Here is a 230,686-nt window from a genome sequence, read left to right as displayed (position 1 = left end):
AATAGCAAAAAAACTTAATAAAGAAGGATACAAAGTAGGAATATTAGATGCAGATATAACAGGACCCAGTATTCCAAGACTTATGGGAGTTCAACACGAAAGAGCTTTTTCAAATAATGGAAAAGATATTTATCCTATAATAACTAAAGAAAATATAAAAACTATGTCTGTAAACTTTATGGTAAATGATGAAAGTCAGCCAGTAGTATTTAAAGGACCTTTAATAAGTAATACAATAAAACAATTTTATAAAGATGTAATATGGGAAGAGTTAGATTATTTATTAATAGATATGCCTCCAGGAACAGGAGATGTTGCTCTTACTATTATGCAATCTGTTCCTTTAACGGGAATAATTATGGTATCTGTTCCTCAAGACATGATATCTATGATAGTTTCAAAAGGTGTAAATATGGCCAAAATGCTAAATATAAACATATTAGGTCTAGTAGAAAATATGAGTTATATAGAATGTCCAGACTGCAATAGTAGGATTAAGTTATTCGATGGAGAAGAAACAGAAGCATTCCTGAAACAAATGGATTTGGACCTTTTAGGAGAATTACCAATGACTAGAGAAATTGTTGAAATCACTCATAAGGGATCAGAAGAAGTAAGTGAAGAATTAGAAAGTATTTTAAGTGGTATAGTAGGAAAAATAAATAAAAAATTATAAAAAAGTTGAATTATATAAAATTATATGAAAATGAACTTGTTAAAATTATTAAAAATACTATAATTATTGATATATTTATTTCTAGAGTAAAAGGAGAATAAAAATGAAAATAAAAGTTATGACTGTATTTGGAACTAGACCAGAGGCTATAAAAATGGCTCCTCTAGTAAAGGAATTAGAATCTAGAAAAGAAATAGATAGTATAGTATGTGTAACAGCTCAACATAGACAAATGCTAGACCAAGTATTAGATACATTTAATATAAAACCTGATTATGATTTAAATATTATGAAACCAGGTCAAACTCTTGCGGATATAACAAGTAGAGCTTTACAAAATTTAGATTGTGTTATAAGAAAAGCTAAACCGGATATTGTATTAGTCCATGGAGATACAACTACAACTTTGGCGGCCAGTTTTGCAGCGTTTTATAATAAAGTAACCCTTGGACATGTAGAGGCAGGTCTAAGGACTTATAATAAATATTCTCCTTATCCAGAAGAGATAAATAGGCAAGTAACAGGAGTTATAGCTGATATGCACTTTGCTCCAACAGAAATATCAAAAGAAAACTTAATTAGGGAAGGTAAAAAGGAATCGTCTGTATATGTTACAGGAAACACAGCAATAGATTGTCTAAAAACGACAATAATAGAAAATTATACTAACAATATAATAAAAAAAATAGGTAATGACAGAATGATACTTCTTACAGCTCATAGACGAGAAAATTTAGGTCAAAATATGAAGAGTATGTTTGGTGCAATAAAAAGAATAGTTGATGAATTTGAAGATGTTCAAGTTGTTTATCCTATACATTTGAATCCTATTGTTAGAGATACTGCCAATGAAGTATTTGGAGATTGTAATAGGATACATTTGATAGAGCCTTTGGAAGTATTAGATTTTCATAACTTTCTTAATAAATCTTATATAATAATGACAGATAGTGGTGGAATCCAAGAAGAAGCACCTTCTCTAGGAAAACCTGTATTGGTACTAAGAGACACAACAGAAAGACCAGAGGGAATAGCTGCAGGGACTTTAAAATTAGCTGGTGTAGAGGAAGAAACTATCTATAATTTAACAAAAGAATTATTAACTAATAAAGAACTATACAATAAGATGTCAAATGCATCAAATCCATATGGAGATGGAAATGCTAGTAGATATATTGTTGATGAAATAATAAAAAAATTTAAATAGGAGTTGAAAAAATGTTAGAAGTAGGAGTAAAAGCACCTGAATTTAAATTACTAGATAAAGACGGAAATGAAGTAAGTTTATCAGATTTTAAAAATAAAAAAGTAGTATTGTATTTTTACCCAAGAGATAATACAGCTGGATGCACTAAACAAGCATGTGCTTTCAGGGATAGTTATGAAGAATTCACATCAAAGGATGTAATAGTAATAGGAATAAGTAAAGATAGTGTAAAATCACATAGTAATTTTGCTACAAAGCATGAACTACCATTTATATTACTGTCAGACCCTGAACTTGAAGCAATAAAAGCTTACGATGTATGGCAGGAAAAGAAGTTATATGGAAAAGTTAGTATGGGTGTAGTAAGAACAACATATATTATAGACGAAAATGGAATTATAGAAAAAGTATATAATAAGGTTAAAACTGACAAGAATGCAGGAGAAATATTAGAATATTTAGGATAGATATAAAAGAACCGAATTTATTTGGTTCTTTTTTTATGGTATTATAAGAAGAAGATAGGAGTGAGACATTTTGAAATTACAAAAACCAGGAATGAGAAATATAAAAACAGGTATAGGAGTTATGATATGCGCACTTATTGGCAAAATGAATGTAATAGATAGTACTTTTTATGCAGCAATAGCTTGTGTAGTTTCCATGCAAACAACTGTAAAAAGCTCGTTAACGGTAGGATTAAATAGATTAAAAGGAACTTTTATTGGTGGCTTAATAGGATTTTTATTTGTACTTATTCATCCAGGTGATCCAATAATATCTTGTTTAGGAATAATCACAACTATTTATATTTGTAATATTTTAAAAATAAATAAATCTATAACTATTGCTTGTGTTGTATATTGTGCAATTAACTTAAATATAGGTGATGCAAATCCAATAGTGTACTCTTTATCTAGAATTTTAGACACATCTATAGGAGTAATCGTAGGAGTAGCTGTAAATTATTTTATATATAGACCCAATTACTTAGAAAGCATATATAAAGAAATTAGAATAATTGAGAAAACATCAATTAAGCTACTAAAGAGTGAAATAGAAAAAGGTGAACATGCTGATATTTCATCTTTGAAAAGTGAAATTACAAGATTAGAAGGATTATACAAAAACTTTTTAGAAGAACTAGAATACAGTAGTGAAGACATTGAGAATAAAGAAATAACCAATACTATAAAAAGGTGCAAACAGATTTACTTACATCTTCAAGTTTTAGAGCAAATGAAGGATAAATGTTATCTAAATAAGGAAAACTATATTAAATCTAAAAGTATATATGATACTTTACCAAAGGGTATTGAAATAAAAGATAATACAAGTACTGTTTACAACTATCACATTAGCTCCATAATTGATAGAATAAATGAAATACATGAAATGGAAGAAATTAATGATGATAATGAAAGTGATTTATAGATAAGGGTTTAATATATATAAAAAAATTAAAAAACGCTTAAAATAAAGATAACTCATAATATTTTTTTTTTCGTGTTATAATTACTTTGTCAGTATAATCAATATTTAGACAGGGGGAAGACATTATGAATTTTGAAATGCCGAAATATACTCATCCAAATTTTCAACAAGAGGAATTTGAAAATGCTCCAGATGCAAAATATGTATTAGTAGAAAAAGATAAAGTTGCACCTGACAACTACCATGCAATGTCTATTTTTCCAGAGTACTTTAAAATTGAGGGTGAATGGAAACTAGCTAAAGAATCGAGAATGGATTGTGTTGCAAGACTAAGAGATGATAAAGAAATAGAGGTAGTAGAGTTTAGACATTTAAAAGTGGGAGATAAAATTATCGTTGGAAGAAGTGAAAACGGTAGCGAGGGAATATATTTACACACAACAGGATTCGAAGAAGAAAAAGCTGAAGAAGAAGCTTTTGCATTTAGAGGAAGTAGATCAAGAGAAACTTCACAAACTATGGACTACGACCAATTAATTGAACTTCTAAAACATGAAAAAGAAAATGGATATGTAGTTTGGGTAATGGGGCCAGCAGCAGTATTTTCTAAGGGAGCTAGAGAGTCATTAACAAAATTAATAAATAATGGATATGTAGATGCTTTCTTAGGTGGAAATGCAGTTGCAACGCATGACTTAGAAGCGGGAGTGTATAATACAGCATTAGGACAAGATATATATACTCAATGTTCTATAAAAGATGGTCATTATCATCACCTAGATTTATTAAATAAAGCAAGAAAATATGGTTCTATAGAAAAACTTATAGAGGGCGAAAATATAACATCAGGATTAATTTACTCTTGTGTAAAAAATAATGTACCTATTGTACTTGGAGGGTCTATAAGAGATGATGGACCACTTCCTATAGTAATAGCAGATGTGTATGAAGCTCAAGAGCAAATGAGAAATCAAGTAAGAAAAGCGACAACTGTAATTTGTATGGCAACTCAATTACACACAATTGCTACAGGAAATATGACACCATCATTTAGAGTTGTTAATGATGAAGTAAGACCAACATACTTCTATACAGTAGATACTTCAGAATTTGCTGTTAACAAGTTAAAAGATAGAGGAAGCTTAAGTGTTAGAACAATGATATCAAATGCTCAAGATTTCTTACAAAGATTAGCTGATAATTTAGAATAGATTAAAAAACTGCTTTAATTTTTTAAAGCAGTTTTTTTAATTATTAATAAAATATTTTGATTGATGGCGTATGAAAAAAATTGAACATGTAATTTTTTTGATTTATTGTTATTATATTAATAAAAAAGGTACAATAAGTAAGGAGTATAATGTATGTCTTTAATAAGCAATAATTTTAAAATAATAATAAAAATACTATTAAAAAATTTGTTTTGTACATTATACTTATTATGCCAGTTAGACAATAAAGGAGACTTATAGTGAATAAATTAAAATATACATTAATTCTTTTAATAACTTTAATATGTATATTGCCTAAAGATATATATGCATCTAAAATGATGAATTTTGAAAATATAACAATAGAAAATGGACTATCTCAAGCTACAGCAGAGACCATAATTCAAGACAGTAAGGGATATATATGGATAGGTACTAATGATGGATTAAACAGATACAATGGAGCAGATATAAAAGTTTTTAAGTATGATAATGATATTAAAAATAGTATTATAAGTAGTTATATAACAGCTCTTGGAGAAGATAAAAATGGAAATCTGTGGGTAGGAACAGATGAAGGTTTGAGTAAAATAAATTTATCTGATTACTCTATAAAAAATTATCGATACTATAAAAATGATAAAGATAAGCCTTATTATGCAATTTTGACAATTTATGTAGATGATAAAGGCAATGTTTATATGGGAAATAATGATGGAGTGTATCTTTATAACGAAAAAGAAGATAACTTTGATAAAATTTTAGGCTTAAAGGATAATATTAGTGATAAAAATATTTACGCTATAAATAAGGACTCACAAGATAATTTATGGATAGGTACAGGTAAAGGGATAAATAAAATAGATGCTAAAACAAATAAAGTATCCCAGTACACTATTGGAAATATAAAAACTACCCAGTGGGGAAAGATATCATCTATAGTTTTTGATAAGAATTATTTATGGGTTGGAACTTCAGAACAAGGACTAAAAAAGATAGACTTAAAAAATAAAAAAGTTAAATATTTTAATATGGATGAAAATAATACTAATAAATTGCAGTCTAATGCCATAAGGAAAATATTACAAGATAGTAGTGGAAACATATGGATAGCAACTGAAAAAGGCATAAGTAAACATATAAAAGGAGATACATTTGTTACTTATAAAAATAAAGACTATGATAGTAGTACTTTAGCTAATAACATTGTGTTTACACTTATGGAAGATGACAGTGGATTAATTTGGGCAGGAACATACACAGGGGTAAGTATATTTGATTCAAGAAATAAGATACAAATATACAAAAACGATCCCACAGATGAAAACTCACTAAGCAATAATGTTGTAATGGGAGTTTATGAAGATGATGAAGGATTATTGTGGATAGGTACTAGGGATAATGGTTTAAACGTAATTGATAGGAAAAATGATAATATTACACATATTAAAGAAGGAAATACTAAATATGATTTAAGTACAAATGCCATAAGTGTTATTAAAGGAAAAGGCAATGTTATTTGGGTAGGAACTAGAAATGGTGTAAACAAAATAGATAAAGTAAATAAAACTATTGAAAAGTACACCACAGAGGCTGGATTAATAGATAATAATATTAAGTCTTTATTTATAGATAGCAAAAACAATTTATGGATAGGAACACCAAAAGGACTTAATATTTTAAATATAGAATCTGAAGAAATTTTTGGAATGACAGACAAATTAATAAAAGCGGGAATACAAGATCCATATATTCAAGAAATATACGAAGATAAGAAGGGTGTCTTTTGGATTGGAGGATATACTTCAGGAGGTCTTATTAAACTTGACCCAAGAAAAAATACAATAGAAACATTTAATAACTATAAAAAAGAAGATGGTGAAGAAGCCGTTGTAAATACCATAAGAAATATAGTAGAAGATGAGAATAATAATCTTTGGATAGGAACTAATGATGGATTATTAAAATTTAACAAGGATAAAAAAACATTCAAAGCTTATACTGAGAAGGATGGTTTGGCAAATAACATAGTGTATCAAATATTAGTAGATGAAGATAAAAATCTTTGGATGAGTACTAATAATGGTATTTCAAAGTTTGATATTAATAATAATAGATTTACGAACCTAAGAAGTACAGATGGTCTCCAAAGTAATGAATTTAATGGAAATTCAGCATATAAATGCAAAAACGGAGATTTTGTATTTGGTGGAATTAAAGGATTAAATATTTTTAATCCAAAGGAAGTCTTGCAAACTGACTATGAAGGGCGAGTAAATTTTGATAGTTTTGAAGTAGAAGGTAAAGACTATACGAATATAGATGGTAAAGTTTTCAAACATGATGAGAATTTTATAAGAATTAAATATTTCCTCACGGATTATAGAAAAAATAATAACATTCAATATTACTATAAGTTAGAGGGGGCCAATGATCATTGGGTTCTTGTAAAAAATAATGAAGCCATATTTGGAGACTTAAAGCCTGGGAAATATAAATTTAGAATAAAATGCAGAAATAATAGTGGTGAAATGAGTAAAGAAAATAGTATTAGTTTTACAATAAAGCCTCCTATTTGGAAAAGTAATATAGCAATTATTTTATACATTATTATCATTATGTTTTTATTGTATAACAATAGAAATAAAATGAAAAAACTTGATAAATTAGTAAACAAAAAAACATGTCAGTTAAATGATGAGATGGAGAAAAATAAGATTTTATATGAAAAAGTTATACAAGCTGAAAGAAGTAAAAATAATTATTTTATAAATCTATCCCATGAACTTAGAACGCCTCTAAATGTAATAAACTCGATTGAACAATTAATCAGAAGTATTTGTAACTCAGAAAAAGAGTTAACAAAAGATAAACTAGAGAGTTATATGGATATTATGAAAAGTAATACAGATAGATTACTAAATTTAATAAATAATATTATAGATACATCTAAAATTGAAAATGGAAAATACAAGCTTAATAAAGAAAAAAAGGATATAGTTTATATTGTGGAAGAAGCAACTTTAAGTTTAAAAGAAAGTATAGAGTCTAGTGGTATAGATCTAATATTTGATACTGAGGTTGAAGAAAAAATAATTAATTGTGATAAATATGATATAGAAAGATGTATAGTAAATTTAGTGAGTAATGCTCAAAAATTCACACCAAAAGGTGGAAGTATAAGAGTTAATATAGAAGATTTAAAAGATTTTGTTAAAATTACTGTGGAGGATACAGGAATTGGAATAGAAGAAAAATATCATAATATAATTTTTGATAGGTTTAATCAAATTGTAGATGAACATGGTGAGAATAAAGGTGGAAGTGGACTGGGACTTACAATTACAAACATATAATTGATCTACATGAAGGTAGAATAAAAGTGGAAAGTGAAAAAAATAAAGGTACAAAATTCATAATAATTTTACCTGTAAAATAAAAAAAGCTGCTATTTAGCAGCTTTTTTTATAGATAACATATGTAAGGTTTTAACTAGAGATGTTACAACTAGAATTCCCAAAGAAATGGCACCACCAACAAACAAAACATCAGCCCCTTTAGCAATTGCATTGTTATAATCATGTTGTACTAAATAAAGCATAGTATTATACATTCCAAGTCCTGGAACTAAAGGAATAATGCCAGGTATTATAAAAATTATTGCTGGCTGTCTTAATTTTCTGGCTAAAATCTCACTAAAATAAGAAACTAACAAAGCAGCTATAAAGTTTGCTAATATATCATTTCCACTTAATTTAACCAAATAATAAAATACAGACCATCCAAGCCCACCTACAAATCCGCTAGATATAAGTGTAGATTTGGGAGCATTTAGAAAAATAGCAAAACCAACAGTAGCAAAAAATGAATAGATAAAATGTAAATATAAGGGCATGTCTGTCATTATAAACTTCCTCCTAATCTAAGCCAAATATCTAAAATAATACCAACACCACATGCTATACTTACAGCTGTAACGCCAGCATCAAAAGCACGAGCAACTCCCGAAATCAGGTCACCAGCAATTAAATCTCTAATTCCTTTTATAAAAGACACTCCTGGAAGTAGAGGCATAATAGAGCCGACTATCAACAAAGCAGGTGTAGGGAGAATGTTTATTTGAGACAAAACAACCCCAACAAAAGCTATAAAAGTTGACGATATTAGAGAAGAAAAGGCAGGTATAGTACTTACTTTCATAGTTTTTTTATAAATCATGACTGCCAATATAGATGTAATGAAAGTTGAAATAAAAGTAGGTATATTGTTTCCTTGTAATAGGGTTGCAAAGAAAGCAGAACCTATTCCAGTAGAAAAACTTAAAACCCATGGAGTATAAGATGTAGTATTTATAATTTCTTTTAACTCTTTCATAGCATCTTGTACAGTTAACTCAGTGTTAGTAACGTATTTTCTTGAAAAATTATTTAACATGGAAATTTTATTTAAATCTATAGATCTAGACTTTATTGTTCTCATAAATGAATATCCATCAAATCTATAATCAGATATAATTATAGCAGTTGGAGAGGTAAATACATTTACATGGTTATAGTTTCTAGATTTACATATTCGAATGATAGTATCTTCTACACGATATGTTTCTGCACCATTTGTAAGCATAAGTTCGCCAATAAATAGTGCTAATCGTAGTACATTTTTTTTGTTGTCAGGTTTAAACTCATTTTCCATGAAATTACCTCCTTAAGATGTCCTGGTAAATAATAAAGTTAGTTATATCTATATTATGTAAAAGAGGAATATTCTAAACATGGAAAAGTTAATAATAAAAAAGTAAAATATATAAAGAATAAAAATTTAAAAGCTTATATACTTATAAGGTAGAAGGATGTTTAAAAGAAAGGAGTAAAAATTATGTCGCAAATATATTATGTATCTGATTATCATTTTTTTCATGAACTAGCGCTAAAAAGAAGTAGAAGTAAATATTTTAATAATGTTGATGAAATGAATGAAGAAATTATAAAAAAACATAATAATAAAGTTAAAGTTGATGATCATGTTTACATATTAGGGGATATTATAGTATGTGAAGAACAAGATTTAGAAGAAAAACTTAAGATGACAGTAGGAAGACTTAAGGGACATTTACATCTTATTCTTGGAAATCATGATTATAAGTTTCGTAATAATCCTGTATTTTTAAATTGTTTTGAAACTGTGGAAGAAAGTAAGTTAATAAGAGATAATAATAAATGGGTTCAGCTTTGTCATTATCCAATTCTTTTATGGTATAGAAAGAATAAAGGAGCATATCATGTTTTTGGTCATATGCATGATGATTCTTTTACAAGAGAATTTCATATTATTAAAAAAGAAAAAAATTTATTTAATGCATGTGTAGAAATTAATAATTTTGAACCGTGTACAATAGGTGATTTAATTAGTAATAATGATAGATTTTATAAAAAACACTAAGCTGAACAAAAATTTAATTTTGTTTAGTTTAGTGTTTGATTTACTCATACCAATTGAAGATAACGTCTATACTTTCTGAAGAAGGATAAAAGTTTTTATCGTGGCCTTTTTGGCCTAGGGCAAAAACTGAAAATCCTTTTATATAATCTTTATTTTCAAAAACATTTCTGTAAGCTTCAAAGCATCTTCCTTGTTCACCACCGTTGTAAGTATTTGAAACTTGGCTATCCCAAGGATGAGAAGCAGCGTAATTTTTTCTCGGGAATCCTAGCTCCCCGAAGAAAATTTCTTTTTTGTATTTAGTATGAAAATTTTCTATTTCCTTAGTAATATTTTGATTTCTATTGTAAATAGTTGTACAACTTAAAGCATTTATTAACTCTTCTACTGTATTTTCAGCTTTGTGGCTTAATTCAAAATAAGCTGCTATAGATATAAAATCTACTTGACTAAATAGTTTATTATTTAGCTTTTCGTTATATTTATTTTTACTTTCTTCATCCCAGGAAGCAGTATACCACCAGGAAGTTTTGTAAGTTACTTGGTTTTTAAAATTTTCTTTAGTAAAGTTTATTATATTACACCAGTTTTCTTCATATTTTTCTAATTTGGTAAAATTAGAACCTGTAATCATCACATCAACATTATATACATTAGCTATATCTTTAATAAGAGTACCTAATATATTTTCCCAATCTTCAAAGAATTTCTCTTTATCATTAGGATTATATTCTGTTTCATAATCACTACCATTGTTTATCCAAGGATAAGCTTCTAAAATAATTTTTATATTATCTTTTTTTAATAATTTAATCAACTGTATAGCTTTTTCCTTACTGTAATCATCAATAATCATTTCATTAGATGATAAGTTAGGAATTTTGATTACAATAGGTATATTAACGGTGTTAGCATTTGTAATTTTAATGTCTTTTAATACTTGTTCAATTTCATAATCTGTAGATAGATTTATAGATTTTATTTTATCAATAGAGTGAGAATTAGATTTAAATATGCTAATTCCCACGCCTAAAATTACAACTAAACATATTAAAGATAGTAATATATTTTTTTTCATACCTCACCTTACATTAATTTATATTTTCTTATTACTAATATTATAGATGCAATTATTCCTAAGAATAAGAAAAAGGCTACTATAATAAATGTTTTTGATTGTTTATTTAAATTCTTGTCTTCTTTTACCTCTTCATGAGCTTCTTCTTTTGTGTTGAAACTTAAATCTTTCATATATACATTAGAACCAAGCAAAAGAGTATCTCCTGTAAGATTTTTTGTAATAGTTAAGTCATTTAAGTAAGTATTACATAAACTTAAGTTGTTATTTACACCAGCTATAACAAGAACAGATTTTTCATTGTTATAAGGTGATTTAATAAACTGAACAGAAGTAAGTGTAGATGAAAAATCTCCTACAAATTTTATTTTGTCATTAGATTCAAATCCATTGTAATCACTATTAAATTTTATATTTAGATTACTATTTAAATCTTTTACTAAAGAATTGTTTGTAGGTGTACCAATAACAATTAGATTTTTATTTTTATCACTGTTTTTTACTTCACTTTCTTTAATTATATTAATATCACCATTGTTATAATCAACATCTCTACCTAAATAAGAAATTATTCCAGCCAAATTGTTTAAATCTTTAGGAACTACATTATTTGGAACAACTACTGTTAAATCATTAAATTGTTCATCCTTAACCAATGGAAAAGGGTATGAACGGAAACTTAAATCATTATTTTCTTTGTAATCAAAATCAACATAGGATTCATTTGAAATATATGCCCAAGGATTGTCTGTATCTCTTGTTACACAGGCCACATCAAGAAGTTCTAAATTAAACACTACTTTTATTTGATAGTAGTTTTTATTTAATATTTCCTTTGGCAAGTTTAACTCTATAAAATCATTATTGCTATTTTCTTTTGTCAATTTTTTACTTCCAATTGGAGTATCGTTAACATAGATAGTAACTAATGATCTATCAAAATCTAAGTTATCTGCATATCTCATTTTAAAATTTAATTTTGAATTACTTGTAACTAAGTGACTCTTACTAGTGTTAATATCCATAATAACTTCTTGAGAAAAAGGACCTTTAACAAAAACATTTTCGTATCCTAAGTCTTTAAGATAAATCTTATTGCTATCTTCTTTTTTTATCAAATCATTAATATCTGTATTATCATAAACTGTAAGACTATTTGAATTTAAATTTTCTATTAACTTATCACTAGTAACAAGTTTGCTAGCATTTTTTAAAAGTTTATCATTATTAGATATTAGAAGTAAAATATTTTTATTCTTATTAAAAGGTGATGTGTCTTGTTTTATAACACAACCTTTATCTAAATTGCTTTTTTCTTTTTTAGTCAGGAGATTTAATATTTTTTTTGGTGTATTTTCTTCATTTCCAATAAACACAACATTATCATCCGTATTTTTGAAGTCAGAATAAGTTTTGAAGTCAAATTTAAAATCTTCAAGTTTTAGTTTTTTTCCAAAATCAGCTGCAACAGTCATTGCTGCGCTTAGTTCACTGGAAGAGTATTTGTCTGAAACTAGTAATGTAGTATTTAATTGTACTCCATTATCAATATTTATAAATGTATTTTTATAGTCACTAATTAAATTTGAATTTTTCTTGTAACTATATTCAATATTTATATTAGATTCTTTGTGTAATACTAGCCAATTGGCAGTATTAGAATCATCTTTACATACTTTATCAGATATAGTTTTGTAAGCTTTTATAGTTACATCATTATACCCAGTCTTAAGTAAATTTGTTGGTATATCAACAACTGTTTCTTTTTTATATTTTTTCTTTCCGTCCAGTTTTTGTGATTCTACTGGAGTATCATTAACTAATATAGTAATAGTAGAGTAATCCACATCTAACAATTCACTTTTAGTAAATACTAGATTTAGTTTTGCTTTTTTTACATTCCAGTTACTTCCTATACTAAAGAATTTTTCGTTACTACTTATAACACCATTCATTTTTATATTGTCATCGAACTTATAAGTTTTAACAGTGTTATTACTATCACCAAAACATATACCGCTACTCATAAAACTAATTAATGTTGCCATTATTATTCCTATTATTCTCATATGTTTTCTCCCTAAAACCTTTCTGTTTTATACCATTTTGCTTCTCTTTTGTGTATTGCATCAGAAAAATAACCAAACATGCCTTTTAACGCAACTACTAACCACAATTGAGAGTAAGTAAAGTACATTAAAGCAACAAGAAAAATATTGCTTAAATCACCCTCGCCTTTTTCCATGGAAAGGGTAATACTTACTTGAACAATAAATAATATATAAGATAATATCCAAATAATTAAGAAATTAAATGGAATATTAATTTCTGTTAAATTAAATAAACTTAAAACAAAAATAATATCAGAAATCACTACAGATGTTAAAAATAAGAAATATACTGAGAAGAAGTATAATATATCAAACAAAACACGGTTTTGTTTTCCTTTAAATAAGTTAGTAATATATTTTACTAAAACATAGATATTTCCTTTAACCCATCTTGTTCTTTGCTTTATCCAAACATTTATAGTTTCGGGTTCTTGTTCCCAAGTAACTGATTGAGGCACATAGGTTATTCTTTGCCCCATTTTATAAATTCTAAAGCTAATTTCTGTATCTTCGGCTATTGCTTTAGTATCCCATCCCCCTAGCTTTTCTATAGTGCTCCTCCTAAGAACAAAGTTTGTACCAGGAATTGTACAAAGACCTAATAACTGTCTTCTTCCTGCTTGAGCTATCCACTGAAAGCTTAAAGTTTCAATATTGACAAATTTAGTAAGAAGATTTTTGTGTTTATTTCTTGTTCTAAATTTACCTATTACAGCGCCTAAAGAGTTATCTCTTACAATAGTTTGAACTAAATATCGAAGAGCTGTTTTTTCTGGAGTATTATCAGCGTCATATATTGCTATAAAATCACCTTTGGCAATTTGGTAGCCTATGTTTAGTGCATTGGACTTTCCTTTACCCCCAGTTATGTTATCAGTGTTAATTATGGTAAAGTTATACTTTGGGTATCTATTTTTAATACTTAGGAGTATATCTTTAGAATTATCAGATGAATTATCGTTTATTACTATAAGTTCCATTTTGTCTAGAGGATAATCTAAAGCTAAAAGTGACTGTACTGTTTTTCCTATTACTTTACCTTCATTGTGTGCTGGAACTAGTATAGAAACAAAAGGATATTCTTCAAGTTTTTCATCTTTAAACTTAAGACTTTTTAAATAGTAAGTATATCCGCTAACAGCTAAGATAATATTTATAAGTAAAATAGCCCAAATGGAAACTAGAGAGAATAAGAATAAATAATCTACTAAACTTAAAATTTCCATTATTATCTCCTTTTAAATTTATTAATATTTATTTTTCTAAATATGATAAAAATTATTATAAATAATACTAAAATTACTGCTATAAAATTTATTACCACTTTGTTTATATCTTTAACCCAGACTTCAAATTTAGATTTTTCTTTATTTGTAGACAATGAATTTGATTTATCATATGATGATGAAATTATACTATTTTCAGAGATAATACTTACATCGTCAACCTTTATATAATTATTTTCTTCTTTTAAATTTAAAAATTTAACATCTTCATCTCTTAAAAATTCAATTATTTCTTTCAAATAATCCACGTTTACATCAGGATTAAAGGAAAAGCCACCACTATAACCTCTAACCATAGAAAGTCTTTTGTAGTTTTCTTTTATTTTATCAACACAGAACATATCCTCATTGCTAATATACCCTAAGTTTTCAGGTATTAAAGTATTAAAAGAATCACTATTTTTTATAATGTAAGGTGAGGTATAAGTAGCAAGTATTTCTTTATTATTATTATATTGACCTATATATGTGGAAAAATATTTTTTCATTTCTTTATAATCAGCAATATTAAAATCATGATCATCAGTGTTAAATGCTAATGGATAAATATCATTTTTTAAACAATACCTTAATTCACTTATAATACTATCCTTTGTATGTTTATAACCATGCAATATAACTGTTCCGCCTTTTCTTTGCATATATTTAATTGTTTCAACAAATTCAGGTTCCATATTTGTGGTGATTGTTGACTTTGTTTTGTCATCTACATAAGTTGGAGCTAAAGAAATTATAAATGGAACTTTTTTTGAATAAAGATAGTCTGCCGATTCTTTTAGCTTTTTTATATCTTTAAGGGTGTTAACATCTTCGATTTTCACAAATATTTTTTCCTTATTATAATATTTAATGTTAAAAAAATCATTTAGAGAATCCTCAAAAATAAACGAATAATTTAAATCCCACCTTGAAATGTAGTATAAATTGTCTTCATGTATTATAAGAGGATATGTGTTATAGTTATCACTCATAGTAGATAAAGTTACAGATTTTTTTGAAGGCTTAATTATATTAAATAAGTATCCGGGCTCTATAAGTATGGAATCCTTATTATAAAATAATTTGTTAATATTAGTATTTTGCTTATTATATGTAATCTTATATTTACTGCTATAATATAAAAAATCTTGAATTTTATTTTCTATCCAATATATCTTACCTTTGTAATTATTTAAATCTTTTAAAAAATACTGGTTTTTAATATCATTTTCTATATTTAAAACAAATACATAGTCAAAATCATTTAAATATCCAGACTTATATTCATTTATATTAATTTTTTCTACTTTTTTATTAAAAACATACAAAAGTTCATTTAAATAATTTACTTTATTTTCGTTACTATTTATATTTTTTTCGACTTCATAAACAATTAAAGTTTTGTTTTCTATGGCATAAGAAGTCAATGAAGAAGATAAAAAGAAAAACAAAGCTAAGAATGAAATTAAGTACTTATTTTTATACGTCATATTGAAGTTCCTCTTCAGCTAACATTTTAAACTCCATTGCACTTTTAATTTCTTTGTTATATTGTAATATAGATATTTTTACTTCTATATTTACATAGTCTTTATTTTCTTTTAATTTTAAGTTCAATTCTTCTATACAATCTTTAATTCTATTTTTTACTATATCAGCGCCATACAAATCAGTTACGGGCATTATAACAGCTAATGTATCATTTTCAAGTGTATATCTATCATCTTCATTTCTTGTAGCATTAGTAATAACATCAGAAATATCTTTGATTAACTTATTAGTTTTTGATTCCCCAATAATTTTTCTTATTTCCTTATAGTAAGGCAGCTTTATTAACATAAGTGTACAAGGTGTATTATGACGACTAGATTTACTTATCTCTTTTTCTAAGTTAACATAAAATAATTTTATATTTTTAAGACCTGTTTCTTGATCTATAGTTATTAAATCTTTATGGTTTTTGATTAATCTAATATTAGATTGCTGTAGTGTATTAATATGACTAGATAATTTACCCATAGTGTATGATAATAGGGGAATAGCAATTAACCATATGTAAGAAATAAAGTATATTTGTGTACCTTTTATAAGATTCATATAAAATATATAACTTGCATAGGAAAATACTATTATAGAACTAAGAATTAAACCTACAACCATACTTCCTATATAAGTTATTATTATTGTGAAAAATGTTATGCAAAGCATAATGAAGTCTACGATTGTGTTAGTAGTTTCTTTACTTATAACAAATAAAGAGACTACTAAGAATAGTTCAATTATTACACAAAGCATATAGGAATCAATTTTTTTTAGTATTTTATTCATTTAAAACTAACCTCCTTTAATACTTATAAATAGTATGCCTAAAATTAATATAAATTTATGGATTTTTATATTATATTAAATAGAATAAATGTGCATATTATTTTAAAAATAATTATCTCTTAAGAGTTGAGCATTCTTTCTATTAACTAAATATTTTTTTAGTTCAGTTAGGCATAAAAATAAAATAGCTCGATTTTCAAACTCATCTCTATTTTTAGGAAGAGGTTGAATTTTTATATCTTTATAAATCATGTCTAAATCCTTTAATAAATTAGTAATAGTATCTGATTCAAAAGAAGTATTACCAACTTTGTTAATAAATATGGCAAGTACATATCCTTGATAAGGAACGCAGTTTAGTTGGGAAACTAAATCATAGAGAGTGCTTAAAACATCCCTTTGACTTTTGATTATTTCCATATGTTCTAAAAAATATTGAGTGTCACTTAGCAGATTGTTATTAATATTTTCATAAGCATCTTTTGTGCTATTATTTATTAATTTGTTTAGCTTATCTAAGTTGTGTTGAAAGGAAATGTCTTTGTCTGGATCTCTTATTATGTTGGCAATGTCTATTAGAATCAAGCTAACTTGTTCTTGGAGCTTTTGTTGGCCAATATAGATTTTATGAAAGTTAGAAGGCATAAACATATTGATTATTATACCTATACCAGCTCCAATTATAAAAAGTCCTGTTTCATTCAATATCCAATAAGTACTCATGGAACCTTGAAGTAAATAATGAGAGGAAATAACTACACACATTGCAATAACATTGCTAATTTTCAGTGCAAAGCAAGTACCTATTGTAATAAATATGTATAATGAAAAAGCAAACAAATTATATCCTAATAAACAAAAACAAATGTAAGAATAAATGGTACATAGTATAAATCCAAATAGTTTGCTCAAAGCTCCTGCTAAAGTTTCTTTTTTCGTATCTTTTACAACTAAAAGAGTGATTACTCCAGCTACAATCGAATATTGCAGATTAAATAAAGATGCAATAATAATAGCCAAGATGCTTCCAAATGATAATTTTATTACTTTAAGTGCATCTGTTTTATTCAAATAAAAACCTCCTTATGAAATTGTATAATTCATATTTTAGCATAAATATAGGTTCTTATGAATAAATTATACTGCATATTTAAAAGATATATGTATTTATGATATATTTCTATAATTATTTCCAAAAAGAGACAACAAACAATTAATAACATGATATTTTAAAACGGTTTATTCATTTTATAATGAGTCATACAAAGTTTATAGATACATATATTTAGTACTAGCCCTTAAATATTTATCATAGGGAGGGATTATATATTATGCAAAAAATCAACAAATTAAATGTGATGAAATTTGCAGGTGCTTTTATAGCTTTTATTATTGGGTCTGGATTTGCAACAGGACAGGAGATTATGCAGTTTTTTACTTCCAATGGTTTAAGTAGTTTAGTATCAATAGTTATAAGTTTGATTTTATTTACATATTTCGGAAGTACTGTTATGGAAGCTGGATACGATTATGGAAGTTATAAAAAATACAGACCATACAAATATTTTTGTGGGAATAGGGTAGGACTATTTTATGAATATTTTGTGCCAGTGTTATTGTTTATAAGTGTTATCGTTATGATCTCAGGGGCTGGAGCAACACTACAAGAATATTACGGATTAAACTATTATGTTGGTTGTGCTATGATGACAATATTAGTGCTTATTGCTTTTATTTGTGGTTTAGATAGTCTTATTAATGTAATTGGTTTTATTGGTCCTATCATAGTTATTTTTTCTTTGATTGTAGGGTTTACTATTTTGATTCAAAACTTAGATGGGTTAAGCAATATTTCACAAATAATGGTGGATATTAACCTTAAAAAAGCAGGGGGAAACTGTGTTAAAAGTGGTATATTATATGCATCATATAACATGGTAAGTGGATTATTTTTCTTTACTACTCTTGGAAATAGTGCAGATACTAGAAGAGAAGCTAAGTATGGAGCTATTGTAGGAAGTTTATTATTGATGATAGTTATTTTAGTTATGAATTTTGCATTACTATCCAAAATTGAGGAGATTTATAAATTATCCATACCGACTTTGTATTTTGCAAAATCTATATCTCCTATATTTGGTAAAGTTTTTTCTGTTGTTTTATTATGTGGTATTTTTTCAACAGCTGCACCAAATTTTTGGACAGTATGTGATAAAGTGTCAAAGGAGGGAAAATACAATGCAAACATTATCGCCTTTATTATTTCAATTTTGGCTTTTTTATTTGGATTATTTCCCTTTGAAAAATTAGTGGGAAATGTATATCCATTTACAGGCATATTGGGAGTTGTATTATTTATATGCATATGTCTAAAACAGATTAGCAAAAGAATTATATAATTCATACATAAAAAAATAAGTATAACTTCAGTTAATAAGTTATACTTATTTTTTTAATAATAAATCTTTCATAAAATCAGATGTTTTATATTTTTTTAATATTTCTTTTAATGTTATTATTGAAGGAGTCATGATTTTATCCTTATGATGAACAAGTTTAAAAGATCTTTTCAATGGATTCAAATCAGTTTTCATAATATGGATTTTACCACATATGATATCTTCTTCAAAAGTATGTATAGATAAAAGTGACAAACAATCGTCATCTAAAATAGCCCTTCTAATTGTATCAGTTGAACTAGCTTCATATGCTAATTGTATCTGAATTTTATACTTATGTAAAATTTGTTCGAAAAATTCTCTTGTACCGCTTCCGTCTTCTCTCATAGCAAATCTTTGGTTTTGTAAATCATACAATGTTATTTTTTCTTTTTTTGAAAGAGGATGATTATTGTTACATAAAAGAACAAGATAATCATCTATTACAGGAGTAGTAACTAAATCTTGAGAATGAATTTCGCCTTCTACAATAGCAATATCTAAGTCAGATTCTAATAATTTTTTTTCAACCATAGTAGTGTTATTAACATAGGCATAAGTGTTTACTCTAGGGGCAAGGTTATGAAATTCTTTTAATATTTTAGATAAAAGACAAGTTCCAACAGTTACAGAAGCACCTATACGTAAATTTTCTATATGTAGATTGTCATTCATCGTTTTTTCTAAATTATCAAATTGTTCAACTACTTTAGTTGCATAGGAGAAAAGTTCTTTGCCAAAAGATGTTATATATAACTTCTTTGATAATCTTTCGAAAAGCTTTTGACTGTAGTGATCTTCTAATTCACGAATAGCTTGGCTCACTGTAGGCTGAGAAATAAATAATCTTTGTGCGGCTAAACTCATTTTACCTGCTCTTGCTACTTCAATAAAAATTTTCAAGTGTCTAATAGTCATAAAATGCCTCCTTTTTTATTAATAAATATGGTTAAATGATACTGATTATCTATAGGTTTTACCTATGCATTTTATAAGATAATATCACTTTTAATAGTATATCATAAGTGCTACAACAAAACTAAATTATGGGTAAAAATGTAAATTTAATGTTTGAATATACAAATAAAAAAGTGTAAAATTCTTAGGATTTTTGAGTAATAAAGGAACTGATAATTTTTCGGGGAGAATAATAACTGTAAATGGTAAAATAACAGCGGCCCAGCAAAAGTAAAATTACCTCATATATTTAAAATATCCGTAGGAGGGTGTCCTAATAATTGTGTAAAGCCAGACTTAATGGCCTAGGAATAATAGGACAATAAATACCAAACTTTTATGAAGACTTATGTAACGGATGTAAAAAATGCGGATTCTCATTTAGTTGGAAGAGCTACATGCTAATATAACAGAAATAAAAAGAGTTGTCTTAAAATGATTTTGTATCATTATAAAAAGGCAACTCTTTTTTTATAAAAATGTAATAATGGCAATTAAAAAATATTAAATACTAATAAAATAGCTTAATATTTATAAATTTGATTTATATTGTAAAATGAAAATCAATAAATTTATTGAACTTATAGGGAAATAGTAACGATAAGTTAGATGTTTTTTTTTATAATTAAATAAATAGTAGCAATAGTTAAGTGGAAAATATAAAGTGCTATATTTGTATAGTTTTAAAATGATTAATTATAAAATCTTTGAATATTTGAACATTTAGTGGTGAGTTATCAGTATATTTTGTGTAAAGATATATTGAACGATTACAAAAAGGTTTTTTTATATGCAAGAATTTAATTCCATTATAATTATCAAGTTTCCATGAAATTTCTGGAATAAATGCAACTCCTTGACCAAACACAATTAGATCTCTTATGAGTGAATTATTAGTGCTTTCAAAAGTTATATTAGGCTTAAATCCAGCTGTTTTACAAAAATCATAAATTAAATTTCTTAGGTGACCCTGTCCTAGTGCTATAAAATTTTCATTTTTAACTTCCTGTAAGCTGATAGTACCTTTATTAGCTAAAGGATGTTTAGTTGATACTCCTAGCAAAATCTCTTCTTCAAGTAAACATAAGGAATTTTTATAAGGATTAGGCTTATTAGTACAGTACAAACATAAATCATAACTATCAAAATTATTATCTAAGTTACTTAGTGATTGAGTTACTTCTAACTGAATATCTGGATAAGCAGATTTAAAAGCTATTAGTATGTCTGCAACTATTGATGAGGCGCATAGGGATAAAAACCTTACTTTTTTGTTTTTATCAATTAAGTCAAATTCTTTTACATCATTTACTGTGTCATCGAGAATTACTAATGCTTCTTCTACTTTTTCACTGAAGTATTTTCCAGTATCATTTAAAATAATAGATCTTCCTCTTCTATCAAAGAGTTTTACTTCCAATTCATTCTCCAAATTACGAATAATTTTACTAAGAGCTGGTTGTGCAATTCGAAGTTCATGAGCAGCCTTAGTCATATGTTCAGTTTTTGCAACTGTTAAAAAATATTTCAAGTGCAATAACTCCATCAAATCAACTCCCTCAAACCCTTATACCAAAAAGTATATAAGTATATATATATATATATATTATACAAGGCTTGATAAAAAACCTACAATATAATTAAAAAAAATGATTTATATAAATCAAGAAATTAATAAAAAAAAATTATTAAGGGGGAAATGTATGAGATTTGATTTTGCTAGTGTTTTTTTTAGCCCATACATACTAATGTTCTTAGCTGTTATTACGGGCCTTTTTTTTGGGAAAATAAAATTTGGAAAGTTTAGTTTTGGAATATCAGGAGCTTTATTCACAGGGCTGTTTATTGGATGGGGAGCATTTAAATATGCATCAGGTATACCAAAAAATGGTGGATCATATGAAGCAGCACAGAGTTTATTAGACTCTGGAGTTATACCTAGCGAATTCTTTGACATATTTTTAATTCTATTTGTTGCGGCAGTAGGTTTACTTGCAGCTAAAGATATGGGGGTTGTATTAAGAAAGTATGGAGCAAAGTTTGTTATTTTAGGACTTGTAATAACGTTTTCTAGTGCGGCGGCAACTTATATGGCAACTTGGTTTAGTAAAGATTCAAATACTTATGAAGTATCAGGAGTTTATACTGGTGCATTAACAAGTTCTCCAGGGCTTGCAGCAGCAATAGAAACAGCAAGAGGCCATGCTACTGAAAAAACTTTAAATTATGAAACTATGACAGATAAAGAAAAAGTTAAGTTTTTAGAAATGGCTGGTGTAGGTGAAAAGAATATACCAAAAGATATAAATGATTTTAAATTAACAGATGAAATAAAACAACAGTTTATTAAAAATGCAGAAGCAAGTATAGGAGCAGGTCATGCCATAGGATATCCATTTGGTGTATTTATAGTAATACTAGCTGTCAACTTCTTGCCATCTATATTTAAAATTGATGTTGAAAAAGAAAGATTGCAATATAGAAAAGAATTAGAAGATGCTAGGAAAACTTCTAAAGGTAAAGAAATTCCAGAGACAAAATTTGATATGTTAGGTTTTACTATAGCATGTATATTTGGATATTTATTAGGAAATATAAATATTTATCTACCATTTGTAGGATATTTTAGTCTTGGTTCTACAGGAGGAGTTTTAATTGGATCTTTGATAGTAGGTTATATAGGTAAGCTTGGCAAAATTAGTTTTAGAATGGATGGAAAAATATTAGGTGTAATTAGAGATGTATCTTTAGTTTTTTTCCTTGCCATAGTAGGACTTAGATATGGATACAAAGCCATAGATGCCTTAGTTGGATCTGGAGCATTTTTAGCCATAATATCTTTAGTAATTGGAATAGTAGGTATGATGATAGGATTTTTACTTGGAAGATATGTATTTAAAATTAATTGGTTAATGTTATCTGGAGCAATATGTGGTGGTATGACTTCCACACCAGGTCTTGGTGCTGCAATAGAAGCAGCGGGAAGTGATGAACCAGCAGCAGGGTATGGTGCAACTTACCCATTTGCTTTATTAGGAATGGTTATATTTACAATAATACTGCACAAACTGCCTATGTAGTATTTATATATAAATAATATTTAGGGGGGCACTTATGGAAAGATTAAGATGTGAAAAATTAAAAGATAAAGTAATGACTCCAAAAGAAGCGGCAATGTTATTTAAAGATAATATGATTGTTGGAACTAGTGGATTTACTCCTGCTGGATATCCAAAAGCAATTCCACTTGAAATTGCAAAAAGAGCAGATGAAGGAGAAAAAATAGGTTTAACAATAATAACTGGAGCATCAGTTGGACCAGAACTGGATGAAGCTTTGACAAAATCAAAAGTAGTAAAAAGAAGATATCCATATCAAACTACTGGAGCAATGAGAAATGCAATAAATGATGACAGTGTTCAATATTGTGATATGCATTTAAGTCATACACCACAATATGTTAAATATGGATTTTTAGGAAAAATGGATATAGCTTTAATAGAGGCCGTTAGTATTACTGAGGAAGGTTATATAATACCATCTACATCAATTGGAAATTCAAATGTGTTTGCTGAAGTAGCAGATAAAGTAATAATAGAGATTAATGTTTCTCAACCAATTGAATTGGAAGGAATACACGATGTTTATGATTTGAAAAATCCTCCAGAAAGAGAACCAATACCTTTGATTCATCCAGAAGATAGAATTGGTAAACCTTATATAAAATGCGATTTAGATAAAATTGCAGCAATAGTTTTTACTGATTTGAAAGATAAAACTAGGGTAGTATCGCCTGTTGACGAGACTTCAAATAAAATGGCTCAAAATATGATTGCTTTTTTAGAAAATGAAGTAAAAGAAAATAGATTACCAAAGAATTTACTTCCTTTGCAATCCGGTGTTGGAAGTGTTGCTAATGCTGTTTTAGCTGGATTAGAAAATTCTGATTTTAAAGACTTAGTAGTTTATTCAGAAGTAATACAAGACTCAGTAATTGACTTAATTAAATCAGGAAAGGTCAAATTTGCCTCAGGAACATCACTTACTATATCACCAGATAGATTAGATAACTTTTATGAACACTTTAATGAATATAAAAATCAAATAATTCTTAGACCTCAAGAAATAAGCAATAGTCCAGAAGTGGCAAGAAGATTAGGGGTTATAGCTATAAATACAGCTATAGAAGTTGATATATATGGAAATGTAAATTCTACAAATATTATGGGAAGTAGAATGATGAATGGTATAGGAGGTTCTGGTGACTTTGCTAGAAATGGATATTTAACTATATTTACTACTGAATCCATAGCAAAAGGAGGAGATATTTCAAGTATAGTTCCAATGGTAAGTCATCATGATCATACAGAACATGATGTAATGGTTATAGTTACAGAGCAAGGAGTAGCCGATTTAAGAGGCCTATCACCAAAAGAAAGAGCAAAATGTATAATTGAAAATTGTGCACATCCGGATTATAAAGATGCTTTATGGGATTACTTTAATAAAGCCCAAGAAGGTAAATTTAAACATACACCTCATATATTAGAAGAAGCACTTTCTTGGCATGAAAGATTCTTAAAAACAGGCACTATGAAAAAAGTTGCTTTGGAGGAAGCCGATTAAAACAGAAGGATAGTATAGTGGATGTGAGAATAAAACTCTTTATCTTATAATAATGATAATTAAAAGATAATTTAGATTGAAATATTAAAATATATCAAATAAATGAAGATTAGGAAATAGGGGGAAGTTCTATGGAAAATAAAAATATTAAAGAATCCTTTGAAAAATGGGAAGAAGGGAAAGTTAAAAAAAGTTTAGCTAGATTCCCTGAAAGAAAAGAAGAATTTAAATTTGATACAGGAGAGGTAGTACAAAGATTATATTCTCCTCTTGATGTTGAACTAGATTATGAAAAAGATTTAGGATATCCAGGACAATTTCCATATACAAGAGGTGTTCAACCAACTATGTATAGAGGAAAGTTATGGACAATGAGAATGTATGCAGGTTTTGCAACAGCGGAAGAATCTAATAAAAGATATAAATTTTTAATAGATCAAGGATCTATGGGATTATCTGTTGCATTTGATTTACCAACTCAAATGGGATATGACTCAGATGATGCAATAGCAGAAGGAGAAGTAGGAAAAGTTGGAGTTGCTATAGATTCTTTAGCAGATATGGAAATATTATTTGATGGGATACCACTAGATAAAGTATCAACATCTATGACTATAAATGCACCAGCTTCTGTTTTATTAGCTATGTATATAGCAGTTGCTAAAAAACAAGGTGTAACACCAGATAAATTAAGAGGAACAATTCAAAATGACATATTAAAAGAATACGTAGCTAGAGGAACATATATATTCCCAGTTAAACCATCAATGAGACTTATAACAGACATATTTGATTACTGTTCAAAAAATGTACCAAAATGGAATACAATAAGTATTTCAGGTTATCACATAAGAGAAGCTGGAGCCAATGCAGTAGAAGAAGTGGCATTTACTTTGGCTGATGGGATTGCATATGTAAATGCAGCTCTTGAATCAGGACTTCATATTGATGATTTTGCACCAAGGCTATCCTTCTTCTTTAATTCACATAACAACCTATTCGAAGAAGTTGCCAAATTTAGAGCAGCAAGAAGAATATGGGCTAATATAATGAAAAATAGATTTAAGGCCGAAAATCCAAAATCTTGGGCACTTAAATTCCATACTCAAACAGCTGGTTGTACTTTAACAGCTCAACAACCAGAAAATAATATAGTGAGAGTTGCAATACAAACATTAGCAGCTGTACTTGGTGGAACACAATCTCTTCACACAAATTCTAAGGATGAAGCTTTAGCACTACCTACAGAAGACTCTGTTAGAGTAGCTCTTAGAACTCAGCAAATAGTTGGATATGAAAGTGGAGCAGCTGATACTATAGATCCCCTTGCAGGATCCTATTACGTTGAAAGTTTGACAAATAAGATAGAAAAAGAAGCAATAGAGTTAATAGAAAAAATAGATGAATTAGGTGGAGCACCATCAGCAATAGAAAAAGGATTTATACAACAGGAAATAATGGATAGTGCTTATAAATATCAAAAAGAAATAGAAAAGAATGAAAAAATAATAGTAGGAGTAAATAAATTTCAAGTAGAAGAAGAACCTCCAAAAGGTCTATTGAGAGTTGACCCTAAAGTAGGTGTAAGACAAAAAGGAAAAATCGATGCTCTTAAAGAAAAAAGAGACAATAAAAAAGTAAAAGAAAGTTTAGAAAAATTAAGAAAAGCATGCGATGGAAATGAAAATATAATGCCGTTTATATTAGATGCAGTAGAATGTTATGCTACATTGGGAGAAATATGTGGGGTTATGAGAGACGAATTTGGTGAGTACAAACAAACTGTAATGATATAAAAATTAAAGAAATTAAAATAGATGTTTTGAGGGGGAAATATAATGAAACCTATTAGAGTATTAGTTGCAAAGCCAGGACTTGATGGTCATGATAGAGGTGCCAAAGTTATAGCTAGAGCACTTAGAGATGCAGGAATGGAAGTTATATATACAGGTCTTAGACAAACGCCAGAACAAATAGTTCAGGCGGCAATACAAGAAGATGTTGATGTAGTAGCTATGAGTATATTATCTGGAGCTCACAATCATTTGCTTCCAAAAGTTGTTGATTTATTAAAAGATGAAGGCGCTTATGATGAAATACTGGTTATAGGCGGAGGGGTTATACCAGAAGAAGATATACCATATTTAAAAGAAAAAGGAGTAGAAGAAATATTTACTCCTGGAACTCCAACATCTGTAACTATTAATTTTATAAAAGAAAACTTAAAGAAATTAGCACTAAATGATTAGGAGAGAATGTTATGGAAAATCTTATAGAGGAACTTCTTAAAGGCAATAAAAGAGCATGTGCAAGGCTTATTACAATGATTGAAAATGAAGTTGATGGATATGAAGATTTCCTAAAACAAATATATAAACATACTGGGAAGGCTTATGTTATTGGTGTAACAGGTCCTCCCGGTGCAGGGAAATCTACATTTACTGATAAGATAGTTAAACTACTAAGAGAAAAAGGTAAAAAAATTGGTGTGATTGCCATAGATCCAACAAGTCCATTTACTAAAGGTGCCATACTTGGAGACAGAATCAGAATGAATGACTTAAATACTGATAAAGGTGTTTTTATACGTTCAATGGGAACAAGAGGAAGTTTAGGAGGATTATCAAATGCTACTCAAGCGGCTATAAAAGTACTTGATGCATATGGATGTGATTATATATTTATAGAAACTGTAGGTGTTGGTCAGTCTGAAGTTGATATAGTCAAAACGGCAGATACGACTATAATGGTTATGGTTCCAGGACTAGGTGATGATATACAAGCTATAAAAGCTGGGGTAATGGAAATTGCAGATGTATTTATAGTTAATAAAGCTGACAAAGATGGAGCAAAAAAAACATCCATAGAAATTGAAATGATGCTTGATTTTAAACATGATTGGGATTTCAGGCCTCCAGTAAGCTTAGTTATATCAGAAAATGGAGAAGGTGTAGAAAAAGCATTTGAAAATATAATTAAACATAGAAAATATCTTTATGATAGCAAAGAAATATATAATAGAAGATTAATTCGAAATAAATTGGAAGTTAAACAAATTGTCCATAGAAGAATTGAGAAAAAAGTTAATGAAATAGAGTCAACTAAAGACGTAGATACATTGTTGGCTAAGACAATAACAAAAGAAGCAGATCCATATACAATTGGGGAGAAAATTTTTGAAAGTATTATAAAATAAGGGGGATTAAAAAATGAATGTAAAAAATGTTGACCATATTGGTATAGCTGTAGTTAATTTAGAGGAAGCTTTGAAATTCTTTGAAGATGTACTTGGTTTAGAGTGCCAAGGAACAGAGATTGTTGAAGATCAACAAGTAAAAGTTGGATTTTTACCAATAGGTGAAGCGGAGTTAGAGTTCTTAGAATCTACAACTGAAGATGGTCCTATAGCTAAGTTTATTCAAAAAAATGGTGGAAGAGGCGGAATACAGCATGTGGCTTTAAGAGTGGATAATATAGAAGAGGCTATAGCAGAGATTAAAGAAAAAGGATATCGAATGATTGATGAAAAGCCAAGATATGGTGCAGGAAATGCTAGTATAGCATTTTGCCATCCAAAAAGTACAAGTGGAATGTTATTAGAACTAAGTGAAAGAAAATAAGTCTTGGAGGGATACAGATGTCTGTTGAAAAATTAAACTTGCTTAAGAAAACTAGGGAAATTATAGAGCTTGGTGGTGGAGAAAAAAGAATTGAAAAACAACATAAATCAGGTAAATTAACAGCAAGAGAAAGATTAAATTTATTATTTGATGAAAATACTTTTGTTGAAGTTGATGCTTTTGTAAAACATAGATGTACAAATTTTGGAATGGAAAAACAAAGTGCACCTGGTGAGGGTGTAGTATGTGGCTATGGAAAAGTTAATGGAAGATTAGTTTATGCGTATGCTCAAGATTTTACAGTTCTTGGTGGTTCATTGGGAGAAATGCATGCTAAAAAAATAGTAAAAGTAATGGAATTAGCAATAAAAATGGGAGCTCCAGTAATAGGTCTTAATGATTCAGGTGGAGCAAGAATACAAGAAGCAGTAGATGCTCTTGCAGGATATGGTGGAATATTCCTTAAAAATACAATTGCTTCAGGAGTTATTCCTCAGATATCTGCAATAATGGGACCTTGCGCGGGTGGGGCAGTTTATTCTCCAGCTCTTACAGATTTTATATATATGGTAGATCAAACAAGTCAAATGTTTATAACAGGCCCACAAGTTATAAAAACAGTTACAGGAGAAGAAGTAAGTGCAGAAGAATTAGGTGGAGCATCAACTCATAATACAACTTCAGGTGTTGCTCATTTTATAGCTCAAAATGATGAAGATTGTATAAATCAAATCAAAACGTTATTAAGTTTCTTGCCGTCTAATAATACTGAAAAAACACCTTTAGTTGAAACAAATGACTCGCCAAATGTAATATTAGATAAATTAAATACTATAATTCCTGACGGTTCAAATAAAGCTTATGATATGAAAGATATTATATATGAAATAATTGATGAAGGCTATTTTTACGAAGTTCAACCTTTCTTTGCAAAAAATATAATAACTGGATTTGCAAGAATAAATGGTGAAAGTATAGGTATAATTGCAAATCAGCCAAATATCATGGCTGGGAGCTTAGATATAAATGCGTCAGACAAAGCAGCAAGATTCATAAGAACTTGTGACGCTTTTAATATTCCAATAATTAGTTTAGTAGATGTACCAGGTTTTTTACCGGGTAGCGAACAAGAATACGGAGGAATAATTAGACATGGAGCTAAGATGCTTTATGCATATAGTGAAGCAACAGTTCCCAAAATTACATTGATAACAAGAAAAGCTTATGGAGGATCTTATTTAGCAATGTGCTCTAAGGACTTAGGAGCAGACATAGTATTAGCATGGCCAACTGCAGAAGTTGCAGTTATGGGACCAAGCGGTGCAGCCAATATAGTATTTAAAAAAGAAATAAAAGATGCACAAGATCCAGCAAAGACTAGAGCACAAAAAATTGAAGAATATACAAATGAATTTGCAACACCATATAAAGCTGCTGAAAGAGGTTATATAGATGATGTTATAGAGCCAGAAGTTAGTAGAATCAGAATAGCTGATGCCCTAGATATGTTGGCATCAAAGAGAGAAAGCAGACCATTTAAGAAACATGGAAATATACCTCTATAGGAAGGTGATAAATAATGAATATAAGTCAATTACTGGAGGCATTGAAAGTAGATGCTGCTTCAATGCCAATGGGTGAACGCCTTTTAGGCGGGTGTGTAACAGCATTATTATCTATGGTAGTAGTATTTATAGTATTGGTTTTAATAGCGTTAATTATAAGAGTAGTAAATGTAGCTCCAAATGATAAGAAAGATAAAATGGCACAAATAAAATTTAATGAAAATCAAGAAGGCCAAGAAGAGTCAATTACAGAAAATAATGATGATTTAATTGCCATAATAACTGCGGCCATTGTTGCTTCTGGGAATAAAAATATAGTTGTAAAAAGAATAAATAGAACAAATAACATTCAAAGTAACTGGGAAAAAACACATAATATTGAGGTATAAAATAGGGGGTACTTATAATGATAAAAAATTACAATATAGTGGTAAATGGAAATGCTTATGAAGTTCAAGTTGAGGAATTAGGAGCAAGTGGGGAGAGTGTTGCAAGACCACAATCACAAGTGGCCTCTCAACCAACTGAAAAAAAAGCAGTAACACCAAAGAAAGTTGCATCAGCATCTGCAGTAGGAAGTGGTAGTGTATTGGCACCAATGCCAGGAACAATAAGTAAAGTTAATGTAAGTGAAGGTCAAAGCGTTTCTAAAGGTGATATTTTACTAATACTAGAAGCTATGAAGATGGAAAATGAAATACTAGCACCATCTGATGGTACAGTAAAAGAAGTAAAAGCTAGCAATGGTTCTTCTGTTAACTCAGGAGATCTATTAGTTACAATAGGATAATTTAAATATATATAGAAGGGGGAAAAACCCGTGGGAGAGGTTATAATAGATTTTATACAAACAATGGGGATTGTCAATATAACTTGGCAACAAATAGTAATGATAGTGGTATCCTGTATATTACTATACTTAGCCATAGCTAAAGGATTTGAACCGTTATTATTAATTCCAATAGCATTTGGGATGTTACTATCAAACCTTCCATTATCAGGAGTTATGAATGAAGCAGTTTCTAAAATACAGCTTATATCACCAGAAGGAGTAGACGCATTAAAGGAAGGTACATCGGCATATATAAATACAGAAACAACAGGTGGATTATTAAAATATCTATTTTTAGGTGATCAACTAGGAATATTTCCACCATTAATTTTCTTAGGAGTAGGAGCAATGACAGATTTTGCACCGCTAATTGCAAATCCTAAGAGTATATTATTAGGTGCGGCTGCACAATTTGGTATATTTACAACTTTTTTAGGCGCTTTAGTATTAGGATTTGGAGCACAAGCGGCAGCATCAATAGGTATAATAGGGGGAGCAGATGGACCAACTGCAATATATTTAACTACTAAATTAGCACCACATTTATTAGCACCAATAGCTGTTGCAGCGTATTCTTATATGGCATTAGTTCCAATAATTCAACCTCCAATAATGAGAGCTTTAACTACTAAAGAAGAAAGATGTATAGTTATGACTCAATCTAAACAAGTTTCAAAAAAAGCAAAAATAATATTTCCAATAGCAGTTACAATTGTTGTATCATTATTGCTACCATCAGCTGCTACGTTAATAGGTATGCTTATGTTTGGCAATTTACTTAAAGAGTCTGGTGCTACAGATAGATTATCTGATACAGCATCCAATGCATTAATGAACATAGTTACAATATTCTTAGGAGTATCCGTAGGAGCGTCTGCAGAAGCAAGTATCTTCTTAAGTACTCAAACTCTTATGATATTTGGACTTGGTGTATTGGCATTTGGTGTAGGAACAGCAGCAGGTGTATTATTTGCTAAACTAATGAACTTAATATGTAAGGAGAAAGTAAATCCATTAATTGGTTCAGCAGGTGTATCAGCGGTGCCAATGGCAGCTAGAGTATCTCAAAAAGTTGCTCAAGAAGAATGTCCAGGAAACTTTATATTAATGCATGCTATGGGACCAAATGTTGCAGGAGTTATAGGATCAGCAGTAGCAGCAGGTATTTTACTTAGTCTATTTGGATAAGAATAAAGATTAAAAAAGTATCTTACAATTGTGTAAGATACTTTTTTAATCTTTATATATTATAGACTAGATTTAATAAGTCTTATAAAATAATTAGTAATTACAAAACATGAATATTTGTTAGTTAATAATTTTTATGATCATATAAAAATTTTGAATCTATACATAAAAAAGGAGATTGAGATATGTATGAAATAATATTAGAATTAAGAAATTTAAAAAAACAATTTGGAGGAAAAGAAGTATTAAAAGGTGTTGATCTTCAAGTAAAGAGAGGAGAAATTATTGGATATATAGGGGCTAATGGTGCAGGTAAGAGTACAACTGTAAAAATTATGCTGGGAATTGTAGATGGATATGAAGGTGATGTAATAATATTTGATAAAAATATTAAGAACACAAAAGGCGAATACAAAAAGAAGATAGGGTATGTGCCAGAAGTATCAGATGTATATGAAAGCTTAACTGCAATGGAATATTTAAATTTTATTGGTCAATTATATGATTTAGACTTGGATACATCAACAATAAAAGCAAAAGAACTCATGAGTTTATTTGGAATAGAAGATTATTTGAACACAAGGATATCAACATTCTCCAAAGGGATGAGACAAAAATTAATACTTATTTCTAGTATTATTCATAATCCAGAGATATTATTTTTAGATGAACCATTAAGTGGATTAGATGCTAATTCCGTAATGATTGTTAAGGAACTTCTTGAAATATTTGCAAAGGAAGGAAAAACTATTTTTTATTCATCTCATATTATGGATGTGGTAGAGAAAATAAGTCATAGAATTGTTCTTCTTAACAATGGAAAAATAGTTGCTGATGGAAGTTTTAAAGAACTTAAAGAAAACTCTCATGAAGGATCATTGGAAGAAATATTTAATGAAATGACTGGATTTAACAATCACAAAGAAATTGCAGATAAAATTGCAATGGCAATTAAGTAGGTGAATAATATGAAAGAATATAAATTTTTAAATATTTTAGATAAGTTTAAGGGCATATATACTAAAATGGGCGTAGATTATGAAAGTATGAGACTGATTTTAAGTATGAAATTGACTCTTGATAGTAGAAGAACATCTACAGTAATGCAAAACTCTAATAGTGGTGGTGACAAAGAGGACAAAAACTCATTTAATAAAGCGTTAATTATGTATGCAATTATGGGAATTTTCATTGGAATAATAACAATGTTTCCCTTTAATATTATGTATACGTATACTATAGTTTTTGGTATGTTTATGTTTTTTATATTAACAATTTTCATATCAGATTTTTCAAGTGTTCTTTTAGATGTAAGAGATAAGAATATAATAGGTACTAAAGGTGTTGACAATAAGACAATTAACGCAGCCAAGTTAACTCATATATGTTATTATATTTTCCTGACTTCACTTGCATTATCTTGGCTTGCAATTATAGGTTCATTTAAATCAGGTATTTTAATAGGGGTTATTTTCATATTAGAATTAATGGTAATAGATATATTTATGGTTGTAATAACAGCCTTATTATATCTTCTGATTTTAAGATTTTTTGACGGAGAAAAAGTTAAAGACATAATAAATTTTGTTCAAATAGGATTAACAATAATAATGACTATAAGTTATCAATTTTTAGGTAGAATGTTTGATATAGTTGATATAAATATAGTATACAAAAGTAACATATGGAATTTGATTTTACCGCCAATGTGGTTTGCATCACCTTTACATGCGATTAATGGGGGTCAAATTAACGAAATAATAATTATTTTAATTGTATTAGCTTTAATTGTACCGGTTATAGCTATTAGTTTATATATAAAAAATACATCAAAATTTGAAGATTCTCTTTCGAAATTAAATATTGTAAAAGATAGTGAAAAAGAAAAGAAACACAGACTATTTTATAGAATTGGAAAATGGACATGCAGAAATAATGAAGAAAAAGCAGTTTATGATCTTTCTTCTTCCATAATAAAAAGAGAAAGAGAATTTAAACTTATGACATATCCTAGCTTAGGTTTTAATATTGTATTTCCACTATTATTCATATTTATGTATTCAATGGATTCCATAAGTGAAATAAAAAATATATCTTTACATATGTCATTAAATATTTATTGGTTTATTTTTATGGTTCCAACCTTATTAATGACATTACAATATTCTAATGATTATAAAGCAGCGTGGATTTATGAAACAGCTTATATAAGCGATAAGTCAAATGTATATAAAGGTGCATATAAAGCGCTATTAGCCAATATATTATTGCCATTATATTTATTTGAAAGTATTATTTTCATAGTTATTTTTGGGATCAAAGTATTGCCAATTTTAATTACTGCTTTTGTGTTTTTATTAGTTTTCATAGTTATTGAGCATATGTTAGGAAAAAATACCTTACCTTTTACACTAAAATTTGGTGACGTGAATAAAAGTCAAAACTTAATCAATACTTTATTAGGAATGGTTATTTTATGTGTAGGAGTAGGAATAAATTATTTGGCATTATCTAATGTATATGCATTAGTAGCATATAGCACAATTTTAATGTTTGTTGCATTTATTCTGTGGAGTAAATGTATTAAGGCTTAGAATTTATATAAATAAAGAAGTAAGGAATTAGTATTTTACTACTTTCTATTGCTTCTTTATTTTTTTACAAAAACATGAAAAATAAACTTATAATATAGTTATTAGGAATAAAGGTGGTGATGGTAATAAAAAAGTTTAGAATTATATCTATTTCTCTGTTAATACTAGGAATATTACTTAATGTAATTACAAAAGATATGCCAAATTTAGTGGATAAATATTATTCTAATGGAATTAACATATACTCTGCAAAATTCATGAGTAAAATTTTTAGTATTTTTCCATTTTCGTTATTTGAAATTCTAATTTATATTGTAGTATTATCTATTTTAATATTTTTGATTTACTCAATTTATTTTATACTTAAAAATCCTAGAAGTACTTTTGTTTACTTAAAAAACTCAATATTAAATATAATATCCATAGTAGGTATAGTTTATTTCCTTTTCATTGTGTTGTGGGGAATAAATTACAATCGTATGGACTTAAAAGATTCTTTAATTGCAGATTATAATATAAGTCACAATGAAAATATTAAAGATGTTAATTATGATGAAGATGATTTAGTAAGTCTATATAGGTTTTTAGTTGAAAAATGTAATAATGCCAGACAGAAAGTTTTTGAAGATAATAAAAATGTAATGAGATGTAACACGAATCGCAAAGAAGTTTTGAAAAGAGCGAATAATGGATATGAGAATGTTAATATATTAAATTTAAATAAAAGAGGAAGTTATGCCCATGCAAAACCTATAATGAACTCAAGTTTACTATGTTATACAGGAATAACGGGAATTTACTCACCTTTTACAGGAGAAGCAAATGTAAATATTGCTGCACCAGATATTTATATACCATTTACCACATTACATGAAATGGCTCATCAAAGGGGGTATGGAAGTGAAGATGAGTGCAATTTTTTAGCATATATAGCTTGTATAAATAATGAGGACCTTGATTTTCAATACTCAGGATATATATTAGCTCTTAAATACACTGCATCAGCTCTTGCAAAAGTAGATTATGATAAATTTAAAGAGTTAAGTAGAAATTTATCTCAATCAGTAAAAAATGACTTAAATAATAGTAGTGAATTTTGGAGTAAATATGAAGGAAAAGTAAATGAAGTATCAGACAAAATGAATAATAATTATTTAAAAGCTAATGGAGTAAAAGAAGGAACAGATAGTTATGGGAAAGTAGTAAATTTATTTTTAATATACTACAGTTTATATGAATACAATTGAAAAGTAGCTATAGATTAGTTAACAAAAAACTAATTTATAGCTATTTTTTTATTATATTTATAATTTGAGCACATTTATAAATTGATGTTTACACTAATGAATTAAACAAATCATCCATGATAAAATCATCATTTATTATATACTTATCTAAAATGTTCAAAGTATTTTTACTTGTATAAAAATTTTCACAAGATTCATTAGAATGAGTTTTCATCTTAAGAGGAACTTGACCATATAACTTCACATATTCTTTTGGGGTACAGTTATAGTTTTCCTTAAATACTTTATAAAGATAACGATAATCAGAAAATCCACACTCCATACAAATATCTATTAATTTCATATCTGTAGTAAGAAGAAGCTTTTTAGCTTGATTAAACCTATGGTTATTTATATATTCTTGAAATGACTCATTCAAGTTGTCTTTAATAAAGTGGGATAAATATGATACAGATAAATTCTCTCTTTCAGCAATATGAGATAATTTAAGTTTGTACATATAGTTCTCATCAATATAGTTTAAGATTCTATTTAAACGTTCTATTTTTATTTGATTAAATCTTTTTTCTTCGTCGGAAATAATGTGATAAGGTAATATATCTAAAAAAATACTAAATAGTTGATTAATAATACTCATACAAGAAAACTCATATCCATTTCTTTTTTTATAATAGAAATATCCTAACTTTAGGGTAAGTGATTGAATATATTTATAAGTATCATTAGAAGCATTCTGTCTAATGTTGAAAGTGTCAAAAACTAGATTAGACATATTGGGAAAATAATCACTACAAAACTTTGGTGAAATTTGGACACAAAGAATCAAAGAACTATTATTGTCCGATTTAATTTCATGAGGTTGATTAGGATTAAAAATAACAGAGGAACCAGATGAAAGGTTATAAATTTCTTGTTTGGTTTTAATTGTAACATCGCCATGAAGAACTAAAATCAATTCAAATTCTCTATGTAAATGAGGACTACGATAATTCATATTAACTAAAAACACATTTAAATATTTAATATGAGAATGTTCTATGATTTCAAATTCATCTTTCATTTTACTTACCCCTTATTTTAAAAATTAAAAAATTTATATAAAGCTAAATTTACTAATTAAACTATCCTCTTAATATACTTATATACTTTTATTTCATATTTTGCAATTATTTTGTAAAAAGCTAGATAGTCTTATATTTATAACGAACTATGACAGAGATAAACTAAGCATTTCATATAGAATTAAGTTAGAAAGGTAAATTATAAATAGGGGGAAATAAAAATGTCTAAATTTAAATTTTCAGTTGGACCATGGAATGTACATGATGGAGCAGATTCTTATGGACCTGCAACAAGAAATGAAGTTGATTTTGAAGAGAAAGTTAAAAAATTTGCAGAGATAGGATTTAGTGCAATTCAATTTCATGATGATGATGCAGTACCTAATATGAATGAATTAAGTGAAGAAGAAATAAAAATAGAAGCAAGAAAAGTAAAATCTATTTTAGATAAATATAATTTAGTTGCAGAATTTGTTGCACCAAGATTGTGGATGGACTCTCATACAATTGATGGAGGATTTATGTCAACTTGTAAGGAAGATAGAGAGTTTGCCATGTGGAGAGCATATCGTTCTATTGATATAGCAAATGAATTAGGTTGCGACAAAGTTGTATTGTGGCTGGCAAGAGAAGGAACACTTTGTGCAGAAAGTAAAAGCCCAGTATGGGCAACTAATCAATTAATAAATGCTATAAATAAAATGCTTGAATATGATGAAAAAATAAAAATTTTAATTGAACCAAAGCCAAATGAGCCCATAGATAGAAGTATATGTGGAACCATTGGACATGTTATGGGAGTATCTGCAGCAACAATTAATCCATCTAGAGTAGGTGGTTTGCTTGAATCAGCCCATGCCATACTAGCAGGATTAGATCCTTCTCATGAAATAGGATTTGGACTTGCCATGGGAAAACTTTGGGGAGTACATTTAAATGACCAAAATGGAATTAAATTTGACCAAGATAAAACTTTTGGTGTGGAAAATCTTAGACAAGCATTCAATCAAATAAAAGTATTAATGGAAAATAACTATGGTTCAAATGGTGAATATATAGGTCTGGATGTTAAAGCTATGAGAACAACAAATAATGAAGATAGATATAAGCATTTGGAAAATAGTTTAAAAATAGCAAAAGCATTAGAAGAAAAAGTCCTAAGATTTGATTATAATTTCCAACGAAAATGTGTTGAAAATAGAGATTTTGAAGGTCTAGAAATGTACGTTATGAACCTTCTAATGGGGATTGAGTAGATAATATGTTGAAAAATAATAAAAAAGTAATGGTAGCAGGCCATATTTGTTTGGATATTACTCCAGTTTTCCCATCAAATCCCCAAAAAGAGCTTAAAGATATATTAATACCAGGTAAGTTAGCTAATGTGGATAAAGCAGATGTTCATACAGGAGGGGCTGTTGCTAATACTGGATTAGCAATGAAAATTTTAGGAGCAGATGTAAAGTTAGTTGGTAAAATAGGAGAAGACTATTTCGGTCAATTAATTATGAATATACTAGATAAATATAATGTATCAGATAAAATGATTTCTTCGCCAAACACTAGTACATCCTACTCCATAGTTATTTCGCCACCAGGAGTAGATAGAATTTTTTTACATAATTCAGGAGCAAATGACGATTTTGTAGCTAATGATATAAGTGAAGATATGTTAGAGGATGTATCCTTATTTCACTTTGGATATCCTCCTTTGATGAAGAGCATTTATAAAAATCAAGGAGAAGAATTACTAAAGATATTCAAAAATATGAAAGCGTATAATATAGCTACTTCTCTAGACATGGCATCCATAGACCCTTTATCAGAAGCAGGAAGTGTGGATTGGAATTCTATACTGGAAAGAGTACTTCCTTATGTGGATTTCTTTCTTCCAAGTGTGGAGGAATTAGCATTTATGATTGATAAAGAAAAATTTAATGAATGGGTTATAAAGGCCAATGGAAAAGATATTACGAGTATTATATCTATTAATGATGTTAAGCCTTTAGCAGATAAACTTATAAATATGGGTGCAAAAGTTGTATTAATAAAATGTGGAGCGCCAGGAATTTATTATAAAACAGGAGATAAAGATAAATTATCTTCAATAAGTTTAAATATAAAATTAAATTTAGGTTCATGGTCAAATAGAGAAGGGTTTGAAAAAAGTTATGAGCCAGGCAAAGTAGTATCAGCCACAGGTGCTGGAGATACAAGCATAGCATCTTTCATTACAGCCATGTTAAGAGGATATTCATTTGATAAATGCATGCAGTTATCTGTAGCCACAGGTGCATTTTGTGTAAGTACCTATGATGCCTTAAGTGGAATTAAACCACTAGATGAACTTGAAGAGATTATAAATAGAGGATGGAAAAAGCAAGACTTAATAAGAGAAAGGGATTAAATATGTTAGTAAATCTTAATGAAGTTTTATTACCAGCAAAAAATAATAAATATGCTGTTGGATTATTTAATGCAGTAAATTTAGAACTTGCTAGGGGGATTATACAAGCAGCGGAAGAAACTGGTTCACCAGTTATTATGGGAACGGCAGAAGTATTGCTACCTTATGGGCCATTGGAAGAATTATCTTATTTTCTTGTGCCTATGGCTAAAAAAGCAAGAGTACCAGTAGTTATTCATTATGATCATGGTTTAACCTTTGAAAAATGTATTAAAGCTCTTGAACTAGGATTTTCATCTGTTATGTATGATTGTTCAATTGATACTTATGAAGAAAATATGAGAAAAGTAAAAGAACTTACATATATTGCACATCAATTTGGTGCAACTGTAGAAGCTGAATTAGGTCATGTGGGTGATAATGAGTATTCTACAGAAGGCGATTCATTATTGGTTAATCCAGAAGATTTTTACACTGACCCACTGCAGGCAAAAGAATATGTAGAAGAAACAAAAATAGATGCTTTAGCCATTGCTGTAGGCACTGCTCATGGCGCTTATAAGTTTAAGCCAAAACTGGATTTTAAAAGAATTTCAACTATTGCAAATACAATTGACGTACCTTTAGTGCTTCACGGAGGATCTGGTTTGTCAGATGAGGATTTCAAAAAATCAATAAAAAGAGGAATAAGTAAGATAAATATTTTTACAGATATAAATGAAGCTGCAGCTATTGGCGCTAAGCAAGCATTTGTTCATGGAAAAAAATGTGTAACAGATATGATACCTTATGAAATTGAAACTATAAAACAATCTGTTATTAATAAAATGAAACTATTTAATTCTATTGGAAAGATATATTAAGGAGGCCATAGATATGAAAAAAGTTTTAAATTATGGAATGGTAGGTGGAGGACCAGACGGATTCATTGGTGATGCACATAGGCGTGCCATCAACTTAGATGGGAAAGCTAAAATTGTTGCAGGATGTTTTTCTAGAACAAAAGAAAAAAATGAACTTATGGGTAAAGAGCTGGGGATTTGTGAAGATAGATGTTATGAAAGTGCATTGGATATGGCCCAAAGCGAATCCAACAAAGAAGATGGCATTGATTTTGTTGTTATAGTTACACCAAATAACTCACACTATGAAATATGCAAAGCTTTTTTAGAAGCTGGAATTAATGTATCTTGTGATAAACCAGTAACGGTGACATCAAAAGAAGCTATGGAATTAGAATCATTGGCAAAAGAAAAGAATTTATTATTTATGGTTACTTATACTTATATGGGTCATGTGACAGCAAAACATATAAAAGAAATAATAAAAAGTGGAGAAATTGGGGAAGTAAGAACTGTTATGGCTGAATACCCTCAAGGTTGGCTTGCTCATGAAAATGATTGTGGTGGAAAGCAAGGAGAGTGGAGATGTGATCCACAACAATCAGGTAATGTTAACTGTTTGGGTGATTTAGGCACTCACGTTGAAAATGCAGTAGCTACTATGACAGGACTTAAGATAAAAAAAGTGTTAGCAAAAATGGATACAGTGGTTCCTGGACGTAAATTAGATGATAACGATATGGTTCTAGTTGAATATGAAAATGGTGCAACAGGAATGTATTGGACTTCTCAAATTGCCATAGGTCATGACAATGGTTTAAGAATACGTATATATGGTAGCAAAGGTAGTGTTCAATGGTTTCAGGAAACGCCAGAAAAAGTAATAATAATTAAAGAAGACGGAAGTATTAATGAAGTTCATAGAGGATATAGGGTTATTGGTGAAAGTGTGTCTAAGTATGAAAGACTTCCAAGCGGTCATTCAGAAGGATGGCTTGAAGCTATGGCAAATTTATATTTAAGTTTTATGGAGTGTATTAAAGCCAAAAAAGATAATACTTTTGATGAATGCATGATTGACTATCCAACAATTACTGATGGATTTGAAGGTGTTTTATTTGTTGAAGCATGCCTGAAAAGTAGTGAGAATGGGAATGTATGGATTGATTTGAAAAATTTGAAATGATTTTTTAGAGGGAATTAATTAGGAAAAGATCAGTTACATTATACAGTACAATGGGATAGGTTAAATACTGGTAGATAAGAATATAAAGTATCAAGATAAAGAGCTCATATTTTATGAGCTCTTTATCTTATTTAATAGAAGTGATTTTTATTGAATTTAGAGTATTTGAAGAACTTACAATGGTTTCTCCTTTAATTTCCATATCGTAATTGCATAGTGGATTTTTACAAATTAAATAAATTAAAAATTCATAGCAATTCTCAAGAGATCTGCTTTTATTATTATTTTTTTTCAAATCTTCAAGTTTAAAGTCATATGAATATGTATGATTGCATTTAGGACACTTAATATTACAATTATGATTTATGGTATTTTTATAATTCAAAGAATACACCTCCAATTAATTTAAATAGTTTTATTTATTATTTACATAAAAACAATAAAATAAGCTAAATATTATCTGAAATCAAATCTTAATAATATACAAATTGAAAGAAAAACAATAGAATGGATTATAATTGATATATAATAATATTGATTTGAAGATGAAAAAAAGGGGGATATAATGATGGATATTTTTATAATAGAAGATGATAAGGCTCTAAGTAGAGAAATTAGCTTAACTTTGGGTAAGTGGGGATACAGTGCTTGTGAGGTAAATGATTTTGAAAATATAACAGATGAGGTATTACAATGTAACCCAAAATTAATTTTAATGGATGTTAACTTACCTTGTTATGATGGATTTTATTGGTGTTCACAAATTAGAAATTTTATGAAAGTACCAATAATATTTATTTCCTCTAGAGATAATGATATGGATATAATTATGTCTATAAATATGGGTGGAGATGACTATATTACTAAACCTTTTTCACCACAAATTTTAGTTGCCAAAATTCAAGCCATACTTAGAAGAACTTACTCTTATAATAATGATTTAAAAAGTGAAATAATTAAATTTAAAGATATTACACTGAACATAGTTGATGGCAATATATATTTTAAAGATGAAAATACTGAGCTTACTAAAAATGAGTTAAAAATTATGAAAATATTAATGGAAAACCAAGAAAAAATAGTAAGTAGAGATGAAATAATAGAAGAACTTTGGGATACAGATGAATTTATAAGTGAGAATACTTTAACAGTAAATGTTAATAGGTTGAGAAAGAAGCTAGATTCAATAGGGCTGAATGATTTTATAGAAACTAAAAAAGGGCAAGGATATATAATAAAATGAGTTTGCGAAAGTATTTAAAAGAAGTAAAGATATTTTTGATTTTAATTATTTTTATAATGTTAATAGTTGATGTTACTGTGCTTCTAGATCCTAATTTAAGTAAGAGTATTGACACTTTAATTTATATTAATATTTTATCAATTTTATCTGTTGTTATTTTCATATTTATTGGATATGGAAATTATAAGAAAAAAAATAAAAAATTTATAAATTCAATACATAATATAAGAGAAGAACATGATGATTTGAAAAGTGATTATATTTATAAAAATGTAAAATATTTAATTGAAGAGAATGAGAAAGAAGTAGATAGTTTAAGAAATGAATTAGAAGATATAAATGATTACATGACAAGCTGGATTCATGAAGTTAAAATTCCTATTTCAGTTCTCCAAATAATAGGAAAAAGAGTAAATGAAATTGATGATAGTAGGGAATTATCTAAGCGAATTAATAGTGAAGTTAGTCGTATAGATAAATTAGTGGAACAAGCAATGTATTCAAGTAGAGCAGGAAACTATAATTCAGACTTCATAATAAATGAAGTAAACTTGGAGCAAGTAGTAAAAGAAGTAATAAAGAAAAATAAATATCAATTTATATATAACAAAATTGATTTGAATGTTAATCAATTAAATAAAACTGTTCTTACTGATAAAAAATGGATTACTCATATAATTGAACTAATAATAGATAATGCAATCAAGTATAGTCAGATGGGTGGAAAAATAGAAATTTATTTGAAGGAAAATAAAAAAGGATGCGAGCTTCATATAAAAGACCATGGTATGGGAATTGTACCTCAAGATATAGAAAGAATATTTGACAAAGGATTTACTGGACAAAACGGAAGAAAAAAAACAAAATCAACAGGTATGGGACTTTATATATCAAAGAAAATCTTAAATAAATTAAGTCATGATATAAACGTAATATCAACACCAAATGAATTTTGTGATGTATATATTACCTTCTACAACTTATCAGATTACTTCAATGTGACATAAATGACACATATTATCTCCAAAGTGTTAGGTTAAGAGATGGAAGTAAATATCTGAAACTTATAAAATATAAGTATAATAAATATTAGAAATTTGGAGGGTAATATGTTAAAAACTATTAATTTGAAAAAAGATATTAAAAATAATAAAAATACATTTAAGATTTTAAAAGATATTAATTTAGAAGTAAAAGAAGGAGAATTTTTGTCTGTAATGGGACCTTCTGGAGCAGGAAAAACTACTTTGCTAAATATATTATCAACAGTAGATAAACCTACATCAGGAAATGTATATTATGAAAATAAAGATATAAGTAAAATGAACAATAAAGAGCTGTCTAAATTTAGAAGAGATAATATTGGTTTTATTTTTCAAGACTATAACTTATTAGATAGCATGAGTGTGGAGGATAATATAGCCCTACCTCTTGTAATTGGTAATGAAAAACAAAGTAAAATAAAAGAAGAAGTTGTGAGACTTGCTAAATTTTTTGGAATAGAAGCTCATCTTAAAAAATATCCTTATGAATTATCTGGAGGACAAAAACAAAGAGCAGCAGCAGCTAGAGCGCTTATAACATCACCAAAGATAATTTTTGCTGATGAGCCAACAGGAGCACTAGATTCAAAATCATCATCAGAGCTATTAAACTGTTTAAAAGATATGAATGAAAAATTTAATGTAACAGTTATTATGGTTACACACGATCCATTTAGTGCAAGTTATTCTAAAAAGGTTATCTTTATGAAGGATGGAAAACTAAATGCTAGAATAGATAGTTCGGGAAATAGAAAAGAATTCTACAATAGTATAATGAATTTGCTTACTTCCATGGGAGGTGAAGTAAATGAACTTCTTTAAACTTTCTTTTATGAACTTAAAGCAGAATTTGAAAAACTATGGAATGTACATATTTTCTATGGTATTTTCTATTGTAGTATTTTATAACTTTATAACATTGATGTTTAGTGAACAATTTAGACAGATACAAGATTTAAATATAATATCATCTTTAGCAGGTGTTTGTGCATTAGTATTGTGTTTATTCTTTGTATTTTTTATTTCTTACTCAAGTAGTTTTTTTATAGAACAGAGAAAAAAAGAATTTGGGATTTACACTTTTATGGGTGTGGAAAATAATAAAATAGCTTTATTGTTTGCTGGGGAAGGATTATTAACAGGTATAATAGCTTTAGTTGGCGGTATTATTGGGGGAATTTTAACTAATAAATTATTTTTAATGGCATTAGCTAAAATTTCTAAAGTAAACACAGTGATGAAGTTTGAAATTTCAAAAGAGGCAATTTTAATAACTAGTTTAATATTTTTATGTATATTAGTCTGTGTATTTATTAAAGAATATATAGTTTTAGTCAAAACAGATATAACAAAACTTATTAATGCAACAAATATATATCAAACTGATAATAGTAAAAATAAAACATTACAAGGCATCTTAGGATTAATGGTAATAGTTTTAGCTTATGTTGTTATTTTGTATTATAACAAATATAACATATCATTCCCAATTGCCATATTTCTTACAGTAATTATGGTTATAATAGGAACAATGCTATTGTTTAAAGGGTTTTTTACTTTTTTAGTTTCAAAATTAATTAATAATAAAAATTTCTTATATAAAAAAACTAATATTTTAAGCTACAATAATATAATTTTTAGAATAAGAGATAATAATAAAGTTTTAGGTCAAATTGCAGTATTAATAACTTGTTGCTTGACTTGTGTAATAGTATCTATTGCTACTAGAACTGTTTTTACTGAAGGTAAAGAATCTGAATATCCATATAGCATAATGTATGAAGGAAATTTAGATAATAAGGTTGTTTCAGAAGCTTTAAACAAAAGTGATGAGAAGGTTGATTTTAAACTACAGACTGAGATTATGCATATAGATATTACTGAAAACGGTAAAAAAGAATCACCGTTTATGTTTGCAGGTAATATGGATTTTATAAAATATTCAGATATAAAAAAATTGTGTGAGTATAGAGATATGGATAATGAGAATAAATTTTTAAAGACACAGTTAAATGACAATGAAGCCATATTAATAATTCCTAAAAATTTAATAAATGCTTTTGACTTTAAAGTGGATTTTGATTTAGCAAATAGAAATATTAAAATAGTTGACTACTATGCAATGAATTTATTTGGATTTTTTAGAGGAAATCTTCCTTCGGTTGTTGTAAATGATAGTACATTCAATTCCTTAAAAAAAGACTTAAATAAAGATACAGAAAATATATCTTGTATCACCTTAAAACATTTTGAAAATAGTGCCAATATAGCTAAAGATATAAAGAAAAATAGTAATATAAAACCTTATAGTGTAGATAATTTCAATGAAGATAGTTATAACTTTATAAACGCAATTTATTTTATAGGCCTATTTATGTCACTGGTATTTATAATATCTGTAGGAAGTATTATGTATTTTAAATGTATTTCGGATGCAAGCAAAGATAAGCCTAGATTTGATACATTGAGAAAAATAGGAACAAATCAAGAATATATTAATAAATCTATTTATAAACAGGTTGGAATATTTTTCTTATTCCCCGCTATAGTAGCTATTATCCATAGCACAGTAGCTAGTTATGCAGTAACAAATTTGTTTAACCAAGATGGAAGGTTTTCTACTATAATAACAACTATTGTTTTCTCAGTAATTTATCTAGTTTACTACTTATTAACTTCAAAAAAATATATATCTTTAACCAAATAATAAATTAAGTCAGAAGAGAAATCTTCTGGCTTTTATTGTATATAAAGTAACCTACTAGTGTATTATCATATTAGACTCTATTGTAAGAATATATTAATAATAGTAAAATAAAAATACTTATTAAAAAATTTAAGGAGAGAAAGTTATGTCTGAGGAAAATAAGTTCATATATTGCTCAAAATGTGGGAAAAAAAGTTCAAAAAATGCTAAGTTTTGTACAAACTGTGGAAATAAATTAATAACAATAGAGGATAATGTAAAAAATGCTACTGAAAATATTAAAGACACTATAAAAAATAATGAAACATATAGAAGTTTTACAGATAGTAATTATGATGAAAATTATAAAGCAGATTTTGATAATATAGATATGGTTAACTTTATACAAAAGAAAGAAGAATACTATATACCTAAATTTAAGGAAATCCAAGAACTCTATAAATCTACTAGTTGGAACTGGGCCGCATTTTTCTTTAATTCATGGTGGTTTTTATATAGAAAAATGTATACTATAGGTTTTGGACTTATTATAGCAGATATATTAATTGGATCATTAATGCCATCTTTTTCATTAATTATAAGTATAGCAATAGCAGTTATTTCAGGGTTATACGGAAATATAGCTTACTTAAAGCACATACAAAAACAATTAAACTCTTTCATAAACATGGGAGACGAAATAAAACAAAGATTAATATTAAATAAAGGTGGAGTTAATATAGCAATACCAATAATACTAGCCATAATAACTCTAGTTTTTTTATTATTGATAGGTACATTAGGAACATTTTTATTTATGTTCTCTTCTCCATACTATTATTAGAATTATAAAATTCAACAATAATTAAGATACATAAATATTATATTTATGTGTCTTTTTTTATTTATATAGTATTATTTATTGTATTTGGAACGAAAAAGGTTAATAATCTAATCATTATTGAAACCTTGTGTTACAATTTAATTAAGTTATTTAAATTTCATAGATAGACTAATCAATAAATAATAATAGAAATATATATAATATTTATTATTTTTGATAACTCCACACATAAATCACATATTTATGTGCGAGCCCAATTTAGGAGGAAATTTATGAATAAAAAAATTAATGTTAAAAGACTAGTTCAGACTAGTTTATTAGTTGCATTACAAATTATATTAACTAGATTCTGCTCTATACAAACACCTATAGTTAGAATAGGATTTGGTTTTGTACCAGTGGCTATAATTGCTACTATGTATGGGCCAATATGGGCAGGTGTGGCAAATGGGATCGCTGATATTATAGGAGTTGTACTATTTCCAACAGGAGCATTTTTCCCAGGATTCACACTTACTGCAATATTGGCAGGGGTAGTATATGGAGTATTTTTACATAATAAGCCAGTTACATGGACAAGAATAATAGGAGCTGTTTTAGTTATAGACATAATTTTAAATTTAGGTCTAGATACTTATTGGCTGTCTATTTTAATGGGTAAAGGATTTATAGGATTATTGCCAACACGTTTACTTAAAGAAGCTATTATGATACCGTTAAAAATTATAACAATAGGAGTTGTATGGAAAAAATTCATAGTGAAATTACCTAAATTTTCACAAGCTATATAAGAAAAACTTATATGTAGCAGATTTAACCACTGCGAATTTAGAAAAGAAATAATGGTTGTTCAGCAATTCATACTAAAACTATAAGGGCTAAAGTTGGGGAAAGTCTATTGATTTTTACTAAGTAACTTTAATGTACGATAAAAGTGCTTATAACTTTTATAAGCACTTTTGTATATTTATCACACAATTTTAAATTGTCGAAAAAATCGGAAAAAACATATAAGAAAATGAACAAAAACAGTTGAAAAATATTATGAACTCACATACAATAATTTTAGAATTAAATAAATCCAAGTGAGATTTACGAGAGACATTTTTACCTAGGTAAAAAGGCCGAAGAAGCAATCTGAAAATCGCCATTAAATTTTCAGAGAAACTTTCAGGCAAGAATATCGTAAATTGATGGAACTCTGGAAAGACTTTGCTCATTAAGAGTGAAAGTCACCGAAGAAGAAAATGAGATTATCTCACTAAAACTTTCAGGTAAATGAACAGAGGATATGTGGCTACTATTTATAGTGTCTGCATATCCTCTTTTTTACGTATATATATAAAATGTGATGGGGGAGTAGGAGAATGATAGAATGTATGGAGCTAAAAAGAACTAAATTATTTTCTACACATGAAAAATTAAATGCAAAAATGTTTGAATTTGTAGGATGGGAAATGCCATTAGAGTATACAAGTGCAACTAAAGAACATGACTATGTAAGAAGAAGTGCCGGGCTATTTGATGTTTCTCATATGGGAGAAGTTGAAGTTAAGGGTAAAGACGCATTTAATTTTATACAGTATTTAATTACAAATGACATTACAAACCTGAAAGCAGAAGAAATTATATACTCACCAATGTGCTACGAAAATGGAATGACAGTAGATGATATGTTAGTTTATATGGTAAGTGAAGAAAACTATTTACTAGTAATCAATGCTGGTAATATAGATAAAGACTATGAATGGATTACAAAACAAAGTGAAAAATTTGACGTAAATATAAATAACATATCTAGTAATATTTCTCAATTGGCAATACAAGGTCCAAAAGCTGAAGATATATTATCTAAGTTAGTAAATATAAATTTAAGTGATATAGAGTTTTACAAATTTAAAAATAATGTAGAGGTTTGTGGAGAAAAATGTATAGTTTCAAGAACGGGTTATACTGGAGAAGATGGATTTGAAATATACTGTGACGAAAATGTAGTAGATAAAATATGGAATGATATTTTGGAAGTGGGAAAAGAAAATATAACACCAGTAGGTCTTGGAGCTAGGGATACTTTAAGAGCGGAAGTAAACTTACCTCTTTATGGTAATGAATTAAGTGAAAAAATATCTCCTATAGAAGTAGGTTTAGGAATATTTGTTAAACTAAATAAAGAAAATTTTATAGGAAAAGAAGCTTTAATTAGTTTAAAATCACAAAAAATACAAAGAAAATTAGTTGCTTTTGAAATGCAAGGAAAAGGAATGATAAGAAGTGGTTATGAAATAGAAGTAGATGGTAGTGTTATAGGATTTGTTACTACAGGGCTTAAATCACCAACTTTAGATAAATTTATAGGAATGGCAATAATAGATAGTAATCATGCCAAAATTGGAAGTGAAATAGGAGTAAGAGTAAGAAAAAAACTTGTAAGTGCAGTAATAGTAAAGAAACCTTTTTATAAAAAACAATATAAAAAATCAGAAATAGTAAAAGAAGAATATAAGCAATATTCATATATACCAGCAACTCATGAAGATGAAGAAAAAATGCTTAAAGCATGCAAAGTAAATTCAATAGACGATTTATTCTCAGACATACCAGATAGTTTAAAATTAAAAAGAGATTTACAGTTAGAAGAATCAAAATCAGAATTAGAAGTTAGTCAAATAGTAAAAAGCATAGCAGATAAAAATATAAGTACAGAAGAATTAACTTGTTTTTTAGGAGCAGGTGCTTATGATCATTATATACCTTCAATAATAAAACATATTACATCAAGAAGTGAATTTAACACAGCATATACACCATACCAAGCAGAAATAAGTCAAGGAACATTACAAAGTATATTTGAATTCCAATCAATGATAGCAGAAATAACAAAAATGGATATAGCAAATGCATCTATGTATGATGGTGCTACAGCGGCAGTGGAAGGGTGTTTATTAGCAGTTTCTAAAACTAGACGTAAAAAAGTAGTAGTAGGAAAAACTGTTCATCCAGAAACAAGAAAAGTATTAAAAACTTATTTACAATTTAATAATTGTGAAGTTGTGGAAGTTGATTATGATAGGGAGTCAGGTATGACGGATTTAAATAGATTGAATGAAGTAGTAGACGAGGATACTGCTTGCGTACTACTTCAAAACCCTAACTTTTTTGGTGTTATAGAAGACGTGGATGAAGTCGGGCAAATAGCTCATGACAAAAAAGCAATGTACGTATTAAGTGTAAATCCAATAACTTTAAGTGTACTAAAATCTCCAGGAGAGGTGGGGGCAGATGTGGCTGTTGGAGATGCACAACCTTTAGGCAATGCATTGAACTATGGTGGACCATATGTGGGATTTTTAGCTATAAAGTCAGGTTTAATCAGAAAAATGCCTGGTAGGGTAGTGGGTCAAACAGTAGATAGAGATGGAAATAGATGTTACTGTTTAACTCTTCAAACTAGAGAACAGCATGTTAGACGAGAAAAAGCAACTTCAAATATATGCTCAAACCAAGGTTTATGTGCTTTGAATTCAGCAATTTATATGGCAACTATGGGAAAAAAGGGTTATGAAGAAGTGGCAATGCAAAATATGCAAAAATCACATTATGCAGTTAAAAAAATAAGTGAAGGTGAAAAATTCCAACCATTATTTAAAGGAAGATTTTTTAATGAATTTGTGGTTAAATCACCAATTGAAGTAGATGAGCTAAATAAAAAATTATTAGAAAATAACATACTTGGAGGATATGATTTAGGCAAAGATTATCCAGAATTAGCAGGTTGTACTATGATTTGTGTAACAGAAAAAAGAAGTGTGGACGAAATAGATAAATTAATGAGAATTATGGAGGGAATGTAAAATGAAAGAATATAATAGCTTATTAATTGAAAGTTCTAAAGAAGGAAGAAAAGCTTATTCCCTTCCAAAACTAGACGTAGAATTATCAAAACTAGATGAAATGCTAGATCATAATATGATAAAGAAAACTGACTTAGAATTACCTGAATTAAGTGAATTAGATGTAGTAAGACATTACACTTTATTATCAAATAAGAATTTTGGTGTTGATACAGGATTTTACCCTCTAGGATCTTGTACTATGAAATATAATCCAAAAATAAACGAAGACATGGCTTCACTTAGTAAATTTACTAATATGCATCCTTATCAATCAATTGAAACGTCACAAGGATCTTTAGAATTAATGTACAATTTATCAGAAATGTTATGTGAAATAACAGGTATGGATGAGGTAACTTTACAGCCTTCTGCAGGAGCGCATGGAGAATATACAGGACTTATGATGATAAGAAAATACCATGAAAGTAGAGGCGATTTAAAAAGAACTAAGGTTATAGTACCAGACTCTGCTCATGGAACAAATCCTGCCAGTGCAAATATGGCTGGGTTTGATATTATTGAAGTTGAATCAACTAAAAATGGAGCAGTTGATATAAATAAATTAAAAGAAGTATTAAATGATGAAGTAGCAGCATTAATGTTAACTAATCCAAGCACTCTAGGATTGTTTGAAAGAAATATAGAAGAAATAGCAAATCTAGTTCATGAAGCTGGAGGACTTTTATATTACGACGGAGCAAATACAAACGCAATTATGGGAATAACTAGAGCAGGAGACATGGGATTTGATGTAGTTCACTTGAATCTACACAAAACATTTGCGGCACCTCATGGTGGTGGAGGACCTGGAAGTGGTCCAGTAGGAGTAAAAAAAGATTTAATTCCTTATTTACCAGTGCCAGTAATAGAAAAAGTAGATGATAAATATATATTAAATTATGATAAAAAAGACTCTATAGGAAAAATTAAAAACTACTATGGTAATTTTTCAGTAATGGTTAGATCTTTTGCATACATCTTAACTATGGGTAAAGATGGACTTAAAAAAGCAAGCCAAATGGCTGTTTTAAATGCAAATTATTTAAAAGAAAATTTGAAAGAGGAATATGATTTACCAATAGATGAAGTTTGTAAACATGAATTTGTACTCAGAGGACCTCATGGAGAATACAATACAATGGACATTGCAAAAAGAATGTTAGATTATGGCTATCATCCACCAACAGTTTACTTCCCATTAATAATTAGAGAAGCAATGATGATAGAACCAACTGAAACAGAAAGCTTGGAGACTTTAGATAAATTTATAGAAGCTATGAAATCCATAGCAAAAGAAGGAAGAGAAAATCCAGAACTATTGACTTCAGCTCCTCATAACACTATTATTAGTAGAGTTGATGATGCAAGAGCAGTGAAAAAACCTATATTAACTTGGAAGAATAGATAAAAAATTAATATACCTAAAAAATGCCTAAGTAGTTATATAATTATATATTTCTTAGGTGTTTTTTATTATATATAGTAAAAAATGAAAATATATTGTAGGATAAGAATGTTTAAATGACGTACTATCATCAGCTATGATAAAAGAAATATAAGAAAAAAGTAGCTATTACACAACAATTTTGCTTGTGCAAGAGCTACTTTTTATTAGTTATTATTTATCTCATGATAGTATAAGCCATATAAGCTACGTACACTATAAGGAATATGATTCCCTCTGATTTTACAAGTGAATCATCTTTTTTCATAAAGAAGTATAAAAGAACAGTTGTAGCCACCATAAATATTATATCTATAAAGGCAAACATACTTATAGTTATAGGACTTATAGTAGTAGCCAACCCTAAAACAAATAGTATATTAAATATGTTAGACCCTATAATATTTCCTATTGCTATTTCTGTTTCGCCCTTTTTTATTGCAACTACTGATGTTACAAACTCTGGTAAAGATGTACCAATAGCAACTATGGTTAATCCAACTAAGTTAGCACTCATTCCGAAAGATGTTGCTATTTCAGTAGCAGAATTGACAACCATATCTCCACCTAATACTATTCCAACTACTCCAATTATACTTAATAATATAGTTTTTGGTATAGATGATTCCTTAGTAACTTCCACATCCATGGTTGTTGCAGCTTCCTTGGCAGTTTCCTGGCTACTTCTCTTAGCAGATTTTACTGTATCAATTAAGAAATATATAAATACTGCTAGTAGTATTAACCCTTCTATTCTACTAATATTTAAATTTAATCCAAATAGTAATAGTAAAGCACTAACTAACAATAAAAAAGGTGCATCTTTTTTTATTGTACCTTTTTGAACCGGTAGTTTAGAGATTATTGATGAAACACCAAGGACTACAAGTATGTTAAAAAAGTTTGATCCAACAACATTAGCTACACTCATATCATTTTGGCCAGCTAGTGACGATGTAATACTTACAGCTGCTTCTGGAGCACTTGTTCCCATGGCAACAATTGTAAGTCCTATAACCATAGAAGGAACATTAAATTTTTTTGCAATAGATGATGACCCTTCCACAAATAAATCAGCTCCTTTTATAAGGAAAAAGAAACCTATAATTAAAAGTAAAAATGACATTTTAATTCCTCCGAGTTTTATTAAAATATTTTTGACGATATTATAGGATAACACGAAAACCAAATATTTACAAATGATCTTGAGACAATCATACTAATGATAATATGTATATGTACTGCATGAATTTGGTTAATCTTTAAAACCAAACAATAGATTTTAGTTTTTATTAAAAATAATAAAACAAGCTATCTATGAAAATAAATAGCTTATTTTATTCTAAATCTTTCACTTTTAGGATTACAAATAATTGAATTATCAAAGTATATTCTGTGAACTTTATTCATCCCTTTAGGATAAGTATATATTCTACATTTCTGCAAAAAATTATTCCTACTAATTATAATAACTTAAATACATTTGTAAAAATGGAAATAATTAACTAATATAATAGTATGTGGGAAAATATTTTTATTATAATTTATTATAAGGAGAAAAATTATGGAGAAAGAACATATTTTAGTAGTAGAAGACGATGCTGATATAAATAATCTCATTTCTAAAACACTTCAAAAACAACACTATAGAGTGACTCAAGCCTTTTCTGGAAGTGAAGCTCATCTTCGTTTGTCGATGGATGAGTTTCATTTAGTAATGTTAGATTTAATGTTACCAGGGATTACAGGAGAAGAATTAATAAAAATAACTAGACAAAAGCAAGACATGCCTATTATAGTTATTTCAGCAAAAACTTCATTGGAAGACAAAGTTAATATATTGGATTTAGGCGCTGATGATTATTTGACTAAGCCATTTGAACTAGAAGAAATATTAGCTCGAGTAAATTCTCAGCTAAGAAGATATAGAAAATTTGGTAATACGTTTAATTATAATTTGGAAAATGAAGATGAATATAAATTTAAAGAACTAATATTAAATGAACAGTCTAGAACAGTTAAGATTAGAAATGAAAATATTTCTTTGACTAATCATGAGTTTGATATTTTATATATTTTAATAAAAAATCCAGATAAGGTTTATTCAAGAGAAGCCTTATACGAATTAGTATGGAAAAATGGTTATTATGGAGAAGACAATTCTGTAAATGTGCATGTGAGTAATATAAGAAAGAAAATAAAAGAAGTAGAAAAAGAAGAGGAATACATAAAAACAGTTTGGGGTATAGGATTTAAATTAAATAATAATTAATAATCTTTAAACTTTCTTTAAACTTTCTTGAATATTTATTAAAGATATTTTTGTATTATTATAAATATAAAGTTAATTAAAACTTAAAAAAATTAAAAAAGTTAAGGGAGATTAAGGATGAAATCAGTTATAAGAACACATAAATTGTGTAAAAAATATGGTAAAGATTTAGCATTATCAAATATAAGTATTACTGTGAATCAAGGAGATATTTATGGTTTAGTAGGGAATAATGGTGCTGGTAAAAGTACATTGCTTAGAATTTTAACAGGCCAAGGAGTAGCCAGTAGCGGTCAATTTGAATTATTTGAAAAATCATCAAAAGAAGAATTAAATAATGCTAGATGCAGAACAGGAACAATAATAGAATCGCCAAGTTTTTATGAAAAATTAACAGTAGAGCAAAATATGGAGTACTATAGAATTCAAAGGGGAATACCTGGTAAGGACAAAATAGATAAAGTTTTAGAAGAAGTGAATTTATTAGATGCTAGGAAAAAGAAATTTAAAGATCTATCCCTTGGTATGAAGCAAAGACTGGGATTAGCATTGGCAATGATGACAGAACCAGAATTATTGTTGTTGGATGAACCTATAAATGGGCTAGATCCATCAGGTATTATAGAAATAAGAAATTTAATTTTAAAACTTAATAAAGAAAAGAACATAACAATTTTAATATCAAGCCATATATTATCTGAATTATCAAATGTTGCAACTTGTTATGGATTTTTAAATAAAGGACATTTAGTAGAAGAATTATCAGCAAAAGAGCTTGAGGAAAAATGCAAAACTTACTTAGAAATTAAGGTGAGTAATCCTAAAAAAATGTCAGCATTGTTAGAAGAAGAGCTAGGTTATAAGGATTACAAAGTGTTGCCAGAAGATAGAATACAAATATTTGAAGGAATTGATAATCCGGGCAAAATAAGTAGTTTAGCTATTTCTAATAGCATAGGATTATTAGCTATGGAAGAAAAATATTTAGATCTTGAAAATTATTATATGTCTTTAATAGGGGGTATTCAACATGCTTAATTATATTAAAAGTGAATTTTATCGTAATTTACATTCTAAGGGAAATTATATATATTTATTTGGGTGTATGTCATTCGTTATATTTTTAAATGGTGTCCTTGCAGTTTTTGCAAATAATACACCAAACTTTGCTTATGCAGGCACTTGGTTTTCTTTTTCATCATTATATTCAAGTATGGGAATACCACTAATTTTATGTCTATTTATGGTAGGGGTAGTATTTGGACAAGAGCACAAAAGTCATACTTTAAAAAACTCTATTTCTTATGGCATATCAAGAAGTGAAATTTATTTTGGTAAATTTATAGTTTTGTTAGTTATAGCTTTAATTAATTTAGTTTTAATTAGTTCTGTTTATATTGTAAGTGGTTTAATATTACTTGAGAATAGTGGAGACATTTATTTAAATGAGCTAATAAGGGCTTTAATAGCTTGTGCACCATTATTATTAATTAGTGCTACTGTTGCCCATTGTTTTTATTTTATATTTGAAAACGAAACAGCAGTTGTAATGTGTTGGGTTTCTATTATGATCATAATACCAAAAATATTAGAGTTATTGGGAGCTAGAATTGAAATATTAAGAAAAGTAGCGCAGTTCATGCCATGGAATATAGTCAAAGATATTACACAAGGAAGTGGAGATCATAAATTTATATTCTTTTGGAGCAGTCAACAAGGATTAATAAATTGTTTTATAGTAGGTATTATTGGAACAATAGTATTTTATTTATTGGGAATGAAATTATTTGAAAAAGTTGAAATAAAATAATAATAAAAGAGGTGTGCAGATTATGGTATTTATGGTTATAGTTTTATTTTTTACAAGTGTGTATTTGTCTGCACGCTTTTTTTTGCTCTCCAACAATATGAGAGAAGCAAAAGAGAATTTAAAAGAAATCAGTAAAGATATAGAAAGAAATAGAAGACTTACTTTGTCTTCTCCAAATAAGGATATGGAAAACTTATTAGTGGAAATAAATAATTATTTAGAAATAACTCAAATGGAAAAAATTAAAAATGTACGGAGAGAGCAAGAATTACGAAAAGAAATAGAAAACATATCTCATGATTTAAGAACTCCATTAACATCCATATTAGGATATATAGATTTAATGAAGGATGAGGAAATAAGTAATGAAGAAAAATATGAATATATTTCAATAGTAGAGAAAAAATCTAGAGCATTAAAAAATTTGATTCAAAATTTTTATGATTTATCTAGGCTAGAAACTGATGAATATAAGATAGAAATAAAAAATATAGACATACATAAAGAGTTAATGGAGCAATTATTGATTTTTTATAATGATTTTGATAAAAAAAATATAGATGTGGAATTGAACCTTGGTGATAAGGAAATAATAATTCAAGGTGACTTAAAAATTATAGAAAGAATTTTTATAAACCTAATTCAAAATGCAGCTAAGTATACAAAAGATACTTTTAAAGTATGTATAAAAGAATCAAAAGATAATGTTGATATAATTTTTAGTAATAATGTGGAAAATTTAGAAGAAATTCCTGTAGAAAAACTATTCAACCGCTTTTATATGAAAGATGAATCAAGAAATAATCAAAGTTCTGGATTAGGGCTTACCATAACTAAGCTCTTAGTCGAAAAGATAAATGGTAGTATAAAAGCAGAAATAAATGATAACTTTATACATTTTATAATTACTTTTAAACATGATTATAAAAATGAATAAATTAAAAAAATAAGGGAAATACCTAATTATATACTATATATTTAAATAAAATTAACTATATTGAAATTTTAACACAAATAAATAAACCTTAGCTGTATCAAAAATTATGTATTCATCATATAGTAATATATCTTGAACAAATGGAGGCTATATTATGTGTGGAATTGTAGGATGGTCTAATCTTAAAAACAATATAAGAGATTACTCCCATATAATGGACAAAATGATTAATACACTTAAGCTTAGAGGACCTGACTCAGGAGGATTAAAAGTTTATGATCATGCATTAATTGGTCATAGAAGACTTGCTATAGTTGATCCAACTGGAGGTCTTCAACCTATGACAAAAAAATAGGTAATAAAGAATATACGATTTGTTATAATGGAGAACTTTATAACACGGAAGAAGTAAGAGCTGACTTAATTGCAAAAGGATATTCTTTTGATTCTTATGGTGATACAGAGGTTCTGTTAACATCATATATTGAATATGGTAAAAACTGTGTAGAACATCTTAATGGTATTTTTGCCTTTGGAATTTGGGACGAATATAATGAAGAGCTGTTTTTGTGTAGAGATCCACTTGGAATTAAACCACTTTTTTATTCTTACAAAGATGGTAATTTAGTTTTTGCATCGGAAATTAAAACTTTATTACAACATCCAAATGTGGATTCAATAGTAGATAAAGATGGTTTGCTTGAACTTATGTCTTTAGGGCCAGGACGAAATTTAGGTAGTGGAATATTTAAAGATATAAAAGAAGTTCCCCCAGCATTTTATTTAATATTTAATAGGAAAGGTATAACTTTAAATGAATACTGGAAGCTAGAAGTAGGAGAACATGAGGATGATTTAGAAAAAACAAAAAATACTGTTAGAGATCTATTAGTAGAAATCATAGAAAATCAACTTGTTAGCGATGTTCCTGTATGTACTTTTTTATCTGGAGGACTGGACTCAAGTATAATATCAAAGGTTGCTTTTGATAAATTCAAAGAGCAGGGGTTTAAAACTCTAAATACTTTTTCCATAGATTATGAAAATAATGATAAATATTTCAAGAAAAATATTTATCAACCAAATTCTGACTCAGAATATGTAAAAAGAATGGTAGACTTCTTAGGAAGTAATCATCATAGCATTGTTTTAAACAATATTGATTTGGCACATGCATTAGATGATGCAACTATAGCTGCTGACTTGCCGGGTATGGCAGATATAGATTCGTCATTATATTTGTTTGCAAAGGAAGTAAGAAAATATGCTACAGTGGCTTTGTCAGGGGAATGTGCTGACGAAGTATTTGGAGGATATCCTTGGTTTACAAGAGAGTATGACTCTATTGAAATATTCCCTTGGGCAAACTCCATAAGCTACAGAAAAAATATTTTAAAAGAGAATTTAAAACAACTTCCTATTGAAGAATATGCAAAACAAACTTGTAGAGAAAGTATAAATAGAGTTGAAAAATTACCTGGAGAAAGTCACGAAGACAGAATAATAAGAGAGTTATCTTATATAAACATTAAGCACTTTATGCTTACTTTAATCAATAGAAAAGATAGAATGACTATGTCTAATAGTTTGGAAGGTAGAGTACCTTTTGCTGACAAAAGATTAGTACAATATGCTTTTAATTTACCAAAAGACATAAAGTTACTACACGGTAGAGAAAAAGGATTACTTCGTGAAGCTGTAAGAGGTTTAGTACCAGATGATATTATAGACAGGAAGAAAAGCCCTTATCCAAAAACTCACAACCCTGAGTATACTAAAGAAGTTAGCCAAATGTTAAGATTGATTTTAGAAGACAAAACTTCGCCGATTCATCAGATTGTAGATTATGATTTTGTTTCTAAATTGATTGATACAGGAGGCACATCTTTTGAGCAACCTTGGTATGGTCAATTAATGACTGGTCCACAAGTTATTGCTTATTTAATTCAGTTTAACAATTGGATGAAGTTTTATCATGTTAAATTAGACATATAGAGATTAAAAGCCGTTAATATATAATTTTATTAATGGCTTTTAATTTATTTACATAAATGTTTATCATATTTTAAAGAAACTAAATTATTATAAGCATTCCATACCTTGTCAGGAATTTCTTGCTCAATTTGAAAACCATTTTTACCGTATAGATCAATTCTCTGTAAATCACCAACCATGATGCAAATAAACTCATCTTTAGAAATTTCACCTTGGGAATAAAATTCACAATATTCCTCATAAGAATACTGTGGAGATGTTATAATAAAATCAATTTCTTGCCACTGTTTTTTTATGGTGGCAAAAGTTCTTCTTTCCCTATAAGGTTTATCTACAATTAAAAAAGATGAAGGGTATAAGTCTATATCTTTTAAGATTTTTTTTGTTTTACTTATATTTTCACCAGTATTTGAAGCTTTATTTTCAATAATAATTTTGTTTTTGGGAACACCCATATCTATAGCAACTTCTGCGAGTTTTTCCCCTTCAGTCATATTCCATATATTTTTAGTAATTCTCCCAAAACCACCAGTAAAAATTATATTATCACCATATCCTTTTAGGAAAAGTTCAGCACATCTTCTAGCAACAAATAAGTCATGACTTCCAAGTCCTAAAATAATTTCAACCTTTTCAGTTTTTTGATTTAATTTATGATAATCCCATAATATTTTTCCATAATAATCTATATTATTCAATAAACTCCTCCTCCTCATAACTAAAAATATCTTCCACACTTGCATTAAAAATCTTTGCTATTTTTAATGCTAAAGTAACTGAAGGAGAATAATCTCCACGCTCAATTTGACTAATTGTCTGCCTAGATACTCCAACTAGGTTTCCCATCTGTGTTTGGTTTACATTAATCTTAGCTCGATATTCTTTTAAACGATTATTTAATGGCATATAATCCTCCTAATTAATCACATTGTAAAAATGACAACTATAATTGTCAAGGAGTGAATATAATTTAATATATAAAATTATTTTATACATTAAAAGAGTAATAGTTTTAGATTAAAATCATCTAAAACTATTACTCTTTATTTTCATAAGTTATATATTTTTTAAGTTTTTCATACTAAGATCAAGATTTTTTGCAGAATGAGTAAGAGCACCAACAGATATACAATCAACACCAATCTCAGCAATATATTTAATATTTTCCAATCTTACATTACCAGAAAACTCTATAATGGCTTTGTCACCAATCATATTTATTGCTTCTTTTGCTACTTCTAAATTCATGTTATCTAGCATAATAATGTCAGCATTAGCTTGTAGAGCTTCTTTAACCATATCTAAGGTTTCAGTTTCAACTTCTATTTTTCTAACAAAAGAAGAATTTTCTCTACATAGCTTAACAGCATTAGTAATGCCACCAGCGGCTGCAATATGATTGTCTTTTAGCATAACACCATCAGATAAATTGAATCTATGATTATGACCACCGCCAACTTTAACTGCATATTTTTCAAGTATTTTTAAGTTAGGCGTAGTTTTTCTTGTATCCAATAATTTAGCGTTTGTATGCTCAATTTCTTTAACATATTTATTAGTAAGTGTAGCAATACCGCTCATTCTTTGTAATAAATTTAGAGCAACACGCTCACCTTGAAGAATGAATCTAGTATTCCCTTTTATAAGAGCTATTTTATCACCAGGATAAATTTTATCTCCATCATTTTTTAAAAAAATAACTTCCACATGACCAAGAATTTTAAAAACTCTTTCAAAAACTTTAAGTCCAGCAACGATTCCTTCTTCTTTGCAAATTAAATCTACAGTAGAATTACTATCTTCACTAATTACAGAATTTGTACTTATATCTTCTCCAGGGATATCTTCCACAAGAGCATTTTTAATTATTTTATCTACTACTAAAAAGTTAATCATCTATAACTCCACCCTTATCTTTAATAGCATTTACTACTATACGTTTATTTTCTTCTTCAATTTCTTCTCTGCTAGTATACATTTCATCAATATCCACTTTTGTTAGATTAAACTGATCTATGTTTTCATTAATATCTTTGGCAGCTCTTTTAGAGAAAACAAGGCCTTCAAGTAAAGAGTTACTAGCCAGTCTATTGGCACCATGAATTCCTGTGCAAGCAGTTTCACCAACGGCATATAGATTTTTCATGGAAGTTTTACTATTTAAATTCACCTTGATACCACCCATAAAATAATGTTGAGCAGGAGAAACTTTTATAGGTCCTTTTGTAATATCAGTACCTTTTTCTAAACATTTATTATATATAGTAGAGAAACGGTTTTTAAGATATTCTTCATTTAAGAAACTAATATCAAGATATACATAAGGTGTATTAGTTTTTTTCATTTCATTGAAGATTGCATCAGATACTACGTCTCTAGGCTGAAGTTCGTCCACAAATCTTTCTCCATTGATATTGTAAAGTTTTCCACCTTCACCTCTCACAGATTCAGATATTAAAAATCTTCTTTCATCACCAGACTCATCATAAAAAGCAGTAGGGTGAATTTGAATGTAATTAATATCTTTAAGTTCTATTTCATGTCTAAGAGCTACAGCTAAACCATCTCCTCTTAAAATTCTTTGGCTAGTAGAATTTTTATACAAACCACCAATTCCGCCACAAGCAAGAACTACAAATTTAGCAAATACATTAATTTGTTCTTTATCTTTTAATAATATAGCACCAATACATTTGTTGTTTCTTTCAATTATATCAACAAGGAATGTATCCTCTGAAATTCTTATATTTTTACGTTTAAAAGAATTTTTTACAAGAGTTTTTTCAACATTTTCGCCAGTATTATCTTGTGTGTGTATAATTCTATTTACACAGTGAGCACCTTCTTTTGTATAATCCCAATTACCATCTTCATCTTTATCAACATTAAGTCCCAAAGAGACTAGGTAATCTACATTTTCAATAGATTCTTTTGTTAGAACATTTACAGCTTGAATATTATTTTTATATTTACCAGCTTTTAAAGTATCTTCCGTAAAAAATGGAACATCATCTAAATCCCTAGCTACAGATATACCACCCTGAGCTAAAGATGTATTAGTACAATCTATTTTGTCCTTTGAAACCACCATTACATCTAAATCTTGACGAAGATTTAGTGCACAATATAGTCCAGCTACACCAGATCCAACTACTAAAACATCTACATATTTATTTTCCACAAAGAACCATCTCCCCTAATTTATGCATGTTTTCTAGAGATGTTAAAGCTTTTTCTGATATTTCTTTATCTAGAACAACTTCATCTACTTTTCCGCATAAAGCGTCATAAACTTTCTCTAAAGAAGTTTTTTTCATATTAGGACAAATCATTTTTTCTGGGAAATAAAACTTCTTATTAGGGTTTCTTTTATTTAATTCATACAAAATACCTTCCTCTGTACAAATTATAAATTCTTCATCTTCACATTTTGTAGCATAGTTTATGATACCACTGGTGCTTCCTATATAATCAGCTAAGTCTCTAACTGGTTTGTTACATTCTGGGTGAGCTAATATTTTTACATTTGGATGATCTTTCTTAGCTCTTAATACTTCTTCAGAAGTAAGTCTTTCATGAGTAGGACAGAAGCCTTCCCATAGAATAAATTCTTTCTCAGGGAAAAATTCAGATATGTAACTACCTAAATTTCTATCTGGTAAAAATAAAATTTCTTTATTAGGAACATTTTTTAAAATGTCTAAAGCGCTAGATGAAGTAACAGAAACATCACAAAGGGCTTTAACTTCATAAGATGAATTTATATAACATACTTTAAAAGCATTTGGATATTTTGCTATTATTTCTTCTAAATCAGAGGCACTAGCCATATCAGCCATTGGACATCCTGCATTAGTAGCTGGCAAGATGATTTTTTTGTGTGGGGATAAAATTTTAGCACTTTCCCCCATAAATTTTACTCCGCAAAATATAATTAATTCTTCCTTACTATCACAAGCAATTTTGCTTAAATAATATGAATCTCCAACATAATCAGCAATTTCTTGTATTTCATCAGGCTCATATAGATGAGCAAGTATTATAGCGTTTTTTTCTTTTTTTAACTGTAAAATATTTTCTTTTAAAATATTCCTCATATTTACACCCTTTTCTGTTATAATGTTTTTACAAGTGTATATACACTTGTAAAAACATTATAACACCGTAGTTATTACTACACAACAAAAAATAGGATAGTTAAAAACTTAATAATATATAATGTTGCAATTAAGTATAATAAATGACCTATTGATTTATAGTAAAAATCTATATAAAATAGTAAAAAGATAGATAAACTAATTATTTAAGAAGAAGGTGTGTTATGAATAGCAATGAAAGAAGAGAAAAATTATTACATATATTAAAAACATCTAATAAACCAGTTAAAGGTGTAGATTTAGCAAAAGAACTTAATGTAACAAGACAGATTGTTGTAAAGGATATTGCACTATTAAGAGCTTCTGGAATTGATATATTAGCTACATCTACTGGATATATTATATACGCTATAAGGAATCAAGAATTTAAAATAAAATGTAAAAATCATTATAATGAGGAGCATATTTTATTAGAATTGCAAACAATTATTGATTTAGGTGGTAAAGTAAAAGATGTTATAGTAGATCATCCTACTTATGGAACAATAAAAGCTGAATTAAACCTTGCATCAAATAGAGATCTTAAAATATTTATGAAAAATAGTAAAAAGAATGGATTCAAACAATTATCTAGTTTAACACAAGATTATCATGTTCATACAATAGAAGTACCAGATGAAAATACTTTGGAAGAAATAAAAAAGGAACTAAAAGAAGTAAATATATTATTATAAAATTTAAATTTATTAAGGGTAGTATCATTTTTGATACGCCCTTTTTTGATGAAATAAACTATATATATTAATCGATTGTTTATTTGAAATAAAATGGTAATATATACTTAATGTGAAGGGAAAAGGAGGAGTCATATGAAGACAGATTATTTAATAGCATTGATGGAAAAAACAAGTTTGTTAGTAATGCTATTTTTATTAATTAGTAGATTAAATACATTTAAAAAAATTTTTGAAAAAGAAAAATACAGTAAAAAAGATTTAGCTGTTATATCTATAATATTTACTTCTTTGGCAATAATGGCAACATATAACGGAATCCATTACAAAGGATCTATTGTAAATACTAGAATAATTTCTATAGTATCTGGTGGTGTATTATTTGGACCTGTTGTTAGCATTCCGGCGGGATTTATTGCAGGAGCGCATAGATATTTTATTGATCCAGGGGGAATGACATCTATACCTTGTTTTATATCTAGTGTTATGGCTGGAATATTATCAGGTATTGCACACAAAAAAATACCAAGATCATCAAGGGCTTTTTGGGGAATTTTAGTTGGAATGATTTCAGAAAATATAACAATATTTTTAATATATTTTATTTCAAAACCTACAAATTTAGCTATTGATATTATAAGGTCAATATATTTACCTCTTATTGTTGGACAATTGGGGATAGGATTTATGGTGGGTATTGTACAAGTAATAGAAAAAGATAAAAAAGAGATAGAAGAAAGGAAAAAAGCAGAAATAACATCTCTTCAAAGACAAATTAACCCACATTTTATATTCAATGCTTTGAATACAATAGCATCATTTATACGCTTTGACCCTCAAAAAGCAAGAGAGCTTATAATAAATTTATCTACTTATCTTAGGCACAATTTAGAGTTTAATGATAAACCCATAAGTATAAAAAAAGAAATAGATCAAGTAAAGTCATTTGTGGAAATAGAAAAAGCAAGATTTGGTGAAAAATTAAAAGTTATTTATGACATAGATGATGTGGATGTCAAAATACCAAGTTTAATTATTCAGCCACTAGTTGAAAATGCAATTATTCATGGAATTTTAAGCAAGGAGAAAAATAAAAGTGGACAAGTGATTGTTTCTGTTAAGGATTTAGGGGAAAAAGTTAAAGTATCTGTTGAGGATGATGGAGTGGGAATAGACGATAAAGTTATAGAAAATTTATATTCAGGTAATATGCCTGAAAATAAAATAGGTCTTTATAATGTACATTTAAGGCTAAAATTATATTATCATAGAGGATTAGACATAAAAAAACTAGATGGTGGAACTTTAATAGAGTTTTACGTTGGGAGGTAAAAAATGAAAGTTATTATAGTGGATGATGAATTTCCAGCAAGAAAAGAGTTAAGGTATTTTATTGAAAAATATACAGAAATGGAAATTGTGGATGAGTTCGATAATGGATTAGACGTACTTAATTTTATACAAGAAAATACATTAGATGCCATATTTCTAGATATTAATATTCCAAAGTTAGATGGAATGCTTTTAGCCAAAACTATAAATAAATTTGAGAGAAAACCAAAAATAGTTTTTATAACTGCTTATGATAATTATGCAGTGGAAGCATTCAATTTAGATATTTTTGACTATATTTTAAAACCATATTCAGATGAAAGAATAATTTCCATGTTAGATAAGTTGAAAACTGCTATCCTTGATGATAATTGCAAAGATAAAGTTGAGTATCAAAAGGTTAGTAATAAAATAAGCCTTTGGAAAAATGATAAAATTCACATAGTTGATGTAAATGATATTTATTACTGTGAAGCAAGAGAAAGATATACACATATTTTTACTAAAGATCAAGAATATGAAATAAGAGAATGTATATCAGAAGTAGAGAAAACAATTAATAATGATAGCTTTTTTAGGACTCATAGATCTTACTTAGTAAATCTAGAAAAAATAGAAGAAATAATACCTTGGTTTAACAATACATATATTTTAAAACTGAACAAAGGAAAATATGAAATAACAGTAAGTAGGGGTAGGGTGAAGTTATTTAGGCAACTTATGAATATATAAATGCAATTCATGTATAATTTATGACAATTCGTACACAAGAAATAGTTTTCCTTAATATAAGGAGTACTATATTGGTATAGAGATGGAAAAATGATAAAAAAATACAAGTCTCTACAAAAAACTATAGAGGGAGTAGAAATTATGATTACTTTTTTTAGTGCAATTGTTATTTTAATTTTAGGTTATTTTATATACGGACGATTTGTAGAAAGAACATTTGGAATTGATGACTCATTAAAGACTCCAGCAATAACTTTAGAAGATGGAGTTGACTATGTACCAATGGATTGGAAGAAAATATTCCTTATCCAATTTTTAAACATTGCAGGGCTTGGACCAATATTTGGGGCAATTCAAGGGGCATTATTTGGACCGGCAGCATTTTTATGGATAGTATTTGGAACAATATTTGCAGGTGGTGTACATGACTTTTTATCAGGTTATTTATCACTTAAAAACAAAGGAGTATCAGCATCAGAACTTGTTGGTATTTACTTAGGAGAAAGTGCAAGAAAAGTAATGGTAGTATTCAGTGTAGTATTGTTAGTTTTAGTAGGTGTAGTATTCGTAACTGGACCAGCAGGACTTTTAAACAACTTAACTAAAATTGATACATCAGTATGGGTAGTAGTAATATTTGTTTATTATATATTAGCAACAATACTTCCAATTGACAAAGTTATAGGAAAAATATATCCACTATTTGGAGCTGCACTTATAATAATGGCTGTTGGTATAGCAGGTGGTTTAATAGTAAAAGGTTACAATATACCAGAAGTAACATTAACTAACTTACATCCAGGAGGAAAATCAATTTTCCCATATTTATTTATAACAATAGCTTGTGGTGCCATATCAGGATTCCATGCTACACAATCACCATTAATGGCAAGATGTGTTGAGCATGAAAGAGAAATAAGACCAGTATTTTATGGATCAATGGTAGCAGAAGGAATTATAGCTTTAATATGGGCAGCAGCAGCAATGGCGTTCTTCCATGGTGAACCACAATTACAAGCACTTTATGGAACAAATCCAGCAGTAGGTGTTCAAGAAATGTCAGTCGCTTTACTTGGATCAGTAGGAGCAGGACTAGCAATACTAGGAGTTGTAGCATGTCCAATAACTTCAGGAGATACAGCATTTAGAAGTGCTAGACTTACAATAGCTGATACATTTAATATAAAACAAGATGCAATTAAAAATAGATTTATGATAGCAATACCTTTATTTGCAGTAGGTGTAGCTTTAACATTTATAGATTTCAACGTAATATGGAGATACTTTGCATGGTCAAACCAAACATTAGCTATGATAATGTTATGGACAGGAACAATGTTCTTACTTAAGTCTAATAAAAACTATTTTATAACTGTTATACCAGCAATATTTATGACAGTAGTAACATTTAGTTATATAATGCAAGCTCCAGAAGGGTTTAGATTATCACCAGTAATAGGTAATGGAGTAGGTGTAGCTGCAGGTTTAATTTTCACAGTTATATTCTTCAATAAAGTAAGAAAAGTAAAAGCTGAGGGTAATAAACAAAACATAGCTTAATAGATGATAACACTAATATATAAAAACCCCATTAAAAAAATAAACTACTTGGCCTGTGCTAAGTAGTTTATTTTTATGTTGGAAAATTATAAATTTACTTATTTATTGCATTATATTAAACACTTTTTTAATATATAAGTATAGAGATAAGATTAAAAAAGGACGGTATATATGAAAGATAAATATTTAATTGGAGAGGTAAGTAAGCTGTTTAATATTTCCCGGGACACCTTGGTGCACTATGATAATATAGGTTTATTAAGACCTAATAAAGATGAAAATAATGGATATAGATATTATAAAATTGAAGATTTAAACTGCTTAACAGATATAATTTTTTATAAAACATTAAATCTTTCTTTAAATGATATTGATGAGGTAATGAAAGACTCTTCTCCAGAACAGGTTTTAAGTCTTATTAAAGATAAAGAAATATACATACATAAAGAAATCGAAAAATTAAAGAAGGTTCAACGAAGACTAGAAATGATGAAAATATCTGTGGAAGAGTGTATTTATGACTCTAAAAAAGTAGAGCTAGTAAAAGATGAAAGAGAAAGCTACTTCTTTTTAGAAATTACAAAGGAAGATAAGTTCAATGATTTTATAGAACTTGTAGAAAAAATTCAAAATATAGACCAGTACATATTTGATTATATAAACTTTTCTTTCTTAATAGATGAAGGTGATTTATTTGATAATGATGCAGAGAAAAAGATAAAGTGGGGTCTTACTATAACAGACAATATTGAAAAAATAAAAGATAACATCGAAAGCAAAAGTATTGAATTTATATCAGAAGAACAATATATGTATACAGTAATAGCTTTAGATGATAAGGCTTATGATAATTGGATAAGGTATGTAAGAAAAATAGTAATAGAAAATAAGATTAATGTAGCTGGTCCAATACTTGGACAAATGCTATTAACTGTATATAAAGATGAAAGTCCTATTGATTATTTTGGACTTTATATTCCTGTAAAATAAAATTTACCCCATTCATATTGCCAATTAGATATCTTTGATTTTGACTTAGACATTTATGTTGATTAAAATTCACTAAGTTTGTAATAACAAGGAAATATTTTTAGTTATATTTTTAGATATTTCCTTTTATTATATTAAATTCTAAATTTTACTTGACTTATGACTTACACCTAGGTTTATCATCTAAGTAAGGAGTTGATAAAAATGGATTTACAAGTAAAACAAATTAAAAAGAATAATAAAAGGGTAAATCTAAATGTTAAAAAATGTAAAGAGGATTTAATAGATAAAAAAGAAACATGTTTAAGCGGTAAAAAAGATGAGGAAGAGTCGCGGACATCTGCCACCTCATGTAAGGAAGATGATAGGCAGAGCAAAAACAATATTTTTGAGAAAAAATCAGTAAATCAATTAATAGCATACTTCTCAATTCCAGCCATAATTTCATTACTTTTAGAGTCTTTTGCTTCTATGATAGATACAGCCTTTGCAGGTCACTTAGGTAGTATTAGTAGCAATGCTCTATCAGCCATGGGCATAATAGGCCCAATCCTGTCCTTATTAATTGCTGCCCAATTAATTTTTGGTGTATCCACAGGGATAGCAATTGCAAAAGAAATGGGAGAAAATAGTCCACAAAAGATTAACAATACTTTTAAAATAGGATTGTATTCAACTATAATATTCAGTTCAATAATTTCTTTAATAATATTTATAGGTCAAGATAAGCTTCTAGATATTATTGGTGCTACAGGTAGCATAAGAATCTTAGCAAAACAATATTTAAATATTGCTGTAATTTTCAATGTATTTAGTTCAGTAGGTTATACTTTAGTTAATAATATAAGATCTTTTGGGTATCCCAAAATTGAGATTATAGTTGTGACCAGTGCAACAATTATAAATATTATTTTTAATATATTATTTACCTTTGTATTTCACATGGGCATTGTGGGAATAGGTTTAGCTACACTAATAAGTGAAATTTCATATACTTTATTTGCCTATATTTTCTTATTGAGAAAGAATCTTTGGATAAAGAAAAGTAGAATAAAATTTATTGAGGTTAAACCAATATTAATTTTTTTGATTAAAATAGGATTTGTTCAATTTTTAATGCAGGCCTTAAATAGTTTAAATGGGTTTACAGTTAATAAAATTTTAATTAATTATGGAGAAGTTTTATATATAGGAGCTTGGGCAATTTGTAACTCCATATATATGATGTTATTATTGCCATTAATAGGTTTTACCGAGGGAATTCAATCTGTAATAGCTTATTACCAAGGAAGTCATAATGAAGAAAAGAAAAAGATACTAAAATCAAAGACTTTAAAGTACAGTTTAGCCTATGCGCTAATTACAACTACAATAGTTTATGTTTTTTCAAGGGGAATAATAGGAGTATTTACATCAGATAAAAATATTATTGACTCAGCTATAAGTATAACTAAAATAATGCTTTTAGGTTTTCCATTCATGGGTGTTATTTATACTCTAGTAACATTTATGCAAGTATCTGGCCAAGAAGAAAATGCCAGTAAGTTAGAATTGGTTAGACAAGTATTTTTATTTATACCATTATGTATAATTTTACCTATATTAATTAGTAAGTTTAATATTATAAATATTGATCCTGGGCTAGGTGTATTTTTTGCCATGCCAATATCAAATATTATATCCTTATTTTTTTATGCTGGTGCTAAGGTAAGATAATCTTACAATGTATATGTATGAATGACATATGTCATATAAATTAATAATATGTCTATGATAAAGTATAATTAACATATATGTACAGGAGAGTTGCTATGAATAATACTAATCAAGTTATTGAATTTATAAAAGAAATAGAAAATTTAAAATCAGTTACAAGAACTGCTTGGACAAAAACTGGTCGAAGAGAATCTACGGCGGAGCATTCTTGGAGGCTGGCAATGTTGTTAATGGTCTTAGAAGAGGACTTTAAAGATGTTGATATTAATAAAGCTATAAAGATGAGTTTAGTTCATGATTTAGGGGAGCTTTATGATGGAGATATATCAGCAAAACTTCAAAGTGAAGATGATAATAAATCCCATATGGAAGAGAGAGCCATGAAAAGAATGTTAACAACATTACCAGAAAGTTTAAGTGGAAAAGTATATGATTTGTGGAAAGAGTATAATGAATGTTCTACAAAAGAAGCTAAGCTTGTAAAAGCTATGGATAAACTTGAAACTATAGTTCAACATAATCAAGGGAAAAATCCTGATGATTTTGATTATAAATTTAATTTACAATATGGGAAAAAATATTTTGAATATGATGATGTACTAAAATCCATGAGAAATATAATTGATAAAGATACAAACGATAGTATAAATTTAAAAAATAAATAAAAAAGTTGCTAGATTAATCTAGCAACTTTTTTTATTATTAACATATTATATAAAAAAATATATTATATTTTTATATATACCTTGACAGGCGAAGTATATAAAGCTACTATAATAGTAAAATATGAAAAAGGGAGATGCTATTCTTGTCAATTACATCAGATTTACTAAGGGGAAACACAGACACCATAATATTAAATGAACTTATAAAAGGCGATAGTTACGGATATGCCATAAATAAAGTAATAAAAGAAAAGACAAATAATATTTATGAATTAAAAGAAGCTACATTGTACTCAGCATTTAGAAGGTTAGAAAAAGCTGAGTTAATTACATCCTATTGGGGAAATGAAGGAAGTGGAGCTAGAAGAAGATATTATTCAATCACTGAAATGGGAAGACAAATTTATGAACAAAATAAGTTGGATTGGGAAGAAGCTAAAAAAATAATTGATAGTTTAATTTAAGGAGGAAGGTATATTATGATAGGGAACTACGAAGTAAAAATAAAGGAGTATGTACAAGAACTATTTGAAAGTGCACCCAAAAATCGAAGAACAGAAGAGTTTAAAGAAGAATTATTAGCAAATTTATTAGATAAATATTATGACTTATTACAAAGTAATATGGATGATGAAGTGGCTTACAACAAGGTTATATCCAGTATAGGAAATATTGATAATTTATTTGAAAAAGATCCTTTAGAAATAACAAAGGAAAGCTGGGATAAGAAGAAAAGTGCTAAAATTACAGCCATATCAGTAATGATGTATATATTATGCCCTGTAAGTGTTATAGTTTTTGATGGCTTTGGATTTGAAACTTTAGGAGTAGTTATAATGTTCTTATTAATAGCAAGCGCTACAGGCCTTTTAATTTATAACAATATGACAAAGCCACAATATATGAAACAGGATGACACTTTAGTAGAGGATTTTAAAGAATGGAAAAGTACTACTAATAAAAGTAGAAGAGTAAGAAAATCTATTGAAAGTGCTATGTGGGCAATAATTACAGCTATATATTTACTAATAAGCTTTACAACAGGTGCATGGCATATAACATGGATAATGTTTATAATAGGCGGGGCTATAGAAAAAGTAATAAGAGCCTATTTTGAATATAAGGAGATAGATTAATGAATGATAAAAATTGGGTCAAATTTAGAATGGTCCTTTGGTCTATTGTTGCAATCTTATTAGCACTAGTATTAGCAGTAGGCATAAAAGGATGGGGTGGAAATGTATTTTCAGGTAATATTTTTAATAGAAGTTTTACATCTTCAAATATGAAAGTAGTAAAAGAATTAAAATTTGACGATATAAATAAGATAAAGAACATAAAAACTGATTTTAACGCCAGTGATTTAATTGTTACTGAAAATACTGAAAATAATATAAAAATAATTGTGAAATGTAATAAAACGTTAAAAAATAATAAGTATATCAATGGTGACATTAAATCAGATACATTAGAAATTAAGGATTTGAATAATAAATCAAGTAGAAATATATTTGGAATATTTAATGGATATTCTTTACAAGTAGAAATAAAGGTTCCAAAAACTTATAGAGAAAATATAACTATTAACAACAGAGTAGGAGATATAACATTTGATTCAGATTTAAAATTAAATAATCTATCAATTGACGTTGTAACTGGGGATATTGATGGAAATCAAAAAATAAATTCTAATAAAATTACTATAAATAACAAAGTTGGAGATGTGAACTTTAATTATCTAGATGGAAAAGAAGTAAATATTAATGGAAAAACTGGAGATATTGATATAAATAAATTTAGTGGAAAAGGGAGCATAGAATCAAAAGTTGGAGGTATCACTTGTAATATAGAAAATTTAAATGGAGACTTTAGAGTTAAATCAAAAGTTGGAAACGTAGATTTATATACAAATAAAAATTTAAGTTTTATTTTTGAAGGTAATAAAAGCTTTGGAGATTTAGATACAGGGTTACAGTTTAACAATGTATCACAATCATCAGATTATTTTACTGGTCAATATGGAAATGATCCAGTTAATAAGATTATAGTAAATGTAAAAACAGGAGATATAAGCATAAATGATTAGAAAAGAAGGGCTATGTTCCTTCTTTTTTTGTGTACTAAAGAATTATAAATAATGTGATTTAAGATTACTTTAAGATAAGAATGATATGATTTTTTCATAAGAATAAAAGATTTTGTGGAGGATGAACTTATGAATAAAAAATTAATAGCAGTTTTATCTGCCTTTTCATTATGTGTAAGTATGACAGCATGTTCAAATAAAAGCAATGATACATCTAAAGAAAGTGATCCTAGTAGTATAAATACTAGTACAAAAGCTAACAAAAATGCTACAACCTTGTTAAGTAAATCAAGTGAAGAAATAGAAACAATAGGAGATATAGGTACATATATAAAACTTAGTGATAACAATACAACTGTTGAAGGTAGTGGAGTAGATGTTGATGGAAATATAATTACTATAAATACGGCAGGAACTTATAGTATTAGCGGAAAGTTAAGTGATGGACAAATTATAGTAAATACAGATAAGGAAAAGAAGACTTATATTCTTCTAGAAGGAGTTGATATTACATGTAAAAGTAATTCTCCAATTCAAATATTAAGCTCTGAAAAAACTGTATTTGCTTTAGCTGATGATAGTGAAAACAAAATTTCAGATGGAGAAACTTATGATAAAACAGAAAATAACCAAGATGCTGCGATCTTTAGTAAAGAAGATCTTACTTTTATAGGAAATGGATATTTGCAAGTTAATGGGAATTACGATAAGGGAATAGTGAGCAAAGATGATTTAATGATTGAAAGTGGGAATATAAGTGTAAAATCCGTGGCAGATGGAATAAAGGGAAAAGACTCTATTGTAGTTAGAGGTGGAAAAATAACTATAGATGCTGGTGGAGATGGAATTCAGGCCTATAACGCTGATGAAGATGATAAAGGCTGTGTATCTCTAGAAGATGGAACTATAAAAATTACAGCACAGCAAGATGGAGTTCAAGCAGAAACTAACTTGTTAGTAGCTGGTGGAAATATTGATATTTCAACTGGTGGAGGAAGTGAAAATAGTAGTAGTAAAGATGTATGGGGCCAATGGGGCGGGGGTAAACCAGGAGAACATATGGAAAACAATACTACTACAACAGAAGACACTACTAGTGCAAAAGGAATTAAAGCAAGTTCTGTAATTCAAGTAGATGATGGGAGTATTAATATAGATTCTTCTGATGATTCCATACATTCAAATAGCAAATTGATTATAAATAATGGAGATATTAACTTATCTTCTGGAGATGACGGAACTCATGCAGATGCCGAACTAGAAATAAACGGTGGTACATTAGATATTACTAAGTCTTATGAAGGAATAGAAGGTACAGATATAACTATAAATGATGGAAATATACATGTGGTAGCCAGTGATGATGGTTTAAATGCGGCAGGAGGAGCAGATGGTTCATCTACAAATGGGAGACCAGGCCAAAATAAAATGGAATCAACAACAAGTGGAACAGCAACTATAAATGGTGGATACTTAGTTATAGATGCTGATGGCGATGGATTAGATGCAAATGGTAACTTAACAATGACAGGAGGAACTGTCATTGTAAGTGGACCAACTAATGGAGGCAATGGAGCCTTAGATTACGATGGTGAGTTTAATATGAGTGGAGGAACTTTAATAGCGGCAGGAAGCCTAGGTATGGTTCAAACTCCAAGTTCTTCTTCTAAATTAAATACCATAAATGTTAGCTTAACTCCTCAAGAAGCTAAAACTTTAGTAAGGGTAGAATCAGAAAATGGTAATGATATAGTTACTTTTTCACCTGCTAAAACTTATTCATCAGTAGTTATATGTACTCCTAATATAAAATTAAAAGAAACATACAAGGTATATGTGGGAGGATCTTGTAGTGGAAAAGAAAAAGATGGATTATACTCAGGGGGAAGTTATACTAAGGGAGCTGAGGTAGGAAGTAGTGAAATTTCAGACGTAATAACTAATATTACTCAAGAAGGTGCGTCAAGCAATAGTAATCAACCAGGAGGAGATGGAGGAAATAGAGGCGAAAAGATGACTCCTCCTTCTGGAAATAATAGTAGTATGGAAAATATGTAAAGGTCATTTTAATAAAAGAAACTACCTAAATAAACTATTTAGGTAGTTTCTTTTTACTTACTATTAAACATAGTTTTTTTGTAATATTGTTTTAACGTACTCATACAAGAATAAAGAAGAAGTTGAAAATTATCGAGGACTGAAACTAGTAGGACTTTATTTGTTAGGGCTATGTACATTTAATTTCTATCTTGATAGTTTTACTTTGATTAGGAATAATAAATTCAATAATATCTAATAAATTGGAGTACAGAGATAGAGAAGTTTCTATAAAAAATATAAGTATTAAAGGTTTAAAAAATGATTATGAAATTATAAAAAAAGAACTAGTAATGGATGAATAAAAGATTTGCAATGAAGAAAGACTGTATGAAAATTAAATTACATACAGCCTTTTATAATATAGGTATAAAAATAACCAATTAAAAATATATTTTATTTTTACAAAAAAAGTGGTAACTCAACGGTAAAGGTTGCATCTTTATTAAAATTGCTAGTAGCATAAATTTTACCTTTATGTTGATCAACAATAGATCTTGCAATTGATAGACCTAGTCCGTATCCACCAGTTTCTCTATCTCTAGAATCATCTACTCTATAAAATCTTTCAAATATTTTGTTTAGTTTATCTTTAGGAATTCCGTCTCCAGTATTTTTAATTATTAATTTAGCTTTATTTTTATCTCTAACTAATGCAACAGAGATAGATCCGCATTTATTTGTATATTTTACTGCATTATCCATAAGAATACTAAATAATTTTTTCATACTATCACTATTACCATTTATCGTAATATTTTTACTTATATTAGTTTCTAATGTGATTTTACTTTCAAAAATAACAGCATCAAAAGTTAAAAGCATGCTATTTATAATATCGCTAAGATTCATATTTGAAACTATTAATTTATTTTCCTCCACATCTAACTTTGCAAGAGAAAGCATTTCATTTATCAAATCAGACATTCTATCTGACTGAGAATCAATATACTTAATCCATTTAGATTGATTTTTTATTGTATCTTCAGGGTAGCTCATTAATAAAGAAGTATTTGTTTTAATTATACTTAATGGTGTTTTTAGCTCATGAGAAGCATCTGCAATAAATTGTTTTTGCTTATTAAAAGTTTCCTTAATAGGCTCGATGCTTTTATTAGTAAGAAAAATACTTATTATTAGGAGAATAACAAGGCTTATGGATCCAGCCAAAATAAAAATTTGTATTAATCTTATTTTTAAACTATCCTCTGAAGATATATTTAAAAGTACAATTTTTGAATGACTTCCAAATGATCTTTTTTCATATTTGTAAGTATAATCATCTATTTTAGTTTTGCCACTACCCTTATCATTTTTATAAATACTGTTTATACAGTTTTGTAATTTTGTAGCAGTCATGTCGTAATTGAGATGTACAAAGTAATTTATTATATTTCCACTAACATCAAGTTCTACAATAATATTTCCATTATTAGGTTTTTGTTTTGGCGAATTATTCATAAGTGAATCAATAGTCATATTTGTTTCCCTGTTAATGATATGGTTGGTCATAAAATAGAGAAATCCAAAAATACTTATAAATACTACAGTGAGTAAAGTCATATTTATTAAAATAAATCTTGATTTAAGTTTTTTAAACATTGTCACTCCTCCAGTTTATAGCCAGCTCTTCTTATGGTTGTTATTTTAACAGAAGAGTTAATAAAAGTTAGCTTTTTTCTAATAAAAGATATATAAACTTCAATATTATTGTATTCCACATCAGAATCAAATCCCCAAAGCTTAGTGATTAAATCATCTTTACTTACGATATTTTTAGGGCGTTGCATAAAATAGTTTAATATTTCAAATTCTTTTTGAGTGAGAGTCACTGACGAATCTTTACAACTTAAATCATAATTAGATATGTTTAAATTAATATCGCAATAACGTAATAAATTATCATTTATTACTTCACCTTTTCTTCGTGAAATTGCTCTAATTCTTGCTAATAATTCCTTTGGATCAAAAGGTTTTGGCAAGTAATCATCTGCACCTAAATCAAGACCAGTGACTTTGTCATCAACAGAGTCTTTGGCTGTCAATAAAAGTACAGGTGTTGAAATATTTTCTTTTCTAAGTTTTTTTAAAACTTCTAATCCATTTAGTTTAGGGAGCATTATATCTAAAATAATTACATCATAAATGCCTGTTAGTGCGTATTCTAATCCATTTTCTCCATCATAAACTGCATCAACACTATATTTATTATTAATTAATATTTGACTTAAGGCTTCAGAAAGCTGTTTTTCATCTTCTACTAATAAAAGTTTCAATATATTTTCCTCCAAAAAGCTTCAAATTAAGCAAGGTATTTATCCAAAATTTAACGGTACATAAACACCTCTAACATAAAGCGAATTTTATTATATTATACAACAAAGCCCCTTAAAAAATTTTAAGGGGGAAACAAATTAATTATCACCATAGCTTGTACTAGAAAGGGTAAGGGTAATATTTAAGTTACCATTTCTACATCTCAACTCATCTAAAAAGGACTTTTGATTTACATCAGGTTTAAGGTTAATTAAATAACTTAATTCAAATAAAGAGCCAAAGTCTCTTGTTCTAACGCGTTCTATATTATAAGAAGCAGTATAATTATCTAATATTTCTTCGAAAATACCTTCATAATTTAAATCTTCAGGTATAGTGATTTTTAATTGCATACTTTTATTTTTAGGTTCTGTAAACTTAGTTACATGCAATCCTATCATTACAGCAGATAATATTAATGTAAATAAAACAGCATAAGTAATATATCCCATGCCGCAAGTAAGTCCAATGGCTAAAGTAAAGAAGATATATGCAATATCTTTTGGATCCCCAGGGGCACTTCTGAAACGAATTATGGAAAATGCTCCTGCTAAAGAAAAGGCCCTAGCTACATTGTTGCCAACAAGTAAAATAATTATAGATATTATTACAGGTAGCATAATTAAAGTTGTACTAAAACCTGAGTTAAAATTTGATTTTTTATTTGTTTTCATATAGACCACGCTAATTAAAATTCCTAAAACTATAGACGTGGTTATTACTATAAGAGAATTGGTAAGAGTAAAAGATTCTCCACTTGTTGATGCTATTATTGTTTCTAACATATTTCAGCTCCTATTTCCTTATTTTCTTTATTATTTAAGCAATATTTCATAAATTCATTACCATATTTTGAAAAATGAGTTGGATAAATTTCCAATTCAGATAAAATTTTTGTAAACCATAAAGGTATGGCACCTAATATTTTTACTTCCATAAGATATTTTCCTTCTCCAACTACATCTTCACCAAAACTCCCTTCTTCCAAGTGAAGGTGATTTCTTCTAGTTAAAACCCTTGAATCAAAAGTAACTCTAAATTCAGGATTATCCTTGCAAAAAAAAGCATTTCTGTCATAAGAAATAAATACAGTAGGATAAACTTTTGTATTACTAAGATAGTACTTTATTTCACTAAGAACCTGATTATCCATATAATCTTCAACTAGGGGTGTTTTATTATTATAAAGAAATTCATAAGCCTCACCTAAGGAAAGAGAAAGTCTTCTTTTACTAACTATACCGTTGATTTTCTTCTTTAGCTCCAAGAATACTTTATCAGTAGTATTAATTGGAATCTTGTAACTTCTTACTCTAAGTTTTTCTTTATAATATGGTTTTGATATGGAATGTCTTATGACATCGCTGTTTTTTGTATCATAATAGATGTTATAGATACTATACGTATTGTTGTTTTGGCAAAATTTATCACGATTCATATAATCTGAAAGTTTCGGAAGTAATTCATTATATTGGTCTTCTGTTATTAAAAACTTTTTTTCATAGCGCTTAAATGATTTTATTGCCATATTTATCACCTCTTTAGCAATGTATTTTATAGTATGAGTATAATAATGTAACCTTAAAAGAATCTTAAAGATAAATTTTTAACATATTTTTATGAAAAGAATTTTTTTTTATAGATTATATACATAATTTGGTATAGAATTAAAGTGTAAGAATAATAAAAAATATTTTAGGTTCTTTAACGATTAATAGGGAAAGAGGTGAGACCCCTCTACAACCCCCGTTACTGTAATGTGGACGAAACTCAGCGTACCACTGTAGTGTTAAACTATGGGAAGGTGAGGAGTAGGATGAAACTAAGTCAGGATACCTGCCTAAAATATCAAAAGAAATTTCTTCGGGGTGAAGGAAGTATCTTATTAGAAAACATTTTATGTTGGAAATTAAAAGATACTAGCCTAGCCTTTTGGTTAGGTTTTTTTAATTATCAACAAATAAGGAAACAGAATATTTAATTACAACAAGAAAACTTACCTAAATGAATCAAAATAATAAGATATACACCCTAAAAATAATTAAAAGGGAGATGTATGTAGTATGAAAAAAAGTAATTTAAAATGGTCATTAATAGCAGCCTTTATGCTAATGATCACACCAGTAGTCTCAAACGCAATGCACATCATGGAAGGTTTTTTACCAGTAAAATGGGCCATAATTTGGTGGGTAATATTTATTCCATTCTTCGTAGTAGGACTTAAAAATATTGCTAATATAGTTAAAGAACAACCTAAAAAGAAATTATTATTAGCTCTTTGTGGAGCCTTTGTCTTTGTATTATCAGCATTAAAAATTCCATCAGTTACAGGTAGTTGTTCACATCCAACAGGTGTAGGACTTGCGGCAATATTATTTGGACCTAGTGCAACTGTAGTTTTAGGTACAATAGTATTATTATTTCAAGCATTGCTATTAGCCCATGGAGGAATTACGACTTTAGGAGCAAATGCTTTTTCAATGGCAATTGTAGGACCATTAGTTTCTTTTGGAATATGGAAACTATGTAAAGATAAAATGGATAAAAAAGTTGCAGTATTTTTAGCAGCAGCATTAGGAGATTTGTTGACATATACAGTAACATCATTCCAATTAGGTCTTGCTTTCCCAGATCCAGCAGGTGGATTTATGGCTTCAGCAGTAAAATTCTTAGGAGTATTCTTTGTTACTCAAGTACCTATAGCAATAGCAGAAGGATTACTTACAGTTATAATTTATAACTTTATAACTGAAAATGAGGAGAGAGAGGTGTTAGCATAATGCAAAGTTCAACAACAAAAAAATCAAGTAATATGAAGTTGACAGTGATATTATTTATATTAGTTTTAGCTATAATTATTGTTCCACTAATAACTCAAAAGGGTGCAGAATTTGGAGGAGCAGATGGAGAGGCTGAAGGTGTAATAACTGAAATAAATCCAGAGTATGAGCCATGGTTTAGTAGTTTAATAGAACCAGCAAGTGGTGAAATTGAAAGTTTACTATTTGCATCCCAAGCAGCACTTGGAGCAGGAATAATAGGATATTATATAGGAACTACTAGAACTAAGAAAAAAATGAGAGAAGAAAGTTTAAATGATAATAGATGATTATGCTTATAAAAATAAGTTGTCTAAAGTAAATCCAAATATGAAATTTTCCATAGGTATGTTACTACTAATTTTATCTTTAATTAATCCTTACAATTATATATCTTTATTGGTTATAGGTATAATGAGTTTTGTTATAGTTGGAATTGCAAAAATTGAATTTAAAGATTACATTCATTTTATTAAAATTCCGTTTGTATTTTTAATTTTAAGTATAATTATGATACTTTTAAATTTTTCTAAAGATAAAGGATTATTATTATACAGTATAAATATAGGAAGTTTATACATAGGTGTTTCAAATGAATCAATAGTATCATCAACACGTTTGTTTTTTAGAGCATTATCATGTTTGACGTGTATTTATTTTATAATGCTAACAACGCCTTTTAATCAATTAATATTTGTATTTAAAAAACTACATTTACCAGATATAGTTTTAGAAATTTCAATGTTAATGTATAGATTTATATTTATATTTATGGAGGAAGTTGCAGACATAAGAAAGTCTCAAGAACTTAGATTTGGATATATAAATTTAAAAAATGCGTATAACTCCTTTGGATTGTTAGTAAATATGCTATTCAAAAGGATGATGATAAGATATGATGAGATGAGTATAGCTTTGGATATGAAGCTTTATGATGGCACATTTTATATTGTAGAGGAAGATTAATAATGTTTAAAATAAATAATTTAACATATCAATACGACAAAAAAAGAAAAGCCTTAGATAATATAACTATGGATTTTAATAATGGTGATATTATTGGCATAATAGGTTCAAATGGATCTGGAAAGTCCACATTATTTAACAATCTAATGGGAATTTTAAAAGCTACCCAAGGAGAAATATTATATAAAAATAGACAGCTTAAATATGATAAGAAAAGTTTATATAATTTAAGAAAAGAAGTAGGCATAGTTTTCCAAGACCCAGAGAAACAGATTTTTTATTCCATGGTATATGATGACTTGGCATTTGCTCTTAGAAATATTGGTACAGATGAAAAAACTATAAAAACTAGGATTAGCAAAGCTTTAGAATCTGTTAATGGCGAAGAGTTTATAGATAGACCAGTACATAGTTTAAGCTTTGGTCAGAAAAAAAGAGTAGCAATTGCATCAGTAATAGCTATGGAAAATAATATTGTTTTATTAGATGAGCCAACAGCTGGTTTAGATCCAGAAAGTACAAGAGCAATTGTAAATATAATTAAAACAATGTACGAAAAAGGAAAGAAAATAGTAATTACTAGCCATGATATGAATTTGATTTATGATATATGCGATTATGTATATGTACTAAATCAAGGGAAAATAATCAATGAAGGTAATGCGGAAGAAGTATTTATTGATGAAAAAAAAATAGAAGAAGCAGGCTTAGAACTTCCATGGCTTGTAAAACTTAATAAGAATATGAACTTGCCTTTGTTTAGAAAAGAGGAAGATTTATATAATTATTGGAGTGAAAATATGGAAGGTCATTTAAATAAAATAGCTAAATAAAAAATACGATACGAAAAATAGATTAAATCCATATTTTGCTACGAATATGGATTTTTTTTATTTTTCGTGATAGAATTTAACTCTCTAAAAACAAATAAACAAATATGTAGTTAGAAAATAAATATTGTTGTTTCAGATATAAATTAAAATTTTAACAAAAATAACAGAAAAGTGACTGTTTAATAATATTTATATATATAAAAATTATTAATATGTTTTGCAACCTAGTAAAAATAACTATAATTAAAATATATAAATTTTTTATGAAATAAGAAGAGAATTGTAAAATTTAATAGAATTAGTTTAGGTTTTAGGGAAAAAGGTAAAAGCCTTTGCAGCCCCCGCTACTGTAAAACGGATGAAACCATAATTACCACTGTCAAGTTGATGGGAAGGTATGGGAGTAAAATGATGTTAAGCCAGGATACCTGCCTAAACTAATTATATATAGAAAATCTCGGGGTGAAGATTTGATTTTATGTTACATAGTAAAATCCTAGCCATTTGAGCTGGGATTTTTTGGTATTTAATATAAAATGGAAAGGATTAATGCTATGGGAAAAAAAATAATGCTTCAAGGAACTGCATCAAATGTGGGAAAAAGCATAATAACTACGGGACTATGTAGGATTTTCAAACAAGATAATTATAAGGTAATACCTTTTAAATCTCAAAATATGGCTCTTAATTCTTTTATAACAAAAGAAGGTTTGGAAATGGGAAGAGCTCAAGTTTCTCAAGCTGAAGCTTGTGGAATAGACCCTACTGCAGATATGAATCCCATATTATTAAAACCAAATGGCAATAACAAAAGCCAAGTTATAGTAAGAGGAAAAGTAGTAGGAGATATGTCTTCGAAAGAATATTACGAGTATAAGTTAGAGTTAGAAAAAATATTAGCTGACATATTTAAAGAATTTGAGGAAAAATTTGATATAGTTGTAATGGAAGGCGCAGGTAGTTGTGCTGAAATCAATTTGATGGAAAGAGATATATCAAATATGGGAATGGCGCAAATTGCAGATGCGCCAGTTATATTAATTGGTGATATAGACAGAGGTGGAGTATTTGCATCAATAGTAGGCACAATAATGTTACTTCCAGAAAAAGACAGAGAACGAGTTAAAGGTGTAATAATTAATAAATTCAGAGGAAGAAAAGAACTTTTAGAATCTGGTGTAAAAATGCTTGAAGATATTATAAAGGTTCCTGTTCTTGGAGTTATACCTTATACTGACATAAAAATCGAAGAGGAAGACAGTGTGACCACAAGATTCAAGAAAAAAGTAGATAAAGGAGATATTCATATAGAAGTGATAAGAACACCTCATATGTCTAACTTTACAGATTTTAATATATTTGAAACACAAGAAGATGTAAGTCTTAGATATGTTGATTATGGAGAATCTCTTGGAAATCCTGATATTGTAATTATTCCAGGAACCAAGTCAACAATAGATGATTTAATATTCTTGAGAGAAAATGGCTTAGAGAATCAAATTAAAGAGCTTCACAAAAGAGGAAAGCTTGTACTTGGTATTTGTGGTGGGTATCAGATGTTAGGAAAAGTTCTAAAAGACCCATATCATGTGGAAAATGATCTGGAAGAAGTGGAAGGTATAGGTCTTTTAGATGTAGAGACGACTTTTGAACTAGAAAAAACTACAACACAAGTTAAAGCTATATTAGGAGGTAATTTGCATGGCTACCTTGCAAATTTAAATAAAAAAGAAGTTAATGGATATGAAATTCATATGGGAATGACAAGAAGAAGAGAAAATAGTGATAATTTTGCAACTGTAACAGAAAAACTTGGTGAGATTGTAAGGTATGAGGTTGGTAGCGTAAATAATCAGTGTAATGTTTTTGGAACTTATATGCATGGAATATTTGATGATATAGATTTTACCAGAACTATTTTAAATAACATAAGGAAAATAAAAAATTTAGAGCCTGTTGAAAGTAAAGTTGAGTCATTTGATGAGTTTAAAAATAAAGAATATGATAAATTAGCTGATTTTTTAAGAGAACATTTAGATATGGAAAAAATATATGAAATAATGAATTAAAATTCGCTACGCTTAAGCCACTGCGTGGGCGCTTCACTTCATAGTGCCAACGAGGTGCTTTTGCTACCGATTCAGGCAACGACCTTGCTTAAAATAATTCAAATTAGGTGGTAATATGAAAAAAATATTAATTGCAGGAACAAATAGTGGAGTAGGAAAAACTACAATTTCCTTAGGAATAATGCAAGCATTAACAAAAAGAAATTTAAAAGTACAACCTTATAAAGTTGGACCTGATTATATAGATCCCTCTTATCATACATTTATTACTGGAAGATATTCAAGGAATTTAGATTCATATATGCTTGAAGATGAGAAAATTAAATATATAGTTAAGAATTCTTCAAAAGATGCAGATATTTCGGTGATTGAAGGTGTAATGGGACTATACGATGGTTATGGAATTGATTTAGACGATTGTACTAGTTCATATACTTCAAAAATATTAAAAACACCAGTGATTTTAGTTATAAACGCAAAGGCAATGGCAACATCTGCTGCTGCTATGGTACTGGGATATAAGATGTTAGATGAAAATGTAAATATAGCTGGTGTTATTACAAATAATGTAAAAAGTGAATCCCATTACAATATTTTAAAAGAAGCTATAGAAAAATATACTGGTGTGGAGGTACTTGGGTATTTTCCGCCAAACAAAGAATTTTCTTTAGAGTCTAGACATTTAGGTCTAGTACCTTCAGTTGAGATAAGTTCTTTAAAAGCTAAGTTTGATAATCTAGCAGAGGAAATAGAAAAATATATAGATATTGATAGAATAATTGAAATATCTGAAACTGAGGATTTTAATACTTCATTTAGCCTAGAAGATTTCATAGAAAAAAATAAGGCCATAGGTAAAACAATAGCCGTAGCTTATGATAAAGCTTTTAACTTTTATTATAGAGAAAACATAGAGTTATTTGAAAAGCTAGGCATGGACATAAAGTACTTTAGCCCTATTGGTGACAGAAAACTTCCAAAGTGCGATTATGTTTACATAGGAGGAGGATTCCCAGAAATTTTTGCAAAAGAGTTAGATGAAAATGAAGAGATTAGAACTTCTATCATGAATGCTCATTATAATAATATTCCCATATATGCAGAATGTGGAGGGCTAATGTATCTTGGAGAAACATTAGAAGATCCAAATAATGATATTTATAACATGGTTGGAATTTTTAAAGGATGTAGTAAAATGACATCTTCACTTAAAAGATTTGGATATTGTTTAGGTGAGGCTAAGGAAGACACTATTCTAGCTAAAAAAGGACAAATAATCAAAGGACATGAATTTCATCATTCAATTTTTGATAGTCAAGAAGAATGTGCTTATTATATGAGAAAATTGAAAAATAACAAAGTTATTGATGAATGGGAAGGTGGCTACAGTAATGGTAATACTCTAGCAACATATCTGCATACACATTTTTACAACAACTTAGATTGCATATCTAATTTTATAAAAAGAGGACGTGAATAATATGAATCTATTATCTATTTATACAGGATATGCTCTTGATTTAATCATAGGAGACCCATATTCATTTCCTCATCCAGTAAGATTTATTGGCAAACTTATTAGTTTTGTAGAAAAACAAATAAGGAAGATAGCTACAAGTGATAAGGCATTAAAAATAGCTGGCTTTTTTCTTTGGTTTGTCGTTGTAGGAGTAACACTAGGTAGTACTTCTATTGTACTACGTTTGTTTCAGTTTAATAAAATAACTTATTTCTTGGTAAATTCCATATTAATTTATACAACATTAGCTACAAAATGTTTAAAAGATGAATCTGAAAAAATATATAAAGTATTAAAAACTGGAGACTTGGAGAAATCTAGAATTCAGCTTTCATACATAGTAGGAAGAGATACAACAAATTTAAGTGAAAAAGAAATAGTAAGAGCAACAGTTGAAACTGTGGCAGAAAATACGGTAGATGGAATAATAGCTCCATTGTTTTACGGATTTATAGGGGGAGCTCCTTTGGCTATGGCATATAAGGCTATTAATACTTTAGACTCAACAGTGGGATATAAGAATGATAAGTATTATTATCTAGGGTTTGCATCAGCAAAAATAGATGATATTGCAAATTATATACCAGCAAGATTAGGTGTGCTTTTACTTTCTATTGGAAGTTTATTTGTTGGGTTTAATTTTAAAGATGCTTTAAAAATTGGAATAAGAGATAGAAAAAATCATAAAAGCCCTAACTGCGCTTTTTCAGAAGGTGCAGTAGCTGGAGCTTTAGGAATACAGCTTGGTGGTACGAATGTTTATTTTGGAAAAGAAGTGTATAAACCAACTATAGGAGATAAAAAAAGAGAAATAGAAATTGAAGATATTGTAAGAACAAACAAAATAATGTATTCATCATCAATAATATCAATAATAATTTTTACAACTTTTTACTATTTAGTAATTGGTTTATAAAAAAAGAAAGGAGGAAGTTATGAAAGATTTAGGACATGGAGCTAATGTGGATATCATGGCAGAAACTTTTAATAAAAATACTGAAGATATAATAGATTTTAGCTCAAATATAAATCCAAAAGTTGTTCCTAATTTGGAAAGATATATTTTGGAAGGTTTAAGTAATTGTAAAAGTTACCCAGATATTAATTACACGAAATTAAGAAGAAATATTGGGAATTACATAAATGTTAATCCTGGATATATTATTCCGGGTAATGGAGCAACAGAAATAATATACCTTCTTATGAAAAATATTAAGAAAAGATTGGCAATATTAAATCCAACATTTTCAGAATATGAAAGAGGAGCTAAATTAAATAATTTAGAATTGATAAACTTTATGCTAAATGAAGAAGATGAATTTAGTGTAAATTTGGAAGAAATAGAAGCAAATATAGATAATTTTGACAGTTTATTTATATGTAATCCTAATAATCCAAATGGAAAGGTAAAAAACATAGAAGAACTTTTAAAAATAATAATAGAAAGCCATAAGTTATTAATAGTTGATGAAACTTTTATGGAGTTTGTACATGAAGAAGAAAATTACAGTTTAATAAAATATGTGGAAAAATATAAAAACATATTTATTATAAAGGCAGTGACTAAATTCTTTGGAATGCCTGGTCTTAGACTAGGTTATGGTGTTACAAGCAATAAAAAACTTATAAATGATATTTATAGATATAAAGAGCCTTGGACAGTAAACTCATTTGCTGATACTTTATCTAATTATATTTTTAATGATAAAGAATATATAACATCTAGTAAGGAGTATTACCTTAAAGAAAGATTATATATGATAAATGAATTAAGAAAAATTGAGAATATACATGTATATGACACAGATACAAATTTTATATTAATGGAATTAAAAGATATAAAAGCAGATGAATTAAAATTTAAATTATTTAAGGAAAGTAATATATTAATAAGAAATGCATCAAACTTTATAGGTTTAGGTGAAAAACACATAAGAATAGCAATTAAAAGTCATGAGGAAAACCAATTGATTTTAAAGGAATTAAATAAATTGTTGGGAGAATAATATGAAATCTTATGGAATATGCCCCGCATCTTGTGGTGAATTTGTTCAAGGTATATTAGATAGTGAAGAATACTTATCATCTTATGCAATTGATATGTTTTCAGTTGCTATCCTTGAAGAAAGAAAAGAGAATATTAATTTAGGGCCTAAAAAATCAAGAAAAGCTATAGAAAAAGTATTTGAAAGATTTAATATTCCACTAAGGGAATGTGAAAATATATCTCTAGAAATTAATAGCAGTATACCCATAGGTAAAGGAATGGCCAGTTCTACAGCAGATATAGGGGCAACTATTAAGGCAACATTATCCATGATAAATAAAGATTTAGGTAATGAAGAAATATCTCGTATTGCTTCAGAAATAGAACCTACAGATTCTATTTTATTATATAAAAACTCAATTTTTAATCCTGTTAAAGGTCAGGTAAAAAAATATTTAGCTAACTTATATAATGCTAGAGTAATAATTTTAGAACCAGATGAAATACTGGAAACAAGCATAATAAGAAGCAATCCAAATTATTTAGATATTAAATTGGAAAATGAAGTAATTATAAATAAATCCTTTAAATTATTAGAAGAAGGATTAAGAAATAATGATTTAAAGTTGATAGGTAAGTCTTGTACACTAAGTAGTATGGCAAATGAAAATATACATAAAAAACCATATTTAAATGAAATTATAGAAATCAGTAACAAGATGGGAGCCTATGGAGTTAATATTGCTCACAGTGGTACAGTTATTGGAATATTAATTGATAATCATATGGATCATGAGAGAATAATAAATCATTTAAAAGAAAAATCTTTTAATGATTATTATAAAAAGATACATTTATCCAAAATTATAGGTCATAAAGAAAGGGAGGAAATAGAGTGGAATACGTTAAAGACCCTAAGATGATAGAGGTAAAAAGTTTTGAAATTATACAAGGTATAATTGATGATATTAGACCAGGATATAAGTTTAAAAATGAGATAGAAGAAAAGATAATAAAGCGTTGCATACATACAAGTGCTGACTTTGAATACTTAGATATATTAAAAATATCAGATACAGCAGTAGATTCAATAAGAAATGCTTTAAACAATAAATGCACAATTTACACAGATACAAATATGGCTCTTAGTGGAATAAATAAAATGAAACTAAATGCCCTTGGGTGTGAATACAAGTGTTTAGTAGCTGATGAAAGAACTAAAGAATTGGCTAAGGAAAAGGAAATAACTAGATCTATGGCTGCTGTGGAAATAGCAATGAATGAAGAAGGGAAAAAGCTATTTGTATTTGGAAATGCTCCAACTGCTCTTTATAAGACTATAGAAATGGTTAATAAGGGAGGCCATGTTGAAGCTATTGTAGGTGCACCAGTTGGATTTGTTGGTGCAGCAGAATCTAAATATGAATTAGAAAAAACTTCTATTCCTCACATAGTAGTACAAGGAAGAAAAGGTGGTAGCAATATAGCTGCAGCCATAATGAATGCTATTTTATATGCAATGTAGGTAATGTTTATGGAAGAGTATGTATATATTGAGGGGAAAAAATATAGAAGAGGATATACTACAGGTTCTTGTGCAACAGCAGCATCAAAGGCATCTGTACATATGCTTTTTACTAAGAAAAGTATAGGAAGTATAAATATAGACACGCCAAAGGGGATACCACTAACATTAAAAGTTAAAAATGTTGGGATTAGAAATAATTATTCCATATGTTCTATAGAAAAAGACGGTGGCGACGATATAGATGCAACTCATGCTATGGATATATTTGCAAAAGCTGAATTAGTAAATAAAGAGGCTGAAGATGTTATTGTAACTGGTGGCGTAGGAATAGGAATAGTAACTAAGAAAGGGTTAAGTGTTGAGGTTGGAAAGCATGCAATAAATCCAGTACCAATGAAAATGATTAAGAATGAAGTAAGAAAAGTTTTAGAACAAAATAATGATTTATTAAAAAACAAATCATTAAAAATAACTATTTTTGCTCCTAAAGGTGAGGAAGTAGCAAAGAAAACTTTTAATTCAAAACTTGGAATACTCGGTGGAATATCTATACTTGGAACTACTGGAATTGTTGAGCCAATGAGCGAAGAAGGTTGGAAAAAATCTTTATCCATAGAACTTGAAATGAAAAAAGCTCAAGGAATGGATAAAATCATTTTAGTTCCAGGAAACCATGGAGAGGAATTTATAAGAGATTATCTAAAAATTGATATGAGTAATTGTGTTAGGATGAGCAACTTTGTAGGATATATGTTAAACGAAGCAAAAAGACTAGGATTTAAGAAAATACTTATGGCAGGTCATATTGGAAAGTTTATAAAAATATCTGCAGGGATTTTTAATACTCATAGTAAAGTTTGTGATGCTAGAAATGAGATAATGATTGCAAATTTAGCATTGATAGGAGCTGATTCAGGTTTTCTCAAAGAAATAAATGAATGTGTAACAGCAGAAGGTGCAGTTGAAATAATAGACAAAAGCAATTACACACAAATATACAACATACTTTGTAACAAATGTAAAGAAAGAGCAGAGGAATATTTAAATGAAGATATACAAGTGGAAGTTTATATGTTTAGAATGGATAAATCACTGCTTGGAAAATCAAAAGATGCAGATTTATTAATGGAGGATTTTAGATGATAAATATAATAGGTCTGGGACCGGGAGAGTTTGATTATATAACTAAACTGGGAGAAAAATTAATTTATTCTTCAGATGTTCTAATAGGTGGAAAAAGAAATTTAGAATCTATAAAAGATTTTAAGGGAGAGAAGATAGTATTATCTACTAATCTTGAAGAAGTTTTAGAGTATATTAAAAAAAATCACCATAAAAATATAAGCGTTATAGCATCAGGAGACCCATCTATTTATGGAATAGGAAAGTATTTATCAAACAATATTGATCATAAAAGTTTAAATGTCGTATCTGGAATAAGTTCGCTACAATATATTTTTTCAAAAATATTTGTAGATATGAATGATGTTTATATTACTAGTAGTCATGGTAAAACACCTGATTTTGATTACATACTATCTCATAAAAAAGTATGTATGGTAACTGATAATAAAATAGGTCCCCATGAAATTTGTAAACAAATACTAAAAAGAAACTTAAATAAAGTAGTTGTTGTAGGAGAAAATTTATCTTATGACAATGAAAGAATAACTATAGGAAAAGCTGAAGAAATATTAGCAGTTGAAAAATTTGAAATGAATGTGGTGGTGATACTAGATGAAAAATGATGAATTTATTAGGGGAAAAGTTCCTATAACAAAGGAAGAAGTTAGAGCCATCTCATTAAATAAATTGAACTTAAAAAAAGCTAAAACTTTTATAGATGTTGGAGCAGGTACAGGAAGTGTTTCTATTGAAGCCGCCAAAACTTATGATAATTTAAATGTTATAGCTATTGAAAGAAATGATGAAGCTATAGATTTAATAAACAAAAATATAGAAAAATTTAATATATCAAATATAAAAGTTATACAAGCCTATGCACCTGTTGAAATAAAAGAAAAAGCAGATGGAATTTTTCTAGGTGGAACAGGTGATAACTTGGAAGAAATAATAAAATGGTCAAAAAATTTGTTAATACCAGGGGGAAGGTTAGTAGCTAACTTTATATTAATTGATAATTTTTATGACACAATGAATTTGCTAAAAAAATATGATTTTCAAAATGTGGATGTATCATTACTAAATATAAGTAAGTTAGATAAATTAGGAGCAAGGGATTATTTTAAACCTCACAATCCTATTTACATAATATCATGCGAAAAAGGGGAAGAAGATGAACATGAATAAAGTACATTTTGTTGGAGCAGGACCAGGAGACAAAGAGTTAATAACACTAAAAGGATATAAATTATTATCCAATGCAGATGTGGTAATATATGCCGGGTCGTTAGTTAACCCAGCGCTTTTAGATTATTGTAAAGAAGGATGCGAAATTCATGACAGCGCATATATGAACTTACAAGAAATAATAGAAGTTATGGAAAAAGGAATTAAAGAAGAAAAATCAGTTGTTAGGCTTCAAACAGGAGACTTTTCAATATATGGTTCTATAAGAGAACAAGTTGAAGATTTAGCAAAATTGAACATAGATTATGATTGTACACCAGGGGTGAGTTCTTTCCTTGGAGCATCATCAGCTTTGGGTGTGGAATATACAGTTCCAGAAATATCTCAGTCAGTAGTAATAACAAGAATGGAAGGAAGAACTCCAGTGCCATCAAAGGAATCCATAGAATCTTTTGCAGCTCACCAAACATCTATGGTAATTTTCCTTTCAGTTCAAGAAATAGAAAAAGTTGTGGAAAAACTAATTGATGGTGGATATGATAAAACAACACCAATAGCTGTTGTATATAAGGCAACTTGGCCAGATGAAAAAGTAGTAAAAGGAACTCTACAAGACATAGCAACAAAAGTAAAAGAAGCTGACATAAGAAAAACAGCATTAATAATGGTGGGAGAATTTTTAGGAAAAGAATATAATAACTCAAAATTATATGATAAGGACTTCGTTCATGAATACAGAGGATAAGAAAATTGCCATATTGTCCATTACTAAAAATGGGAAAGAACTTGGATTAAAAATAAAAAGAAATATACCTATTGCTCATTTATACTATGTAAAAAAGGATGCTGTTAAAGAAGTAGACAATGTTATTTATGTAAATGAAAAATTGAAGGAATTTGTTCCAAAAATCCTTGGTGAATATGATTACATTATATTTATAATGGCATGCGGAATTGTAGTAAGAACTATAGCTCCACTTATAGAAAATAAATTTATAGATCCTGCTATTTTAGTCACTGATGAAAAGGGAAAAAACATTATAAGTTTGCTTAGTGGACACATGGGTGGAGCCAATGAAATGACTTTATATATAAGTGATTTATTAAACTCAAATCCAGTAATAACTACGGCTACAGATGTTAACGACAAATCATCACTAGATATGATTGCAAAACAACTAAATGCTCATATTTATGACTTTAGAAATAAAGTATTAAAAATAAATTCTATGCTAGTTAATGGTGAAGTAGTGAATCTTTTTATAGATGGAGATTACAACATAGATACTCGTGGATTTAATATATGTAAGCATGATGAAATAAATAAATTAAATGAAGTGATAGTAATAAGCAATAAGAAAAATTTAAACTTAATAAACAATAACATTCTTAAAGTTGTACCTAAAAATATTGTAATAGGTATTGGATGCAGAAAAAACATTGATAAAGAATATATGATAAATTCATTATCTGATTTTTTACATAAGCAAAATATTGATATAAATGCAATTAAAGAGATAGGAAGTATAGATATTAAAAAGAATGAAGGAGCTCTGGTAAATTTAAGTAAATATTTAAATGTTACTTTTAGAACATTTACAGCTGATGAAATATCAAAAGTAGAGCATTTATATGAAAAGTCAGAGTGGGTAAAACAAAATGTGGGTGTTCACTCTGTGGCAGAACCAGTGGCTCATCTATTAAGCAATGGAAATTTAATAATAAAAAAACATAAATACAATGGAATTACATTTTCAGTAGGGAGAGTTAATATATGATATATGTCGTAGGTATTGGACCAGGATGCAAAAACTTGATGACTATGGAAGCAATAAATGCAATAGATGATGCTGAAGTTATAGTAGGATATAAAACTTATATTGATTTAGTAAAAGAATTTATTGTAGATAAAGAAGTTGTGCAAAATGGAATGAGAAAAGAAATAGAAAGATGTAAGCAAGCTTTAGAAATTGCAAAAACAGGGAAAAAAGTAGCTGTTATAAGTAGTGGAGATGCTGGTATATATGGGATGGCAGGACTTATACTAGAGCTAGTAACAAAAGAAAATGTTGATATAAAAGTAAAAATTGTACCAGGTGTCACAGCAAGTATAGGAGCAGCAGCAGTACTTGGAGCGCCTATAATGCATGACTTTTGTCATATAAGCTTAAGTGATTTGATGACTCCATGGGAAGTTATAGAAAAAAGATTAAAGCTAGCAGCAGAAGCTGATTTTGTTATTTGCTTATACAACCCAAGAAGTAAGGGAAGAAGTGAACACTTAGCTAAGGCCTTTGAAATCATGGGAGAATTTAAGGCTGGCTCAACGGCAGTAGGAATAGTAAAAGATGTGGGAAGAGAAAAGGAAGAAAAATTTATATGCACATTTGATACTATGGATTTCGAAAGAGTTGATATGACTACTATGGTGATTATAGGTAACAAAGCAACTTACATTCATGATGATTTAATTATAACTCCAAGAGGATACGAAGTATGATTTTAGTTTTAGGCGGAACTTCAGACAGTATAGAAATATGTCATAAGTTAAATGAAAAAAATATGGATTATATAGTTTCAGTAACAACTTCTTATGGAGAAGATTTAGCAAAGAAATGTTCAAATAAAATTATATTAAAAAAGTTAACTATAGAAGATATGGTTAGTTTTATAAATGAAAATTGTATTACAAAAATAATAGATGCTACTCATCCTTATGCGGTGGAAGTATCTAGAAATGCTATTAAAGCTTCACAAATTACAAATATAAAATATATTAGATTTGAAAGAGAATCCTTAATAAAAGAGGTAGATTACAAAAATAAGTACATAGTTAATGACATAGAAGAAGCCTGTGAAATAGCCAATAAGATAGGTCATAACATTTTTATTGGCACAGGAAGTAAAAATTTATATCTGTATAAAGCAAAAATAAAAAATAAAAACTTAATTCCTAGGGTGCTTCCAACAAGTGATGTATTAATAAGTTGTGAAGAATTAGGATTTAATGCAGACAATATTATAGCTATGAAGGGACCTTTCTCTGTTGAAATGAATGAGTCAACATACAAACAATATAATATTGATTTAGTAATTACAAAAGAAAGTGGAGTAGCAGGAGGATTTTTAGAAAAAATTAAAGCTTGCGAAAATTTAAATATTCCTGTGATTATTATAAAAAGAAAAGAAATGAATTATCCAAACACTGTTGGACAAATTAAGTATTTAATTGATTTAATATAAGGGAGAGACGTTATGAAAAAAGCTATATTGGTAGTAAGTTTTGGGACTAGCTATCATGAAACTAGAAAAAAAACTATAGAACCTTGTGAAAATAAAATAAAAGAGAATTTTGAAGGTTACGATTTTTATAGAGCATTTACTTCGAGTATGATTATAAAAAAATTAAAAAAAAGAGATAACTTAATAATTGATAATCCAGTAGAAGCTTTAGAAAAACTTTATAATGAAGGTTATGAGGAAGTTATAGTGCAATCTCTTCATATTATATGTGGAGAAGAATACAACAAACTTAAAGAAATGGTGGATGGATTTAAAGATAAATTTGAAAGACTTTCTTTAGGTAGACCTCTATTAACTTATATAAATGATTATAAAGAAACTGTATTAGCAGTAAAACAAGATATTGAAAAAATGGATATTGATGAAGCTATAGTATTTATGGGACATGGTACAGAACATGAAAGTCATGCTTCTTACCCAGCTATAGAGTATATGTTTAGAGATTATGGAATAAATGCTTATGTTGGAACTGTTGAAGGATATCCAGAAATTGACCAAGTAATTAAGTTGTTAAAAGAAAGAAATGTAAAGACAGTAGACTTAATGCCGTTTATGCTTGTAGCAGGTGATCATGCTATAAATGACATGGCTAGTGGTGAGGAAGATTCATGGAAAACTATTTTAGAAAATGAAGGATTTAATGTAAAAGTTCATTTAAAAGGACTTGGAGAAAATCCATATATACAAGAGAAATTTGCTAATCATGCACTAGATTGTATGAACGAAATAGAGGAAGTAAGCATTTAATAATTAGGGGGAATTAGTATGGCAAAGTTTTATGGAATTGGAACTGGACCAGGAGATAGTTCATTAGTAACAGTAAAGGCAGTTAATACACTTAAAAAGTTAGATATATTATATACGCCAGAATCTAAAAAGGGTGGAGAAAGTTTAGCATTATCAATAGTCGATGAGTATCTACCAGAAAGCTTAGAAATAAAATCTAGACATTTTCCTATGAATTTCAATGGAACAGAAAAAATACAAGTATGGAACTCCGTATCTGGTGAAATAGTTGAAGATGTTAAAAAAGGCAAAAATGTTGGTTTTGTAACATTGGGAGACCCAATGATATACAGTACTTATGTATATGTAATGGAAAGATTAATGGAATATATAGAAGTAGAAACTATACCAGGTATTTCATCGTTTTCGAATATAGCATCAAACCAAAACTTCCCTCTAGTAATGGACACAGATCCATTAATAGTAATACCATGTACAATGGAAGAAGATAAAATAGATGAAGCTCTTGAAAAATATGATTGTTTAGTATTAATGAAAGTTTATAAAAAAATAAATATGGTTATAGACAAATTGAAAAAACATGATTTAATTGATCATGCTATTCTAGTTAGCAATTCGTCTCAAGATAAAGAAGAAGTATTTACTAATTTAAGAGATGAACATATTGATGAGAAAATATCATATTTCTCAACTATATTAGTAAATAAAAATAGAAATAAAAGATAGCATCTTATTGAAACAGAATTCCTATGAAATAAGGAGAATTAATATGAAGATAGTAGTTGGAACACGAGGCAGTAAATTAGCCCTAATTCAAACTAACTGGGTAGTTGAAGAATTAAAAAAAGCTAATCCAGACATTGAATTTGAAATCAAAATAATAAAAACAAAGGGAGACTTAGTAACTCACTTACCTTTGCATAAAATAGGAGATAAGGGTCTATTTACAAAAGAGATTGAGCAACAACTTTTAGATAGAGAAATAGATTTGGCGGTACATAGTATGAAAGATATGCCATCAACTCTTCCACAAGGATTAAAATTTGCAAATGTACCAAAAAGAGAAGACCCTAGAGACATTCTTGTTTTAAATGAAGATTACAAGACACTTGAAGATTTACCTCATGGAGCAAAAATTGGTACAGGAAGTAAAAGAAGAATATATCAACTTCTTAAATATAGACCTGATTTAGAAATAGTACCTATAAGAGGAAATATAGATACTAGAATTAGAAAAATAGAAGATGAAAATCTTCATGGCATTGTATTAGCAGCGGCAGGACTATTAAGGGCAGGCTTAAAAGATCGCATTAGTTACTATTTACCTACTAACATAATGATACCAGCCCCAGCTCAGGGAGCACTTGCTCTGGAAATAAGAGAAAATGATTTACATATGGAAGAAATAATTTCTCATATAAAAGATGAAACAGCAGAAATACAAGTAGCAGCAGAGAGAGGATTCTTAGAAGGTGTTAACGGTAGTTGCCATGTTCCTATGGGAGCCTATTGTGAAATTAATGATGATAAATTAATATTAACAGGTCTTTATGGAGATGAAGAGGGTAGAAAACTAGTTGTAAAATCAAAAGAAGGAAGTATTAAAGATTCTGCAAAAATAGGATTTGATTTGGCAGAAGAAGTACTTAAAGAATACAACAAGTTATAGTGAATTTAAGGAGTATGAAAACTATGAAGGGAAAAGTTTACTTAGTGGGGGCAGGACCTGGAGATTATAAACTTATAACTGTGAAAGGATTAGAATGTATAAAAAAAGCAGATGTAATAGTTTATGATAGGTTAGCAAACGTTAAATACTTAGAAGAAGCAAAGAAAGATTGTACATTTATAAATGTAGGAAAAGCATCTAGTAATCATATACTACCACAAGATGACATAAATAGATTGATTGCGGATAAAGCGCTGGAAGGAAAAGTAGTTGTTAGACTAAAGGGTGGAGATCCTTATGTATTTGGTAGAGGAGGTGAAGAGGCAGAACTTCTTCGTGATGAAAATATTGATTTTGAAGTAGTACCTGGAATAACTTCTCCAATAGGAGGTCTATGTTATGCAGGTATTCCTATAACTCACAGAGATCACGCTTCATCTTTCCATATTATAACAGGGCATCCTAGAAAAGATGGGAAAGAAACAAAGGAAATAAATTGGAATGCTCTAGCAAATGTAAAAGGTACCTTAGTGTTTTTAATGGGAATTTCAAACTTAAAAAATATAAGTGAAAATTTAATTGAAGAAGGTAAAGATAAAAATACTCCAGTGGCCTTTGTTAGTTGGGCAACGAGATCTAATCAAAGAGTTGTAACAGCTACTTTAGAGAATGCTCATGAAGTAGCAATAAATGAAAATATTAAACCACCTACTTTAATTGTAGTTGGAAGTGTTGTAAGTCTTAGAGAAAAGTTAAACTTTTTTGAAGAAAAACCACTTTTCGGTAAAAATATTGTGGTTACTAGATGTAGAACACAAAGTAGTGAACTAGCTAAAAAAATAAGTGATATGGGTGGAAATCCAATAGAAATTCCAACTATAAAAATTCAAAAGGTTGAAGATAATAAAGAATTAGAAGTAGAGATAGATAAAATAAAAGACTATACCTATATACTATTTAGTAGCAAAAACGCAGTTGATATATTCTTTGATAAGTTAAATGAAATGGGATATGATTCAAGAGTTCTTCACAATAGCAAAATTTGTGCTGTTGGATCAGAAACTGCAAAAGCTATTAAATCAAGAGGTATAATCGCTGATATAGTTCCGCAAAAATATGTGGCTGAAGGGCTTTATGAAGAATTAAAAGATATTATTAAAGAAAATGATAAAGTTTTAATTCCAAGAGCAAAAAATGCTAGAGATTTCTTAATTAATAAACTAAGTGAGAAATGCTATATTAAAGAAGTTATAACTTATGAGTCCGTTATAGATAATGATAAAAAAGATTTGGCTATAGAAGCAATAGAAGATGAAGAAGTTGATTATATTACTTTTGCCAGTTCTTCAACGGTTAAAAACTTTATAACTTTAATAGGAGAAGAAAATCTTAAAAAACTACAAAATAAAAATATAATATCCATAGGTCCAATAACTAGCAAGACTATAGAGGACTTTGGATTAGAAGTTTATAAAGAAGCTGAAGTAGCGACAATTGACAGTATGATAGATGTAATATCAAATAATGAAAAAGTGCAAATGGGGGAATTAACATGTTAAGAAGACCAAGAAGATTAAGAAGTAGTAAAGCAATAAGAAACTTAGTGAGAGAAACAAAACTACAAGTGGAAGATTTAATTTATCCATTATTTATAGTAGATGGAGAAAATATCAAAAGAGAAATATCATCAATGGAAGGTGTTTATCATTTTTCAGTTGATATGTTAGACGATGAAATAAAAGAATTAACAGAACTTGGAATAGAGCACATATTATTATTTGGTGTTCCAGATGATCACAAAAAAGACTGCCAAGCAAGTGAAGCCTTTAATCCAGAAGGTGGAGTTCAAAGAGCAGTAAGAAAAATAAAAGAAATAAACCCAGAAATGGATGTAATATGTGATGTATGTATGTGTGAATATACAAGTCATGGACATTGTGGAATATTAACTGATACTGGATATGTTCACAATGATAAAACTTTAGATTACCTTGCTAAAATATCTTTAAGTTACGCACAGGCTGGCGCAGATATGGTTGCACCATCAGATATGATGGATGGAAGAATAGGTTCAATAAGAGAAGTTTTAGATAATAATGGATTTGAAAATGTGGCTATAATGGCTTACAGCGCTAAATATGCTTCATCATTTTACGGACCATTTAGAGAAGCTGCAAACTCAGCACCTCAATTTGGAGATAGAAAAACTTATCAAATGGATCCAGCAAATACAAATGAAGCAGTATTAGAAGGGCAATTAGATGTTGAAGAAGGTGCTGACATAATAATGGTTAAACCAGCTCTATCATATTTAGATGTAATACAAAGATTCAAAGATAACTTTGATTTACCAATAGCAGCTTATAACGTAAGTGGTGAATATTCAATGCTAAAATTAGCTGTTAAAGAAGGATTACTAAATGAAAGTGCTATTTATGAAGCAGTTATGTCTATAAAAAGAGCAGGAGCTACAATAATAATCACTTATTTTGCTAAAGACATAGCTAAAATGTTAAAAAATAATTAGTTAATATAAGTGATAAAACATATTGGAGGAAAGAGTATGAACAATAAATTTGTTTTATCATATAGTGGTGGAAAAGATTGTATGTTAGCTTTATATAGAAAAATCCAAGAAGGATGTATTCCAGTGGCACTTTTAACTACTGTGAAAAAATCTGCTAGTGAAACTTGGACTCATGGTTTAAGCTACGATTTACTAGAACAAGTTAGCAAAAGCTTAGAAATACCTGTTATTTATGCAGAGTGTGATGTTTCAGAGTACGAAATTAAGTTTGAAGAAAAACTTAAGGTAGCAAAGGAAATGGGTGCAACATCAGTAGTATATGGAGATATTGATATTGAATTACATAAACAGTGGGGCGTAGATAGAGCAATAAATACAGGTTTAAACTATGAATTTCCTTTATGGCAAGAAAATAGAGAAAAACTTGTTTATGAAGCTATAGATAATGGATTCAAAGCCATAATTAAGAAAGTAAACTTAGACTATATGAGTGAAGATTTCTTGGGCAAAACACTAACAAAAGAATTGGTGGAAAAGATTAAAGCTACTGGTTCTGACCCTTGTGGAGAAAATGGCGAATATCATACATTTGTAGTTGATGGACCAATATTTAATTACAGAATAGAAGTTAAGCAAGATGATTTTAAACCAGAAAGTAGTTATAGGTTTTTAATTAAGTAGAGATTATAAATACCTTAAAGTTAGTTCACAAAACTTCTTTAAGGTATTTTTAGTTATTAGAAATTATATTAAAATATAATTAGAATAACATAATTATAAATACGGGGGATGTTATGTATTATCCAATTAATTTAAAAAAAAATGATATGAAAATTGTTGTTATAGGTGGTGGAAAGGTAGCATATAGAAAATGCATAAACTTTCTTGCTTTTAACAAAAAAGTAATAGTAGTAAGTGAAGAATTTATAAAAGAATTTGAAGATATAAAAGGTGAAATTGAAATTATAAAAGATAGTTATAATGAAAAATATATAAAGGATGCTTTTGTTGTAGTTGCTGCTACTAATAACAAGGATGTAAACCATAAAATAGGAACTTATTGTAGAGAATATGCAAAATTAGTAAATGTAGTTGATGACATAGATTTATCTAATTTTACAGTGCCTTCTTTTGTTAAAAGAGGAGACTTATTACTAAGTGTATCTACTGGTGGAAAAAGTCCTTCTTTATCAGCAAAGATAAGAAAAGAATTAGAAGAAGTTTACGATGAAAGTTATGAAGAGTATGTAAATTTACTGGGTGAAAATAGGCAGATTATAATAAATAATATAGAGAATGTTGAAGAAAGAAGAAAACAATTGAAAGAACTTTTGGATTTAAGTATTGATGAACTTAAACAAAAAATAAAAATATCTAATTTATAGTCTAAGCACAAAATGCAATTTTAAGATTCAAATGTTATTAGAAAATTAAATTTAGCTAAAAATATATTAAGTATCTAAAGAGTTCTTTAATTTAAATTATTAATTTCTTTTAAAAAATTGTAAATATTAATTTAATAAAAATAAAAGTGGGTATAAATAATATAGTGAAACTTAAAACTAATTATAGTAATAATTTTTGTAGGAGGTATTATGATGAAAGTAACATTTCAAGGAAACCCATTAACATTAAAAGGAACTCAAGTAAAGGTAGGAGATATGGCTCCTGATTTTACTGTTGTAGATAATGATTTAAACCCATTAAATCTTAGTGATACAAAAGGGAAAAGAGTATTTTTAACAGTGCCATCTTTAGATACTCCAGTTTGTGATATGGAGGTTAGAAAATTTAACCAAGAAGCAACTAAATTAGATGAAAATGTAACAATTTATACAGTATCTATGGACTTGCCATTTGCGCAAGGAAGATGGTGTGGTGGTGCTGGAATAGACAGAGTAAAAACAGTTTCAGATTATAAAGATAGAGAATTTGGAAATAATTATGGAGTTTACATAAATGAGCTTGGACTTTTATCTAGAGCAGTATTTGTTGTAGATGAAAATAATAAAGTTGTATATGTAGAATATTTAGAAGAAATAACAAATGAGCCAAATTATGAAAAAGCTTTGGAATCAATAAAATAATAGAAGAAAAATCCAGAAAAAATAATAATTTTTCTGGATTTTATTTTTGTTCATGGGACTTATCTAAAAGTGACAAAATGCTTTCTTTATGATATTTATATATAGGTTTATTTAAACTAGTGTCAATGGAAGAAACTTTTTTTCCTATTAGATATAAACCATGAACATGATGTATTAATTGCTCTTCAATGTCAAATTTATAGTATAAAGTATTTATATCATGAGTTTCTTTAGAATAAGGAATTTCATCTATTAACTGATTATAATATTCTTCTAATTCAAAGTGTTTATTATTAAGTTTTATATATAATGAAGAAAAGTCATTATTTTTTACCATAGAATTAATAATCTTTAAGCAGTCATTATAAACAGTGTTGAAAGATGACCATAAGTACTTTATATATCTTTTGCGGCTTACAGTATAATTAACAATTAAAGCTATAATTACTCCTACTAAAGTATCAATAGTTCTCATAATAGAATAATTTAGTGGGTGGTTATTACCAATTCCTAAGCATATAGAAATAAAGGTTACAGATGCAATGGCAGATGAGTCAGAAATTTTTAATATATTACAAATGTATATAATTAAAATTACTCCCAAAGTAGATGAAATAATATTACCTTTGAAAAAAAGTGCACACAAAAAACCAATTAAGCCACCAAGTAAAGTGCCTAAAATTCTAGACCAGGAATCTTTAATTGAACCTTTAATAGTATTTTTTATAGAAAATATACAAACAGATACTGTATAAACTGGTGTTTCAACTATGCCTAAATAGCCAGCTAGAGTGGCAAAGAAAACGGCAATACCAGTTTTTATGTTTCTCATTCCAATTTTTTTCATAGAAAATCCTTTCTTAATGTATTAAAGAATTAATAGTATTATTTGTATTTTTATAATAATTTATATGAAATTATAAAGAATAATATATGTAGTAAAATTATATTGGTATAATAATAGAATTGGAAACAAAAAAACTATTCACTTTTTACAAAAATGCAATATAATAGAAAAGTGTTATTTTTTTAGATTACAAAAACAGCAAATGTTTTATATATAAATATAACAAGGTATTTGATAATATTGGAGGAAACAAAATGAAAGCTATAAAAAAAATTGTAATAACTGGAGGTCCCTGCTCTGGTAAAAGTACAATGCTTAACTTAATAGAAAATACTTTTAAAGAAAAAGGGTACAAAGTTTTAATAGTTTCAGAAACGGCAACGGAATTAATTAGAGGTGGAGTTTCACCACTGGGCGGTAAAGAGAACATGTTTATATTTCAGGACTACCTTTTAAACCTTCAATTTAAGAAAGAAGAAGTTTACGAAAAAGCAGCTAAGGAAATGGATTCTGAAAAGATAATAATACTTTATGATAGAGGGCTATTAGACAATAAAGCTTATGTATCAAAGGAAGAATTTGAAGTAATATTAGACAAATTTGGAATAACTGAAAATGAATTAATAGATAGATATGATTTAGTATTACATTTAGTAACAACTGCTAATGGAGCAGAAGAACATTACACATTAGCAAATAATGCAGCCAGAAGTGAATCTTTAGAAGATGCAAGACAGATAGATGAATTAACATTAAATGCATGGGTAGGTCATCCTCGTTTAAGAATATTTGATAACTCTACAGATTTTGAAGGAAAAGTAGAAAGAGTATTAAAAGAAATCTACAATGATTTAGATGAACATATGCCAACGGGAACTATACGTAAATACTTAGTAGATGTTGAAAATATTGATATAGATAATATAATAAATACTTCAGAAAAAATGGATATAGTACAACATTACTTAAAATCTTCTAACCCAAATGTGGAAAGAAGGATTAGACAAATAGGAAATGGAGAAAACTACTCATATTACTATACTGAAAAAGAAAGAGTTAACAATTATAGAACCTTTAGAAAAGAAAAGAAAATAAGTGATAAACTATACTTAACATATTTATCTGAAATAGATAATCAATTATTTACAATAATAAAGACTCGTCACTGTTTTGTATATGAAAATCAATATTTCAAATTAGACGTATTTAACAATGACAAAAAATATGGAATATTAGAAATAGAAGCCACAGATCAAAATGGAAAGATATTACTTCCAGACTTTTTAAATATAAAGGCATATGTAACAAAAGATTCAATGTATTCAAACTACGAAATATCAAAAAGAAATTATGTATGCAAATAGATAAATAAAGCACTCCCATAAAGTTATGAGGAGTGTTTTATTAATTTAATTAAAAATCTAATAAAAACCACCTAAAATATGTAAAAAGTGCTATTATTTAATTAGGCTGACCCTAAAGTATCATCTGAGGGGGAAGGTAATCATAATATGAAATTAGTCTGATTACTAAGACAAATCTTAAGTAAAAAGACAGTTATATATTAAGTTTATGATGACCTTCGCAGTGGGCGAAGGTTTTTTTATACTTAATAATATATGTCTTCTAATTTGTCAGCAAAAACATTTTTAGGAGGAGAAATAGTATGGCTTATGATCCAAAATCAAGAAAGGCAGAAGAATTTATTAATCATGATGAGATTTTAGATAGCTTAGAGTATGCAAAATCTAATAAAGGAAATAAGGAATTAATTGAAGGAATATTAGATAAAGCTAATAGAGCAAAAGGATTAACTCACAGAGAAGCGGCAGTTTTACTTGAATGTGAAGATGAAGAATTAATTGAAAGAATGTTTAAAATGGCAGAAGATATTAAAAAAAGATTTTATGGAAATCGTATTGTCATGTTTGCACCATTGTACTTATCAAATTATTGTGTAAATGGATGTGTATACTGCCCTTATCATTTAAAGAACAAGAAAATAGCTAGAAAAAAATTAACTCAAGAAGAAATAAAGAGAGAGGTAATAGCACTTCAGGATTTAGGCCACAAAAGACTTGCTTTAGAAGCAGGGGAAGATCCAAAAAATAATCCAATAGAATACATATTAGAATCTATAGATACTATTTATAGTATAAAACATAAAAATGGAGCAATTCGTAGAGTAAATGTGAATATAGCTGCTACAACTATAGAAAACTATAAAAAATTGAAAGATGCAGGTATAGGTACATATATACTATTCCAAGAAACATATAATAAAGAATCTTATGAAAAACTTCATCCAACAGGACCAAAACACGACTATAATTATCATACAGAAGCTCATGATAGAGCTATGGAAGCTGGAATAGATGATGTAGGATTAGGTGTACTATATGGTCTTAGTACTTATAAATATGAATTAGTAGGAATATTAATGCATGCTGAACATTTAGAAGCAGCATTTGGAGTTGGGCCACATACAATAAGTGTACCAAGACTTCGCCCAGCTGATGACATAGATGTATCTGAATTCCCAGAAGCCTTGTCAGATGAAATATTCCAAAAAATAGTGGCAATAATTCGTTTAGCAGTACCATATACAGGAATGATAGTATCAACAAGAGAATCTCAAAAAACTAGAGAAAAAGTATTACATTTAGGTGTGTCACAAATAAGTGGTGCATCATCAACAAGTGTAGGTGGATATGCAGATAGAGCAGAGGGCGTAAAAGAAGAAGTTACAAGTGCTCAATTTGACGTGGATGATGATAGAACTTTAGATGAAGTGGTAAACTGGCTACTAGATATGAACTATATACCAAGTTTTTGTACTGCTTGTTATAGAGAAGGAAGAACTGGAGATAGATTTATGGCACTATGTAAAAACGGTCAAATAGCCAATTGTTGTCAACCAAATGCTATCATGACTTTAAAAGAATACTTAGAAGACTATGCATCTGAATCAACAAAAGAATCTGGTGAAAATTTAATAGAAAAAGAAGTTAAAAAAATACCTAAAGATAAAGTTAGAGAAATAGTAGAAGAGAGATTGATAAAAATTACAAATGGTCAAAGAGATTTTAGATTTTAATTTATAAATAAAGTGTATATATTAAAGAAGACAATTAAATTGTCTTCTTTTTATTATGTGAAAATTTAAAAGGATAATTATTTAATATTATGAATATTATTTTGTAATAAACCTATGATAGGAGGTGAAATAATTTGAAGTTAGTTTGTTATAACATACATATAGGAACAGATGAGTTTAGAAGAATGACCTTGTTTCAACTTATAGGTTATTTAAAATCTTTAGATTGCGATGTTATTTGTCTCCAGGAAGTTTTATATTATCAATTTAAACTTATGAAAATATTGTTAAAGATGAATGGAGTATTTGGATTACATGTAAATAATAGAAAAATGAAATTTGGCATATGTATATTAAGTAAAAATAAAATAAATTGCAGTTCACACTTATTACTAAGTAGTAAAACAGAACAGAGAGGCCTATTGAGTATAGATATAGATGATAAAATTATTATAAATACACATTTAGGATTGGATATGGAAGAAAGAAAGATACAAATAAGTGAAATTTTGGATTTTGCTAAAAACCAAAATAAAAATATTGTGATTTGTGGTGATTTTAATGAAAAAAACATTAATTTAAGTTCTTATAAAGATGTAGCTAAATGTTTGTGTAAGGATTTCTATCCAACTTTTAAAACTTCAAGGATAGATTATGTGTTTGTAAGCTCAATAATTGATATAAAATCATATGAAATTGACCAAGTATTATATTCAGATCACTTTCCAATTATTGTGAAAATTTAAAAGAAAGTAAATTATGAATATTTAGAAATATAAAAAATATTATCAAGGATATTTCATATTACTTTATAAAGAGGAGGATACTTAATGAGTAGTGATGGGAATTTGCTTCAAATTGTATTTGATGGAATTTGGGGAATTGGAGAAATTATAGTCAAAGCATTTAGAAAAAAAGAAGAAAAAAAGGAACCATTGGATATATTTTTTAACAAAGTAGGCCTTTGCAATAAAGATCAAGAATATCCAACTGTGGTTGAGACTATTTTAAATAAAGAAGAAAACGTTTACAAAATATGGTGTCCTATAGGCCTTGGAAAATCAGACTTCGAAAAATATTCTGATGCATTAGAAGTATATTTAGGGAAAAAAATTGAAGTAAAATCAGCTAAAGGATTTATATATATTAAATAATTATGAATGTTAAAATTATTATGTTATAATAAATATATGTTAAAAAAAAGACTTGCAGGTTTTATCAAGTCTTTTTTTGTTGAAAAAATTAAAAAAAGAATATAAAAATAATTTAGAATATAAATATTAATCAAAATTTTCTGAAAATTACTTTATTTTCTGAATACATATTCAACTTTAATATGTGTATTATAATTTGAATATACAGAAAATTATAATTATATTGACTATTCAAATAGATGTCGTATATAATACATGTATGAAACGAAATACGGATTTTAATTAGGAGGTCACAATGAATAAAAGGAATAAAGATATTATAATAACAGGTTTTGCATTGTTCGCAATGTTTTTCGGAGCAGGTAACTTAATTTTCCCACCATTTTTAGGACTTATATCAGGAAGTAGTTGGTTAACAGGTTTTACAGGATTTATATTAGCAGACGTAGGTTTATCTCTTTTAGCTATACTTGCAATAGCAAAATGCGATGGAGATGTTGGTAAAATCTTTTCAAGAGCAGGCCACAAGATATCACTAGTGCTAGCATGTTCAATAATGATTTGTATAGGACCACTTCTTGCTATACCAAGAACAGCAGCTACAACATTTGAAATGGGGATTCAACCAATATTTAGTGGTTTTAGTTCAATAATATTCTCAATAATATTCTTCGTCGTGACATTATTATTAACAATAAGACCATCAAAAGTTGTTGATATAATCGGATCATATTTAACACCAGCACTTTTGATTGCATTATTAGCATTAATAGGTGTAGGAGTGTTTAATCCTTTAGGAAGTATAGAACCAGCAACTATAGATGGTGTATTCTCTGAAGGTATATTCCAAGGCTATCAAACATTAGATGCCCTAGGAGCAGTATCTTTATCAGCAGTAATATTTACAACAATAGCTAATAAAGGATATACAAAAAAAGAAGATAAAATAAATATAACATTTAAAGCAGGATTAATAGCTGCAGCAGGATTATTTTTAGTTTACGGTGGACTTACTTATCTTGGTGCTACAGTATCAACTATGTTTGATTCAAATGTATCACAAGCTGGATTAATAGTTGCTATAACAGAAAGGTTATTAGGATTCCCAGGAAAAGTTATATTAGGAATAATAGTAACTCTTGCTTGTTTAACAACAGCAATAGGTTTAACATCTGCAACTGGACAATATTTCTCAAAGCTTTCAAATAATAAAATAAAATACGAAACAATAGTAACTGCAGTATGTCTATTTAGTTTAGTAGTTTCTAACTTTGGAGTTGATACAATAATTAAATTCTCAGCTCCTATATTAACAGTAATCTACCCACCAACAATCGTGTTAGTAGTATTTACTCTATTAGGACAATATATTAAAAATGATAATATATTTAAATTTGCAACATATACAGCATTAGTAATGGGATTCTTAAACATATTAGGAAACTTTGGAGTGAAGGTTCCAGTAATAAATACTTTACCATTACACACATTAGGATTTAACTGGGTAGTTCCAGTATTAGTTGCATCAGTAATTGGATTCTTTATTAAATCAAATAGCTCTAATGCTAAATCTGATTCACAAAATGTTACTGCATAGACTTTTAAATTAAATTAAATAAAATAAAAAGTCCCTTCTCATAAGAAGGGACTTTTTTAGTATTTATAATAATACCACTTTGAATAGATAAGTCATATAATTAAATTGTATGGCTTATTAAAGTAATTATAATAATTTTTAAAATAGCCTAGTATATGGTAATTTAATTGTTTACATAAGTAAAGTTAATTTAAGAGGTGAGAGTGTTTTGCAAAAAATAATTAGATGTAGTAAATTAAAGATTTCATCAGGCTCAAAGGAAATGATATATTCATCTTTATTAACCCTTATGCCCATGATATTTTTTCGTAGTAGTATTATGAATATTATACCTTACTGTATTGCTATGTTTATAGTGCTCATATTTATAAGTGATATTTTTAGTTTAAGCAAAAAGGTAAAAATAGAAATGGACGTGGATAAGTTATTAGATGCTTATAAAAAAACCGAATATTGGTCAGACAAAAAATATGAGGGAAAATACATAAAGTTAAAGGCAATAATATGGCATATTTATTTTGATGAAAAAAATAATACTTTAAGAATAAAATTGAAAGGTAATGATACATATAAACTAGAGGCTACGGCATATGATATCACTCCAAAATGTATTGAATATATAGAAAATATGTATGAAGGAAAAGATATAACTATTTATGGCAATTTTGATAGAGAAGAAAATAAATTTATTATATATATGAGATATTTTAAATAATATTTAAAACTTGTTAAGATAAATATTATGATCAGTAATTGAAATGCACCTCTTAGAATCGAGGTGTATTTTTTATTATCATATCACTAACATAAATATAACTATACTGTATGAATCTGCAAATTTGCTAGTAATAGACAACTTTATAAATTCATAAATATTAATAGAATATAAAAACTACATTAACACTTATGAAAAAAATGTTTTAAGTTTTATTGGTTAAAATCTAAAAATTAGGAAACAAGGAGGTGGAAATTTGATCTTATTAACTCTTATAAAAAAAGAAGTTAAGCAGTTTTTTAGGCAGAAGATTAATATAATTATGATGATTATATTTCCTGTAATACTTATTTTTATAATGGGGAAATCACTTAATGGACTTATGACCATAGATGAAAATATATTTAATAATAAAGTTATATATTATAGAGTCAATGCTCCTATAGAAAATGAAGTTGACTTACAACGTTTCTATGATTTTATGATTCATTTTGAAAAAAATACAAATGTTAAATTTATAGAAAATAACAATTATAAAGAAGTCATAGACGATGTAAATAATAACAAAGCAATTTGTTTTATGGACTTTTATGACAATGATATTAATTATTTTAGAAGTGAAAAAACAGAGAGTACAGAAAGTACAGTATTTAGGAATTTGTACGAGCAATATATGAAAAAATATACTTTTTTACAATCAATTTATAAATCAAATCCCGAAAAAATAAATGAGATTTTAGATTATGAGATTAAAATATTGTTAAAAAATGAAGGGATAGAAAAAAAACAAGTAAATGCATTTACATACTACACCTTTGCACAACTTATCTTAATTATTTTATATATATCTAATCTTACATCAATATCAATGTATAAGGGTGAATATTTACATACAAAAACAAGATTTAAAGGCCTTAAAATAAATAAAATTAATATATTACTATCAAAGTTAGCTTTTGGTGTAGTTGTAGGTATTTTACAAATAATCACAGTATATATAGTTAGCACTAAATTTTTTAATGTAAGTTGGGGAGGAAATTTATTATATATCTTTATGGTATTATTTTCTCTTATAATATTTAGTTCTGCACTTGGAATATTTATGGCTACTATTTTCTCAAATAAAGAAACTTGTTATATGGTAAATAATATATTAATTATAATTATGGGATTTTTAGGCGGTTCTTATGTACCAATTTGTTTGGTAAAGTCAGAAAGAGTTACAAGCTTTCTATCTGAGATTACTCCTAGTTATTGGGCAAATATATCTATACTTAGCTTAAGTTATGATCTAAAAACAAAATATTATATTTTTTCCATATTTATTTCATTTGGTTTATCATTATTAATGCTCATTCTAGGAAGCTTAATATCAAAACTGAAGGCAGGTGATAGTTTTGATTAAATTAATAATAAATACAATGAGAGCATTGATGAAAGATAAAAGTTATATAATGCTAGCAATTATTATACCTATATTTATAGCTATATTCTTTAGTTTTGAATTTACAGGAAAGCATAAATTTAAGGTAGGTGTAATAGACAATGATAATTCCTATGTATCTAATGAAATAATAAAAACTATTGATGATTTGGAAGGTATTCAAAGTATAAAAATAAAAGAAGAGGATTCTGAAATTTTACTTATAACACAGCAAATTCAACTGGTTGTGATTATAAATGATAATTTTCAAAATAAATTGATAAACTCGAAGGATAACGAAATAGAAGTCAAAACTATAAATGAAAACCACGTGAAATTAGTTGTTCAAAATATGATAGATATGAAATGTGAAGACTTGTCTATGATTGGAAAAATGAGCAAAGGAGATATAAACAAATTTAAAGAAATAAATCAAGATTACAATGATAAAAACACAATATTAAGTTTAAATGATGTTAATGAAAAAAGACCAGATATAGAAAGTTCATTGGGTTTAATTATATTAATCATATTTATTCTAGCTGGAAAAGTATCGAATTTTTTAATTGAGGACAAAGAAAATAAAGTAAGAATTAAGACACTTGGTTATGAAATTAGTAAATGGAAATATTATTTATCCATAATAGTTGGTTTTTATATAATGTCTTCCATGGCAACTCTAATATATTATGGTGTGTTAATAATTTTCAAATCAAACTTTGCAATGGATTATAGTATAAACTTCTTAGTTGTAATGATGCTGCTAAATCTTGTTGCACTAAGTTTTAACTTGTGTCTAGTTAGTTTTACTAGAAGCAGACATATATCATCAATGTTAAATGTACTTATAATAATTCCTTGTTGTATGTTAAGTGGAGTATTTTGGGATATTAATATAATGCCTGAAAAATTCCAAGAAATAGGAAGACTTATGCCAACTAGATGGATATGTATTTGTCTAGAAAATTTACAACAAACTAATGATTTAGGTAGTATAAATAGATATCTAAATGCAATGCTTATTTTATCAATAATACTTTTTGTTATAAGTTTTGTTAAATTAAAAGAAAAAAATAAATTTTAAAGTTAATAAAAAAATATTGGACTATGTTCTAGTCCAATATTTTTTTACTAACTTTCTTTATTGTCAGAGTCAAAGGTAAAGTACAATCCTTTAGTAACTGCGTTAAATTTATTGCTTAAAAAATCACATACAGTTTGGATAATACCCAAAGTATCTGCATTAACTACACCGACAATCCTTTGTTGTATAAGTAATTCATAGTAACTATTATCTACGTCCTTTATTGGAAAAAGTGTATTAGGAGCATCAACGTAAGCTTCTACTCCAGGAAGTACTTTTCCATCTTTATCATAAGCTAATTCTAAATAATCTTTTGGTCTGGTTGTTAAATTAATGGAATATTTCTTTTCCCCACAACTTACATGGACCTTGTAATTATTTTTGAATTTTGCACTACAAGGGTTATTTTTTGAAATATCATCTTGATTAAAAATCTCTTTGATTTTATTATCTTCAAATTTATATATTACTCCAATCTCAAACCCACCAGAACCGCCGAAGCTACCTCTTACCATAATTTCATCTTTTCCGTCATTTGTAAAATCCCCACAAAATAGTTGCATATCATAACCTGAATATGGTAGTTGTATATTAACTGGATATCCAACCTCAGGTTCTACAACTAATTCAAGATTTTCACTATAAAAACTATTTTCATAAGGAAAAATTCCTGCTAAAACTACTTTATCTTTTGAATTTTTGTTAACTATATTTGCAGACAAACTGTCTATAACAACTTTACTATTAGAGTCAGACATAATAACCCCCATCTAAATTAAATTTATATCTTCTTCTAATTTATGAAGTAAAACTACCTTATGTTAACATTATTAGTAATATGCTATATCAGTTTATAACACTGATTATGTTATTTTGAAATTGGGTAATATTAAGAAGATCATTGAGTTATAGTAAAAATAAAATTATAATATTACTTAGTTAAGTTGCTAGGAGATGAGATAATTGAAAAAAGATAGGATAAGAATAGTATATAGAAATAATTTTGAAAGAATAGTAGAAGAAAGCAATGTTAGAAATTTTAGATCATTGATAGATTGGATGGAAGATTTTAATGAGGGAAATGCAGTTCCATCCTTAGTGTTATTTGGTAGAGACTTGGGGAGTAACTTTTCCATTAATAAAAGTAATGTAAAAATAATTGAATTTATGGATTAAATAAAAAAGAATTGCAAACAGTTTTGCAATTCTTTTTTAGATTTTTATAGAAATAACATTGACACACATATATATAGTGTTATATTCTGTATATATATAACATACACGGAATATAACGGAAAGGATAAAATATGGATATAGTAGTTTCTGATTCATTACCAGTAGCTCTTTATGAGCAAATAAAAAATCAAATTATATCACAAATTGTTTCTAAAAAACTTTTGCCAGGTCAGCCACTACCTTCAATTAGGACTTTAGCAAGAGAAATTAAGGTAAGCATAATAACTGTAAAAAAGTCCTATGAGATTTTAGAAAGTGAAGGATATATAGAAACAGTGCCATCAAAAGGTAGCTTTGTTTCCGCTAAAAATACAGAGAAAATGAGGCAACTAGCCATATATGAGTGGGAATGTAAATTAGAAGAAATAGTAAAGAGAGCTAAAGAGTTAGATATTTCCTTAGATGAAGGAATGGAAATTTTTAAAGAACTATATAATTTAAGTGATTAAGTGGGGTACATTATGAATGTAATAGAAATTAATAATTTAAAAAAATCTATGGGGGATTTTAAATTAAATATAGAGAAATTAGAAATAAAAGAAGGTTTTGTTACAGGTATTATAGGCACAAATGGAGCTGGCAAAACTACTTTAATGAAATTAATAATGAATATATTAAATCAAGAGGATGGTAGCATAAAAATATTTGGAGAAGATTTTAATAAAGACAAAAAACATATTAAAGAATTAATAGGATATTTAGGACATGACACACTATATCCAGAAGATTTCACATTAGAAGACATAAAATCAACTATAGGCGTATTTTATAAAAATTGGGATGAGAAGTTATTTAATTATTATACTGAAGAATTTGATTTAAATCTTAATGACAAATATAAAGATTTATCAAAAGGGCTAAAAGTAAAATTTGATTTACTTATGACTTTGTCTTATCATCCTAAATTAATAATCTTAGATGAACCAACAGCAAATTTAGATCCAATATTTAGGTCTGAATTTTTACAAGTTCTTCAATTACAAATGGAAAAAGATTTATCTACAGTTTTATATTGTACTCATATTACAAGTGATTTAGACAAAATAGGAGATTACTTTGTTGTAATGGATAAAGGGGAAATTATTTTTAATGAAGACAGTGAAAATATAAGAAATAATTATACCATTGTAAAGGGAGCAAAAGAGCTATTAAATGAAGAAACAAAAAAAGTATTTCAACAGATAGTGGAAAATAAATTTGGATTTAGAGGAATTTCTAATAATAAAAAAGATGCACAAGATATATTTGGGAAAGAAGTTCTATATGAAATACCTAAAATAGAAGATATATTAATATTTAGTAAGGGGAATAAATAATGACAGAGATAAAAAAATTATTAAGATTAGATTTGAAATTTTTAAAACAATATTATAGTATTTACATACCTGTATTTTTTGTTATGCTATTTGTCTTTGGTAGTATATCATTTAATATGGGACTTGTAATGTTAATTTTCTACTATGGATTTGATGATGATAACCGTAAAAAAGTTAATAATTTAATACAAACTCTTCCAATAAACAATAAAGAATATGTTTCTTATAAATATATTTCTTCATTTATGCAATTGATTTTAGTAGTAGTGTTTTTTTTAATTGCAACGATTTTAGTATTGATAGCAGAAAATATTTCTAATTTAGATTCACAAATATTTTTATTATCTTGGATAAGTAATCATATTGTACAAGACAATGGCATACAAGCAAATTATTTAGTCAGATTTATAGTAGAATTATTCATGGCAGTGGTTACTATTTGTGTAATGATTCCTACAAAATACAATAAAATTAAAAAGAAAAGAGTATTAACATGGATTATATTAATATTTCTTAACAGTATGGCAGGAAATTTTTTAACTAAAGATTCCACAGGGGTATTATTTGACTTTTTAAGTAAATTTAATGAATTTTTTATAGTTATGTTAGGAATTATTTTAAGTTATTTCTTGATAAAATTATCTTTTAACAAAACCTTACAACTACATAGTAAATCTGAAATTATATAAATGAAAATATAATAAATACAAAAGGGTTATAACAAAATAAAATAATTGTTATAACCCTTTTATATATGTATACAAAAATAAATTTAACAATCTATTATAGTCACAAACATAAAATATAACATAAGACAAAATTAGTTGTATTGGGGGAGAGAATATGAATTTATATGAAGAGGCTTCATCCATAGTCAAAAACCTCTCTTTAGAAGAAAAGTGTAAATTTTGTTGTGGAGCAGATTTTTGGCATTCATATGGAATAGATAAAATGAATATCCCATCAATTATGTTATGTGATGGCCCTCATGGGCTTAGAAAAGAAGAGTCAGATAGCTTTGTGTTTATGAGTCCCAAAGTTATAAAATCAACTTGCTTTCCAACAGCTACAGCTTTGGCCTCCACCTTTGACGAAGAATTAATAAATCGTATGGGTAAGGCACTAGGGGAGGAATGTAGAAGAGAAGATGTAGCAGTACTTTTAAGTCCAGGAATTAATATAAAAAGACTACCTATTTGTGGAAGAAATTTTGAATATTTTAGTGAAGATCCTTATTTAAGTGGAAAGATGTCAGCAGCTCTTATTAGAGGAGTACAAAGCAAAGGCGTGGCAGCTTGTTTAAAGCATTTTGCAGGAAACAATCAGGAAAAATATCGTATGACTATTAATTCAATTATTGATGAAAGAGCTCTTAGGGAAATATATTTGAAAGGATTTGAAATAGCAATAAAAAGTGCTAATCCTTGGTCTGTAATGATGGCATATAATAGACTAAATGGGCAGTATTGTTGCGAAAACAAATATTTAATGCAAGATATACTTAGAAATGAATGGAATTATGAGGGATGTATTATTAGTGACTGGGGAGGTGTTAATGATATTATTTCTAGTATAAATAATGGATTAAATTTAGAAATGCCAGGATATAAAGATGATTACTATAAGGTTTTACAAAAAGCTGTAGAAAATAACAAATTAGATGAAAAAATATTAAATCAATCTGTTACAAAAGTAATTGAACTAATTTTAAGATATAAAGAAGGTAAAAAAATACCATATAAATGTAATTTTAAAGATCATATTGATTTAGCAGAAAATATAGCTGAAAGTAGTGCAGTATTACTTAAAAATGATGATAATATTCTTCCAGGAAATAATTCACAAAAAGTTGGAATAATAGGAAGGCTTGCAAAAGAGCCCGTATACCAAGGGTTGGGTAGTTCACATGTTAATGCTAATACTATAGATAACGCATATGATGTATTTGTACATAATAACTGCAATATAAATTATGCAGATGGATATTCTTTAGAAAATGATGAAATTGATGAACTCTTGCTAAAAAAAGCTATAGAAGTGGCAAAAAATAAGGACATAGTGTATTTGTTTATAGGCCTACCTAAATACTATGAGGCAGAAGGATATGATCGTAAGAATTTAAAATTGCCAAAGTCTCATGATAATTTAGTTTATGAAATTAGCAGAGTTAATAAAAACTTAGTAGTAATATTACAAGGTGGCTCTGTTGTGGAAATGCCATGGAGTCATATTCCTAAAGGTATTTTATTAACTTATTTAAGTGGTTGTAGAGGTGGAAATGCAACAGTAAATTTATTATTAGGAAAGCAAAATCCATCAGGCAAGTTAAGCGAAACTTATGCATATAATTTTGAGGATTATCCATCGGTACAATTTTACCCTGGAGATAATAATTATGTAGAATATAGAGAAAGTATATTTATTGGGTATAGATATTTTGATAGTGCAGATATTAATGTGAAATATCCTTTTGGTTTTGGGCTTTCATATACAACTTTTGAATATAGCAATATGAAAATAAAGTATAATAATGACAATAATATGGAAATATCCGTAACCGTTACTAATGTGGGCGATTTGGAAGGAAAAGAAGTGGCTCAACTTTATGTTTCTTGTTTATACTCAAAATTATTTAGAGCAAAACAAGAGCTAAAAGGATTTAAAAAAATAAATTTAAAACCTAAGGAAAGTAAAGAAGTAACCTTTATTTTAGATGAAGGTTGTTTTACTTACTATAATATTCAAAGTCATCAATACGAAGTTGAAGAAGGACAATATGGTATAAGTATTGGTTCCTCATCTAGGGATATTAAATTTTCTACAGTAGTAAATAAAAGAGGAAATACTGTAAAAACTATTGATTATAAAGCAAAATATCAATCTTATTATGAATTATATAAAAAGAAACTAAGTCCAACAGAGCTAGAATTTGAGAATATATATAATAAGGAACTACCGATTATTAACAAACAAATATATCCATTTACTATAAACTCTACTATTAATGATATTAAAAGTATTTATGGTGGTGATTTAATTATATCTGCCATAAACAAAAAGGCAAATAAATTTGTAAGTGGAGATAAAGCCATGGAAATTACAGTAAAAGAATCCTTGAATGATCAACCTTTTAGGCTAATTGCTATGGTAACTAGAGGAGCAATAAATCGTAAATCAATACAGGGATTTGTAGATTTATTAAATAAACATTATATTAAAGGATTTTTGCAAATTTTAAGAAATAGGAAATAATTTCAAAAGAATAGAAGGGATTTTTATTGGATAAATTATAACTAAAATATCATCAAGGAGAATTACATTATGGATAACAATAAAAATAGAATGAAAGATAGACCAAAATCAAACCCAGAACTTAGAAAAATGTACTCTGAGCATGGCGCAGACATTGGAATAGAAAATGGACAAAAAATAGGCGCTAGAGATTGTGGAACAAATAAAACTAAAACTGAAAAACTTTATCATAAAGCTAAAAAAAGAGATTAACTCATAAAAATCGTATCAATTTAATTTTGATACGATTTTTATATTTTGAAGCAAAAACATAATTATAGCCTTTTTACAGGGCAAATTTATGGGATTTATTAAAAACTACATATTAACAATTGTAATATTTTTAGCTGTTGTTACATATTATCAAGTAGTTTTTACTATAAGAAATGGGGGTGGATAATATGTCAATAGCGCATAAGGTTGAGAGAGAGTTAGTAAGTAAGGGTATTGACGGAGTTATTAAGTATGTAAACAAGGATAGAGAAAAAAATTTATTAAAATTAGTTGATATATCGGAAAAATTGGTAGGGGACTTATATGAGCCAAGTAGTTTTGACGCAACTAGAGATTTAATTAAAGATAATGATGGAAAATGGATGAAATATATTAATAGAATTCTAGACGAGATTCATCCAAATGTTATCAAAACTACTGCATTAAATCTAGGGTATGAAGCAATATTTTGTGGAACAAAAATAACAAGAAAAAAAAGAGTTGAACATGAATGTAATGTACCATGGTTAATTTTAATGGACCCAACAAGTGCATGTAATTTAAGATGCAATGGATGTTGGGCAGCTGAATATGGCCATAATTTAAATTTATCTTATGATGTTTTAGATAATATAATCACTCAAGGAAAAGAGTTGGGAATTTATTTTTATATGTATACAGGTGGAGAGCCTTTAATGAGAAAGAAAGATTTAATTAAGCTTTGTGAAAAGCATAATGATTGTGCTTTTCATGCATTTACAAATGGAACCCTAATTGATGATGAATTTTGCAAAGAATTAGTTAGGGTAGGAAATATGTCTTTATCTATTAGTATAGAAGGATTTGAGGAAGTAAATGATTCAAGACGTGGATGTGGAACTTTTAAAAGAGTTCTTCATGCTATGGATAAATTAAAAGAATATGGCTTAATATATGGTACTTCAATTTGTTATACAAGTGCCAATGTGGAGGCGGTAACATCTGATGAATTTTTAGATTTAATAATAGATAAAGGTTGTAGATATAGTTGGTACTTTAATTATATGCCTGTTGGAAATGATGCAAATGTAGATTTAATACCAACAGTAAATCAAAGAGAATACATGTATCATAGAATACGTGAAATAAGAGCTAAAGAAGGTGGCAAACCAATATTTCCTATTGATTTTCAAAATGATGGAGAGTACATGGGTGGGTGTATTGCAGGAGGTAGAAACTATCTTCATATCAATGCAAATGGAGATGTAGAACCATGTGTGTTTATACATTATTCCAATGCTAATATTAAAGAAACAACTTTATTAGATGCACTACACCAGCCACTATTTATGCAATATCGTGATAATCAACCATTTAATCATAATCATCTACGTCCTTGTCCAATGCTTGAAAATCCTCATATGTTAGAAAAAATGGTGAAAGAGTGCAAAGCAAAATCAACAGATTTAATATCACCAGAGGATGTAGAATCATTATGTAATAAGTGTAAAAATTATTCTGTGAAATGGGCAGAAAAGGCAGAGGAACTTTGGACAGACAATAAACATTTTAAGTCGAATTATGATAATTATAAGGTGAAGTCATAGTAAATATGTCTTATTTAATCACTTTTCATATGAAGGAATCATATAAAAATATATGAGGACAGAATTTTATAGTCTATTTTTAAAACATAGACCATAAAAAATCCTTCATTGTATATAAATGCAATTATGAGGAGGAATTTGCGTGAGCATTGATATAAATGAAACCGTAAGTGGGAAGTACTGGATAAGAAAGATTATTAAAGAGAATAACGGATCTGTTTTGAATGAAAGGATAATTAATAGAGACACAAGAATTGAGTCTATAGAGTGGCTATCACCTCTAGAAAATGAAAATTTTAGAGAGTATATGCTTAATTCACCTTCACTCCTAGAGAAGTTAAACAATAATGGATTTACATTGAAAAAAGAAGATTTGAGTTTTTGGCCACAAAGAGAGCCTGTATGGGATGGAATCGGTTTGGCGACTGTGAAAGATTCACAGGAAAAAATGATTGTCTTAGTAGAAAATAAAAGCAGCATTAAAGAATTGAGAAGTAAGTTAGCATCTACAAATGAAAATAATAAAAGATTAATATTAGATTCAATGAAAGAAACTTATGATGAACTTGGAATAAAAGGAGATTTTAATAAATGGTTTGATACTTATTACCAAATAGCTAATAGATTTACTTTTATGCATCAACTTATGAAGAAGGGATACAAGGTTAAGCTAGTTTTTTTAAATATTGTTGATGATCATATGTACAAAAACATATCCAAGGCCCAATGGGTAGAGGAATATTGTAAAATGCTAAATGAATTTATGGGAGAACGATTTGTGCCAAGAGATGTGGTAATTATTGATTTGAATGTCCACGAAGAAAAATAAAAGATTAAAAAACGTATTGTTAATTCAATACGTTTTTTGCATTAATAAAGAAAATTATTATTAATGTGATGAAATGACTCTTTTTTACTGCTACAACTTAATAAGTGTAATTTTTCCCCTAGAAACTTCTATTTTTCCTTCTTTTTCAAACTTCTTAAGTATACGACTAATAACTTCTCTAGATGAGCCTAATTCATTGGCTATATTTTCATGAGTGATATAAAGTATATTAGAATCTTGATATCTGCTTTGTTCTAATAAATAATCTGTAATTCTCTCGTCTAAGCTAAAGAAAGTTGCCTGTTCCAAGACATACATTACTTCAGATAATTTATCCTGTGTAAGACTAAGAATATAGTTCATAACGTTAATGTTAGATTGGGACAATTTTTTTAATAATGAACTATCAATAATTATAGCACTAGCATCATTTTGGGCCTCTAAATTAACATCATAAGTTATATTTTGAAAAGCACAAGAAGCCGACAACATACAAACATCTCTGTCATATAGTTTGAATAAGGTAATTTGTCTACCGCTAGGAGCTGAAATAAATACTCTGAAATTTCCACTCATAGTAATTAATAGCCCTGTACAAGATGAGTTTTTAGAATGAACAAGTTCACCTTTTTCATACTTGCCTATAAAGCTTTTTGAAATTAATTCATTCTTTTCTTCATCATTTAAATCCTTAAAAAAAGGAAGAGTTTCTTTAAGATACTGATCTTTACTCATTATATATCCTCCAAAATTATTTTTCAGGATTGATTTTGGAAGAACATATCCAAACATTATAAATAAAATTTCAGTAACTAATAATCCCATATATCCTATACTAAAAATTTAGAGATATTATGGAGATATATTAAATATAGTTAATTTACCGAAATCAAATCCTGATATAAATTTTATATTTTCTAAATATACTTAAGATAGTGTAAGAGCAAAAGTTCTAAAAAAGCTCTTTTAAAACTATTGATAATAATACACTGGAAAATCCTATGTAAATAATATTACCTTAGCTAAGTGTAAATGTTCAACCCTTAACATGGCAAGTGATTTTTTAGAGTTTGACGTTTGAAATTTATACAATGCATACCTGAAAAAGTAAACTAATAGTATATCTAAAGTGTACAATGTGTATTTATTTAAACATATTATATCCTTTTGTTCTGTGATAAAATCACAAAAAAGACATTATCAAAATTGATAATGTCTTTTTCCTGTACTATCTCCAGCATCTTTTGCAAGCTCTATACCCTTTTGATATGGCTTTGGATTTTGTCATTTTGGCACCCTCCATATTATGAGCCTTAGCTGTTTTATGATAAATTTTAGAAGTTGATTTTCCCCCATTTGCATAAACATATTTTGAAGAAGATGAATTTGAACTAGATGAATACGAACTACTCTTAACTGTTATAGTTTTAGGTTTAGTAGTATAACCGTTTTTACTAATCTTAACTGTTATTTTAGTGTTTTTCTTTTTCTTAGAAATTTTAATTGAGTAAGTTCCAGAAGAAGATACCTTTGTTTTACCTACTTGCTTACCACTAACATAAGCTCTAACAGTGGCGCCTTTAGTACCTTTGCCTCTTATTTTTGTTGAAGAATTATATACTGAGTTAACAGTAAAAGTTTCAAACGTTTTCTTTGTAGCAGCTTCTACAACACTTATATTTTCATTATTAAGAATACTTAAACTCGGTGCAAATGTCATAGAAAAGGCTATTACAATAGATAAGTTAATAATTTAAATATTTTTTTCATTAAATATACCCCCCTAAATCATGATTAATATTTTTTATATAATTTCTTTGTGTTAAATGGAAAATTACAGCATTATCGATCTAGGTTTATCAATATATAAATTAAGAATATAATAATAAGGATAAAAAAAATATAAATATGCATAATTATAAGGTAAAATAAAAATAGATATAATTAGCTGGAGGAGAAAATGATAAATAAAGAACAGTTTTTAAACATGTATACAATAAATGAAGAAGAGCTTAAAAAAGAAAATATAAGTTGGAAAGATTTAAAAGCAATACACGATGACTTTATCAATTCAAAAAAAAGCTATGAAACACAGGCAGATTTAGTTGCCAATATACTTAGAGCTCAGCCAAAAGTTCACTCAGTAAAAACTAGAGTGAAAGATGTAAGTCATTTAATAGAAAAAGTAATTAGGAAAACTCCTGAAAGAAGAGCTAAATATGGACAAGATTTTAATTTTACAGCAGAGAACTATAAAGATGAAATTACAGATTTACTTGGTATAAGAGTAATACATATATTTAAAGAGGATTGGGAAGAAATTCATAATTTCATAACTAATATGTGGGAAGTTATGGAAATAGTAGCTAATGTAAGAGAAGGAGATGATACGAGAAAATTTGATGAACAGGGAATAGCTGTTTGTTCAAGACCATCAGGGTATAGATCTGTACATTATTTATTAGAATCTTATCCAACTAATAAAAAGCTTATAACGGAGGTTCAAGTTAGAACTATATTTGAAGAGGGCTATGGAGAAATAGATCATCAACTGAGATACTCTCATGAAGATATTCCAGATCTTTTAGGTCAAAACTTAATGCTATTAAACAGAATAGCAGGAAGTTCTGATGAGATGGCATCTCTTATAAATAGACTAAGTCAAAGTATTCAAGAAGTTGAAAATAAGTTCAAAGAAAAAATTAATGAAAAAGATAAGAAAATAGAAAGTATCAAAGAAAAAATTTATGATAAAGAATATATTTCTGATATAGATAAGAAAAATTTAATTAATGAAATTGATGATATATTAAAAATAAAATAAAAAAGGCATCGTATGATGTCTTTTTTTACTTAAGTTGAATAAAATTTTATATAGCTTGTTGAAAAAATAATTAAGATTTTTTGAAAATATAAATCTTTTTACATGGTTATACTAATTATAATTTAAAATAACAAAATATCTATTACATAATGATGGAGGTATAATATATGTCAAAACAAACAAGACTAATTGCAATGTTTTTGTGTTTAGTTACAATGCTTATATCAACAGCTTGTAGAAAAACTGAAACTAATGAAAAGTCTAATTCCAGCACTAGTAGTATAACTGTATCAGGATCAACGTCTGTGGGACCTCTTATGGAAAAAGAAGCAGAAAAATTTCAAGAAGCTAATTCGAATATGAAAGTTGAAATAAATCAGTTAGGTTCTTCAGCAGGAATAAAGGATGCAATAAATGGAACAGTTCAAATAGGTATGTCATCTCGTGATTTAAAAGATCAAGAAAAAGCAGAAAGTCTTACGGAAGTTGAAATTGCTTATGATGGAATAGCTATAATCGTAAATAAAGCTAACAATGTAAAATCTCTAACAATGTCACAAGTAAAAGATATTTACACTGGCAAGATCAAAAACTGGAATGAATTAGGTGGAAAAGATAGTGAAATAGTTGTTGTTTCAAGAGAAGATGGTTCTGGAACTAGAGATGCCTTTCAAGAAATAGTAGGATATACATCAGAACAACTTACTAAAAGTGCCCAAATAGGAGATGGATCAGGAAACATAAAATCAACAGTAGCTGGCAATGAAAATGCTATTGGATTTATATCTTTTGAATATGTAGACGATAAAATAAATGCTATAAATATTGATGAAATTGCACCAAAAGCAGAAAATGTAAAAAATAAATCTTATAAAATATCAAGACCATTTTTATTAGTATATAAAGAAGAAAATTTAAAAGACAATGGAAATAAATTAATAGATTTTATTTTAAGTGAAGAAGGACAAAAAATTGTAGAAGAAAATGGATTAATAAGAATAAAATAATATGCTCAATAAATCCTCCTTTATTAATCTAAGGAGGATTTTATACATCTAAGGAGAAGCCTATGAACGATAATATTAATCGCGTGAGAAATAATTCGAATAAAAATAAATATTTAATAGAAAACCTTACATCAAAGATATTTTTACTAAGTGCATTTATTTCTGTAATAAGCTTATTACTTATAATAGGTTTTGTTTTCTATAAAGGTTCCATACCATTTATATCTAAAGGATATTCCTTTATTGATTTTTTATTTGGAACAGAATGGGTACCATCTGCAGACAAATTTGGTATATTACCTATGATATTAGCATCAGTATATGCAACCTTAGGTTCTTTAATTATAGGTGTTCCTGTGGGGATTTTAACTGCAACATTTATAGTAGAAGTTGCCCCAAAATCCTTAAGTAAAATAATTTCACCAGCAGTAGAATTATTGGCAGGAATTCCATCAGTATTATATGGAATATTTGGTTTAGCATTTCTCGTTCCTAATATACAAAAAGTGTTTAATTTACCAAAAGGACAAAGTTTACTAGCGGTAATTATTGTTTTAGCAGTAATGATGTTACCAACTATAATTACTGTGTCAGAAACTGCAATAAGAGCTGTACCTAAATCATATAAAGAGGCATCTTTGGCTCTTGGAGCATCAAAAACACAAACTACTTTTAATATAGTTCTTCCAGCAGCAAAATCAGGAATTTTAGCAGCTGTAGTACTTGGAGTAGGGCGTGCTATTGGTGAAACTATGGCAGTTATACTGGTAGCAGGAAATTCACCAGCAATTCCAAGTTCATTAATGGATAGTGTAAGGCCTCTTACCACAAATATTGTTTTAGAAATGGGATATGCTTTTGGTACTCATCAAGAAATGCTATTTGCAACAGGAATTGTACTATTTATATTTATAATTATACTTAACTTAATACTAAGTATGATTTCTAATAAGGAGGAAGACTAATATGAATAAAACTAAAGATAACATATTGAATGCTTTAGTATATTTGAGTGCAATATTTACAGTAAGTGTTCTTATATTAATAGTAGGCTTCATATTTTTAAATGGTATAAAATTGATTAGTCCATCCTTTATATTTGCAAATTATTCTTCTAGTGGCGGTGGAATTAAGCCAATGATTGTAACTACATTATATGTAGTATTATTATCCATATTAATAGCAACTCCTATTGGAATATTATCAGCAGTATATCTGCAAGAATATGCTAAACAAGGAAAGATAGTTAAAATAATTAGATTTGCTACAGAAAGTTTATCAGGAATACCATCCATAGTTTATGGATTATTCGGAGGAATTTTTTTTGTAGTAGCTCTTAATTATTCTTATTCCATATTATCAGGAGCTCTTACTGTGTCTATTATAATTCTACCCATTATAATTAGAACTACAGAAGAGTCCTTAAAAACTGTACCTGACAGTTATAGAGAAGCGTCTTTAGGATTGGGTGCAACAAAGTTTCAAACTTTATATAAAATTATTATTCCAAGTGCAATACCAGGGATTTTGTCTGGGGTAATCTTAGCCATGGGTAGAGTTATAGGAGAATCGGCGGCTATATTGCTTACAGCAGGAACTGTGGCACAAATGCCTTACTCATTATTTGATAGTGCAAGAACTTTAACAGTACAAGCATATTTAGTAACTAAGGAAAATGGAGATATAAATCAGGCTTGTGCAGTGGGAATAATTTTAATAGTAATAATACTAGCTCTAAATTATATTGCTAAATTAATAAGTAAGAAATTTAACAAAGCTAATTACTAAAGAGAGGTGTTAAAATGTCACAAAATATTAAAATAAGTGTAAGAAATTTAGAATTATTTTATGGTGATAATAAAGCTTTAAAAAATATAAATATAGATATAGAAGCTAACGAAGTAACTGCTTTAATTGGTCCATCGGGATGTGGAAAATCTACATTTCTAAGAACTCTAAACAGAATGAATGATCTTATTGATAATGTGAAAATAAATGGAGAAATTAAGTTAGATGGAGTAGATATTTATAAAGATGACGATGTCATAGAGCTTAGAACGAAGGTGGGAATGGTATTTCAAAAACCAAATCCATTTCCAATGAGTATTTATGATAATGTGGCATATGGTCCAAGAGCACATGGTATAAAAGACAAAAAACAACTGGATAAAATCGTTGAAGAAAGTTTAAAAGGTGCGGCTATTTGGGATGAAGTTAAAGATAGACTCAAATCTTCAGCTCTTGGACTGTCTGGAGGTCAACAGCAACGTATTTGTATAGCCAGAACCATTGCACTTAAGCCTGAAGTTATACTTATGGATGAGCCAACTTCAGCCCTAGATCCTATTTCCACACTAAAAGTAGAAGAGCTTATAGAAGAAATAAAGGAAAAGTTTACAGTGGTAATAGTAACTCATAATATGCAACAAGCAGCAAGAATTTCTGATAAAACAGCATTTTTTCTAAGTGGTGATTTAGTAGAATTTGATAACACAAAAACAGTATTTACAAATCCTAAAGATAAAAGAACGGAAGACTATATTACAGGTAGATTTGGATAAAAATAAGGGGTGTTAACATGAAAAAAAATGATAATAACTTAGGTTTAAGTATAAATTGTTTAAAAGATATTGCCATAGAAATGATGGATAAGTGTGAAAATATTGTTGAAGAATCTGTAAATGCAATGGTTGAAAAAAATATAGAAAAATCTAAAGAAATAATAGGTTTAGATGATGATATAGATAATTTGAGAACATATATAAGAGAGCAAATTATTGAATTAATTGCCCTTAGGCAACCAATGGCAAAAGACTTAAGAACTATATACGCACTTAGTACTATGTCTACTGAGCTTGAAAGAATTGGTGACTATGCTGTTAATATTGCCATGGAAACAATTAAAATAGGTGAAGATGAGTACGTTGAAGAGTTGATAGATATACCTAAAATGAAAAGAGTAAGTATGGATATGTTAAAAAGTGCAAAAGTTGCTTTTATAAATAGTGATGTAAAACTGGCTCATAAGACGGCTTTGCAAGACGATATAATAGACGATTTATATAATGAAGTATATATAGATTGTATTTCTGCAATGAAAAGAGATGAAAGAAATATACCTCAGGCTGTAAGGTTGTTGCTAGTTGGACGATTTTTAGAAAGGATAGGAGATCATGTAACAAATATTTGCGAAATGATAATATATTCTATAAAAGGCGAAATGCTTGAGCTAGATTAAATAAAAAAATCTGTAAAGAAAATATCTTTACAGATTTTTTATTACAATAAAACATAATTCAATGATGTTGTTAATCAAAAATATTATACAATACGGAATTGGCTATAGATAATAATATGGCAGCCCAAATGGAATTTAAGATCCCGTTAAGTTCTGCACCTGGGACTATAGAAAAAGCTAAGTATAAAACTATACCATTAATAACTAATGAAAATAATCCTAAAGTTAAAATAGTTATAGGGAGTGAGAAAAATTGTATAATGGGTTTTACTATTAAGTTAAGGCAGCCAAAAATTATAGTAAGCATTATTAAAGCTGATAAAGAGCCTATATATACGCTAGACATTAAATTTGAAATTATAAATAAAGATATTGCATTAATAACAATAAACAAAGATATTCTTCTCATGTCAATTCTCCTTTTCTTTTAATTATGTGAATTTATTCCTTCGAATAGAGTATATGTAACCTTATAATTATTATATAACAAATTTTAAATACTATTAATAATCTTATAAATATTAAGAAATACTTAAGAAATTTATAATAAAATACCCACTTCATATATAAGGTGGGTATTTTTATTTTTATAAATAATTCAAATGTCCAATAATACCTTGTGTTAAATTGTATAAATGTTTAAATCCGTATTCATATAATAAATGGGCAGCATAAACACTTCTTTTCCCTGAGCGGCAGTAAATAATAACTTTTTCATCTTTATAAGGTAATAAGTGATCTATTTGCAAATCTAAATCACTTATAGGAATATTTATAGCATTAGGGATGCGGCTAGTATTATATTCTGCTTCTGTTCTAACATCAAGTAATATGAGTTTTTCTTTATTATTTATCATATTATTTAGTTCTAGCGAATTTATATCTTCATATATCTTCATTGAAAGGTCTCCTTTAAATATTATTTCACAATTTTATTAATATATTAATTGCATATATAAATCTATTTATAAAATAATTACCCACTTATTATTATTTGCAATCTAAATGATAATAAAATAAAAAAATTCGTTTTATGTGACAATGTTACAGTCTAAAAAAATTTATTCCTATATATTGTAAGTACTAAGTATTATTTATAAAAAGTAGGGGGTTTTATAATGAGTAAGAAGATAATTATAGTTGGTGGTGTAGCAGGTGGTGCATCCACAGCAGCTAGACTTAGAAGATTAGATGAACATGCAAATATTATAATGTTTGAAAAAGGAGAGTATATTTCTTTTGCCAACTGTGGGCTTCCATATCATATTGGAGGGACAATAAGTGAAAGAGAAAAGCTAATAGTTACAAGTGTAGAATCTATGAGTAATAAGTTCAATATAGATATAAGAAATTTTAGTGAAGTTGTTAAAATAGATAAGAAAAATAAAACAGTAACAGTTAAAAATCATAAAACAAATGAAATTTATGAAGAAAATTATGATAACTTAGTTCTATCTCCAGGAGCGAGCCCTATTAAGCCTCCAATTTCAGGAATTAATGATTGTGATAATTTATTTATTTTGAGAAATATACCAGATACAGATAAAATTAAGAATTTTATAAATGAAAACAAACCAAAGCATGTAACTGTAGTTGGCGGAGGATTTATTGGGCTTGAAATGTTAGAAAACTTGTATGATTTAGGGTTGAACCTTACATTAGTAGAAGCAAGTGAACAAGTTATGGCACCGCTAGATATAGAAATGGCAAGTATAATTCATGAACATATTGTAGATAAAGGCATACAAGTTATCCTAAAAGATGGCGTAAATTCTTTTGAAAACAATGGTAAAAAGATAGTATTAGCAAGTGGAAAAGAAATAAATACAGATATGATAATTTTATCTATAGGTGTGAAGCCAGAAACAAATATTGCAAAGGAATGTGGTCTTAAGCTAAATCAACGAGGAGCTATAGTAGTTGATAAGTATATGAAAACATCAGATAATAATATTTATGCACTAGGTGATGCTGTAGAGATTATGGATTTTGTAAATAAAAAACCTACAATGATTCCTTTAGCTTGGCCAGCAAATAGACAAGGAAGAATAGTTGCAGACAATATTTGTGGCAAAAAATCAGAGTATAAAGGTAGTCTTGGATCATCTGTGGCAAAGGTTTTTGACTATACTGTAGCTACAACAGGAAATAATGAAAAGACTTTGAAAAAGTTAGGAATTAACTATGAAGTAATTCATATTCATCCTTCATCAAGTGCATCATATTATCCTGGGGCTTTTCCAATATCTTATAAAATGACATTTGGCCCTAAGGATGGAAAAATATTTGGAGCACAAGGTGTAGGAATAAATGGAGTAGAAAAAAGAATTGATATAATAGCTACTGCAATAAAAGGCAATCTTAATATATATGATTTGCAAGATGTGGAAGTATGCTACGCTCCACCATACAATTCAGCAAAAGATCCTGTAAATATGTTAGGATATTACGCTGAAAATATAATTGAAAAAAACGTAAATGTTATTCAATGGTATGAAGTTGATAAATTAGATAATAATAATTCTATAATTATAGATATAAGAGAAGAATTTGAATTAGCTACAGGAGTAATAGAAAATTCTATTAATATACCTTTAACAGTTTTAAGACATAGACTAAATGAAATACCTAAAAATAAAATGATTTATGTCACATGTCAAGTAGGGCTAAGAGGATATATTGCTTGTAGAATATTATCCCAAAATGGTTTTGATTGTGCAAATATTGATGGTGGAATAAAAACATATTTAGCTGTTAAAAAAGCAGAAAAAGCTTTAAATAATCAAAATATCAGTAAAAATAATGGGCGAAAAGAAATGAGTAAAAATGATTTTAACAAGGAAAGTGTAGATGCTCATGTTACTTTAGATGCTTGTGGGCTTCAATGCCCTGGTCCAATAAGAAGAGTATTTGAAGAAATTAATAAAATGGAAGAAAATCAAATACTAGAAGTTAAAGCCAGTGATCCTGGTTTTACAAAAGACATTGATTCATGGTGTGATAAAACAGGAAATACTTTATTAAAATCTGAATTTGACAAGAATAAAAAAGCTTTTGTGGCTTATATACAAAAAGGAAGTAAAGATGTAAAAGTAAATCCTTCTTGCTCTTTAAGTAATAATGAAAAAGATGGAGCTACAATGGTAGTATTTAGTGGTGATTTAGATAAAGCAATTGCATCATTTATAATAGCAACAGGAGCTGCATCTATGGGAAAACCAGTTACTATGTTCTTTACGTTTTGGGGACTTAATATCTTAAAAAGTAAAGACAAGCCATCTGTTTCAAAAGATGCTATGGAGAAAATGTTTGATATGATGTTACCATCAAATACAGATAAATTACCTTTATCACAAATGAATATGGGTGGTATGGGACCTAAGATGATAAAACAAATTATGAAAAAGCATAATGTGGATGATATTGATACATTAATAAAAAATGCAATGGATATGGGTGTAAAAGTTGTGGCTTGCTCCATGAGTATGGAACTTATGGGTATAAAAGCAGAAGAATTTATTAATGGTGTAGAAATAGGAGGAGTTGCATCTTATTTAGGAGCGACAGAAGAATCAAATTTAAATTTATTTATATAATTTAAAAATGTGTATTTATGTGAAAAATGGGTATATATATTAATAATAATATAGATATAAATTTGTTATTGTAATAAAATATAAATGACAAACAAAATATAGAAAAATATGGAGGATATTTTAATGGCACAAATACTTAATAACGATAATTTTAATACATCAATAGAAAATGGAGTATGCGTAGTAGATTTTTTTGCAACTTGGTGTGGACCTTGCAAAATGTTAGCTCCTGTATTTGAAGAATTAAGTGGAGAAATGAATACAGCTAACTTCTTCAAAGTTGATGTGGATCAAGCATTAGATGTTGCAAGAAGATATGCAATAACAACTGTTCCAACAATGATAATATTCAAAGATGGAGAAGTAGCAGATAAAATGGTAGGTTTCCTTCCAAAAGAACATATAAAAGCAAAAATAGAAGCTCAATTATAATAACAAATAAATTTATTATAAATAAAATGGTGATATCTGTTAAGAGTCACCATTTATTTTTTTGAAAATAAATGTAAAAAATACTATAAAAACCATTGATTTCCACAAAACATATTGATTAAAATTAAATTAGGGAATAAATTACAATTTCGAAAGGAAAAAGTTACGAAAAAGTTACAAAAATGTATTTTTTTTACTGTCGAAATATAGACAAACTAATGTAAAAATGTAATAATAGTATTAATACCAAGTAAATATGTTTCAAATATGTTACATATTGGAAGGGGGATAGAAATTACAATTTATAAATTGTAAAATCGATTAAATATGAGTATAAATAAAAAATATGTAATGGCTGGTATGCTAGCTACAGCGCTAGTAGCACCAATGGCAGATGTAACGAACTCTCATGCAGATGATACAAGAACAATAACAGGAAGAGTAAACTTTAGAACTGGACCAAGCAAAGAGTATGATTCTATGGGTAAAATAGAAAAAGGAAAAACTGTTACTTACTTAGGTTCAAATGGTAGTTGGAGAAAAATAAAATATAACTCAAAAACAGGTTATGTTCATAAGGATTATATATCAAGTGGAACATCAGCTTCATCAAGTGAGAAATATGTTGATACTTCAGCTGGATTAAATGTAAGAAAAGGGCCATCAACTAGCTATGCTAAGATAGCAACATTAACTAATGGAACTAAAGTTAAAGTAATAACTACAAGTGGCGATTGGTCAAAAATTTCTAGTGGAAGTATAACAGGATATGTTTCAAATCAATATTTAAGCAGTAAAGCACCAAGTTCAGATAATGATAGTAATGAAACATCAATTACAAAATATGTGGATGCAAGTGTTGGACTAAATGTAAGAAAAGGAGCAGGAACAAGCTACTCAGTAATTACTACATTAAGTCATGGAACAAAAGTAACTGTAAAATCAACTAGCAACGGATGGTCAAAAATAACTAGTGGAAGTGTAACAGGATATGTTTCTAGTGCATATTTAAGTAGCAATAAGCCAAGTACTGGAAATGATTCTAATAATGAAACATCAACTACTAAATATGTAGACTCAAAACCTGGATTAAATGTAAGAAGAGGAGCAGGAACAAGCTACTCAGTAATTACTACATTAAATCATGGAACAAAAGTAACTGTAAAATCAACTAACAATGGATGGTCAAAAATAACTAGTGGAAGTATAACAGGATATGTGTCTAGTACATATCTAACTAGCACAAAACCATCTTCTGGAGGTTCTTCAGATTCTAATACATCAACTAGTACTTCAGCAAGTAAGGTAATTTCTTATGCAAAAAAATTATTAGGAAAGCCTTATGTATGGGGTGCTCAAGGACCTAGTGGATTCGACTGTTCAGGGTTTACATACTATGTATTTAAAAATGCTGCTGGAATAACATTACCAAGAACATCATCTTTACAAAGTCACTATGGAACTTATGTAAGTAGAAGTAATTTAAAAGCTGGAGATTTAGTATTCTTTGATACTGTTGGTTCAAATAATGGTGGGGTTACTCACGTTGGTATCTACATAGGAAATGGACAATTAATTCATGCTGCATCTGGGCAAGGAAAAGTTGTTATAAACGATATGAATAGTTCGTACTATGTAAATACTTATGTAAATGCAAGAAGAGTTTTATAATCATCGAAAAGAAAAAGTACATATTGGAATTATTAAGTAAATCTTAATAATTCCTTTTTTTATTATTAAAAAAAATATAAAAATCATAAAAATATAAGCTATTTACTCATTTGATAGACAGGGGTCATAAAAAGTGTAACAATAGAAGAAAGGAAGATGTGAAAACTATTCCTAAAAAATAAATGTCAAATAATAAGATTTATTATGAAGAGGTGGATAAAATGAATGTTACTCTTATTTTATATGAAAGTAAGTATGGAACAGGAAAGGTTATTGCAAATACTGTATGTCCAATATTAGGCCCAGCAAAATCTTTTGACATTATTGATGCACCAAGTGATATTAAGTATTATTCTAACATTGTCTTAGTGTTTTCTTTGTATGGACAAAATAGTTGCGAAAAAATTTTGAAATATATAGAAGAAAACAAAATAGACTTTAGTAAGAAAAGAGTAGCCTTAGTATGTATAGGACTAAATAAACCAGATGGATTAAATGAAATTGCTAAATTGAAAAAAATTGTAAATAATGAAAATATTTTTTGCGAGTTTATAAAGGGTGAAATGTTTATAAATAAGCTTAATACTGATGATAAGGAAAAGATAAAGTCATTTTGTTCCAAAGTGGGGATACCATTTGGTGACTTAGGTGAATATGATGAGAAAAAAGCCTTGGAATTGGGTAAAGACTTAAGGGAATATTTTAATACACCTAAGTTTATACCTCCGGTTAATATAACCAAAAAAGAAATTGAAGCTTTTCTTATAAATAAAAACACATGTACACTTGCTACTGGATATGGAGACTTTGTAAGAGCGACACCTTTAGAATATGAGTATTATGATGGAAATATTTATATAATTAGTGAAGGCGGTTTAAAGTTTATAGGACTTTCAAAAAACAATAAAATATCTCTTTGTGTATATGAAGATTATAAAAGTATGAACAATTTATGTGGATTGCAAATAAGTGGAGAAGCGAAAATTATAAAACCTTGGTGTGATGAATATATAGATGTACTTAGTAGAAAAGATCTTAAGGTAGAAAATATATCAAAATTACCTTTTGATATGAATGTAATAAAAATTGTACCAAGTAAGTATGAATTTTTATATTCTAAATTTAAAAATTTAGGATTTGACTCAAAACAAATTTATATACCTGAGAAATAGTTTGTGCTTAATATGATATATTAGAATTTTTTAATAATAAAAAGTTGACAGTAGATAAAAAATACTCTAGTATTATATTAATTAATAAAAATAAATATTTACTTACTTATCAAGAGTGGTGGAGGGACAGGCCCTATGATACCCGGCAACCGATATATATTTATATATAAAAAGGTGCTAAATCCTGCAGCGAAGGCTGAAAGATGAGGAATAACATAGTTTATAAAAGCTTGAGATTATTCTCAAGCTTTTTTTAGTATGGAAAATAAAATTTAAACTGATAGTAAGTATTATAAGGAAGGGAGAATAATTATGAGTAAGGAAAGACAAAAAGGTAGTGCATTGGCATTATTGCCACTAGTTATATTTTTGGTTTTATTTATTGGAAGTGGAGTTATAAGTGGAAATTTTTATAAAATGCCTACTTTAGTAGCTTTTATAATTTCAACAGCAGTAGCATTTTTATTTAATAGAGAAGTTGATTTTAACAAGAAGATAGACGTATTTTGTAAAGGTGGAGGAAATAAAGATATTATTTTAATGCTTATAATATTCTTATTTGCTGGTGCTTTCAGTGGTGTATCAAAAGCCATGGGTGGAGCTGATTCAGTAGTAAATTTAGGTTTATCAGTAGTACCAGCTAACTTATTAGTTACAGGATTATTTGTTATAGGATGTTTTATATCAATATCTATGGGAACATCAGTAGGGACAATAGCTGCAATAGGACCAATAGGTGTAGCAGTCGCTTCAAAAACTGGAATACCAGTAGCTTTAGTTTTAGGTGCAGTCGTAGGTGGTGCGATGTTTGGTGATAACTTATCAATGATATCTGATACAACAATTGCAGCAACTAGAACTCAAGGTTGTGAAATGAGAGATAAGTTTAAAGTAAACTTCTTAATAGTGCTGCCAGCAGCAATAGTAACCATAATATTGTTAACTGTAATGAGTAGAGGATATGTAAGCGTATCAAATGAAGCGTATGATTATGAATTATTAAAAGTTTTACCATATTTATTTGTACTTATTGGTGCCATTCTTGGAGCAAATGTATTTTTACTTCTTGGTGGAGGAGTAATATTTGCAGGAACAATAGGCATAATAACAGGATCATTAGATTTATTTGGAGTAATAACAGCTGTATCTGAAGGAATGGCGGGAATGTTTGAACTTTGTATGATATCTGTAGTAGTTGGAGGAATGGTTGAACTTATTAAGTTTAATGGAGGAATTGATTTTGTACTTGATTTTATACAAAGTAAAATTAAAAATAAAAAAGGTGCTGAATTTGGAATAGCAGCATTAGTTAGTATTGTAGATTTATGTACTGCAAATAACACTATAGCCATAGTAATGGCTGGACCAATAGCTAAAGATATAGCAGATGAATATGAAATAGATTCAAAAAAATCAGCTAGTATATTGGATATATTTTCTTCAGTATGGCAAGGTATAATTCCTTATGGAGCCCAACTATTAACAGCAGCAGGTTTGGCTGGTATATCACCATTTGCAATAATTGGTTACTTACACTATCCAATATTAATGTTTGTGTGTGGTATAGTTGCTATAGGATTTGGTCTTCCGAGACTTAAAAGTAACAAAGGAAATTCAGAAAAAATAGCATAGAAACTACCTAATATAGGAAAAAAGTTATCTGAAATATTTTAGATAACTTTTTTTAAATAAGGGTAGTTTTAGAGGATATTTTAAAGTAATTAAATTTTTATACTTACTATTTTGTGAATTTATTACAAAATGGTAAGTATAAAATTATGAGGCTAAGTCATACTTTATATGGTATACTAGAAAAGGACCTAATATTAATTAGGATTTTTTTTATTCAAATAAAGAAAATATAAATGAGGTGAAAACATGGAATGGATAGAAATATTTAAAGCCATCATATTGGGAATTATTGAAGGAATTACAGAGTGGCTTCCAGTAAGTAGTACAGGCCATATGATATTAGTTGATGAATTTCTACAATTAGGTATGTCGCCAGCTTTCAAAGAAATGTTCTTTGTAGTTATACAGCTTGGTGCCATAATGGCTGTTGTAATTTTATATTGGAAAAAGATTTTTCCTTTTAAATTTGATAGAAAACCATTTGTACAAAAAGACATAATTATTATGTGGATTAAAATAGTAATTGCTTGTATTCCTGCAGCAGTAATTGGATTACTATGGGATGATCAAATAAATGCGCTATTTTATAATTTCCAAACAGTAGCTACTATGCTTATCATATTTGGTATTTTATTTATAGTAGTTGAAAATCATAACAAAGGTACAAGACCTAAAGTTACAAACATGAATCAACTTACATATAAAATGGCTATAATCATAGGATTATTCCAATTAATAGCCGCAGTTTTTCCAGGGACATCTCGTTCAGGGGCAACAATAGTGGGAGCATTATTAATAGGTGTATCAAGAGAAATAGCAGCAGAGTTTACATTCTTTTTAGCTATACCAGTAATGTTTGGTGCAAGTTTACTTAAGCTATTAAAATTTGGATTTGCATTTACGAGTTTTGAATTAATTGTATTAGGTGCTGGTACTGTAGTATCATTTGTAGTATCTGTTTGGGCAATCAAATTCCTTATGGGATATATTAAAAAACATGACTTTAAAGTATTTGGATGGTATAGAATAATCCTTGGTATTATTTTATTAGCATACTTTTTCTTTATGATGTAAAATAATTTAGAATTTTAGATAAAGCTATGGTAAAAATAAATTGCCATGGCTTTTTAATATATAATAATTGATAGATAAAATAAGGAGTAATTATGAAAAGAATTTTAGCTGTAACACATTGTATTTTAAATAGAGCATCAAAAGTTGAAGGATATAATATCAAAGAAATTAACGAAGAAAATAATTTGAGAAAAAAATTATTAAATGAAGTTTTAACAAAAGATATAGAGTTATTACAATTACCATGTCCAGAGTTTACAATGTATGGTTCAAAACGTTGGGGACATGAAAAAAGTCAATTTGATAATCCATTTTTTAAAAGTCATTGTAATAATCTATTAAAGCCTATAATAGAACAATTAATAGAGTATTATACAAATAAAGAAAAATTTGAAATAATGGGTATTGTTGCCATAGATGGCAGCCCTAGTTGTGGATATAATTTTACTTGCAAAGGTAATTATGGAGGGGAGCTTGGAGGATGTGCATCATTAAATAAAAAAATAGAAAGTATATCTTTAGAAAATGAATCAGGCATATTTATAGAAGAATTAAAAAAATTATTGGATGCTCATAATATAAAAATACCAATTAGAACATTAAAAGATGAAGTTATTCATTTAAAAAAATTATAATTAATAAGCAATATTGTATTTTTATATATATGATATCGATTCTCTTGAACTTCAATAAAATCATGATATAATTCAACTGAAATATAATAAAAGGGAGATGATATCATGAATAGTAATAAGTCAAGAATGATAACTTTTTGTGGCTTAGCAATAGCAGTTAATATAGTACTTGGAATAGCTACAAGTGCACTTAAGTTGCCATTCTATTTGGATACACTAGGAACAGTTATAACTGCAGCACTTATGGGACCAATTCCTGGTGTAATAGTAGGAGCATTAACAAATATAATAACAGGATTTATGTATAGTATAAAAGATATTCCATTCTTATTAGTCAATGTTGCAGTGGCTCTAATAGTAGGATTTGTAGCAAAAAGATTTAAATTTACATATGTAACTGCATTTATAACAGGATTAATTCTTAGTATAGTCTGTCCATTAATAGGGACTCCAATAGGGGTTGCGATTTACGGAGGTTTGACAGGCACAGCATCTGATGTAATTGTTATGTGGTTAAGAAGTAGTGGTAGTAGTATATTTGCAGCATCATTTATTGCAAAAGTAGGTAATAATTTAATTGATAAAGTAGGTACATGCTTATTAGCAGTATTAATAATTAGATATTTACCATATACAATTAAAAATTCTATGAAAGATTATGTAGGAAGCAAATAATAAATAAAAAAGGATATTAATCGTCTAAAAATATTTTAGGCGATTTTTTTGTATGCTTCTAATTAAAAAATAAAATTAATTATATATATAAGATATGGCTTGAGATAAAGTAAAATGAAGGAATTATGCAAAGTGATAAAAAAATATGATGAGCAGGATTATTTATATAGATTGACATAGCCTTTATTATATATTAGTATCGTACTTATAAAATAATATAGTTAATTTAATTTTAAAAAAATCTATTTTAAAATTAGTTTAACTAAGAGTAAGGTCAAATATAAATATTAAGCGCCAGAACTTAACAATAATATAATTTTTATTAGTAGTATTGGGGGTTAAGTTGACGAGGACAGAGTTAATCGATTTTTCGGCGGATGCTCTGCGGTGTGTTTACCATCGTTAAGGTTTTCTCAAATCATAGAAGTGATTCTGTGGACAAAGGAAAACCAAAGTAAGCTTTTTCATGACCTAACTCTAAAAATATATAAAATAATATTTTTAGGAGAACACATAATATGTGTGGAATAGTTGGATATTTAGGAAAAAGACAGGCAACAGAAGTTTTAATAGAAGGTCTGTCAAAATTAGAGTACAGAGGATATGACTCTGCAGGTGTTGCCGTAAATACTGGTGACGAATTAGAAATAAGAAAGTTCAAAGGAAGACTTGCAATACTTGCTGAAGACTTGCAAAAAAATCCTATTGATGGACATTTAGGAATAGGGCATACAAGATGGGCAACTCATGGAGAACCATCAGATGTAAACTCACATCCTCATTACAATATGGATAGAACTATAGCTGTTGTTCACAATGGTATAATAGAAAACTACCTTGAATTAAAAGCTGAATTAGAATCTGAAGGAGTTAAATTCTTATCTCAAACAGATACAGAAATAGTAGCTCACATGGTAAGTAAATACTATGAAGGAAATCTTTTAGAAGCAGTATATAAAGCAACTGAAAGATTCAGAGGAGCATATGCTCTAGGTGTAGTATGTGCTGACAATGTAAATGAACTAGTTGCAGTTAGAAAAGACAGTCCATTAGTTGTAGGTTTAGGTGAAGATGAAAACATGGTAGCATCTGATATACCTGCAATATTAAAATATACAAGAAATGTTTACTTCTTAGAAAATGGTGAATTCGTTCATATAGAAGGAAATAAAATAACTGTTTTAAATGAAAAGAAAGAAGTAGTAGAAAAAGAAGTAAGTGAAATAACTTGGGATGTGGAAGCAGCATCTAAAGGTGGATTTGATAGCTTCATGGCAAAAGAAATCTACGAACAACCAAAAGGTGTAGAAGATACACTTCTTAGAAGATTAGACGAAGATGGAAAGATAAAACTAGACGATATAAAAATAACTAAAGAAGATTTAGATAAAATAAACAAAGTTTATATAGTAGCTTGTGGTACTGCTTATCATGCAGGACTTGTTGGAAAAAATGCTATAGAAAAATTTGCTAAAATACCAGTTATAGCTGATATAGCTTCTGAATTTAGATATAGTGATCCATTTGTAGATGAAAATACTTTAATAATAATAGTAAGTCAATCAGGAGAAACAGCTGATACTTTAGCAGCACTTAGAGATGCTAAGTCAAAAGGTGCTAGAGTATTATCAATAACTAACGTTGTTGGTTCATCGATAGCTAGGGAGTCTGATGATATATTCTACACATGGGCAGGGCCAGAAATAGCAGTTGCATCTACAAAAGCTTATACAACACAATTAACAGCATTTTATATGATAGCATTAAATTTAGCTATGACAAAAGGAACTATAAGTGAAGAAGAATACTTTAAAATGATAGATAAATTAAAAGAGATGCCATCACAAGTTGAAAAAGTATTACAAAGTGACGAATTAATAAAAGAAATAGCGACTGAAATAAAAGATAAAAATGATATGTTCTATTTAGGTAGAGGAATTGACTATGCACTAGCTATGGAAGGTTCTTTAAAAATAAAAGAAATATCTTATATGCATGCTGAGGCTTTTGCTGCTGGAGAATTAAAACATGGAACAATAGCTTTAATAGAAGAAGGAACTCCTGTTTTAGTCTTAGCTACTCAAGAACAGTTATTTGAAAAGATGTTATCAAATATGCAAGAAGTTAAAGCTAGAGGAGCTAAAGTTATAGCAATAGCTAAAGAGCATAACAAAGAAGTAGAAAAATCAGCTGATAGAGTAATATATATACCAGAAGTTGATGATATGTTTGCAAGTATAACAGCTGTTGTACCAATGCAGCTACTTTCATATCATGTAGCCCAAATGAGAGGGTGTGACATAGATAAGCCTAGAAACTTAGCTAAGTCAGTTACAGTTGAATAAAAATAGAATTTAAAAGAATAAAAGGTATTGTATTGAGATGTTTTTAGCATTAAGATTCAATACCTTTTTTAATTGTAAAGAAACTACATGTATCAGCCAATATTTGGGAATAGTTTAAGTGATATGTACAAACCATTTATTATATTAGTATAATATCATCATAGAAACATTAAATTGAATAAATTATAACTGAGAAATTCTTCTACCGGGAAAAAGATGATATTAATTAAAATTGGCATATTTGGTAGACTTATCTTAACAAATAACAGATAAGGAGACAAGGGAATGGAAAAATCATGGTTAAGTTTAGAAAATAAAACAGTCCTTGTTACAGGTGGAGCTTCAGGGATTGGGAAAGCCGTTGCACAAGAATTTTTAAATGTAGGGGCAAATGTAGTTGTATGTGATTTAAATCCAAATGAGCCAGAATTTCAAATAGAAGAAAACAGTGGCAAAATGTTATATGCAAATATGAATGTAACAGATAAAGAAAGTATAAGTTCAGCAGTAAAAAAAGCTAAAGAAACTTTTGGAAGCATAGATGTATTAGTAAATAATGCAGGTATAAATATACCTTCTTTACTAATTGATGATAAGGAAGAAAATAGTAAGTATGAACTAAATGATAATATATATGATAAAGTAATGGGCATAAATGTAAAGGGAGTATATTTATGTGCACAAATTGCAGGAAGAGAAATGGTAAAACAGGGACATGGTGTAATAATAAATATGTCTTCTGAATGTGGTCTTGAAGGTTCTGAAGGGCAAGGAATATATGCAGCAAGTAAAAATGCAGTAAATTCATTTACAAGATCTTGGGCAAAAGAGCTTGGTAAAAAAGGAGTAAGAGTTGTAGGGGTAGCACCAGGAATAATGGAAGCTACAGGATTAAGAACTTTAGCATATGAAGAAGCGCTTTCATATACGAGAGGAATAACAGTAGACCAATTAAGAGCTGGTTATACAAAGTCATCTACTACTCCAATAGGAAGAGATGGAAAATTAAGTGAGGTAGCAAATACAGTATGTTTCTTAGCATCTGAAAGAGCTGGATATATTCACGGAGTTACTGTAAATGTAGCTGGTGGAAAGACTAGAGGATAATCATAATATAAATCTGCAATAGGGAGGGCTATTGATGAATATTATAAATGAAGAAAATCGCTTATGTAAAATATTGAGAATTATAGAACAAAGTAATTTAACGTCTTCACAATCTATTGCAGATAAATTAGGTGTTAGCACAAAAACTGTAAAAAATGAGATAAAAGAATTAAATAGAGTGCTAAAAGGGTATGCGGTTATTGATATTAAAAAAGGTAAATATGTACTTTATATTATTGATCAACAAAACTTCGATGTAGTAAGGCAAAGCTTAGGTATACAAGATGACTATTTTAACTCGCAACAAAATAGAATGTCATATATCTTGTACAAGTTAATGAATAGTAATGAACCATACTTAATAGACGATTTAGCTGAAGAAATGAATATAGGAAAAACTACTTTTATAGGTGATCTAAAAAAATTAAGAAATAATATACAAAAGCATAATTTAAAAATTGTTGGGAAAACGAATACAGGATTATTTCTTGAAGGAAATGAAGTAGATATTAGAATGTGTTTGTTACAAGATATGTATGGTTCAGTTTACAAAGAATTCAAAATTGATGAAGATATAATTGAATTAATATCTAAAACTTGTAGAAAAAATGCTTTAGGAAGTGGAGCTATAGACAACTTTATAAAATTCTTTACAGTTATGATAGATAGATTGCTAAATGATTATACAATTAAATATTTAGATGATAAGTATATAGAATTAGAATCTACAAAAACATTTGAATTTGTAGACAAGCTTTTAGGTGAGGTGGAAAAAATTATACCTGTAAAAGTTCCTTTAAATGAAAGAATATTTATGGTGTTACCTATAATTAGTATGAGAACTCCGATAAACTCTCAGGGAATAAAAGAAATTGAAGTGTCAGATGAGACAATTGATTTAGTGCAGGAAATAATAACCTTAATAAAAAGTCAGATGAATATAACTATTATGCCAGGTGATTTCTTTGATGAATTTGTATATCATATGTTTTTCATGATAAATAGAGTGAAATTTGGTATAGAAATTAAAAATCCTATTTTGGAAGATATTAAAGAAAAATATTCAGTGGCATTTAAAATGGCAGAATTATCTAAATGTATAGTTGAAGATAAATTAGGTAAAAAAGTATCTAAAGATGAAGTAGGATATATGGCTATGTATTTCGGAGTTTTTATATCAGAGAACTCGTATAAAAATAAAATCTATAGAGTGGCTATTATATGTGGTAGTGGGGTATTAACTGCAAGAATTATATCAAGTCAGTTAAAGAAAATTTTATCTCCAGAATCAGAAATAGATATGTATTCTAGTACAGAAGTTAATGATGAGTTATTAAATAAATATGACTTAATATGTTCCACATATAAATTAACTTGTGATATAAATACACCAATAATATATATGAAAGAGATATTTGACGAACATCAATTTAGAAAGCAAATAGAACAAGTTAAATATACTCAAAAACTAGAAGTACCTTTATTACAGGGAATAGATTCCATACTTTTAAATTTATTAGACGAAGAAAAGTTTTTCGTGTTAGATAATAATTTAAGTTACAAAGAAAATATAAACTTAATGGTTGATGCACTTGGAAATAATGGATATGTGGATGATGGATTTAAAGAAAGACTTGAAAAGAGAGAAGACAATTCTACTATGGTTTTTGATAAACATATTGCTATACCACACGTTGTAAATTATGAAAGTGATAATATTGTTTTAGCTCTTGGAGTATTTGATGATACTTTAATCATTGATAAAGAAAGAAATGTAAAATTAGTATTTCTACTTGGTATACCAGAAGAGCTTGGTGAGAATGAAATGTTACTAATTAAAATTTATAACGAAATAATTTCCATTGCTAAAGATGAAAATAAAATAAAAGAAATATCTAGGTTAAAAAAATATAAAGATTTAGTTCTTTATAAGATAAAAGAAGAGAGTACTTTTTAAAGGATGAGGTGAAGAATATGATATTTTGGGCTGTAATTATAAGTTTAGGTGCAGCATATGTAATACAATTTTTATTAACGATGATGCAAATGAAAAATTTCAATCTAAACTTTAGAGATTTAAGACGAATGGGTAGAGTTGCCATAGGAAAGAAAAAGGGTGGATTTGTAGCAGGGTCAATAGCAATGTTTGCAATAGACGATAAAGGAATTATCTTAAAGGGAATGTGTTTATCTGGTGTTACAGTACTTGCTAGATTTAAGGAATTTAATGATTTAAACGGAATTGATATTGCTAATATAACAAAAGACCATGTTAAATCTTATTCTAAACAAGTTCAAAAATCAATATTAGATGCCTCTTCAAACTATATCACTATAACAAGTGGTGGTAGTATAGAAGATCCTAAAAGTCCTTTTGAAAAGGTTGCAGGATCAATACAAAAAGTAGCAACTCAAAAATAAATTAATGGAGGTTTGAATAATTATGGATGCAATTATAAAATTCGCAGAAGGTTTTATGGGGTTATTTGCTTTAGGAGCAGATACTTTTACAAGTTGGGTAACAGGAATAGTACCTCAAGTCTTATTATTATTAATAGCAATGAACACTATAATAAGATTAATAGGAGAGGAAAAAATAAATAGATTTGCTAAGTTTTCCGCAAAAAATCCTGTACTTCGTTATATGGTAGTTCCTTTCTTAGGGGCGTTTATGTTAGGTAATCCAATGGCTCTATCTCTAGGTAGATTTATGCCAGAAAGATATAAGCCAAGTTTCTACGCATCTGCAAGTTATTTCTGTCATACAAGTAGTGGTGTTTTCCCACATATAAATCCAGGTGAAGTATTTATATTTTTAGGAATAGCAAACGGAATATCAACATTAGGACTAAGCACAATGCCATTAGCAGTAAGATACTTATTAGTAGGTTTAGTATGTAACTTTATGAGTGGTTGGGCAACTGACTTCACAACTAAAATGGTTATGAAGCAACAAGGTATTGAATTAAGTAAAGAAGTTAAGGCTGTAGCAGCTTAGGACTAAATCTAAGGGAGGATATAAATATGTCAAAATTCGGGACAATTGAGATAAAAAAAGGTAATGGAGGATTTGGTGGCCCTTTAACAGTAACACCAACAGAAGAAAAAAATAAACTTTTATATATCACAGGTGGTGGAGCTAAACCAGATATAGTAGATAAAATAGTAGAACTTACTGGATGTGAAGCGGTAAACGGTTTCAAGACATCTGTACCTGAAGAGCAAATATTCTTAGCAATAATAGACTGTGGTGGAACACTTAGATGTGGTATCTATCCACAAAAAAGAATACCAACTATAAATGTAATGCCAGTTGGAAAAAGTGGTCCTCTAGCTAAGTATATAACTGAAGATATATATGTATCTGCAGTTGGACTTGATCAAATAAGATCAGCACAAGGAGCTTTAAATAAACAAACAACTTCTGACGAAGATCAAAAATCAAAAGAAGCAGAACAAAAAAGAGAGTTTAAATATAGTGCAGATAAAAAAATAACTCAAACTACTGAAAAAGATGGAAGTACTAGCTTATTAACTAAAATAGGTATGGGAGCTGGAAAAGTAGTAAACACTTTCTATCAATCAGCTCGTGATGCTGTACAAACTGTAATAAACACAATATTACCATTTATGGCATTTGTTGCATTATTAATAGGTATAATTCAAGGTTCTGGTGTAGGTGATGTATTTGCAAAAGTAATGACACCTTTAGCAGGAACAGGAATAGGTCTTGTATTAATAGGATTTATATGCTCATTACCATTCTTATCACCACTTCTTGGACCAGGGGCAGTTATAGCTCAAGTTATTGGTACATTAATAGGTGTGGAAATTGGAAAAGGAAATATAGCACCAAGTTTAGCTTTACCAGCATTATTTGCAATAAATACTCAAGGTGCATGTGACTTTATACCAGTAGGACTTGGTCTTGCAGAAGCAGACCCAGAAACAGTTGAAGTTGGTGTTCCGGCTGTATTATATTCAAGATTTTTAACTGGTGTGCCAAGAGTATTAATAGCTTGGGCAGCTAGTATAGGACTATATGCGTAATATAAAATAAAAATATAGATTAAAATATATGTAAACTTTATGTAAACTTAAGGAGATTTGAAATGTCAATAATATACAAAAATAAAATAAAAAATATAGGTTCAGAAGTATCAGCTTTTGAAGGGGAGCCAATGTTTATATTATTTGGAGACAATGCTCCAGATACATTAAAAGATTTCTGCTATACAGTAGATATACAACCAGTAAGCGAAACTATAGAAGTTGGTAATATAGTTGAAATCGATGAAAAAGAATATAAAATAACTGCAATTGGAAATATTGCAGAGCAAAATTTAGTAAGCTTAGGTCATGTTACTATAGTATTTGATGGATCAACACAAGCTTCTTTACCAGGAAGTATATATGTTGAAAGTTTAGATGTACCAAAACTATCAATTGGTAGTGAAATATTAATAAAAAAATAATTAATACTTTATATTGAATAAAAATAATCAGTTGCTTCTGTATAGAGGTGACTGATTTTTTCTAATAATATATACAAAATTTAGGAGGTAATCATGGAATTAATATTAGATACAGCAAATTTAAATGATATAAAAGATTTATACACTCATTTATGTATAGATGGAGTGACTACTAATCCAAGTATAGTTTCAAAAGAAGGAAAAGACTTTGAAATACTAATAAAAGAGATTGATGAAATTATAGGTCAAGATACGCCAATACATGCACAAGTAGTAAGTACAAAATTTGAAGAAATGATAGAAGAGGCTTTGTTTATAAGTGGTCTAAGAAAGAATATGTATGTAAAAATACCAGTAACAAAAGATGGACTAAAAGCTATAAAAGAACTTAAAAAACAAGGAATAAAGATAACTGCAACAGCAATATTTACTGCTCATCAAGGTTTTTTAGCTGCAAAAGCTGGTGCTGATTATGTTGCACCTTATGTTAATAGACTAGATAATATTAGTGCAGATGGAATATCAGTAGTAAGTGATTTAATTAATATATTAAATGTTTATAATATGAAAACAAAGGTACTTGCTGCTAGCTTTAAAAACTGTCAACAAGTTTTAGAATTAATGAAATCAGGAGTCCATAGTGTTACTGTACCAGCAGATATATGCAGTGCAATGATGAACCATCCTTTAACTAATTGGAGTGTAGATAAATTTACTGAAGATTGGTATGGTGCTTTTGGAGAAGATACAACAACAAAGAAAAAATAATGAATAGGAGGAAAGACTATGTATTATGACTATCATATGCACTCAAGTTTTTCTGAAGATAGTAAAACACCCATGGATGATATGATAAAAAAATCTATAGAATTAGGGTTAAAAGAGATATGTTTTACTGAGCATATAGACTACAGTGTAATAATAGATGATAAAGAGAGAGATATTAGTGTAAACTATAAAGACTATTTTTCTAAACTGAATTATTATAATGAACTTTACAAAAATGATATTACTATAAAAAGAGGAATAGAAATTGGACTGCAAGACCATGTACTAGATAGATGTTTGGAAGATGTTATTAATAACGACTTTGATTTTGTCATAGCATCTATTCACACAATTGATAAGCATGAGTTGATAGGAAAAAAATTTTATCAAGATAAAACTCAATTAGAAGCCTATAGACAGTATTATGAAACTTTATATAATATGATGAAAAAATTCAAAAATTATTCTGTACTTGGCCATGTTGATATTGTTAAAAGATATGGTGATTTAAACAATATAATAGATGATAAGATATTTGGTGATGAAATTGATGAAATATTAAAAATGGTAATTCATGAAGGCAAGGGAATAGAGATTAATACATCTTGTTTTAGATACAAATTACCAGACTTAACTCCTTCATCATATATATTAAAAAGATATAGAGAGCTTGGAGGAGAAATTATTACTACAGGTTCAGATTCTCATAATCCAGCTCAAGTAGCTCATGAATTTAAAAGAATTTATGAAAATTTAAAAGATATGGGATATAAATATGTTTGTACTTTTGACAAAATGAAGCCTAATTTTATAAGTTTATAGACAATAAAAAGGTGGTATCAAAAAAGATACCACCTTTTTGTTAATACATTTGTTTAAAACCTTCTCCAAGTGCTTCGTGAACATCTGTAATAACTACAAATGCATTAGGGTCAACACTTTTGACTATTTTTCTAAGGGTAGATACTTCTCTTTTGCCTACAACAACAAGCAAAGCATCTTTTTCTTCTTTTGTATAACCACCTTTTGCACTTAAAATAGTAACTCCTCTATTCATTTTTTCTAATATAGCATTAGATATTTCATCTGGTGAATTTGATATAATAGTAAATGATTTGGCACTATAAAAACCTTGAATAACCATATCACTTACTACAACAGCTATGTATAATCCTAATGCAGAGTATAAGCCAATCTCTATTTTCCCTGTAGCGAATATTGATGACATAACTACTATAAAATCCGCTACTCCCATTAACTTGGGAACACTAATGGATGGAAGCCATCTGTTTAATATTAGGCCAATTAAATCTGTACCACCTGTTGTGCCGTTGATATTAAATATTACACCAAGCCCTAATCCTAAAATTACTCCACCAGTAAGAGTTGATAATAAGACGTCGTTGGTAATTTGGAAATTTGCAAAATTTTCGAATAAATTTAACGCTAAAGTAAAAAAAACTATTCCTAATAACGTTTTCAAACATTCTCTCTTTGTTAAAACTTTGTATGCTAAGATAAATAATGGCACATTAAAAATTAAGTTTACAAACCATAAGGGGATATTAAATAAATAATTGATTATTACTGCTAATCCTGTTAATCCTCCAGGAGCAATTGAATGAGGATCAAAGAATAATACAAAAGATAATGCTATCAAAAGACATCCCACAATAAGAAGGAATGTTTCATACAAAAACTCTTTAAAACTAATTTTTTCTTCTCTCATAATAAACCTCCATATTAATATAATCTATTCTAATATTTCATCGGTTATAAGTAACATTCTAATCTTTATTTTAAGGAAAAACAACAACTTGTACCATAATTAAAATTATGATAATTTCTACTTTATTAATATAAAAAATTAGAATGTATGTATGTCTAAATAGTGTATTTTTAAATATTTAAATCTCTTGGGCAAAACCTAAAATAGGTAGAAAATACCAGTGGTATAAAAATTTTTTTATAATGAAAATAATATTGTTCTCAATTACAATATAATTACAAACATATAAAGGGGTGTCATAAAATGAGTTTTTTTAGTGGGGAATTAAGAACTTTTGATTTATGCAAAATGAATGAGGAAGTATGTAAAAAAGCTACTGTGAAAACATGTTACAAAGGTATAAGCACATGTTTAAAAGAAGATGAAAAAAGTAAGCAAATTGAAGAATTATTAAAGTATAAAGGGCAGCTTTACTATTTCTTTGGTAGGCGAAATGAACAGTATTTATCATGTATAAATGGTGAAAACTACCTTATTAATGATGAGTCAAAGGGAAATTCACAAGGTATATATATGTCAGATGCATACATCAATGCTTATGAAGATATAAATTTAGGATTTTTAATTTTATGTAATGGTGAAAATATAGAAATACATCCGGCTATAGAAGGGGAATCTATAGAATGTCGTAGATGCGAAATTGTAGATGATTGTGGGGATTTAAATAAAGAAATGAAATCGTTTATAAATAAATACATATTATAAAAATAAAGGAATATGGTTTTTCCATATTCCTTTATTTTGTGGAAATATAAAGAGTATTAAGTATATCATATATGCAAAGTAACTTTATTTAAGTAGAGTCATATATATAAATAGGTAAAGTATAATTTTACAAGAAGGGATGCTAAACTTATGGATATATATAATAATTATAATAAATACAGAGATTTATTTATTGGAGTAGATAACCCAGTTCAATTGGCAGATGGAAATATGGCTATGCCTATAGGGTTTGATAATGGTGCAACTACACCATCGTTAAAATCATCATATAGGGAACTATGTAAAGGATTAATAACATATGGAGCAGTAGCTAGGGGAACTGGCCAGAAAAGTGAAATAACTACTCAAAAATATGAGGATGCAAGACAAATTATATTAGATTTTTTTAATGTAGGAAGTGATTCAAGATACACTGCGGTTTTTGGAAAAACTACAACTGAGTGTATGAATTTACTTGCAAATGCGTTAATAAAAAGTAATGATGATAAAATAATTACTACAAGAATGGAACATCATGCAAATGATTTACCATGGAGATATAGTGCTACAGTAGAATATATTGATGTTGATAAAATGGGTAGAATAAGTCTAGATAACATAGAAGATCAGCTAAAAAGAAATAATGGTAGAATTAAATATGTAACTATAACAGGTGCATCAAATGTAACTGGATATATAAATCCTATACATGAAATAGCAAAGATATGTCATAAATATAATGCCAAAATAATAGTAGATGGTGCTCAATTAGTTGCTCATAAAGAAGTAAATATGAAAGGTCAAAAGCCAGGAGAAGAAATAGACTTTTTAGTTTTTTCTAGTCATAAAACATATTCACCTTATGGAACAGGTGTAATAGTTGGACTTAAAGAAGATTTATCTAATGTAACTCCATTTTTAAAGGGAGGAGCATGTGTAAAGGCTGTTACAGATTACGATGTTATATGGGATGAACCACCTGCTTTACATGAAGCAGGTAGCCCTAATTCATTGGGAGCTATGGCAACAGGTAGAGCATTACAAGAGTTAAAGCAAATTGGATTTGACAACATATATGAACATGAAATGATGTTAAAAGAATTTATAATTTCAGAAATGAAAAAAATAGACAGAGTTATATTATATGGAGATAATGAAAATATAGATGATCGATTAGGTATTATTGTATTTAATATAGATGGTGAAAATTATAAGACAATAGGTAAAAGATATGCAGATGAAATGGCAATTGCTCTAAGAACTGGAAAGTTTTGTGCTCACCCATATGTGAATAGATTAATGGGAGTTAAAGATGAAATTGCATGTGATAATGCTTATAACAATAAACCTACAAATGGAATGTTAAGAGCTAGCTTAGGTCTTTATAATACTGTGGAAGAAGCAAGGGCATTTATAGCATACACTAAATATTTAGTATCAACTTTATAATTGTTTAGTTTTTAAAAGGATAAGTATTTAAAATACTTATCCTTTTTTCATTTATATGTAGTTATTAAAGAAAATAAAATTTTTACGAAAAATAGTTGCAATCACAACTAAATATGTTATACTAGTATAGTTGCATACACAACCAAATAAAGAAAGGGGAGAGGTATATGAAAAAAAATAATTGTGACAATATTGGAAAATATATTTCTCAAATATATAGAAAAGGCCGTATTTTTATAAGTAAAGGTCTTGAAGAACATAATATAGGTCAAGGTCAGTTCATGTACTTATTAGAACTTTATATAGAAGACGGTAGAAATCAAGAGGAACTAGCGGAAGTTCTTAAAATAGATAAAGGAACTACAGCAAGAGCCATAAAAAAGTTAGAGGAAAATGGATTTGTAAGAAGACAAAAAGATGAAAATGACAAAAGATCTAACAGGGTTTATTTAACTGAAGAAGGAAAAGGAGTAAAGAATGATATATTCTTTATTTTGAATCAATGGGATGAAAAAATGAGTGAGCAATTAAATAAAGAAGAAAGAGAATTAATGATAAAACTACTTAAAAGAGTTTGCTCTAATATAAATATATAGGAGGAAAATGCATGAATAAAAATCAGGTAGAATTAGGAACACAATCAGTTGGAAGATTATTATTAAAATATTCTGTACCAGCTATAATAGGAATGATGGTAAATGCACTTTACAATGTGGTGGATAGAATATTTATAGGAAATATACCTGAAGTAGGCTCAATGGCTATAGCGGGACTTGGTGTTACAATGCCTATACTTACAATAGCACTAGCATTTGGGATGCTTGTTGGTGTAGGTTCAGCAACAAATGTTTCTATAAAATTAGGACAAGGTAGAAAAGAAGAAGCACAAAACATAATAGGTACAGGTATGTTATTATCAGTAGTATTAGGTGTTACACTTACTGTATTAGGACTTATATTTTCAAAACAGATACTAATATTATTTGGTGCTAGTGAGGCAACTTTATATTACGCAAAATCATATACAGATATAATTATTGTAGGAACAACATTCTCTATAATGGCCATGTTTTTTAACAATGTTATTAGAGGAGATGGAAATCCTAGATTATCAGCAATTATAATGACGGTTGGATGCGTTGCAAATATAGTATTAGATGCATTATTTATTTTTAAATTTAATATGGGAATCAAAGGTGCAGCAACTGCAACAATAATATCACAAGCTATAACAGCTATGTGGGGACTTTCATATTATTTAAGAAAAAAATCTAATCTAGAATTTAAGTTATCAACTGTTAGATTAAATAAAAATGCAGCAAAATCTATTTTAGCAATAGGTGTATCGCCATTTGCAATTCAGCTTGCAGCTAGTTTAGTTCAAGTTATAAGTAACCAAAGTCTAAAAACTTATGGTGGAGATTTAGCAATAGGAGCTATGGCTACAATAAGTTCGATTTCAATGATATTTTTAATGCCTTCATTTGGGATAAGTCAAGGTATGCAACCAATAGTTGGATTTAACTATGGTGCTAAACAATATGACAGAGCAAAAAAAGCATTACAAATATGTTTAATAGCATCTACATGTATATTTGTTATAGGTGCAATGATAATAAATATAGCACCAGAGTTTTTAGTAGGAATGTTTAATAGTGATCCAGAGCTTATGGGCATAACAATAAATGGGCTTAAAAAATACACAATAACTCTACCAATATTAAGTGTGGGAATTATAGGTACAAACTACATTCAATCAATTGGTAAGGCAAAAATGTCAATACTACTTAGCTTACTAAGACAATGTATATTCTTAATACCTTTAATAATGGTATTACCAAAGTTCTTAGGATTAGATGGAATCTGGTTCTCGCAACCAGTAGCTGATATTATTGCTATAGTGATAATAGCAGCAGTATTAGTTAAGGAAGTAAAAAGTTACACTAAAGTAAATAAAGAAAAAGCAGTAGCTTAAATATAAAAGTCGGCATTAATTAGTAATGCTGACTTTTTTGTTTTGAATAATATTTGTTAGACAATTATAATAATAAGAGATGTATGAAATTAAGGAGATAAAAATGAATAATAAATTTGAAAAATTTAATTTAGATAAAAAGATAATAAAGTCACTAAATAACTTAAATTATAAAAAACCTTCAAAAGTTCAAATTGAAGTTATTCCTAGGTTATTGGAAAAAACAGATGTAATAGTAAAATCTAAAACAGGAAGCGGAAAAACAGCATCTTTTGCTGTACCAATGGTAGAAAAAATTGATATAGATAATAACAAAGTACAAGGATTAATAATAGCTCCAACAAGAGAGTTAGCACTACAAATTAAAGAGGAAATACAAAATATAGGAAGAATAAAAAAAGTTAGATGTAGTGCAATATTTGGAAAGCAACCACTAAGGGAGCAAGTAACAGAGTTAAAGCAAAGGGTTCATATAGTAGTTGCTACACCTGGAAGAATAATTGATCATATTGGCAGAGGAACTATTGATTTAAGTAATATAAAATATTTTGTGATTGATGAAGCGGATAAAATGTTACATAAAAGCTTTGTTGACGATATGGAATTTATATTGAGTAAATTGCCTAAAAAATCATGTAAGGGTATGTTTTCAGCAACTATAGATGACAATATAAATTTAATTTGTAATAAATATATGGAAAATCCACTTAGGATAGATATTAAAGATGATGAAAAAATAAAAAATCAAATTAGTGAATATTTTATTAAAAGGGAAGAAAATGATAAGTATGAATTATTAAAAAGAATTATTTATAAGGAATGTCCAAAATCTTTAATTATTTTTGCAAATACAAGAAATCAAGTAGATGAAATTTACAAAAATATGAAAAAAGACAAGTTCTCTGTTGGAGTAATACATGGTGAAATGTCTCAGGATAAAAGATTATTTATCATCAAAGATTTTAAAAAAAATAAATTTAATATATTAGTAAGTAGTGATATTACAGCTAGGGGTATTCATATTGAAGATATTTCTCTGGTAATAAATTATGATGTGCCAAGGGATAAAGAAAACTATGTTCATAGGATAGGAAGAACAGGAAGAGTAGATAAATGGGGAAAAGCTATTACAATAGTTTCACCTAGAGAGGAAAAATATCTTCAGGAAATAGAAGAATATACGCAAGATAAAATACAAGAAATAGAAAGTATTGATGACAATGAAGTAAATATGGGCAAAATTAAATTTACTCAACAACAAAATAGTTTATTAAACAATAAAAGGAATAAAAAAGAAGAAGTTAAAAATTCAAATGATGAAATAACTAAAGTTTACTTGAATGTTGGAAAGAAGAAAAAAATAAGAGTTATAGATATAGTTGGAGCATTTAGTAATATTGACGGAATAAGTAATGAAGATATTGGTGTAATTGAAGTAAAAGATACATGTTCATATGTGGACATTTTAAACCATAAAGGAAAATCATTTTTAAAAGATCATAAGGAAATTATGATTAAGAAAAAACAGGTAAAGGTTAAAAGAGATAATTCATAGGATTAACTAGGCTAATTATTTTTTAAAATTAAGAAGAATTTATTAAAAGAAGCATATTTACATAAATCTTATTGACTTGAACCTTACGTATACCAATATAATTTGTGTTAAATAAGTAGTAAGGAGTGAATAATATGCAAATAAATGAAGTTGTTCAAGTTGTTGATTTGACAAAGCGTGCAATTAAATATTACGAGGAGCAAGGACTTTTATCAGTCAGTAAAGATAAAAATGGATATAGAAACTATACTGAAGAAGATATAAAAATTTTAAAAGAAATTTCTGTTTATAGAAAGCTGGGTATTAGCATAAAGGACATTAAGATTTTACTTGAAAGTAAGGATAAGCAATTCTTAGAAAATATATATCAAGAGAAAATAAGCAAGCTTGAAGATTATAAAAACGAAGCAGAATCTTTAAAAAAATTTATTTATAACAATGACGTGGAAGAAATATACGATAACTTAGATTATGAAACTTTAGGAAAAGCAATACAAGATATGATGCCAGGATTTTATGGATATTATTTTATGAATCATTTTATGCCTTATTTACAAATAAAAATTGAAACAAAAGAGCAAAAGGATGCATATAAAAGAATAATTGAATTTTGGGATAATGCAGAAATTAAGATACCTTTATTGATGAAAATTAACAGTTTTATTATGTATAAATTATTACCTAAACAAGATATGACAAAAATGGTAGAACAAATGGATGCTAAGACTAAAGAATATACAAATATAAAAACTGAAGGATATGAAAAGTTAAAAGAACAGACTGCAAGAGGTGTTAAAATAAAAAATAGTTTCTTTTTTAAATATCATCCTGCATTTATTTCCCAAAGAAAGTTTATGCAGCGTTTACAAGATAGTGGTTATAACGATATATTTATTCCAAATATGATTTTACTATCGCCTAAGTATAAAGAATATCATGAAGCTTTAACTAAGATTAATAAACGTATTTGCAATGATTTGGGATTGCATTACGATTCAAAATACAATTTAATTATGAAATGATAAAAAATAAATTATAAGAATATTGTAAAGAGTAAAATGTAGTAAAGAAAAATAAAATTGAGCAAATTGAAGGTGAAAAATAAATTGAAAGAAAAATATATGGTAGGTATTATATCAGATACTCATGGATTATTACGAGAAGAAGTGATCAATTATTTGAAAAAATGTGACTATATAGTACATGGTGGAGATATTAACTCAAAGGATGTTTTAAAAGAATTGCAAAACATAGCACCTGTATATGTGGTGAGAGGTAATAATGATAAAGGTGAGTGGGCAGAAGAACTTCCAAAAGAACTATATTTTAATATCGGAAATATTAAATTTTATATGGTTCATAATAAAAAAGATATTTCATCAAATTTGAAGTCTGTTCATGTAATTATTTTTGGACATTCTCATAAATATTTTTGCGAAAAAATAGAAGATATACTTTGGTTAAATCCAGGTAGTTGCGGTAAAAGACGATTTAATTTGCCTATAAACTTTATAATTATGACTATTGAAAATGATAGCTACAATATAGAGAAAATTGATATTATGTTTAACTAGGATAAAACGCTCTGATTTATAAAAATCAGGGTGTTTTTTTATGGATAAATTACAAATACTAATAAATTAATGCAAAAATATTAATAAAATTGCAAAATAGGTATTGAAAACTATTATCAATTACTGTATGATATAAATATCAAAATGATAATAAATATCATATGAATATGAAACTTAATTTCAAAAATAAGTACAGCAGGAGATAAAAATGAAAAAAAGATATTTAATCATAATGTTAATTGGATTATCTTTAGTTTCTATATTTTTAGGAGCTAAAAATATAAATATAATGAATGTTTTAAATGGAGATCAAGATGCCATACATCTTATGGTGGTAAGTAGGCTTCCAAGATTAATAAGCATATTAATGGCAGGAAGTGCTATGAGTATATGTGGGTTAATAATGCAACAAATAAGTCAAAATAAATTTGTTTCTCCAACAACAGGGGCCACAATAGATTCAGCTCAGTTGGGAATAGTTACAGCTATGGTTCTTATACCAGGAGCAACAATAATGCAAAAAGCTATGATATCTTTTGTATTTGCTTTGGCTGGAACATTAATTTTTATGACATTTTTAAGAAATTTGAAAGTTAAAAGTGTAATATTTGTACCACTAGTTGGTATAATGTTTGGAAATATAATAGGATCTATAACAACATACATAGGATATGAATTTGAGATAATGCAAAATGTTGGCTCTTGGATGCAAGGTAACTTCTCCATGATTTTAAAGGGAAATTATGAATTATTATACTTAGCTATACCCCTTATGATTGTAGCGTTTTTATTTGCTCATAAATTTACAGTGGCAGGCATGGGAGAAGACTTTGCAACAAACCTAGGTCTTGATTACAAAAAAATAGTTAATCTTGGTCTTGTAATAGTTTCAATAGTTACAGTATGTGTAGTAATAACAGCAGGAGAAATTCCTTATATAGGATTAATTGTTCCAAATATAGTTTCTTTGTATAAAGGTGATAATGTTCATGAAAATATATGGGATACAGCCTTATTTGGAGCAGTATTTGTTTTAGTTTGTGATATAGCAGCTAGAGCAATAATTTATCCATATGAACTTTCTGTTGGACTTACAGTTGGAGTTATAGGAAGTGGAATATTCCTTTATTTAATATTAAGGAGGAAGTCATATGCAAGTTAATGTACAAAATAAAAACTATGTAAATAAAAAAATAAAAAATAAAAAACAAAATTTAAATATGCCTATAGCTATTTTATCTTTATTAATTTTAATCTCTTGTGCATTATTCTTAACTCTAGAAATTAATTCGGGAAGTATGGAATATGCTTTATCAAAAAGAATACCAAAATTAATAGCAATAGTAGTTACAGGTGGATGTATTGGCTTTTCTACAATAATATTTCAGACTATAACAGATAATAGAATACTAACACCTAGTGTAATGGGTATAGATTCATTATATGTAGCAATACAAACAGTAATAATATTTGTTTTTGGATCAAGTAGTGTATTTTCATCAAATCAAAAACTAAACTTCTTAATATGTGTAGTATTTATGGTTTTGGGTTCTATGGCTTTATACAAAATCGTATTTAAAAGAGAAAATTCTAATATAATGTTTGTACTATTAGTAGGAATGATTTGTGGAACATTCTTTAAAAGTTTGTCATCATTTATGCAAATGGTAATAGATCCAAATGAATATTTAGTACTTCAGTCAAAATTATTTGCAAGTTTTAACAATGTAAATGTGGACATATTACTTTTATCTATAATAGTAATACTTTTAATAATTCCTTTTGTAGTTGATGATATTAAGTACTTCGATGTAATGAGTTTAGGAAAAGATCAAGCCATAAATTTAGGTGTAGACTATGATAATATAATGAGGAAATCATTAATAATTATATCAGTATTAATAGCAGTATCAACAGCTTTAGTTGGACCAGTAACATTTTTAGGATTATTAGTAGCAAATGTTACTCGTGAAATGATGAAAACATACAAACATAGCTATTTAATAATTGTATCAGTACTTGTCAGTATATTTGCTTTAGTATTTGGTCAATTGATGATAGAAAGAGTATTACATTTAACTACACCAGTTAGTGTAATAATAGATATGATAGGTGGAATCTACTTTATGTATCTACTTTATAAGGAGAGCAGAATATGATTGAAGTAAGAAATTTAAGTAAACAGTATAATGATAAAAATGTGGTACACGATGTATCTCTTAAAATAGAAAAAGGAAAGATAACTTCATTTATAGGTCCCAATGGAGCTGGCAAAAGTACTGCTCTTTCTATGATAACAAGACTTATGAAAAGAGATAGTGGACAAATTTTTATAGAAGGAAAAGAACTTGAAAGTTGGGAAAAAAAAGAATTGTCTCAAAAGATAGCCATATTAAAGCAGTCTAATAATATTAATATTAGACTTACAATAAGGGAGCTAGTAAGCTTTGGAAGGTTTCCCTATTGTGATGGTAAACTAAGAAAAGAAGATATGAAATATGTTGAAGAAGCTATAGACTATATGAGGCTTACTAATATGCAAGACAAATATCTAGATGAACTAAGTGGTGGTCAAAGGCAAAGAGCTTATATAGCAATGGTTATAGCCCAAGGAACAGAGTATATTTTTCTTGATGAGCCACTTAACAATTTAGACATGAACAATTCTGTTCAGATGATGAAAGTTCTTAGAAAACTTTGTGATGATCTAGGTAAGACAATAATACTTGTTATGCATGATATAAACTTTACATCTTGTTACTCAGACTATATTATCTGTTTGAAAAATGGAGTTATAGCTAAAGAAGGAACTATAGAAGAAATAATTAACAAAGAGACTTTAGAGAGCATTTATGAAATGGATTTTAAAGTTGAAGAAATAGATGGAAATAAAATAAGTATCTATTTTTAATAAGGTTTAAAATATGCTGGCTTAGATGCCAGTAAAAAAATATAAAATAAATGATAATGATAATAATTATCTATATAAAAGGAGAGATGACAAAATGAACAAAAAAATAGCACTAATAATTAGTATAACACTAATAGCAATAATAGGTATATTCTCAATAGGAATGAAAAAACAAAAAGATACTGACTCAAATAGCAAAGCAACAACTAAAATATCAGTGACTGATGCTAATGGTGAAAAAGTTGAACTAAATAAAAATCCCAAAAGAGTAGTAGTCTTTGATTATGGAGTGGCAGATATATTAAAAAATTTAGATGTTGATATAGTTGGACTACCTAAGAGTGGAACTTTACCAGAAATATTATCAGTTTATGCAGATGATAAATACGCAAATGTTGGTGCCTTAAAGGAGCCTGACTTTGAAGCAGTAGAAGCATTAAATCCAGACTTAATAATAATAGGAGGAAGACAAGCAGAGCAAATAGATTCATTTAAAGAAATAGCTCCAACAGTATACTTAGAAGTAGATGGTCAAAACTATATGGACTCATTTTCAGCTGTTGCAACAGATATAGGAAACATATTTGATAAACAAGATGAAGTAAAAAAAGCATTAAATGAAATAGAAAAAAAAGTATCTGATTTAAAGAAAGAAGTAAGTAAAAAAGGAGTATCAGCTTCAGTAGTTATGGCAAATGAAGGTGGAGTAAGTTTATTCTCACAAGCTTCAAGATATGGAATAATATATAGTGACTTAGGATTTAAACAACTAGATAAAAATATAGAAGAATCTACTCATGGACAACAAATAACATTTGAATATTTCTTAGAAAATAATTCAGACTATGTGTTTGTTGTAGATAGGGGAGCAGTAACAGGTAAAGGTGAAAGTGCGAAAACTTTATTTGATAATGAAATAATGAACAAAACAGATGTTGCTAAAAATGATAAGATAGTATATTTAGATTCTGTAGTATGGTATACAATGACTGGTGGTATAGAATCAACAAACATAATGATAGATGAAATAGCAAAGGCAATAAAATAATATACTTATCTGATTAAAAATTAAGATTATAATGCAAATACACTTTAAAGACTATGAAAATAACTTAAATTTCATAGTCTTTTTTACTTACAAATACTAAAAAATTTAAGTCATTTAGTTTTTATGATATATTATTTAATAATGAGTATATTTATATAAAGAGATAGAGAGGAATGGAAAATAAATATGAAGAAAAAGATTATAATATCCATAGGTATTATTTTGGGAATAATCGTAATTGGAATGGGAATGTGGACATCCAAAGCTTATAAACCAGATATTTTAGCTAAAGAATCATTAATCAGTGATAATAAGGTTGAAATTAATAATGATGATTTTATATCATTTACACCAAAAGATAAAAAAGTAAGTAAGGGATTTATTTTTTATCCTGGTGGAGGTGTAAAACCAGAAGCATATGCTCCTATATGTAGAGAGATTGCTTTGAAAGGTTATGAAGTTATAATAGCTAAGATGCCTTTGAATTTAGCTATACTATCGCCAAATGAAGCAGATAAGATAATAGCAGCTTACGATAAAATAGACACTTGGGCAATAGGAGGTCACTCACTTGGTGGGGTGATGGCATCAAAGTATGCAAGTACTCATGATAATATTAAAGGTGTTGCTCTTTATGCATCCTATCCAAATGGAGATGAATTGAAAGATTTAGATTTAGAAGTGATATCAGTTTACGGTGGCAAGGATGGTGTAGTAAATCAGGAAAATTTAGTTGATTCCAAAGATAATCTTCCTAAAGATGCAAAGTTTATTGAAATAGATGGAGGAAATCACAGTCAGTTTGGTGATTATGGATTACAAGAAGGAGATAATAAAGGGACAATAGACAAGGTAAAACAGTTTAATCTTACTGCAGAGTATACTATTGAACTTTTAGATAAAATTAAATAATAAAATTTAAACCTTATTATAGAAAAAAAGAGGGTATCTTGGTACAATTCTAAAACATCTATAGTAAGGATTTTTTTTGTCTTGAAAAATATTACTTAAAAAAATAGGCAAAATAATAATATGATATATTTTAAATATAAAGCGAGGTGTATATTATGGAAAACATATTAAGATATTATTTAATGCCCCATCCACCACTGATAATCCCATCTGTGGGTAAGGGGCGAGAAAGAGAAATACAAAACACTATTGATGCCTGTAATCAAGTAGGAGAAGAAATAAGTAAATTAGAACCAGAAACTGTGGTAATTATAACTCCTCATGGAACTATGTTTTCAGATGCTCTTGCAATTTCCAATGAAGAACATATAAAGGGGGATTTTAGTCAATTTAGAGAGTTTGACACTTACATAGAAGGAAGAATTGACAAAGAATTTAATGAAGTACTTATTAATACCTGCAATAGACAAAACATACCGGTAGCAGGAATAGATTCAAATATTTTAAAAAAATTCAATAGAAAATATGAGCTAGATCATGGAGCCATGATACCTATGTATTTTATAAATAAGTATTATAAAAAATACAAAATAGTTCATGTTACATATGCAGCCCTTAGCCATATTGAGTTGTATAAGTTTGGTATGGCAATAAGAAAAAGTGCTAAGAACTTAAATAAAAAGATTGTGTTAATTGCAAGTGGAGATTTGTCTCATAGATTAAGCAAAGATGGGCCTTATGAGTATTCTTCCGAAGGTTCAAAATTTGATGAATTATTATTAGATAACTTACAAAAAGGTGATGTGTTAAGCATATTTAATATGGATAAATATATGGTAGAATGTGCAGGAGAATGTGGGCTAAAATCTGTATTTATAATGCTTGGGGCTATGGAAGGAGAAAAAGTTAGAGGCAAATTATTATCTTACGAAGGACCCTTTGGAGTAGGATATGGAGTTATGGCTTTTCATAATGAGTTAAACAACCATAGTAATTTTGAAAAATTAATTAATATGAAAAAGGAACTTTATAACAAAAAATTATCCAACAATAACTTATATGTAAAAATAGCTAGGGAAAGTTTAAATCATTATTATACTTATGGTCATTTTATAGCAAAACCAAGTGAATTACCAAAAGAACTTAGCAAAGAAAAGGGTGGAGTATTTGTATCTTTAAAAAAATTTGGGGATTTAAGAGGTTGTATTGGAACTTTTTTGCCAACAACAGATTCCATAGCAGAAGAAATAATAAAAAATTCAGTGGAAGCTGCCATTAATGATCCAAGATTTCCAAGTGTTACAGAAAATGAATTATTAGATATAGACATATCAGTAGATGTACTTAGTAGACCTCATAAATCTACAAAAGAAGAATTAGATCCTAAAAAATATGGAGTTATAGTTATTCAAGGTCATAAAAAAGGACTATTGCTTCCGGACTTAGAAGGAGTAGACACTGTAGATTATCAACTTCAAATAGCTTGTGAAAAAGCTGGAATAAATCCAAAAGAAGAGTATGAAATAGAAAGGTTTCAGGTGACAAGATACAAAGAAGGTGAATAGATGGAAGAAAAGTTAAGATTCTACAAAGAGGAAGACAGTTACATAAAATGCTATCTTTGCCCTCATAGTTGCTCTTTAAGTGAAGGAAAATACGGAGTATGCAAACTTAGAACTGTAAAAAATAATATACCTGTTGTCATAAATTATGGAGAAGTAACTTCTGCAAATGTGGACCCAATAGAAAAAAAGCCCTTGTATCATTTCAAGCCAGGAATGGATATTTTATCTGTAGGAACTTTTGGATGTAATATGAGCTGTAGTTTTTGTCAAAATCATGAAATATCACAGAATAAACCTTCATCAAAATTTATTGAGATAGATAAACTTATAAGTTTAATAATAAATACACCAAATAATGTAGGTATTGCATTTACTTATAATGAACCTTTTATGTGGTACGAATATATTTATGATGTAGCTAAAAAAATAAAAGAATACGATAAGAGTATTAGTGTAGTTTTAGTGACTAACGGATTTGTAAATAAAGAGCCTTTAGAAAAAATTTTGCCTTTTATTGATGCAATGAATATAGATTTAAAAGGATTTACAAAAAAATATTATAATGAAATTTGTGGAGCTACAATAGATCCAGTTTTAGAAACTATAAAGATAGCTAATAAATATACTCATGTAGAAATAACCACTTTGATGGTTAGGGATGAAAATGATTCTATAGATGAAATAGTTGAAATTGCAAAGTTTTTATCATTCATAGATAAAAACATTCCTCTCCATTTAAACAGATATTTTCCCAATTATAAAATGAAAAATGAACCTACATTAGTAGAAGATATTATGAAAGCAAAGGAAGAAGCTAAAAAATATTTAAATTATGTTTATGTGGGAAATGTAGCAGGTGTAGATAATAATACCTATTGTCCAAACTGTGGATATAATCTTGTAACTAGGGATATTTACACAACAAATTCTCATGTAAAAGGTGATAAGTGTCCTAATTGTAAGGAATATATAAATATAATATTTTAAAATAAGGTCCTCTTTTTAAGTAATAAAAAATAAAAAAGAGGGCTTTTTTAGTGCAAAAATAGTAAAGATTTTTATATGAGGATGAAACTTCCTAAGTAGAAGTATTTGATTATAACTTAAAATATAATATAATGAAGAATATAGTTACAATGAATAAAAAATGTTATATAAATTGGGGAGACGAGGATGAAAGTTACAATTAAAGATGTAGCCAAAGAAGCTAATGTTGCTGTCTCTACAGTATCTAGAGTACTTTCGGATAGTAGCAAAATTAGTGAAAAGACAAAAACAAAGGTTTGGGATGCAGTAAAAAAACTAAACTATGTTCCAAATGAAATGGCTAGAGGTCTGGCAAACAAAAGAACGAAGATATTAGCAGTAATTATACCACAATGGATTTGTGATTCCTTTTATCATCCTTTCTTTCTTCAAGTTTTTAGAGGTATAAGCAATTGTGCAAAAGATAGAGATTATTTTATTATGTATGCTTTTAAAGAAGAAGATGATACCTGGATTAATAGGTTTATACAAAGTAACTTTGTTGAAGGGATTTTATTATTTCACGAGGAAGAAGATAAAATTACTACTGAGTTTTTAAAGGATACAGAGTTTCCTTTTGTTTCAGTAAGTATAAATCAAGATTTAGAAAATGCACTGTTCTTTGAAGATGAGGATGAGAAGTCCATACATGAGGCAAATGGAAAATATTTAGGCCAATATGTTGCTAAAATAATGATGGATAAATTGGAAAGTAAAGATCCAGGTGAAAAATATTATATAATCAACACTAAGTTAATTGAAAAAGAATCTTTAGTAGATAAAATGAAAAGTAAGGTTTTATATAATAGAAATATTTAAAGTTAAATCAATCAATAAACATAGCAAATAGGAGGGGTATATATGAAGAAATATTCGTTAGGAATTGATATAGGAGGAACTACAGTAAAACTTGGTTTATTTAATGTTGAAGGTGAATTATTGCATAAGTGGGAAATTGAAACTAGAAAGATAGATAATGGAAAATATATCTTATCTGATATTACAGAGTCTATAAATAGCTTATTAGAAGAAAGAAATATATCTAAAGATGAATTATTAGGAGCAGGGGTTGGAGTGCCAGGACCTGTAAAAGATGATGGAACTATATTGGGAAGTGTAAATCTAGGATGGCAAGTATTTAACGTGTCAACAACTTTACAAGAATTACTGAGAATTCCTATAAAAGTGGCAAATGATGCAAATATTGCTGCACTAGGTGAAATGTATAAAGGTGGAGGAAAAGGATACGAAAATATGATAATGGTTACTTTAGGAACTGGAGTAGGTGGAGGAGTTATTATAAATAATAATGTAATAGCTGGATACACTGGTTCTGGTGGAGAGATTGGTCATATGAATGTTAATCCTCATGAAAAAATAAGTTGCAATTGTGGTAGAAAAGGTTGTTTAGAACAATATGCTTCAGCAACTGGAATAGCAAGATTAGGAAGAGAAATTTTAGAAAAAGAAAGTTGTGAATCTAAATTAAGAAATATTGAAAATATTACAGCTAAAGATGTATTTGATTTTGCCAAAGAAAATGATGAATTGTCTGTGAGAGTTGTAGAGAAGTTTAGCTCCATATTAGGTCGCGCTTTATCGAATATATCTTGTATTTGTAACCCAGAGGTCTTTGTTATAGGTGGTGGAGTTTCAAAAGCGGGAGATATGTTATTGGAGAATATAAAAAAACATTACTCACAGAATGCTTTCCATGCAACTGCTGATACAGAGTTTAAATTAGCAACATTAGGAAATGATGCAGGCATATTTGGAGGAGCAAAGTTAGCAAGTGAAATTTAGCTAGGATACTAAAAAATATTAATGTAATGAAAGTTGTGAAATAAGGAAATACTATATTTGAAGCTTAGTTTAATGGCTTAACCACATACTAAAAAGGAATATCACAGATAATGTTTTACTTGTACTGTGATATTCCTTTTTTATTGTTATAAAAAATTAGAAAACTTATTGAAAATTATAGAAAATATTTATATAATATAAGTAATATAAAAATAATTTATAAAACAAGTGTAAAAAATTTTTATATCCTATTTTTCTAGTAAACAAATATGTCAATAAAAATGCATATTATAAAGGTTGATTACTGCGGGAGAGACTTATTAAATTAAGAGCCGAAGGAATAATTTAGTGCTAAGCGAGCACTTAAGATGATCTCAGGCAAAAGGACCGTAGTAGGACTTAACTCTGGAAAGCAAATAATACAACAGGATAAAGCATATTGCACCGAAGGGGCAACTCTTTTAGAGGAAACTCTCAGGTTAAATACAGAGCAGAAAGCTATCTTACTTTCTGCTTTTTTTGTTGCAAAATTTTGCTATTTTAACACATCTGTAGCATGTCACATATAAATTATTTCAAAAGATATAAATAAAAAAGATTTATAAGTCTTAAATGGGCTTTTAAATAATCATGTTAAACCTAGTTAGAAATTAAAATATTTGGAGGTGATTATTTTGAAATTAGAATTAGGATATGTAAAGGTAAATGACATATGCTTTTCAGATGTTTCAAAAGTAGAAAATGGTGTTATCTATGTTAATAAGCAAGAATTAATAGACTTATTAATGGAAGATGAAAATATTAAATCTATTCAATTAGATATTGCTAGACCGGGAGATAGTACACGTATAATGCCAGTTAAAGATGTAATAGAACCAAGGGTAAAGGTTGAAGGACCAGGAGGAATATTCCCAGGTATGATTAGTAAAGTTACTACTGTAGGTAGCGGAAAAACTAATGTACTTAAAGGTTCAGCAGTAGTTACAACAGGTAAGATAGTTGGATTCCAAGAGGGTATTATTGATATGAGCGGCGAAGGTGCAAAATATACTCCATTTTCTAAGCTTTGTAACTTAGTAGTAGTTTGTGAGCCAATTGATGGATTAAAACAACATAACCATGAGGCGGCTTTAAGATTTGCAGGATACAAAGCAGCTATATACTTAGGAGAGTTAGCTAAAGACATAACTCCAGATGAAGTAGAAGTTTATGAAACAGATTCAATAATTGAAGGATACAAAAAATACCCAGAACTACCAAGAGTAGCTTATGTGTATATGCTTCAAACCCAAGGTTTATTACATGACACTTATGTATATGGTGTAGATGCTAAGAAAACAATATCTACTTTGATTTATCCAACAGAAGTAATGGACGGAGCAATAGTAAGTGGTAACTGTGTTTCTGCATGTGACAAAAACACAACTTATCATCACGTAAACAACCCAGTTATTCATGATTTATTTGAAAAACATGGTAAAGAGTTAAACTTTGTTGGTGTAATAATAACAAACGAGAATGTTTATCTTGCTGATAAAGAAAGATCTTCTAACTGGAGTGCCAAATTAGCAGAGTTTTTAGGAGTTGATGGTGTAATAATCAACGAAGAAGGATTTGGAAATCCAGACACTGACTTAATAATGAACTGTAAAAAGATAGAAGAAAAAGGAATAAAAACAGTAATAATAACAGACGAATATGCAGGTAGAGATGGAAAATCTCAATCATTAGCTGATGCTGATTCTTTAGCAAATGCAGTTGTAACAGGAGGAAATGCAAACGAATTAATTACACTATCTCCAATGGATAAAGTAATAGGATATCCAGAGGTTGCAGATGTTATAGCTGGTGGATTTGACGGAAGTTTAAAACCAGATGGCTCAATAGTTGCAGAACTTCAAGTTATTACAGGATCTACAAATGAAATAGGTTTTAATAAATTAAGTGCAAGATAGTGAGAGGGGGGGTTGAAGATGATAAAAGTTGTTCAATATATAAATCAATTTTTCGCACAAATAGGTGGGGAAGAAATGGCTCATGTTAAACCTGAAGTGAGAGATGGTATAGTAGGGCCAGGGGCTGCTTTTAATGCAGCATTTAAAGGAGAGGCTGAAATAGTAGCTACAGTAATATGTGGAGACTCTTATTTTAATGAAAATTTAGAAGAAGCTAAAAAAGTAGTTTTGGATATGGTTAAGGGGTATAATCCAGATGTATTTATAGCAGGACCAGCTTTTAACGCAGGTAGATATGGTGTTGCTTGTGGAACAATAGCTACTGCTGTCAAAGAAGAATTAGGAATACCTTCATTAACTGGTATGTACGTAGAAAACCCAGGAGCAGATATGTTCAAAGATAAAGTTTATATGGTACCAACAAAAAACTCTGCAGTAGGTATGAGAGATGCTGTTAAATTTATGGCACCTCTTGCTCTTAAACTGGCAAAGGGAGAAGAAATAGGTGCATCTATTGAAGAGGGATATATGCCAAATGGTATAAGAAAAAATTTCTTTGACAAAGAAAGAGGATCTAAGAGAGCAGTAGATATGCTTATCAAAAAATTAAAAGGTGAAAAATTTACAACTGAGTATCCAATGCCTGATTTTGATAGAGTAGCTCCAAATTTAGCAATTAAGGACTTATCTAAAGCTAAGATAGCTCTTGTTACTTCTGGAGGTATAGTTCCAAAAGGAAATCCAGATCATATAGAATCTTCAAGTGCATCAAAATATGGTAAATACGATTTAGAAGGATTTAAAATATTAAGTTGTGCAGATCATCAAACTGCTCATGGTGGATATGACCCAGTTTATGCTAACGATGATCCAAATAGAGTATTACCTGTGGATGTGATGAGAGAATTTGAAGCGCAAGGTGTAATAGGAGAACTTCATAGATATTATTATGCAACAGTAGGAAATGGAACTTCAGTTGCTAATGCAAAAGGATTTGCTGCAAAATATGCAGAGGAATTGAAGGCTGATGGTGTTGATGCTGTAATTCTAACTAGTACGTGAGGCACTTGTACTCGTTGCGGTGCAACGATGGTAAAAGAAATAGAAAGAGCTGGAATACCAGTAGTACACATGTGTACAGTAGTACCTATTTCTTTAACAGTTGGAGCTAATAGAATAGTACCAACTATAGCAATACCTCATCCTCTTGGAAATCCAGCACTACCATTGGAAGAAGAAAAGAAAATAAGAAGAAATCTTATAACAAAAGCATTTAAAGCATTACAAACTGAAATAGAAGATCAAACTGTATTCGAATAAAATTTAAACCATGTTTACATTGAGCAATATCTTAACGACTTGACATGCTCAATGTAAACATATAAAAATAAAATTTAGATCAGGAGGTATTTTTAATGAGTATATTAGAAAAGAAGAAAGTCATCATAATTGGTGACAGGGATGGTATACCTGGTCCAGCAATAGAAGAATGTGTCAAAACTGCAGGTGGAGAAGTTGTATTTTCTTCAACTGAATGTTTTGTCTGAACTGCTGCTGGAGCAATGGACTTAGAAAACCAAAAAAGAGTGAAGGAATTTGCTGAAGAATTTGGTGCAGAAAATGTTGTGGTTTTATTAGGTGCAGCTGAAGGTGAAGCGGCAGGTCTTGCTGCAGAAACAGTTACGGCTGGTGACCCAACATATGCAGGTCCATTGACAGGAGTCCAGTTAGGACTTCAAGTATATCATGCTTGTGAACCGGAAATAAAAAAAGAATTTGAACTAAATGTATATGATGATCAAATAGGGATGATGGAAATGGTACTTGATGTGGACGATATAGTTAATGAAATGACTACTATAAGAGAGCAATTTTGTAAGTACTAAAAGTTGAAAATAAAAGGTTATAAATAGTCATCCTTAACATATAAATTAATAAATATGGAAAAAAATAAATATATTGAAAAATATAAAAAAACTTGTTGCTTATTATAGAGATAATTAATTATAATCTAATTAAAATAGAAAAAAATTATAAATAAATAGAAACTTTAAATGAATGAATAATAAGACCATTATTATATTGCACAATAATTAGAATAATACAATTATTATATTAAGGATGACTATTACGGGAGAGACTTGTAAAAAAGCGCCGAAGGAATAAGCCAACATTAAGCGGATGTTGGTGATGATCTCAGGCAAAAGGACCGTAGTACGACTTAACTCTGGAAAGCAAGACATCATTAAGTTTAATCTATAAATATATGCACCGAAGGGGCAACTCTATGCAAATAGAGGAAAACTCTCAGGTTAAATACAGAGCAGAAAGCTAGGGGCTTTCTGCTATTTTATTGCAAAAAAATAGAACTGTTCTGGGGGATATAAAATGATAATAACTAACAACAATAAAGTATATGAAAAATACAAAAGTGATTATAAGGTTTATTATAAGGAATGCTCTTTTAAAGAAATCTTACTTTATGTAAGAGATAGAATTCATGAAGGACATATACTGTTAACTCACCCTCTGTCTAGTAGCATAAAACCAAATGAAACTCCATATAAATCAGTCCTAATATCTGATTATAAAGAATCCCTAGATTACAAATCTTTGACAATTATTGAAAATGCAATTTTAACATATGACAAATTTAAAAAAGATAAAGATTACACTGTTGAATTAACCAATAGAATAGTAGATGATTTTAAAATTGTAGATTTATCAATAATTGAAAACGCTCTCAAGTAAATAGAGCATATTTAGCAGAATTTATTATTCCATAGAAATAGTAATATGTTTTAATAGCACTTATTTTGTGCTTTTAAATAAATACCTAGTTCAAGTAAATAAAATTTTTGTAAATCAAATAAAATTTTTGGAGGTGATTTTTTTGAAATTGGAATTAGGATATGTAAAAATTAAAGACATATGTTTTTCTGATGTTTCAAAAGTGGAAGATGGAGTAATTTATGTTAATAAGCAAGAGTTAATTGACTTATTAATGGAAGATGAGAATATCAAATCAGTAGATTTAGAAATAGCAAAACCAGGGGATAGTATTCGTATTATGCCAGTTAAAGACGTTATAGAGCCAAGAGTTAAAGTTGAAGGACCAGGAGGAATATTCCCAGGCATGATGAATAAGGTAACAACAGTGGGCTCGGGAAAAACTAACGTACTTAAAGGTTCTGCTGTAGTAACAACAGGGAAAATAGTAGGTTTCCAAGAAGGAATAATAGATATGAGTGGAGAAGGGGCTAAATACACACCTTTCTCAGGGTTAAATAACTTAGTAGTAGTTTGTGAACCAGCAGATGGTTTAAAGCAACATAATCACGAAGAAGCTGTAAGATTTGCAGGATACAAAGCAGCTATATACTTAGGAGAGTTAGCTAAAGACATAACTCCAGACGAAGTAGAAGTTTATGAAACAGATTCAATAATAGAAGGATATAAAAAATACCCAGAACTACCAAGAGTAGCTTATGTGTATATGCTTCAAACTCAAGGATTATTACATGACACTTATGTTTATGGAGTAGATGCTAAGAAAACTATATCTACTTTAATAAATCCAACTGAAATAATGGATGGCGCAGTCGTAAGTGGTAACTGTGTTTCTGCATGTGATAAAAACACAACTTATCATCACTTAAATAACCCAGTTATACATGATTTATTTGAAAAGCATGGTAAAGAATTAAACTTTGTAGGGGTAATCCTTACAAATGAAAACGTTTATCTTGCTGACAAAGAGAGATCTTCTAACTGGAGTGCCAAACTAGCAGAGTTCTTAGGAGTTGATGGTGTAGTTATAACTCAAGAAGGATTTGGTAACCCAGATACAGACTTAATAATGAACTGTAAGAAAATAGAAGAAAAAGGAATAAAAACAGTTATAGTTACAGATGAGTATGCTGGTAGAGATGGAAAATCTCAATCATTAGCAGATGCGGATTCTTTAGCAAATGCAGTTGTAACAGGAGGTAATGCAAATGAGGTTGTTACCCTTCCTCCAATGGATAAAGTAATAGGATATCCAGAAGTTGCAGATGTTATAGCTGGTGGATTTGATGGAAGTTTACAACCAGATGGATCAATAGTTGCAGAGCTTCAAGTAATAACTGGAGCTACTAATGAACTTGGATTTAATAAATTAAGTGCAAGATAGTGAGAGGGGGGTTTGAAGATGATAAAAGTTGTTCAATATATAAATCAATTTTTCGCACAAATAGGTGGAGAAGAAATGGCTCATGTTAAGCCTGAAGTAAGAGAAGGTATAGTAGGGCCAGGTGTTGCTTTCAACGCAGCATTTAAAGGAGAAGCTGAGATAGTAGCTACTGTAATATGTGGTGATTCTTATTTCAATGAAAACTTAGAAGAAGCTAAAAAAGAAGTTTTAGAAATGGTTAAACAATATAATCCAGATATATTTATAGCTGGACCAGCATTTAATGCAGGTAGATACGGTGTTGCTTGTGGTACTATAGCTACAGCTGTACAAGATGAGTTAGGGATACCATCTTTAACAGGTATGTATATAGAAAATCCGGGTGCTGACATGTTCAAACAAAAAGTTTACATGGTACCAACTAGAAACTCTGCAGTAGGTATGAGAGATGCTGTTAAAGTTATGGCACCTCTTGCACTTAAATTAGGCAAAAAGGAACCTATAGGAGCATCAAAAGAAGAAGGATATATGCCAAATGGTGTAAGAAAGAACTTCTTTGATAGTGACAGAGGATCTAAGAGAGCTGTAGAGATGCTAATCAAAAAGTTAAAAGGAAAAGAGTTTACTACTGAATACCCAATGCCTAATTTTGATAGAGTAGAGCCAAATAAGGCTGTTGTTGATTTAAGTAGCGCTAAAATAGCTTTAGTTACTTCTGGAGGTATAGTTCCAAAAGGAAATCCAGATCATATAGAATCTTCAAGTGCTTCTAAATATGGCAAATACGATATAGGTTCATTCAAACATTTAAGTAGTGCTGATCATGAAACTGCTCATGGTGGATATGACCCAGTTTATGCAAATGAAGAGCCAGACAGAGTTTTACCAGTAGATGTTCTTAGAGAATTTGAAGAACAAGGTGTAATAGGAAGTTTACATCAGTACTTCTATACAACTGTTGGTAACGGAACTGCAGTTGCAAATGCTAAGAAGTATGCTGGTGAAATAGCTAAAGAATTAGTTGCAGATGGTGTAAATGCTGTAATCCTAACTTCTACGTGAGGTACTTGTACTCGTTGCGGTGCAACGATGGTAAAAGAAATAGAAAGAGCTGGAATACCAGTAGTACACATGTGTACAGTAGTTCCTATTTCTTTAACAGTTGGAGCTAACAGAATAGTGCCAACTATAGCAATACCTCATCCTCTTGGAAATCCAGCATTATCATTAGATGAAGAAAAGAAAATAAGAAAAGAGTTAGTTACAAAAGCATTAAAAGCTTTACAAACTGAAGTTGAAGACCAAACTGTATTTGAATAAAAACTCGATTTGCTTGAGCGACGTGTGGGCGAAACACTTCATGTGGCCAACAAGATGCGGATTTTACTACTTTAAGCCACTGCCTAGGCGCCATGAAATTTCAGACAGCTTTGTTGCTCACATTAAAGATTCTAGAATCTAAAAAATTTAATAATATGGGATGGGGATATAATGAGTAAAATATATGATGTTATTGTCATAGGAGGAGGTCCAGCAGGACTTTCAGCTGCATTATATGCAGGAAGAGCAAGACTTAGTACTTTAGTATTAGAAAAGAAAAAAGAAGGTGGTCAAATAGCATTAACTTCTGAGGTAGAAAACTATCCAGGATGCTTAGAAGGAGAATCAGGACCATCATTAATAGAAAGAATGCATAAACAAGTATTACACTTTGGCGCTGAATTTGCTATTGATAGTATAGAATCAGTTAATTTAGACGGTTCAGTAAAAGAACTAAAAGGTAAAAAAGACACTTATCAAGCTAAAGCTGTAATAATAGCTACAGGAGCTTCATCAAGACCAATAGGTTGTGCAAATGAAAAAGAATATATAGGAAAAGGCGTATCATATTGTGCTACATGTGATGGATCCTTCTTTGAAGATTTTGATATATATGTAGTTGGTGGTGGAGACACAGCAGTTGAAGAAGCGATGTTTTTAACTAAGTTTGGAAGAAGTGTAACAATAATACACAGAAGAGATGAACTTAGAGCTGCTAAATCCATACAAGATAAAGCATTTAAAAATCCTAAGATGAAGTTCATGTGGGATACAGTAGTTAAAGAGGTATCAGGAGATGGAATATTAAGTACTATGGTTGTTGAAAATGTGAAAACAGGTGAATTAACAACTATAGAAGCTGACGAAGAAGATATGACATTTGGACTATTCGGATTCGTTGGGTATGTTCCAAAAACAGATATGTTTAAAGATATGTTAACTATGGAAAAAGGTTATATAGTAACTGATGAAAATATGAAGACTAATATAGATGGAGTATTTGCTGCAGGAGATGTTAGAGTTAAGTCTCTAAGACAAGTGGTAACTGCAGCAGCAGATGGAGCTATAGCAGCTGTTCAAGTTGAAAAATATATAGAAAATTTGGGATAATTGAGGCAAGGAGTTGTCTTTAAGAGACATGTGGGCGAATTATTTTGCTTTGCTGCAGACAACGACCTTGATTAAATAAAAAGGAGGTAAAAAAATGTTAGTAGTAGATAAAAATACTTTTAAAACAGAGGTCCTTGAAAATGAAGGATATGTATTAGTAGATTTCTTCGGTGATGGATGTGAGCCATGTGCAGCTTTAATGCCTACAGTTGAGGCTTTAAGTGAAAAATATGGAGAACAATTGAAGTTCACTAAATTAAATACAACTAAAGCAAGAAGACTTGCTATAAGTGAGAAAATACTAGGCTTACCAGTTATTGCTATATACAAAGATGGAGTTAAAGTTGAAGAAGTTGTTAAAGAAGATGCAACTGAAGAAAACATCGAAGCAATGATCAAAAAATATCTATAAAATTGGTTATGATCATAGGGCCAATGATTTGTCATTGAGCCACGTGTAGGCGAATCATTTTGTTCTCGCTTGAGACAACGACCTTGCTTAAGATATTTATAAAAACTAGTTTATAAAAATGATGGATGTGTGATGGTAAGTTAGTTATATGTCTGTTGTTAAAATAAAAAAATAAGGACAGGAGGTATTTCTAATGAGTATATTAGAAAATAAGAAAGTCATCATAATAGGTGACAGAGATGGTATTCCTGGTCCAGCAATAGAAGAATGTGTTAAGACAGCTGGTGGAGAGGTTGTTTTCTCTTCAACTGAATGCTTTGTCTGAACTGCTGCTGGAGCAATGGACCTAGAAAACCAAAAAAGAGTAAAAGAATTTGCTGAAGAATTTGGTTGTGAAAATGTTGTTGTTATGTTAGGTGCTGCAGAAGGTGAAGCTGCAGGACTTGCTGCAGAAACTGTAACTGCAGGAGACCCAACATATGCAGGTCCATTGACAGGAGTCCAGTTAGGACTTCAAGTATACCATGCTTGTGAGCCACAAGTAAAAGAAGAATTTGATGCTAGTGTTTATGACGAGCAAATAGGTATGATGGAAATGGTATTAGATGTTGATGATATAGTAGGTGAAATGTCATCTATAAGAGAACAATTCTGTAAATATTAAGAAAATCTACAAAGATTAAAATAATTTAGCTAATCGATAAAGAGTATTTGAGCTTTTATCGATTAGCTAATTTCAAAATAGGGGGAACAATATGAATAGTGTATTAAAAGCAGCAGGATACATACTTGCTCATACTCCTGATATGGTAATTCATAACGGGACTACTCAAACTACTGAGAGAGTAGTTAATCCAGATTCTGAGTATTTAAAAGTATTAAAAGATCATTTAAGAACTTATGATGATGTGGTAAAATACCCACCAAATCAAGCCTATATAGGAAATATAACTCCAGATGAATTATCAAAATATGCAATGCCTTGGCATGATAAAGAAGCTCCAGACGCAAGTAAATATGGTAAGTTTGGAGAAATAATGCCACAAGAAGAATTTATAGGATTAATGCAAATATGTGATGTATTTGATTTAGTTAAATTAGAAAAAAACTTTGCATCTTTAAGTAAAAATTTATTAATCGAGAACAAACTAATTTCATCTGATTTAGTTGGACAAATTAAAGAAGGTGAAGAATTAGATACGATAATGAAATTTATAGAAGAAGAGCATGCGGAGCCTTTATATAATAATGGAGAAGTAGTAGGTTGTGTAAAAAATGCTCATGATGTAGACACTAACTTATCTGCGCATGTTCTGTTTGAAAACTTAGTATCAAAAGCTTCTTGCGCTTTTTCTATAATTAATATGCTTGATAAAAATAATATAAATAAAGATGACATAGATTATGTTATAGATTGTTGTGAAGAAGCATGTGGTGATATGAACCAAAGAGGTGGAGGAAACTTTGCCAAAGCTGCTGCTGAAATAGCAGGACTAAACAATGCTACAGGATCAGACGTTAGAGGATTCTGTGCAGGACCTGCTCATGCGATGGTTCATGCTGCTGCTCTTGTAAAAAGTGGCACATTCAAAAACGTAATAGTTTGTGCTGGTGGTTCTACTGCAAAACTTGGTATGAACGGAAAAGACCATGTTAAAAAAGGTATGCCAATACTTGAAGACATGGTTGCTGGATTTGCAGTATTAGTAAGTGAAAACGACGGGGAAAGCCCAGAAATAAGAAATGATATTGTGGGACGTCACACTGTAGGAACTGGTTCTTCTCCTCAAGCAGTAATTAGTTCTTTAGTTAGTGAGCCACTTGAAAAAGCGGGAATGAAAATAACTGATATACAAAAATATTCTGCAGAAATGCAAAACCCAGATATAACTAAGCCAGCAGGAGCTGGAGACGTACCTAATGCTAACTACAAAATGATAGGTGCACTAGCTGTTAAAATGGGCAACTTAGATAGAAAAGAATTACCTTCATTTATAGAAAAACATGGTATGGTAGGTTGGGCTCCAACTCAAGGACATATACCATCAGGAGTACCTTATCTAGGATTTGCTAGAGAAGATATAATGGCAGGTACTGTTAAAAATGCCATGATCGTTGGTAAAGGAAGTTTATTCCTTGGAAGAATGACAAACCTATTTGATGGTATTTCATTTGTAATAGAAGAAAACCAATCTAAGAAATTCCAAGGTTTAGAAGAAGATGAAGCCGTAGATGTAAAAATACCTAAAATAGCAATAACTACTATAGGAAGTGAACATGGTGAAAAGAATGTTATAGAAGGAGCTTTAAAAGCTATAAAATCAAACATTTCAGTTACTACTATAGGTAGTGAGTCTGCTGAAGGTTTAAAACATGTTAAAACTGACTGTGAAAAAGAAGCACATGAATTAATGGAAGATCTTTTAGATAGTAAGAAAGTTGACGGTGCAGTAACTATGCACTATCCATTCCCAATAGGAGTATCTACAGTTGGTAGAGTAATAACTCCTGAAAAAGGAAGAGAAATGTTCATAGCAACTACTACAGGAACTTCTTCTGCTGACAGAGTAGAAGGAATGGTTAAAAACGCTATCTACGGAATAATAACTGCTAAAGCTTGTGGAATAAAAAAACCAACAGTTGGAATAGCTAACGTAGATGGTGCTAGACAAGTTGAAATAGCTCTTAAAACATTAAAAGAAAAAGGTTATGATATAAACTTTGCACAGTCTGATAGAGCAGATGGTGGGGTAGTTATGAGAGGTAATGACTTAATGACGGCCTCAGCTGACGTAATGGTCACTGATTCATTAACAGGAAACTTATTAATAAAAATGTTCTCTGCTTATAACTCAGGTGGAAAATATGAATCTGTAGGTTATGGATATGGACCAGGAATAGGCAAAGATTTCAATAAATTAATAATGATTATATCAAGAGCATCAGGAGCACCAGTTATAGAAGGTGCAATCAAGTTTGCAGCTGAACTTGTAAATAATAATGTTCATAATATATCAAAAGAGGAATTTGCAAAAGTTGAAAAAGCTGGATTTAGTGAAGTTTTACAAGGATTAAAAAAATCTAAACCTCAAGTATCTGCAACAACTGAAGAAAATGTAGAAGCACCTGAAAAGGAAGTTGTAACAGAGCAAATATCTGGAGTAGATGTAATGGATTTAGAAGATGCAGTGAAAGTTTTATGGAAAAATAAGATCTATGCTGAGAGTGGAATGGGTTGTACTGGACCGATAGTACTTGTTAGCCCTGCTAATGTAGATAAATCTAGGGCGTTATTAATAGAAGCAAAATTTATAAGTGAATAATATTTATGAAAAAGTTGTATCTTAGTAGATGTGAATCTGCTAAGATACAACTTTTCTTATATAAAATATAAAAATAACAAAACACAAATATAAAATTTTTATACTTGTATATAAGTTTTTGTTTTAAAAAATATTTAAAAATATAAACTAATGTGATAAAATAACAATGTTGTATACAAAGTACAAATTAAAATTATAATCAACAAAAGAATAGGAGAAAAAAATGAACCAAGAAACATTAGACTTATTAGCTCATAAAGCTGAAGTTAAAGTTGAAACACTTAATGATAGCAAGATAAAATATATAGTTTCGTCTATTTTTGCAGGTATGTTCATAGGTTTAGGATGCATACTAATATTCACTATAGGTGGAATGTTCCATGCATCAAATTTTTCAGGGACTAATTTACTAGTGGGAATATCTTTCTCATTTGCTTTAAGTATGGTAATACTATTAGGATATGAGTTATTTACAAGTAATACAATGGTTATGGTTGTGGGATCTTTAGCAAAAGCAGTTAGTGTAAAAGATACTTGTAGAATATTATTATATAGTTATGGTGGGAATTTATTAGGAGCACTTTTAGTATCAGGTTTATTTATTGGAACTGGTATGGGAAGCACAGGATCAACTATAGAGTACTTTGCTTATGCAGCTGCTCATAAAATAGAGACAGGATCAGTTCAGTTGATATTCCAAGGAATACTATGTAACATTTTAGTTTGTGCATCTGTTTTAGGTGCATACAAAACTAAGGATGAAGCAGGTAGAATATTAGTTGTATTTCTTTGTCTATTTGCATTTGTTACAAGCGGATTCCAACATTGCATCGCAAATATGACAACATTAATAACTTGCCTTTTATCACCATTACCTAATACAGTAACAATAGGTGTAGCAGCATCTCACATATTATTTGTTACAATTGGTAATATAATAGGTGGAGGACTATTCTTAGGAGCAGGAACTTACTTATTATCTAAGGAAAAAACTAAAAAGAATAAAGAACAACTAAGCAAAGCTTGTTAATTGATATAAAACCTTTCTTGAAGATAATCAAGAAGGTTTTTTTTTATTGTAAGGATTTAATATATTATATGTTTTAAGATAAAATATAAAATTTAACTTTTTAATGGATTAACAATTATGATTTTAATGTTTTGATTACTCAAATTGTTGAGAAAATATAGTGTCTTAGAATAAATAAATTCTTTATAAATAAATATTCTAAATTAAATGAATAATACATATATAATAAGAAAATAAAAAATGAAAAGGAGGGAATATTAGTTATGTTAAACGCTATAAGAGTAGTTTGGGCAGTATTAATGGCATTTTATTACTTTGTGTTTATTAAAGATTATAAGCAAGTTAAGTTATCGGGTGAACTAGATGATGTTAGCGTAGGAAAAGTAAGTGTTGTGGGATTTATCACTAATTTCTTTGATACTTTAGGTATAGGCTCCTTTGCACCTACAGTAGCATTTAATAAGTTCTTGAAAATGGGCGTAAGAGATAAGGATTTACCAGGACTATTAAATGTTGGAGATACTTTACCAGTTATGTGCGAAGCGATAATATTTACTACAGTTATAGATGTTGAACCTATAACATTAGTAACAATGTTAGCAGCATCAGCAGTAGGTTCTTGGTTAGGTGCTGGTATAATATCTAAATTAGATGAAATTAAAATTCAAAAGATTATGGGAATTGCTTTATTAGTAACAGGAGTTTTAATGACTTTAGGCGCATTAAACTTAATGCCTGGTGGTGGAGAGGCTATAGGTCTTACGGGAATAAAATTAGTTATAGGGATTGTAGGAAACTTTATACTTGGAGCGTTAATGACGGCAGGTATAGGACTTTATGCACCATGCATGGCTTTAGTTTACTTTTTAGGAATGTCTCCAGCGGTTGCTTTTCCAATAATGATGGGATCATGTGCTACACTAATGCCAGTATGTTCAGTTAAATTTATGAAAGAAGGAGCGTATCCTAGAAAAGCTGCATTATTACTTGGATTATTTGGAGCAATAGGAGTATTCATAGCTGCATATATAGTTAAATCATTGCCACTTAATATACTGAGATGGTTAGTAATTGCAGTTATATTATATACTTCTATATCTATGTTGATTTCAGCATATAAGAAAAAAGACTCTGAAGATAAGAGTAGTACAGAAAACAATGAAAATGATAAATAAAAAAATAACGATTGTATATAAAAAAATAATGAAAAATTGCAAAATGCATATAAAAATTAACAAATAAATACAAAACGAGATAAAATTAATGTTAAATATATACCATACTTCCTACGTATGGTATATATTTTTTGTAATAAAAAAGCATTATAGAAAAATGTGAAAATTTTGTTGAATAGTTGAGATTAATTAACTATAATGAAAATAGGTAAATAGATGAGTTGTAAAAAGTGGTCGATTAATGACAGAAAATTTACATTTTTTACGGTGATGGTATTCGCGCTATATATACATTTTATTGTCAATTTATTAACGTTAAGAAGTAAATGTAGACGCTGAAACCGTTTTTTTATCTATTTATCATAGATTAATTCAATAAATATATTATAAATATTTATTTTAATAATGATTTTAGGGGGACAGGCAAATGAAATTTTCAAGAAGCATTCAAGCAATTGACTCTCATACTATGGGAGAACCAACAAGAATAGTTACAGGAGGAATTCCTAATATAAAAGGTAATACTATGGCTGAGAAAAAAGAGTATTTAGAAAAAAATCTTGATCACTTAAGAACAGCTATAATGTTAGAGCCAAGAGGACATAATGACATGTTCGGTTCAATAATAACTCAACCTTGTGATCCAACTGCTGATTTTGGTATCATATTCATGGATGGTGGAGGATACCTAAACATGTGTGGACATGGTTCAATAGGAGCTATAACTGTTGCTATAGAAACAGGAATGGTAGATATGGTAGAGCCAGTTACTCATGTTAGAATGGAAGCTCCAGCAGGAATGATAGAAGCAGAAGCTAAAATAGTTGATGGAAAAGTTAGAGAAGTATCTTTCGTAAACGTTCCAGCTTTCTTATACAAAAAAGACTGTGAAATAGAAATGGCTCCTTATGGAAAAATAAAATTTGATATATCATTTGGAGGAAGTTTCTTTGCAATAGTTCATGCAAAACAATTTGGTGTTAAAGTTGAGGCTAAAAATACTCAATTATTAAACAACATAGGTATGGAAATGATGGAAATAGTTAACAGAGAAATAGCAGTACAACATCCAACTCTAGATCACATAAAAACAGTTGATTTAGTTGAAATATATGACGATCCTACTCATCCAGAAGCAACTTACAAAAACGTTGTTATATTTGGTCAAGGTCAAGTAGATAGATCTCCATGTGGAACTGGTACAAGCGCTAAACTTGCTACTTTATATGCTAAAGGGGAAATAAAAGAAGGAGAAAACTTTGTATACGAAAGTATATTAGGAACTCTTTTCAAAGGTAAGATAGTAGGTCTTGATAAAGTTGGTGAATTTGATGCAGTAAGACCTGAAATAACTGCAGCAGCTTATATAACAGGATTCAATCATTTTGTTATAGATGATGAAGATCCAGTTAAGTATGGTTTTATATTAAAATAGCATCTAATTCAATAGCTTAATTAAGATTTCAACTATAAATATAATAATACAAAATAAAATAGGGGGAATCATATTATGGTTAATATTGTAAGAGTAATTTGGGCCATTATAATGTCTGTTTATGGATACTTCTTCATAAAAGATTACAGACAAGTATCTGCAGCAGGTGAATTGGATGATGTAAGTGTAGGAAAAGCAGGTTTTGTAGGTTTTGCTACAAACTTCTTTGATACATTAGGGATAGGATCATTTGCACCAACAGTTGCATTGAACAAATTTATGAAAATGGGAGTTAGAGATAAAGAACTTCCAGGACTATTAAATGTTGCTGACACTCTTCCAGTTATGTGTGAAGCAGTAATATTCACTACAGTAATAGAAGTTGATCCAGTAACACTAATATCTATGCTTGCAGCAGCGGCTTTAGGTTCATATCTTGGAGCTGGTGTAATAGCTAAAATGGATGAAGTAAAAATCCAAAAGGTTATGGGAGTTGCACTATTAATAACTGCTATATTAATGATATGTAAACAATTAGGTTTAATACAAGGTGGAGGAAATGCTATAGGACTTACTGGAGCAAAGTTGGTTATAGCTGTAGTAGGTAACTTCATACTTGGGGCTTTAATGTCTGCAGGTATAGGATTATATGCACCATGTATGGCATTAGTTTATTTCTTAGGAATGAACCCACAAGTTTCTTTCCCAATAATGATGGGATCTTGTGCAACATTAATGCCAGTTGGATCAGTTAAATTCATAAAAGAAGGAGCTTATCCAAGAAAAGCGGCTTTAATAATAGCTTTATCTGGAACAGTTGGTGTATTTGTAGCTGCATACTTAGTTAAATCTTTACCAATGAATGTATTAACTTGGTTAGTTATAGCTGTTATATTCTATACTTCAGCATCTATGTTAATGGCTGCTCGTAAATCTAGTAAAAAAATAGAAGCATAATTAAAATTAAGTGATTGCAATGTATTTTAATAAGAATATGTCACGATTAATCGTGACATATTTTTTTTATGTACAAAAGAATTTACTGATATAAACTTTGTTAAATAAAGTGATATCAATGTATACAAAGTTATATAAAAAAATTTTATGTTCAAAAATAAATTTATGTAAATATTAATAAATTGATTGAATAACTTTTAACAAATTATTATAATAATAAAAAGGTAAAAGTTTGACAGCTTGAAAAGTACTGTTGAACTGTATTTTGCACTAAAAATAAAAGATAAATTTTAGGGGGAATTAACCAATGTTATTAGCATTAAGAGGAATTCTATTATCTTTAATGGGTGTTTATTACTACACGTTCTTTAAGGATTTTAGACAAGTAAAGGAAGCAGGAGAATTAGATAGTCCTTCTGGGGTGAAAGTTGGAGCCCTAGGCTTGATAGCTAACTTCTTTGATACGTTAGGAATCGGCTCATTTGCAATTATAGTAGCCGCAAACAAATTCTTTAAAATTGGCATAAAAGATAAAGAACTCCCAGGATTTTTAAATGTTGGATGTTGTTTACCAGTTATGTGTGAAGCATTTATATTTACTACAGTAATTGAAGTAGATCCTGTAACATTATTCTCTATGCTAATAGCTGCAGCTGTAGGTTCCTATATTGGTGCAGGAATAATAGCTAAGATGGATGAAGCGAAAATACAATTAGTAATGGGACTAGCTCTTTTAGCTACATCAGTGTTAATGTTTTGTAGTAAAATGGGATACATGCCAGGTGGTGGAGATGCAATAGGGCTTTCTGGAGCTAAACTTGTTATAGGTGTTGTAGGTAATGCAGTTCTTGGAGCCTTAATGACAGCTGGTGTTGGTTTATTTGCACCATGTATGGCATTAACTTATTTCCTAGGATTATCACCACAAGTTACATTTCCAATAATGATGGGATCTTGTGCAATGCTACAACCGGTATCTTCTGTTAAGTTTATAAAAGAAGGAGCGTACCCAAGAAAAGCTTCATTAATAGTAGGCTTATGTGGAGTAGTTGGTGTATTTATAGCAGCATTTATTGTTAAGTCATTACCAATAGAAACTCTAAAATGGGTTGTAATGGCAGTTCTTGTTTACACTGGTGCTAGTATGATATCCGGTGCAATGAAAAACCTAAAAAAACAATCTAAAGTAGTTATAGAATAATAAATAGGTAAATTTATTATTTAATATATTATGAGGTTGAATCAATGATTCAACCTCATTTTAATTTTTGTATAAAGAGAATTATTTATTAAGCTATATTATTGCTTTGAATAGTATATAAACTATAGAAATATCCTTTTTCATTTAATAAATCGTTGAAATTACCCATTTCAATGATTTTTCCATTTTTCATTACAATAATTTCATCATAGTTAATTAAAATACTTTTGATTAGCTTATGAGTAACTGTTATTAAAGTTAAATCATTTAGGTCTAAAAGAGATTTTTCTAAGTTGTAAGCTGTTTCATTATCAAGGGCAGAAGTAGATTCATCTAAAATTAGTATTTGTGTATTATTTATTAAAGCTCTTGCAATAGCGATTCTTTGCTTTTCACCACCTGATAATTTATTGCCATTTTCGCCAACCAAAGAATTAATCCCTTTAGGCAATCTATTAATCAATTTACTTAACCCAGATCTTTCACATGAACTTAAAATTTCATCATCACTATGATTAGAATAAAGTCTTATGTTTTCTTTTATGCTATCATCAAACACAAATACATTTTGTTGAATCATAGAAATATTTTTATATAAATCAGAGCTATAAATATTTTTTAAATCATTATGGTCAATAATTATTTTCCCTTCATAATCACTATAATATCTCATAAGAAGCTTTATCAAAGTACTTTTACCAGATCCACTTTCACCAACAATAGCATACTTTTTATTCTTACTTATTTTCAAATTAATATCATCTAAGGCCTTTCTTTCTTCGCTATAAGAAAAGTTAAGGTTTTTAATTTCTATAGAATTTGTAAAATTATCTAATTTAGTATTTTCAAAACTATCTTTAGTATCTTCTAAAATATTTTCTATTTTATTAGCGATAAGAGATACAGACCTAATTTGATTTATTAATGATATACTCAATTTTACAGGACCAACAATATGAGTGCTTAGTTGAATGATTATTATAGCAGTACCAACAGTTATACTTTTTTTGTACATAAGATATCCACCAAGAAGAAGAACTCCTAGATAAATAGTAACGCTAAATGACAAAGAAAACCCTCTTATTATTGCCTCTAAAACAGAGTAATTTTTCTTAGAAGTTTCCACATTATTTGATGCAGTATTAAAAATCTCGTTAATTTTATTACTTATATTAAACCCTTTAATTACTTCAAATCCAGAAAATAAATCTTTTGTAACAGAAGTAACCTGCTCTAAATTTTCAGAGTACTCATTTTTTTGAATAACTAATTTTTTTGATAAAGTATTGGGGATAATAAACCCTAAAATTCCAAAAATAGAAATGAAAATTACTATACTTGGACTAATTGAAAATAATACAACTAATGAAATTGCAAAGGATATAATACATGATATAACTTGGAAAAGATTATTAAAAAAGCTATCTTCTATGATTTTTATATCATTATATAAAATAGAAATATATTTTCCGCTGTTATCTAAAGAAAAGTCTTTTATATCCTTATTTATTACTTTAGAAAAAATGTCTGTTCTCAGATAATTTACAGTATTTTTAATATAGGAAGACATAACAAGACCATCTATATATTCTGTTACAAACATAATTACTATTAAAGATATACTAGTTATAGTAATAGTTGAAAACTTACTACTGTCACCACTTGCAAATATATCTACTATAAACCCCATTAGAAAATCAAAGCAAATACTTGCTAGAGCAACTAAAGAGATGGTTATTATTCTACATAAAAATTGATATTTATATTTTAATGTATATTGCCATAAAGTTTTCATATTACCTCCTTGAAATTTTAATATGATAAATTTAAATACGTTAAGATTTATTATACATGTATTTTGTTGAATTAAGTAATAAAGATTTATTGAAGTGTTTAAATATATTAACTATAATGGATTTAGATATTTAAATTTACAAATAATAGATTTGTAATAATTATTGTAAATATTGAAAAGGGGATAAAATGTATGAACTTAAATAATAGATTAGATATAATTCAATCACAAAAGCTTGTTATGACAACTCAATTAAAACAATCCCTAGATATTTTAAACATGAGCAATTTAGAGTTAGAAGATGAAATAAAAAGAGAATCAGAAGAAAATCCAGTCTTAGAAATAGAAAATAAGGGAGATATAGATTGGGAGGAATTTGCTAAAAATATTGATAACAAAAGTTATAATATAAAAAGTTATGATTTAGATAATGATTTTACTTTAGAAAATTTGGCAAGATATGAAAATAACCTATATGATTATGTCAAAGAACAGTTAGGGTTTTTAAAATTAAGCAATAAAGAAAAAGAAGCTTGTGAGTACATTGTTGACTGCTTAGATAAAGATGGATATTTGGGAACTGATGAAAAATTCATACTTGATGAATTAAATATAGATAACAATTATTTTGAGAAGTGTTTAAAAAATATTCAGCAATTAGAACCTAGTGGAATAGGGTCTAGAAGTCTTAGTGAGTGTTTACTAATTCAAATGAGAAACAAAAACATAAATGACCATATTTTAAAATCTATTATAGTTGAAGATTTAAACTTAATAGGACAAAATAAAATAAAATTTATTAGCAAAAAATATGATATAAGCATTGAAGAGTGTGTAGAATATATTGAACAAATTAAAGAATTCGACCCAAAACCAGGAAGATTATGTAGCAATGAAAAAACAGTCTATATTCAACCAGATGTTACTGTAAGAAAAATTGATGGAGAATTTATTGTTTATATGAATGATAATGATAATTTTCATTTATGCATAAATAATTATTATAAAAGTGTACTAACTAGCTCTTCATCTGATGAAAATGCTAAAGAGTTTATAAAAAATAAACTTAATCATGCTCTTAATCTTTTGAAAAACATAGAAACAAGAAAAAGCACTATATTGAAAATAGCAGAAGTAATAGTAAGAGAACAAAAAGAGTTTTTTAATAAGGGAGCTAAATATATTAAACCAATGAGATTGAAAGATATAGCCTTAGATCTTGGATATCATGAGTCTACAATTAGTAGAGGCATTAATAGTAAATATATGTTAACACCCTTTGGTTTATTTGAATTTAAATACTTTTTTAGTACAGCAATTCAAAGTGATGAAGAAGAGGGAACATCAAGTACTAAAATTAAAAATATGATAAAAGAGTTTATAAATAAAGAAGACAAACTAAAGCCTTTGAGTGATGACAAAATATGCAAATTATTAAAAGATAAAGGAATAACAGTAGCCAGAAGAACAGTAGCAAAATATAGAGAAGAAATGAATATATTATCTTCTTCTAAAAGAAAACGATTTGTTAAATAGACAAATAGGAGGCAATATATGAAAGAATTAATGGATTTATTTATTACATTTGCAAGAGTTGGGGTACTTACATTTGGAGGTGGATACGCAATGCTTCCAATTTTACAAAGAGAAATTGTAGAAAAAAATGATTGGGCAACTGATGAAGAACTTATGGATTACTATGCTATAGGACAATGTACTCCAGGTGTAATAGCAGTAAATACAGCCACGTTTATAGGACAGAAAAATAAAGGTATAGTAGGAGGCATTGTTGCAACGCTAGGTGTTGTAATGCCATCCCTTGTTATAATAACAGCAATTGCAGCCTTTATAAGCAACTTTTCTGATCTAGCAATAGTAAAAAATGCATTTGCAGGAGTTAGAGTATGTGTTTGTGTGCTTATATTTAATGCTGTAGTTAAACTTTGGAAAAGCTCAGTAGTTGACAAGGCCACTCTTATTATTTTTGTTGGTGTATTTTTAGGTTCTGTATTTACAGACTTATCACCAATATTATTCGTGGTTATTACTGCTATAGCTGGTATAATAGTCAAAAATATGGAGGTGAAGCATTAATGATTTATCTTCAATTATTTTTTGAGTTTTTTAAGACGGGGTTATTTGCAGTAGGAGGAGGAATGGCAACGCTTCCTTTTCTTTATGATATGGCAGATAAAACAGGATGGTTCACATCAGGTCAACTTGCAGATATGATAGCAGTTTCAGAATCAACACCAGGGCCAATAGGTGTAAATATGGCTACATATGTAGGATATACAACAGCAGGAATAGGAGGAGCGATAATAGCAACTTTAGGACTTGTAATACCATCCATTATAATTATAATAATAATATCTTATTTTTTAAAATCCTTTAGAGAAAATAAATATGTAGATGCAGCATTTTATGGTCTTCGTCCAGCATCTACAGGACTTATTGCAGCTGCAGGTATGACTGTAGTTACGATAACGTTACTTCAAATGGATTTATTTAAAAGTAGTGGGAAAATATTAGATTTATTTAACTGGAAATCTTTGATACTAGCAATAATAATTTATTTGTTATCAAATAATATAAAACAAACTAAAAAACTTCATCCAGTATTCTTTATAGCGGGATCTGCTATAGTAGGAATAATATTTGGATTTGCAGGTGTATAAAAGTAGTATGAGGAGCAATAAAAATTATTGCTCCTCATACTACTTTAAAGATTAAAAATAATTTTAATATTTAAAGAATGGGTATAATATTTTTAAGCATAAGTCAATGAGTAAATAGGAGAATAAAATGAAATATGATAATATGATAAAAGCTAAGTTTATAGAAAGACCTAATAGATTTGTAGCTTATTGCGATATAAATGGGGAAGTTGAAAAAATTCATGTGAAAAACACAGGTAAATGTAAAGAGCTATTAGTACCTGGATATGAAGTATATTTAGAAAAAAGTAATAATCCTGCTAGAGCAACAAAATATTCTCTAATAGCAGTTAGAAAAGGTGATAGACTAATTAATATGGACTCTCAAGTAACTAATAAAATGGTTTATGAAGCGCTAGAAGATAAATCATTAATATTGCCAGGATTTGATGAAGAAATAACTTTAATAAAACCCGAAAAAACATACGGTAATTCTAGATTTGATGTTTATGTAGAAGGAAATACTAAAAAAGGATTTATAGAAGTTAAGGGATGCACACTAGAAATAGATGGTGTAGTAAAATTTCCAGATGCAAAGACAGAAAGAGGAGTAAAACACGTTAAAGAGTTAATCAAGGCTAAGGAGGAAGGGTATTTAGCCTACATAATTCTTGTTATCCAGATGGAGGATGTACTTTATTTCACTCCTAATATAGATATGCACAAAGAATTTGGGGATGCGCTCAAAGAAGCAGATGAAAAAGGAGTTAAAGTTCTAGCTTACGATTCAAAAGTAGAAATTGACAATATAACACTGAATAACCCTGTAAAAGTAATGTTATAAAAAGAAGGCAAAGCTACTAAAATACGTGAAAATTACAACAATATAATTGATAAATTTACTGAATGAAGTTAAGATACTATTGTAAAGTAAAATATTTTGAAAATAATTGAAAAATACTGACAAAATATTGTATAAATCTGTAAGCATTTGAAATTTTAATGGTATAATATAAAAAAGTAAGATTATTAGGTGAAAGGATGTATAACAATGACTAAAGAATTATCTATGCAAGAGCTGCTAGACCAACAAGACCAACTACTTAGTTCAATAAAAGTTGGAGAAACTATAGCAGGAACTATAACTAAAATAAATAATGATGAAGTAACTGTAGGACTTAATATAGGTTTTGACGGAGTAATCCCAGTAAGTGAATTAAACTTACAAAAAAATCAAGAGGTTTCTGATGTATATAAAGTTGGAGATGAAATATCTGCTGTTATAACTAAAGTATCAGAAAAAGACTGCACATTAAAATTATCTAAATTAAGACTAGATATGGTAGCTGATAAAAAAGAATTAGAAAATGCACATGCTGAACATAAAATATTAACTACAAATGTAGTAAAAACTATACAAAGAGGGGTATTTGCTGCATACAAATCAGTTGAAATATTCATACCAATATCTCAATTAAATACTAAATTTGTAAGTGATACAAAAGAATATCAAGATGCTAATTTAGAAGTTTATATAATAGAATTCAACGAAAAAGCTAATAAAATAGTAGGTTCACATAGAGAAGTATTACAAGAACGTTTAGACCAAGAAAGAAAAGCTAGAAAAGAAAGAATTCAAGCTGAAAGAGAAGAACAAAGACAAAAAGCGAGAGAAGAAAGAGCTGCACAAAAAGCTAGAGTTAAAGCAGAGAAAGAAGCTTTAGTGGATTCTTTAGAAGTTGGACAAAAAAGACACGGTAAAGTAACTAATATAGTAAGTTACGGAGCTTTCATCGATTTAGGTGGAGTTGAAGGTTTAGCTCATATAAACAACTTATCTTGGAAGAGAGTAGAATCTGTAGAAGACATGCTACAAGTTGGACAAGAAGTTGATGTTTATATATTGGATGCAAACAAAGAAACAGGAAGAATTGGCTTAGCATTAAAAGACATAAACAATGATCCATGGGATTTAATAGCTAAAGAAGTAAATGTTGACGATATAATAACTGGAAAAGTTGTTAGAATAATAGAAAAAGGTGCTTTTGTTGAAATAAAAGAAGGTGTAGAAGCATACTTACCAATATCTCACTTAAAAGAAGAAAGAGTTGCAAATGTAAGTAGTGTTGTAAATCCTGGAGATGAAGTAACAGTTAGAGTATTAACTTTCGATCCATCTCATAAGAGAATGTCTGTATCTATAAAAGACGTTAATAAAGAGCCAGAAGAAGATTACAGTGAATTCTTAAACAAAGAAGAAGACTTAGGATCAACTATAGGTGATTTATTAAAAGGAAAGCTAGATAATCAATAATAAACACACTTAAGCCATATTGCAAAAGCTATATGGCTTTTAACATATGATAAATTTTGCAATGAAGGAGAAGACGTAAATGAAGGGTATAATTGATTTACACACTCATGCTCTATCTAGTGGGCATGCATATAGCACAGTAAAAGAAAACATAGAATATGCCAAAATAAACGGTTTAAAATACTATGGTTTATCTGACCATGGCATAAATATGCCAGGTGGGCCACATCTATTTTACTTTCAAAATTTAAAAGTATTACCCAGGGAAATAGACGGTGTTAGAATTCTTAAAGGAATGGAAGCCAACGTTATAGATTATGATGGAAAGATTGATGTTGAAATTGATAAGTATATAAAAGGTTTAGACTATATAATAGCAAGCCTTCATACAGTATGTTTGGAGCCTGGAACAAAAGAAGAAAATACGAGAGCAACATTAAATGCTATGGACCATGAGTTAGTAAAGATTATAGGTCATCCAGATGATGGAAGATATTTATTGGATTATGAAGCTATTGTTAAAAAGGCGAAGGAAAAGAATATATTATTAGAGGTAAATAATTCATCACTAAATCCAGGGTCATTTAGACCAAATGCTCGTGAAAATTATATAGAGCTACTTAATTTATGTAAAGAACATCAGGTAAGAATTATTTTAGGAAGCGATGCTCATATTTGCTATCAAGTTGGTATTTTTGATAATGCAGAAAAGTTACTAGATGAGGTTGGTTTTCCAAAAGAATTAGTTATTAATTATGATGAAGATGAGATATTAAAATTTTTAAAATTATAAAATTAAAATATAAATTTTAACTAAAGCCATACTATGAATTAGCATGGCTTTTATTTTGCAATTTTAATTTTTACTTTCTACTATAAATCCTGTACTAATTTTAGGAGCAAATCCTCCACGGAGATGTTTTTTATTTTTAAGTATAAACTTAATAAAGAAGAACATTCCTACAACAAATAATACTGAGCCAAATAATAAAGAAACCATGGCATCTGTATTAGTTAATGGAGTAGTATTAGTGGCTGAATGAATATTTAGTTGAGGTAAAAATGCAATTAAATTATTAAAAAAATGAACTGTCATTGGAATTAGTATATTTTTATATTTTATGTATAAAATACAGCAAGCAATACCAAAAACAAAAGCACCAATTACAGCTAATTCAATATGTAAAAGGCCAAATACTAAAGAAGAGATAGCCATTCCTATGTAAATATTAAACTTTCTGCTAATTCTTTTGAAAATAATAGCTCTAAAAAATAATTCTTCCATAATAGGAGCACCAACAACGGTAATTAGCATGGATATAAATAAACCAGTATAAGTGGAAACTTCTGATACAGATGACTCAGATAGAAGTTCATTTAACATGTTTGGCAAAGTAAAATAAACAATGCCAATTGATAATAAACTAATACCCATAGAAAGACATAGTTGAGTAGCAATAACGCTACCCAGTTCTTTTATATTTACTTTTTTAAAATAATCTTTAACCATTAATTGTAACTTATTTTTATTAACTCTAAATTTGTACAAAAGTACAAGTATAAATAAACTTGTAGATATTAAAGATAATAAATTATCATTGTCTATTAAATTAATATCATTAGTAAAGTAAATAATAAAAGCTCCTAAAATTACAATGATCATAGTGAAAATATACCAAAATATAGCTGGTATAATCTTAACTTCGTTAAATTCTTTTGTAAAATCCAACATATTGTTCCTCCTAATATTTATATAATAATAATTCACAATAAATTCATACTAACACTATATAATTATTTATTATAAAAAATGTGAAAAATACACAAAATCAATATAAACATAAAAATATAGTATCAGAAACATTGACAAAATACCTTATTAATTTTACTATCTTATATAAGTCATTTTATAGCTTTATAACATTATATTTAATGTTTAAGACATATATGATGGGTATATATAGTAATAAATATAGAATAATTATTTAGGAGATATCTTATGAAAGAGAAAAAACCTCAAAAAAAATCATGGTTATATTATTATGGGATAATACTTCTTTTACTCGTAGCACTTAATTCTTTTATATTTCCGTCGCTATACAATATGAGCGGGAAAGTTGAAGAAGTGGACTACGGAAAATTCCTTACAATGGTGGATGAAGGAAAAGTAAACCAAGTAGATATTGAAGGTTCAAAACAAATAACTTTCAAAACAAAAGCAGATAAAGATAAAGTTTATATAACTGGGCAAGTAAATGACTCTGACTTAGTTGAACGTTTATATAAAGCAAAAGTCAAATTTGGTAAAAGCATACCAAAAGAAGACTCACCAATTGTAGAAATTATTCTTTATTGGGTGTTACCAACAATCTTAATGATTGCTTTATTAAACTTTATGATGAGAAAAATGACAGGTAGAATGGGTGGAAGAGGCGGCCCTATGCAGTTTGGTAAAAGTAATGCCAAAATATACGTAGAAGCACAAACTGGTAAAACTTTTGCAGATGTGGCAGGGCAAGATGAAGCAAAAGAGTCATTAACTGAAATAGTTGACTTCCTACACAATCCTAAAAAGTACGAAGAAATAGGTGCATCTATGCCAAAAGGAGCCTTGCTTGTTGGCCCTCCAGGTACAGGAAAAACTTTACTTGCTAAGGCAGTTGCAGGAGAAGCAAAAGTACCATTCTTCTCAATCTCAGGATCTGAGTTTGTGGAAATGTTTGTTGGTATGGGTGCTGCAAAAGTTAGAGATTTATTTAAGCAAGCCCAAGAAAAAGCTCCATGTATTGTGTTTATAGACGAAATTGATACTATAGGTAAAAAACGTGATGGTGGCGGAATGGGTGGTAATGACGAGAGAGAACAAACTCTTAACCAATTACTTACTGAAATGGATGGATTTGATGGCAAAAAAGGTGTTGTAATACTTGCAGCAACTAATAGACCAGAATCTCTTGACAAAGCCCTACTTAGACCAGGTCGTTTTGACAGAAGAGTACCAGTAGAACTTCCAGATTTAAAAGGTCGTGAAGACATACTAAAAGTTCATGCAAAAAATGTTAAAATGGATGAAGATGTTGATTTTAATGGAATAGCAAGAGCAACTGCTGGAGCTAGTGGTGCAGAACTTGCAAATATAGTGAACGAAGCAGCACTAAGAGCTGTTAGACTTGGAAGACACAAAGCAACTCAAGCAGATTTAGAAGAATCAGTAGAAGTAATAATAGCAGGATACCAAAGAAAAGCAGCTGTAATTTCTCCAAGAGAAAAGAAAATAGTAGCTTATCATGAAATAGGCCATGCACTTGTGGCAGCGAAACAAACAGAATCTGCACCAGTGCATAAGATTACGATTATTCCTCGTACATCTGGGGCGCTAGGATACACTATGCAGGTCGAAGAAGGTGAAAGAGTACTTATGTCTAAGGAAGAAGCTTTCAACAAAATAGCGACCTTTACAGGCGGTCGTGCTGCGGAAGAGATAATATTCAATTCTTTCACAACAGGTGCGTCTAATGATATAGAACAAGCCACAAGAATAGCAAGAGCTATGGTTACTCGTTACGGTATGAGTGAAGAGTTTGATATGATGGCTCTTGAAACAATAAACAATCAATATTTAGGTGGAGATGCATCACTTATGTGTTCACCAGAAGCATCTGCTAAGATTGATAGAGAAGTATTAAGTATAATAAAATCAGCTCATGATAAAGCTAGAAAAATATTAGAAGAAAATATTGATAAACTACATGAGCTATCAGACTTCTTATTAGAAAAAGAAACTATAACAGGCGAAGAGTTTATGGAAATCTTAAACGGAAAATCTGTGGCAGAAGTAAAGGAAGAACATGATGCTAAAGAAGCAGCTAAAAAAGAAGTAGAAAGAGTTGAGCTTGAAGCAATAAAAGAGCAGGAAAAAAGAGCACAAGAACAACAAAAACGTATTGAAGAAGAAATTGAAAGAGTAGATGGAAATACTGAAGTAGATGATTCTAATACTACAGAGGATGAAGAAAAGTAAATTTAATATTAGTAAGTATTTTTAGCACCAATGTAAAAGTTGGTGCTTTTTTATATGCAAATACTTTTGATAAAAGAGGGGGGAACAAAAATGTTACTACCTTTAGTTTTATACAGCATGACAATGTTTATCAAGTTACAAAAACTTCTTAAGTAATCATAGATAGGTACACATGGCTTATTTATTGATCTGTATAGATATATAAGCTTAATTAAAATACTCTACTTAAAAAGATGTATTAATGTGATTTCAGTATTTATATAAAAATTGATAAAATTATACAACATATGGTTATTTTTTTTCAATAGAGGTACAATCTATTTATAGGAAACAATATATAATTAAAATTGAAATATATAGTAATAAATATAATATATATTTTTGGAGGACATAAGAATGAACAAACTAAAAGACTTAAAATTAAAAAATCAACTTATAATATCTACATATATAATGATTTTTCTTTTATTTATACTAAAACCAACACTAATACCAAATTTATTTAGCAAGCTTGCAATAGCATTTAAGCCATTTATAATAGGTGGAGTTATTGCTTTTTTAATAAATTTACCAATGAAACTTATTGAAGAAAAAATTGTTAAGCCTTTGTGTAAAAATAATAGAAAGCTATCAAAGTTTTCAAGAACCATATCTTTAGTATCTACACTTGTAATAGTAGTAGTTTTAATTGGGGTATTTATTAGTTACATAGTACCTCATTTAGCCGATAGTTTAAGCATTTTGACTAATGGCATACCTAGTTATATAAATAGTTTACAAAGTGAAATAATGAGTAGAGTAAATGATTTAGAAATGTTAAAAAATACATCTTTTGACATACAATCTATGATACAAAAATTCTTAACTTTTGTTCAGAATGTTATTAATATGTTTATTTCTAATATTTTTAATTTCACTATAGGAATAACAAATTTCTTTATGAATTTATTCTTGGGAATAATAATATCAATATACATATTGATTAGTAAAGAAAAGTTGATTTTACAATTTAAAAAGCTTATATATGCATTTTTAAATGAAAAAAAATGTGAAAGAATAATGTATATATTAAAGTTAACAAATAATAAATTTTCTAAATTTATACTGGGTCAATCAATGGATGGATTAATACTAGGAACGGCATTTTTTATAGTGTTTTCCTTAGTTAAAATACCGTTTGCCCTATTAATAAGCATAATGATACCTATTTTAAATTTCATTCCTATATTTGGGACCTATGTAGGAATTGCTATATCAGCATTTATAATTTTAATGGTAAAACCAACATCAGTTTTATTGTTTTTAGTTTTAGTATTTACAATTCAACAATTAGATGGAAAATTTGTTTATCCTTTTGTAGTAGGAAATTCTTTAGGTCTTTCTCCTTTATGGATATTGTTAGCTATTGTTGTAGGAGGAAACTTATTTGGTGTAGTGGGTATGATACTTGGAATGCCTCTTACTAGCGTAGTTTATGAGTTATCATCAAAAGCAATAAATGAAAGAATTAAGAATAAAAATATTATATTTAATAAGATTGAATAAAAAAAAATTATGTACAAAATGATTTTTTTTGTTGACAAATATTATCAAAATGCATAGTATAAATATTAATTAAAATAATCATAAAATTAAAAAAAGAAAATATAATAATTTATAATATTATTTTTGAAAATATGGTTATACTAATAATTAATTTATTTTAATAATTAAGAAAGGAGGCAAAATTATGAGTAAAAAGCTATTCATACCAGGACCAATAGATGTAAATGAAGATGTTTTAGCACAAATGGCAAACCAAGTTATAAGCCATAGAGGAAGTGAAGCATCAGCTTTACAAGAAGCTATAACACAAAATCTTCAAGATTTATTCTATACAAAAAATAATATATTATTATCAACATCCTCCGGCAGCGGCCTAATGGAAGGCTCCATTCGCTCCTGTACATTAAAGAGAGCAGCAGTACTATCCTGTGGTTCATTTGGTGACAGATGGTATAAAATGGGCGTATTAAATGGTGTTCCAGCGGATTTATTTAAAGTCGAATTAGGAAAAGCTATTGAGCCAGAAATGGTTGATAAGGTATTATCTACGAATAAATATGACACGGTCATGGTAACTCATAATGAGACCTCAAGTGGAATTGCTAATCCAATCAAAGAAATTGGAGAGGTAGTTAAAAAATACGATGATATTGTTTATTGTGTAGATGCTGTTAGTTCAGCAGGTGGTATGAAAATTGAAGTAGATGAATCTAACATAGATATTTGTTTAACTTCAGTGCAAAAAGCTTTAGGCTTGCCACCAGGAATGTCTCTTTGCACCTTCTCAGAAAAGGCAAAGAAGAGAGCAGAAAAAGTACCTAATCGGGGTTATTATTTTGATTTACTCGCCATCTATGAGTACATCCAAAATAAAAATTATCAATACCCTTCAACACCTTCCCTTTCACATATGTTCGCTTTAAATTTCCAACTGAAAAAAATCTTAAATGAAGGCCTAGATAATAGATTTAAACGTCATGAAGATATGGCAAATCTAGTTAGAGACTGGGCTCAGGAACACTTCCAAATTTTTACCGATGTAAATTATTTGTCTAATACCCTTACCGTTATCAAGAACACACAAGGAATCAGTGTATCAAATCTCAATAAAAAATTACAGGAAAGAGGCTTTTTAATAGCCAATGGATATGGAGACCTTAAGGAGAAAACATTTAGAATTTCTCACATGGGCGATTATACAGTAAAAGATGTAAATGAATTATTAACTAATATTAATGAAATTTTAGGATTTTAATATTAGAAAATTTAATTTGTGTTATTTGTTGTACAAAGTTATAATTTAAGAATTTTAGTTTGAATATTAAGAAAGTTCTTGATATTTATATGAGATAAAAATTATAAGGGTAAAATACTGGAGGTAAATAATATGTGTAAGATATTAGTAACAGATGGAATGAACAGAAATGCTGTTAATAACTTGAGAAAGTTTAATGTAGATGTTGAACATAAATTTTACGATGGGATGGAACTTGGGGATAAATTGAAAGATAAAGATATACTAGTTATTCGTTCAAAAAATGTAATAACAAAAGAAATTATAGATAAAGCATGTGAAGGAAACACTTTAAAATTAATAATTCGAAGTGGTGTTGGCCTTGATAATATAGATGTTGAATATGCAAATAAGAAGGGGATTAAAGTTTTCAATACTCCGAATTCTAGCACAAGATCTGTTGCAGAGCTTACAATAGGCCAAATAATAACTTTATCAAGATTTATAAATATTTCAAATATAACTATGAGAGATGGCCAGTGGAACAAGACAAAATATGTTGGTACAGAGATATTTGGAAAAACCCTTGGAATTATAGGTCTTGGAAGAATAGGAAAAACTGTTGCTAAAATGGCTTATGATTTAGGGATGAATATAATTTATTATGATATACTCGGAGAGATGAAATCTTGTAAAGATTATACTTTCTGCAATTTTGAAGAAGTATTAAAAAATGCAGACTTTTTAACTATTCATATTCCTTTAGACAGAAATCAGGGGTATTTAATAGGGACAAAAGAGTTCAATATGATGAAAGACAGGGTTTACTTTATAAATCATGCTAGAGGTGGACTGGTTTGTGAAAATGCTTTAATTAAAGCATTAGATAATGGAAAAGTTGAAGCTGCCGCTTTAGATGTTTATGAAAAAGAGCCAAAAGTTAACTTAGAATTAGTTAATCATCCAATGGTTTCTCCAACGCCGCACCTTGGTGCTTCAACAGTAGAAGCGCAAGAAAGAATAGGCAAGGAAATAGTAAAAATAATATATAACTTTTTAGTAGAAGAAGAAATAATTGATGATATGAAAATAGCACTATAAGAATAAATATAAATTAACAAATAAAATTTAGCAAAGTAAATTTTGAGCAAAGGAATTATCTGAAGTGATTAGACTACACCGTGGCTCAAGCAAAGCTAATTTGGGGGAGGAATAAAAATGGCAAATATAAAACCTTTTAAAGCAGTAAGACCTGCAAATGAATATGTAAATATGGTGGCAGAACTACCTTATGACGTGATGAATAGAGAAGAAGCAAAGAAAAGAGCAAAGGATAATAAGTATTCTTATTTACACATAGATAGAGCAGAAATAGACTTAGATGATAACGTAAATGAGAACGATGAACAAGTATATATAAAAGCTAAAGAAAATTTAGATGCTTTTATGAAAAAAAATGTATTTGTAAGAGATAATCAAGAGGCAATTTACATTTATAGAGAGATAGTAAATAATAGAGCACAAACGGGCATAGTGGCTTGTGTGTCAATTGATGATAATATAAATGGAATAGTAAAGAAACATGAATATACCAAGCCAGATAAAGAATTAGATAGAACTAATCATATAAAATATTGTAATGCAAATACAGGAACTGTACTTTTAACTTATAAAAACCAAGAAGAAATAGAAAAAATAATAGATTATTATGTTTATTTTATGACACCTATATATGACTTTAAAACAGATGACGATGTTATTCACACTATCTGGAAAGTAGAAAAAGAAAGAGATATCAATGATCTAGTAAATGAATTTGCTAAGGTAGAAAATCTTTATATAGCTGATGGCCATCATAGATGTGCAGCAGCAGAAAATATAGCTTTGGAAGAAAGAAGAAAAAATACAAATTATACAGGAGAAGAAGAATTTAATTATTATACAGCAATGATAGCTCCACATACTGATTTAAAAGTAATGGACTACAATAGGGTAATAAAGGATTTAAATGGTCTTACTGAAGATGAATTTTTAAACAAAATAAAAGAAAAATTTATTGTTAAGGAAACTCAAAAAAACTATAAACCAACATGTAAAGGACAAGTTGGAATGTATTTAAATAATAAATGGTATGAAATAGAATTTGGTAAAGAATATCTACAAGACAGAGATGTAGTTAAAACTTTAGATATTTCTATTTTACAAAATCATATATTAGATGAAATTTTAGGCATTAAAAATCCTAGAACTGATGAAAGAATAGATTTTATAGGTGGAATAAGAGGGCCAAAAGAGATAGAAAGAAGAGTAGATGAGGATATGAAAGTTGGATTTTTAATGTATCCAACTAATATAGAAGAATTAATTTCAGTGGCAGATGAGAATAAAATTATGCCAGCAAAATCTACTTGGTTTGAACCAAAGGTAAGATGCGGTCTTTTCTTGCATGAATTAAACTAATATGAAATTTAATAAAACATATAAAAAACCAGATGCCAATGGATATGCATCTGGTTTTTTATATATTTTATTTTAGTAGTCTTTGGTAATAGTAATAAAAATTTTTCTGTATTGCTCAAGTAAGAAGAATTTAAATGTGAAATATTATGCTTCATTTCACAACAATTGAATTTTTATTAATGGAATATGTTAAACGAAGACAACTTTTACATTCAAGTACAAGCTTATATTTATGTAAAAATATATAATTTTGATTAGAAATTAATAAGTGAATAGGGTAAAAAAATCAATAAAATAGATATGAAAAATATAGAAGAACATCAAAAGAACACCTGGATGAAATGTTGAAAAATAAATGCTTTCACCATGTTTTATATATTTATAACTGTTGAATCTTATTGAATATAAAAAAATAAGAATATATAATGATTATTGAATTGGACAGATAATACATTTCCAAAATAAAACGGAGGAGCATAGTATATGAAATTATTAGAAATAGCAAATGCTGGCACATTAGAATCAAGTGATATACAAGTTATAATAGAACCAAATGAAAATAACGGCATAGTGATAGAACTTGAAAGTGTAGTTAAAAATCAATTTGGTGATCAAATAATAGATGTAATGATGAAAACGTTACAAGAATTAGATGTAAAAGATGCAAAAATATTTGCAAATGATAAGGGTGCAATAGATGCAGTAATTAAAAGTAGAGTTCAAACTGCAGTATATCGTTCTGCAAAATGTAATGATTACAAATGGATGTAGGGGGAAAGAAAATGAAACTAAGACGTTCGATGTTATTTGTGCCTGGTAATAATCCTGGTGTAATAAGAGATGTTCACATATATAAACCAGACTCAGTTATGTTTGACTTAGAGGATGCTATAGCAATAACTGAAAAAGATTCTGCAAGATTTTTATTACATAACATGTTAAAAAATTTCGGAAGTTATTATAAAGAGTTAGGAATAGAAACTGTAGTTCGTATAAACGGACTTGCAACAGAGTTTTGGCAACAAGATTTAGAAGCTGTAGTAAGTGCAGGGGTTGAGGTTATAAGAATACCTATGACAGAATCTGTGGAAGATGTTATGGCTGTAGATGCAAAAATAGAAAAAATAGAAAAAGAATGTGGCATGGAAGTTGGTAGCACTAAAATAATGGTTGCTATAGAAACAGCTTTAGGTGTTATGAATTGTTTCAGTATAGCTAAATCACCTACTAAGAGATTAATAGGTATGGCGCTAAGTGGAGAAGACTTTGTAACTAGTATGAAAACTACAAGAACTCCTGAAGGAGATGAACTATATGTTGCTAGAGGAATGATAGCTATGGCAGGTCGAGCTTGTGGTCTTGAAGTACTAGATACAGTTTATGCTGATGTAAACAACGATGAAGGATTCTTAAAAGAGGCTAACCTAATAAAAAGAATGGGATTTGGTGGGAAATCGCTTATACATCCAAGACAAGTTGAGCTTATACACCAGGTATTTACTCCAAGTGAAAAAGAAATAGCAAAAGCTAAAAAAATAGTGGATGCAACTGCTGAAGCTTTAAAACAAAATTTAGGTGTATTTACTGTAGATGGAAAAATGGTGGATAAACCAATAATAGAAAGAGCTCAAAGAGTATTACAGTTAGCTGAGGCTGCTGGTGTTATAGTTGGAGGTGAAAATTAATATGCAAACTAAAAGAGTAAGTAATGAAATGTTAAAAAACATAAAAGGTTACCAAGATAGAGAAGCTTACGTTGCTCCATACGCTTCATTAACTGGAGATAATAAAGTGAATTCTGATAGTTCTAATATAAAAGAACAAGTAAGAAGAGATAAATTAGTTTCATCTTTAAGAGAAGCTATAGAAAAATGTGAAATAAAAGACGGAATGACAATATCTTTCCACCACCACTTTAGAGCTGGTGACAAACTTTTAATGCAAGTTGTTGATATATTAGCTGAAAAGGGAATAAAAAACCTAAGAATAGCAGCGTCATCACTAACAAGTGCTCATAATGGTTTAGTTGCTCATATAGAAAATGGTGTAGTAAACAGAATAGAAACATCAGGACTTAGAGGTAAATTAGCTCAAGCTGTTTCTGAAGGAATACTTGAATACCCAGCTGTTATACGTTCTCACGGAGGTAGAGCAAGAGCAATATCGTCAGGAGATGTAAAAATAGACGTAGCATTTTTAGCTGCATCATCAGCTGACTGTATGGGAAATGCAAATGGTGTAAAGGGAAAATCCATATGTGGATCTATGGGATACGCTAAAGTTGACGCTGATCATGCTAAAAAAGTTGTAGTTGTAACTGATACATTAGTTCCATATCCAAACTTTCCACAAAGTATACCTCAAACACAAGTTGACTATGTTTGTGTAGTTGACGAAGTAGGTGATTCTTCAGGAATAATGTCTGGGGCTACTAGATTCACAAACAATCCAAAAGAATTGTTAATGGCTAAAAGGGTAGTTGAAGTTATGAAAGCATCTGGGTTATTTGTAGATGGATTCTCAATGCAAACTGGTTCTGGTGGAGCATCTTTAGCAGTTACAAGATTTGTTAAAGAAGAAATATTAAAAAGAGATATAAAATTAAATTATGCTCTTGGTGGAATAACTGCACCAATGGTGGACCTATTAGAATCAGGATTAGTTGACCAATTATTCGATACACAAAGTTTTGATTTAACTGCAGCTGAATCTTGTGGTAGAAATGAAAAACACGTTGAAGTAAGTGCAGATTTTTATGCTTCAATAGGAAATAAAAGTTCAGCAGTTAATAAATTAGACTTCGTTATATTATCAGCTTTAGAAATAGATACAGATTTCAACGTTAACGTTATATCTGGTTCTGATGGTGTAATAAGAGCAGCATCTGGTGGACATAGTGATACAGCTGCAATGGCTAAAATGTCTATAATTACTGCACCTCTTACAAGGGGTAGGTTATCTACAATAATAGATAAAGTAACTACTGTTGTAACTCCAGGAAGCACAGTTGATGTAGTTGTTACTGATTATGGAGTAATAGTAAATCCAACTAGAACAGACTTAATAGAAAAATTCTCTAAAGCTAAAATCCAAATGTTAACAATGGAAGAAGCAAGAGCTATGGCTACAAGACTTCTTGGCACTCCCAAAGAAATAGAGTTTACTGATGAAGTAGTAGCAGTAGTTGAATATAGAGATGGAAGTATTATAGATACAATAAGAAAAGTTAAATAGTTAGTAATTTCCTAAAAATATATTAATTGAATAAAATGATTAAGTTATTAATGGATAATTTAATAACTTAATCATTTATCAATATTCCTTAGTACCTTTAAAACTGGGAAAAGGGTTTTTGAACTTTGCTTGTTAGCTGAAATATTAGCTTTACAGAAATATTATAATAATCATATTAGAAAGATTGGAGAAATGCAAAAATGGCGACAATATCTGCAACTCAAAAAAGAGTTAATAAAGAAACGATGAAAATATTCGGTATGGCATGGTATGTATTTGCTGCAGTAGCAGGAATTGCATTAGTAGCTATGTTTGGTGGATACTTACCGAATAATACAGTAGGAGCATTTGCTATACTTTATACTTTAGGTATAATTTTAGGATGGATAGGTGATAGAATACCTATATGGAATACTTATATAGGTGGAGGATCTATACTTGCATTCTTAGGATCTGCATATTTAGTTTATAAAGGTATAATACCTGAAGCTACAATAGAAACTGTAAAAATATTTATGGATACAACAGATTTCTTAGATTTATTTATAGCAGTACTTATAACTGGTTCTATATTATCAGTTAACAGAAAGTTATTATTAAAAGCTTTTGCAGGATATTTACCAGCAATATTAGCAGGTATATTAGGTGCAATTATTTTAGGAGTAGCTGGTGGTATGTTAGTAGGAGTTTCTCCAACTGATGTAGCAACTAAATATGTATTACCTATAATGGGTGGAGGTACTGGTGCAGGTGCTATACCAATGGCAGATATATATGCTAAAGCAACTGGAAATGATCCAGCACCATGGTTATCATTTGGGTTATCTATATTAACAATAGCTAACATAATAGCTATTATATCAGCTGGTGTATTAAATAAAATTGGAGAATTAAAATTTGGGAAAGCATTAACTGGTAATGGTGAGTTAATAAGAAATGCTGAAGATTTATCTAAATTAGAAGATAAAGAAGAGGTAAAAGTGACTCAAAGAGATATAGCTTGTGGTTTAATATTAGCTTGTGCATTTTATGTTGCAGGAAATATACTATCTAAAGTTGTAGTTATACCTCCATTTGAAGTGTTTGGTTCAGTTGTAAAACTAGATATACATAGATTTGCATGGATGGTTTTATTAGTTGCAGCAGCTAATGTTGCAGGTGTAATACCGGCTGAATTAAGAATAGGTGCTAATAAATTACAAGGATACTTCTCTAAGCAATTTTTACTAGTTATAATGTGTGGTGTTGGTATAGCTTTAACTGACTTAGGTGAGTTGATAGCTGCATTCACTTTAGGAAACGTATTAATAGCAGCTTTCATAGTTTTAGGAGCTATAATAGGATCTGGATTAGTTGGATGGTTAGTTGGATTCTATCCAATAGAAACTGCTATAACTGCAGGACTTTGTATGGCAAATAGAGGTGGTTCAGGAGATTTAGCAGTTCTAGGAGCAGCTAAAAGAATGGAACTTATATCATTTGCACAAATATCTTCTCGTTTAGGTGGAGGATTAATGTTGATAATAGCATCTATAGTATTTGGTATATTCTGTTAGTGATTTCGGGGATTAGTTAAAAATAATATACTAAAAAGCTATCAATAAGAAAAAGGTATTGTGATTTGCAATACCTTTTTCGCTTAATTTATGAATATAGAGGTGCACCATGAGCAATAAAAATAAAACTAAAAATAAAACTAAAAAAAATAATAATGAATTATTGAAAGAAATAAGAGAAGAAGGAATGTTTAAAGAAGCTAGAGAGTTTACAAATAAAAAGAAAAAATATGTGGCAGCTAGCGATAAAGACCAAATAATGATGTATGTACTTTTATTAGTTGCATTATTAGCATTTGTACTAATAAATAGAATATTTGGTGTATAGCAAGTAAGGGCGGTGTAGAACGTGTATTATAATGTAGAAAGTATAAATTTAAAATCAAATTATGAAACTAAGGAAGTAAAAAAATTTTTAGAAAAATTTAGTTTGAAGTATGAAGATGTTGATTACACTGTAGTAATAAGAGAAAATAATGATATTATAGCAACATGTTCTAAAAAAGAAAATATATTAAAATGTTTTGCTATAAATGAAAATTATCAGGGGCTAGGATTATCTAATAACTTAATATCGAAAGTAACAGAACAATTATTTTTAGAAGGCAAATATCATAGTTTTATATTCACAAAGCCTGAAAATCAGTTTTTATTTGAAGGTTTGGGATATAAAAATATATTTACTACAGATAAGGTAAGTTTATTAGAAAGTGGAAATAAAAATATAAATTCATCTTTAGATAAATTAAAAAATGATTATAAAATAGATGATAATAAAGAATACGCAGCTTTAGTTATGAATTGTAATCCGTTTACATTAGGTCATAGATATATAGTAGAAATAGCAGCAAAAGAAAATGAAAATGTAATAATATTTGTAGTGGAAGAAGATAAATCAGCATTTACCTTTGAAACAAGATTTAAACTTATTAAAGAGGGAACCAAAGATTTAAAAAATGTAACTGTAATACCAGCAGGAGAGTATGTAATATCATCAGCAACTTTTCCTAATTACTTCTTAAAGAAAAATGATGATGAATTAAAAGAATATACAAAGTTAGATTGTAATATTTTTGGAAAATATTTTGCGAAAAAATTTAATATTAAAAGAAGATATGTGGGTACTGAGCCTCATTGTAAAGTAACAAATACTTATAATATAAGTATGCAAGAAATATTGCCTAAATATAATGTTGAAGTTAAACTTATAAATAGAAAAAAATTGCAAAATGATGATATAAGTGCATCTAAAGTTAGAAAATTATTAAAGGAAGGTCATATAGAAAAAGTAAAAAATTTACTACCTAGAGCAAGTTTTGACTTTCTACTTAGCAAGGAAGGTGAATTGGTAATAAATCGACTATAATAATAGCTTATATTTTTACCGAGGATAATATGAAATTAATAACAGAATTTTTATATGATAGAGACAAAAGAGTTTCTTATCAGGAACAATTATTAAAAGAAAATGAAGATAAAACACTAGTTACAATTAGAATAAACTACCCTGGAATAGAAAAATCAAACTATATAACTGATGACATTGTTAATACTGTTTATAATGATATACAAACATATTATGGGAAATATATAGTTTTTAAACATAAATATAAAAATAAAGAGGGTATAATAGCTCATTTATTATTTGACTTAGATTTTGTAAATGTTAAGAAAATAATGATAACTATGGAAGAAGAACACGTATTAGGAAGATGTTTAGATATAGATGTATACATTATGAAAAATAAAAAAGTAGTAGGCATATCTAGATCTGATTTATTAAAAAGACCAAGAAAGTGCTTTATATGTGATTTAGATGCAAAAATTTGCTCTAGGGCACAAACTCATAACATGGAAGAAATAAAAACTTATTTTGAAGAGGTATATAAAGAATATAAAGAAATAGAAAAAAAAACAGAAAATTTATCTTATGATGTATCTCAAATAGGGCTTAAAGCAATGATAAGTGAGGTATCCACTTTTCCTTCGTTTGGTTTAGTGTCTCCTGTTAGTTGTGGAGCTCACAAGGATATGGATTACTATACTTTTTTAGACAGTGCATTGGCTATAACACCTTATTTAAAAGAAATGTTTAAGATTGGATATACCTATCATAATCCTGAATATATATTTAATGCTATTAGAAACACTGGAAAAACATGCGAAGAAAAAATGTTTGAAGCAACAAATAATATTAATACTCATAAGGGTATGATATTTCTTATGGGAATTACAATAGCAGCTATAGGTAAGGTTATGTATGAAGATAGGGGCTTTAATGAGATACAATCTATAATAAAAGATATGGTCAAATGCATATTAGATGATTTCAAAAATTTAGATAAAAAAGAATCTTTAACTCATGGAGAAAAACTTTATTTACAATATGGATTTACAGGAATAAGAGGGCAAGTTAAAGATGGTCTTTGTGTATTATTTAACAATATAATAGATAAATATAGTTATAGCCAGCTAAAAGAAAATGATATGTATATTCAAATATTAATAGAACTTATGTCAAAAGTAGAAGATAGTACTATAGTATATAGACATGATATAAACACTCTAAGGAAGGTACAATCAGATGCTAAAGAACTATTAGATTTGGGAGGCGTGTTTACTGACGTTGGTAAAAAAAAATGTTTAGAATTAGAAAAACTTTATATAAAAGAAAACATAAGTCCTGGAGGTTGTGCTGATTTACTTGCTATAAGTATATTGCTACTTAATGTGAAAAAATTAATGTTTAATTTGTAAATTAAAAAATCCTATTGTAGATGATACAAATATACAATAGGATTTTTTATATCTATATATTAAATTCTTGCAAAACTACATCTAATGAATCGTATAAATGTTTTTTGATTATCATTTCGGACAAGTCTCTATCACGTTCTACTATAGATTTTATAATTTGTCTATGTTCTAGTATTGCCTTTTCTCTTCTAATACTATCTTCTATAGAAATAGTTCTAAATCGATGAAGGTAATTATTTAAATTAGATATCATATTAGGTAATATTTTCATTTTACTTAGTTCATAAAGTTGAGAGTTGAATTCACCAAATAATTCTATAACATTATTTAGATCATCTCTTAGATTAGCCTCGTGTGTTTCATCTAATAATTTTGTAATTCTATCAACATCTGATTGGGTAATATACTTCATGGATTCTGTGGCTACCAATAGTTCTAGAGAACTTCTTATTTTATATATTTCTATAACATCTTCTTTTGTTATTCTGTTAACGACAACGCCTAGTCTAGGAACATATTTGACCAATCCTTCTTTTTCTAATTGTTTAAGGGATTCTCTAACTGGAGTTCTACTTATATTAAGTCTATCTGAGTATTCTTTTTCTATAAACCGTTCTCCAGCAGGAACTTTATGTTCAATCAATGTTTTTTTTATGCTTTCGTAGACTACATCTTTTATAGGTCTATTTTGTGATAAATCAGTATTATAGACAAATTCATTCATCCAATTTCTCATAATTTTTTCCTTTCCAATAAATATATTTACATTAATCTAATTGTAGTCAGGCAAACGATTTATCAAGAGATAAACCATTGCTAGCGCATACTAAAAATAGAAATAGTTGTATGAATTACTAGCTAATATCAATGTATAAATTTATATTAATTGTACATGATATATAGCCTTAATACATAAAAAATGATTTAAATTTAACAATATGATACAATAAAAAACAAATTTAGACAAGAGAAAAGAACACTAAAAAAACTTGGTATAAGGTAATTTGATATATATAATAAATTATGCATAGGAAATACGGAATAACTGAAATAAGAAGCATTATACAAGATTATGGAAATGTTATTCTTAGATATATTTATGGGAGGAATACACAATAAGATGAGTAAGTTAAAAATAACTGAAACGGCACTAAGAGATGGACATCAATCCTTAATGGCTACTAGACTTAGGACAGATGAAATAATACCAATCTTAGAAACTATGGATAAAGTAGGATACTACTCAATGGAAGTTTGGGGAGGCGCTACATTTGACTCATGCATACGTTTCTTAAATGAAGATCCTTGGGAAAGACTTAGACTTATAAGAAAACATGTAAAAAATACAAAATTGCAAATGCTACTTAGAGGTCAAAATTTATTAGGATATAGACATTATGGAGATGACACAGTAGAAAGATTTATAGAATTATCTATAAAAAACGGAATAGATGTAATAAGAGTTTTCGATGCACTAAATGATGTTAGAAACTTAGAAGAATCTATGAAAGCTATAAAAAAATACAAAGGACATTGTCAAGTTGCAATATCCTATACAACAAGTCCAGTTCATACAACTGAATACTATGTAGAACTAGTTAAGATTGTTGAGAGAATGGGTGCGGATTCTATATGTATAAAAGATATGGCAGGAGTATTAACTCCATATAATGCATATGACTTAGTTAAAAAATTAAAATCAACTACTAAATTACCAATAGAATTACATACTCACTGTACAGGTGGAATAGCAGAAATGACATATATGAAAGCTGTTGAAGCTGGAGTAGATATTATTGACACTGCAATATCACCACTTAGTGGTGGAACAAGTCAACCACCAACAGAATCTATGGCAGTAAGTTTAGGAGAAATGGATAGAAATCCAAAGTTAAACATGGATGCTCTTCTAGAAGTGGCTGAATACTTCAAACCAATAAGAGATAAGTATATGGAAGAGGGAATATTAAACCCTAAAGTATTATTAACAGATCCCCAAACTTTAAAATATCAAGTTCCAGGAGGAATGTTATCTAATCTATTATCTCAAATGAAACAACAAGGTGCAGAAAGTAGATATGAAGAAGTATTAAACGAAGTACCAAGAGTTAGAAAAGACTTAGGGTATCCTCCGTTAGTTACACCACTTAGTCAAATGGTTGGAACTCAAGCATTATTTAATGTTTTAACTGGACAAAGATATAAAATGGTTCCAAAAGAAATTAAAGACTATGTAAAAGGATTATATGGACAAGCTCCAGCTGAGATAGATGAAGAAATTAAAAAAATAATAATTGGAGATGAAGAAGTAATAACAGTAAGACCGGCAGATTTAATAGGAAATGAATTTGAGGCAATGAAACAAGAAATAAAACATTTAGCTCAAAATGATGAAGATGTATTAGCTTACGCTTTATTCCCACAAATTGCTCCAAAATATCTAGAATCTAAATATAACAAATCTGCAGTAGTAGTAGAAGAAGAAAAAACATTAGAAAGTAATATAACACACATAGAAGTAACTATGTAGAGAATAGGTGGTTAAATATGCAAACAACATTTATGGAAGCTATCTCTATTACAGTATCAAGTATGGCGATAGTTTTAGCTACTTTAGCTTTAATAGCACTTATATTAAGTTTATTTAAATTTTTATTTAAACCTGAACAACCTAAGGTTAAACCAGTTGTAAATAAAGTGGTAGAAGATAATGACGAAGAAAAAATAGTTGCAGCTTTAGTAACATCTATAATAGCTGCAGAACAAGCTCAACACACTAATTTCCATGTTAGAAGTATAAAAAGAGTTAAATAATTTTTATTAAAACAATTAAAATACATAAAATGAAAGGGAGATAAAAATGAGTATAAAGACATACAATGTTAAATTAAATGGAAAAGTTTATGAAGTAGAAATAGAAGAAGTAAAAGCAGGGCAAAAGCCAAGCATGTGTGCTGCACCAGCACAATCATCTGAACAAGCAGGTGAGGAACATGAAGTAGTGGCACCATTACAAGGAAGTATGTTTAACATATTAGTTAAAGAAGGTCAAACAGTTAAAAAGGGTGATGTATTAGTAGTATTAGAAGCTATGAAGATGGAAAATGAAATAGTATCACCAGTTGATGGTAAAGTATCTGCTATACATGTGGAAAAAGGACAAAATGTAAATCTTGGAGATATAATTTTACAAGTAGCATAAGTAAAAACAGCTTAAGGAGGTAATGATATGGGTCAAATGATATTAGACTTCATAATGGAATCGGGATTCGCACAAATGGACATTAAACAAGTAATAGTTATAGCCTTAGCTTGCTTTTTCTTATACTTAGCCATAGCAAAGGGGTATGAACCTTATTTATTAATACCAATAGCAACGGGAATGTTACTTGCAAATATGCCAGGTGTAGATTTAATGAAAGCAGCAACAGACAGTGAAAAAGGTGGATTATTATACTATCTATATCAAGGTGTAAAACTTGGTATCTACCCACCGTTAATATTTTTATGTATAGGTGCCGGTACAGACTTCGGACCAATGATAGCAAACCCTAAAACAATGCTACTTGGTGGAGCGGCACAATTTGGTGTATTTTTCGCATTCTTAGGAGCAATAGCTTTAGGATTTACAGGTCCAGAAGCAGCATCTATAGGTATAATCGGTGGAGCAGATGGGCCAACTGCAATACAAACAACAGGTGCTTTAGCGCCGCACTTATTAGGAACAATAGCTCTAGCAGCGTATTCATATATGGCATTAGTACCAGTTATCCAACCGCCAATAATAAAAGCTCTTACAACTAAAGAAGAAAGAGCTATAAAAATGGAACAAACGAGACCAGTTTCTCAAAAAGAAAAAATAATATTTCCAATAGTAGTTATGATAGTAGTTATAGGATTACTTCCTACATCTGCACCCCTTGTAGGTATGTTAATGTTTGGAAACTTAATAAAAGAATCAGGACTTGTTCCTAAATTAGTAGAAACAGCTCAAAGTTCATTAATGTATATAATAACTATATTATTAGGATTAACAGTTGGAGCTACAACTAATGCAGAAACATTATTAAGTACTCAAACTCTTGGAATAATAGCAATGGGACTTGCAGCATTCTCAGTAGGAACTGCTTCAGGTGTTTTAGGTGGAAAACTAATGTGTAAATTAACTGGAGGAAAAGTAAACCCAATGATAGGTGCAGCTGGGGTTTCAGCAGTACCAATGTCATCAAGAGTTGTTCAAAAAGTTGGACAAGAAGAAAATCCTTCAAACTTTTTATTGATGCACGCCATGTCTCCAAATGTTTCAGGAGTCATAGGATCAGCAATAGCAGCGGGTATTTTGCTTAAAGTATTTGGTGCATAATTTATAAATAAAAACTTAAATAAGTTCTGATAAAAAAATAAATGTATTTCCAAAAGGAAAATTTACAATGATAAATATACACGATAAAACATTATTAAAGGCATCAAGGTATTTTGAAACAGCATTATCAGTAATTATACTTATACTTGTATTGCTAGGAATGATAGATTTGATGAGAAGTATATATGAGGCATATATAATAGATTTTCAAACACCAGTTGAATACACTCAATTAAATAGTTTTTTAGCCCAAGGGTTACTATTAGTAATAGGAGTAGAGCTTGTTGTTATGCTTAGTCTACACATACCAGGTGTATTGATAGAAGTATTATTATGTGCAATAGCTAGAAAGCTTATATTACTTCCAAAAACAGCAGGTATGGCCGACTTATTATTGGGAGTTATTTCTATAGGATTAATATTTGCTATAAGAAAATACTTATTGGGAGTAGAAGATAAAGGTTGGAATTTAAGTAAATTGTACGGACTTAATATATCAAAAAACAAAAAAAGTATTAAAAATAATGTTAAAGATAGAGTTGCCATTGATCTAAGAAATCAATAAACAATAAAATATTGGCATTATGAACTATTAAGATAGCTTTAATAAAGTGGAATGAAGTTAGTACATAAACAAGTAGTAAAGCAATTTAAGTTTTAAAATAAATGAACTAGACAGTAAAAATAAAATTGTTATAAAAATAACCTTCTATTTATAATAGGGGGTTATTTTTATATAATTTATTATTGCAAAGTAATAAAAAACAGTATACTATTAAATTACAATGTACTTCATATAATGAGGTAGTTCATAAAGGGAGGTGAATAAGTTTGTGAATTTAAATAAAGAATTGCTAAAAGGTCATATTGATACTTTGATTTTATCAATACTGAACCATGAAGATTCTTATGGATATGAAATTGCCAAAATAGTTAAGGATGAGACCACATTTGAACTTAAAGAAAGTACCATGTATGTTTCATTAAAAAGGTTAGAATCTAAAGGTTTGATAAAGTCTTATTGGGGAAACAATCAAGATTCAGGAGGCAGAAGAAAATACTACAATATAACAACAGAAGGAAAAGAAGACTTGCATGTAAAAGTTGAAGAGTGGAATTTTATACAAGAAGTCATGAATAAATTTTTAAATAAGGGGAAATAAATTATGAAAATTATAGAGGGATATTTGAATAGATTGTATAAAAATGATGATAGTAAAGATGCAAAAGAAATAAAGGAAGAGATAAAAGAGCATTTGATAACTTCTGCCAAAGAATATATTAATCAAGGTTATTCACAAAATGAAGCACAAAATAAAGCAATTGAACAATTTGATGGGGGAAACGATGAAGAAGCTTCTGTTGAACTACGCTCTATATATACGAAGAAAATAGATGTAAAAAAGGAAAGAGTAAAGAAGTTAGCAAGCTTAAGATTAAAGATACTTAATGCTTTTGGGTGGTTTTTTGGTGCAGCATGTTTGGTTGCTTATAACAGTTTTTATAAAAAAGTGCCTACTTGGTTAATAGTATTATTAACCATATTAATAAGTGTAGTAATTATTATGAGTATTATAATTGTTATTTTAAAGAAAACTATAGAAGATTAATTAATAGTTAGGTCTTAGATAAAATTTCATGGGGGGATATATATGAATCAAAAACTGTCATTAAAAGAAAGTATAAATAGTACAGAAGGATTAAATTTAAATAAAAAAATGAAGTTATTTAAAGATACTAAATGGATATCATTTGGAACTTATATAATGACTGTTGAGTGTTATATTACTCATAAAGGTGTGGTAAGCTATGTGCCTATGATAAATATAATGAGTAATGAAGAGACCAGCACAGTTAAAGCATCATATAATGGGGAAAGTTACTATATAGAAAATAAAGAATTATGTAAAAACGTATCTATAGGTGATAAGATAATAGTTACTATTAAATTCTCTTATGACAAAGATGACAATCTAATATATACGAATGTTCACCATAGTCATCCTTATCCGCTAACTGATATTTAAATAAATAGAAAATTTAACAGGTTATGAATATAAACAAACATTTAATTATAAAAATATTGTATAAAAAAGCCTCCTATAAAATAAATAAAAGTTTTGATAGAAGGCTTTTAGAAGTTCTACTCTATTAAATCATTTTCATCAGTGGAAGTAGCACACTCTACTCTTGTAAGCCTTTGATTTCTAAATGATTCTAAAAAACTTTCTTTATTAAACATAAATAATCCAGCTAAAATAATTATACCACCTAAAACTGTAGCTTTATCAGGAACTTCACCCATCATTACAAATCCTAATATTGTAGTCAAAAATGGTGTAACAAACATATAATTGCTTACATAGGTAGTTTTTTCTGCTATAGAAATAGCTTTTGCCCAGGCAATATATGCAAGAGCAGAAGAAAATATTCCAAGAATTAAAACATATATTATATGTTCAATTGGAGCATGTAAAGTAGGATCTACAGATGAAGGTAAGAATACGCATAAAAATAAAGTTCCAATGAAAATACTATAAGTACTAGCTTCTAAAGCTGTATACTTCTTTGTTAATTTCCTTTGAAGCAAATTATAAGTAGCAAGACAAAGTGCAGCTAGCAATAGCCAGAATACACCTTCATTAATAGATAAGGTACCGTTCATCAAAGTTAATACCAAGATTCCTATAAATTCAATTCCTATGGCAAGCCATTGATAGATTTTAAGTTTTTCTTTATAAAAAAATGATGCTAAAAATGCTGTGAATACAGGAACCATTGCAATTACAATACTGGCAGTGGCAGAAGTTACAAGTCCCGTACCTTTTGTGAATAGAACTACATAGATAAAAAATCCAATACATCCAGAAAGTAAATAGGTAAGGAAATCTTCTTTCTTAGGCTTATTAATTTTCATAAAATAAATAATTACAACTAAAGTTAATGATGCTGATAAGTATCTTAGAAAACTTAGCGTGTATACATCAAAGTATTGAAGGGCAAGCCTAGTAAAAACAAAGGCCATAGCCCAAAATACTATTGTAATAAGTGCATAAAAATGATAGTTTTTCTTCATAATATTTACCCTCCTATAGTTTTATTTTCAATTACAAAATGTATTAATAAGTGAATTATAACAGTTGCAAGTATCTAATAGCAATGTAAAATAAATGATAACTAAGATGAATTGGTATATAATTTAAGTAGGTGATAAAATTTTAAAAGAGTAATATAATTGGGGGGATAGTATGGTTCAAACTATAATAAGAGTGGGGAGTCTTGTATTATTACTTATAATAGTAACTAATATTTGGTCACAAAAAAGAGCAAAAGATGAAGAACAAAACAGAAATAACAAAAAGAAATAGCAATTAGACATTAGAGCATCTTGGAAAAAGATGCTTTTTTAGATGTACAGTTAACTGTATTTAATGAGTTTTTATAGGAAAAGGGGAGTTCTATGAAAGATTTAATTAAGAAATATATAGTAGATTATGTGAAAGAATATGAAAAACAAGATGATATAAGCACAAGTTGGAGAGAACCTTTAGTTGGTTTTGCTGATGCTAATCATAAAGATATTTATTGTATAAGAGAGTATACTTTTGAAGAACATTTAATGCCTAGTGATATATTAGAGGATCCAACAATTATTATTGCTTATTTTGTTCCTTTTACTAAAGATATAGCTCAGTCTAATATTGTTGGGGAATTAGCCTCAGAAAAATGGATATTAGCTTATCAAGAAACTAATGATATGTTTATTAAATTAAATGATTATCTTATAAAAAAAATAGAAGAAATGGGGTATAATGCAGCAGTATGTGAAGTGGCTGGTGATTTTAAAACGGATATATTAAAAAGTAAATGGTCCCATAGACATATAGCCCAAATAGCAGGTCTTGGAACTTTTGGAATTAATAATATGTTGATTACGAAAGAAGGATGTTGTGGAAGATATTTTACTATAGTTACAAGCTTGCCTGTAAGCCCAGATAAGCCATTAGAAAAAGAGAACTGTTTGTATAAAAGAAATAAAAGTTGTTTGGTATGTGTAAAACGTTGCTTTAGTGGGGCTTTAAATGAAAATAATTACGATAGATTTAAATGTTATGATACTTGTATGATAAATTTTGACAATTACGAAAATCTATATGGAAATAAAAAAGAAGGAAAATGTAAACCAAGAGGAGGAAGCCAGGTTTGCGGGAAATGTGTAGTAAATTTACCGTGTTCATTTAAACAACCTTAAATATAATTTTTTACGCGAAAAAGAGCTAAGCCTCCTTAGCTCTTTTCCTGGTACATTTTTTAGGGATTTTATTTTATTACCAAATTACGGATTGATTACAAATTAAGGTTGAGGAGTATTATCTCCACTTGCAACTTTTTCTTCCCAGAATGTAGCACCTTTTATTCCAAGTGGTTCAGGGTCAAAGGTTATATCATCTCTAGGGATACCAAGTTTCATTTGTCTTTCATAATCTTTAAAGCATTTAATAACTGTATTAGATAATAAAACTATAGCAACTAAGTTTAGCCATGCCATAAGTCCTACACCAATATCACCCATTGCCCATGCAAGGCCTGCACTCTTCACACATCCAAATGCAGTCATAGCTAATAATACAAATCTTAATACATTAATTGCAGCTTTACTACCTTGGCCTTTTTTAACTTTTTTAACTAAATAAGTTAAATTAACTTCTGCTATATAGTAGTAAGCCATCAAAGTAGTAAATGCAAAGAAGAATAATGCTACGGCAACAAAGGCAGAACCAAATCCAGGAACTAAAGTATCTACAGCGTTTTGAGTATATGCTGGGCCTATTTCTGGAATACCTAATTGAGGCATATTTTCAACGATTACTTTTTGACTTCCTTCGTAATAAGTGTTGTAGCAACCAGTCATCATAATCATAAATCCAGTTGCTGAACAAACAAATAATGTATCAACGTAAACAGAGAATGCTTGAACGAAACCTTGTTTTGCAGGGTGTGATACTTCAGCAGCAGAAGATGCTTGTGGTCCAGTACCTTGACCAGCTTCGTTTGAGTAAACACTACGTTTTACACCCCAAGCAATAGTGGAACCGATTATACCACCAAAAGTTGCTTCTGCTCCAAATGCTGATTTGAATATTAATACCAATATTCCAGGTAAATCAGCTATATTAACTGCAATTATTATAAGTGCCATTAAGATGTATGCGCCTCCCATAAAAGGAACAATATACTCAGCTGCAGAACCTATTCTTTTTATACCACCAAATATTATAAGAGCAAGAAATACAACTAATATAACAGCTGTAATGTTAACATTAAGACCAAAAGCATTGTTTACAGATACTGCGATTGAGTTAGCTTGAACCCCAGGAAGTAATATACCTATAGCTATAAGTGTAACTACTGCAAACGTTATCCCGTAGATTTTAGAAAATGTAGTACTTCCAAATCCCTTCTCTATATAGTAAGCAGGACCACCACGATATTCACCTTCATGTTCTTCTTTGTATAATTGACCTAAAGTTGATTCAGCAAAAGCTGATCCTGCACCAAGGAATGCTGCAAGCCACATCCAAAATAATGCTCCAGGACCACCCCAAGCTATAGCTGTAGCTACACCGGCAATATTACCAGTTCCTATACGACCAGCAAGAGCTGTACAAAATCCTTGGAATGAAGATATACCTTGTTCTGATTTTTTACCTCCAAATAATAAAGCGACCATTTCTTTAATGTTTCTAATCTGCGAGAATCGAGTTCTAATGCTAAAATAAATACCAACGCCAAGACAAGTCCATACAAGTGCGACACTCCAAACTATAGAGTTAATATTATTGACTATGTTTTCCATTAAATTCCCTCCTTATAAAATTTAAGAAATTATATAAAAAGAATAATATATAAATATTTCTTTAGTAAATTATAGTCCCATTTTGGTTCAGGTTTATGTTAAGAATAAGTTATATATATTAAAAAAAAATTAACAAAAACATGCAAATTTAACATAAATAATTGTAGCTAATTATACTATAAAACCTAATTACTTTAAAAATATTGCTTTCTTTGTGATATAATAGTTAATCAGAGTTAATAATTAAAGATAAGTAAATAAAAATCTTGAACAAAGTGAATTTTAAGCAAGGGATATGTCTGAAGCAAAGTAAAGATATATCGTTGGCGATATGAACGAAACGAATTTTAAATATAGATTGAGCAGGTGATAAAATGGAAAATAAATTTTTACCAATATGTAAAGAAGATATGATTGAAAGAGGATGGGACGAGTGCGATTTCGTACTTGTTACAGGAGATGCTTATGTTGACCACCACAGTTTTGGGACAGCTATAATATCAAGGGTGCTAGAGCATGCTGGATATAAAGTAGGAATAATTGCTCAACCTAACTGGAAAACAACAGAGGATTTTATGAAGCTTGGAAGACCAAGACTAGGTTTTCTTGTTAACGGAGGAAACATGGACCCTATGGTAAACCATTATTCTGTTAGCAAAAGACAAAGGGATAAAGATCTTTATTCACCTGGTGGAGAAATGGGCCATAGACCAGATAGAGCTACAATAGTTTATTGTAATAGAATAAGAGAAGCATACGGAGATATTCCACTAGTAATAGGAGGAATAGAAGCATCCCTAAGAAGATTTGCTCACTATGATTACTGGAGTGATCAAGTAAGAAAATCTATATTAGTAGATAGTGGAGCCGACTTATTAGTATACGGAATGAGTGAAAGACAAATAGTTAAAGTAGCAGATGCTATAAATGATGGATTTGATCCTAAATATATAAGTTTTATAGATGGAACTTGTTATATTGCAGATAGTTTAGATGAAGTATACGTTGATTATGTATTAACACCTTCATTTGAAGAAATTAAAAAAGACAAAGTGAAATTTGCACAGGCTTTCAAAATACAAGAAGGAGAGCAAGATCCATTTAGAGGAAAGGCGATAGTTCAACCTCATGGAAATAAATTTATGGTGCAAAATAAACCAGAGCCACCGCTAAATAGAGAAGAACTAGATGAAGTATATGCACTTCCCTACACTAAAAACTATCATCCATCATACGAAGCAAAAGGTGGAATACCAGCTTTAAATGAAGTTAAATTCTCAATAGTAAGTTCTAGAGGATGTTTTGGAAGTTGTTCATTCTGTGCAATAACTTTCCACCAAGGTAGAGCGGTACAAAGTAGAAGTCATGAATCTATTTTAGAAGAAGCTAAGGAAATTACACATTTACCAGACTTCAAAGGATATATACATGATGTAGGTGGACCGACTGCAAACTTTAGACAAGAAGCTTGTAAAAAACAAATAACAGAAGGAAAAGGTGGATGTAAACATAGACAATGTCTTGACCCATCACCATGTAAAAACTTAAATATAGACCACAATGATTATATAAGTCTTCTTAGAAAAGTTAGACAAGTACCAGGTGTTAAAAAAGCATTTGTACGTTCGGGTATTAGATATGATTATGTAATGGCTGATAAAGATAATACATTTATGAGAGAATTAATAAAACATCATGTAAGTGGACAATTAAAAGTTGCACCAGAGCACGTTGCAGAAGAAGTACTTTACTACATGCAAAAGCCAGCAGGAGAAACTTACGATAGGTTTAGACAAAAATTCTTTGCAATGAATGAACAAATTGGATTAAAACAATACTTAATACCATACTTAATGTCTTCACATCCAGGTTCTACATTAAACAGTGCAATAGAGCTGGCTGAGTATTTAAGAGATATTAAATATCAACCAGAACAAGTTCAAGATTTCTATCCAACACCAGGAACATTATCTACAACAATGTTCTACACAGGATTAGACCCAAGAACTATGAAAGAAGTTTATGTACCAAAATCTAAAACTGAAAAAGCAATGCAAAGAGCCTTACTTCAATATTCTGCACCTAGAAACTATGAATTAGTTCATAGAGCATTAGTTGAAGCAGGTAGAGAAGACTTAATAGGATTTGGACCAAGATGTTTAATTAAACCTAAAGAGGCTAGAGGCGCATTAAATAGACAATTTGATAAAAACAAGAAGAATAAATCTAATGATAAAAATTCTAAAGGTGGAAGAAATACCAATAACACTGATAGAAGAAATAGTAAAAGTAATTCAAGAGATAGTAGAAATAATAACTCAAAAGGTAAAAAGAGAACGAAGAGATAGCTAGAATAATTATTTGCAAAAAATGAAAACTTAATAAATAATTTATAAAAACCTTGATATATTCATATAGAAATATATCAAGGTTTAATTTTTAGCATATAAAGTTTATAAATAATGTTAGTATGGCTGAATTTACAAAGTCGATAAATAAACAACCGATAATAGGTACTACGAAATATGGTGTATGAACAAATCCATATCGGTTAGTTAGTTCGTCCATATTTGCAATAGCATTTGGAGTGGCACCCATTCCAAATCCGCAAGTTGCAGATGCAAAGACTACAGCTTCATAGTTTGCTCCCATAATTCTATAAGTAACAAAATAAGCAAAGCATCCTACTAGTATAACTTGAGCAAACAACATAATCATAAGAGGTAAAGCTAAATCAAATAATTGCCAAAGCTTTAATCCCATTAAGGCCATTGTTAAAAAGAATGATAAACTAAGAGATCCTAAAGTCTCGATTTCTTTTTCTACAATTTCTTTTCCAAGGAAATCGTATAGATTTCTTATTATGGCAGCTGCAAGCATTGCTCCTATATATGATGGAAATGTTAATCCTAAGTTTTGAATTAAATCTGATATTAGTGATCCAAGTCCCATTGCAAGGAACAAGAAAGATGCACCAGTCATTAATTTTTTTAAACATAAAATATTTTGGTTTTCTTCGTTAAAATCGCCAACTTCCTCTGGAGGAATATTGGAATTTTCATCATGAATTGTTTTTATTTTATGATTGTGTATCAAATTTCTAGCAACTAATCCACCAATAATACTTCCCATTATTAAACCAAATGTAGCTGAGGCGATAGATACTGTTGTAGCACCAGAAACTCCCATGTTTTCTAGTAAAGGGCCAAATGATCCTGCAGTACCGTGGCCTCCTATCATAGGTATAGATGCTGTACAAAGTCCAAGTAATGGTTGTAAATTAAATAGTGATGCTAGTGTTACACCAACTGTGTTTTGTAATACAACAAGTAAAATTGCAAGGGCGAGAAAAGTAACAACTTTTATACCGCCTTGTTTTAATATTTTAAAACTAGCAGTAAATCCTATACTAGTGAAAAATGCTGTCATAAAAATTTCTTGTAAAGTTGTATCTAAGTTTATAGTTGCTATGCTAGTAGTTTTTAATATAAGAATAAATATTGCAAATATAAATCCACCTACTACTGATGGAGGGATACAATATTTTGATAGTATAGAAAATTTATTTCTTAAATATTTACCAATATAAAATACAATGGAAACTAAAGCCATGGTCTCATAAATGTTTAAATTAAATTCCATTTTTGATTAGTCCTTTCTATATAATGATTTTTAAAAATGTATAATATATATATGATATATTATAAAAATTTTAATGTAAAGAAAAATTATAGAATAAATATGTTAATAAATTTATTTATATGTCTAAGTGTATAGACAAAGTATTAAAAAAAATGTATAATGATTGACTATTAACTACGAAGGTCGAAAGGAGAAAACTATGTTAAAAAGTGTTTATAATCCAATGTCACAAGTTTTTAAATATTTATCAATATCCATAGTATTTATGTTTATAGGATATTTATTTGGATTAATGTTTTTACCAGAGAGTTTTATTTATATGGCAAATGCTATAATAGCAGTATTAATGGTGGCATTAATACTTATGGCTTTATTCTCTAGAAAAAGCATAATACCAAGAAGATTTTCAATGAATTTTGTATATTTATTTACATTTATTGATGGAATATTAATGTCACCTATTATAAGTTATTATGTGGGAAGTATAGGAACTGGAATGGTAATAAATGTACTATTATCTACAGCTGTTATATTTGGAGGACTTGCATTTTTAGCTAATAGAAGTGAAAGTGAGAGATTTCTTAGATTTGGACCTACTTTATTTATATCATTAATGGTACTATTAGTAATGTCTATAGTAAATATATTTATTGATGGTAGCGTATTTAATATAATAATAAGTATACTTGGAATTATAATTTTTTCTGGGTATATATTATATGACGTAAGTTTATTAAAATCAGAAATAGAATATGGAGCAATTAATGATAGAAATGACTTATCAATACATGTTTTAAACCTATATCTTGATTTTGTTAACATATTCCTAGACTTACTTAGACTTGTAAGTGAATTAAGTGATTAATAAATTAAAAGATCCTATGATGCAAATTTTGTATTATAGGATTTTTATTATATAATAAATTGTAGATTTTATAGTTTTGAAAAAAACAAGTAAACAATAATAAAGAGGGGGCAAAAATGGAGGATGTTATTTTATCTAAATTAATAGATGGGCAATCAAATGGGATAATAGTATTAAACAAGGATTTAGTAGTATTATACGCTAATAAAAAGGTAAGAGAATTTTTTTCATCAGACGCTAATCAACTATTAGGAAATTACGTAAAATGTAATAATACTATTGTTGAAAATTGTTATTGTCAACAAACATCTAAATGTAGTGAATGTATTTTAAGCAATGCAATAAAACAATTAAAAGAAACAAATATTAAACAAATTATAGATAATCTTAAGTTTAATTCCCAAGGTGAATATATTAATATATCTTTGAAAATTTCACACGAAGGAGATTATATAATTTTAGAGTTTACGGATTTATGTAATTTATATGAAGAAATAAACTTTTTATCAAGAATGATGGATAAGTCAAAGGATATAATGTTTTTTAAAGATAATAATCTGAAATATAGATATGTTAATCTAGGTTGTGCAGAATTATTTAATTCCAACAAAGAGCAAATAATAAATAAAGATGATAATGATTTATTAAGAGAAAATTACATGGATGAATTATTATATAGAAAACTAAAAATAGGTGATATAAAGACACTTAAAAAAGGAAGCTCTAACCATGTTATATACTATAAAGAAAGATATTTAAATTTATCAAAGGAATGTATTGATGGTGGTATCCTATGTATAGGTACAGATATAACAGAAGAGAAAATGGCAAATAAAAGGGCTGAAAGAGATGTTTTAACGGGTCTATTTAATAAAAGAAAATTTATAAATGATATAGATAAAGTATTGAAATATAATGAAAGTAGTTTTTACTTAGCGCTTATCGATATAGACAACTTGAGAGATCTAAACAATAACTATGGCCATTTAAAGGGAGATGAATATTTATCCAAATTAGGTGAAATACTTGAGAATACTAGTGAAGGTAGATTTTATAGAACTGGTGGAGATGAGTTTGCTGGCCTGATTAGATTAAAAAGAAATGCTTTAAAGTCCATATTTGATGATATATTTGCCACATTAAAAAATTTAAATTGCAATCCACCATTAACAATAAGTGTAGGTATAATACCTGTTGATATTAATAAAACCTATGTAGAAAACTATGAAGAAGCGGATAATTTATTATATGAAGCAAAGAAAAAAGGAAAAAACAGTTTTATATTAAGCTAAAAAAGCATGTTGAAAAATAACATGCTTTTTAATTATAGAGATCTATAGAAATATTATTTAAAACACTTCTATCTAGAATTACTAAAGATCTTTTTTCTTTTTTAATAATATTTTTTGAACAAAGTTTATCTACAACCCTTAAAAAATGCCTATAGTCTGATCTAAGAAGCTCTGCTAATTGAGTGAAGTTATCTTTAACAATTTTATCTTCAGGTTTTAAATCATTTGGATAATTTTTTGATATTATAGTTAAGCTAATAAAAAAGTATTATATCACATAGGAGGATAAAATGACATTGAAAAAAATTGTATGTTTAATTACAGTACTTATAATTACGGCATCTTCATTAGTAGGATGTGGGGGTAACAAAGATAATGGAGCAAAGAAAGAAGAGTTAAAAATAGCAATGGTTACTAGTGTTGGAGGAGTAACAGATGGAAGTTTTAACCAAAGTGCTTGGGAAGGGCTTCAAAAAGCAGAAAAAGATTTAGGAATAAAAGCGAGTTATATAGAATCAAAGCAAGAGGCAGATTATGTAACAAACTTAGAACAAGCTGTAGATAATAATAATGATTTAATTCTTGCAACAGGATTTCCCATGCAGCAAGCATTATTAGAAGCAGCTAAAAATTATCCAGAGCAAAAGTTTGCTATAGTTGACGTAGATTATGGAGAGGAAACACCAGATAATGTTACTTGTATATCATTTAATGAAGAGCAATCAGGATATGTAGTAGGTTTAGTTGCAGGAAAAATGACAAAGACTAATAAAGTTGGATTTGTTGGTGGAATGAATAATGTAGTTATTAAAAAATTCCAAGTTGGATATGAAGCAGGTGTAAAAGAAGCCAATTCAAATGCAAAAGTTTTAGTGCAGTATGTTAACTCATTTGCAGATCAAGCAAAAGGTAAATCAATAGCAAATCAAATGTACAACAATAATGCAGATATATTATTTGCATGTGCAGGTGATAGCGGTTTAGGAGTACTTGAATGTGCCAAAGAAACAGGAAAATATGCCATAGGTGTTGATAGAGATCAAAACAATATAGCACCAGACAATATACTTACATCAGCAATGAAAAAAGTAAATGAAGGTGTTTATACAGTAGTTGAAAATTTAAAAGATGGTAAACTTGATGGCGGTAAAACTTTAGTATTTGGTTTAAAAGAAGAAGGTATAGGTCTTGCACCATCAACAGATAAAAACGTGCCAAAAGATGTAATAGACTATGTTAATCGTAAGATAGAAAAAATAATAAGTGGAGAAATAGTAGTTCCAAATAAATAATAAAAAAAGTGGCTAAAAAAGCCACTTTTTTTATTATTTAGGGTATAAATATATATTAGTATTATATTAATAAAAATATGCAGTAATAACATAATTAATATAAAATTTTATCAAAAGTAGTCGGATTATATAATTATTAGTACCTTTAAAGTAATGTACTCATTTATAAAAACATTATTTAGTATTTATATGAAATTAAATAATTATAAAATAGTATAAAAATTAATGAAACTTTTTATACTATTTATACGTCTAATATATAAGAAATACTATTTTTATATGACGAATTTGTAAGTTGAAATATGAAAGTTTTAGTGTGATAATAAAATAAGAAAGTTGTGTATTTAACTGGCTTAAACCTGAAGGGAGTTAATAACAATCGAAAAATTTTTAAAGAAAATTTTAATATTTATATTAGTTGTGTTTATAGGAATTTGGGGGTATAGCTTTTTAAAAGAAAAGTATACACAGGAAATGAATAAAAAATATGAACAAGAAACTAAAAACATGAGTAAAAATGATTTAAAAATAATAAATGAAGTTATTTCCTTAGCCAAAGAAAGAGAAGGACAGGAATACACTTGGGGTGGTAAGGGAGAAATAATAACAAAAGAAAGGTTGGAAGAGCTTACAGGTTATTATGGTAAAAGCTATTACCCTTTAGAAAAAAAAGATTATATAGGTAAACAAGGATTTGATTGTTCAGGGCTTACTTATTGGGCCTATAAAATTGTAACTAATGTAAATATTGGTTATTCTACAACTGAGCAAAAAGATGTATTGAAAGATTATAAAGTTCAAATGGAAAATGTTCAACCAGGGGATCTGATTTTTACACCAGGCCATGTGGTTATGTATATTGGAAGAGGAAAAATAATTAACTCAGCAAATAGAAACCCTTATCCTATAGGGGGAATAAAGATAGAGTCTATTTTACATTATAATAATGGACAGGTATATCGTCCTATAGATTATATTAATGCGTATTTAAAATAATTAAATTAAGAAGTTAAATTTTATTAAGGTAAAGTATTTATAGGGGGAGTTTTATAAATGATAGATATTATAAACTTGAGCAAAAAATTCGGAAAAGTACATGCATTGGATGATGTAACCTTTCAGATAAAAGAAGGAAAAGTAATAGGCATATTTGGAATTAATGGAGTAGGAAAATCAACCATATTAAAATCTATAGCTGGTGTAATTAGGCCAGACAAAGGTAAAATTCTTATAGATGGCGAAGAAATGAATCCTAAGTTATATAATAAAATTGCATTTGTACCAGATATGGATACTTATTTTCCACACCTTACAATAAAAGATACTTTTGCATTTATGAAAGAGTTCTATGAAAATTGGGATGAAGAAAAGGCTATAAAATTGTTGGAAATGTTTAATCTTACTGAAGATAAAATGATAAGTACTTTATCCAAAGGAAACAGAGCCAGAATTAAAATTATTCTTGGATTTGCTCAAAATGCCAAATATATTTTGCTAGACGAACCTTTCTCTGGTATAGATATTTTTAAAAGAGAAGAATTCATTAAGGTAATGATAGAATACATCTCTCCAGAGCAAAGTATCATAATAACAACTCATGAAATTGCTGAAATTGAAGACATAGTTGAAGAAGTAGTAATACTTCATGAAGGGAAATTGGCGTTTAATTTTAATGTAGAGGACGTTAGACAAAATGAAAACAAGTCTATTATAGATAAGATGAGGGAGGTATATAGGGGTGAGTAGAATTTTAACACTCTATGATATAGAGTTTAAAAGAATAAAAAAGATTTATTTCACTATTTTAGGGTTGCTTACAATAAGTAATCTTATCTGGTTTGTTTATAACTTACATTCAGTAGCCAAGCAAGTTCAAGAAATTTTGAACATAAGAGGTGGAATAGGTTTACTCAAATCGGAAGAGGCATATATGATTATAAAAAATGGTAGTTTAATATATTCATTATATATTTTATCTTTATTTTTTATGGTATTAGCACTTATATGGTGTTTATATTACACATTACTAATATGGTACAAAGACTTTTCGAATAAAACGAAGGTAGTCTATACTTTGTTTACACTGCCTTATAATAAATTTAATATATTTATATCAAAATTAATAACAGTAGTATCATTTATATACGGTGTATTAGTAACACAGCATATATTGTGGGTATTAGAGATATTCGTAATTAAAAGCTTTACAGGTATTGATATTAGTGAAATTATCCATATTATAAATTATAACAACTCAATGAGCTTTTTGTTTATGGGATTGCCTATATATCCATTAGAATTATTTATATACTATGTTATAGGACCTATTTTAGCAGTTATAGTTTTGTTTACAGGAGTATTAATTCATAAATCCTTTGATAAATTAGGTGGATTTTTAGGTTTATCTTATATTGCAATTGCAGGATTTATATATATGTATATTTCAACTACTTCTATAATATTTACAGATGAATTGTTAAATAATCATATTTTATACTACGCAATTATGGGGGTATTATCCCTTACTATTTCTTATAGATTATTAAATAAAAGAATACATGTTTAGGGGGATATTATGGATAAAAGAATTTCAAAGGTATTTTTAATTATTGTATCATTAACCATGATATTAATTATTTTATCCTTAAGTTTTATTACAAAAGATAAGGTAGATATAGAAGATGTATATGGAGATAGAAGTGCTCTTGGTGATATGAATATTGTTTATCAAAAGAGAAAAGGTTTGTATGAAACAGATAATATTATAATATCCAAAGACAAAGAAAAAATTGAAAAGAATGTAAAGCAAGGTATTGCAAGTTTCACCATATCAAAGAAAAATATAGATAATAGGGAACTATTCAAAATATCCAATGATAAAAGTAATATTTGCGAGACAGATGATGAAATTACTAATGTGTCTCTTTTAAATACTTATTCACCCTACAGTGGTGATGAAATGACAGTATATATTGATATAAAAGATAAAAAAAGTTCAAAGATAAAAAATTATGAAATAAAAATAGATGATACTATTAATGTGAATGGAAATAGTATTTATAAAGCTTTACCAATGAGAGATAATGATAATATTTACTTGGCCATTATTTCGTCGGTTTATGATGATAGTGAGCAATATAATAACAAACCCCAAGATACTGGAAAAGATGTGTATAAACAAACTTATTTGAGTTTATTCAAATTAAATCTATCTTCACAGCAATCTAAGTGTATTATAACTAAATCATATGATCCAAATGAAATGTATACAAACGGTGACGTGGGATTTGTAAAAGATAATGTGTCATATTTTGTTACTCATATAAAAGATGAAACTAGCAAAGAGATAAATACATGTTTATTTGCATTTAATATTATTACTAAAGAAATAAATATTATTAATTTAGGAGTTGAAAATCAAAATATAACTAATTATTCTATTGAAGGAAATGAGGTGTTGCTTTCTTGTGATGTAGATCCAATAAGCAAAAAAGCAAAGACCGTAGTAGTTGATTTGGAGAATAAAAAAACAAAAACCGCCAATGAAATAGATGCAAAGTCTAAAAATGATTATAATAAATATATTTTAGAAATGAGACGTAATAATGATAAAACATACCTTATAATGTGTGATTATAAAGAGGATGACTATGTAGATCGTGGAAATGGGTCTCCGGACATAGATTATTATATTTATGTTATAAATGAAAAAAACAATGAAGTTTTATACAATGGTAAAATAAAAGAAAAAATTATGTATAATATAGCTTTTGGTATCGTAAAAGATGAAGAATTATAACAAAAAAATCCCTTAGAATAACCTAAGGGATTTTTTTTAATATGGATAAATAAAGATTATTTTACATATTATTGAAATTTAGTAACATTTCTGTAATTATCTATGTTACTATTTTGTAATTCAAAGTAACAAGTATGTAACTGTAATTATTCAAGGGGTAATGGTATTATAATAGTATAAATAAAAGAAAAAAGACGAAATCTTAAAGATTATAAAATAAATTAGAAGGAAGTGTTGAAAAATGAAAAAAGGAATTATAGCAGTAACTTTATTATTAAGCGGAGCATTATCAATAACTCCAATCGTAAATGCAATATCACAAAATGATAAACAAGTAAGTGTAAAGCCAGTAAAAGTTGAACAAACTACAAATACTGAAAAAGTAGAAGTTACAAAAGATAATGAAGATAAAACAGCACAAAAAGAAGGAACTAAAAAACCAGCAAAAGTTGAAACTACAGCTGTAAAAAATAAAAAACCAGTAAAAGAAGAAATAAAGGTAAACAATAAAAAAGAAGAAACTAAAAAAGAAGAAGCTACTAAGACAGCTGATAATAAAGTTGTAAAAGATGATAAAGATAAAGAAGAAGTTAAAACAGGAATGACAAAATCACAAGCTGAAGCAATTTTAAATAAATACATAAAAGATGTAGAAAAAGCTGACTTTACATATACATACCAAGGTGATGAAAATACTTTTGAAGCAATGCAAGAAAAAGGAATAAGAGGATATGTATTTTTACCAAATATAGAAACTGATTTAGCTTACTTAGTAGATAAAGATAGTGGATCAATATATTTCTTCCATCCATCAGGATATTTTGAATTATTACAATAAAAGATATTAATACAATTAAGAACTTAGTACTAAATAAAGTACTAAGTTCTTTTTTTATTAAATATGTAAAAAATTGTATTTATGTTTGATATAATTTTAGTATGATTTCAAGCTAATATTAATCGAGGGGGAAAACTTATGTGGTTTGATAAATTTAGTAAGAAAAATTGTAAAAATTGCTATGCTTGCGTAAGAGTATGTCCAGTTAATGCTATAGAAATAAAAAATGAACAAGCGAGAATTAGAGAAGAGAGGTGTATAGTTTGTGATGCATGTTATTTGGCATGTCCACAAAAAAATAGATTAAGCACATCAGAGGTACCAATTGTAAAACACTATATAAAAAATAAAGAAACAGTGGTAGCTTCTATTGCACCAAGTTTCGCGGCTGTTTTTGGAAATGATAGTCATAAAATACCTGGTGTATTGAAACATATGGGATTTTCTCATGTAGAAGAAACATTGGTAGCAGCTCAACCTATAATAGATGAATACTTTAAATATATTAATAAAAATGATGATAAAAATTATATAACAACTCTTTGTCCATCCATAATTAACTTAGTAGAAAAACATTACCCTGACTTAATTGAAAATTTAATACCTGTTATATCAGCTTTTGCTTGTCATGGAAGAATCATAAAGAGAAAATACGGAGAAAATGTAAAAGTTGTTTTTATAGGACCTTGTCTTGGAAAGAAGGATGAATCAAGATTCGAAAATAGTGTTGATGCAGTTATTACACTAGAGGAACTAAAAACATGGATAAAACAAGAAAATATTTGTTTTGAAGATTTTGAAGAAAGTTCATTTGATGCTATTAGCCATTATAACAGGGTTTTTCCGTTTGTATCTGAAAATACAGATTACTTTTTTGATTCTACTAAAAATAAAGAAGTAGTATCTGTGGATGGTCCAAATGATTGCAAGAAAACTATAGAGGCAATTTTAAATAAAAGAGTAAGCAATGTAATATTTGATATGAATTTCTGTGAGAGTGGTTGCCTTAGGGGGTCTGGAATTGAAGATGATGGAGCCAGTTCTTATGAAAGAAGAAAAAATATAGAGACTTATAGTAAAAAGTGCGAAAAATTATATAAGGATAAAATAGACAATTCTTATGATGAAATACTCTGGAAAATAGATTTACATAGAAATTTTCAGTCTAAATATAGTCCTTTAAAAGAGCCTAGTGAAACAGAGCTTAGAGCAATTTTAAAGTCTATGGGTAAATTCGCAAGAATGGATGAGATAAATTGTAAGGCATGTGGTTATAAAACATGTAGAGATAAAGCCAAAGCAGTGTTTAATGGTTATGCTGATACTAGTATGTGTGTTCCATATATGAGGCAAAAAGCGGAAAACAAGGCTAATGTAATTATATCAGCTACACCTAATTTAATTGGTATAGTAGATAAAGATTTATGTGTAGAAGAGTTTAATCCAGCAGCACAAAATTTCTTTCAAGTTAGCAATGACGAAGCACGAGGAGTACCTGTAATTATGTATTTGGATGAAGATAAATTTCAGCAAGTAAGGGACACAAGGAAAAAT

General features: G+C 28.6%; 217 protein-coding genes and 6 riboswitches (2 of these 223 running past the window's edge). Of the genes, 182 read left to right on the top strand and 35 right to left on the bottom strand.

All coding sequences use genetic code 11. The features are described 5' to 3' along the window. The 6 genes from JW646_RS06360 to JW646_RS06335 all read left to right on the top strand — a co-directional run. Positions 1-676 carry the 3' portion of an Mrp/NBP35 family ATP-binding protein gene (locus JW646_RS06360; protein ID WP_228416958.1) on the top strand. 149 nt of this gene lie to the left of the window's left edge, so only the last 676 of its 825 coding nucleotides appear in the window; the start codon falls outside the window, past its left edge; the stop codon is at positions 674-676. Positions 677-779: 103 nt separating this feature from the next. Continuing rightward, positions 780-1,883, top strand: a complete 1,104-nt coding sequence (gene wecB, locus JW646_RS06355; RefSeq protein WP_228416957.1) for a non-hydrolyzing UDP-N-acetylglucosamine 2-epimerase — start codon at positions 780-782, stop codon at positions 1,881-1,883. Positions 1,884-1,894: 11 nt separating this feature from the next. Next, positions 1,895-2,350, top strand: coding sequence for a thioredoxin-dependent thiol peroxidase (gene bcp, locus JW646_RS06350; RefSeq protein ID WP_228416956.1), 456 nt, complete (start codon positions 1,895-1,897; stop codon positions 2,348-2,350). Between the two features lie 70 nt (positions 2,351-2,420). Further along, positions 2,421-3,317 carry an FUSC family protein gene (locus tag JW646_RS06345; protein ID WP_228416955.1) on the top strand — a complete coding sequence of 299 codons (897 nt, stop codon included), beginning with the start codon at positions 2,421-2,423 and terminating at the stop codon, positions 3,315-3,317. A 125-nt stretch (positions 3,318-3,442) separates the two neighbouring features. Next, positions 3,443-4,528 (top strand): putative NPN-dependent ornithine cyclodeaminase, encoded by a 1,086-nt coding sequence (locus tag JW646_RS06340; RefSeq protein ID WP_228416954.1) that lies wholly within the window; start codon positions 3,443-3,445, stop codon positions 4,526-4,528. A gap of 260 nt (positions 4,529-4,788) precedes the next feature. Beyond that, positions 4,789-7,884 carry a ligand-binding sensor domain-containing protein gene (locus tag JW646_RS06335; RefSeq protein WP_228416953.1) on the top strand — a complete coding sequence of 1,032 codons (3,096 nt, stop codon included), beginning with the start codon at positions 4,789-4,791 and terminating at the stop codon, positions 7,882-7,884. A gap of 92 nt (positions 7,885-7,976) precedes the next feature. On the opposite strand, the gene JW646_RS06330 is transcribed toward JW646_RS06335, so the two are convergent. Next, positions 7,977-8,432, bottom strand: coding sequence for a threonine/serine exporter family protein (locus JW646_RS06330; RefSeq protein WP_074919376.1), 456 nt, complete (start codon positions 8,430-8,432; stop codon positions 7,977-7,979). Further along, the gene (locus JW646_RS06325; RefSeq protein WP_074919375.1) at positions 8,432-9,220 is read right to left on the bottom strand and encodes a threonine/serine exporter family protein; all 789 of its coding nucleotides are present in this window, start codon (positions 9,218-9,220) and stop codon (positions 8,432-8,434) included. Before JW646_RS06325 ends, JW646_RS06330 begins: the two co-directional genes overlap by 1 nt. A gap of 183 nt (positions 9,221-9,403) precedes the next feature. On the opposite strand from JW646_RS06325, the gene JW646_RS06320 reads away from it, so the two are divergent. Next, positions 9,404-9,967, top strand: a complete 564-nt coding sequence (locus JW646_RS06320; protein ID WP_228416952.1) for a hypothetical protein — start codon at positions 9,404-9,406, stop codon at positions 9,965-9,967. 40 nt (positions 9,968-10,007) lie between these two features. Here the strand turns inward: JW646_RS06320 and JW646_RS06315 are convergent, their stop codons facing one another. The 6 genes from JW646_RS06315 to JW646_RS06290 all read right to left on the bottom strand — a co-directional run bounded on the left by JW646_RS06315 (position 10,008) and on the right by JW646_RS06290 (position 17,820). Further along, complete coding sequence (locus JW646_RS06315; protein WP_228416951.1) at positions 10,008-11,045, bottom strand: glycoside hydrolase family 113; 1,038 nt, start codon at positions 11,043-11,045, stop codon at positions 10,008-10,010. An 8-nt stretch (positions 11,046-11,053) separates the two neighbouring features. Beyond that, on the bottom strand, positions 11,054-13,114 hold the full coding sequence (locus JW646_RS06310) for a cellulose biosynthesis cyclic di-GMP-binding regulatory protein BcsB (protein WP_228416950.1): 2,061 nt from the start codon (positions 13,112-13,114) through the stop codon (positions 11,054-11,056). An 11-nt stretch (positions 13,115-13,125) separates the two neighbouring features. Beyond that, the gene (locus JW646_RS06305; RefSeq protein ID WP_228416949.1) at positions 13,126-14,382 is read right to left on the bottom strand and encodes a glycosyltransferase; all 1,257 of its coding nucleotides are present in this window, start codon (positions 14,380-14,382) and stop codon (positions 13,126-13,128) included. A 2-nt stretch (positions 14,383-14,384) separates the two neighbouring features. After that, entirely contained in the window at positions 14,385-15,911 is a 1,527-nt protein-coding gene (locus JW646_RS06300) for a DUF2334 domain-containing protein (protein WP_228416948.1), read from the bottom strand. Continuing rightward, a complete protein-coding gene (locus tag JW646_RS06295; protein ID WP_228416947.1) occupies positions 15,901-16,749 on the bottom strand; it encodes a GGDEF domain-containing protein in 849 nt (282 codons plus the stop codon). The genes JW646_RS06300 and JW646_RS06295 overlap by 11 nt, the downstream gene beginning before the upstream one ends. Before the next feature lie 102 nt (positions 16,750-16,851). Then, a complete protein-coding gene (locus tag JW646_RS06290) occupies positions 16,852-17,820 on the bottom strand; it encodes an aromatic acid exporter family protein (protein ID WP_206925353.1) in 969 nt (322 codons plus the stop codon). A 260-nt stretch (positions 17,821-18,080) separates the two neighbouring features. Here JW646_RS06290 and JW646_RS06285 point away from each other — a divergent pair, with 260 nt between their 5' ends. Next, entirely contained in the window at positions 18,081-19,148 is a 1,068-nt protein-coding gene (locus JW646_RS06285; RefSeq protein ID WP_074919367.1) for a YkvI family membrane protein, read from the top strand. Positions 19,149-19,193: 45 nt separating this feature from the next. Here JW646_RS06285 and JW646_RS06280 read toward each other — a convergent pair whose 3' ends face one another. Together JW646_RS06280 and JW646_RS06270 are read right to left on the bottom strand one after the other, a co-directional pair. Further along, positions 19,194-20,105 (bottom strand): LysR family transcriptional regulator, encoded by a 912-nt coding sequence (locus JW646_RS06280; RefSeq protein ID WP_228416946.1) that lies wholly within the window; start codon positions 20,103-20,105, stop codon positions 19,194-19,196. Between the two features lie 706 nt (positions 20,106-20,811). Further along, positions 20,812-21,690 carry a LysR family transcriptional regulator gene (locus JW646_RS06270; protein ID WP_228416945.1) on the bottom strand — a complete coding sequence of 293 codons (879 nt, stop codon included), beginning with the start codon at positions 21,688-21,690 and terminating at the stop codon, positions 20,812-20,814. 157 nt (positions 21,691-21,847) lie between these two features. On the opposite strand from JW646_RS06270, the gene JW646_RS06265 reads away from it, so the two are divergent. From JW646_RS06265 to JW646_RS06205, 13 genes are all read left to right on the top strand, one after another. Further along, a complete protein-coding gene (locus tag JW646_RS06265) occupies positions 21,848-23,224 on the top strand; it encodes an aspartate-alanine antiporter-like transporter (protein ID WP_228416944.1) in 1,377 nt (458 codons plus the stop codon). A gap of 34 nt (positions 23,225-23,258) precedes the next feature. Further along, positions 23,259-24,770, top strand: coding sequence for an acetyl-CoA hydrolase/transferase family protein (locus JW646_RS06260; protein WP_228416943.1), 1,512 nt, complete (start codon positions 23,259-23,261; stop codon positions 24,768-24,770). A gap of 131 nt (positions 24,771-24,901) precedes the next feature. Then, positions 24,902-26,566, top strand: a complete 1,665-nt coding sequence (locus tag JW646_RS06255) for an acyl-CoA mutase large subunit family protein (protein ID WP_074919362.1) — start codon at positions 24,902-24,904, stop codon at positions 26,564-26,566. A 42-nt stretch (positions 26,567-26,608) separates the two neighbouring features. Further along, a complete protein-coding gene (locus tag JW646_RS06250; RefSeq protein WP_074919361.1) occupies positions 26,609-27,019 on the top strand; it encodes a cobalamin B12-binding domain-containing protein in 411 nt (136 codons plus the stop codon). A gap of 11 nt (positions 27,020-27,030) precedes the next feature. Next, complete coding sequence (gene meaB, locus JW646_RS06245) at positions 27,031-27,966, top strand: methylmalonyl Co-A mutase-associated GTPase MeaB (RefSeq protein WP_148557277.1); 936 nt, start codon at positions 27,031-27,033, stop codon at positions 27,964-27,966. 13 nt (positions 27,967-27,979) lie between these two features. Then, entirely contained in the window at positions 27,980-28,390 is a 411-nt protein-coding gene (gene mce, locus JW646_RS06240) for a methylmalonyl-CoA epimerase (RefSeq protein WP_074919355.1), read from the top strand. Positions 28,391-28,407: 17 nt separating this feature from the next. Then, a complete protein-coding gene (gene mmdA / locus JW646_RS06235; RefSeq protein WP_074919353.1) occupies positions 28,408-29,955 on the top strand; it encodes a methylmalonyl-CoA decarboxylase subunit alpha in 1,548 nt (515 codons plus the stop codon). A gap of 14 nt (positions 29,956-29,969) precedes the next feature. Then, the gene (locus JW646_RS06230; RefSeq protein WP_074919351.1) at positions 29,970-30,344 is read left to right on the top strand and encodes an OadG family transporter subunit; all 375 of its coding nucleotides are present in this window, start codon (positions 29,970-29,972) and stop codon (positions 30,342-30,344) included. A gap of 17 nt (positions 30,345-30,361) precedes the next feature. Further along, entirely contained in the window at positions 30,362-30,745 is a 384-nt protein-coding gene (locus tag JW646_RS06225) for a biotin/lipoyl-containing protein (protein ID WP_083399401.1), read from the top strand. Positions 30,746-30,808: 63 nt separating this feature from the next. Next, complete coding sequence (locus tag JW646_RS06220) at positions 30,809-31,975, top strand: sodium ion-translocating decarboxylase subunit beta (protein WP_334294962.1); 1,167 nt, start codon at positions 30,809-30,811, stop codon at positions 31,973-31,975. 185 nt (positions 31,976-32,160) lie between these two features. After that, on the top strand, positions 32,161-32,934 hold the full coding sequence (locus tag JW646_RS06215; protein WP_148557279.1) for an ABC transporter ATP-binding protein: 774 nt from the start codon (positions 32,161-32,163) through the stop codon (positions 32,932-32,934). A gap of 9 nt (positions 32,935-32,943) precedes the next feature. Next, positions 32,944-34,569, top strand: a complete 1,626-nt coding sequence (locus tag JW646_RS06210) for an ABC transporter permease (protein ID WP_148557280.1) — start codon at positions 32,944-32,946, stop codon at positions 34,567-34,569. A gap of 119 nt (positions 34,570-34,688) precedes the next feature. Then, positions 34,689-35,816 carry a DUF3810 domain-containing protein gene (locus JW646_RS06205; RefSeq protein WP_148557378.1) on the top strand — a complete coding sequence of 376 codons (1,128 nt, stop codon included), beginning with the start codon at positions 34,689-34,691 and terminating at the stop codon, positions 35,814-35,816. An 88-nt stretch (positions 35,817-35,904) separates the two neighbouring features. On the opposite strand, the gene JW646_RS06200 is transcribed toward JW646_RS06205, so the two are convergent. Beyond that, complete coding sequence (locus tag JW646_RS06200; RefSeq protein WP_228416941.1) at positions 35,905-36,876, bottom strand: AraC family transcriptional regulator; 972 nt, start codon at positions 36,874-36,876, stop codon at positions 35,905-35,907. Positions 36,877-37,098: 222 nt separating this feature from the next. Here JW646_RS06200 and JW646_RS06195 point away from each other — a divergent pair, with 222 nt between their 5' ends. Genes JW646_RS06195 through JW646_RS06180 form a run of 4 tightly spaced genes read left to right on the top strand, consistent with a single transcriptional unit; the run spans position 37,099 to position 41,312 of the window. After that, positions 37,099-38,133, top strand: coding sequence for a TIM barrel protein (locus JW646_RS06195; RefSeq protein ID WP_228416940.1), 1,035 nt, complete (start codon positions 37,099-37,101; stop codon positions 38,131-38,133). 5 nt (positions 38,134-38,138) lie between these two features. Next, complete coding sequence (locus JW646_RS06190; protein WP_228416939.1) at positions 38,139-39,284, top strand: carbohydrate kinase family protein; 1,146 nt, start codon at positions 38,139-38,141, stop codon at positions 39,282-39,284. After that, on the top strand, positions 39,248-40,147 hold the full coding sequence (locus tag JW646_RS06185) for a class II fructose-bisphosphate aldolase (protein WP_331478070.1): 900 nt from the start codon (positions 39,248-39,250) through the stop codon (positions 40,145-40,147). The genes JW646_RS06190 and JW646_RS06185 overlap by 37 nt, the downstream gene beginning before the upstream one ends. A gap of 13 nt (positions 40,148-40,160) precedes the next feature. Then, on the top strand, positions 40,161-41,312 hold the full coding sequence (locus JW646_RS06180; RefSeq protein ID WP_228416938.1) for a Gfo/Idh/MocA family protein: 1,152 nt from the start codon (positions 40,161-40,163) through the stop codon (positions 41,310-41,312). A gap of 127 nt (positions 41,313-41,439) precedes the next feature. On the opposite strand, the gene JW646_RS06175 is transcribed toward JW646_RS06180, so the two are convergent. Then, the gene (locus JW646_RS06175) at positions 41,440-41,697 is read right to left on the bottom strand and encodes a hypothetical protein (protein WP_074919335.1); all 258 of its coding nucleotides are present in this window, start codon (positions 41,695-41,697) and stop codon (positions 41,440-41,442) included. A gap of 180 nt (positions 41,698-41,877) precedes the next feature. Here JW646_RS06175 and JW646_RS06170 point away from each other — a divergent pair, with 180 nt between their 5' ends. The 8 genes from JW646_RS06170 to gcvPB all read left to right on the top strand — a co-directional run bounded on the left by JW646_RS06170 (position 41,878) and on the right by gcvPB (position 52,429). Further along, positions 41,878-42,555: a response regulator transcription factor gene (locus tag JW646_RS06170; RefSeq protein WP_074919333.1), complete on the top strand. Its 678-nt coding sequence runs from the start codon at positions 41,878-41,880 to the stop codon at positions 42,553-42,555. Positions 42,556-42,611: 56 nt separating this feature from the next. Beyond that, on the top strand, positions 42,612-43,562 hold the full coding sequence (locus tag JW646_RS06165; RefSeq protein ID WP_228416937.1) for a sensor histidine kinase: 951 nt from the start codon (positions 42,612-42,614) through the stop codon (positions 43,560-43,562). Between the two features lie 102 nt (positions 43,563-43,664). After that, positions 43,665-44,420 (top strand): ABC transporter ATP-binding protein, encoded by a 756-nt coding sequence (locus tag JW646_RS06160; protein ID WP_228416936.1) that lies wholly within the window; start codon positions 43,665-43,667, stop codon positions 44,418-44,420. Continuing rightward, a complete protein-coding gene (locus JW646_RS06155) occupies positions 44,407-46,305 on the top strand; it encodes an ABC transporter permease (RefSeq protein WP_228416935.1) in 1,899 nt (632 codons plus the stop codon). The genes JW646_RS06160 and JW646_RS06155 overlap by 14 nt, the downstream gene beginning before the upstream one ends. 145 nt (positions 46,306-46,450) lie before the next feature. Beyond that, entirely contained in the window at positions 46,451-47,128 is a 678-nt protein-coding gene (locus tag JW646_RS06150; RefSeq protein ID WP_228416934.1) for a DUF2628 domain-containing protein, read from the top strand. A gap of 272 nt (positions 47,129-47,400) precedes the next feature. Further along, positions 47,401-47,919 carry a folate family ECF transporter S component gene (locus JW646_RS06145; RefSeq protein WP_083399399.1) on the top strand — a complete coding sequence of 173 codons (519 nt, stop codon included), beginning with the start codon at positions 47,401-47,403 and terminating at the stop codon, positions 47,917-47,919. Positions 47,920-48,213: 294 nt separating this feature from the next. After that, positions 48,214-48,324: riboswitch (glycine riboswitch) on the top strand. Between the two features lie 171 nt (positions 48,325-48,495). Beyond that, a complete protein-coding gene (gcvPA, locus tag JW646_RS20225; RefSeq protein WP_331478069.1) occupies positions 48,496-50,979 on the top strand; it encodes an aminomethyl-transferring glycine dehydrogenase subunit GcvPA in 2,484 nt (827 codons plus the stop codon). Between the two features lies 1 nt (position 50,980). Then, complete coding sequence (gene gcvPB / locus JW646_RS06130) at positions 50,981-52,429, top strand: aminomethyl-transferring glycine dehydrogenase subunit GcvPB (protein WP_228416933.1); 1,449 nt, start codon at positions 50,981-50,983, stop codon at positions 52,427-52,429. A gap of 214 nt (positions 52,430-52,643) precedes the next feature. Here gcvPB and JW646_RS06125 read toward each other — a convergent pair whose 3' ends face one another. Further along, positions 52,644-53,591: a calcium/sodium antiporter gene (locus JW646_RS06125; RefSeq protein ID WP_228416932.1), complete on the bottom strand. Its 948-nt coding sequence runs from the start codon at positions 53,589-53,591 to the stop codon at positions 52,644-52,646. Positions 53,592-54,029: 438 nt separating this feature from the next. Here JW646_RS06125 and JW646_RS06120 point away from each other — a divergent pair, with 438 nt between their 5' ends. From JW646_RS06120 to asnB, 6 genes are all read left to right on the top strand, one after another. Then, on the top strand, positions 54,030-54,737 hold the full coding sequence (locus JW646_RS06120) for a response regulator transcription factor (RefSeq protein ID WP_228416931.1): 708 nt from the start codon (positions 54,030-54,032) through the stop codon (positions 54,735-54,737). Positions 54,738-54,854: 117 nt separating this feature from the next. Then, positions 54,855-55,775 carry an ABC transporter ATP-binding protein gene (locus JW646_RS06115; RefSeq protein ID WP_228416930.1) on the top strand — a complete coding sequence of 307 codons (921 nt, stop codon included), beginning with the start codon at positions 54,855-54,857 and terminating at the stop codon, positions 55,773-55,775. Next, positions 55,768-56,547, top strand: coding sequence for an ABC transporter permease (locus JW646_RS06110; protein WP_228416929.1), 780 nt, complete (start codon positions 55,768-55,770; stop codon positions 56,545-56,547). The genes JW646_RS06115 and JW646_RS06110 overlap by 8 nt, the downstream gene beginning before the upstream one ends. A 97-nt stretch (positions 56,548-56,644) precedes the next feature. Beyond that, positions 56,645-57,484: a sensor histidine kinase gene (locus tag JW646_RS06105; RefSeq protein WP_228416928.1), complete on the top strand. Its 840-nt coding sequence runs from the start codon at positions 56,645-56,647 to the stop codon at positions 57,482-57,484. 154 nt (positions 57,485-57,638) lie between these two features. Beyond that, positions 57,639-57,839 carry a hypothetical protein gene (locus JW646_RS20220; protein WP_331478068.1) on the top strand — a complete coding sequence of 67 codons (201 nt, stop codon included), beginning with the start codon at positions 57,639-57,641 and terminating at the stop codon, positions 57,837-57,839. Next, complete coding sequence (gene asnB, locus JW646_RS06100; protein WP_331478081.1) at positions 57,836-59,479, top strand: asparagine synthase (glutamine-hydrolyzing); 1,644 nt, start codon at positions 57,836-57,838, stop codon at positions 59,477-59,479. Before JW646_RS20220 ends, asnB begins: the two co-directional genes overlap by 4 nt. A gap of 44 nt (positions 59,480-59,523) precedes the next feature. On the opposite strand, the gene JW646_RS06095 is transcribed toward asnB, so the two are convergent. The 5 genes from JW646_RS06095 to nadA form a co-directional block, all read right to left on the bottom strand. Beyond that, positions 59,524-60,177 carry a YdcF family protein gene (locus JW646_RS06095; RefSeq protein WP_228416927.1) on the bottom strand — a complete coding sequence of 218 codons (654 nt, stop codon included), beginning with the start codon at positions 60,175-60,177 and terminating at the stop codon, positions 59,524-59,526. Then, on the bottom strand, positions 60,170-60,385 hold the full coding sequence (locus JW646_RS06090) for a helix-turn-helix transcriptional regulator (protein WP_228416926.1): 216 nt from the start codon (positions 60,383-60,385) through the stop codon (positions 60,170-60,172). Before JW646_RS06090 ends, JW646_RS06095 begins: the two co-directional genes overlap by 8 nt. 150 nt (positions 60,386-60,535) lie before the next feature. After that, positions 60,536-61,375: a carboxylating nicotinate-nucleotide diphosphorylase gene (gene nadC, locus JW646_RS06085; RefSeq protein ID WP_228416925.1), complete on the bottom strand. Its 840-nt coding sequence runs from the start codon at positions 61,373-61,375 to the stop codon at positions 60,536-60,538. Continuing rightward, complete coding sequence (locus JW646_RS06080) at positions 61,368-62,660, bottom strand: L-aspartate oxidase (RefSeq protein ID WP_228416924.1); 1,293 nt, start codon at positions 62,658-62,660, stop codon at positions 61,368-61,370. The genes nadC and JW646_RS06080 overlap by 8 nt, the downstream gene beginning before the upstream one ends. Further along, positions 62,650-63,576, bottom strand: a complete 927-nt coding sequence (gene nadA, locus JW646_RS06075; protein ID WP_228416923.1) for a quinolinate synthase NadA — start codon at positions 63,574-63,576, stop codon at positions 62,650-62,652. The genes JW646_RS06080 and nadA overlap by 11 nt, the downstream gene beginning before the upstream one ends. A gap of 224 nt (positions 63,577-63,800) precedes the next feature. Between nadA and JW646_RS06070 the strand changes: the two genes are divergently transcribed. The 11 genes from JW646_RS06070 to JW646_RS06020 all read left to right on the top strand — a co-directional run bounded on the left by JW646_RS06070 (position 63,801) and on the right by JW646_RS06020 (position 75,449). Then, positions 63,801-64,310 carry a transcription repressor NadR gene (locus tag JW646_RS06070; RefSeq protein WP_074919299.1) on the top strand — a complete coding sequence of 170 codons (510 nt, stop codon included), beginning with the start codon at positions 63,801-63,803 and terminating at the stop codon, positions 64,308-64,310. A gap of 135 nt (positions 64,311-64,445) precedes the next feature. Beyond that, a complete protein-coding gene (locus JW646_RS06065; protein ID WP_228416922.1) occupies positions 64,446-65,642 on the top strand; it encodes a sensor histidine kinase in 1,197 nt (398 codons plus the stop codon). A 3-nt stretch (positions 65,643-65,645) separates the two neighbouring features. Next, positions 65,646-66,374, top strand: a complete 729-nt coding sequence (locus JW646_RS06060; RefSeq protein WP_228416921.1) for a LytR/AlgR family response regulator transcription factor — start codon at positions 65,646-65,648, stop codon at positions 66,372-66,374. 141 nt (positions 66,375-66,515) lie between these two features. Beyond that, complete coding sequence (locus JW646_RS06055; RefSeq protein ID WP_228417374.1) at positions 66,516-67,934, top strand: carbon starvation CstA family protein; 1,419 nt, start codon at positions 66,516-66,518, stop codon at positions 67,932-67,934. Between the two features lie 171 nt (positions 67,935-68,105). Further along, on the top strand, positions 68,106-68,924 hold the full coding sequence (locus JW646_RS06050) for a MerR family transcriptional regulator (RefSeq protein WP_228416920.1): 819 nt from the start codon (positions 68,106-68,108) through the stop codon (positions 68,922-68,924). Between the two features lie 204 nt (positions 68,925-69,128). After that, positions 69,129-70,640: an MATE family efflux transporter gene (locus JW646_RS06045; RefSeq protein WP_228416919.1), complete on the top strand. Its 1,512-nt coding sequence runs from the start codon at positions 69,129-69,131 to the stop codon at positions 70,638-70,640. Positions 70,641-70,735: 95 nt separating this feature from the next. Next, complete coding sequence (locus JW646_RS06040; protein WP_074919292.1) at positions 70,736-71,305, top strand: HD domain-containing protein; 570 nt, start codon at positions 70,736-70,738, stop codon at positions 71,303-71,305. Positions 71,306-71,448: 143 nt separating this feature from the next. Then, positions 71,449-71,769 (top strand): PadR family transcriptional regulator, encoded by a 321-nt coding sequence (locus JW646_RS06035; protein WP_206925384.1) that lies wholly within the window; start codon positions 71,449-71,451, stop codon positions 71,767-71,769. 15 nt (positions 71,770-71,784) lie between these two features. After that, positions 71,785-72,441 carry a permease prefix domain 1-containing protein gene (locus JW646_RS06030; RefSeq protein WP_206925385.1) on the top strand — a complete coding sequence of 219 codons (657 nt, stop codon included), beginning with the start codon at positions 71,785-71,787 and terminating at the stop codon, positions 72,439-72,441. Beyond that, a complete protein-coding gene (locus tag JW646_RS06025) occupies positions 72,441-73,391 on the top strand; it encodes a DUF4097 family beta strand repeat-containing protein (RefSeq protein ID WP_228416918.1) in 951 nt (316 codons plus the stop codon). The genes JW646_RS06030 and JW646_RS06025 overlap by 1 nt, the downstream gene beginning before the upstream one ends. Before the next feature lie 129 nt (positions 73,392-73,520). Beyond that, a complete protein-coding gene (locus tag JW646_RS06020; protein ID WP_228416917.1) occupies positions 73,521-75,449 on the top strand; it encodes a carbohydrate-binding domain-containing protein in 1,929 nt (642 codons plus the stop codon). Positions 75,450-75,890: 441 nt separating this feature from the next. On the opposite strand, the gene JW646_RS06015 is transcribed toward JW646_RS06020, so the two are convergent. The 4 genes from JW646_RS06015 to JW646_RS06000 form a co-directional block, all read right to left on the bottom strand. Further along, the gene (locus JW646_RS06015) at positions 75,891-77,090 is read right to left on the bottom strand and encodes a sensor histidine kinase (protein WP_228416916.1); all 1,200 of its coding nucleotides are present in this window, start codon (positions 77,088-77,090) and stop codon (positions 75,891-75,893) included. A 2-nt stretch (positions 77,091-77,092) separates the two neighbouring features. Continuing rightward, positions 77,093-77,764, bottom strand: a complete 672-nt coding sequence (locus JW646_RS06010; protein ID WP_148557312.1) for a response regulator transcription factor — start codon at positions 77,762-77,764, stop codon at positions 77,093-77,095. 138 nt (positions 77,765-77,902) lie between these two features. Continuing rightward, complete coding sequence (locus tag JW646_RS06005) at positions 77,903-78,589, bottom strand: DUF4956 domain-containing protein (RefSeq protein ID WP_228416915.1); 687 nt, start codon at positions 78,587-78,589, stop codon at positions 77,903-77,905. Further along, on the bottom strand, positions 78,583-79,332 hold the full coding sequence (locus JW646_RS06000; protein WP_148557314.1) for a polyphosphate polymerase domain-containing protein: 750 nt from the start codon (positions 79,330-79,332) through the stop codon (positions 78,583-78,585). The genes JW646_RS06005 and JW646_RS06000 overlap by 7 nt, the downstream gene beginning before the upstream one ends. Before the next feature lie 152 nt (positions 79,333-79,484). Continuing rightward, positions 79,485-79,662, top strand: a riboswitch (cobalamin riboswitch). Positions 79,663-79,867: 205 nt separating this feature from the next. Between JW646_RS06000 and JW646_RS05995 the strand changes: the two genes are divergently transcribed. The 25 genes from JW646_RS05995 to tpx all read left to right on the top strand — a co-directional run bounded on the left by JW646_RS05995 (position 79,868) and on the right by tpx (position 102,168). After that, positions 79,868-80,584, top strand: a complete 717-nt coding sequence (locus JW646_RS05995; RefSeq protein ID WP_074919284.1) for an energy-coupling factor ABC transporter permease — start codon at positions 79,868-79,870, stop codon at positions 80,582-80,584. Next, a complete protein-coding gene (locus JW646_RS05990) occupies positions 80,584-80,913 on the top strand; it encodes an energy-coupling factor ABC transporter substrate-binding protein (RefSeq protein WP_206925387.1) in 330 nt (109 codons plus the stop codon). The genes JW646_RS05995 and JW646_RS05990 overlap by 1 nt, the downstream gene beginning before the upstream one ends. Further along, positions 80,900-81,589, top strand: coding sequence for a cobalt ECF transporter T component CbiQ (cbiQ, locus tag JW646_RS05985; RefSeq protein ID WP_228416914.1), 690 nt, complete (start codon positions 80,900-80,902; stop codon positions 81,587-81,589). The genes JW646_RS05990 and cbiQ overlap by 14 nt, the downstream gene beginning before the upstream one ends. A 2-nt stretch (positions 81,590-81,591) precedes the next feature. Continuing rightward, on the top strand, positions 81,592-82,422 hold the full coding sequence (locus JW646_RS05980) for an energy-coupling factor ABC transporter ATP-binding protein (RefSeq protein ID WP_228416913.1): 831 nt from the start codon (positions 81,592-81,594) through the stop codon (positions 82,420-82,422). Between the two features lie 288 nt (positions 82,423-82,710). Then, a riboswitch (cobalamin riboswitch) is annotated at positions 82,711-82,872 on the top strand. A gap of 104 nt (positions 82,873-82,976) precedes the next feature. Further along, entirely contained in the window at positions 82,977-84,491 is a 1,515-nt protein-coding gene (locus tag JW646_RS05975) for a cobyric acid synthase (RefSeq protein ID WP_228417373.1), read from the top strand. Positions 84,492-84,606: 115 nt separating this feature from the next. Then, complete coding sequence (locus tag JW646_RS05970) at positions 84,607-85,971, top strand: cobyrinate a,c-diamide synthase (RefSeq protein ID WP_228416912.1); 1,365 nt, start codon at positions 84,607-84,609, stop codon at positions 85,969-85,971. Between the two features lies 1 nt (position 85,972). Further along, positions 85,973-86,926, top strand: coding sequence for an adenosylcobinamide-phosphate synthase CbiB (gene cbiB, locus JW646_RS05965; RefSeq protein ID WP_228416911.1), 954 nt, complete (start codon positions 85,973-85,975; stop codon positions 86,924-86,926). Between the two features lie 19 nt (positions 86,927-86,945). Beyond that, positions 86,946-88,016, top strand: a complete 1,071-nt coding sequence (locus JW646_RS05960; protein WP_228416910.1) for a pyridoxal phosphate-dependent aminotransferase — start codon at positions 86,946-86,948, stop codon at positions 88,014-88,016. A gap of 1 nt (position 88,017) precedes the next feature. After that, positions 88,018-88,920 (top strand): GHMP family kinase ATP-binding protein, encoded by a 903-nt coding sequence (locus JW646_RS05955; RefSeq protein WP_228416909.1) that lies wholly within the window; start codon positions 88,018-88,020, stop codon positions 88,918-88,920. Further along, on the top strand, positions 88,893-89,522 hold the full coding sequence (locus tag JW646_RS05950) for a cobalt-precorrin-8 methylmutase (protein ID WP_228416908.1): 630 nt from the start codon (positions 88,893-88,895) through the stop codon (positions 89,520-89,522). Before JW646_RS05955 ends, JW646_RS05950 begins: the two co-directional genes overlap by 28 nt. 9 nt (positions 89,523-89,531) lie before the next feature. Continuing rightward, positions 89,532-90,668 (top strand): cobalt-precorrin-5B (C(1))-methyltransferase CbiD, encoded by a 1,137-nt coding sequence (gene cbiD / locus JW646_RS05945; protein WP_228416907.1) that lies wholly within the window; start codon positions 89,532-89,534, stop codon positions 90,666-90,668. Then, positions 90,665-91,273 carry a cobalt-precorrin-7 (C(5))-methyltransferase gene (locus JW646_RS05940; protein ID WP_228416906.1) on the top strand — a complete coding sequence of 203 codons (609 nt, stop codon included), beginning with the start codon at positions 90,665-90,667 and terminating at the stop codon, positions 91,271-91,273. Before cbiD ends, JW646_RS05940 begins: the two co-directional genes overlap by 4 nt. After that, positions 91,263-91,835 (top strand): decarboxylating cobalt-precorrin-6B (C(15))-methyltransferase, encoded by a 573-nt coding sequence (locus JW646_RS05935; RefSeq protein WP_228416905.1) that lies wholly within the window; start codon positions 91,263-91,265, stop codon positions 91,833-91,835. The genes JW646_RS05940 and JW646_RS05935 overlap by 11 nt, the downstream gene beginning before the upstream one ends. Continuing rightward, positions 91,828-92,580 carry a cobalt-precorrin-4 methyltransferase gene (locus JW646_RS05930; protein WP_148557382.1) on the top strand — a complete coding sequence of 251 codons (753 nt, stop codon included), beginning with the start codon at positions 91,828-91,830 and terminating at the stop codon, positions 92,578-92,580. Before JW646_RS05935 ends, JW646_RS05930 begins: the two co-directional genes overlap by 8 nt. Beyond that, positions 92,564-93,613 (top strand): cobalt-precorrin 5A hydrolase, encoded by a 1,050-nt coding sequence (cbiG, locus tag JW646_RS05925; protein ID WP_074919268.1) that lies wholly within the window; start codon positions 92,564-92,566, stop codon positions 93,611-93,613. Before JW646_RS05930 ends, cbiG begins: the two co-directional genes overlap by 17 nt. After that, positions 93,610-94,335, top strand: a complete 726-nt coding sequence (gene cobJ, locus JW646_RS05920; protein WP_148557324.1) for a precorrin-3B C(17)-methyltransferase — start codon at positions 93,610-93,612, stop codon at positions 94,333-94,335. Before cbiG ends, cobJ begins: the two co-directional genes overlap by 4 nt. Beyond that, on the top strand, positions 94,332-95,078 hold the full coding sequence (gene cobK, locus JW646_RS05915; RefSeq protein WP_074919265.1) for a precorrin-6A reductase: 747 nt from the start codon (positions 94,332-94,334) through the stop codon (positions 95,076-95,078). Before cobJ ends, cobK begins: the two co-directional genes overlap by 4 nt. Before the next feature lie 12 nt (positions 95,079-95,090). Further along, entirely contained in the window at positions 95,091-95,885 is a 795-nt protein-coding gene (locus JW646_RS05910; protein ID WP_228416904.1) for a sirohydrochlorin cobaltochelatase, read from the top strand. Positions 95,886-95,903: 18 nt separating this feature from the next. Beyond that, complete coding sequence (locus JW646_RS05905) at positions 95,904-96,611, top strand: cobalt-factor II C(20)-methyltransferase (protein WP_228416903.1); 708 nt, start codon at positions 95,904-95,906, stop codon at positions 96,609-96,611. Between the two features lie 43 nt (positions 96,612-96,654). After that, positions 96,655-97,554: a hydroxymethylbilane synthase gene (gene hemC, locus JW646_RS05900; RefSeq protein ID WP_228416902.1), complete on the top strand. Its 900-nt coding sequence runs from the start codon at positions 96,655-96,657 to the stop codon at positions 97,552-97,554. Positions 97,555-97,577: 23 nt separating this feature from the next. Further along, positions 97,578-99,113, top strand: a complete 1,536-nt coding sequence (gene cobA, locus JW646_RS05895) for a uroporphyrinogen-III C-methyltransferase (protein WP_228416901.1) — start codon at positions 97,578-97,580, stop codon at positions 99,111-99,113. Then, positions 99,107-100,081: a porphobilinogen synthase gene (gene hemB, locus JW646_RS05890; protein WP_074919260.1), complete on the top strand. Its 975-nt coding sequence runs from the start codon at positions 99,107-99,109 to the stop codon at positions 100,079-100,081. Before cobA ends, hemB begins: the two co-directional genes overlap by 7 nt. Positions 100,082-100,117: 36 nt before the next feature. Beyond that, entirely contained in the window at positions 100,118-100,762 is a 645-nt protein-coding gene (locus tag JW646_RS05885; RefSeq protein ID WP_074919257.1) for a Dph6-related ATP pyrophosphatase, read from the top strand. A gap of 113 nt (positions 100,763-100,875) precedes the next feature. After that, a complete protein-coding gene (locus tag JW646_RS05880; RefSeq protein ID WP_074919255.1) occupies positions 100,876-101,466 on the top strand; it encodes a precorrin-2 dehydrogenase/sirohydrochlorin ferrochelatase family protein in 591 nt (196 codons plus the stop codon). 210 nt (positions 101,467-101,676) lie between these two features. Then, positions 101,677-102,168 (top strand): thiol peroxidase, encoded by a 492-nt coding sequence (gene tpx / locus JW646_RS05875; RefSeq protein WP_331478065.1) that lies wholly within the window; start codon positions 101,677-101,679, stop codon positions 102,166-102,168. 40 nt (positions 102,169-102,208) lie between these two features. Here the strand turns inward: tpx and JW646_RS05870 are convergent, their stop codons facing one another. Next, positions 102,209-103,015, bottom strand: a complete 807-nt coding sequence (locus tag JW646_RS05870) for an FUSC family protein (RefSeq protein ID WP_228416900.1) — start codon at positions 103,013-103,015, stop codon at positions 102,209-102,211. Positions 103,016-103,269: 254 nt separating this feature from the next. On the opposite strand from JW646_RS05870, the gene JW646_RS05865 reads away from it, so the two are divergent. The 8 genes from JW646_RS05865 (at position 103,270) to JW646_RS05830 (ending at position 112,085) form a co-directional block, all read left to right on the top strand. Then, positions 103,270-104,379: an AAA family ATPase gene (locus tag JW646_RS05865; RefSeq protein ID WP_228416899.1), complete on the top strand. Its 1,110-nt coding sequence runs from the start codon at positions 103,270-103,272 to the stop codon at positions 104,377-104,379. 302 nt (positions 104,380-104,681) lie between these two features. Further along, entirely contained in the window at positions 104,682-106,112 is a 1,431-nt protein-coding gene (gene hydG / locus JW646_RS05860; protein WP_074919247.1) for a [FeFe] hydrogenase H-cluster radical SAM maturase HydG, read from the top strand. A gap of 134 nt (positions 106,113-106,246) precedes the next feature. Then, the gene (locus JW646_RS05855; RefSeq protein WP_074919246.1) at positions 106,247-106,858 is read left to right on the top strand and encodes an endonuclease/exonuclease/phosphatase family protein; all 612 of its coding nucleotides are present in this window, start codon (positions 106,247-106,249) and stop codon (positions 106,856-106,858) included. 84 nt (positions 106,859-106,942) lie between these two features. Continuing rightward, positions 106,943-107,266, top strand: a complete 324-nt coding sequence (locus tag JW646_RS05850; RefSeq protein WP_074919244.1) for a hypothetical protein — start codon at positions 106,943-106,945, stop codon at positions 107,264-107,266. A gap of 295 nt (positions 107,267-107,561) precedes the next feature. Further along, positions 107,562-108,863 carry a branched-chain amino acid transport system II carrier protein gene (brnQ, locus tag JW646_RS05845; protein WP_074919242.1) on the top strand — a complete coding sequence of 434 codons (1,302 nt, stop codon included), beginning with the start codon at positions 107,562-107,564 and terminating at the stop codon, positions 108,861-108,863. Between the two features lie 208 nt (positions 108,864-109,071). Next, complete coding sequence (locus tag JW646_RS05840) at positions 109,072-109,578, top strand: hypothetical protein (RefSeq protein ID WP_228416898.1); 507 nt, start codon at positions 109,072-109,074, stop codon at positions 109,576-109,578. Between the two features lie 256 nt (positions 109,579-109,834). Next, positions 109,835-110,983 (top strand): ABC transporter permease, encoded by a 1,149-nt coding sequence (locus tag JW646_RS05835; protein ID WP_228416897.1) that lies wholly within the window; start codon positions 109,835-109,837, stop codon positions 110,981-110,983. Then, complete coding sequence (locus JW646_RS05830) at positions 110,967-112,085, top strand: ABC transporter permease (RefSeq protein WP_228416896.1); 1,119 nt, start codon at positions 110,967-110,969, stop codon at positions 112,083-112,085. Before JW646_RS05835 ends, JW646_RS05830 begins: the two co-directional genes overlap by 17 nt. 47 nt (positions 112,086-112,132) lie before the next feature. Here the strand turns inward: JW646_RS05830 and JW646_RS05825 are convergent, their stop codons facing one another. Further along, complete coding sequence (locus JW646_RS05825; protein ID WP_228416895.1) at positions 112,133-112,843, bottom strand: hypothetical protein; 711 nt, start codon at positions 112,841-112,843, stop codon at positions 112,133-112,135. A 205-nt stretch (positions 112,844-113,048) separates the two neighbouring features. On the opposite strand from JW646_RS05825, the gene JW646_RS05820 reads away from it, so the two are divergent. The 8 genes from JW646_RS05820 (at position 113,049) to JW646_RS05785 (ending at position 120,556) form a co-directional block, all read left to right on the top strand. Then, positions 113,049-113,261 (top strand): hypothetical protein, encoded by a 213-nt coding sequence (locus JW646_RS05820; RefSeq protein ID WP_148557339.1) that lies wholly within the window; start codon positions 113,049-113,051, stop codon positions 113,259-113,261. A gap of 131 nt (positions 113,262-113,392) precedes the next feature. Beyond that, the gene (locus JW646_RS05815) at positions 113,393-113,770 is read left to right on the top strand and encodes a GntR family transcriptional regulator (protein ID WP_074919232.1); all 378 of its coding nucleotides are present in this window, start codon (positions 113,393-113,395) and stop codon (positions 113,768-113,770) included. A gap of 12 nt (positions 113,771-113,782) precedes the next feature. Then, complete coding sequence (locus JW646_RS05810; protein WP_074919230.1) at positions 113,783-114,637, top strand: ABC transporter ATP-binding protein; 855 nt, start codon at positions 113,783-113,785, stop codon at positions 114,635-114,637. Further along, entirely contained in the window at positions 114,637-115,326 is a 690-nt protein-coding gene (locus JW646_RS05805; RefSeq protein WP_228416894.1) for an ABC-2 transporter permease, read from the top strand. The genes JW646_RS05810 and JW646_RS05805 overlap by 1 nt, the downstream gene beginning before the upstream one ends. Positions 115,327-115,480: 154 nt before the next feature. After that, complete coding sequence (locus JW646_RS05800) at positions 115,481-117,889, top strand: beta-glucosidase (protein WP_228416893.1); 2,409 nt, start codon at positions 115,481-115,483, stop codon at positions 117,887-117,889. 69 nt (positions 117,890-117,958) lie between these two features. Beyond that, positions 117,959-118,141: a hypothetical protein gene (locus tag JW646_RS05795; RefSeq protein ID WP_018592271.1), complete on the top strand. Its 183-nt coding sequence runs from the start codon at positions 117,959-117,961 to the stop codon at positions 118,139-118,141. A 188-nt stretch (positions 118,142-118,329) separates the two neighbouring features. Beyond that, complete coding sequence (locus JW646_RS05790) at positions 118,330-119,727, top strand: radical SAM protein (RefSeq protein ID WP_228416892.1); 1,398 nt, start codon at positions 118,330-118,332, stop codon at positions 119,725-119,727. Positions 119,728-119,869: 142 nt separating this feature from the next. Beyond that, positions 119,870-120,556, top strand: coding sequence for a hypothetical protein (locus tag JW646_RS05785; RefSeq protein WP_228416891.1), 687 nt, complete (start codon positions 119,870-119,872; stop codon positions 120,554-120,556). Between the two features lie 90 nt (positions 120,557-120,646). Here the strand turns inward: JW646_RS05785 and JW646_RS05780 are convergent, their stop codons facing one another. Beyond that, positions 120,647-121,291 carry a Crp/Fnr family transcriptional regulator gene (locus JW646_RS05780; RefSeq protein WP_074919220.1) on the bottom strand — a complete coding sequence of 215 codons (645 nt, stop codon included), beginning with the start codon at positions 121,289-121,291 and terminating at the stop codon, positions 120,647-120,649. A 493-nt stretch (positions 121,292-121,784) separates the two neighbouring features. Further along, positions 121,785-122,276: an Ig-like domain-containing protein gene (locus JW646_RS05775; RefSeq protein WP_228416890.1), complete on the bottom strand. Its 492-nt coding sequence runs from the start codon at positions 122,274-122,276 to the stop codon at positions 121,785-121,787. A gap of 240 nt (positions 122,277-122,516) precedes the next feature. Between JW646_RS05775 and JW646_RS05770 the strand changes: the two genes are divergently transcribed. From JW646_RS05770 to phoU, 6 genes are all read left to right on the top strand, one after another. Next, a complete protein-coding gene (locus tag JW646_RS05770) occupies positions 122,517-123,380 on the top strand; it encodes a RelA/SpoT domain-containing protein (RefSeq protein ID WP_228416889.1) in 864 nt (287 codons plus the stop codon). Positions 123,381-123,547: 167 nt separating this feature from the next. Beyond that, positions 123,548-124,387 (top strand): phosphate ABC transporter substrate-binding protein, encoded by an 840-nt coding sequence (locus JW646_RS05765; RefSeq protein ID WP_228416888.1) that lies wholly within the window; start codon positions 123,548-123,550, stop codon positions 124,385-124,387. A 62-nt stretch (positions 124,388-124,449) separates the two neighbouring features. Beyond that, positions 124,450-125,352 (top strand): phosphate ABC transporter permease subunit PstC, encoded by a 903-nt coding sequence (pstC, locus tag JW646_RS05760; protein WP_228416887.1) that lies wholly within the window; start codon positions 124,450-124,452, stop codon positions 125,350-125,352. 1 nt (position 125,353) lies between these two features. Beyond that, positions 125,354-126,175 carry a phosphate ABC transporter permease PstA gene (gene pstA, locus JW646_RS05755; protein ID WP_228416886.1) on the top strand — a complete coding sequence of 274 codons (822 nt, stop codon included), beginning with the start codon at positions 125,354-125,356 and terminating at the stop codon, positions 126,173-126,175. Positions 126,176-126,189: 14 nt separating this feature from the next. Then, entirely contained in the window at positions 126,190-126,948 is a 759-nt protein-coding gene (pstB, locus tag JW646_RS05750) for a phosphate ABC transporter ATP-binding protein PstB (protein WP_228416885.1), read from the top strand. A 17-nt stretch (positions 126,949-126,965) separates the two neighbouring features. Further along, positions 126,966-127,625 (top strand): phosphate signaling complex protein PhoU, encoded by a 660-nt coding sequence (gene phoU / locus JW646_RS05745; protein WP_228416884.1) that lies wholly within the window; start codon positions 126,966-126,968, stop codon positions 127,623-127,625. 70 nt (positions 127,626-127,695) lie between these two features. On the opposite strand, the gene JW646_RS20290 is transcribed toward phoU, so the two are convergent. After that, complete coding sequence (locus JW646_RS20290; protein ID WP_234873726.1) at positions 127,696-127,971, bottom strand: phage holin family protein; 276 nt, start codon at positions 127,969-127,971, stop codon at positions 127,696-127,698. 241 nt (positions 127,972-128,212) lie between these two features. Further along, complete coding sequence (locus JW646_RS05735; RefSeq protein ID WP_228416883.1) at positions 128,213-128,524, bottom strand: rhodanese-like domain-containing protein; 312 nt, start codon at positions 128,522-128,524, stop codon at positions 128,213-128,215. Positions 128,525-128,743: 219 nt separating this feature from the next. Between JW646_RS05735 and JW646_RS05730 the strand changes: the two genes are divergently transcribed. From JW646_RS05730 to JW646_RS05650, 17 genes are all read left to right on the top strand, one after another. Further along, positions 128,744-131,221 (top strand): CoA-disulfide reductase, encoded by a 2,478-nt coding sequence (locus JW646_RS05730; RefSeq protein WP_228416882.1) that lies wholly within the window; start codon positions 128,744-128,746, stop codon positions 131,219-131,221. Between the two features lie 123 nt (positions 131,222-131,344). Next, a complete protein-coding gene (gene trxA, locus JW646_RS05725; protein WP_074919200.1) occupies positions 131,345-131,653 on the top strand; it encodes a thioredoxin in 309 nt (102 codons plus the stop codon). A gap of 327 nt (positions 131,654-131,980) precedes the next feature. Next, positions 131,981-133,324 carry a C40 family peptidase gene (locus tag JW646_RS05720; RefSeq protein ID WP_228416881.1) on the top strand — a complete coding sequence of 448 codons (1,344 nt, stop codon included), beginning with the start codon at positions 131,981-131,983 and terminating at the stop codon, positions 133,322-133,324. 182 nt (positions 133,325-133,506) lie between these two features. Further along, complete coding sequence (locus tag JW646_RS05715; protein ID WP_228416880.1) at positions 133,507-134,496, top strand: flavodoxin domain-containing protein; 990 nt, start codon at positions 133,507-133,509, stop codon at positions 134,494-134,496. A 103-nt stretch (positions 134,497-134,599) separates the two neighbouring features. Next, a riboswitch (SAM riboswitch) is annotated at positions 134,600-134,706 on the top strand. 102 nt (positions 134,707-134,808) lie between these two features. Continuing rightward, entirely contained in the window at positions 134,809-136,128 is a 1,320-nt protein-coding gene (locus JW646_RS05710) for a Na+/H+ antiporter NhaC family protein (protein WP_074919194.1), read from the top strand. A gap of 246 nt (positions 136,129-136,374) precedes the next feature. Then, positions 136,375-137,202, top strand: a complete 828-nt coding sequence (locus JW646_RS05705) for an undecaprenyl-diphosphate phosphatase (RefSeq protein WP_074919192.1) — start codon at positions 136,375-136,377, stop codon at positions 137,200-137,202. A 92-nt stretch (positions 137,203-137,294) separates the two neighbouring features. Next, positions 137,295-137,837 carry a CD3072 family TudS-related putative desulfidase gene (locus tag JW646_RS05700; protein ID WP_228416879.1) on the top strand — a complete coding sequence of 181 codons (543 nt, stop codon included), beginning with the start codon at positions 137,295-137,297 and terminating at the stop codon, positions 137,835-137,837. Between the two features lie 105 nt (positions 137,838-137,942). Continuing rightward, positions 137,943-138,512, top strand: coding sequence for a CD3073 family putative ECF transporter S component (locus JW646_RS05695; RefSeq protein ID WP_148557359.1), 570 nt, complete (start codon positions 137,943-137,945; stop codon positions 138,510-138,512). Positions 138,513-139,030: 518 nt separating this feature from the next. Further along, complete coding sequence (gene glmS / locus JW646_RS05690; protein ID WP_228416878.1) at positions 139,031-140,857, top strand: glutamine--fructose-6-phosphate transaminase (isomerizing); 1,827 nt, start codon at positions 139,031-139,033, stop codon at positions 140,855-140,857. Positions 140,858-141,142: 285 nt separating this feature from the next. Next, complete coding sequence (locus tag JW646_RS05685; RefSeq protein WP_228416877.1) at positions 141,143-141,964, top strand: SDR family oxidoreductase; 822 nt, start codon at positions 141,143-141,145, stop codon at positions 141,962-141,964. A gap of 34 nt (positions 141,965-141,998) precedes the next feature. Then, the gene (locus JW646_RS05680) at positions 141,999-143,921 is read left to right on the top strand and encodes a BglG family transcription antiterminator (RefSeq protein WP_074920023.1); all 1,923 of its coding nucleotides are present in this window, start codon (positions 141,999-142,001) and stop codon (positions 143,919-143,921) included. Positions 143,922-143,938: 17 nt separating this feature from the next. Beyond that, positions 143,939-144,385: a transcriptional regulator GutM gene (locus JW646_RS05675; protein ID WP_228416876.1), complete on the top strand. Its 447-nt coding sequence runs from the start codon at positions 143,939-143,941 to the stop codon at positions 144,383-144,385. A 22-nt stretch (positions 144,386-144,407) separates the two neighbouring features. Then, positions 144,408-144,962, top strand: a complete 555-nt coding sequence (gene srlA / locus JW646_RS05670; protein ID WP_074920025.1) for a PTS glucitol/sorbitol transporter subunit IIC — start codon at positions 144,408-144,410, stop codon at positions 144,960-144,962. A gap of 26 nt (positions 144,963-144,988) precedes the next feature. Beyond that, a complete protein-coding gene (gene srlE / locus JW646_RS05665; RefSeq protein ID WP_074920026.1) occupies positions 144,989-146,014 on the top strand; it encodes a PTS glucitol/sorbitol transporter subunit IIB in 1,026 nt (341 codons plus the stop codon). Positions 146,015-146,076: 62 nt separating this feature from the next. After that, a complete protein-coding gene (locus JW646_RS05660; protein WP_148558300.1) occupies positions 146,077-146,439 on the top strand; it encodes a PTS glucitol/sorbitol transporter subunit IIA in 363 nt (120 codons plus the stop codon). Between the two features lie 93 nt (positions 146,440-146,532). After that, positions 146,533-147,207 (top strand): fructose-6-phosphate aldolase, encoded by a 675-nt coding sequence (gene fsa, locus JW646_RS05655; RefSeq protein WP_148558301.1) that lies wholly within the window; start codon positions 146,533-146,535, stop codon positions 147,205-147,207. Between the two features lie 18 nt (positions 147,208-147,225). Beyond that, positions 147,226-148,029, top strand: coding sequence for a histidinol-phosphatase HisJ family protein (locus JW646_RS05650; RefSeq protein WP_148558302.1), 804 nt, complete (start codon positions 147,226-147,228; stop codon positions 148,027-148,029). Positions 148,030-148,069: 40 nt separating this feature from the next. Here the strand turns inward: JW646_RS05650 and JW646_RS05645 are convergent, their stop codons facing one another. Beyond that, positions 148,070-148,936, bottom strand: coding sequence for a YitT family protein (locus tag JW646_RS05645; protein WP_148558303.1), 867 nt, complete (start codon positions 148,934-148,936; stop codon positions 148,070-148,072). A 303-nt stretch (positions 148,937-149,239) separates the two neighbouring features. Here JW646_RS05645 and JW646_RS05640 point away from each other — a divergent pair, with 303 nt between their 5' ends. From JW646_RS05640 to JW646_RS05490, 31 genes are all read left to right on the top strand, one after another. Then, positions 149,240-149,701: a hypothetical protein gene (locus JW646_RS05640; RefSeq protein ID WP_228416875.1), complete on the top strand. Its 462-nt coding sequence runs from the start codon at positions 149,240-149,242 to the stop codon at positions 149,699-149,701. A gap of 150 nt (positions 149,702-149,851) precedes the next feature. Then, the gene (locus JW646_RS05635) at positions 149,852-151,150 is read left to right on the top strand and encodes an aminotransferase class V-fold PLP-dependent enzyme (RefSeq protein ID WP_148558305.1); all 1,299 of its coding nucleotides are present in this window, start codon (positions 149,852-149,854) and stop codon (positions 151,148-151,150) included. A gap of 167 nt (positions 151,151-151,317) precedes the next feature. Then, positions 151,318-151,746: a MarR family winged helix-turn-helix transcriptional regulator gene (locus tag JW646_RS05630; RefSeq protein ID WP_074920033.1), complete on the top strand. Its 429-nt coding sequence runs from the start codon at positions 151,318-151,320 to the stop codon at positions 151,744-151,746. An 11-nt stretch (positions 151,747-151,757) separates the two neighbouring features. Continuing rightward, positions 151,758-153,125, top strand: a complete 1,368-nt coding sequence (locus tag JW646_RS05625; RefSeq protein WP_148558306.1) for an MATE family efflux transporter — start codon at positions 151,758-151,760, stop codon at positions 153,123-153,125. A 103-nt stretch (positions 153,126-153,228) separates the two neighbouring features. Continuing rightward, on the top strand, positions 153,229-154,680 hold the full coding sequence (locus JW646_RS05620; protein ID WP_228416874.1) for a DEAD/DEAH box helicase: 1,452 nt from the start codon (positions 153,229-153,231) through the stop codon (positions 154,678-154,680). 134 nt (positions 154,681-154,814) lie between these two features. Beyond that, complete coding sequence (locus JW646_RS05615) at positions 154,815-155,702, top strand: MerR family transcriptional regulator (RefSeq protein ID WP_228416873.1); 888 nt, start codon at positions 154,815-154,817, stop codon at positions 155,700-155,702. A gap of 84 nt (positions 155,703-155,786) precedes the next feature. Beyond that, positions 155,787-156,254 carry a metallophosphoesterase family protein gene (locus JW646_RS05610; RefSeq protein ID WP_083399440.1) on the top strand — a complete coding sequence of 156 codons (468 nt, stop codon included), beginning with the start codon at positions 155,787-155,789 and terminating at the stop codon, positions 156,252-156,254. Between the two features lie 208 nt (positions 156,255-156,462). Next, positions 156,463-157,416 (top strand): ABC transporter permease, encoded by a 954-nt coding sequence (locus JW646_RS05605; RefSeq protein WP_074920037.1) that lies wholly within the window; start codon positions 156,463-156,465, stop codon positions 157,414-157,416. After that, entirely contained in the window at positions 157,406-158,413 is a 1,008-nt protein-coding gene (locus tag JW646_RS05600; RefSeq protein ID WP_270302495.1) for an iron chelate uptake ABC transporter family permease subunit, read from the top strand. Before JW646_RS05605 ends, JW646_RS05600 begins: the two co-directional genes overlap by 11 nt. Beyond that, positions 158,410-159,165 carry an iron ABC transporter ATP-binding protein gene (locus tag JW646_RS05595; protein ID WP_228416872.1) on the top strand — a complete coding sequence of 252 codons (756 nt, stop codon included), beginning with the start codon at positions 158,410-158,412 and terminating at the stop codon, positions 159,163-159,165. The genes JW646_RS05600 and JW646_RS05595 overlap by 4 nt, the downstream gene beginning before the upstream one ends. A 94-nt stretch (positions 159,166-159,259) precedes the next feature. Continuing rightward, positions 159,260-160,213, top strand: a complete 954-nt coding sequence (locus tag JW646_RS05590; RefSeq protein ID WP_074920039.1) for a siderophore ABC transporter substrate-binding protein — start codon at positions 159,260-159,262, stop codon at positions 160,211-160,213. A 186-nt stretch (positions 160,214-160,399) separates the two neighbouring features. After that, positions 160,400-161,125 carry an alpha/beta hydrolase gene (locus tag JW646_RS05585; RefSeq protein WP_228416871.1) on the top strand — a complete coding sequence of 242 codons (726 nt, stop codon included), beginning with the start codon at positions 160,400-160,402 and terminating at the stop codon, positions 161,123-161,125. 155 nt (positions 161,126-161,280) lie between these two features. Further along, positions 161,281-162,690: an AmmeMemoRadiSam system protein A gene (amrA, locus tag JW646_RS05580; protein ID WP_074920041.1), complete on the top strand. Its 1,410-nt coding sequence runs from the start codon at positions 161,281-161,283 to the stop codon at positions 162,688-162,690. Continuing rightward, a complete protein-coding gene (amrS, locus tag JW646_RS05575) occupies positions 162,691-163,677 on the top strand; it encodes an AmmeMemoRadiSam system radical SAM enzyme (protein ID WP_148558313.1) in 987 nt (328 codons plus the stop codon). It abuts the gene before it with no gap. A gap of 186 nt (positions 163,678-163,863) precedes the next feature. Next, a complete protein-coding gene (locus JW646_RS05570) occupies positions 163,864-164,535 on the top strand; it encodes a LacI family DNA-binding transcriptional regulator (protein ID WP_148558314.1) in 672 nt (223 codons plus the stop codon). Positions 164,536-164,577: 42 nt separating this feature from the next. Continuing rightward, positions 164,578-165,519, top strand: coding sequence for an ROK family glucokinase (locus tag JW646_RS05565; RefSeq protein WP_074920044.1), 942 nt, complete (start codon positions 164,578-164,580; stop codon positions 165,517-165,519). 297 nt (positions 165,520-165,816) lie between these two features. Then, positions 165,817-165,919: riboswitch (glycine riboswitch) on the top strand. A gap of 274 nt (positions 165,920-166,193) precedes the next feature. Further along, positions 166,194-167,474 (top strand): glycine/sarcosine/betaine reductase component B subunit, encoded by a 1,281-nt coding sequence (locus JW646_RS05560; RefSeq protein ID WP_228416870.1) that lies wholly within the window; start codon positions 166,194-166,196, stop codon positions 167,472-167,474. 12 nt (positions 167,475-167,486) lie between these two features. Beyond that, positions 167,487-168,794 carry a glycine reductase complex selenoprotein B gene (grdB, locus tag JW646_RS05555; RefSeq protein WP_148558316.1) on the top strand — a complete coding sequence of 436 codons (1,308 nt, stop codon included), beginning with the start codon at positions 167,487-167,489 and terminating at the stop codon, positions 168,792-168,794. Positions 168,795-168,889: 95 nt separating this feature from the next. Beyond that, entirely contained in the window at positions 168,890-169,360 is a 471-nt protein-coding gene (gene grdA / locus JW646_RS05550) for a glycine/sarcosine/betaine reductase complex selenoprotein A (RefSeq protein WP_083399444.1), read from the top strand. A 235-nt stretch (positions 169,361-169,595) separates the two neighbouring features. Beyond that, positions 169,596-169,696: riboswitch (glycine riboswitch) on the top strand. A gap of 166 nt (positions 169,697-169,862) precedes the next feature. Further along, positions 169,863-170,225: a GrdX family protein gene (locus tag JW646_RS05545; protein ID WP_074920049.1), complete on the top strand. Its 363-nt coding sequence runs from the start codon at positions 169,863-169,865 to the stop codon at positions 170,223-170,225. A 142-nt stretch (positions 170,226-170,367) separates the two neighbouring features. Beyond that, a complete protein-coding gene (locus JW646_RS05540) occupies positions 170,368-171,648 on the top strand; it encodes a glycine/sarcosine/betaine reductase component B subunit (RefSeq protein WP_148558317.1) in 1,281 nt (426 codons plus the stop codon). Positions 171,649-171,660: 12 nt separating this feature from the next. Then, positions 171,661-172,968, top strand: a complete 1,308-nt coding sequence (gene grdB, locus JW646_RS05535; protein ID WP_228416869.1) for a glycine reductase complex selenoprotein B — start codon at positions 171,661-171,663, stop codon at positions 172,966-172,968. A gap of 171 nt (positions 172,969-173,139) precedes the next feature. Next, positions 173,140-174,078, top strand: coding sequence for a thioredoxin-disulfide reductase (trxB, locus tag JW646_RS05530; RefSeq protein ID WP_228416868.1), 939 nt, complete (start codon positions 173,140-173,142; stop codon positions 174,076-174,078). Between the two features lie 94 nt (positions 174,079-174,172). After that, positions 174,173-174,490, top strand: a complete 318-nt coding sequence (gene trxA / locus JW646_RS05525; protein WP_074920054.1) for a thioredoxin TrxA — start codon at positions 174,173-174,175, stop codon at positions 174,488-174,490. Positions 174,491-174,683: 193 nt separating this feature from the next. After that, positions 174,684-175,154 (top strand): glycine/sarcosine/betaine reductase complex selenoprotein A, encoded by a 471-nt coding sequence (gene grdA, locus JW646_RS05520; protein WP_083399446.1) that lies wholly within the window; start codon positions 174,684-174,686, stop codon positions 175,152-175,154. 91 nt (positions 175,155-175,245) lie between these two features. Next, on the top strand, positions 175,246-177,813 hold the full coding sequence (gene grdC / locus JW646_RS05515) for a glycine/sarcosine/betaine reductase complex component C subunit beta (RefSeq protein ID WP_228416867.1): 2,568 nt from the start codon (positions 175,246-175,248) through the stop codon (positions 177,811-177,813). Positions 177,814-178,036: 223 nt separating this feature from the next. Next, a complete protein-coding gene (locus JW646_RS05510) occupies positions 178,037-178,843 on the top strand; it encodes a formate/nitrite transporter family protein (protein WP_228416866.1) in 807 nt (268 codons plus the stop codon). Positions 178,844-179,106: 263 nt separating this feature from the next. Then, positions 179,107-180,018 carry a sulfite exporter TauE/SafE family protein gene (locus tag JW646_RS05505; RefSeq protein ID WP_228416865.1) on the top strand — a complete coding sequence of 304 codons (912 nt, stop codon included), beginning with the start codon at positions 179,107-179,109 and terminating at the stop codon, positions 180,016-180,018. Positions 180,019-180,445: 427 nt separating this feature from the next. Further along, positions 180,446-181,453, top strand: a complete 1,008-nt coding sequence (locus JW646_RS05500) for a proline racemase (RefSeq protein ID WP_074920059.1) — start codon at positions 180,446-180,448, stop codon at positions 181,451-181,453. Between the two features lie 75 nt (positions 181,454-181,528). Next, the gene (locus JW646_RS05495; protein WP_074920060.1) at positions 181,529-182,410 is read left to right on the top strand and encodes a sulfite exporter TauE/SafE family protein; all 882 of its coding nucleotides are present in this window, start codon (positions 181,529-181,531) and stop codon (positions 182,408-182,410) included. 307 nt (positions 182,411-182,717) lie between these two features. Beyond that, positions 182,718-183,611 carry a sulfite exporter TauE/SafE family protein gene (locus JW646_RS05490; protein ID WP_206925717.1) on the top strand — a complete coding sequence of 298 codons (894 nt, stop codon included), beginning with the start codon at positions 182,718-182,720 and terminating at the stop codon, positions 183,609-183,611. Between the two features lie 88 nt (positions 183,612-183,699). Here the strand turns inward: JW646_RS05490 and JW646_RS05485 are convergent, their stop codons facing one another. After that, complete coding sequence (locus tag JW646_RS05485) at positions 183,700-185,406, bottom strand: ABC transporter ATP-binding protein (protein WP_228416864.1); 1,707 nt, start codon at positions 185,404-185,406, stop codon at positions 183,700-183,702. Positions 185,407-185,598: 192 nt separating this feature from the next. Here JW646_RS05485 and rpoN point away from each other — a divergent pair, with 192 nt between their 5' ends. The 6 genes from rpoN (at position 185,599) to JW646_RS05455 (ending at position 191,170) form a co-directional block, all read left to right on the top strand. Further along, the gene (gene rpoN, locus JW646_RS05480; RefSeq protein ID WP_228416863.1) at positions 185,599-186,942 is read left to right on the top strand and encodes an RNA polymerase factor sigma-54; all 1,344 of its coding nucleotides are present in this window, start codon (positions 185,599-185,601) and stop codon (positions 186,940-186,942) included. An 18-nt stretch (positions 186,943-186,960) separates the two neighbouring features. Beyond that, positions 186,961-187,500, top strand: coding sequence for a chromate transporter (locus tag JW646_RS05475; RefSeq protein WP_148558325.1), 540 nt, complete (start codon positions 186,961-186,963; stop codon positions 187,498-187,500). Further along, positions 187,500-188,084, top strand: coding sequence for a chromate transporter (locus JW646_RS05470; protein ID WP_074920065.1), 585 nt, complete (start codon positions 187,500-187,502; stop codon positions 188,082-188,084). The genes JW646_RS05475 and JW646_RS05470 overlap by 1 nt, the downstream gene beginning before the upstream one ends. A gap of 127 nt (positions 188,085-188,211) precedes the next feature. After that, positions 188,212-188,907, top strand: coding sequence for a DNA/RNA nuclease SfsA (gene sfsA, locus JW646_RS05465; RefSeq protein ID WP_228416862.1), 696 nt, complete (start codon positions 188,212-188,214; stop codon positions 188,905-188,907). A gap of 207 nt (positions 188,908-189,114) precedes the next feature. Then, complete coding sequence (locus JW646_RS05460) at positions 189,115-190,377, top strand: 30S ribosomal protein S1 (RefSeq protein WP_228416861.1); 1,263 nt, start codon at positions 189,115-189,117, stop codon at positions 190,375-190,377. 79 nt (positions 190,378-190,456) lie between these two features. Next, entirely contained in the window at positions 190,457-191,170 is a 714-nt protein-coding gene (locus JW646_RS05455) for a phosphatase (RefSeq protein ID WP_148558328.1), read from the top strand. Positions 191,171-191,233: 63 nt separating this feature from the next. On the opposite strand, the gene JW646_RS05450 is transcribed toward JW646_RS05455, so the two are convergent. Then, positions 191,234-192,109, bottom strand: coding sequence for a CPBP family intramembrane glutamic endopeptidase (locus JW646_RS05450; RefSeq protein ID WP_228416860.1), 876 nt, complete (start codon positions 192,107-192,109; stop codon positions 191,234-191,236). A 267-nt stretch (positions 192,110-192,376) separates the two neighbouring features. On the opposite strand from JW646_RS05450, the gene ftsH reads away from it, so the two are divergent. The 12 genes from ftsH (at position 192,377) to citG (ending at position 207,184) form a co-directional block, all read left to right on the top strand. Beyond that, positions 192,377-194,398 (top strand): ATP-dependent zinc metalloprotease FtsH, encoded by a 2,022-nt coding sequence (gene ftsH / locus JW646_RS05445; protein ID WP_074920070.1) that lies wholly within the window; start codon positions 192,377-192,379, stop codon positions 194,396-194,398. A gap of 396 nt (positions 194,399-194,794) precedes the next feature. Beyond that, on the top strand, positions 194,795-195,943 hold the full coding sequence (locus JW646_RS05440; protein ID WP_148558331.1) for an AI-2E family transporter: 1,149 nt from the start codon (positions 194,795-194,797) through the stop codon (positions 195,941-195,943). Between the two features lie 184 nt (positions 195,944-196,127). Further along, a complete protein-coding gene (locus JW646_RS05435; RefSeq protein WP_228416859.1) occupies positions 196,128-197,198 on the top strand; it encodes a pyridoxal-phosphate-dependent aminotransferase family protein in 1,071 nt (356 codons plus the stop codon). Positions 197,199-197,330: 132 nt separating this feature from the next. Then, the gene (locus JW646_RS05430) at positions 197,331-198,278 is read left to right on the top strand and encodes a D-2-hydroxyacid dehydrogenase (RefSeq protein ID WP_148558332.1); all 948 of its coding nucleotides are present in this window, start codon (positions 197,331-197,333) and stop codon (positions 198,276-198,278) included. Between the two features lie 117 nt (positions 198,279-198,395). Continuing rightward, positions 198,396-199,637 (top strand): DUF1015 domain-containing protein, encoded by a 1,242-nt coding sequence (locus tag JW646_RS05425; RefSeq protein WP_228416858.1) that lies wholly within the window; start codon positions 198,396-198,398, stop codon positions 199,635-199,637. Between the two features lie 483 nt (positions 199,638-200,120). Continuing rightward, on the top strand, positions 200,121-200,408 hold the full coding sequence (citD, locus tag JW646_RS05420) for a citrate lyase acyl carrier protein (protein ID WP_074920075.1): 288 nt from the start codon (positions 200,121-200,123) through the stop codon (positions 200,406-200,408). Between the two features lie 11 nt (positions 200,409-200,419). Next, positions 200,420-201,322 (top strand): aldolase/citrate lyase family protein, encoded by a 903-nt coding sequence (locus JW646_RS05415; RefSeq protein WP_074920076.1) that lies wholly within the window; start codon positions 200,420-200,422, stop codon positions 201,320-201,322. 1 nt (position 201,323) lies between these two features. Then, positions 201,324-202,871 carry a citrate lyase subunit alpha gene (citF, locus tag JW646_RS05410; protein ID WP_148558334.1) on the top strand — a complete coding sequence of 516 codons (1,548 nt, stop codon included), beginning with the start codon at positions 201,324-201,326 and terminating at the stop codon, positions 202,869-202,871. Positions 202,872-203,071: 200 nt separating this feature from the next. Then, a complete protein-coding gene (gene citS, locus JW646_RS05405; protein WP_228416857.1) occupies positions 203,072-204,427 on the top strand; it encodes a citrate/sodium symporter CitS in 1,356 nt (451 codons plus the stop codon). Between the two features lie 109 nt (positions 204,428-204,536). Next, positions 204,537-204,755 carry a hypothetical protein gene (locus tag JW646_RS05400; protein WP_228416856.1) on the top strand — a complete coding sequence of 73 codons (219 nt, stop codon included), beginning with the start codon at positions 204,537-204,539 and terminating at the stop codon, positions 204,753-204,755. Between the two features lie 21 nt (positions 204,756-204,776). Then, positions 204,777-205,793: a [citrate (pro-3S)-lyase] ligase gene (gene citC / locus JW646_RS05395; RefSeq protein ID WP_228416855.1), complete on the top strand. Its 1,017-nt coding sequence runs from the start codon at positions 204,777-204,779 to the stop codon at positions 205,791-205,793. A 29-nt stretch (positions 205,794-205,822) separates the two neighbouring features. Beyond that, positions 205,823-207,184: a triphosphoribosyl-dephospho-CoA synthase CitG gene (gene citG, locus JW646_RS05390; protein ID WP_228416854.1), complete on the top strand. Its 1,362-nt coding sequence runs from the start codon at positions 205,823-205,825 to the stop codon at positions 207,182-207,184. Between the two features lie 52 nt (positions 207,185-207,236). On the opposite strand, the gene JW646_RS05385 is transcribed toward citG, so the two are convergent. Further along, positions 207,237-207,920 carry a GntR family transcriptional regulator gene (locus JW646_RS05385; RefSeq protein WP_228416853.1) on the bottom strand — a complete coding sequence of 228 codons (684 nt, stop codon included), beginning with the start codon at positions 207,918-207,920 and terminating at the stop codon, positions 207,237-207,239. Positions 207,921-208,304: 384 nt separating this feature from the next. Here JW646_RS05385 and JW646_RS05380 point away from each other — a divergent pair, with 384 nt between their 5' ends. The 8 genes from JW646_RS05380 to JW646_RS05345 all read left to right on the top strand — a co-directional run bounded on the left by JW646_RS05380 (position 208,305) and on the right by JW646_RS05345 (position 213,574). Next, positions 208,305-209,714, top strand: coding sequence for an oxaloacetate decarboxylase subunit alpha (locus tag JW646_RS05380; RefSeq protein ID WP_228416852.1), 1,410 nt, complete (start codon positions 208,305-208,307; stop codon positions 209,712-209,714). 17 nt (positions 209,715-209,731) lie between these two features. Then, positions 209,732-209,998: an OadG family transporter subunit gene (locus tag JW646_RS05375; protein WP_228416851.1), complete on the top strand. Its 267-nt coding sequence runs from the start codon at positions 209,732-209,734 to the stop codon at positions 209,996-209,998. A 46-nt stretch (positions 209,999-210,044) separates the two neighbouring features. Further along, the gene (locus JW646_RS05370) at positions 210,045-210,386 is read left to right on the top strand and encodes a biotin/lipoyl-containing protein (RefSeq protein ID WP_228416850.1); all 342 of its coding nucleotides are present in this window, start codon (positions 210,045-210,047) and stop codon (positions 210,384-210,386) included. A 27-nt stretch (positions 210,387-210,413) separates the two neighbouring features. Then, positions 210,414-211,547 carry a sodium ion-translocating decarboxylase subunit beta gene (locus JW646_RS05365; protein WP_228416849.1) on the top strand — a complete coding sequence of 378 codons (1,134 nt, stop codon included), beginning with the start codon at positions 210,414-210,416 and terminating at the stop codon, positions 211,545-211,547. Positions 211,548-211,614: 67 nt separating this feature from the next. After that, entirely contained in the window at positions 211,615-212,112 is a 498-nt protein-coding gene (locus JW646_RS05360; protein WP_228416848.1) for a hypothetical protein, read from the top strand. Between the two features lie 268 nt (positions 212,113-212,380). Continuing rightward, positions 212,381-212,710 (top strand): PadR family transcriptional regulator, encoded by a 330-nt coding sequence (locus JW646_RS05355; RefSeq protein WP_228416847.1) that lies wholly within the window; start codon positions 212,381-212,383, stop codon positions 212,708-212,710. A gap of 3 nt (positions 212,711-212,713) precedes the next feature. Continuing rightward, a complete protein-coding gene (locus JW646_RS05350; protein ID WP_228416846.1) occupies positions 212,714-213,157 on the top strand; it encodes a permease prefix domain 1-containing protein in 444 nt (147 codons plus the stop codon). Between the two features lie 42 nt (positions 213,158-213,199). Continuing rightward, positions 213,200-213,574: a DNA polymerase III subunit delta gene (locus JW646_RS05345; protein ID WP_228416845.1), complete on the top strand. Its 375-nt coding sequence runs from the start codon at positions 213,200-213,202 to the stop codon at positions 213,572-213,574. A gap of 116 nt (positions 213,575-213,690) precedes the next feature. Here JW646_RS05345 and JW646_RS05340 read toward each other — a convergent pair whose 3' ends face one another. Next, on the bottom strand, positions 213,691-214,623 hold the full coding sequence (locus JW646_RS05340; RefSeq protein ID WP_228416844.1) for a DMT family transporter: 933 nt from the start codon (positions 214,621-214,623) through the stop codon (positions 213,691-213,693). 384 nt (positions 214,624-215,007) lie between these two features. On the opposite strand from JW646_RS05340, the gene JW646_RS05335 reads away from it, so the two are divergent. Further along, positions 215,008-215,799, top strand: coding sequence for an epoxyqueuosine reductase (locus JW646_RS05335; protein ID WP_228416843.1), 792 nt, complete (start codon positions 215,008-215,010; stop codon positions 215,797-215,799). 102 nt (positions 215,800-215,901) lie between these two features. Here JW646_RS05335 and JW646_RS05330 read toward each other — a convergent pair whose 3' ends face one another. Continuing rightward, positions 215,902-217,404, bottom strand: a complete 1,503-nt coding sequence (locus JW646_RS05330) for an alanine/glycine:cation symporter family protein (RefSeq protein WP_074920089.1) — start codon at positions 217,402-217,404, stop codon at positions 215,902-215,904. A gap of 374 nt (positions 217,405-217,778) precedes the next feature. Between JW646_RS05330 and JW646_RS05325 the strand changes: the two genes are divergently transcribed. After that, positions 217,779-219,752: a YgiQ family radical SAM protein gene (locus JW646_RS05325; RefSeq protein WP_228416842.1), complete on the top strand. Its 1,974-nt coding sequence runs from the start codon at positions 217,779-217,781 to the stop codon at positions 219,750-219,752. Positions 219,753-219,843: 91 nt separating this feature from the next. On the opposite strand, the gene gltS is transcribed toward JW646_RS05325, so the two are convergent. After that, positions 219,844-221,046 (bottom strand): sodium/glutamate symporter, encoded by a 1,203-nt coding sequence (gene gltS / locus JW646_RS05320; protein ID WP_148558341.1) that lies wholly within the window; start codon positions 221,044-221,046, stop codon positions 219,844-219,846. A 199-nt stretch (positions 221,047-221,245) separates the two neighbouring features. On the opposite strand from gltS, the gene JW646_RS05315 reads away from it, so the two are divergent. From JW646_RS05315 to JW646_RS05275, 9 genes are all read left to right on the top strand, one after another. Further along, a complete protein-coding gene (locus JW646_RS05315) occupies positions 221,246-221,911 on the top strand; it encodes a Bax inhibitor-1/YccA family protein (protein ID WP_228416841.1) in 666 nt (221 codons plus the stop codon). A 116-nt stretch (positions 221,912-222,027) separates the two neighbouring features. Continuing rightward, on the top strand, positions 222,028-223,203 hold the full coding sequence (locus JW646_RS05310; RefSeq protein WP_074920093.1) for a sensor domain-containing diguanylate cyclase: 1,176 nt from the start codon (positions 222,028-222,030) through the stop codon (positions 223,201-223,203). A gap of 290 nt (positions 223,204-223,493) precedes the next feature. Next, complete coding sequence (locus tag JW646_RS05305; RefSeq protein WP_074920094.1) at positions 223,494-224,495, top strand: BMP family lipoprotein; 1,002 nt, start codon at positions 223,494-223,496, stop codon at positions 224,493-224,495. Positions 224,496-224,969: 474 nt separating this feature from the next. Continuing rightward, positions 224,970-225,491, top strand: a complete 522-nt coding sequence (locus JW646_RS05300; RefSeq protein WP_228416840.1) for a C40 family peptidase — start codon at positions 224,970-224,972, stop codon at positions 225,489-225,491. Between the two features lie 57 nt (positions 225,492-225,548). Then, positions 225,549-226,241: an ABC transporter ATP-binding protein gene (locus tag JW646_RS05295; RefSeq protein WP_074920096.1), complete on the top strand. Its 693-nt coding sequence runs from the start codon at positions 225,549-225,551 to the stop codon at positions 226,239-226,241. After that, positions 226,234-227,061, top strand: coding sequence for a hypothetical protein (locus tag JW646_RS05290; RefSeq protein WP_074920097.1), 828 nt, complete (start codon positions 226,234-226,236; stop codon positions 227,059-227,061). Before JW646_RS05295 ends, JW646_RS05290 begins: the two co-directional genes overlap by 8 nt. Before the next feature lie 9 nt (positions 227,062-227,070). Continuing rightward, a complete protein-coding gene (locus JW646_RS05285; RefSeq protein WP_148558347.1) occupies positions 227,071-228,294 on the top strand; it encodes a hypothetical protein in 1,224 nt (407 codons plus the stop codon). A gap of 241 nt (positions 228,295-228,535) precedes the next feature. Continuing rightward, positions 228,536-229,132, top strand: coding sequence for a hypothetical protein (locus JW646_RS05280; protein WP_074920099.1), 597 nt, complete (start codon positions 228,536-228,538; stop codon positions 229,130-229,132). A gap of 138 nt (positions 229,133-229,270) precedes the next feature. Beyond that, positions 229,271-230,686 carry the 5' portion of a [Fe-Fe] hydrogenase large subunit C-terminal domain-containing protein gene (locus tag JW646_RS05275; protein WP_228416839.1) on the top strand. 297 nt of this gene lie beyond the right edge of the window, so only the first 1,416 of its 1,713 coding nucleotides appear in the window; the start codon lies at positions 229,271-229,273; its stop codon lies off the right edge, out of view.

The organism is Terrisporobacter hibernicus, from assembly GCF_020809405.1.
GTDB lineage: Bacteria > Bacillota > Clostridia > Peptostreptococcales > Peptostreptococcaceae > Terrisporobacter > Terrisporobacter petrolearius.
This window is presented reverse-complemented; position numbering and strand designations above follow the sequence as displayed.

Bases quoted from the DNA above. Each gene is read 5' to 3' on its own strand.
- JW646_RS06285 (WP_074919367.1), top strand. From the start codon at position 18,081: ATGCAAAAAATCAACAAATTAAATGTGATGAAATTTGCAGGTGCTTTT.
- JW646_RS06310 (WP_228416950.1), bottom strand. From the start codon at position 13,114: ATGAGAATAATAGGAATAATAATGGCAACATTAATTAGTTTTATGAGT.
- trxA (WP_074919200.1), top strand. From the start codon at position 131,345: ATGGCACAAATACTTAATAACGATAATTTTAATACATCAATAGAAAAT.
- JW646_RS05995 (WP_074919284.1), top strand. From the start codon at position 79,868: ATGAAAAAAAGTAATTTAAAATGGTCATTAATAGCAGCCTTTATGCTA.
- citF (WP_148558334.1), top strand. From the start codon at position 201,324: ATGCAAACTAAAAGAGTAAGTAATGAAATGTTAAAAAACATAAAAGGT.
- JW646_RS05380 (WP_228416852.1), top strand. From the start codon at position 208,305: ATGAGTAAGTTAAAAATAACTGAAACGGCACTAAGAGATGGACATCAA.
- JW646_RS05980 (WP_228416913.1), top strand. From the start codon at position 81,592: ATGTTTAAAATAAATAATTTAACATATCAATACGACAAAAAAAGAAAA.
- JW646_RS05675 (WP_228416876.1), top strand. From the start codon at position 143,939: ATGATATTTTGGGCTGTAATTATAAGTTTAGGTGCAGCATATGTAATA.
- nadA (WP_228416923.1), bottom strand. From the start codon at position 63,576: ATGAGGAATATTTTAAAAGAAAATATTTTACAGTTAAAAAAAGAAAAA.
- JW646_RS05440 (WP_148558331.1), top strand. From the start codon at position 194,795: ATGAACAAACTAAAAGACTTAAAATTAAAAAATCAACTTATAATATCT.
- JW646_RS06160 (WP_228416936.1), top strand. From the start codon at position 43,665: ATGTTAAAAACTATTAATTTGAAAAAAGATATTAAAAATAATAAAAAT.
- JW646_RS05280 (WP_074920099.1), top strand. From the start codon at position 228,536: ATGAAAAAAGGAATTATAGCAGTAACTTTATTATTAAGCGGAGCATTA.
- JW646_RS05315 (WP_228416841.1), top strand. From the start codon at position 221,246: ATGTTAAAAAGTGTTTATAATCCAATGTCACAAGTTTTTAAATATTTA.
- glmS (WP_228416878.1), top strand. From the start codon at position 139,031: ATGTGTGGAATAGTTGGATATTTAGGAAAAAGACAGGCAACAGAAGTT.
- cobA (WP_228416901.1), top strand. From the start codon at position 97,578: ATGAAGGGAAAAGTTTACTTAGTGGGGGCAGGACCTGGAGATTATAAA.
- JW646_RS05350 (WP_228416846.1), top strand. From the start codon at position 212,714: ATGAAAATTATAGAGGGATATTTGAATAGATTGTATAAAAATGATGAT.
- JW646_RS05990 (WP_206925387.1), top strand. From the start codon at position 80,584: ATGCAAAGTTCAACAACAAAAAAATCAAGTAATATGAAGTTGACAGTG.
- JW646_RS05810 (WP_074919230.1), top strand. From the start codon at position 113,783: ATGAATGTAATAGAAATTAATAATTTAAAAAAATCTATGGGGGATTTT.
- JW646_RS05605 (WP_074920037.1), top strand. From the start codon at position 156,463: ATGAAAAAAAGATATTTAATCATAATGTTAATTGGATTATCTTTAGTT.
- JW646_RS05470 (WP_074920065.1), top strand. From the start codon at position 187,500: ATGATTTATCTTCAATTATTTTTTGAGTTTTTTAAGACGGGGTTATTT.
- JW646_RS05285 (WP_148558347.1), top strand. From the start codon at position 227,071: ATGGATAAAAGAATTTCAAAGGTATTTTTAATTATTGTATCATTAACC.
- JW646_RS05375 (WP_228416851.1), top strand. From the start codon at position 209,732: ATGCAAACAACATTTATGGAAGCTATCTCTATTACAGTATCAAGTATG.
- JW646_RS05325 (WP_228416842.1), top strand. From the start codon at position 217,779: ATGGAAAATAAATTTTTACCAATATGTAAAGAAGATATGATTGAAAGA.
- JW646_RS05475 (WP_148558325.1), top strand. From the start codon at position 186,961: ATGAAAGAATTAATGGATTTATTTATTACATTTGCAAGAGTTGGGGTA.
- pstB (WP_228416885.1), top strand. From the start codon at position 126,190: ATGTCACAAAATATTAAAATAAGTGTAAGAAATTTAGAATTATTTTAT.
- JW646_RS05460 (WP_228416861.1), top strand. From the start codon at position 189,115: ATGACTAAAGAATTATCTATGCAAGAGCTGCTAGACCAACAAGACCAA.
- JW646_RS06195 (WP_228416940.1), top strand. From the start codon at position 37,099: ATGTCTAAATTTAAATTTTCAGTTGGACCATGGAATGTACATGATGGA.
- JW646_RS06170 (WP_074919333.1), top strand. From the start codon at position 41,878: ATGATGGATATTTTTATAATAGAAGATGATAAGGCTCTAAGTAGAGAA.
- JW646_RS20220 (WP_331478068.1), top strand. From the start codon at position 57,639: ATGTGTGGAATTGTAGGATGGTCTAATCTTAAAAACAATATAAGAGAT.
- JW646_RS05790 (WP_228416892.1), top strand. From the start codon at position 118,330: ATGTCAATAGCGCATAAGGTTGAGAGAGAGTTAGTAAGTAAGGGTATT.
- JW646_RS06070 (WP_074919299.1), top strand. From the start codon at position 63,801: ATGAATAGCAATGAAAGAAGAGAAAAATTATTACATATATTAAAAACA.
- JW646_RS06110 (WP_228416929.1), top strand. From the start codon at position 55,768: ATGCTTAATTATATTAAAAGTGAATTTTATCGTAATTTACATTCTAAG.
- JW646_RS05625 (WP_148558306.1), top strand. From the start codon at position 151,758: ATGAATAAAAATCAGGTAGAATTAGGAACACAATCAGTTGGAAGATTA.
- JW646_RS05495 (WP_074920060.1), top strand. From the start codon at position 181,529: ATGGTTAATATTGTAAGAGTAATTTGGGCCATTATAATGTCTGTTTAT.
- JW646_RS06105 (WP_228416928.1), top strand. From the start codon at position 56,645: ATGAGAGAAGCAAAAGAGAATTTAAAAGAAATCAGTAAAGATATAGAA.
- JW646_RS05935 (WP_228416905.1), top strand. From the start codon at position 91,263: ATGAAAAATGATGAATTTATTAGGGGAAAAGTTCCTATAACAAAGGAA.
- JW646_RS06225 (WP_083399401.1), top strand. From the start codon at position 30,362: ATGATAAAAAATTACAATATAGTGGTAAATGGAAATGCTTATGAAGTT.
- JW646_RS05585 (WP_228416871.1), top strand. From the start codon at position 160,400: ATGAAGAAAAAGATTATAATATCCATAGGTATTATTTTGGGAATAATC.
- cobJ (WP_148557324.1), top strand. From the start codon at position 93,610: ATGATATATGTCGTAGGTATTGGACCAGGATGCAAAAACTTGATGACT.
- JW646_RS06145 (WP_083399399.1), top strand. From the start codon at position 47,401: ATGAATAAAAAAATTAATGTTAAAAGACTAGTTCAGACTAGTTTATTA.
- JW646_RS06230 (WP_074919351.1), top strand. From the start codon at position 29,970: ATGAATATAAGTCAATTACTGGAGGCATTGAAAGTAGATGCTGCTTCA.
- citS (WP_228416857.1), top strand. From the start codon at position 203,072: ATGGCGACAATATCTGCAACTCAAAAAAGAGTTAATAAAGAAACGATG.
- citG (WP_228416854.1), top strand. From the start codon at position 205,823: ATGAAATTAATAACAGAATTTTTATATGATAGAGACAAAAGAGTTTCT.
- JW646_RS06300 (WP_228416948.1), bottom strand. From the start codon at position 15,911: ATGACGTATAAAAATAAGTACTTAATTTCATTCTTAGCTTTGTTTTTC.
- hemB (WP_074919260.1), top strand. From the start codon at position 99,107: ATGTTAAGAAGACCAAGAAGATTAAGAAGTAGTAAAGCAATAAGAAAC.
- mmdA (WP_074919353.1), top strand. From the start codon at position 28,408: ATGTCTGTTGAAAAATTAAACTTGCTTAAGAAAACTAGGGAAATTATA.
- JW646_RS05450 (WP_228416860.1), bottom strand. From the start codon at position 192,109: ATGTTGGATTTTACAAAAGAATTTAACGAAGTTAAGATTATACCAGCT.
- JW646_RS05685 (WP_228416877.1), top strand. From the start codon at position 141,143: ATGGAAAAATCATGGTTAAGTTTAGAAAATAAAACAGTCCTTGTTACA.
- JW646_RS05870 (WP_228416900.1), bottom strand. From the start codon at position 103,015: ATGAAAAAAATTGGAATGAGAAACATAAAAACTGGTATTGCCGTTTTC.
- JW646_RS05715 (WP_228416880.1), top strand. From the start codon at position 133,507: ATGTCAAATAATAAGATTTATTATGAAGAGGTGGATAAAATGAATGTT.
- JW646_RS06050 (WP_228416920.1), top strand. From the start codon at position 68,106: ATGAAAGATAAATATTTAATTGGAGAGGTAAGTAAGCTGTTTAATATT.
- JW646_RS06340 (WP_228416954.1), top strand. From the start codon at position 3,443: ATGAATTTTGAAATGCCGAAATATACTCATCCAAATTTTCAACAAGAG.
- JW646_RS05295 (WP_074920096.1), top strand. From the start codon at position 225,549: ATGATAGATATTATAAACTTGAGCAAAAAATTCGGAAAAGTACATGCA.
- pstC (WP_228416887.1), top strand. From the start codon at position 124,450: ATGAACGATAATATTAATCGCGTGAGAAATAATTCGAATAAAAATAAA.
- sfsA (WP_228416862.1), top strand. From the start codon at position 188,212: ATGAAATATGATAATATGATAAAAGCTAAGTTTATAGAAAGACCTAAT.
- JW646_RS05435 (WP_228416859.1), top strand. From the start codon at position 196,128: ATGAGTAAAAAGCTATTCATACCAGGACCAATAGATGTAAATGAAGAT.
- JW646_RS05640 (WP_228416875.1), top strand. From the start codon at position 149,240: ATGAGTTTTTTTAGTGGGGAATTAAGAACTTTTGATTTATGCAAAATG.
- JW646_RS06250 (WP_074919361.1), top strand. From the start codon at position 26,609: ATGAAACCTATTAGAGTATTAGTTGCAAAGCCAGGACTTGATGGTCAT.
- JW646_RS05630 (WP_074920033.1), top strand. From the start codon at position 151,318: ATGAAAAAAAATAATTGTGACAATATTGGAAAATATATTTCTCAAATA.
- rpoN (WP_228416863.1), top strand. From the start codon at position 185,599: ATGAACTTAAATAATAGATTAGATATAATTCAATCACAAAAGCTTGTT.
- JW646_RS05485 (WP_228416864.1), bottom strand. From the start codon at position 185,406: ATGAAAACTTTATGGCAATATACATTAAAATATAAATATCAATTTTTA.
- JW646_RS06115 (WP_228416930.1), top strand. From the start codon at position 54,855: ATGAAATCAGTTATAAGAACACATAAATTGTGTAAAAAATATGGTAAA.
- JW646_RS05305 (WP_074920094.1), top strand. From the start codon at position 223,494: ATGACATTGAAAAAAATTGTATGTTTAATTACAGTACTTATAATTACG.
- trxA (WP_074920054.1), top strand. From the start codon at position 174,173: ATGTTAGTAGTAGATAAAAATACTTTTAAAACAGAGGTCCTTGAAAAT.
- JW646_RS05735 (WP_228416883.1), bottom strand. From the start codon at position 128,524: ATGAAGATATATGAAGATATAAATTCGCTAGAACTAAATAATATGATA.
- JW646_RS06185 (WP_331478070.1), top strand. From the start codon at position 39,248: ATGGAAAAAGCAAGACTTAATAAGAGAAAGGGATTAAATATGTTAGTA.
- pstA (WP_228416886.1), top strand. From the start codon at position 125,354: ATGAATAAAACTAAAGATAACATATTGAATGCTTTAGTATATTTGAGT.
- JW646_RS20290 (WP_234873726.1), bottom strand. From the start codon at position 127,971: ATGTCTAGCGTATATATAGGCTCTTTATCAGCTTTAATAATGCTTACT.
- JW646_RS06000 (WP_148557314.1), bottom strand. From the start codon at position 79,332: ATGGCAATAAAATCATTTAAGCGCTATGAAAAAAAGTTTTTAATAACA.
- wecB (WP_228416957.1), top strand. From the start codon at position 780: ATGAAAATAAAAGTTATGACTGTATTTGGAACTAGACCAGAGGCTATA.
- JW646_RS05385 (WP_228416853.1), bottom strand. From the start codon at position 207,920: ATGAGAAATTGGATGAATGAATTTGTCTATAATACTGATTTATCACAA.
- JW646_RS05570 (WP_148558314.1), top strand. From the start codon at position 163,864: ATGAAAGTTACAATTAAAGATGTAGCCAAAGAAGCTAATGTTGCTGTC.
- JW646_RS05415 (WP_074920076.1), top strand. From the start codon at position 200,420: ATGAAACTAAGACGTTCGATGTTATTTGTGCCTGGTAATAATCCTGGT.
- JW646_RS05455 (WP_148558328.1), top strand. From the start codon at position 190,457: ATGAAGGGTATAATTGATTTACACACTCATGCTCTATCTAGTGGGCAT.
- tpx (WP_331478065.1), top strand. From the start codon at position 101,677: ATGATGAAAGTAACATTTCAAGGAAACCCATTAACATTAAAAGGAACT.
- JW646_RS05360 (WP_228416848.1), top strand. From the start codon at position 211,615: ATGATAAATATACACGATAAAACATTATTAAAGGCATCAAGGTATTTT.
- hemC (WP_228416902.1), top strand. From the start codon at position 96,655: ATGAAGATAGTAGTTGGAACACGAGGCAGTAAATTAGCCCTAATTCAA.
- JW646_RS06155 (WP_228416935.1), top strand. From the start codon at position 44,407: ATGAACTTCTTTAAACTTTCTTTTATGAACTTAAAGCAGAATTTGAAA.
- JW646_RS05545 (WP_074920049.1), top strand. From the start codon at position 169,863: ATGATAATAACTAACAACAATAAAGTATATGAAAAATACAAAAGTGAT.
- JW646_RS05635 (WP_148558305.1), top strand. From the start codon at position 149,852: ATGGATATATATAATAATTATAATAAATACAGAGATTTATTTATTGGA.
- nadC (WP_228416925.1), bottom strand. From the start codon at position 61,375: ATGATTAACTTTTTAGTAGTAGATAAAATAATTAAAAATGCTCTTGTG.
- JW646_RS06165 (WP_228416937.1), top strand. From the start codon at position 42,612: ATGTTAATAGTTGATGTTACTGTGCTTCTAGATCCTAATTTAAGTAAG.
- JW646_RS06280 (WP_228416946.1), bottom strand. From the start codon at position 20,105: ATGACTATTAGACACTTGAAAATTTTTATTGAAGTAGCAAGAGCAGGT.
- JW646_RS05365 (WP_228416849.1), top strand. From the start codon at position 210,414: ATGGGTCAAATGATATTAGACTTCATAATGGAATCGGGATTCGCACAA.
- JW646_RS05600 (WP_270302495.1), top strand. From the start codon at position 157,406: ATGCAAGTTAATGTACAAAATAAAAACTATGTAAATAAAAAAATAAAA.
- JW646_RS06320 (WP_228416952.1), top strand. From the start codon at position 9,404: ATGTCGCAAATATATTATGTATCTGATTATCATTTTTTTCATGAACTA.
- JW646_RS06265 (WP_228416944.1), top strand. From the start codon at position 21,848: ATGAGATTTGATTTTGCTAGTGTTTTTTTTAGCCCATACATACTAATG.
- JW646_RS06200 (WP_228416941.1), bottom strand. From the start codon at position 36,876: ATGAAAGATGAATTTGAAATCATAGAACATTCTCATATTAAATATTTA.
- JW646_RS05930 (WP_148557382.1), top strand. From the start codon at position 91,828: ATGAATAAAGTACATTTTGTTGGAGCAGGACCAGGAGACAAAGAGTTA.
- JW646_RS05490 (WP_206925717.1), top strand. From the start codon at position 182,718: ATGTTATTAGCATTAAGAGGAATTCTATTATCTTTAATGGGTGTTTAT.
- JW646_RS05330 (WP_074920089.1), bottom strand. From the start codon at position 217,404: ATGGAAAACATAGTCAATAATATTAACTCTATAGTTTGGAGTGTCGCA.
- brnQ (WP_074919242.1), top strand. From the start codon at position 107,562: ATGAATAAAAGGAATAAAGATATTATAATAACAGGTTTTGCATTGTTC.
- JW646_RS06220 (WP_334294962.1), top strand. From the start codon at position 30,809: ATGGGGATTGTCAATATAACTTGGCAACAAATAGTAATGATAGTGGTA.
- cbiB (WP_228416911.1), top strand. From the start codon at position 85,973: ATGAATCTATTATCTATTTATACAGGATATGCTCTTGATTTAATCATA.
- srlE (WP_074920026.1), top strand. From the start codon at position 144,989: ATGTCAAAATTCGGGACAATTGAGATAAAAAAAGGTAATGGAGGATTT.
- JW646_RS05780 (WP_074919220.1), bottom strand. From the start codon at position 121,291: ATGAGTAAAGATCAGTATCTTAAAGAAACTCTTCCTTTTTTTAAGGAT.
- JW646_RS06270 (WP_228416945.1), bottom strand. From the start codon at position 21,690: ATGGAGTTATTGCACTTGAAATATTTTTTAACAGTTGCAAAAACTGAA.
- JW646_RS06045 (WP_228416919.1), top strand. From the start codon at position 69,129: ATGGATTTACAAGTAAAACAAATTAAAAAGAATAATAAAAGGGTAAAT.
- JW646_RS05720 (WP_228416881.1), top strand. From the start codon at position 131,981: ATGAGTATAAATAAAAAATATGTAATGGCTGGTATGCTAGCTACAGCG.
- JW646_RS05615 (WP_228416873.1), top strand. From the start codon at position 154,815: ATGCAAATAAATGAAGTTGTTCAAGTTGTTGATTTGACAAAGCGTGCA.
- fsa (WP_148558301.1), top strand. From the start codon at position 146,533: ATGGAATTAATATTAGATACAGCAAATTTAAATGATATAAAAGATTTA.
- JW646_RS05975 (WP_228417373.1), top strand. From the start codon at position 82,977: ATGGGAAAAAAAATAATGCTTCAAGGAACTGCATCAAATGTGGGAAAA.
- JW646_RS05425 (WP_228416858.1), top strand. From the start codon at position 198,396: ATGGCAAATATAAAACCTTTTAAAGCAGTAAGACCTGCAAATGAATAT.
- JW646_RS05825 (WP_228416895.1), bottom strand. From the start codon at position 112,843: ATGTCTGACTCTAATAGTAAAGTTGTTATAGACAGTTTGTCTGCAAAT.
- JW646_RS05905 (WP_228416903.1), top strand. From the start codon at position 95,904: ATGGCAAAGTTTTATGGAATTGGAACTGGACCAGGAGATAGTTCATTA.
- JW646_RS06025 (WP_228416918.1), top strand. From the start codon at position 72,441: ATGAATGATAAAAATTGGGTCAAATTTAGAATGGTCCTTTGGTCTATT.
- ftsH (WP_074920070.1), top strand. From the start codon at position 192,377: ATGAAAGAGAAAAAACCTCAAAAAAAATCATGGTTATATTATTATGGG.
- JW646_RS06255 (WP_074919362.1), top strand. From the start codon at position 24,902: ATGGAAAATAAAAATATTAAAGAATCCTTTGAAAAATGGGAAGAAGGG.
- srlA (WP_074920025.1), top strand. From the start codon at position 144,408: ATGGATGCAATTATAAAATTCGCAGAAGGTTTTATGGGGTTATTTGCT.
- JW646_RS05730 (WP_228416882.1), top strand. From the start codon at position 128,744: ATGAGTAAGAAGATAATTATAGTTGGTGGTGTAGCAGGTGGTGCATCC.
- JW646_RS05335 (WP_228416843.1), top strand. From the start codon at position 215,008: ATGAAAGATTTAATTAAGAAATATATAGTAGATTATGTGAAAGAATAT.
- JW646_RS06125 (WP_228416932.1), bottom strand. From the start codon at position 53,591: ATGTCATTTTTACTTTTAATTATAGGTTTCTTTTTCCTTATAAAAGGA.
- JW646_RS05500 (WP_074920059.1), top strand. From the start codon at position 180,446: ATGAAATTTTCAAGAAGCATTCAAGCAATTGACTCTCATACTATGGGA.
- JW646_RS05695 (WP_148557359.1), top strand. From the start codon at position 137,943: ATGAATAGTAATAAGTCAAGAATGATAACTTTTTGTGGCTTAGCAATA.
- grdC (WP_228416867.1), top strand. From the start codon at position 175,246: ATGAATAGTGTATTAAAAGCAGCAGGATACATACTTGCTCATACTCCT.
- mce (WP_074919355.1), top strand. From the start codon at position 27,980: ATGAATGTAAAAAATGTTGACCATATTGGTATAGCTGTAGTTAATTTA.
- JW646_RS05970 (WP_228416912.1), top strand. From the start codon at position 84,607: ATGAAAAAAATATTAATTGCAGGAACAAATAGTGGAGTAGGAAAAACT.
- JW646_RS06295 (WP_228416947.1), bottom strand. From the start codon at position 16,749: ATGAATAAAATACTAAAAAAAATTGATTCCTATATGCTTTGTGTAATA.
- JW646_RS05310 (WP_074920093.1), top strand. From the start codon at position 222,028: ATGGAGGATGTTATTTTATCTAAATTAATAGATGGGCAATCAAATGGG.
- hydG (WP_074919247.1), top strand. From the start codon at position 104,682: ATGGCTTATGATCCAAAATCAAGAAAGGCAGAAGAATTTATTAATCAT.
- JW646_RS06315 (WP_228416951.1), bottom strand. From the start codon at position 11,045: ATGAAAAAAAATATATTACTATCTTTAATATGTTTAGTTGTAATTTTA.
- JW646_RS05795 (WP_018592271.1), top strand. From the start codon at position 117,959: ATGGATAACAATAAAAATAGAATGAAAGATAGACCAAAATCAAACCCA.
- JW646_RS06190 (WP_228416939.1), top strand. From the start codon at position 38,139: ATGTTGAAAAATAATAAAAAAGTAATGGTAGCAGGCCATATTTGTTTG.
- JW646_RS05645 (WP_148558303.1), bottom strand. From the start codon at position 148,936: ATGAGAGAAGAAAAAATTAGTTTTAAAGAGTTTTTGTATGAAACATTC.
- phoU (WP_228416884.1), top strand. From the start codon at position 126,966: ATGAAAAAAAATGATAATAACTTAGGTTTAAGTATAAATTGTTTAAAA.
- bcp (WP_228416956.1), top strand. From the start codon at position 1,895: ATGTTAGAAGTAGGAGTAAAAGCACCTGAATTTAAATTACTAGATAAA.
- JW646_RS06330 (WP_074919376.1), bottom strand. From the start codon at position 8,432: ATGACAGACATGCCCTTATATTTACATTTTATCTATTCATTTTTTGCT.
- cbiQ (WP_228416914.1), top strand. From the start codon at position 80,900: ATGATAATAGATGATTATGCTTATAAAAATAAGTTGTCTAAAGTAAAT.
- citD (WP_074920075.1), top strand. From the start codon at position 200,121: ATGAAATTATTAGAAATAGCAAATGCTGGCACATTAGAATCAAGTGAT.
- JW646_RS05650 (WP_148558302.1), top strand. From the start codon at position 147,226: ATGTATTATGACTATCATATGCACTCAAGTTTTTCTGAAGATAGTAAA.
- JW646_RS05880 (WP_074919255.1), top strand. From the start codon at position 100,876: ATGTATTATCCAATTAATTTAAAAAAAAATGATATGAAAATTGTTGTT.
- JW646_RS06260 (WP_228416943.1), top strand. From the start codon at position 23,259: ATGGAAAGATTAAGATGTGAAAAATTAAAAGATAAAGTAATGACTCCA.
- JW646_RS05885 (WP_074919257.1), top strand. From the start codon at position 100,118: ATGAACAATAAATTTGTTTTATCATATAGTGGTGGAAAAGATTGTATG.
- JW646_RS06040 (WP_074919292.1), top strand. From the start codon at position 70,736: ATGAATAATACTAATCAAGTTATTGAATTTATAAAAGAAATAGAAAAT.
- JW646_RS05590 (WP_074920039.1), top strand. From the start codon at position 159,260: ATGAACAAAAAAATAGCACTAATAATTAGTATAACACTAATAGCAATA.
- cbiD (WP_228416907.1), top strand. From the start codon at position 89,532: ATGGAAGAGTATGTATATATTGAGGGGAAAAAATATAGAAGAGGATAT.
- trxB (WP_228416868.1), top strand. From the start codon at position 173,140: ATGAGTAAAATATATGATGTTATTGTCATAGGAGGAGGTCCAGCAGGA.
- JW646_RS06065 (WP_228416922.1), top strand. From the start codon at position 64,446: ATGAAGACAGATTATTTAATAGCATTGATGGAAAAAACAAGTTTGTTA.
- JW646_RS05805 (WP_228416894.1), top strand. From the start codon at position 114,637: ATGACAGAGATAAAAAAATTATTAAGATTAGATTTGAAATTTTTAAAA.
- JW646_RS05765 (WP_228416888.1), top strand. From the start codon at position 123,548: ATGTCAAAACAAACAAGACTAATTGCAATGTTTTTGTGTTTAGTTACA.
- JW646_RS06060 (WP_228416921.1), top strand. From the start codon at position 65,646: ATGAAAGTTATTATAGTGGATGATGAATTTCCAGCAAGAAAAGAGTTA.
- JW646_RS05815 (WP_074919232.1), top strand. From the start codon at position 113,393: ATGGATATAGTAGTTTCTGATTCATTACCAGTAGCTCTTTATGAGCAA.
- JW646_RS06210 (WP_148557280.1), top strand. From the start codon at position 32,944: ATGAAAGAATATAAATTTTTAAATATTTTAGATAAGTTTAAGGGCATA.
- JW646_RS05700 (WP_228416879.1), top strand. From the start codon at position 137,295: ATGAAAAGAATTTTAGCTGTAACACATTGTATTTTAAATAGAGCATCA.
- JW646_RS05955 (WP_228416909.1), top strand. From the start codon at position 88,018: ATGAAATCTTATGGAATATGCCCCGCATCTTGTGGTGAATTTGTTCAA.
- JW646_RS06030 (WP_206925385.1), top strand. From the start codon at position 71,785: ATGATAGGGAACTACGAAGTAAAAATAAAGGAGTATGTACAAGAACTA.
- JW646_RS05430 (WP_148558332.1), top strand. From the start codon at position 197,331: ATGTGTAAGATATTAGTAACAGATGGAATGAACAGAAATGCTGTTAAT.
- JW646_RS05680 (WP_074920023.1), top strand. From the start codon at position 141,999: ATGAATATTATAAATGAAGAAAATCGCTTATGTAAAATATTGAGAATT.
- amrA (WP_074920041.1), top strand. From the start codon at position 161,281: ATGGAAAACATATTAAGATATTATTTAATGCCCCATCCACCACTGATA.
- JW646_RS06055 (WP_228417374.1), top strand. From the start codon at position 66,516: ATGATTACTTTTTTTAGTGCAATTGTTATTTTAATTTTAGGTTATTTT.
- JW646_RS05400 (WP_228416856.1), top strand. From the start codon at position 204,537: ATGAGCAATAAAAATAAAACTAAAAATAAAACTAAAAAAAATAATAAT.
- JW646_RS06005 (WP_228416915.1), bottom strand. From the start codon at position 78,589: ATGTTAGAAACAATAATAGCATCAACAAGTGGAGAATCTTTTACTCTT.
- JW646_RS06205 (WP_148557378.1), top strand. From the start codon at position 34,689: ATGGTAATAAAAAAGTTTAGAATTATATCTATTTCTCTGTTAATACTA.
- JW646_RS05775 (WP_228416890.1), bottom strand. From the start codon at position 122,276: ATGACATTTGCACCGAGTTTAAGTATTCTTAATAATGAAAATATAAGT.
- JW646_RS05960 (WP_228416910.1), top strand. From the start codon at position 86,946: ATGAAAGATTTAGGACATGGAGCTAATGTGGATATCATGGCAGAAACT.
- cbiG (WP_074919268.1), top strand. From the start codon at position 92,564: ATGAATACAGAGGATAAGAAAATTGCCATATTGTCCATTACTAAAAAT.
- JW646_RS05345 (WP_228416845.1), top strand. From the start codon at position 213,200: ATGAATCAAAAACTGTCATTAAAAGAAAGTATAAATAGTACAGAAGGA.
- JW646_RS06180 (WP_228416938.1), top strand. From the start codon at position 40,161: ATGAAAAAAGTTTTAAATTATGGAATGGTAGGTGGAGGACCAGACGGA.
- JW646_RS05370 (WP_228416850.1), top strand. From the start codon at position 210,045: ATGAGTATAAAGACATACAATGTTAAATTAAATGGAAAAGTTTATGAA.
- JW646_RS05940 (WP_228416906.1), top strand. From the start codon at position 90,665: ATGATAAATATAATAGGTCTGGGACCGGGAGAGTTTGATTATATAACT.
- gcvPB (WP_228416933.1), top strand. From the start codon at position 50,981: ATGAAAGAATATAATAGCTTATTAATTGAAAGTTCTAAAGAAGGAAGA.
- JW646_RS05850 (WP_074919244.1), top strand. From the start codon at position 106,943: ATGAGTAGTGATGGGAATTTGCTTCAAATTGTATTTGATGGAATTTGG.
- JW646_RS06215 (WP_148557279.1), top strand. From the start codon at position 32,161: ATGTATGAAATAATATTAGAATTAAGAAATTTAAAAAAACAATTTGGA.
- amrS (WP_148558313.1), top strand. From the start codon at position 162,691: ATGGAAGAAAAGTTAAGATTCTACAAAGAGGAAGACAGTTACATAAAA.
- JW646_RS06090 (WP_228416926.1), bottom strand. From the start codon at position 60,385: ATGCCATTAAATAATCGTTTAAAAGAATATCGAGCTAAGATTAATGTA.
- JW646_RS06305 (WP_228416949.1), bottom strand. From the start codon at position 14,382: ATGGAAATTTTAAGTTTAGTAGATTATTTATTCTTATTCTCTCTAGTT.
- JW646_RS05620 (WP_228416874.1), top strand. From the start codon at position 153,229: ATGAATAATAAATTTGAAAAATTTAATTTAGATAAAAAGATAATAAAG.
- meaB (WP_148557277.1), top strand. From the start codon at position 27,031: ATGGAAAATCTTATAGAGGAACTTCTTAAAGGCAATAAAAGAGCATGT.
- JW646_RS06325 (WP_074919375.1), bottom strand. From the start codon at position 9,220: ATGGAAAATGAGTTTAAACCTGACAACAAAAAAAATGTACTACGATTA.
- JW646_RS05910 (WP_228416904.1), top strand. From the start codon at position 95,091: ATGAAAAAAGCTATATTGGTAGTAAGTTTTGGGACTAGCTATCATGAA.
- JW646_RS06020 (WP_228416917.1), top strand. From the start codon at position 73,521: ATGAATAAAAAATTAATAGCAGTTTTATCTGCCTTTTCATTATGTGTA.
- JW646_RS05865 (WP_228416899.1), top strand. From the start codon at position 103,270: ATGAAAGCTATAAAAAAAATTGTAATAACTGGAGGTCCCTGCTCTGGT.
- JW646_RS05340 (WP_228416844.1), bottom strand. From the start codon at position 214,623: ATGAAGAAAAACTATCATTTTTATGCACTTATTACAATAGTATTTTGG.
- gcvPA (WP_331478069.1), top strand. From the start codon at position 48,496: ATGATAGAATGTATGGAGCTAAAAAGAACTAAATTATTTTCTACACAT.
- cobK (WP_074919265.1), top strand. From the start codon at position 94,332: ATGATTTTAGTTTTAGGCGGAACTTCAGACAGTATAGAAATATGTCAT.
- JW646_RS05300 (WP_228416840.1), top strand. From the start codon at position 224,970: ATGAATAAAAAATATGAACAAGAAACTAAAAACATGAGTAAAAATGAT.
- JW646_RS05660 (WP_148558300.1), top strand. From the start codon at position 146,077: ATGTCAATAATATACAAAAATAAAATAAAAAATATAGGTTCAGAAGTA.
- JW646_RS05800 (WP_228416893.1), top strand. From the start codon at position 115,481: ATGAATTTATATGAAGAGGCTTCATCCATAGTCAAAAACCTCTCTTTA.
- JW646_RS06015 (WP_228416916.1), bottom strand. From the start codon at position 77,090: ATGTTTAAAAAACTTAAATCAAGATTTATTTTAATAAATATGACTTTA.
- gltS (WP_148558341.1), bottom strand. From the start codon at position 221,046: ATGGAATTTAATTTAAACATTTATGAGACCATGGCTTTAGTTTCCATT.
- JW646_RS05565 (WP_074920044.1), top strand. From the start codon at position 164,578: ATGAAGAAATATTCGTTAGGAATTGATATAGGAGGAACTACAGTAAAA.
- JW646_RS05510 (WP_228416866.1), top strand. From the start codon at position 178,037: ATGAACCAAGAAACATTAGACTTATTAGCTCATAAAGCTGAAGTTAAA.
- JW646_RS06150 (WP_228416934.1), top strand. From the start codon at position 46,451: ATGTCTGAGGAAAATAAGTTCATATATTGCTCAAAATGTGGGAAAAAA.
- JW646_RS05505 (WP_228416865.1), top strand. From the start codon at position 179,107: ATGTTAAACGCTATAAGAGTAGTTTGGGCAGTATTAATGGCATTTTAT.
- JW646_RS05710 (WP_074919194.1), top strand. From the start codon at position 134,809: ATGAGTAAGGAAAGACAAAAAGGTAGTGCATTGGCATTATTGCCACTA.
- JW646_RS05705 (WP_074919192.1), top strand. From the start codon at position 136,375: ATGGAATGGATAGAAATATTTAAAGCCATCATATTGGGAATTATTGAA.
- JW646_RS06120 (WP_228416931.1), top strand. From the start codon at position 54,030: ATGGAGAAAGAACATATTTTAGTAGTAGAAGACGATGCTGATATAAAT.
- JW646_RS05770 (WP_228416889.1), top strand. From the start codon at position 122,517: ATGATAAATAAAGAACAGTTTTTAAACATGTATACAATAAATGAAGAA.
- JW646_RS05595 (WP_228416872.1), top strand. From the start codon at position 158,410: ATGATTGAAGTAAGAAATTTAAGTAAACAGTATAATGATAAAAATGTG.